Source organism: Arenibacter hampyeongensis (assembly GCF_002909255.1).
In the GTDB taxonomy this organism is placed as follows: Bacteria; Bacteroidota; Bacteroidia; order Flavobacteriales; family Flavobacteriaceae; genus Arenibacter; species Arenibacter hampyeongensis.
The window spans coordinates 57,672-288,357 of the sequence record NZ_PIOB01000004.1 but is presented as its reverse complement, the minus strand read 5'-3'; the positions used below and the strand labels follow the sequence as shown (position 1 = coordinate 288,357).

General features: G+C 39.1%; 187 protein-coding genes and 1 other RNA gene (2 of these 188 only partly in view). 120 read left to right on the top strand and 68 right to left on the bottom strand.

The features are described from left to right. Positions 1-103, top strand: partial view of a substrate-binding domain-containing protein gene (locus CWD91_RS12055; RefSeq protein ID WP_103441208.1) — the 3' portion only. Its footprint begins 749 nt before the window's first position; the window shows 103 of its 852 coding nt (coding positions 750-852); its start codon lies off the left edge, out of view; the stop codon is at positions 101-103. 43 nt (positions 104-146) lie between these two features. On the opposite strand, the gene CWD91_RS12050 is transcribed toward CWD91_RS12055, so the two are convergent. Together CWD91_RS12050 and CWD91_RS12045 are read right to left on the bottom strand one after the other, a co-directional pair. Next, on the bottom strand, positions 147-563 hold the full coding sequence (locus tag CWD91_RS12050; RefSeq protein WP_103441207.1) for a response regulator: 417 nt from the start codon (positions 561-563) through the stop codon (positions 147-149). A gap of 224 nt (positions 564-787) precedes the next feature. Continuing rightward, the gene (locus tag CWD91_RS12045; RefSeq protein ID WP_103441206.1) at positions 788-1,453 is read right to left on the bottom strand and encodes a uracil-DNA glycosylase; all 666 of its coding nucleotides are present in this window, start codon (positions 1,451-1,453) and stop codon (positions 788-790) included. Positions 1,454-1,707: 254 nt separating this feature from the next. Here CWD91_RS12045 and CWD91_RS12040 point away from each other — a divergent pair, with 254 nt between their 5' ends. Genes CWD91_RS12040 through CWD91_RS12030 form a run of 3 tightly spaced genes read left to right on the top strand, consistent with a single transcriptional unit; the run spans position 1,708 to position 3,244 of the window. After that, on the top strand, positions 1,708-2,250 hold the full coding sequence (locus CWD91_RS12040) for an RNA polymerase sigma factor (protein ID WP_394335722.1): 543 nt from the start codon (positions 1,708-1,710) through the stop codon (positions 2,248-2,250). A 33-nt stretch (positions 2,251-2,283) separates the two neighbouring features. After that, positions 2,284-2,802, top strand: a complete 519-nt coding sequence (locus tag CWD91_RS12035; RefSeq protein WP_103441205.1) for a hypothetical protein — start codon at positions 2,284-2,286, stop codon at positions 2,800-2,802. Then, complete coding sequence (locus CWD91_RS12030; RefSeq protein WP_157943772.1) at positions 2,792-3,244, top strand: hypothetical protein; 453 nt, start codon at positions 2,792-2,794, stop codon at positions 3,242-3,244. The genes CWD91_RS12035 and CWD91_RS12030 overlap by 11 nt, the downstream gene beginning before the upstream one ends. A 183-nt stretch (positions 3,245-3,427) precedes the next feature. On the opposite strand, the gene CWD91_RS12025 is transcribed toward CWD91_RS12030, so the two are convergent. Then, positions 3,428-4,459, bottom strand: a complete 1,032-nt coding sequence (locus CWD91_RS12025) for a WD40/YVTN/BNR-like repeat-containing protein (protein ID WP_103441203.1) — start codon at positions 4,457-4,459, stop codon at positions 3,428-3,430. Between the two features lie 71 nt (positions 4,460-4,530). Here CWD91_RS12025 and CWD91_RS12020 point away from each other — a divergent pair, with 71 nt between their 5' ends. Further along, a complete protein-coding gene (locus tag CWD91_RS12020) occupies positions 4,531-5,748 on the top strand; it encodes an RsmB/NOP family class I SAM-dependent RNA methyltransferase (RefSeq protein WP_103441202.1) in 1,218 nt (405 codons plus the stop codon). 71 nt (positions 5,749-5,819) lie between these two features. Here the strand turns inward: CWD91_RS12020 and CWD91_RS12015 are convergent, their stop codons facing one another. Further along, positions 5,820-6,260 carry a hypothetical protein gene (locus CWD91_RS12015; protein WP_103441201.1) on the bottom strand — a complete coding sequence of 147 codons (441 nt, stop codon included), beginning with the start codon at positions 6,258-6,260 and terminating at the stop codon, positions 5,820-5,822. Between the two features lie 99 nt (positions 6,261-6,359). Then, positions 6,360-8,171 carry an acyl-CoA dehydrogenase gene (locus CWD91_RS12010; RefSeq protein ID WP_103441200.1) on the bottom strand — a complete coding sequence of 604 codons (1,812 nt, stop codon included), beginning with the start codon at positions 8,169-8,171 and terminating at the stop codon, positions 6,360-6,362. A gap of 191 nt (positions 8,172-8,362) precedes the next feature. Here CWD91_RS12010 and CWD91_RS12005 point away from each other — a divergent pair, with 191 nt between their 5' ends. From CWD91_RS12005 to CWD91_RS11995, 3 genes are all read left to right on the top strand, one after another. Further along, complete coding sequence (locus tag CWD91_RS12005) at positions 8,363-9,229, top strand: cation diffusion facilitator family transporter (RefSeq protein ID WP_103441199.1); 867 nt, start codon at positions 8,363-8,365, stop codon at positions 9,227-9,229. A gap of 143 nt (positions 9,230-9,372) precedes the next feature. Next, positions 9,373-13,059 (top strand): phosphoribosylformylglycinamidine synthase, encoded by a 3,687-nt coding sequence (purL, locus tag CWD91_RS12000; protein WP_103441198.1) that lies wholly within the window; start codon positions 9,373-9,375, stop codon positions 13,057-13,059. Positions 13,060-13,061: 2 nt separating this feature from the next. Further along, positions 13,062-13,514, top strand: a complete 453-nt coding sequence (locus CWD91_RS11995) for a GNAT family N-acetyltransferase (protein WP_103441197.1) — start codon at positions 13,062-13,064, stop codon at positions 13,512-13,514. Positions 13,515-13,649: 135 nt separating this feature from the next. Here CWD91_RS11995 and CWD91_RS11990 read toward each other — a convergent pair whose 3' ends face one another. Continuing rightward, positions 13,650-14,759, bottom strand: coding sequence for a glycoside hydrolase family 10 protein (locus CWD91_RS11990; RefSeq protein ID WP_103441196.1), 1,110 nt, complete (start codon positions 14,757-14,759; stop codon positions 13,650-13,652). A 460-nt stretch (positions 14,760-15,219) separates the two neighbouring features. Here CWD91_RS11990 and CWD91_RS11985 point away from each other — a divergent pair, with 460 nt between their 5' ends. From CWD91_RS11985 to CWD91_RS11910, 16 genes are all read left to right on the top strand, one after another. Then, the gene (locus tag CWD91_RS11985) at positions 15,220-16,992 is read left to right on the top strand and encodes an AMP-dependent synthetase/ligase (protein ID WP_103441195.1); all 1,773 of its coding nucleotides are present in this window, start codon (positions 15,220-15,222) and stop codon (positions 16,990-16,992) included. A 137-nt stretch (positions 16,993-17,129) separates the two neighbouring features. Next, entirely contained in the window at positions 17,130-17,561 is a 432-nt protein-coding gene (locus CWD91_RS11980; RefSeq protein WP_103441194.1) for a MarR family winged helix-turn-helix transcriptional regulator, read from the top strand. A 33-nt stretch (positions 17,562-17,594) separates the two neighbouring features. After that, positions 17,595-19,985: a 3-hydroxyacyl-CoA dehydrogenase/enoyl-CoA hydratase family protein gene (locus CWD91_RS11975; RefSeq protein WP_103441193.1), complete on the top strand. Its 2,391-nt coding sequence runs from the start codon at positions 17,595-17,597 to the stop codon at positions 19,983-19,985. 177 nt (positions 19,986-20,162) lie between these two features. Then, positions 20,163-20,375, top strand: a complete 213-nt coding sequence (locus CWD91_RS23215; RefSeq protein ID WP_317045614.1) for a four helix bundle protein — start codon at positions 20,163-20,165, stop codon at positions 20,373-20,375. A 41-nt stretch (positions 20,376-20,416) separates the two neighbouring features. Beyond that, on the top strand, positions 20,417-21,607 hold the full coding sequence (locus CWD91_RS11965; RefSeq protein ID WP_103441192.1) for an acetyl-CoA C-acyltransferase: 1,191 nt from the start codon (positions 20,417-20,419) through the stop codon (positions 21,605-21,607). Between the two features lie 85 nt (positions 21,608-21,692). Then, positions 21,693-23,501 (top strand): acyl-CoA dehydrogenase family protein, encoded by a 1,809-nt coding sequence (locus tag CWD91_RS11960; protein ID WP_103441191.1) that lies wholly within the window; start codon positions 21,693-21,695, stop codon positions 23,499-23,501. Between the two features lie 259 nt (positions 23,502-23,760). Further along, positions 23,761-24,249 carry a hypothetical protein gene (locus CWD91_RS11955; RefSeq protein ID WP_103441190.1) on the top strand — a complete coding sequence of 163 codons (489 nt, stop codon included), beginning with the start codon at positions 23,761-23,763 and terminating at the stop codon, positions 24,247-24,249. Between the two features lie 67 nt (positions 24,250-24,316). After that, on the top strand, positions 24,317-26,014 hold the full coding sequence (locus tag CWD91_RS11950) for a phytoene desaturase family protein (RefSeq protein ID WP_103441189.1): 1,698 nt from the start codon (positions 24,317-24,319) through the stop codon (positions 26,012-26,014). A 51-nt stretch (positions 26,015-26,065) separates the two neighbouring features. After that, complete coding sequence (locus CWD91_RS11945; RefSeq protein ID WP_394335721.1) at positions 26,066-26,749, top strand: SGNH/GDSL hydrolase family protein; 684 nt, start codon at positions 26,066-26,068, stop codon at positions 26,747-26,749. A gap of 16 nt (positions 26,750-26,765) precedes the next feature. Then, positions 26,766-27,866, top strand: a complete 1,101-nt coding sequence (locus tag CWD91_RS11940) for a family 20 glycosylhydrolase (protein WP_103441187.1) — start codon at positions 26,766-26,768, stop codon at positions 27,864-27,866. 107 nt (positions 27,867-27,973) lie between these two features. Then, positions 27,974-28,981: a glycosyltransferase family 2 protein gene (locus tag CWD91_RS11935; RefSeq protein ID WP_103441186.1), complete on the top strand. Its 1,008-nt coding sequence runs from the start codon at positions 27,974-27,976 to the stop codon at positions 28,979-28,981. Between the two features lie 130 nt (positions 28,982-29,111). Beyond that, positions 29,112-31,034 carry a BatA domain-containing protein gene (locus CWD91_RS11930; RefSeq protein ID WP_103441185.1) on the top strand — a complete coding sequence of 641 codons (1,923 nt, stop codon included), beginning with the start codon at positions 29,112-29,114 and terminating at the stop codon, positions 31,032-31,034. After that, on the top strand, positions 31,031-32,284 hold the full coding sequence (locus CWD91_RS11925) for a dihydroorotase (RefSeq protein WP_192877663.1): 1,254 nt from the start codon (positions 31,031-31,033) through the stop codon (positions 32,282-32,284). The genes CWD91_RS11930 and CWD91_RS11925 overlap by 4 nt, the downstream gene beginning before the upstream one ends. Positions 32,285-32,309: 25 nt before the next feature. Beyond that, positions 32,310-32,627 (top strand): DUF4870 domain-containing protein, encoded by a 318-nt coding sequence (locus CWD91_RS11920; protein WP_103441183.1) that lies wholly within the window; start codon positions 32,310-32,312, stop codon positions 32,625-32,627. 82 nt (positions 32,628-32,709) lie between these two features. Continuing rightward, complete coding sequence (locus tag CWD91_RS11915) at positions 32,710-33,036, top strand: hypothetical protein (RefSeq protein WP_103441182.1); 327 nt, start codon at positions 32,710-32,712, stop codon at positions 33,034-33,036. 1 nt (position 33,037) lies between these two features. Continuing rightward, a complete protein-coding gene (locus tag CWD91_RS11910) occupies positions 33,038-33,697 on the top strand; it encodes an alpha/beta hydrolase (RefSeq protein WP_103441181.1) in 660 nt (219 codons plus the stop codon). Here the strand turns inward: CWD91_RS11910 and CWD91_RS11905 are convergent. Beyond that, positions 33,694-34,188 (bottom strand): hydrolase, encoded by a 495-nt coding sequence (locus tag CWD91_RS11905; protein ID WP_103441180.1) that lies wholly within the window; start codon positions 34,186-34,188, stop codon positions 33,694-33,696. The two genes, CWD91_RS11910 and CWD91_RS11905, sit on opposite strands and share 4 nt — an antisense overlap. 69 nt (positions 34,189-34,257) lie before the next feature. Then, the gene (locus tag CWD91_RS11900; RefSeq protein WP_394335720.1) at positions 34,258-35,034 is read right to left on the bottom strand and encodes an MBL fold metallo-hydrolase; all 777 of its coding nucleotides are present in this window, start codon (positions 35,032-35,034) and stop codon (positions 34,258-34,260) included. Between the two features lie 76 nt (positions 35,035-35,110). Between CWD91_RS11900 and CWD91_RS11895 the strand changes: the two genes are divergently transcribed. Continuing rightward, complete coding sequence (locus CWD91_RS11895; protein ID WP_103441179.1) at positions 35,111-36,571, top strand: nicotinate-nucleotide adenylyltransferase; 1,461 nt, start codon at positions 35,111-35,113, stop codon at positions 36,569-36,571. A gap of 74 nt (positions 36,572-36,645) precedes the next feature. Here CWD91_RS11895 and bcp read toward each other — a convergent pair whose 3' ends face one another. Continuing rightward, positions 36,646-37,095: a thioredoxin-dependent thiol peroxidase gene (bcp, locus tag CWD91_RS11890; protein WP_103441178.1), complete on the bottom strand. Its 450-nt coding sequence runs from the start codon at positions 37,093-37,095 to the stop codon at positions 36,646-36,648. An 87-nt stretch (positions 37,096-37,182) separates the two neighbouring features. Here bcp and CWD91_RS11885 point away from each other — a divergent pair, with 87 nt between their 5' ends. Further along, the gene (locus CWD91_RS11885; RefSeq protein ID WP_103441177.1) at positions 37,183-37,848 is read left to right on the top strand and encodes an endonuclease III domain-containing protein; all 666 of its coding nucleotides are present in this window, start codon (positions 37,183-37,185) and stop codon (positions 37,846-37,848) included. A gap of 232 nt (positions 37,849-38,080) precedes the next feature. Here CWD91_RS11885 and CWD91_RS11880 read toward each other — a convergent pair whose 3' ends face one another. Together CWD91_RS11880 and CWD91_RS11875 are read right to left on the bottom strand one after the other, a co-directional pair. Next, positions 38,081-38,662: an RNA polymerase sigma factor gene (locus tag CWD91_RS11880; RefSeq protein ID WP_103441176.1), complete on the bottom strand. Its 582-nt coding sequence runs from the start codon at positions 38,660-38,662 to the stop codon at positions 38,081-38,083. A 1,391-nt stretch (positions 38,663-40,053) separates the two neighbouring features. Then, complete coding sequence (locus CWD91_RS11875) at positions 40,054-40,635, bottom strand: RNA polymerase sigma factor (protein WP_103441175.1); 582 nt, start codon at positions 40,633-40,635, stop codon at positions 40,054-40,056. Between the two features lie 245 nt (positions 40,636-40,880). On the opposite strand from CWD91_RS11875, the gene uvrA reads away from it, so the two are divergent. Beyond that, positions 40,881-43,664, top strand: coding sequence for an excinuclease ABC subunit UvrA (uvrA, locus tag CWD91_RS11870; protein ID WP_103441174.1), 2,784 nt, complete (start codon positions 40,881-40,883; stop codon positions 43,662-43,664). 346 nt (positions 43,665-44,010) lie between these two features. Then, positions 44,011-45,381, top strand: a complete 1,371-nt coding sequence (locus CWD91_RS11865; RefSeq protein WP_103441173.1) for a hypothetical protein — start codon at positions 44,011-44,013, stop codon at positions 45,379-45,381. 183 nt (positions 45,382-45,564) lie between these two features. On the opposite strand, the gene CWD91_RS11860 is transcribed toward CWD91_RS11865, so the two are convergent. The 4 genes from CWD91_RS11860 to CWD91_RS11845 are packed head-to-tail and all read right to left on the bottom strand — an operon-like array spanning position 45,565 to position 51,023. Then, complete coding sequence (locus CWD91_RS11860) at positions 45,565-47,034, bottom strand: oligosaccharide flippase family protein (RefSeq protein ID WP_103441172.1); 1,470 nt, start codon at positions 47,032-47,034, stop codon at positions 45,565-45,567. Next, positions 47,025-48,305 (bottom strand): glycosyltransferase family 4 protein, encoded by a 1,281-nt coding sequence (locus CWD91_RS11855; protein WP_103441171.1) that lies wholly within the window; start codon positions 48,303-48,305, stop codon positions 47,025-47,027. The genes CWD91_RS11860 and CWD91_RS11855 overlap by 10 nt, the downstream gene beginning before the upstream one ends. Continuing rightward, on the bottom strand, positions 48,305-50,740 hold the full coding sequence (locus CWD91_RS11850) for a YfhO family protein (protein WP_103441170.1): 2,436 nt from the start codon (positions 50,738-50,740) through the stop codon (positions 48,305-48,307). The genes CWD91_RS11855 and CWD91_RS11850 overlap by 1 nt, the downstream gene beginning before the upstream one ends. A gap of 19 nt (positions 50,741-50,759) precedes the next feature. Further along, on the bottom strand, positions 50,760-51,023 hold the full coding sequence (locus tag CWD91_RS11845; RefSeq protein WP_103441169.1) for a DUF4834 family protein: 264 nt from the start codon (positions 51,021-51,023) through the stop codon (positions 50,760-50,762). An 88-nt stretch (positions 51,024-51,111) separates the two neighbouring features. Between CWD91_RS11845 and CWD91_RS11840 the strand changes: the two genes are divergently transcribed. Together CWD91_RS11840 and CWD91_RS11835 are read left to right on the top strand one after the other, a co-directional pair. Then, complete coding sequence (locus tag CWD91_RS11840) at positions 51,112-52,188, top strand: transporter (protein ID WP_103441168.1); 1,077 nt, start codon at positions 51,112-51,114, stop codon at positions 52,186-52,188. Between the two features lie 68 nt (positions 52,189-52,256). Then, positions 52,257-53,375, top strand: coding sequence for a GTP cyclohydrolase (locus CWD91_RS11835; RefSeq protein WP_103441167.1), 1,119 nt, complete (start codon positions 52,257-52,259; stop codon positions 53,373-53,375). Between the two features lie 132 nt (positions 53,376-53,507). Here CWD91_RS11835 and ychF read toward each other — a convergent pair whose 3' ends face one another. Continuing rightward, positions 53,508-54,602, bottom strand: a complete 1,095-nt coding sequence (gene ychF, locus CWD91_RS11830) for a redox-regulated ATPase YchF (protein ID WP_103441166.1) — start codon at positions 54,600-54,602, stop codon at positions 53,508-53,510. 169 nt (positions 54,603-54,771) lie between these two features. Here ychF and CWD91_RS11825 point away from each other — a divergent pair, with 169 nt between their 5' ends. After that, positions 54,772-57,447 carry a TonB-dependent receptor gene (locus CWD91_RS11825; protein ID WP_103441165.1) on the top strand — a complete coding sequence of 892 codons (2,676 nt, stop codon included), beginning with the start codon at positions 54,772-54,774 and terminating at the stop codon, positions 57,445-57,447. A gap of 184 nt (positions 57,448-57,631) precedes the next feature. Here CWD91_RS11825 and CWD91_RS11820 read toward each other — a convergent pair whose 3' ends face one another. Then, positions 57,632-57,982 carry a 4Fe-4S dicluster domain-containing protein gene (locus tag CWD91_RS11820; RefSeq protein ID WP_103441164.1) on the bottom strand — a complete coding sequence of 117 codons (351 nt, stop codon included), beginning with the start codon at positions 57,980-57,982 and terminating at the stop codon, positions 57,632-57,634. A gap of 86 nt (positions 57,983-58,068) precedes the next feature. Here CWD91_RS11820 and CWD91_RS11815 point away from each other — a divergent pair, with 86 nt between their 5' ends. The 7 genes from CWD91_RS11815 to CWD91_RS11780 all read left to right on the top strand — a co-directional run bounded on the left by CWD91_RS11815 (position 58,069) and on the right by CWD91_RS11780 (position 66,097). Next, positions 58,069-59,130 (top strand): acyl-CoA reductase, encoded by a 1,062-nt coding sequence (locus tag CWD91_RS11815; protein ID WP_103441163.1) that lies wholly within the window; start codon positions 58,069-58,071, stop codon positions 59,128-59,130. A 218-nt stretch (positions 59,131-59,348) separates the two neighbouring features. Beyond that, complete coding sequence (gene serC / locus CWD91_RS11810) at positions 59,349-60,413, top strand: 3-phosphoserine/phosphohydroxythreonine transaminase (protein ID WP_103441162.1); 1,065 nt, start codon at positions 59,349-59,351, stop codon at positions 60,411-60,413. A gap of 161 nt (positions 60,414-60,574) precedes the next feature. After that, entirely contained in the window at positions 60,575-61,525 is a 951-nt protein-coding gene (locus CWD91_RS11805; RefSeq protein WP_103441161.1) for a D-2-hydroxyacid dehydrogenase, read from the top strand. An 83-nt stretch (positions 61,526-61,608) separates the two neighbouring features. Then, positions 61,609-62,241, top strand: a complete 633-nt coding sequence (locus CWD91_RS11800) for a DUF937 domain-containing protein (protein ID WP_103441160.1) — start codon at positions 61,609-61,611, stop codon at positions 62,239-62,241. 152 nt (positions 62,242-62,393) lie between these two features. Further along, complete coding sequence (locus CWD91_RS11795; protein ID WP_103441159.1) at positions 62,394-62,849, top strand: DUF6146 family protein; 456 nt, start codon at positions 62,394-62,396, stop codon at positions 62,847-62,849. Between the two features lie 31 nt (positions 62,850-62,880). Continuing rightward, positions 62,881-63,201 carry a DUF6787 family protein gene (locus tag CWD91_RS11790; RefSeq protein WP_103441158.1) on the top strand — a complete coding sequence of 107 codons (321 nt, stop codon included), beginning with the start codon at positions 62,881-62,883 and terminating at the stop codon, positions 63,199-63,201. Between the two features lie 619 nt (positions 63,202-63,820). Beyond that, positions 63,821-66,097: a TonB-dependent receptor gene (locus CWD91_RS11780; RefSeq protein ID WP_103441156.1), complete on the top strand. Its 2,277-nt coding sequence runs from the start codon at positions 63,821-63,823 to the stop codon at positions 66,095-66,097. 68 nt (positions 66,098-66,165) lie between these two features. On the opposite strand, the gene CWD91_RS11775 is transcribed toward CWD91_RS11780, so the two are convergent. The 5 genes from CWD91_RS11775 to folE all read right to left on the bottom strand — a co-directional run bounded on the left by CWD91_RS11775 (position 66,166) and on the right by folE (position 69,876). Next, positions 66,166-67,041: a sterol desaturase family protein gene (locus tag CWD91_RS11775; protein ID WP_103441155.1), complete on the bottom strand. Its 876-nt coding sequence runs from the start codon at positions 67,039-67,041 to the stop codon at positions 66,166-66,168. Between the two features lie 30 nt (positions 67,042-67,071). Beyond that, positions 67,072-67,557: a monoheme cytochrome C gene (locus tag CWD91_RS11770; RefSeq protein ID WP_103441154.1), complete on the bottom strand. Its 486-nt coding sequence runs from the start codon at positions 67,555-67,557 to the stop codon at positions 67,072-67,074. After that, entirely contained in the window at positions 67,558-68,778 is a 1,221-nt protein-coding gene (locus CWD91_RS11765) for a sulfite oxidase (protein WP_103441153.1), read from the bottom strand. It lies immediately after the preceding gene. A gap of 118 nt (positions 68,779-68,896) precedes the next feature. Further along, on the bottom strand, positions 68,897-69,199 hold the full coding sequence (locus CWD91_RS11760) for a hypothetical protein (RefSeq protein ID WP_103441152.1): 303 nt from the start codon (positions 69,197-69,199) through the stop codon (positions 68,897-68,899). A 77-nt stretch (positions 69,200-69,276) separates the two neighbouring features. Continuing rightward, positions 69,277-69,876 (bottom strand): GTP cyclohydrolase I FolE, encoded by a 600-nt coding sequence (folE, locus tag CWD91_RS11755; protein ID WP_103441151.1) that lies wholly within the window; start codon positions 69,874-69,876, stop codon positions 69,277-69,279. Positions 69,877-70,149: 273 nt separating this feature from the next. On the opposite strand from folE, the gene CWD91_RS11750 reads away from it, so the two are divergent. The 3 genes from CWD91_RS11750 to CWD91_RS11740 are packed head-to-tail and all read left to right on the top strand — an operon-like array spanning position 70,150 to position 72,133. Then, positions 70,150-70,812, top strand: coding sequence for an ABC transporter ATP-binding protein (locus CWD91_RS11750; protein WP_103441426.1), 663 nt, complete (start codon positions 70,150-70,152; stop codon positions 70,810-70,812). Then, positions 70,809-71,372 carry a CPBP family intramembrane glutamic endopeptidase gene (locus CWD91_RS11745; protein WP_103441150.1) on the top strand — a complete coding sequence of 188 codons (564 nt, stop codon included), beginning with the start codon at positions 70,809-70,811 and terminating at the stop codon, positions 71,370-71,372. The genes CWD91_RS11750 and CWD91_RS11745 overlap by 4 nt, the downstream gene beginning before the upstream one ends. Beyond that, the gene (locus CWD91_RS11740; RefSeq protein WP_103441149.1) at positions 71,369-72,133 is read left to right on the top strand and encodes a TIGR02757 family protein; all 765 of its coding nucleotides are present in this window, start codon (positions 71,369-71,371) and stop codon (positions 72,131-72,133) included. The genes CWD91_RS11745 and CWD91_RS11740 overlap by 4 nt, the downstream gene beginning before the upstream one ends. Positions 72,134-72,208: 75 nt before the next feature. Here the strand turns inward: CWD91_RS11740 and CWD91_RS11735 are convergent, their stop codons facing one another. Next, positions 72,209-74,020, bottom strand: a complete 1,812-nt coding sequence (locus CWD91_RS11735) for a glycoside hydrolase family 15 protein (protein WP_103441148.1) — start codon at positions 74,018-74,020, stop codon at positions 72,209-72,211. 103 nt (positions 74,021-74,123) lie between these two features. Between CWD91_RS11735 and CWD91_RS11730 the strand changes: the two genes are divergently transcribed. From CWD91_RS11730 to CWD91_RS11635, 19 genes are all read left to right on the top strand, one after another. After that, the gene (locus CWD91_RS11730) at positions 74,124-76,343 is read left to right on the top strand and encodes a bifunctional alpha,alpha-trehalose-phosphate synthase (UDP-forming)/trehalose-phosphatase (RefSeq protein ID WP_103441147.1); all 2,220 of its coding nucleotides are present in this window, start codon (positions 74,124-74,126) and stop codon (positions 76,341-76,343) included. Between the two features lie 91 nt (positions 76,344-76,434). Then, complete coding sequence (locus tag CWD91_RS11725; RefSeq protein WP_103441425.1) at positions 76,435-77,604, top strand: MFS transporter; 1,170 nt, start codon at positions 76,435-76,437, stop codon at positions 77,602-77,604. A 54-nt stretch (positions 77,605-77,658) separates the two neighbouring features. After that, entirely contained in the window at positions 77,659-78,990 is a 1,332-nt protein-coding gene (locus CWD91_RS11720; protein WP_103441146.1) for a M28 family peptidase, read from the top strand. A 25-nt stretch (positions 78,991-79,015) separates the two neighbouring features. Next, complete coding sequence (locus CWD91_RS11715; protein ID WP_103441145.1) at positions 79,016-79,804, top strand: dienelactone hydrolase family protein; 789 nt, start codon at positions 79,016-79,018, stop codon at positions 79,802-79,804. After that, a complete protein-coding gene (locus tag CWD91_RS11710; RefSeq protein WP_103441424.1) occupies positions 79,801-81,423 on the top strand; it encodes a M1 family metallopeptidase in 1,623 nt (540 codons plus the stop codon). Before CWD91_RS11715 ends, CWD91_RS11710 begins: the two co-directional genes overlap by 4 nt. Before the next feature lie 3 nt (positions 81,424-81,426). Next, entirely contained in the window at positions 81,427-81,999 is a 573-nt protein-coding gene (locus tag CWD91_RS11705) for a YdeI/OmpD-associated family protein (protein WP_103441144.1), read from the top strand. Between the two features lie 42 nt (positions 82,000-82,041). Then, entirely contained in the window at positions 82,042-82,776 is a 735-nt protein-coding gene (locus CWD91_RS11700; RefSeq protein WP_103441143.1) for an NYN domain-containing protein, read from the top strand. A 114-nt stretch (positions 82,777-82,890) separates the two neighbouring features. Beyond that, positions 82,891-84,267, top strand: a complete 1,377-nt coding sequence (locus CWD91_RS11695) for an amidohydrolase family protein (RefSeq protein WP_103441142.1) — start codon at positions 82,891-82,893, stop codon at positions 84,265-84,267. 212 nt (positions 84,268-84,479) lie between these two features. After that, the gene (locus CWD91_RS11690) at positions 84,480-85,163 is read left to right on the top strand and encodes a DUF2490 domain-containing protein (protein ID WP_103441141.1); all 684 of its coding nucleotides are present in this window, start codon (positions 84,480-84,482) and stop codon (positions 85,161-85,163) included. A 3-nt stretch (positions 85,164-85,166) separates the two neighbouring features. Then, positions 85,167-86,384, top strand: a complete 1,218-nt coding sequence (locus CWD91_RS11685) for a bifunctional alpha/beta hydrolase/OsmC family protein (RefSeq protein WP_103441140.1) — start codon at positions 85,167-85,169, stop codon at positions 86,382-86,384. Between the two features lie 122 nt (positions 86,385-86,506). Continuing rightward, positions 86,507-87,148, top strand: a complete 642-nt coding sequence (locus CWD91_RS11680; protein WP_103441139.1) for a YceI family protein — start codon at positions 86,507-86,509, stop codon at positions 87,146-87,148. Between the two features lie 254 nt (positions 87,149-87,402). Continuing rightward, positions 87,403-87,990, top strand: a complete 588-nt coding sequence (locus CWD91_RS11675; protein ID WP_103441138.1) for a superoxide dismutase family protein — start codon at positions 87,403-87,405, stop codon at positions 87,988-87,990. A 66-nt stretch (positions 87,991-88,056) separates the two neighbouring features. Next, positions 88,057-88,590, top strand: coding sequence for an RNA polymerase sigma factor (locus CWD91_RS11670; RefSeq protein WP_103441137.1), 534 nt, complete (start codon positions 88,057-88,059; stop codon positions 88,588-88,590). 1 nt (position 88,591) lies between these two features. Beyond that, positions 88,592-89,380: an anti-sigma factor gene (locus CWD91_RS11665; protein WP_103441136.1), complete on the top strand. Its 789-nt coding sequence runs from the start codon at positions 88,592-88,594 to the stop codon at positions 89,378-89,380. A gap of 364 nt (positions 89,381-89,744) precedes the next feature. Continuing rightward, positions 89,745-90,119, top strand: coding sequence for a group I truncated hemoglobin (locus CWD91_RS11660; RefSeq protein WP_103441135.1), 375 nt, complete (start codon positions 89,745-89,747; stop codon positions 90,117-90,119). A 277-nt stretch (positions 90,120-90,396) separates the two neighbouring features. Continuing rightward, positions 90,397-92,952, top strand: coding sequence for a c-type cytochrome (locus CWD91_RS11655; RefSeq protein ID WP_103441134.1), 2,556 nt, complete (start codon positions 90,397-90,399; stop codon positions 92,950-92,952). Positions 92,953-93,196: 244 nt separating this feature from the next. Continuing rightward, complete coding sequence (locus CWD91_RS11650) at positions 93,197-94,471, top strand: TolB-like translocation protein (RefSeq protein WP_103441133.1); 1,275 nt, start codon at positions 93,197-93,199, stop codon at positions 94,469-94,471. A 262-nt stretch (positions 94,472-94,733) separates the two neighbouring features. Continuing rightward, positions 94,734-96,686, top strand: a complete 1,953-nt coding sequence (locus tag CWD91_RS11645) for a PorP/SprF family type IX secretion system membrane protein (protein ID WP_103441132.1) — start codon at positions 94,734-94,736, stop codon at positions 96,684-96,686. A 935-nt stretch (positions 96,687-97,621) separates the two neighbouring features. After that, positions 97,622-98,251 carry a response regulator transcription factor gene (locus tag CWD91_RS11635; RefSeq protein WP_317045612.1) on the top strand — a complete coding sequence of 210 codons (630 nt, stop codon included), beginning with the start codon at positions 97,622-97,624 and terminating at the stop codon, positions 98,249-98,251. Positions 98,252-98,488: 237 nt separating this feature from the next. Here CWD91_RS11635 and CWD91_RS11630 read toward each other — a convergent pair whose 3' ends face one another. The 8 genes from CWD91_RS11630 to CWD91_RS11595 form a co-directional block, all read right to left on the bottom strand. Continuing rightward, on the bottom strand, positions 98,489-99,244 hold the full coding sequence (locus tag CWD91_RS11630; RefSeq protein ID WP_103441129.1) for a LytR/AlgR family response regulator transcription factor: 756 nt from the start codon (positions 99,242-99,244) through the stop codon (positions 98,489-98,491). Between the two features lie 33 nt (positions 99,245-99,277). Beyond that, on the bottom strand, positions 99,278-100,186 hold the full coding sequence (gene menA / locus CWD91_RS11625) for a 1,4-dihydroxy-2-naphthoate octaprenyltransferase (RefSeq protein ID WP_103441128.1): 909 nt from the start codon (positions 100,184-100,186) through the stop codon (positions 99,278-99,280). A 1-nt stretch (position 100,187) separates the two neighbouring features. Beyond that, positions 100,188-100,799 (bottom strand): SPOR domain-containing protein, encoded by a 612-nt coding sequence (locus CWD91_RS11620; protein ID WP_103441127.1) that lies wholly within the window; start codon positions 100,797-100,799, stop codon positions 100,188-100,190. Between the two features lie 183 nt (positions 100,800-100,982). After that, positions 100,983-101,813 carry a CvfB family protein gene (locus CWD91_RS11615; RefSeq protein ID WP_103441126.1) on the bottom strand — a complete coding sequence of 277 codons (831 nt, stop codon included), beginning with the start codon at positions 101,811-101,813 and terminating at the stop codon, positions 100,983-100,985. A gap of 87 nt (positions 101,814-101,900) precedes the next feature. Beyond that, positions 101,901-102,245, bottom strand: coding sequence for a DUF2853 family protein (locus tag CWD91_RS11610; protein WP_103441125.1), 345 nt, complete (start codon positions 102,243-102,245; stop codon positions 101,901-101,903). 37 nt (positions 102,246-102,282) lie between these two features. Then, positions 102,283-104,037 (bottom strand): 2-succinyl-5-enolpyruvyl-6-hydroxy-3-cyclohexene-1-carboxylic-acid synthase, encoded by a 1,755-nt coding sequence (gene menD, locus CWD91_RS11605; RefSeq protein WP_103441124.1) that lies wholly within the window; start codon positions 104,035-104,037, stop codon positions 102,283-102,285. 56 nt (positions 104,038-104,093) lie between these two features. Continuing rightward, the gene (locus CWD91_RS11600) at positions 104,094-105,203 is read right to left on the bottom strand and encodes a chorismate-binding protein (protein WP_103441123.1); all 1,110 of its coding nucleotides are present in this window, start codon (positions 105,201-105,203) and stop codon (positions 104,094-104,096) included. 1 nt (position 105,204) lies between these two features. Further along, positions 105,205-105,627: a PaaI family thioesterase gene (locus CWD91_RS11595; RefSeq protein WP_103441122.1), complete on the bottom strand. Its 423-nt coding sequence runs from the start codon at positions 105,625-105,627 to the stop codon at positions 105,205-105,207. A gap of 71 nt (positions 105,628-105,698) precedes the next feature. On the opposite strand from CWD91_RS11595, the gene CWD91_RS11590 reads away from it, so the two are divergent. From CWD91_RS11590 to CWD91_RS11560, 7 genes are all read left to right on the top strand, one after another. Next, entirely contained in the window at positions 105,699-106,346 is a 648-nt protein-coding gene (locus CWD91_RS11590; protein WP_103441121.1) for an alpha/beta hydrolase, read from the top strand. After that, positions 106,343-106,894 carry a GNAT family N-acetyltransferase gene (locus tag CWD91_RS11585; RefSeq protein ID WP_103441120.1) on the top strand — a complete coding sequence of 184 codons (552 nt, stop codon included), beginning with the start codon at positions 106,343-106,345 and terminating at the stop codon, positions 106,892-106,894. Before CWD91_RS11590 ends, CWD91_RS11585 begins: the two co-directional genes overlap by 4 nt. Positions 106,895-107,095: 201 nt before the next feature. Beyond that, positions 107,096-107,815 carry a Crp/Fnr family transcriptional regulator gene (locus CWD91_RS11580; protein WP_103441119.1) on the top strand — a complete coding sequence of 240 codons (720 nt, stop codon included), beginning with the start codon at positions 107,096-107,098 and terminating at the stop codon, positions 107,813-107,815. Between the two features lie 120 nt (positions 107,816-107,935). Further along, complete coding sequence (locus tag CWD91_RS11575; protein ID WP_103441118.1) at positions 107,936-108,448, top strand: hypothetical protein; 513 nt, start codon at positions 107,936-107,938, stop codon at positions 108,446-108,448. Between the two features lie 522 nt (positions 108,449-108,970). Then, positions 108,971-110,833, top strand: a complete 1,863-nt coding sequence (locus tag CWD91_RS11570; protein WP_103441117.1) for a DNA topoisomerase IV subunit B — start codon at positions 108,971-108,973, stop codon at positions 110,831-110,833. Between the two features lie 45 nt (positions 110,834-110,878). Further along, positions 110,879-113,554, top strand: coding sequence for a DNA gyrase/topoisomerase IV subunit A (locus tag CWD91_RS11565; protein ID WP_103441116.1), 2,676 nt, complete (start codon positions 110,879-110,881; stop codon positions 113,552-113,554). Between the two features lie 136 nt (positions 113,555-113,690). Then, positions 113,691-114,647: a sterol desaturase family protein gene (locus tag CWD91_RS11560; protein WP_103441115.1), complete on the top strand. Its 957-nt coding sequence runs from the start codon at positions 113,691-113,693 to the stop codon at positions 114,645-114,647. A gap of 200 nt (positions 114,648-114,847) precedes the next feature. On the opposite strand, the gene CWD91_RS11555 is transcribed toward CWD91_RS11560, so the two are convergent. From CWD91_RS11555 to CWD91_RS11545, 3 genes are all read right to left on the bottom strand, one after another. Next, positions 114,848-116,107 (bottom strand): aminotransferase class I/II-fold pyridoxal phosphate-dependent enzyme, encoded by a 1,260-nt coding sequence (locus tag CWD91_RS11555; RefSeq protein ID WP_103441114.1) that lies wholly within the window; start codon positions 116,105-116,107, stop codon positions 114,848-114,850. 124 nt (positions 116,108-116,231) lie between these two features. After that, the gene (locus CWD91_RS11550; RefSeq protein WP_103441113.1) at positions 116,232-117,272 is read right to left on the bottom strand and encodes a PLP-dependent cysteine synthase family protein; all 1,041 of its coding nucleotides are present in this window, start codon (positions 117,270-117,272) and stop codon (positions 116,232-116,234) included. Between the two features lie 81 nt (positions 117,273-117,353). After that, complete coding sequence (locus tag CWD91_RS11545) at positions 117,354-119,414, bottom strand: S9 family peptidase (RefSeq protein ID WP_103441112.1); 2,061 nt, start codon at positions 119,412-119,414, stop codon at positions 117,354-117,356. A gap of 193 nt (positions 119,415-119,607) precedes the next feature. Here CWD91_RS11545 and CWD91_RS11540 point away from each other — a divergent pair, with 193 nt between their 5' ends. The 4 genes from CWD91_RS11540 to CWD91_RS11525 all read left to right on the top strand — a co-directional run bounded on the left by CWD91_RS11540 (position 119,608) and on the right by CWD91_RS11525 (position 122,426). Beyond that, positions 119,608-119,934, top strand: a complete 327-nt coding sequence (locus CWD91_RS11540; RefSeq protein WP_103441111.1) for a YbaB/EbfC family nucleoid-associated protein — start codon at positions 119,608-119,610, stop codon at positions 119,932-119,934. A 44-nt stretch (positions 119,935-119,978) separates the two neighbouring features. After that, positions 119,979-120,437: a thioredoxin family protein gene (locus tag CWD91_RS11535; protein ID WP_103441110.1), complete on the top strand. Its 459-nt coding sequence runs from the start codon at positions 119,979-119,981 to the stop codon at positions 120,435-120,437. 196 nt (positions 120,438-120,633) lie between these two features. After that, positions 120,634-121,845, top strand: a complete 1,212-nt coding sequence (gene trpB / locus CWD91_RS11530) for a tryptophan synthase subunit beta (protein WP_103441109.1) — start codon at positions 120,634-120,636, stop codon at positions 121,843-121,845. A 257-nt stretch (positions 121,846-122,102) separates the two neighbouring features. Then, positions 122,103-122,426: a YegP family protein gene (locus tag CWD91_RS11525; protein ID WP_103441108.1), complete on the top strand. Its 324-nt coding sequence runs from the start codon at positions 122,103-122,105 to the stop codon at positions 122,424-122,426. On the opposite strand, the gene CWD91_RS11520 is transcribed toward CWD91_RS11525, so the two are convergent. After that, entirely contained in the window at positions 122,421-123,443 is a 1,023-nt protein-coding gene (locus CWD91_RS11520; RefSeq protein ID WP_103441107.1) for a threonine aldolase family protein, read from the bottom strand. The two genes, CWD91_RS11525 and CWD91_RS11520, sit on opposite strands and share 6 nt — an antisense overlap. A 233-nt stretch (positions 123,444-123,676) precedes the next feature. Between CWD91_RS11520 and CWD91_RS11515 the strand changes: the two genes are divergently transcribed. The 7 genes from CWD91_RS11515 (at position 123,677) to CWD91_RS11485 (ending at position 131,830) form a co-directional block, all read left to right on the top strand. Beyond that, the gene (locus CWD91_RS11515) at positions 123,677-125,143 is read left to right on the top strand and encodes a circularly permuted type 2 ATP-grasp protein (RefSeq protein WP_103441106.1); all 1,467 of its coding nucleotides are present in this window, start codon (positions 123,677-123,679) and stop codon (positions 125,141-125,143) included. A 9-nt stretch (positions 125,144-125,152) separates the two neighbouring features. Beyond that, positions 125,153-126,100: an alpha-E domain-containing protein gene (locus CWD91_RS11510; protein ID WP_103441105.1), complete on the top strand. Its 948-nt coding sequence runs from the start codon at positions 125,153-125,155 to the stop codon at positions 126,098-126,100. Between the two features lie 44 nt (positions 126,101-126,144). Next, positions 126,145-126,996: a transglutaminase-like domain-containing protein gene (locus CWD91_RS11505; protein ID WP_103441104.1), complete on the top strand. Its 852-nt coding sequence runs from the start codon at positions 126,145-126,147 to the stop codon at positions 126,994-126,996. 67 nt (positions 126,997-127,063) lie between these two features. Further along, positions 127,064-128,162, top strand: a protein-coding gene (gene prfB / locus CWD91_RS11500; protein WP_157943771.1) for a peptide chain release factor 2 whose coding sequence is annotated in 2 segments (ribosomal slippage) — positions 127,064-127,126 and positions 127,128-128,162 — 1,098 coding nt in all. Because the reading frame shifts where the segments join, the coding sequence is not laid out codon by codon here. Positions 128,163-128,301: 139 nt separating this feature from the next. Then, positions 128,302-128,646, top strand: coding sequence for an arsenate reductase (glutaredoxin) (gene arsC / locus CWD91_RS11495; RefSeq protein WP_103441103.1), 345 nt, complete (start codon positions 128,302-128,304; stop codon positions 128,644-128,646). 181 nt (positions 128,647-128,827) lie between these two features. Continuing rightward, a complete protein-coding gene (locus CWD91_RS11490) occupies positions 128,828-129,316 on the top strand; it encodes a hypothetical protein (RefSeq protein ID WP_103441102.1) in 489 nt (162 codons plus the stop codon). A 3-nt stretch (positions 129,317-129,319) separates the two neighbouring features. Then, entirely contained in the window at positions 129,320-131,830 is a 2,511-nt protein-coding gene (locus CWD91_RS11485; protein WP_103441101.1) for a TonB-dependent receptor domain-containing protein, read from the top strand. A 64-nt stretch (positions 131,831-131,894) separates the two neighbouring features. Here the strand turns inward: CWD91_RS11485 and CWD91_RS22810 are convergent, their stop codons facing one another. The 6 genes from CWD91_RS22810 to CWD91_RS11460 form a co-directional block, all read right to left on the bottom strand. Beyond that, a complete protein-coding gene (locus tag CWD91_RS22810) occupies positions 131,895-132,068 on the bottom strand; it encodes a hypothetical protein (protein ID WP_192877662.1) in 174 nt (57 codons plus the stop codon). A 178-nt stretch (positions 132,069-132,246) separates the two neighbouring features. Beyond that, positions 132,247-133,419, bottom strand: coding sequence for a flavohemoglobin expression-modulating QEGLA motif protein (locus tag CWD91_RS11480; RefSeq protein WP_239985752.1), 1,173 nt, complete (start codon positions 133,417-133,419; stop codon positions 132,247-132,249). 33 nt (positions 133,420-133,452) lie between these two features. Then, positions 133,453-134,751 (bottom strand): dicarboxylate/amino acid:cation symporter, encoded by a 1,299-nt coding sequence (locus CWD91_RS11475; RefSeq protein WP_103441100.1) that lies wholly within the window; start codon positions 134,749-134,751, stop codon positions 133,453-133,455. A 115-nt stretch (positions 134,752-134,866) separates the two neighbouring features. Beyond that, positions 134,867-136,174, bottom strand: coding sequence for a dicarboxylate/amino acid:cation symporter (locus CWD91_RS11470; RefSeq protein WP_103441099.1), 1,308 nt, complete (start codon positions 136,172-136,174; stop codon positions 134,867-134,869). Between the two features lie 63 nt (positions 136,175-136,237). Further along, positions 136,238-137,302 carry a chorismate synthase gene (gene aroC / locus CWD91_RS11465; protein WP_103441098.1) on the bottom strand — a complete coding sequence of 355 codons (1,065 nt, stop codon included), beginning with the start codon at positions 137,300-137,302 and terminating at the stop codon, positions 136,238-136,240. 325 nt (positions 137,303-137,627) lie between these two features. Next, complete coding sequence (locus CWD91_RS11460; RefSeq protein ID WP_103441097.1) at positions 137,628-140,540, bottom strand: FAD-binding and (Fe-S)-binding domain-containing protein; 2,913 nt, start codon at positions 140,538-140,540, stop codon at positions 137,628-137,630. 91 nt (positions 140,541-140,631) lie between these two features. Between CWD91_RS11460 and CWD91_RS11455 the strand changes: the two genes are divergently transcribed. Both CWD91_RS11455 and CWD91_RS11450 read left to right on the top strand, forming a co-directional pair. Beyond that, positions 140,632-141,141, top strand: coding sequence for a hypothetical protein (locus CWD91_RS11455; protein WP_103441096.1), 510 nt, complete (start codon positions 140,632-140,634; stop codon positions 141,139-141,141). Positions 141,142-141,251: 110 nt separating this feature from the next. Continuing rightward, the gene (locus CWD91_RS11450; RefSeq protein WP_103441095.1) at positions 141,252-142,382 is read left to right on the top strand and encodes a TlpA disulfide reductase family protein; all 1,131 of its coding nucleotides are present in this window, start codon (positions 141,252-141,254) and stop codon (positions 142,380-142,382) included. Positions 142,383-142,545: 163 nt separating this feature from the next. On the opposite strand, the gene CWD91_RS11445 is transcribed toward CWD91_RS11450, so the two are convergent. Next, on the bottom strand, positions 142,546-143,196 hold the full coding sequence (locus tag CWD91_RS11445) for a rhomboid family intramembrane serine protease (protein ID WP_103441094.1): 651 nt from the start codon (positions 143,194-143,196) through the stop codon (positions 142,546-142,548). Positions 143,197-143,255: 59 nt separating this feature from the next. Between CWD91_RS11445 and CWD91_RS11440 the strand changes: the two genes are divergently transcribed. From CWD91_RS11440 to CWD91_RS11420, 5 genes are all read left to right on the top strand, one after another. Next, positions 143,256-144,143 carry a lysophospholipid acyltransferase family protein gene (locus CWD91_RS11440; protein WP_103441093.1) on the top strand — a complete coding sequence of 296 codons (888 nt, stop codon included), beginning with the start codon at positions 143,256-143,258 and terminating at the stop codon, positions 144,141-144,143. A 151-nt stretch (positions 144,144-144,294) separates the two neighbouring features. Continuing rightward, positions 144,295-145,578, top strand: coding sequence for a T9SS type B sorting domain-containing protein (locus CWD91_RS11435; RefSeq protein ID WP_103441092.1), 1,284 nt, complete (start codon positions 144,295-144,297; stop codon positions 145,576-145,578). Positions 145,579-145,603: 25 nt separating this feature from the next. Then, positions 145,604-146,533 carry a PorP/SprF family type IX secretion system membrane protein gene (locus tag CWD91_RS11430; RefSeq protein WP_103441091.1) on the top strand — a complete coding sequence of 310 codons (930 nt, stop codon included), beginning with the start codon at positions 145,604-145,606 and terminating at the stop codon, positions 146,531-146,533. Positions 146,534-146,543: 10 nt separating this feature from the next. Then, on the top strand, positions 146,544-148,466 hold the full coding sequence (locus CWD91_RS11425; protein WP_157943770.1) for an OmpA family protein: 1,923 nt from the start codon (positions 146,544-146,546) through the stop codon (positions 148,464-148,466). A 147-nt stretch (positions 148,467-148,613) separates the two neighbouring features. Beyond that, positions 148,614-149,609, top strand: coding sequence for a sterol desaturase family protein (locus CWD91_RS11420; RefSeq protein ID WP_103441089.1), 996 nt, complete (start codon positions 148,614-148,616; stop codon positions 149,607-149,609). Here the strand turns inward: CWD91_RS11420 and CWD91_RS11415 are convergent. Together CWD91_RS11415 and glmM are read right to left on the bottom strand one after the other, a co-directional pair. Continuing rightward, positions 149,599-150,387, bottom strand: a complete 789-nt coding sequence (locus CWD91_RS11415; protein WP_239985750.1) for an endonuclease/exonuclease/phosphatase family protein — start codon at positions 150,385-150,387, stop codon at positions 149,599-149,601. The two genes, CWD91_RS11420 and CWD91_RS11415, sit on opposite strands and share 11 nt — an antisense overlap. 59 nt (positions 150,388-150,446) lie before the next feature. Continuing rightward, the gene (glmM, locus tag CWD91_RS11410; protein WP_103441087.1) at positions 150,447-151,835 is read right to left on the bottom strand and encodes a phosphoglucosamine mutase; all 1,389 of its coding nucleotides are present in this window, start codon (positions 151,833-151,835) and stop codon (positions 150,447-150,449) included. Positions 151,836-151,930: 95 nt separating this feature from the next. Here glmM and CWD91_RS11405 point away from each other — a divergent pair, with 95 nt between their 5' ends. The 4 genes from CWD91_RS11405 to CWD91_RS11390 all read left to right on the top strand — a co-directional run bounded on the left by CWD91_RS11405 (position 151,931) and on the right by CWD91_RS11390 (position 156,225). Then, positions 151,931-152,545: an acyl carrier protein phosphodiesterase gene (locus CWD91_RS11405; RefSeq protein ID WP_103441086.1), complete on the top strand. Its 615-nt coding sequence runs from the start codon at positions 151,931-151,933 to the stop codon at positions 152,543-152,545. Positions 152,546-152,739: 194 nt separating this feature from the next. Beyond that, a complete protein-coding gene (locus CWD91_RS11400; protein WP_103441085.1) occupies positions 152,740-153,552 on the top strand; it encodes a DUF5602 domain-containing protein in 813 nt (270 codons plus the stop codon). Between the two features lie 209 nt (positions 153,553-153,761). Next, positions 153,762-155,447 (top strand): gamma-glutamyltransferase, encoded by a 1,686-nt coding sequence (ggt, locus tag CWD91_RS11395; protein ID WP_103441084.1) that lies wholly within the window; start codon positions 153,762-153,764, stop codon positions 155,445-155,447. A gap of 76 nt (positions 155,448-155,523) precedes the next feature. Further along, a complete protein-coding gene (locus CWD91_RS11390; protein WP_103441083.1) occupies positions 155,524-156,225 on the top strand; it encodes a hypothetical protein in 702 nt (233 codons plus the stop codon). Positions 156,226-156,776: 551 nt separating this feature from the next. Here CWD91_RS11390 and CWD91_RS11380 read toward each other — a convergent pair. From CWD91_RS11380 to CWD91_RS11365, 4 genes are read right to left on the bottom strand one after another with little or no spacing between them, the layout of a single operon-like run. After that, a complete protein-coding gene (locus CWD91_RS11380; RefSeq protein WP_103441081.1) occupies positions 156,777-157,670 on the bottom strand; it encodes a sugar phosphate isomerase/epimerase family protein in 894 nt (297 codons plus the stop codon). Between the two features lie 26 nt (positions 157,671-157,696). Further along, a complete protein-coding gene (locus CWD91_RS11375) occupies positions 157,697-158,497 on the bottom strand; it encodes an SDR family NAD(P)-dependent oxidoreductase (RefSeq protein ID WP_103441080.1) in 801 nt (266 codons plus the stop codon). Between the two features lie 5 nt (positions 158,498-158,502). After that, complete coding sequence (locus CWD91_RS11370; protein ID WP_103441079.1) at positions 158,503-159,528, bottom strand: zinc-binding dehydrogenase; 1,026 nt, start codon at positions 159,526-159,528, stop codon at positions 158,503-158,505. Positions 159,529-159,564: 36 nt separating this feature from the next. Beyond that, positions 159,565-160,263 carry an orotidine 5'-phosphate decarboxylase / HUMPS family protein gene (locus CWD91_RS11365; protein WP_103441078.1) on the bottom strand — a complete coding sequence of 233 codons (699 nt, stop codon included), beginning with the start codon at positions 160,261-160,263 and terminating at the stop codon, positions 159,565-159,567. Between the two features lie 381 nt (positions 160,264-160,644). On the opposite strand from CWD91_RS11365, the gene CWD91_RS11360 reads away from it, so the two are divergent. Continuing rightward, positions 160,645-162,702: a TonB-dependent receptor plug domain-containing protein gene (locus tag CWD91_RS11360; protein WP_103441077.1), complete on the top strand. Its 2,058-nt coding sequence runs from the start codon at positions 160,645-160,647 to the stop codon at positions 162,700-162,702. A 650-nt stretch (positions 162,703-163,352) separates the two neighbouring features. On the opposite strand, the gene CWD91_RS11355 is transcribed toward CWD91_RS11360, so the two are convergent. The 3 genes from CWD91_RS11355 to CWD91_RS11345 form a co-directional block, all read right to left on the bottom strand. Further along, positions 163,353-166,070: a bifunctional YncE family protein/alkaline phosphatase family protein gene (locus CWD91_RS11355; protein ID WP_103441422.1), complete on the bottom strand. Its 2,718-nt coding sequence runs from the start codon at positions 166,068-166,070 to the stop codon at positions 163,353-163,355. Positions 166,071-166,320: 250 nt separating this feature from the next. After that, the gene (locus tag CWD91_RS11350) at positions 166,321-167,460 is read right to left on the bottom strand and encodes a saccharopine dehydrogenase family protein (protein ID WP_103441076.1); all 1,140 of its coding nucleotides are present in this window, start codon (positions 167,458-167,460) and stop codon (positions 166,321-166,323) included. Between the two features lie 1,090 nt (positions 167,461-168,550). Next, positions 168,551-169,216 carry an FMN-binding protein gene (locus tag CWD91_RS11345; protein WP_103441075.1) on the bottom strand — a complete coding sequence of 222 codons (666 nt, stop codon included), beginning with the start codon at positions 169,214-169,216 and terminating at the stop codon, positions 168,551-168,553. Between the two features lie 671 nt (positions 169,217-169,887). On the opposite strand from CWD91_RS11345, the gene CWD91_RS11340 reads away from it, so the two are divergent. The 4 genes from CWD91_RS11340 (at position 169,888) to CWD91_RS11325 (ending at position 175,900) form a co-directional block, all read left to right on the top strand. Further along, the gene (locus CWD91_RS11340) at positions 169,888-170,895 is read left to right on the top strand and encodes a zinc-binding alcohol dehydrogenase family protein (RefSeq protein ID WP_103441074.1); all 1,008 of its coding nucleotides are present in this window, start codon (positions 169,888-169,890) and stop codon (positions 170,893-170,895) included. Positions 170,896-170,912: 17 nt separating this feature from the next. Then, positions 170,913-172,565 (top strand): UxaA family hydrolase, encoded by a 1,653-nt coding sequence (locus CWD91_RS11335; protein ID WP_103441073.1) that lies wholly within the window; start codon positions 170,913-170,915, stop codon positions 172,563-172,565. A gap of 104 nt (positions 172,566-172,669) precedes the next feature. Then, positions 172,670-173,500 (top strand): amidohydrolase family protein, encoded by an 831-nt coding sequence (locus CWD91_RS11330; RefSeq protein WP_103441072.1) that lies wholly within the window; start codon positions 172,670-172,672, stop codon positions 173,498-173,500. Between the two features lie 1,488 nt (positions 173,501-174,988). Further along, on the top strand, positions 174,989-175,900 hold the full coding sequence (locus tag CWD91_RS11325) for a metallophosphoesterase (RefSeq protein ID WP_103441071.1): 912 nt from the start codon (positions 174,989-174,991) through the stop codon (positions 175,898-175,900). 1,526 nt (positions 175,901-177,426) lie between these two features. On the opposite strand, the gene dnaK is transcribed toward CWD91_RS11325, so the two are convergent. Beyond that, positions 177,427-179,337, bottom strand: a complete 1,911-nt coding sequence (gene dnaK / locus CWD91_RS11320) for a molecular chaperone DnaK (protein WP_103441070.1) — start codon at positions 179,335-179,337, stop codon at positions 177,427-177,429. An 89-nt stretch (positions 179,338-179,426) separates the two neighbouring features. Then, positions 179,427-179,612, bottom strand: coding sequence for a hypothetical protein (locus CWD91_RS22690; protein WP_192877661.1), 186 nt, complete (start codon positions 179,610-179,612; stop codon positions 179,427-179,429). Positions 179,613-180,755: 1,143 nt separating this feature from the next. Between CWD91_RS22690 and CWD91_RS11315 the strand changes: the two genes are divergently transcribed. From CWD91_RS11315 to CWD91_RS11295, 5 genes are all read left to right on the top strand, one after another. Continuing rightward, entirely contained in the window at positions 180,756-182,180 is a 1,425-nt protein-coding gene (locus tag CWD91_RS11315; RefSeq protein ID WP_103441069.1) for an L-serine ammonia-lyase, read from the top strand. Positions 182,181-183,577: 1,397 nt separating this feature from the next. Beyond that, on the top strand, positions 183,578-185,830 hold the full coding sequence (locus CWD91_RS11310) for a hypothetical protein (RefSeq protein ID WP_103441068.1): 2,253 nt from the start codon (positions 183,578-183,580) through the stop codon (positions 185,828-185,830). Positions 185,831-185,970: 140 nt separating this feature from the next. Continuing rightward, positions 185,971-187,257 carry a DUF3748 domain-containing protein gene (locus CWD91_RS11305; RefSeq protein ID WP_205164632.1) on the top strand — a complete coding sequence of 429 codons (1,287 nt, stop codon included), beginning with the start codon at positions 185,971-185,973 and terminating at the stop codon, positions 187,255-187,257. Between the two features lie 10 nt (positions 187,258-187,267). Continuing rightward, positions 187,268-189,397 (top strand): hypothetical protein, encoded by a 2,130-nt coding sequence (locus CWD91_RS11300; protein ID WP_103441067.1) that lies wholly within the window; start codon positions 187,268-187,270, stop codon positions 189,395-189,397. Positions 189,398-189,443: 46 nt separating this feature from the next. Further along, positions 189,444-190,271, top strand: a complete 828-nt coding sequence (locus tag CWD91_RS11295) for a glycerophosphodiester phosphodiesterase (RefSeq protein WP_103441066.1) — start codon at positions 189,444-189,446, stop codon at positions 190,269-190,271. Positions 190,272-190,378: 107 nt separating this feature from the next. On the opposite strand, the gene CWD91_RS11290 is transcribed toward CWD91_RS11295, so the two are convergent. Together CWD91_RS11290 and CWD91_RS11285 are read right to left on the bottom strand one after the other, a co-directional pair. Beyond that, entirely contained in the window at positions 190,379-191,377 is a 999-nt protein-coding gene (locus tag CWD91_RS11290; protein ID WP_103441065.1) for a hypothetical protein, read from the bottom strand. 489 nt (positions 191,378-191,866) lie between these two features. After that, positions 191,867-192,325, bottom strand: a complete 459-nt coding sequence (locus CWD91_RS11285; protein ID WP_192877660.1) for a nuclear transport factor 2 family protein — start codon at positions 192,323-192,325, stop codon at positions 191,867-191,869. Positions 192,326-192,434: 109 nt separating this feature from the next. Here CWD91_RS11285 and panB point away from each other — a divergent pair, with 109 nt between their 5' ends. The 3 genes from panB to CWD91_RS11270 all read left to right on the top strand — a co-directional run bounded on the left by panB (position 192,435) and on the right by CWD91_RS11270 (position 194,618). Then, positions 192,435-193,253 (top strand): 3-methyl-2-oxobutanoate hydroxymethyltransferase, encoded by an 819-nt coding sequence (gene panB / locus CWD91_RS11280; protein ID WP_103441063.1) that lies wholly within the window; start codon positions 192,435-192,437, stop codon positions 193,251-193,253. A gap of 84 nt (positions 193,254-193,337) precedes the next feature. Beyond that, complete coding sequence (locus CWD91_RS11275; RefSeq protein ID WP_103441062.1) at positions 193,338-194,036, top strand: RluA family pseudouridine synthase; 699 nt, start codon at positions 193,338-193,340, stop codon at positions 194,034-194,036. A gap of 57 nt (positions 194,037-194,093) precedes the next feature. Then, positions 194,094-194,618 carry a DUF4252 domain-containing protein gene (locus CWD91_RS11270; protein ID WP_239985749.1) on the top strand — a complete coding sequence of 175 codons (525 nt, stop codon included), beginning with the start codon at positions 194,094-194,096 and terminating at the stop codon, positions 194,616-194,618. A 5-nt stretch (positions 194,619-194,623) separates the two neighbouring features. Here CWD91_RS11270 and CWD91_RS11265 read toward each other — a convergent pair whose 3' ends face one another. Together CWD91_RS11265 and CWD91_RS11260 are read right to left on the bottom strand one after the other, a co-directional pair. Continuing rightward, positions 194,624-195,484, bottom strand: coding sequence for a DMT family transporter (locus CWD91_RS11265; protein WP_239985746.1), 861 nt, complete (start codon positions 195,482-195,484; stop codon positions 194,624-194,626). A gap of 9 nt (positions 195,485-195,493) precedes the next feature. Further along, positions 195,494-197,038 (bottom strand): hypothetical protein, encoded by a 1,545-nt coding sequence (locus CWD91_RS11260; protein ID WP_103441060.1) that lies wholly within the window; start codon positions 197,036-197,038, stop codon positions 195,494-195,496. A gap of 147 nt (positions 197,039-197,185) precedes the next feature. On the opposite strand from CWD91_RS11260, the gene CWD91_RS11255 reads away from it, so the two are divergent. Together CWD91_RS11255 and leuB are read left to right on the top strand one after the other, a co-directional pair. Then, positions 197,186-198,358, top strand: coding sequence for a 2-isopropylmalate synthase (locus tag CWD91_RS11255; RefSeq protein WP_103441059.1), 1,173 nt, complete (start codon positions 197,186-197,188; stop codon positions 198,356-198,358). 1 nt (position 198,359) lies between these two features. Further along, a complete protein-coding gene (gene leuB / locus CWD91_RS11250) occupies positions 198,360-199,478 on the top strand; it encodes a 3-isopropylmalate dehydrogenase (protein WP_103441058.1) in 1,119 nt (372 codons plus the stop codon). 233 nt (positions 199,479-199,711) lie between these two features. On the opposite strand, the gene CWD91_RS11245 is transcribed toward leuB, so the two are convergent. After that, on the bottom strand, positions 199,712-200,935 hold the full coding sequence (locus tag CWD91_RS11245) for a TlpA disulfide reductase family protein (RefSeq protein WP_103441057.1): 1,224 nt from the start codon (positions 200,933-200,935) through the stop codon (positions 199,712-199,714). Positions 200,936-201,150: 215 nt separating this feature from the next. Between CWD91_RS11245 and pheT the strand changes: the two genes are divergently transcribed. Beyond that, entirely contained in the window at positions 201,151-203,577 is a 2,427-nt protein-coding gene (pheT, locus tag CWD91_RS11240; protein WP_103441056.1) for a phenylalanine--tRNA ligase subunit beta, read from the top strand. On the opposite strand, the gene CWD91_RS11235 is transcribed toward pheT, so the two are convergent. After that, a complete protein-coding gene (locus CWD91_RS11235; protein ID WP_103441055.1) occupies positions 203,569-204,138 on the bottom strand; it encodes a fasciclin domain-containing protein in 570 nt (189 codons plus the stop codon). The genes pheT and CWD91_RS11235 overlap by 9 nt on opposite strands. A gap of 249 nt (positions 204,139-204,387) precedes the next feature. Between CWD91_RS11235 and CWD91_RS11230 the strand changes: the two genes are divergently transcribed. Continuing rightward, complete coding sequence (locus CWD91_RS11230; protein WP_103441054.1) at positions 204,388-205,107, top strand: hypothetical protein; 720 nt, start codon at positions 204,388-204,390, stop codon at positions 205,105-205,107. A 28-nt stretch (positions 205,108-205,135) separates the two neighbouring features. On the opposite strand, the gene CWD91_RS11225 is transcribed toward CWD91_RS11230, so the two are convergent. Next, a complete protein-coding gene (locus CWD91_RS11225; RefSeq protein WP_157943768.1) occupies positions 205,136-206,263 on the bottom strand; it encodes a hypothetical protein in 1,128 nt (375 codons plus the stop codon). 25 nt (positions 206,264-206,288) lie between these two features. Then, entirely contained in the window at positions 206,289-207,917 is a 1,629-nt protein-coding gene (locus CWD91_RS11220; protein ID WP_103441052.1) for an ABC-F family ATP-binding cassette domain-containing protein, read from the bottom strand. 173 nt (positions 207,918-208,090) lie between these two features. On the opposite strand from CWD91_RS11220, the gene CWD91_RS11215 reads away from it, so the two are divergent. Next, entirely contained in the window at positions 208,091-209,479 is a 1,389-nt protein-coding gene (locus CWD91_RS11215) for a transaldolase (RefSeq protein WP_103441051.1), read from the top strand. A 146-nt stretch (positions 209,480-209,625) separates the two neighbouring features. On the opposite strand, the gene fsa is transcribed toward CWD91_RS11215, so the two are convergent. The 3 genes from fsa to ffs form a co-directional block, all read right to left on the bottom strand. Beyond that, positions 209,626-210,279, bottom strand: coding sequence for a fructose-6-phosphate aldolase (fsa, locus tag CWD91_RS11210; RefSeq protein ID WP_103441050.1), 654 nt, complete (start codon positions 210,277-210,279; stop codon positions 209,626-209,628). A gap of 72 nt (positions 210,280-210,351) precedes the next feature. Then, positions 210,352-211,161 carry an SDR family oxidoreductase gene (locus CWD91_RS11205; protein WP_103441049.1) on the bottom strand — a complete coding sequence of 270 codons (810 nt, stop codon included), beginning with the start codon at positions 211,159-211,161 and terminating at the stop codon, positions 210,352-210,354. 119 nt (positions 211,162-211,280) lie between these two features. Then, an RNA gene (gene ffs, locus CWD91_RS11200) (signal recognition particle sRNA small type) lies at positions 211,281-211,379 on the bottom strand. A 205-nt stretch (positions 211,380-211,584) separates the two neighbouring features. Here ffs and CWD91_RS11195 point away from each other — a divergent pair. The 8 genes from CWD91_RS11195 to CWD91_RS11160 all read left to right on the top strand — a co-directional run bounded on the left by CWD91_RS11195 (position 211,585) and on the right by CWD91_RS11160 (position 220,074). Next, positions 211,585-212,625 (top strand): glutaminyl-peptide cyclotransferase, encoded by a 1,041-nt coding sequence (locus CWD91_RS11195; protein ID WP_103441048.1) that lies wholly within the window; start codon positions 211,585-211,587, stop codon positions 212,623-212,625. A gap of 2 nt (positions 212,626-212,627) precedes the next feature. After that, positions 212,628-213,026 (top strand): acyl-CoA thioesterase, encoded by a 399-nt coding sequence (locus CWD91_RS11190; protein ID WP_103441047.1) that lies wholly within the window; start codon positions 212,628-212,630, stop codon positions 213,024-213,026. A gap of 17 nt (positions 213,027-213,043) precedes the next feature. Continuing rightward, complete coding sequence (locus CWD91_RS11185; protein WP_103441046.1) at positions 213,044-214,567, top strand: hypothetical protein; 1,524 nt, start codon at positions 213,044-213,046, stop codon at positions 214,565-214,567. A 147-nt stretch (positions 214,568-214,714) separates the two neighbouring features. Further along, entirely contained in the window at positions 214,715-215,446 is a 732-nt protein-coding gene (locus tag CWD91_RS11180; RefSeq protein WP_103441045.1) for a LytR/AlgR family response regulator transcription factor, read from the top strand. A gap of 143 nt (positions 215,447-215,589) precedes the next feature. After that, the gene (locus CWD91_RS11175) at positions 215,590-216,282 is read left to right on the top strand and encodes a hypothetical protein (protein WP_157943767.1); all 693 of its coding nucleotides are present in this window, start codon (positions 215,590-215,592) and stop codon (positions 216,280-216,282) included. A gap of 169 nt (positions 216,283-216,451) precedes the next feature. Then, positions 216,452-218,455 carry a tetratricopeptide repeat-containing sensor histidine kinase gene (locus CWD91_RS11170; protein WP_192877659.1) on the top strand — a complete coding sequence of 668 codons (2,004 nt, stop codon included), beginning with the start codon at positions 216,452-216,454 and terminating at the stop codon, positions 218,453-218,455. A 22-nt stretch (positions 218,456-218,477) separates the two neighbouring features. Continuing rightward, positions 218,478-219,146 carry a response regulator gene (locus tag CWD91_RS11165; RefSeq protein ID WP_103441042.1) on the top strand — a complete coding sequence of 223 codons (669 nt, stop codon included), beginning with the start codon at positions 218,478-218,480 and terminating at the stop codon, positions 219,144-219,146. A 256-nt stretch (positions 219,147-219,402) separates the two neighbouring features. After that, the gene (locus CWD91_RS11160) at positions 219,403-220,074 is read left to right on the top strand and encodes a hypothetical protein (protein WP_103441041.1); all 672 of its coding nucleotides are present in this window, start codon (positions 219,403-219,405) and stop codon (positions 220,072-220,074) included. A 65-nt stretch (positions 220,075-220,139) separates the two neighbouring features. Here CWD91_RS11160 and glyA read toward each other — a convergent pair whose 3' ends face one another. Continuing rightward, positions 220,140-221,414 (bottom strand): serine hydroxymethyltransferase, encoded by a 1,275-nt coding sequence (gene glyA, locus CWD91_RS11155; protein WP_103441040.1) that lies wholly within the window; start codon positions 221,412-221,414, stop codon positions 220,140-220,142. 111 nt (positions 221,415-221,525) lie between these two features. On the opposite strand from glyA, the gene fahA reads away from it, so the two are divergent. Then, positions 221,526-222,815 carry a fumarylacetoacetase gene (gene fahA, locus CWD91_RS11150; RefSeq protein WP_103441039.1) on the top strand — a complete coding sequence of 430 codons (1,290 nt, stop codon included), beginning with the start codon at positions 221,526-221,528 and terminating at the stop codon, positions 222,813-222,815. A 113-nt stretch (positions 222,816-222,928) separates the two neighbouring features. After that, positions 222,929-224,116, top strand: coding sequence for a hypothetical protein (locus CWD91_RS11145; RefSeq protein ID WP_103441038.1), 1,188 nt, complete (start codon positions 222,929-222,931; stop codon positions 224,114-224,116). Between the two features lie 76 nt (positions 224,117-224,192). Here CWD91_RS11145 and ytxJ read toward each other — a convergent pair whose 3' ends face one another. Continuing rightward, a complete protein-coding gene (ytxJ, locus tag CWD91_RS11140; RefSeq protein WP_103441037.1) occupies positions 224,193-224,588 on the bottom strand; it encodes a bacillithiol system redox-active protein YtxJ in 396 nt (131 codons plus the stop codon). A 164-nt stretch (positions 224,589-224,752) separates the two neighbouring features. Here ytxJ and clpB point away from each other — a divergent pair, with 164 nt between their 5' ends. Continuing rightward, on the top strand, positions 224,753-227,353 hold the full coding sequence (clpB, locus tag CWD91_RS11135; protein WP_103441036.1) for an ATP-dependent chaperone ClpB: 2,601 nt from the start codon (positions 224,753-224,755) through the stop codon (positions 227,351-227,353). A 113-nt stretch (positions 227,354-227,466) separates the two neighbouring features. Then, positions 227,467-228,063, top strand: a complete 597-nt coding sequence (locus CWD91_RS11130) for a TetR/AcrR family transcriptional regulator (protein WP_103441035.1) — start codon at positions 227,467-227,469, stop codon at positions 228,061-228,063. Positions 228,064-228,070: 7 nt separating this feature from the next. Here the strand turns inward: CWD91_RS11130 and CWD91_RS11125 are convergent, their stop codons facing one another. Next, a complete protein-coding gene (locus CWD91_RS11125; protein WP_103441034.1) occupies positions 228,071-229,678 on the bottom strand; it encodes a PorP/SprF family type IX secretion system membrane protein in 1,608 nt (535 codons plus the stop codon). A gap of 96 nt (positions 229,679-229,774) precedes the next feature. Between CWD91_RS11125 and CWD91_RS11120 the strand changes: the two genes are divergently transcribed. Beyond that, entirely contained in the window at positions 229,775-230,305 is a 531-nt protein-coding gene (locus CWD91_RS11120; protein WP_103441033.1) for a SixA phosphatase family protein, read from the top strand. Here CWD91_RS11120 and CWD91_RS11115 read toward each other — a convergent pair. Continuing rightward, positions 230,302-230,686: the 3' portion of a DUF6503 family protein gene (locus CWD91_RS11115; protein ID WP_103441032.1), read on the bottom strand. The gene runs 362 nt beyond the window's last position; 385 of the gene's 747 nt are visible here — the last part of the coding sequence; its start codon lies off the right edge, out of view — the gene reads right to left on this strand; its stop codon occupies positions 230,302-230,304. The two genes, CWD91_RS11120 and CWD91_RS11115, sit on opposite strands and share 4 nt — an antisense overlap.

The following is a 230,686-nucleotide window of genomic DNA, read 5'->3' as shown; positions in this document are numbered from 1 at the left end:
GAATATTGGTCAGCACAATTTGGAATTGGTACAAAATACCTTGTTGGACTTAAAACTCATTGATAGGATAGTTCCCTGTACTGAGATAATATTCCATTCATAATTAAAGGGAGTTAGGATTTTTAACTTTACATCCTAGCTAACTTTTAATTGTGGAAATAGGACTGAATTATGCTTCTAAAGTTTATATCGGACAAAGGCTTGTGAAGGCACTCTTTTACTTGGGGATTTGACAAAGCCCTGTAGGTTACTTCTTCACATCCATTGGCAGTTAATACAGCTATAACTATCTTTTCTTTTTCTTCCTCTCTAAAAAGGATATTGAAAGCCTCCAAAAATTGCCAACCATTCATAACTGGCATTTCAATGTCCAGTATCAATAGGAAACTTCCTTGGTCTATATCACTAATATTTTTCTCTATGTAATCTAAGGCTCTATGTCCGTCCGTAACTGAATCTATTTCCAGATCCGGAATAAGTTTTTTTAAAAAAAGTTTATTTAGCATATTGGTCGTTCCGTCGTCGTCAACCAATAACACCCATTTTAATCTAGTAGAATTCATTAACTTTTTAATGTTTAAAATCAAAAGTGCTTTTTTAAATTATTTGAAATCGATTTAACAAAAAGTACAAATATAGATTTAGTTAACAGTACATGTACACTTTTGAATAAAAAAATCATATAAATATAATATTGTTACATCGTATTAAGAAATTAGACATTTTGTAGCCGTTGACCCTTGTATACCAAACGGTTTTATTTAAAAATCAGTTTTCAAAACGCGGATTACCAGTTAATTGGGCGTTTTTTATTTTCCAATAATATTTTATTCGTTTTACTAAAATGCTTGTTGCCGAACCAATACCCCCTGTTTGCGCTCAATGGGGAAGGATGTCCGGAAGTTAAAATATAATGCTTTTTGGCATTTATTAATTTAGCCTTTTTCTTTGCAAAACCGCCCCATAACAGAAATATCAGGCCCTCTTTTTCTTCCGATAAATTCTGGATCAGCTTGTCTGTAAAAACCTCCCACCCTTTGTTTTGGTGACTACCAGCTTCATGCGCCCGAACGGTCAGGGTAGCATTAAGCAATAAAACCCCTTGGTCCGCCCAAGGCTCCAAATTACCACTGTTAGGATATGGGATTCCCAGGTCCATTTCCATTTCTTTAAAAATATTGACCAAAGAAGGCGGGTGTGCCACACCTTCATTAACCGAAAAACAAAGTCCGTTGGCCTGCCCAGGACCGTGATATGGATCCTGCCCAAGTACAACCACTTTGGTATCCATAAAGTGACAATGGTCTAAAGCTGCAAAAATATCGATTTCGCCAGGGTAACAAGTCTGCCCCTTATATTCCTCTTCAATGAAACTGATCAAGGATTTAAAATATGGTTTGTTAAACTCATCGGACATAAGTCTATTCCAGCTATAATGTAAGTTGAATATCACCTATTACATTAATTTTAAGGATTATAATTTATTACATTCTCGAATTAATTAGTGCTCCATTAGTCTCTATTGACAAGGAATAACTCCAAAAATAGTTAAAATTGAAGATAATTATCAATAAATAGTATTAAATAAGAAAATAGAATAGTCATTGATCTTGATTACCTTAGATATCAAAATGAAAGAATTAATGTAGTTGGTAATAAACCTTTTATAATTTTTATAGTCCTATAATGGAACTTAAGTCCAAAATGTTGATTGCGGAAGAAACTTTAGTAATACAATTAAAACAAAAAGACCATCAGGCTAAAGCTTTTGAGGTGTTGGTTAACACCTACAAGGAACGTTTATATTGGCATATCAGAAGAATTGTTTTAAACCATGACGACACCGATGATGTCTTGCAAAATACTTTTATTAAGGTATTTCGCAATATAGATGGCTTTAAAGGTGACAGCAAATTGTATTCTTGGATGTATAGGATTGCAACCAATGAGGCCCTGACATTTTTGAAATCCAAATCACAAAAACTTAGGATCAGCAATGAGCAAATAGCAAATAAGGCGGTTGAAGATTTACGGGCGGATGTCTATTTTGAAGGCGATGAAATTCAATATAAATTGCAATTAGCCATTGCCTCACTTCCTGAAAAGCAAAAATTAATCTTTAATATGAAGTATTTTCAGGAATTGAAGTATGAAGAAATTTCGGAGATTTTAGACACCACCGTAGGAGGGTTAAAAGCCTCCTATCATTTGGCTTCAAAAAAGATCGAAGCTTTTTTAAAAGAAAATTAAACCTTTTATATTGTTCAAGGTCAAACTATTGAAATGAATAAAATAGATAAAAATAACAGCTTTAAAGTACCGGATGGTTATTTCGATACCCTATCTGCCCATATTATGGACAAGATTTCCAAGGAGGAAACTTCAATGTCTTCAAGTAAAGGATTTAAAGTACCTGAAGGTTATTTTGATCATCTAAACACCCAAATTTTACAAAAACTGGAAAATTCACCGGTGGAGACGAAAGTAATCCCCCTCAAGTCCTATAAAAAGCACCTATATGCAGTTGCCTCCGTTGCAGCCGTATTATTGCTTTTCATCGTAATCCAATTCAATAGCGACAAACCGCTATCATATTCTGATTTGGCCAATTCCGATATTGAGCAATATTTTGAATTTAATGAGCTGGAGGTGTCCTCCTACGATTTGGCGGAAATATTACCTATAAGTGAAATGGACCTCAACGATATCCTGGAAAACAGACTTGACAATGATAATATTTTAGATTACCTGGATTCCCATATTGAAGATTTTGAAGAATTAAATTTACACAATGATGATTAGAAAACTAATAATACTAGCCCCTCTCCTATTCCTTGCAGCTACCTTAACACTAAGCTCTCAAGAAAAACAGGATTGGGAAAAAATAAAATCCCTTAAAGTAGCATTCATTACTGAAAAACTGGAGCTTACTCCTAAAGAAGCCCAAAGTTTTTGGCCCATATATAATGAGCATCAATCTATAAAAGAAGGTTTTTTCAGAGTAGAGCGCTTTGAAATAGGTGCCGAAATAAAAAATTTGGATGCCCTTTCCGACGCTAAGGCCAGTGCACTTCTTAGCCGCATGCAGGAGTTGGAGGTAGAAAAACACAAGGCGGAAAAGTCCTATATCGAAAAAATATCCAAAACCATTTCGGCAAAGAAGACCATTTTATTGATGCGTTCAGAGGAAGAATTCAAACGTCAATTGATAAAACAATACAGACAGAGAAGAGGCGGCAAATAGATTCTGCCGTTTCATGGCTTTTGAAAGTCAATAGCCTCAGGGCAATCCCATGAGCCATAGGATGGAAACTACTGATAACATTTCGTCGCCCGCATAAACCGTGCGGGAAGGGCAATTGTCGGAGCATTCAAATCTCACTTAGTTGTGAAAATTAGCGTTCCAACAACTAATACCATGAGGAGATTAATTAAAAATTAGTTTTGCAATTCTATTTTTCCCTGCCGCATATGCAATGGTATCATTAAGGAATCTCAAAGTGTAAAAAGACTCATCAGAAAGTTGTTTCCAAGTCTCTCCGGCATCATTGGAATAGGCAACCCCATTAAATCCTACGGCTATAAGGGATTTTCCTTTAGAATTTGGGACGAATTGCACACAGCTTCTATAGTCCGGTAGTTTTCCATTGGCAATCAGTTTCCATGTTTTACCACCATCCGTCGTAATGGCCTTATTGGCAGTATCTTTTTCCGGTTTCGTATAGTCTCCACCAAAGACAACACCTAAATTTTCGTCATAAAAATCAATGGAGTAAATACCCTGTGTTGGTTCCGAACTTTCTATTGGGGTTTTTATTACCGTCCAATTATAACCTTTATCCTCAGAGTAATACACATTTCCGTTCGTAGTAACTATCCAAGCCTTATTGCCCAACAATTTAATATTGGTATTACTTGCCGCAAAAGCTCCTTCTCCCGGTTCCGATTTGGGCAAGGAAGAACATGGTAGTTTATTCCAAGTATTGCCCCCATCCCTACTAATGATTAGTGAAAGACACCCATTCATACTATCTCCAATGGCAATACCCTCCTGATTGTTCCAAAAGGCCATGGCATCATAGAATACCTCATCGTCCTCTTCTTTGTAAACCAATTCCATATCTCCGCTATCCCCTGTCTTGTACAATAATGCCGGATTACCCACCGAAAGCATAAAAAAATCCAATTCATTTTGTGCAACAGCCCGGAATTCAGGTAGAATGCTATCATATTTTTGGGTATTGACCCGTACTTTATTGGTCTTTAGGTCTACCAATCCAAAAGCACCCTTATTGGCCGCGAATGCCATATTGCCATTGTCCATAATTTGTATAGCCCTAAAACTCAAAGAGTCCGTGTAAATGGTCTCCACTTCCACGGAATTAAACATACTCGTTTCTTCCTTTTGGGAACATGAGCTTAGAATGAAGGGTACAAGGATTACCAAATAGTTTCGCATGCTTATAATTTTCCCCAAAAATAATAGGAATAGGTTCTAATACAATACCTTTGCAATCTTAATTTTTTAAAATGCGATTACATAGAAATCTAGTGTTTGCGGTTGTTGATGCCTTAAATTATATATTTAATGAAGGGGAATATGCAGATAAAGTAGTAGAAAAAGTATTAAAATACGACAAGCGTTGGGGTGCCCGCGATAGAGGTTTTATTGCAGAAACCACTTATGAAATGGTACGCTGGAAGCGATTATATGCGGAGATTGCCGAAGTTAAGGCACCTTATAGTAGGCCTAACCTATTTAGAATGTTTGCCGTTTGGGCCGTTCTCAAAGGTATAAAACTACCGGATTGGAAACAGTTGGAACCTACGCCTGAAAGAAGAATCAAAGGAAAATTTGATGAACTGTCCAAAATCCGAAAATATAAGGAATCTGTTCCTGATTGGATGGACGAGCTTTGTGCCAAATCACTGGGAGAGGCATTATGGACCAAAGAAATTCATGCCCTAAATGAACAGGCAGAAGTAATCCTTAGGGTAAATACCTTAAAAACAACCAAGGATAGTTTAAGTAGTGTTCTCCACGAAGTCGGAGTGGAGACAGAATCCATAAAAGGATATCCGGACGCCTTACGCCTAAAGGAGCGTTCTAATGTATTTATAACCGAAGCCTTTAAAAATGGCTGGTTCGAGGTACAAGACGCCTCTTCCCAATTGGTAGCTCCCTATTTAGATGTTAAGCCTGGCCAACGTGTTGTAGACACCTGTGCCGGAGCTGGAGGAAAAACCTTGCATTTAGCAGCACTCATGGAAAATAAAGGCCAGCTGATCGCCTTGGACATCTACGGTAACAAGCTAAAAGAACTAAAGCGAAGGGCCAAACGAGACGGTGCCCATAACGTGGAAACAAGAACCATAGAATCTACCAAAGTCATTAAAAAGTTATACGACACGGCTGATAGGGTTCTAATAGATGCACCCTGTACTGGATTGGGGGTCCTAAAAAGAAACCCGGATGCCAAATGGAAACTACAACCAGATTTTTTAGATAAAATCATGGTTACCCAACAACAAATACTTCAGGATTACAGTCGCATTGTTAAACCTGGTGGCAAGTTGGTTTATGCCACCTGTTCCATATTGCCACAGGAAAATATACAGCAAGTGAAAAAATTCCTAGGCTCGGAAGCCGGTAAAGATTTCAATTTGATCAAGGATGACAATATTTATGCATGCAAAACTGGTTTTGATGGTTTTTACATGGCATTGTTGGAGAAAAACCCAGCTTAGTAGTTAAATTTACATACACACAAAAAGAGGCTGTCAATTCTAATTGACAGCCTCTTTTTACATTTTATATCTTATAATCCTATTCTAACGCTGGGTGCACTGACACCAATTCCAGTCCTTATCGTAGTTCTCCTAGGATAACTATTATAGCGATAGGAATCGTTATGGGTATAGTAGAAAGTGGCATGGCTATGATAATACTGACTGTGGTGACAATGGGCATCGCAATGATCTCTATGTTCTGCATAGGCATCCCTTTTACCTTTCATATAAGCCCTATGAGCCTTCTTATCCCTTTTTTTTAATCGCCTTTCATATTCCTTTTGTGATTCCCAGAATTCCTCTTCCTCTTGTTCAGCCAATTCCTGTGATTGCTCAAATTTGGCATCTTCCTTGGCCCTTTGTTCATAGTAGGAAAGTTTTTCCTGTTCAGTAGGTTCTACTTCCTGTGCTATTGTTCCTGCGGCGGTAAAAAGCATGACTGCCAAACCTAAAAATTGTAATCTTTTCATAACTTGATTGTTTTATTTAAACCGTGATTTTCAACACTGTTTGTATATAAAACAATCAACCCATGATTTACCCTACTTCATTGCGCCATAAAATAGTTCTTAAAAGACCTCTTTCTTGGATTTTATGGTAAGCACATCCGGATGCATCAAAGATTCCGCCAAGCTGCCCGTTTTGGGCAACTCGTATTTGAAATAGAATTTCATAGTGTGGACCTTGCTCTCATAGAAGGCTTTGGAATGGGTTTGCCCCCCTTCCTTCAGATTTCGTTGTGCATGCACCGCAATATCCAGCCATAACCAACCTAAAACGACGTGGCTTAAATATTCCATAAACAAATTTGCATCGGATAAATAACGCTCGTAGTTACCTTTTTTGGCAAAAGGCATTAAGAAATCCAAAACCTCTTTTGTCAATTTAATCTTGCCGCCCAATATTTTTGCCGAGGAACGCAATTCTTCATACTCCAACGCCACTGTTATAGTATTCAATATCTCAGTTAATAATAATTCCAAAGCCTTTCCATTGTCCATGGGAACTTTCCTTCCCAATAAATCCTGGGATTGTATTCCCGTGGTACCCTCGTAAATACTAAATATTCGGATATCTCTATAGTATTGCTGTAGAATAAAATCGGAACAGAAACCATATCCGCCCAATACTTGCATCCCATTGCTTACTGCTATGGAACCAGCCTCTGTAGGATAAGTTTTTACAATAGGAATGACCATTTCCAACAATAGACCGTACTTTTCCTTTTCTTCAAGATTTTTAGTGGATTGTATAATATCATAATATTTGGCGGCCAACAATACCAAACTCAATGACCCTTCGGCAATCGCTTTTTGTAACAAAAGCATGCGCCTTACATCTGGATGCTCAATTATTAAACAAGGTTTTTCATCGGGATCTTTTTTACCGTCACTGGATAGTTTTCGTCCTTGTGGCCGCTCATTGGCATACTCCAATGAAGCTTGATAGGCGGCCATACTAATTGCGGCACCCCCTCGCCCAACACTGATCCTGGCACTGTTCATCATTAAGAACATATATTTTAAACCCTTATGGGCCTTGCCTACCAACCATCCCTGACAATCGTCGTTATCACCAAATCCCAGATGTGTAGTGGAATATCCCCGCTGTCCCATTTTTTGAAAATCGGCTACCGTCACCACATCGTTCTTTGTTAAACTACCATCGGCTGCGACCCTAAATTTTGGTACTACAAATAAGGATATGCCCTTGGTTCCCGAAGGCGCACCTTCTATTCTGGCCAACAGAAGATGTACTATGTTTTCAGCATATTGATGATCACCACCTGAAATGAATATTTTTTGTCCGGATATCTTATAATAATCTTCTTCTGTTGGAGTTGCTTTGGAAGTTATATCCGATAAAGAGCTTCCTGCCTGGGGTTCGGTAAGGCACATGGTCCCGCCCCAGGCGCCGGACAGCATTTTAGGGACATAGGTTTCCTTGAGGGCATCATCGGCAAAATGAACTATTAATTCTGCCGCCCCTTGGGTTAAACCCGCATATCCTGGTAGATGGTTGTTGGCTGCTTCCTGTATATAGGCCGAGGCCGTATGTATTACAAATGGCAACTGCAAACCTCCAACCCCATAATCAAAAGGACCAGCTATAATTCCCATATCCCCACCTTTTTTCATCATTACATCTACCTGCTTATGTACCATAATGGTGCCATCCTTATAAATTGCCGGTGTTTCATCCATCTCCTTGAAGTAAGGAAATAATTCACGATCGGAAAACTCCTTTATAGAATTTATAAAAAGATCCAAGGAACCTTTGTCGTAATCTTGGTATCGTTCGGATGAGAGCAGTTCCTCCACCTCATGGACTTCGTATAACAAATATTTTAAAGTCGCGATATCTACATATTCTTTTGCCATGGTAAAATAATTAACTTGGTTAGTATAGATTACAATGTGTAATATACAATTTACTCTTCTAAAGAAAAATGAAAGTATTGTAATCTAGGTGGCCTAGCCTATAATATAAGTAAAATACAATTATGGATTCGTCTCCCAAAAAAAGCTGCATAAGTTTATTACCTTTAATTTTTATCCAGTTTAAGAATAGCATGAACAACGAGGAGTCGGCCATAAGAACCACATATTTCAGTATTGCTGGGAATATTGTTTTGGCAATAATTAAAGGCCTTGCTGGTTTTTTTGGCAATTCCTTTGCTTTGATCGCAGATGCCATTGAATCCACTACGGATATATTTTCCTCGCTATTGGTTTTGTTTGGACTTAAATATGCAAAGAGACCCGCAGATGAAAACCATCCATACGGTCATGGTAAAATTGAACCCTTGATTACTTTTTTGGTGGTAGGTTTTTTAATTACCTCCGCTACAATAATAGTCTATGAAAGCATTATAAACATATTAACCCCTCACAAAACACCAAAACCCTGGACTTTATTGGTCTTGGGGGCTATTATTCTATGGAAGGAAATTTCGTATAGGGTAGTATTAAAAAAAAGTATCCAAACCAACAGTTCCTCTCTAAAGGCAGATGCCTGGCATCATAGAAGTGATGCCATTACATCTGTTATGGCATTTATTGGGATATCAATAGCCTTGATTTTCGGCAAAGGTTATGAAACTGCGGATGATTGGGCTGCATTGGCCGCCGCCTTTTTCATTTTTTATAATGGCTATCTAATCTTTAGACCTGCACTTGGTGAAATAATGGACGAACATCTATATGATGACCTCATTGAGGAAATTCGTCAAGTTTCCTTGAAAGTTGAGGGCATTTTAGGAACAGAAAAATGTTTTATCAGAAAAGCTGGCACAAAATATCACGTAGACTTACATGCCTCGGTAAACGGAAGTATTTCAGTAAAAGAAGGACATGACCTGTCCCATAAGTTGAAGGATAGACTTCGTACCGATATACCCAATATCGGTCATGTTTTGATCCACATAGAGCCCAAATAAAAATTGAGCTGTTCAGCATTACCGAATGATCCCTGCTTAGAAATTAACAATTGTCCTCTAAAACTGTTAACTATTCTACTGAAAAATTACACATTAAAACCGTAAATTTGCAGCTTTCTAATCCATTTCAATTTACATATTAGATGATTCATTTCTTTGGAGACCTTAGCACTAAGATATTTGCGGTACAGACCAAAAGCGACCTACCCCAGGAAGATAACTTAAAACTTACATGGTTATTTGGTAACCAGCCTAGGTTAAACGCGGCGTCAATTGACGCCTTTTTTGTTGGTCCCAGAGCGGCCATGATTACTCCATGGAGCACAAATGCTACAGAAATAACCCAAAATATGGGTATTTCAGGAATTATAAGAATTGAAGAATTTATGGCGGTGGACAAAGATGACAAAGACTTTGACCCAATGCTTTCACAAAAATACAATCGCCTATCCCAGGAGATTTTTAAGATTGATGTGATGCCCGCCCCTATTTTAAAAATTGAGGATATTGCCAAATACAATGAACAGGAAGGATTGGCCTTAAGCGAAGAAGAAGTAACCTATTTACAACAAGTATCTCAAAAAATAGGTCGTAAACTTACGGATTCGGAAGTATTTGGTTTTAGCCAAGTAAATTCAGAGCACTGCAGGCACAAAATATTCAACGGCACCTTTGTAATCGATGGATTGGAGAAACCATCATCGCTGTTTAAACTTATAAAAAAAACATCCCAAGAGCACCCTGGGGGCATAGTCTCTGCCTATAAGGATAATGTAGCCTTTATTAAAGGACCAAAGGTAGTTCAGTTTGCACCCAAAAGTGCTGACAAGCCCGATTATTACGAGGAAAAATCTTTTGAATCTGTAATATCCCTAAAAGCGGAAACCCATAACTTCCCAACTACAGTTGAACCCTTTAATGGTGCGGCAACAGGGGCTGGAGGTGAAATCAGGGACCGATTGGCAGGAGGAAAGGGTTCCTTGCCATTGGCCGGAACGGCAGTTTATATGACCGCCTATTCCCGATTGGAGGAAAACAGACCTTGGGAAAAGGGCATGAAGGAAAGGAACTGGTTGTACCAGACCCCAATGGATATTTTAATAAAAGCATCCAACGGAGCTTCTGATTTTGGAAACAAATTTGGGCAACCTTTAATTGCCGGTTCAGTACTTACTTTTGAACATGATGAGGCCGCTGAATCTTCAGCAAATGGACAAGGCAGAAAGTTGGGTTACGATAAAGTGATTATGCAGGCCGGAGGTATTGGTTATGGCAAAGCGGAACAGGCGTTAAAAGACATACCAAAAACCGGTGATAAAATTGTAATCCTTGGAGGTGACAACTATCGGATTGGTATGGGAGGCGCAGCAGTATCCAGTGCTGACACCGGCGAATTTGGGGCCACTATAGAACTCAACGCCATTCAACGATCTAATCCCGAGATGCAAAAAAGAGCTGCCAATGCCATTCGAGGTATGGTAGAAAGTGATCATAACCCTATTGTTTCAATACACGATCACGGTGCAGGTGGACATTTAAACTGTCTGTCCGAACTGGTGGAAGAAACAGGAGGGAAAATAGACTTGGATAAACTGCCTATTGGGGACCCGACCCTATCGGCCAAAGAAACTATTGGGAACGAATCCCAAGAAAGAATGGGACTGGTAATCGGGAAAAAGGATGTGGATATGCTGCACCGAATTGCGGATCGGGAACGATCACCGATGTATGAGGTTGGTGATGTTACTGGCGACAATCGGTTTACCTTCAAATCTGCAACTACTGGAGAAAGTCCAATGGACTTGGCGTTGGCCGATATGTTTGGGAGTTCTCCAAAAACTGTAATGAACGATTCAACCATAGAAAGAAAATATACGGCCCCATCCTATTCTTTGGAACACTTTCACGATTATTTGGACCAAGTCCTACAATTGGAAGCTGTAGCCTCTAAAGACTGGCTAACAAATAAGGTGGACCGTTGTGTAGGTGGTAAGGTGGCCAAACAGCAATGTGCTGGCCCTCTGCAGTTGCCTTTGAACAATTGCGGTGTTATGGCATTGGACTATAAAGGAAAGGAAGGAATAGCCACTTCTATTGGCCACTCCCCCATCTCTGGACTTATAGACCCTGCTGCGGGAAGCAAAAATAGTATTGCGGAAGCCTTGACAAATATAATATGGGCACCCCTAAAAGACGGTTTGGACTCAGTTTCCCTCTCCGCCAACTGGATGTGGCCCTGTAAAAATCCCGGGGAGGACGCAAGGCTGTATGAGGCGGTAGAGGCTATTTCGGATTTCGCCATTGCATTGGGAATCAATGTTCCTACGGGAAAAGATTCCCTATCCATGAAACAACGCTATAAAGATGCAGAAGTTATAGCTCCCGGCACCGTTATCATTTCAGCTGCAGGAAACTGTACGGCTATTGGCAAGGTAGTGGAACCGGTTTTACAAAAAGATGGAGGCGATATATATTACATTAATCTTTCCAAAGACACTTATAAACTGGGAGGATCTTCATTTGCACAAATCTTGAATACCATAGGCAATGAGGCCCCAACAATACTTGATGCGGATAATTTTAAAACTGTATTCAATACGCTCCAAGGTCTGATAACCAACGGACAGGTACTTGCTGGGCATGATGTAGCTTCGGGCGGACTGATTACAACTCTTTTGGAACTATGTTTTGCCGACCTCGATTTAGGTGCCACTTTGGACCTGACTTCAATAGGTGAATCAGATACCATAAAATTATTGTTTTCTGAAAACGCTGGAATCGTATTTCAGGCCAAAGACACTTCAATCGAAAAGGTTTTGGACGAAGCTGGAATTGATTTTCACAAAATTGGATCGGTAAGTACAACAGCCACCTTGACCATTAAAAATCAAGGGATGGAAATGGGCTTGAACATAAGCTCCTTGCGTGATACCTGGTTTAAAACCTCATACCTTCTTGACAAAAGACAAACTGCCAATAATTTGGCCCAAGAAAGGTATAGTAATTATAAAAACCAACCCTTAACTTACACATTCCCTGCACATTTTGATGGCAAGCTACCAACTAAGGCGACTTCACGTCCAAAAGCAGCGATTCTACGTGAAAAAGGTAGTAATTCCGAGCGTGAAATGGCCAATGCCATGTACCTTGCCGGTTTTGACGTTAAGGATGTTCATATGACCGACTTAATTTCCGGAAGGGAGACCTTGGAGGATATTAAGTTTATAGGGGCTGTCGGTGGTTTCTCAAACTCGGACGTTCTGGGAAGTGCCAAAGGTTGGGCAGGTGCTTTTAAGTACAACGAAAAAGCGAATACCGCTCTAAAAAAATTCTTTGCCAGACCTGATACCCTTTCCATTGGTATTTGTAACGGTTGCCAGTTATTCATGGAACTCGAATTGATCAATCCTGAGCATCATGAACATGGAAAAATGACCTATAATGATTCCCACAAACACGAAAGTGGATTTACATCCGTGGCTATTCAAAAGAACAACTCCGTTATGCTTTCGAGTATGGAAGGCACTAAATTAGGGGTATGGATTTCCCATGGAGAAGGTAAATTTAAATTACCCCTTGCCCAGGATAATTACAATATAGTAGCCCACTACGGTTATGAGGGTTATCCTGCAAATCCTAACGGAAGCGATTTCAATACAGCAATGCTATGTGATGCCACTGGTCGACATTTAGTGACAATGCCACATATAGAGCGCTCCATCTTCCAATGGAATTGGGCGCATTATCCCGTAGAAAGACAAGATGAGGTTTCTCCTTGGCTGGAAGCATTTGTAAATGCCAGGAAATGGCTGGAAGCGAATAATGGATAATCATGACCTTTAGAAGCGCTACCAGGGAAGACCTACCGGCAATAATAGAAATGATCGCCAATGATGCCTTGGGAAAGCTACGGGAGAAGTATCAAGACCCTTTGCCTAAGGAGTATTACAGCGCATTTGATCGTATTGATGGGGACGAAAATCAGGAGCTTAGGGTAATAGAGAATTCCGAAGGGGAAGTTATAGCCACCTTTCAATTGAGTTTCATCCAGTACCTTACCTATGTTGGGGGCATTCGTTGTCTTGTAGAGAACGTCCATGTTAGGGAAGATCAAACTGGTAAGGGAATTGGCAAACAAATGTTCCAATGGATTATTCGGAGAGCCAAGGAAAAAGGAGTTCACTTGGTGCAATTAACCTCGAACAAGCAGCGACCGGACGCCATCAGGTTTTATGAAAAATTGGGGTTCAAGGCTACACACGAAGGATTAAAACTACATCTGTAATTCCACAAATAAAAATCCCTTGGAAAGAAGTTGGATAAAGTTGCATTCTTAGCAATTTTGACTTCAACTCCCTTCCAAGGGATTTACTGATTAAAAGACGCTTGTGACACCGCCAGGCGATGTTCTTACATCTCTTTATTTTTTGGAATAATCCGCATGAATGGCCTTGTCAAATGCTTCCCAATGTTCGGGCTTCATTCTTTCCGGTGTAAAAAGACAAATCCCTGCGGCACCGTTCTCCATTGATGTTCTAATTGCGGTCTCAATTTCAGATGGTAACAACCCGTGATTTTCAGGATCATTTTCCTTTGTTTTATTTTCTGGATTAGGACAAATAAATAGTCCGCTATAAATAGGCTTTTGACCCTTAACGGATGCTACCTCTTCCTTGGTTATTTCCCCCACCCATTCAGGACTCTCTAAATAGAAATCGTTATAATTCATGGGATAGAAGGCGTCCAAATTCCATTTGTTCCATTCCTGTCTTACCATTTTCATAGCATTGCTTGGGCCTGGAAAAACGGCAGCATTTATCACTTTACCCTTTTTATGAACTACTTCCGCTAAACGATTGACAATATTAGTTATTAAATCATATCTAAATTGCTTCCATTCCTGCACTTTGGAAGGGTCTTCAACCTCTTTGATGTCTATTCCGGATTTCTCCTTAAAATCTGCCACACATTTATCACAATAGCAGTAATCGGCAACAGGGTACTCCTCGTTCATAACCAGCCCATATTTATCCCAAAGTCCTTCGGCCAAAATAACATCCGGGAAACGGATATAATCCAAATGTATTCCATCAACTTCCTCCACCGCGGCAATATTTCCGTATAATTCGGACAAAAAGTTAAAAGATCCCTCTTTATTTGGGCAAAGAAATTTATAATAGGATACATAGGCCGGTTTATCAAAAGCTGATTCCCCATTTCTATTTATGGCATACAAATCTTTTGGTAATTTGGGATTATCGCCTTGTACCATAGTTGGTACCCAAGTATGGAATTCCATTCCCGCATCTTTTACCAATTTACCTACCCGCTTATAGGTTTCTGGATTATGTCCGCCATTATACATAAGTCCATCTATCCCCTTCTCCTTGTAGTTTTTAAAGGTTGCCATAAGTTCTTGATCAGTTGCCTCTCCAGGACCACCGGTCCATGCATATACAGGAATCTTAGTTTTTTCGGCACAGGAAATCATAGTAAAAATAACTACGGCCGTTACAAAAAGCTTTTTCATTGATTTAGTTTATTTGTTATTAAAAATTAAATGTAAGACACACTTGGGCACTCCTGTTATTCTCAAAAATGCCAAAATGCAAATTTACCAACATTGTATTAAAGAATGAACTTAATCATTTTGTAATTTCCATCCTATAAATCTTAGCTAAGTAACCTTGGAAATAATACAAACAACATTATTCTACCCAGGAAATAATTCGGTCCATATATACTTGAGTAGCGATCCATCATCATCCAAAATCATCAAATAGCTTTCAATTTTGAAAAATAATTATAAATAAATCAATTTTAAAACATTTAAAATATTAAGTATGCGACCTAAATAAACATTGCCATACCCTTACCTATTTTGGTACTTAAAATGCGGACTCAATAAATATTTTGCGTTTTTTATATGAATGTCATTTTAAAATACCGTTCGCTTTTCTTAATTTGCGATTACGAACAGCAAATTACATATGCAAGAAATCACCCGCCTTTTTGATTTTCCTTACTACCAATTAGAGAAATTCAATTTAAAAAAATCACTGGTTACCAAGTACAATGGAGAGTGGATTGCCACTTCCACCCAGGAATATATTGACAAAGCAAATGCTATTAGCAGGGCTTTGTTGCGCCTTGGTGTAAAGCCCAATGACAAAATTGCCCTTATTTCCATGGCCAATAGAACGGAATGGAATATTATGGACATTGGAATACTTCAATTAGGCGCACAAAACGTACCTATTTACCCTACCATATCGGAAGAAGATTATGAATATGTCCTAAACCATTCAGAGGCTAAATATGTCTTTGTTTCATGTGAGGAAGTTTTTAACAAGGTAAATGCCGTAAAAGCAAATACACCGCATTTGAAAGAGGTATACTCCTTTGATGTTCTGGGAAAATGCAAAAATTGGAGTGAAATTCTTGAATTGGGCGCAGATACCTCCAATCAAAAGGAGGTTGAAAAGCTAAAGGAGAAGGTAAAGCCACATGACTTGGCTACATTAATATATACTTCTGGTACCACTGGCAGACCAAAGGGTGTTATGCTAACACATCACAATGTGGTAAGTAATGCCATTGCAAGTACTAAACGTTTACCTATAGATTATGGCAATACTATTTGTTTAAGTTTTTTGCCAGTATGTCATATTTATGAAAGAATGATGATGTATTTGTATCAATACGCCGGCGTAACCATCTATTTTGCCGAGTCAATGGATAAAATTAGTGATAATCTAAAAGAGTGTTCTCCACATGTAATGACGGCTGTTCCCAGATTATTGGAAAAAGTATACGACAAAATCATCGCCAAGGGAACAGAACTTACCGGCGTTAAAAAGAAATTATTTTTCTGGGCCGTTGAAGTTGGTTTGGAATACGAACCTTATGGACAAAATGGTTGGTGGTACGAAAAGAAATTGGCCCTTGCCAGAAAATTAATATTCAGTAAGTGGAAAGCAGGTCTGGGAGGAAATCTATCGTTGATAGCTTCTGGTAGTGCTGCGTTGCAGCCTCGCCTGGCAAGAATTTTCAATGCGGCCGAATTTGGGGTTATGGAGGGTTATGGCCTTACGGAAACCTCCCCCGTAGTTTCGGTTAACGATATGAGGGATGGCGGATTTAGAATTGGCACGGTTGGAAAACTCTTGGAACATACCGAAGTGAAAATTGCAGAAGACGGTGAGATATGTGTTAAAGGGCCACAAGTAATGCTAGGTTATTACAAGGATGCTGAAAAAACAGCCGAGGTCATTAAGGATGGATACTTTCATACTGGAGATATAGGTGAGATTGATGCCGATGGATTTCTCAAGATTACGGACAGGAAGAAAGAAATGTTTAAAACCTCCGGAGGTAAATACGTTGCCCCCCAGTTATTGGAGAACAGATTTAAGCAATCAAGATTTATAGAACAAATAATGGTCGTTGGTGAAGGGGAAAAAATGCCCGCAGCCTTAATACAACCCGATTTTGAATTTGTGCGCAACTGGGCAAAAATGCATAATGTGGAAGTTGGTGACAACCAAAAATTGGTTAAAAACGAAAAGGTTATTGCCAGAATTCAAGAGGAAGTGGATTCTGCCAATGAAAGTTTTGCCAAATGGGAAAAGGTAAAACAATTTAGACTTACTCCCGATATCTGGAGTATAAATGAAGGGCACCTCACCCCTACTATGAAATTAAAACGCAAAATAGTCAAGGAAAAATATATAGAACTTTACAATGACATCTATGAACATTAATAGGTTCTCTATATCCCAATCCACTGACAGCTTCCTTATAAAGGAGCTGTTTTTTTGTTAAAAGCACATATTTTTTTGAAAATTTGTTATGCATGCATAATAAATTTTCTTACCTTTGAAGGAACCAACGAATCAGCATGCAAGAAATAACAATAGATTACTCCCTCCGGGCCACTTGGCAAGCAGTGACCAAAATGTACAATGAGGAAGCAAGAAAATTTGAAGGCACAATGGCCATAGGGTTTACCTTATTGAGCATTGACCCCAAAACCGGCACCCCCTCAACAGCGCTTGGCCCAAAAATGGGCATGGAGGCCACTAGCCTATCGCGAATACTCAAGAGTATGGAACAAAGAGGGCTCATAGAACGTAGACCCAACCCCAATGATGGTAGGGGTGTACTGATTCACCTTACCTCTTTTGGCCTAGAAATGAGGAACGACTCCAGGGAGGCCGTAAGGCGATTTAACGATGCAGTCAAGGCTCATATACCTCAGGAAAAATTGAATAACTTTTTTGAAGTCACTGAGGTAATCGGCAAATTAATTACCGAAAAGAAAATATTTTAATAAGTTTAAAAACTAGTTAACACCTTTTTATTGATGAACAAGCACATTAAAAAAGTAGCCGTTATTGGTTCCGGAATTATGGGAAGCGGTATAGCCTGTCATTTTGCTAATATTGGAGTGGAAGTATTGCTTTTGGATATAATCCCCCGAGAACTAAATGATAAAGAAAAAGCGAAAGGCCTTACCTTGGAAGATACGGCCGTTAGAAATAGATTAGTAAACGACTCTTTGACTGCTGCACTAAAATCCAAACCTTCCCCTATTTACCATCAAAAATTTGCCCAAAGAATATCAACAGGGAACCTTGAGGACGATATTGCCAAAGTAGGACAGGTAGATTGGATTATTGAGGTGGTCGTAGAGCGTTTGGACATAAAAAAGATAGTTTTCGAAAATCTCGATAAACACAGAAAACCAGGTACCTTAATTACTTCCAACACTTCGGGTATTCCTATTAAGTTTATGAGTGAGGGAAGAAGCGAGGATTTCCAAAAGCATTTTTGTGGAACCCACTTTTTTAACCCTGCTAGATATTTAAAACTTTTTGAAATAATCCCAGGACCAAAAACCTCTCCAGAGGTATTGGACTTTTTAAATGGCTACGGAGAGCAATTTTTAGGTAAGACTTCAGTGATTGCCAAAGATACTCCAGCATTTATTGGTAATAGAATAGGGACTTTTAGCATTATGAGTTTGTTCCATGCCGTAAAGGAGTTGGACCTTACAGTAGAGGAAATAGACAAACTTTCAGGTCCTGTAATTGGCAGGCCAAAGTCGGCCACCTTCCGTACCGTCGATGTCGTGGGCTTGGACACTCTGGTGCATGTGGCCAATGGTATTGCGGAGAACTGTAAGGATGATGAAAGAAGGGAGCAATTTATACTTCCCGATTTTATCGGAAAAATGATGGAAAACAAATGGTTCGGAAGTAAAAGCGGGCAAGGATTTTATAAAAAAGAAGGTCGTGAAATATTGGCGTTGGACTTAAATTCCATGGAATACCGACCCAGTAAAAAGGCTAGTTTTGCCACCCTTGAACTTACCAAATCCATAGAAAATGTAATTGATCGCTTTAAGGTTTTGATAACCGGAAAGGACAAAGCAGGAGCCTTTTACAGAAAAAGTTTTTCTTCATTATTTGAATATGCCTCCAATAGGATTCCCGAGATAACCGGTGAATTGTATAAAATTGATGACGCTATGAAGGCCGGTTTTGCCTGGGGCCATGGTCCGTTTCAAATATGGGATGCCATAGGCGTTGAAAAAGGCATTGAAATGATGAAGGCCGAAGGCTTTACACCTGCCGATTGGGTTACCAAGATGATTGCCACCGGCAATAAAACCTTCTATACCATTAAAGATGGGGCAACCTATTTTTACGATATTCCCAAAAAAACCATGGAAAAAATTCCTGGTCAAGATTCCTTTATCATATTGGATAATATTAGAAAATCCAATGAGGTGTGGAAAAACTCAGGTGTTGTAGTAGAGGATTTGGGAGATGGCATTTTGAATGTGGAATTCCAATCCAAAATGAACACCATTGGCGGTGATGTTTTGGCGGGCTTGAACAAGGCTATCGATTTGGCAGAAAAAGATTTCCAAGGTCTTGTTGTGGGCAATCAAGCTCCTAACTTCTCGGTTGGAGCCAATATTGGAATGATTTTTATGATGGCTGTGGAACAGGAATACGATGAGCTTAATATGGCCATAAAGATGTTCCAGGATACCATGATGCGAATGCGCTATTCTGCAATACCTACAATTTCAGCCCCACACGGCATGGCATTGGGTGGAGGTTGCGAATTGTCATTGCATGCAGATATGGTGGTTGCTGCAGCAGAAACTTATATGGGATTGGTAGAGTTTGGTGTTGGGGTAATACCAGGAGGAGGAGGTTCCAAGGAAATGGCCTTAAGAGCCTCGGATACTTTTAAGAAAAATGATGTGGAACTTAATGTCCTGCAAGAGTATTTCTTGACCATTGGAATGGCCAAAGTATCAACCTCGGCATACGAAGCCTTCGATATGGGAGTACTTGAGAAGGGTAAGGATATTGTAGTCGTAAACAAGGACAGACAAATTGCTACTGCAAAAGGCTACGCCAAACTTATGGCCGAGCAAGGCTACACCCAACCCCCAAAGCGTAAAGACGTTAAGGTTTTGGGGAAACAAGCTCTAGGCATGTTTATGGTTGGTACGGATTCCATGGAAGACAGTAATTATATAAGCGAACATGATCATAAGATTGCCAACAAATTAGCCTATGTAATGGCGGGTGGCGACTTGTCGGAGCCAACCTTGGTAACAGAACAATATCTATTGGATCTGGAAAGGGAAGCCTTCTTGTCCCTATGCACGGAAAGGAAAACCTTGGAGCGGATACAACATATGCTGAAGACAGGAAAACCGTTACGAAATTAATTGGCCAAGTATTGAGATATAAGTACCTAGTAATTAGAAATTAATGCATAAAGTTGAGAATATAAAAATATGGAATAAGTCTATGGAATTGGTGGAATCTGTGTGCCAACTCGTCTCTGATTTACCATCAGATGAAAAATATGGCCTTAACGCTCAAATAGAAGAAGTGCAGTTTCTATTCCATCGAACATTTCAGAAGGAGCTGGAAGGAATTCAAATAAGGAATTTAAACATTTTTTAAGTATCGCAAATGGTTCCGCTTATGAACTTCAAACACAATTAATATTATTAATAAACTTAAATATAGTTGCAATAGAAAAAGTACAACCTGTTATTGAAACATGTATTGAAATCCAAAAAATGAACTATTCATTTCAACAGAAGTTATAAAACTCAATACTAAAAACTCAATACTCAATACTAAAAATAAAATGAAACAAGCCTTTATAGTAAAAGCATATAGAACAGCAGTAGGGAAAGCTCCAAAAGGTGTATTCCGTTTTAAAAGAACAGATGAGTTGGCAGCTGAGACCATAGCCCATATGATGAATGAGTTGCCACAATTGGACAAAAAGCGAATTGATGATGTAATCGTAGGAAATGCTATGCCGGAAGGATCCCAAGGACTTAACATGGCACGTTTAATTTCCTTAATGGGACTTAATATCGTTGATGTCCCAGGAGTTACGGTAAACAGGTTCTGTTCCTCTGGAATAGAAACTATAGGTATTGCCACAGCAAAAATCCAAGCGGGTATGGCTGACTGTATTATTGCCGGTGGAGCAGAAAGCATGAGTGCGGTTCCCATGACCGGATACAAAACGGAACTCAATTATGATTTGGCTAAATCCGGACACGAAGATTATTATTGGGGTATGGGAAATACCGCTGAAGCAGTAGCAAAACAATTCAATGTCTCACGTGAAGACCAGGACGAATTTGCCTATAATTCGCACATAAAAGCTCTCAATGCCCAGGCTGAAGACCGTTTTCAAAGTCAGATCGTGCCCATTGAAGTAGAGCAAATCTATGTTGATGACAATGGAAAGAAAGCCAGTAAAAAATATACGGTAACCAAAGATGAGGGACCTAGAAAGGGAACCAGTAAGGAAGCCTTGGCAGGATTGAGACCGGTTTTCGCGGCTGGTGGAAGTGTAACAGCAGGTAATTCCTCACAAATGAGCGATGGAGCGGCATTTGTTTTGGTTATGAGTGAGGCTATGGTAAAAGAACTAAACCTGGAACCTATTGCCCGATTGGTGAACTATGCCGTAGCCGGAGTGGAACCCAGAATTATGGGAATAGGTCCTGTAAAAGCAATCCCTAAAGCATTAAAACAAGCCGGACTTAAACAGGATGATATTGAATTGATAGAATTAAATGAAGCTTTCGCCTCACAGTCCTTGGCAGTGATTCGTGAACTTAATTTAAATAGTGATATTGTCAATGTGAATGGTGGTGCAATCGCCCTGGGTCATCCTTTAGGCTGTACAGGAGCTAAATTATCCGTTCAACTTTTCGATGAGATGAGAAAGAGAAAAATGCAAGGTAAATATGGCATGGTAACCATGTGTGTAGGTACAGGTCAAGGTGCTGCAGGTATATTTGAATTTTTAAAATAAACAACGTACGGCCTTCTGATTGTAAAGATTTTTTTTCTAAAATATCTTTTCGATCTACGCTGTAAAAAACTTAACAAGACTAATAATGAGTACAGAAGCAACAACTAAAGAAATATTAAGAGGTGGACAATTCCTAGTAAAGGAAACCAATTGCCAGGATATTTTTACTCCTGAGGATTTTTCCGAAGAGCAGAAAATGATGCGCGATTCCGTTATCGAGTTTAACGACCGCGAAATAGTGGCCAACAGAGATCGGTTCGAGGCAAAAGACTATGCCTTAACGGAAGAAGTAATGACCAAGGCTGGAGAAATGGGATTTTTGGGAGTTGCTGTTCCTGAGGCTTATGGGGGATTGGGAATGGGATTCATTTCTACCATGATCGTCTGCGAATATATTTCTAGTGGAAGTGGTTCGTTCAGTACAGCCTTTGGTGCTCATACCGGAATAGGAACTATGCCCATTACCCTTTATGGCAATGAAGCACAAAAACAAAAATACGTACCTAAATTAGCTACTGGAGAATGGTTCGGTGCCTATTGTTTAACAGAGCCCGGTGCAGGTAGTGATGCCAATTCCGGTAAGACCACAGCTACTTTATCCGAAGACGGTAAAAGTTACAAAATCAATGGCCAAAAAATGTGGATTTCCAATGCCGGCTTCTGTAAATTATTTATTGTTTTTGCCCGTATAGAAAAGGACAAGAATATCACTGGATTTATTGTTGAAAACGACCCAACCAATGGTATTACTTTAGGAGAGGAAGAACATAAATTGGGAATTCGTGCCTCCTCTACAAGGCAAGTTTTCTTTAATGACACCGTAGTTCCAGTAGAAAACATGCTTTCCGATAGAGGAAATGGTTTTAAAATAGCCATGAACGCTTTAAATATTGGAAGGATAAAATTAGCTGCCGCCTGTTTGGATTCCCAAAGGCGAATTACTACCAACTCATTAAGGTACGCTACCGAACGGAAGCAATTTAAAACTGCCATTGCCGATTTTGGAGCAATAAAATCGAAATTGGCAGAAATGGCTACGAGTTTATATGCTGGGGAATCTGCATCATATAGAGCAGCTAAAAATATAGAGGATCGTATCGCCATGCGTTTGGAAGCTGGTAATAGCCATCAAGAAGCCGAGCTCAAAGGTGTTGAGGAATATGCCATTGAGTGTTCTATTTTAAAAGTTGCGGTATCCGAAGACGTGCAAAACTGCTCGGACGAGGGTATCCAGATTTTTGGTGGCATGGGCTTTTCCGAAGAAACACCCATGGAGGCTGCTTGGAGAGATGCGCGTATAGCACGTATTTATGAAGGTACCAATGAAATAAACCGAATGTTGTCCGTTGGCCTGTTGATCAAGAAAGCAATGAAGGGTCATGTAGATCTATTGGGGCCGGCAACGGCAGTAGGAAATGAACTAATGGGCATCCCTTCTTTTGATACCCCGGATTATTCCGAATTGTTTGCTGAAGAAAAGGAAATGATTGCAAAACTTAAGAAAGTATTCTTAATGGTTGCCGGATCAGCAGTACAAAAATATGGACCAGCTTTGGATGAACATCAAATGTTGCTCTTGGCTGCCTCTAATATTTTAATTGAAATTTATTTGGCAGAATCTGCAATCCTCAGAACTGAGAAGAATGTAAAACGATTTGGTGAAGAGGCTCAAAAAGAACAAATATCCATGTCCAAATTGTATTTGTACAATGCAGTGGACATTATTATAAAGAATGGCAAGGAAGCAATAGTTTCAATGGCTGAAGGTGATGAGCAACGTATGATGCTCATGGGACTAAAGCGATTTACAAAATATACAAATCAGCCCAACGTTGTTGATTTACGCAATTCCATTGCAGATAAACTTAAGGCTGAAAACAAGTATTGTTTTTAGTAAAGATTAGCTAACTCAAGCTCATGCTTCTTAAAGAAGCAAAAAGAAGAACCGCTCCCAAAAAAGCGGTTCTTTTATTTTATGATTATCGATTTTCTTTTTTTTGGGCTCCCCCCTATTTACTGGATTTACTATTATTTTTGACATAACTTCCTTGCATTAAAACAGAAAGGCTTATACCTTTAGAAGCAAATATGTGGTTAACGCAAAATTCATTAGTTGTGGCATTGCCAAGCACCACTGTATTTTTCAATGCCATATGATCAATTCAAAATTCAAAACCTTAACTCCCAAAAGTTATTTTTTAACGCTTTTCATTATCCACGCGGTATTGACTTTATGTGTATTCTTATTTACCATCGTTGTTTTTATTTGTGCCGATAATGTTGTCATGGGATTTACAGACCGTAAAAGTGTTTTTATTTACATAGTACCGTTAGTTGCCATGATAGGCCACTTTGGCAGCAATTATTACTTCAATAAACAAATGGCCAGCATGGTCAAAAGTATATCTTTAAACGAAAAATTAATGCTTTATCTAAAGATCTCCGTTGTACGATATGCATTTTTGGAAGGGGCAGCCATTATGGGTTCAGTGAGCTTTATGATAAACAACAATGTATTTTACCTTGTAATTTCATTACTTTTAATTCTTTATCTTTTTAAGCTTAGGCCAACTAGAAAAAAGGTCATGGGCGATTTAAGTTTCAGTCCGGAAGAACAGCGGTGCTTCCATCTAGAGAACTAGGAACCCGAATAAAATAATTTTGCCCGATAAATACAACCAGACATACTTAATACTTAATCCCTATTCAATGGATATCAAAAAAAAACGACTACAAGATATAGATACCATCATTATTGGTTCGGGTGCAGGGGGATTGTCGGCCGCCATTTGTCTATCCAAAGCAGGACAACGGGTTTTGGTTTTGGAACAACATGATGTTCCAGGTGGCTGGTGCCATAGCTTTTACCTGAATGGGCACCGTTTTTCTCCTGGAGTGCACTATATTGGCTTGTTAGGGGAAGGCGAATCGACCAGGACCCTCTATGAAGGTTTGGGATTGGCCGATGATTTGGTTTTTTTTAGAATGAATCCAGAGGGTTATGAGCATTGTTTTATTGGAGAGGAAAGAATTGATCTTCCTGGAAATTTCGATGATTTAAACGCTTCCCTAGGACATAGGTTTCCTAAGGAAAAAAAACGTTTAAACCACTATTTAAAGTTGGTCAGGAATGTTTCTAGGCAAATTCAGTTGATTCCGAAGATGAGCGGTTTTTGGGACAATATTACCATCCCTTTTAGAACCAAGCATATGGGTAAATTTGCTTTGTTCAGCCTAAAGCGAGTCATTAATTGGCATATTAAAGATCCCCTTCTGCAGAAAGTGCTCAATATTCAATGGGGCGATCACGGTTTGGCCCCTGCCAAGGCTAGTTTCCCCTTGCACTGTGCCGTTATGGACCATTATTTTAGCGGAGGATACTACCCCATGGGCGGTGGAGCCGCCATTGTAAAGTCGATGACCAAGGCCGTACAGAGGAATGGTGGAACAATACGCACAAGCACAACAGTAAAAAGCATTATTTTGGAAGGGGACAAGAGAAAGAAAGCCATTGGAGTGGAACTGGAAAATGGTGAGAAAATCTACGCTTCAAGGATCATTTCCAATGCCGACCCAGGAGTTACCTATTTAAACTTAGTAAAAGAACAAAACCTCAGTGCCAAGCTTCGCAAAAAACTGGGTAGAACAAAGTACTCTTGTAGTTCCCTAATGCTTTTTCTAACAGTTGATATAGATGTTCGGAAATTGGGAATGGACTCAGGAAATATATGGATGATGGATAACAAAGACATGGATAAGATTTATGAGGAGATGACAGATAAGGATATAACCAGCGGCGAAGTATTTCCCGGTATATTCATTAGCTGTACCACTCTCAAAGACCCCACAAGCTATGACGGCAAGCACCACTCCCTTGAAGTTATTACTTACATTAACCCAGATTCTTTCGCCCAGTTCAATAAGGAGAATGAACAGCGATCTAAGGAGTACATGGAATTCAAAGAATTATTGACCAATAAAATGATCAATACCTTGGAACTGGCAATACCTGGAATAAGGGATAATATTATAAATAAAGAATTGGGGACGCCCATAACAAACAAATATTATATAAATTCCACCAATGGAAGTGTTTATGGTACAGAAAAGACTTTTAGGCAGATAGGCCCTTTTGCATTTAGAGCAAAGAGTGAAATTGAAAATTTATATATGTGTGGGGCAAGCATACAATCGCATGGAGTGGCAGGTGCCAGTTATTCAGGTGTTCAGACTGCGGCTACCATCCTAAACTGTAAGCAGCAGGATTTGATAAAACCAGATAAATTACAGAATATAAGAATCTTTGAGGCTGAAAACGATTCAGCCTATCCATCAGATATTCAACAAAAAATAAAACAGAGAAAAGCACGATTGATTACAAATGAAAAAAAATCAATGAAAATTTAAGACTAGTCCAAGTAATAATCATTTTTAACCATTTTTACAATTATGAAAACCATGAAGCTATCCATTGCCCTCTTTGTACTGACCATTTTTACCATAAATACTAGTTTTTCGCAAGATTGGCCAAATCTGGATCACTTCTCCGAAGACAATAAGATAATAGGGCCGCCCAAAGCTGATGAAAATCGCGTTGTATTCATGGGCAATTCCATTACCATTGGTTGGATAAATAAGAGACCGGAATTCTTCAGGGACAAACCCTATGTCAACCGCGGTATTAGCGGACAGACAACGCCCCAAATGCTCTTGCGCTTTAGACAGGATGTAATAGACCTAAAACCCAAAGTAGTGGTGATTTTAGCGGGAACCAACGACATTGCAGGAAATACCGGGCCTTCCAGCTTGAAAATGATAGTGGACAATATTAAATCGATGGCAGAACTGGCGAAAGCCAATGGAATTAAAGTTATTATCTCCTCCGTCCTCCCTGCATTTGATTACCCTTGGAAACCAGGATTACAACCCAATGAAAAAATACCGGCCTTAAACAGCTTGTTAAAAGACTATTCCGAAAAAAATAGCCATATTTATCTAGATTATTTCACGGTTATGGTAGATGACCGGAACGGACTACCCAAAAAATATGCATCGGATGAAGTTCATCCTACGACAGCCGGGTATGCCGTAATGGAACCATTGGTCGAGGCTGCAATAAATAAGGCCCTGCTACAAAATTAACTTAAACCTTAATACTATGCGCAAGTTACTTCTCATGGTGCTAGGCCTAGCCTCCTTAGTCTGTAATGCACAGAGCATTTTTGATGTTAAGGGACTCTGTATAGCAGCTCCCAATGCCAGTGGTGTGGCCGAGTTTGTTAAATTTATTGATGAGGAATTAGGTCCCAATGGCATTAACACTCTGGTACTTAGGGTAGATTTTAATTATGCCTATAAATCAAGACCAGAATTAAGAGGGCAAAATCCCTTGTCAGAAGCCCAAATAAAGCAATTGGTAGCGGTTGCCAAAAAACACCAAATAAATCTAATACCACAAGTAAATTTATTGGGACACCAAAGCTGGGCAGAAAAAACCAATAAACTTCTGGACGTATATCCCCAATTTGATGAAACGCCGCACGTTATAATTCCTGAAAAATACGAATGGCCAAATCCGGACGGCCTTTATTGCAAAAGCTACTGTCCCTTACATCCTGAGGTACATAATGTGGTGTTCGACTTAGTGGATGAAATTATTGCCGTTTTTGAGGCCACTGCCTTTCATGCAGGAATGGATGAAGTATTTTACATAGCCGATGAAAAATGCCCACGTTGCCAAGGAAAAGATCCAGCAACCTTGTTTGCCAATGAGGTAAATAAAATAAGTCGGCATTTGGCTGACAGCAACAAACGCCTTTGGATTTGGGGCGATCGATTAATAGATGCCTCTACCTCTGGAATCGGGATGTGGGAAGCCAGCATGAACAATACCGCACGGGCCGTAGACCTTATTGATAAATCTGTGGTAATATGTGATTGGCATTACGAAAAGGCCATACCAACACCTGCCATGTTTGCCCTAAAAGGATTTGATGTTATTGCCTGCCCCTGGAGAAAACCGGAAGTTGCCAAAGAACAGGTTAAAATGATGTATAATTTTAAAGAAAATGCCACCCCGGAAATGAAGGAGCACTTTTTGGGCATTATGCATACGGTTTGGTCTTCTGCCAGCGAATTTATAAAAAACTACCACTCCCAAAAAGTAAAGGAAATAAATCCCACTACCCAAGAAGCCTGCTTTAAGGCAATGTTGGCCGCCATAAATGAATTGGAGACAACGAGTCAAAATTCAAATTAGATTATATGGATACGCATCTTTGAATATAAGGGTAACAACAACAATTCTGCTTCCAAGGTCAACGTCCTAGATGCGATTTTTGCGAGATAAATTTCTATTTTAGGCGGATGAACATGAGAACTATCAGTATTCTTATCCCTTTTAAAGACACCGAGGAATTTTTACCGGTGTGTATACAGTCTATCATAGACCAAACTTATGACGACTGGGAAATTCTGGCGGTCAATGATTATTCCACGGACCAAAGCCTAGAAATTATGCATCACTACGCCAAGATGGATTCCAGAATTAAAGTTCTGAAAAATGAGGGCAGGGGAATTATAGAGGCTTTAAGAACAGCCTATTCCCAATCTAAGGGCTCTTTTATAACCAGAATGGATTCCGATGACTTAATGTCCAAAAACAAACTGGAAACTATGGTGAATGCCCTGGTTATTCACGGAGAAGGACATGTGGCTCTTGGAAAGGTAAAATATTTTTCCAAAGACGGTGTTGGCGGGGGTTATAAAGGCTACGAAAAGTGGTTAAACCGATTAACGGAACAAGGGAAGAATTATTCCGAAATCTATAAGGAATGCGTTATTCCCTCACCATGTTGGATGGTGAACAGAAGGGACTTGGATAGGGTTGGGTCATTTTTATCCAATCGTTATCCCGAAGATTACGATCTTGCTTTTCGTTTTTATGAGCAGGGGCTAAAATGTATTCCCAGTAATGAAGTACTACACCATTGGCGAGATTATAGCTATAGAACTTCTAGAACCAGTGAACATTATGCCCAAAATTATTTCTTGGATATTAAACTCCATTATTTTCTAAAACTTGACTATGAAAAACAACGACCCCTTGTATTATGGGGTGCAGGGAACAAGGGAAAAAAATTGGCCAAAAATCTCATTGAACAGAATATAGTTTTTACCTGGGTATGTAACAACTCCAATAAAATTGGTTTGGATATTTACAATAAAAAAATGGCCCACTATATAGAAATAGACAAGCATGAGGACGCTCTAATAATAATTACGGTAGCAAATAAGGAAGCCCAAGAGTTTATAAGGGAATATTTATCGGCCAAAGGAAAAAATCCGGCTCATGATTATTTCTTTTTTTGTTGACCCCTTTATTTATGTGCATACGTATATATTAAATTTATTTTAATCGGATGTAGAATTAGTCTATATATCAACATTAAAATTAAGACGGCCTCGCAATTCTTTTCTTATATTTGAAAAATTAAATTTAGGAATGCTGTTTAAACATCCGGAACTCCTTTGGGCCTTTTTTCTTCTACTTATTCCTATATTGATCCACCTTTTTCAACTTCGCAGATTTAAGAAGACCCCATTTACGAATGTCAAAATCCTAAAAAAAGTAGTTGCAGAATCAAGAAAGAGCAATACCCTTAAAAAATGGCTCCTATTGTGTACCCGCCTTTTAATCCTTAGCGCCCTAATTACAGCCTTTACCCAACCCTTTATTCCCGGTAAATCCGCACTAAAAAGCAACGAAACAGTAATTTATCTCGATAATTCCCTGAGCATGCAAATCAATACGGGAACAGGTACTTTATTGGAAAATATGGTTCAGGAGATTTTAAAATCAGTTCCCGAAGAAAATAACTTTAGCCTTTTTACCAATAATATAATATACAGGGAAGTGCGGATTGCCGATATAAAGAACAATTTGCTTTCCCTTCCCTATTCCAGCAACCAATTACAGCTGGAAGAAATCTATTTAAAGGCCAGGACTTTGTTCACGAACAGTGAAACCACTCGTAACGACCTGGTCTTAATTTCTGATTTTCAAAAAAGCATCTATTCCACGACCAATGACTCATTGCCAAATATAAATAGACATTTGGTGCAATCATTACCAGAGAAGTTGGTAAACGTTTCTATAGACACCGTATATATAAGTACTGTTTCTTCGGAAAACGTAGATCTAAAAACCATATTATCCGCAAATAACCAAATAGATAATACCCCGGTCTCCCTATATAATGGTGAAAAATTGATTGCAAAAACATCCGCTACATTCGATGAAAACAAAAAAGGCGAGGCCATTTTTACTATCCCGGCAAGCGAGGTTATGGATGGGAAAATTTTAATCTCCGATTCCGGACTCAGTTATGACAATCAACTTTACTTCAACATAAACAAACAAGAGAAAATTAAAGTACTATCCATTGGCGATATCGATGGTAATTACTTGGGGCGTATTTTTACTGAGGACATATTCCTATATTCCAGTTTTAAGGTAAATTCTTTGAACTACAGCTTATTGGAATCGCAAAACTTGATTATCCTCAATGAACTTAATTCTATTCCAATAGCCTTGCAAAATGCATTGCAAGCCTATAAAAATGCTGGCGGAAATTTGGTTGTTATTCCAGGCATCCAAGTGGATATGGATAATTACAATGCATTTCTAGGGAGTTTTTCCAATTCCTCATTGCTAACTTCCGTAATAGAGGAACGAAAAATTAGTGAGATATCCTTTTCCAATCCCTTGTTCAAGAATGTGTTTGAAAAAGAAGTTACAAATTTCCAGTACCCCTCCGTCAATACTTTTTATAATATTAAATCTGGCATGCCTAAAATTCTCTCATACCAAAGTGGTGATCCATTTTTGGTTGGGGAAGACGGTACTTATTTGTTTACGGCATCCATTTCCAAAGACAATTCCAATTTTATCAACTCCCCATTAATAGTCCCAACATTGTACAATATGGGTATGGGCAGCCTGCGGATTCCAAGAATTTACGAAATTATAGGTAGCAAAACCACAGTGGATATACCTGTTAACCTTACAAAGGATCGGATTTTAAAAGTATCCAATGAAAATGAGGAATTTATTCCCTTTCAACAGTCCTTCACCAATAAAACAACCCTGACTTTTGATGATTATCCAGTAACCGCAGGAATCTTTCATATTAGGGACGAAGGAAAGACCATAAAAAACATAAGTTTTAATTTCCCAAGAGTGGAAAGTCAACTTTATTATATGAACTTAAATGAGTTAAAAGGTTATAGCATTAATGACAATGCAGCAACACTATTTCAAAGTATAGAAAAAGACAATAGCATAAACGAGCTTTGGAAATGGTTTGTTATTTTAGCAATGGCATTTATATTTGCCGAAGTTCTTATCCAAAAATTTTTAAAATGAACATACTCTTAAAATCCGCCAAGATAGTAGACCCAACCAACAAGGATCTACATTTAAAAAAGCGGGATATTTATATAAAGAATGGGGTGATAGAAAACATTGCCCCCAATTTGGATGTTCAGGCAAAAACAAAAGTGATCAGTTTCAATAATTTACACGTTTCCATTGGATGGTTCGATTCCAGTGTAAGTTTTGGAGAACCGGGCTATGAGGAAAGGGAAACCATTGAAAACGGATTATACACTGCGGCAAAGAGTGGTTTTACTGACATTGTGTTGAATCCCAATTCCAATCCACTTCCCGATAGCAGCTCTGATATTGTTTTTTTAAAGAATGCTTCAAAACAAAGTGCCACCTCTCTGCATGCACTAGGTACCTTGACCTTAAAATCTGAAGGTGAAAGTTTGGCGGAACTTTATGATATGAAGAGTGCCGGTGCGGTTGGGTATTATGATTATAAATTACCCCTGAAAAATTCTAACCTATTAAAAGTCGCACTTCAATATGCCCATAATTTTGATGGTCTAGTTCATTCTTTCCCTATGGATATGCAGATTGCCGGAAAAGGCATTGTAAATGAGAGTGAAGTATCTACCAGGTTAGGCCTAAAAGGAATTCCCAATTTGGCCGAAGAACTTAATATAGTCCGAGATCTTTTTATACTGGAATATACGGGAGGGAAAATGCACATCCCTACTATTTCAACGGCCAATTCCGTAAAGCTAATAGGGGATGCCAAGAAAAAAGGATTGGATGTTACCTGCAGTGTGGCAATACATAATTTATGTTTTACAGATGCCACTTTGGTAGAGTTCGATTCCCATTTTAAATTGATGCCCCCACTAAGAACCAGCACGGATGCCAAAGCTTTGATCAAAGGTCTAAAGGATGGAACCATAGATTTTGTTACCACGGACCACAGACCTATGGATATTGAGCATAAAAGAGTGGAATTTGACAATGCCTCCGATGGTACCATTGGCTTGGAAAGCGCTTTTGGTATGTTGAATCAGATTTTTGACCTTGAAACCAGCATTTCCCTATTGACCAAGGGTAGAGAAAGATATAAAATTAAAACACCAAGCCTTAAAGTTGGTGAAAATGCCAGTCTTACACTATTCGATCCCAATCCAGAATATACCTTTGAAGAGCAAGACATCTTATCCAATTCCAAAAATAGCTGTTTTCTAGGGAGTAAACTTAAAGGAAAGGTGTACGGTATTGTATCCAACAACCAAATAATTAACTAAATTTATAGGAACTAAAAACTATAAGATGGACCAGAAAACCATAAATGAAGGAAAAACGATGGCAATAGTCAGTTACATTACTTTAATTGGACTACTCATTGCCTTTATCGTGAACAGTGATAAAAAAAACGAATTTGTAAAATTCCATATAGGCCAATCACTAAGGGTCTGGATATTGGCAATTGCCTTGTCCATTGTCCTTGGAATTATAGCCACCTTAATGGGAATGGGTTTCCTAAGAATTTTGCAATGGGCCCCATGGATTTTGGCCATAATGGGTGCAATAAATGCCAATAATGGTAAAATTGAAAAATTGCCTATTATTGGGTCTATTGGAGAATAAAAATTATTATAAAAACATTTAAAGAGGTCTAATTGGACCTCTTTTTTTGTACACAGATTAAACTTGAACTAACTTTACCGCTATGGAAGATGTTATTAAGGAAGGAAAAACCACGGCGATTGTGGCGTATTTAACCATGGTTGGGGCTTTAATTGCCATTTCAATGAATTCAGATCCCAAGAACGAATTTGCCCGCTTTCATACAAGACAGGCATTTGGTTTACATCTTGTTTTTCTTGGCTTTGCCATTTTTTTGAGCAATTGGTATAACGAGTATGCCTGGTATGGCCTTTATGTTTTTTATATTGTATTATGGTTTTACGGCTTTCTTGGCGCCTTAAATAACAAGAAACAGGAGGTGCCTATACTAGGTGCCTATTTCCAAAAATGGTTCACCTTTATATCTTAAAATGACTACAGCTCCCTTATCACTTGAACACCTTATTAGACCATCCAACATCACCTCTGGCAAACCGCCTGTACTATTTATGTTCCACGGTTATGGAAGTAACGAGGAAGATCTATTTTCATTTGCTCCCGAACTGCCTAATGAACTATGTATAATATCTGCTAGGGCACCATATCCCATGCAACCTTACGGCAATGCTTGGTATGCCATTAATTTTGAAGCAGACAAGGGCAAGTGGAACGATGAGGTACAAGCCGTACTGTCCCGGGATAAAATAAAGGTGTTTATAGAGGAAGCCTGTAAAACCTATGGATTGGACGAAAAAAATGTTACCATTTTAGGATTTAGTCAAGGTACAATACTAAGTTATGCCTTGGCACTTTCCTATCCCCATATAATTAAAAATGTAATTGCTTTAAGTGGTTATATCAATGAAAATATCCTTGTTGAAAACTATAAGGAAAATAACTTTGGAAATTTAAAAATTTATGCCTCCCATGGTAGTGTGGATCAGGTAATTCCCGTTTCTTGGGCACAGAAAACACCTGGAATACTAAAAGATTTAAAAATCGACCATGTATATGAGGAATTTCCTGTAGGACACGGTGTGGCACCACAAAATTTTTACTCCTTCAAAACGTGGCTTCAGGATAAAATTTAATTGCTACGGGTATATAACAGATGGTCCATTAATGAAAAATCGACTCCAAGATCATCTTTCAGTTCATATTTGATCAGCACCTCTCCCCAATATTTTCCATCAGAAAAATCGGCCAATATCCATTTGTGGTTTAAAATCTTAATCTTGTTGATTTTAAAATCATTTTCCATCCCCTCATAGGGAATAAGGGGGTTGTCCCCTTTACTTTCATTGGTTTCCAATAGTTTATCCGATATATAAAGGCTTGGATCTCTTAACTTAAGATGGTCGTAGTACGCCAAGGCATCATCATTGTTTTCCAACGAAAAATATTGGTTGTCCAATACTTTTAAGTGCAATTTCTGGATAGAATCTTCCAATTGCACTAGCTGTTCCGATTGGGAGTCGATTTTAGTGTTTTTTGCCTTTACCATATTGCTGGTACTTACAAATTGGTAAAGTGCTATTAAGGAAACAAATATGAATAAATACAGGTAAATTTTATGTTTCATACCTTGGTTTTATCGGTTAATTAATTGTTGTTTATTATTCTAATTGATTCTCAGTAACTTTGCAGTTCCTTATACATCCAAAACTAGGTTGTCATAGGCCAAATGCACATTTTGTGGAAGCTGTTTTTCCACTTCATCATGAAAGCCCAATAAGTGGCTTATGTGGGTCAAATATGCCTTGCCCGGTTTTATGATATCAATAAACTCCAAAGCTTCCTCCAAATTGAAATGTGAATGATGTGGCTCTATCCTCAACGCGTTGACCACCAACGTCTTAATTCCCTTTATCTTTTCCATTTCTACTTTTTCCATACTTTTTACATCAGTTAGATACACAAAGTCCTGTATCCTAAACCCAAAAACCTGCAATCTATTGTGTTGTGCCTCCACAGGTATTGCCATAAGGTTACCTATTTTAAATGGCTTATTATTTTTAATGGTATTGATCTCTACAGCAGGTGCGCCAGGGTATCTATTTTCATCGGCAAATATATAATGGAAGCGCTCTTTAATGGAATTAACCACGCGTTCATGGGCATAAACAGGAATATCGCCCTGCCTGAAAAAAAATGGTCGTATATCATCAATCCCTGCCGTATGATCGGAATGTTCATGGGTAAACAAAATTCCATCAATCTTTACCACATTATTCGTTAGCATTTGCTGCCTGAAATCGGGACCGCAATCTATTACATAATTATAGGAATCCCAAGAGACCATTACCGATACACGAAGCCTTTTATCCTTTTGGTTATTGCTTAAACATACTGGGTGTTTACTCCCAATTACCGGGATTCCTTGCGATGTTCCTGTTCCTAGAAAAGTTATTTTCAATCCATTATCCATTTAATCCAAATTTATAACTAATTTATTTAATTGATAGCTCAAACTTTTTAACTTTGCTACAAGTAAAAAAGACACTATGTCCACTATTTTCAAGAAAGAAATCGCTTTTACCAATGTTCCTTCGATAAAGGCGAAAACCTTAAGGATAAACCTAAATCCTGATATTTATGGCACCTTTTCTGAAATTGGCGCCGGACAGGAGACATCCGGGCATTTTTTTAAGTCCGGAGGCGCTTCGGGAACCATTGCTAAAGCAATGAGCGCATATGATAAAGATTTTAGTGATGCCATTTATGGAATAGAGGAAGACGGAAGATATGTAACCCAGTCCAGGTTGAAAAAAATGTTGGCCCATGAAATGGAAAACATGGACAACAGGATCAGCCGTGAACAACATCCGGACAGATTATTCTTTTCCTACGCCAATACGGTGGCTACCATTGATTTTTCCAAAAGATATAAAGGTCATGGATGGATAGGCATCCGTTATCAGCTAGATCCAAAGCAAAAGGAATTAAATGAAATTATCCTTCATATCCGTTTTAAACAGAATGAGGCGAGACTGCAACAGGAAACTTTGGGAATTGTAGGGGTAAATCTAATTTATGGTGCATTTTATAAATACGACAAACCTAGAAAGTTACTTAAATATCTTTACGACCATATCGACAAGGATACGGTTGAAATAGACATGGTTAATTTTTCTGGACCCAATTTCGCCGAAGTCGATAATAGATTAATGAGTTTGCAACTTGTTAAAAATGATATGACGGACGCCGTAATGTTTGGTCCCGATGGCAATAATCTTTTACCAGCGACCCTTCTTTACAAAAAGAATATTTTGGCCCTGCGCGGAAGCTTTAGACCAGTGACCAATGTGAATATGGATATGTTCAAAAAATCCTATGAGATATTCATTAGGGAACCCAGTGTTGAGGAAGAAAATACCATTGTTATTTTTGAAATTACACTCTCTAACCTCCGGGCTTCCGGTGAAATTGATGAACAGGATTTTATGGATAGAGCAGAGCTTTTATGTTCCCTAGGCCATACGGTAATGATTTCGAAGTTTCAGGAGTACTTTAAACTTGTGGAATATTTTAGTAATTATACCAAGTCCAAAATTGGTCTTACCATGGGGGTAAACAATTTGGTAGATATTTTTGATGAGAAATATTACCGTCATTTGAGCGGAGGTATCTTAGAAGCTTTTGGCAAGTTATTCTTTAAGGACCTTAAAGTCTACTTATATCCCATGCGCAATGAAGAAACCGGTCAGATCATGACCAGTAATACCATCAAAGTGCATCCCAGGATGAAAGAATTGTACAAATTCTTTAAATACAATGGAAAAGTGATGGATATTATTGATTACGATCCCGAAATTTTACATGTTTTCTCTAGGGATGTTCTCAAGAAAATAATCAATGGAGAAGAAGGTTGGGAATCTGTACTTCCAGAGGGTATTGCCGAAATAATAAAAAAGAAGAAACTCTTTATCCGTAAACCGATTGAGGAAGAACAAGCAAAAGTATAAATTATACGTGCTTATATAAAGGAGGCTGTCCCAATCATAAAGATTAAGGCAGCCTCCTTTATAATTACTACTTTTTACATCAACTGAGCAGCATGGTCCTTGGTTTTAACTTTTTCAATAACCTTTTCCACTACTCCATCCCCATCAATGACAAAAGTCATTCTGTGTATACCATCATATTTTTTCCCCATAAACTGCTTTGGTCCCCAAACACCAAAAATATTTAGTAAAGTATGATCCTCATCTGCCAACAAGGGAAATAGAAATTGATACTTTTTCTTAAAACTAAGCTGCCTTTTTTGTGAATCCGCACTTACTCCAAGCAACTCATATCCCTGCGCTTGTAGATCGGTATAATTATCCCTTAAATTACAGGCTTCCGCAGTACATCCTGGAGTATTTGCTTTTGGATAGAAAAAGACGATTAATTTTTTTCCTTGGTAATCTGATAATTTTATATCGTTGCCATTTTCGTCCTTGGCTGTAAATGGGGGAACCTTATCCCCTACTTTTAAAGTATTCATAGTGAAAATTTAAGTAAATTTATAATCTATAACACACCCATTTTAATGGGTGTTCCTTTATTTAAAAGTTATAAAATTACATAATAAATGACGAAAGCTGAAAAAGTAAAATTTGCCATTGAAACTTTACAGTCACTTTACCCGACCATTCCTGTCCCACTGGACCACAAAGATCCCTATACTCTTTTAATTGCCGTATTATTATCTGCACAAAGTACGGATGTGCGTGTCAATAAGATTACACCATTGCTATTTGCAAAAGCTGACAATCCCTATGATATGGTTAAAATGACCGCTGATGAGATTAGGGAAATAATTAAGCCTGTTGGTCTTTCCCCAATGAAATCGAAAGGCATTTACGGACTCTCTAAAATTTTAATTGAAAAATATGACGGACAAGTTCCTCAAGAGATTGAATTATTGGAACAACTTCCGGCAGTTGGACACAAAACCGCGAGTGTAGTGGTATCTCAGGCATTTGGCATTCCTGCGTTTCCAGTAGACACCCATATACATAGGCTCATGTACCGATGGGGATTTTCCAATGGAAAAAATGTAGTACAAACGGAAAGGGATGCCAAAAGATTATTTCCAAAAGAAATATGGAACGATCTTCATTTACAGATTATATGGTACGGACGGGAATACTCCCCAGCAAGGGGATGGAATTTGGAAAAAGACATTATAACCAAGAAAATTGGAAGAAAACCTGTGCTGCAGGCATATTATAAATCAAAAAATCCCAACTCGTAAGGTGGGATTTTTTGTGCTAGTTTAAATTATTTTCGAATTGAACATTATTATATTCAATTATTTGCAATGATTTGGAATAGCCCAATAGGAACTTAATAGTTTCAGGACTTGCTTTCGCAAGTTTACACTTGTTTCGATGCTCAGAGTAAATTTTTTCCATAGGATTATAGTATTGTTATGTTAAGATAACGCCACTATATTGGAAATATTGTACTCTTCGACCTATGACCTGTTAATTCGTTAAAACGATATTATTCTTTTCTATGATTTTTCTTAGATTAATTAGAGCATATCTCATTCGCCCCAAAGCGGTATTAATACTAACACCGGTGTTTTCTGAAATTTCCTTGAAGCTCATATCCCTGTAGATACGCATTAAAAGAACTTCTTTTTGATCTTCTGGTAATTCTTCGATCAATAAATTTAAATCAGAATCAATCTGATCCTTGATAAGCTGCTTCTCTACATTTAGTTTATCATCACCTATTACAGAAAAGATATTAAAATCATCATTGCCCTCGAACATTGGCATTCTTTTGTTCCTTCTAAAGTGATCGATCACCAAATTATGGGCAATTCTCATAACCCAAGGCAAAAACTTACCTTCTTCGCTATAATTTCCCTTTTTTAAGGTTTTAATTACTTTAATAAAGGTATCCTGAAAAATGTCTTCTGAAACATCACGGTCCAAAACCTTAGAATAAATAAAGCTACTAATACGTTGGTTGTGCCTGTTGATCAAAACCTCTAAAGCTTTTTCATTACCATTAATGTAATCCTTTACTAATACTGAGTCATCTATTTGCAGTTCCATACAAATTATTGTTTTTTGGTTAAACTAGGGGGCCTCCCCTTTCGGTTCGGACTTTTTTTTTGTTACTTCTTCTTTAAATGAAGACTTAAAATCTTCTTTGTTGATTAGTAACAGGATAAAAGTATATAAATGCACATGTGAGAAAAAAACTATGTTGTAAAACCCCCATTAATTGATGTCAAATGCCAATTTTCTTATTTTACACATAATAATTGGCCAAAATTGAAGTTGGATGAGCTTGAAGTGACTACTCGGAAGTGTATTTATTATTGTAAGGTTATATATATGATAATTATACCTATATATTAAGGAGTATGGAAACCCCAAAAGTTACACATGAGTATATCCCTTGTCGACGGAGTTCATGCGAAAAATGTAATTGAAAAAGTATATGATATACTTAAATAGGTATTGGTAGAAGTGGGATCAATCCTAAAAGTTGTGTGTGAATTAGAAAAAGATAGGATAGACTTGCCCAGAGTTTGTGTTCTGTTCATTTTTTGCATCGCCCAAAAAACGAACCAAAAAACGCTAGGCCGATTTTCCGTAAACCTACATAATGTAGATAAATCATTATCATTAATTTAATGTCATTGAACATTGTCTTCAAAGCCTATGGTCTGGTTGGTCTTCTTCCGTAGTGGAGATGTCATGGCCGTTAAGAATTATTGAAGCCTTGGAGATAATTTAGGCCATGGCAGCGGTCCATAAAATCCCGAGATTTTAGGGGCCACCTAGTGAAGAAGGGTCTTTTCTTTTGTTTAGCTCATGGCCGGTTATTTTCTTAAATATGAATTCGTGAACCTGCGGTTTCGTTTTATTCATTGCCTGTTTATTTTGGAATAAGGTATTCATGAACCTCCTGCGTCGGTTTCTTTGGACAGCAAAGAAATCGAAGATTCACGAAATCCAATTAAAAACAATAAAAACCACTTGAGTAAAATGAAAGAATAATTTTAACAATAATTTCGTTCGATTTTGCCCAATAAATAAAGCTAAAATCAAAAAACACGAAATATTATGTTCATCCTAATTTTTGAAGAAACACAACAAATAAGTATGATCCCAGAAGTGTCTCAAGTCTTTAAAAACCATTTCCCACTGCTTTATATGGACTAGAAGCAACCAATATTTTAATAACTGGCCGATGACGATTGCCTGAGCAATTGTAATATACTAGTTTAAAGAATGTTCCTGCAGTTCATCATTACATTTAATGATGTGCAGCGATTTAGAGTAATTTAGTAAAAAATCTATTTTCGATCTGCGTGTGGACATTAATGTACATTTGTTCTTATTAGTAACGGAAAATTTCTTCATAATAATATACGTCTATCATCAAATAACGCAAGTGTTATGAAGAAATTAACTAAAGGCGGTTATAAAGCCTATTAATTCGTTAAAATAATATTGTGCTTATCTACAATCTTACGAAGGTTAATAAGGGCATAACGCATCCTACCCAATGCTGTATTAATGCTTACCCCCGTATTTTCGGAAATTTCCTTAAAGCTCATATCCCTATATAAACGCATTTCCAATACTTCCATTTGATCTTTGGGCAATTCTTTGATCAGACTATTTAGATCAAAGTCTATTTGATCTTTAATCAGTTGTCTTTCCGCATTTAGCTTATCATCGCTAATTATGGAGAAAATATTAAAATCACTATTGCCCTCAAACCTGGGCATTCGTTTATTCTTCCTAAAGTAGTCGATAATTAAATTATGTGAAATCCGCATTACCCAAGGTAAAAACTTTCCCTCTTCATTATAATTGCCTTTTTTTAAGGTCCTTATGACCTTAATAAAGGTATCTTGAAAAATATCTTCGGTGGTTTCCCTATCCTGGACTTTGGAATAAATAAAACTGCTAAGTCGTTGATTGTGACGGTTGATTAATGTCTCCAGGGATTTTTCGTCCCCATTCATGTAGTCTCTTACTAATACTGAATCCTCAATTAATAGTTCCATACAAATTACTTTTTTTAGGCTAAAACGCTATACCTGTTTTCTGGGACAAGTGCATTAGAGCAAATAAGATTTTAAAAAAGTAATTGTGTTACGTATAGGCTATTTAGGGTTTATTACGCATCAAATATAGAAAAAAATATTTCGATTCATAGTACTTTCCTGTAATGAATAATATTTTATTGTAAGACAAAGGCTACTAGCGAATGAAATTCACATATTGTATCTTTGCAAACTTAAATACGCATATGGCCACATTAACAGACGTTGATCCCAAATACAATATTATAATTAAAGGAGCAAAGCTTCATAATTTAAAGAATATCGATGTTGTAATACCACGGAATAAACTAGTGGTCATTACTGGATTGTCCGGTTCCGGAAAATCCAGTTTGGCTTTCGATACCCTTTACGCTGAAGGACAAAGACGTTATGTGGAAAGTTTATCCTCTTACGCAAGGCAATTTTTGGGAAAACTGGACAAACCCAAGGTGGATTATATTAAAGGTATAGCTCCGGCCATTGCCATTGAGCAAAAAGTTAATTCTACCAACCCTAGGTCCACAGTTGGAACCTCTACCGAAATATATGACTATTTAAAACTAATGTTTGCCCGTGTTGGTCGTACTTTTTCCCCAATATCGGGCAAGGAGATAAAAAAACATACGGTATCGGACGTAGTGGAACATATTAAGACTTTTAAAGAAGGTACCAAAATGCTTTTGCTTGCGCCCATTAAGGTCAGTGAAGATAGAGACCCCTATAAATCGCTTCAATTGTTTTCCAAGCAGGGTTATGCCAGAATATTGCATAATGGCGAGGTGACCAGGATAGATGAGGATCTAAAGGACGTAGGTCGGGAGTTTGAACTAGTGGTTGATCGCATCATATTTAAAGACGATGAGGATTTTTTTAATAGATTGGGCAATGCCATCGATACGGCCTTTTTTGAAGGAAAGGGCCAATGTATCGTACAGGAACTTGCTACAGGTAAAAACACCCAATTCAGCAATAAATTTGAAATGGATGGAATGCAATTTCTAGAACCCAATGTACACTTGTTCAGTTTTAACAACCCTTATGGTGCCTGTCCAAAATGTGAAGGCTATGGGGATGTTATAGGTATAGATGAAGACTTGGTTATTCCCAATACCTCTCTCTCGGTTTATGAAAACGCTATTTTTCCATGGCGTGGGGAAAGCATGGGATGGTACCGGGATGAACTGGTTAATGTAGCTTACAAATTCGATTTTCCTATTCACAAACCATGGTATCAGTTATCGGAGTATCAAAAACAACTGGTTTGGGAAGGAAACAGCTATTTTACCGGTATCCATAAATTCTTTGCTGGCCTGGAAGAAAAAAGTTACAAAATACAGAATCGGGTAATGTTATCCCGCTATCGGGGTAAAACCAAATGTAGCACCTGTAAGGGAAGGCGTTTAAGGAAAGAGACCGACTATGTAAAAGTTTCAGGGAAATCGATATCCGATCTTGTAGAATTGCCTATAGAAGACCTTATAACTTTTTTTAAGGAAATTAAGCTTAGCCCCAATGATCGGAAAATTGTTGAGCGATTACTTAAGGAAATAGAAAGTAGATTGGGATTTCTATATAATGTAGGACTTAGTTATTTAACGTTAAACAGAAAATCGAATTCCTTGTCCGGTGGGGAAAGTCAACGAATAAATTTGGCAACCTCATTAGGGAGTAGCTTGGTAGGCTCTATGTATATCTTGGACGAACCCAGTATTGGGCTTCACCCAAAGGACACCGAAAATCTAATAACGGTTTTAAAATCGCTTCGGGATTTAGGCAATACCGTAATAGTTGTGGAACATGATGAGGATATAATGAAAGCCGCTGACGAGGTAATAGATATTGGTCCAGAGGCAGGCACACACGGTGGTGAGGTGGTTGCACATGGCACTATGTACGAAATACTGAAATCCAGTTCACTTACGGCTTCCTATCTAAATGGCAAAATGGAAATTGCAGTACCCAAAACAAGAAGACCCTACAAAAATTATATTGAAATTAAAGGAGCGCGGGAAAACAACCTTAAAAATATAGATGTAATCTTCCCTTTAAATATATTAACGGTTATTACCGGGGTATCGGGGAGTGGCAAAAGTACGTTGGTAAAAAAAATACTATACCCCATAATTTTAAAGGAGCTGGGAGGTTACGGAGAAAAAGCAGGGCAGTTTAGTTCCATGGAAGGAAAATTCGGTTCCCTAAAGCATGTGGAATACGTGGACCAGAATCCCATAGGACGATCCTCCAGATCTAACCCCGTTACCTATATTAAGGCTTATGATGATATCCGCAACCTTTTTGCCGGTCAGAAATTAAGCAAATTGAGAGGATATCAGCCCAAACACTTTTCTTTTAACGTAGATGGTGGCAGGTGTGAAAAATGTAAAGGCGAGGGCGAGATTACTGTGGAAATGCAATTTATGGCCGATGTACATTTGGAATGTGAAACCTGCCAGGGCAAAAGATTTAAAAAAGAAGTCTTGGAAGTGAAATTTGAAGATGCCAACATAGACAACATCCTCAATATGACCATTGACGATGCGGTGGACTTCTTTGAAAAAAATAATCAATCCAAAATAGTAACAAAACTAAAACCGCTCCAAGATGTTGGCTTGGGCTATGTAACATTGGGACAGTCCTCCTCTACCCTTTCCGGAGGCGAGGCCCAGCGTATAAAATTGGCCTCCTTTTTGGTAAAAGGAAATACCAAGGACAAGGCCCTATTTATTTTTGACGAACCTACTACAGGTCTTCATTTCCACGATATAAAAAAATTACTTAAATCATTTGATGCCTTAATTGCCAAAGGACATTCCATAATTGTAATAGAACACAATATAGATTTGATCAAATGTGCCGATTACATCATCGACTTAGGCCTAGAGGGTGGAAATAAAGGAGGCCAACTTTTGGCACAGGGTACACCAGAAATCGTTGCAAAAAATAAAATCTCCCACACTGCCAAGTATCTAAAAGAAAAATTACCCCATTAAATACAGGAGATAATTATAGACTCTGATTCAAGTTTAACATTTAGTGTTTCTGTCTCTGGCCAACTTGCACAGCTTACTTATTACTGCTGACTGGTTAACGTTCTGGCCAATGTATACTTTTTACTGAATACTGATTTCTAGTTAATAGATATTTTACTTCATAAATCCTTAAAATAATTACTATCAACTTTATTGAAAACTACTCATAAAACCTTTCTCAAAACTGTTTATAAATTATAAACACCTGGTAATCATTGATTTAAAGTATTTTTTATTTTTTTGGCATGCTGTTTGGTATATACTAACTGAATGTAAATAGTTGCATTCTAAATTAAAACCTTATATCATGAGAAATTTAATACTCCTTTTTACAGCGCTTATATTAGGTACTACAGGTACCATGGCCGCTTCATTGGAAGATAAGGTTGCCACAAGCAATACTTATAGAAATGATAACTCATTTATTTTTGTTGAAAATGGCATTACATTTTCAGTTTTCCCAGATGGAGAGTTCGATTTTTATATTGACAACAGAGGTGGTGTAAATGCAAATGTAAATTTTGGAAATGCCAATATAACTTTTAATTCAGGTTATGACTATAACCCTTATGTTCAGTATGACGATTACGGAGCAGTCATTCAGGTTGAGAATGTTCCTATTTACTATGACTATTACGGAAGAGTAAGTCAAATTGGGGAAGTGAACATCAACTATAACAGAGGTAGAGTATCCAGAGTTGGTGGTTTATATGTGTACTACAACCACAATGGCCACTATAGCCATCACAGAGGATTTATAAACGTATACAACAGGCATTATGTGTATAGCCCTTTCCATAGCTATTTCGCAAGACCGGCTTTAGGCTTTGGTTTAGTATTCGGAAGTCCTTATAGAAGGTATTACGAACCTGTAAGATATACCTATTATAGGCCATATCACCACAATCACAGAAAGGCATATGCCAAAATAGGTCACCATTATAAGTACGATAAAGGGCATCATAACAAGAGAAGCTCAGTTTACCGAAACGATAAGAGGGTTGCTGTAAGGGACCATGGATATAGAAGTCAAGACAACCTTAGATCAAATAGGTCTGTAGCCAGTAGAAACGATGGTTATAGAAAGAACAATAATGTTTCAAGAAATACAACATCCAGAAGCAATAATGTTAACGGTAGAAATAATAATGTTTCAAGATCTACCACTCAACGCAGCAATAATGTTAACGGTAGAAATAATAATGTTGCAAGATCTACCACTCAACGTAGTAATGGAAATGGTACCATAAAGAGAAGTACAACAGTTAGAAGCAATACTCCCAACTCAAGAAATGACAAATCCATTTCCAGAAGTTCTTCCATTCGCTCCAATGATAAGGGCAATGCGCAAAGAACTGTAAGTAGAACAACTACTACAAGGAGTAATAATGGAGGAGGAAGTTCTATAACAAGGAGCAAAGCGGTTGTGTCCAGACCTTCTGGGAATACCAGAACAACGGTAAAAAAGGAAGTTAGTAGAAGCCCAAGAAATGCTTCGGTAAGAAGCAGTTCTTCAAGTAGAAGCAATAGCGGTTCATCTGTAAGGAATAGCTCCGTAAAACGACCAAGTGTACAGTCAAAAAGCACTGTAAAGAGGTCAGTAACAAAGTCATCTAATAGTAGTGCTAGAAAAATTTCAACGGCTTCCACAAGAGGAAGAAGTTCTAGAAGTAATTAAAAATAGTTTTTAGGTTGGTTAGTTGTTTAGCCCCGCAGTGAATTCGTTCCTGCGGGGTTTTACTTGTTAGATGTGATTGCGTTCTCCAAAACATACACGTTCCCGTTCAGGTAGGCCTTAGAACACTAATTGTAGTTCAAGTCCAATGTATAAAGGGCTTGGCGTATAGAAATAGACATTTTCCTATTTTTTCCTCCCCAACTTTCCTACATAAAATGAAATGGCACTAACCACATCTTCGGATATTCTAAACTTATACAAAACGAGGACATAACAGATTACAATCAATATACTCTTAATACCAATGTTTACTATGGAATGGAAAGGAAAGGAAATAAAGTAAAAAATGGTCGTTAACAATAAAAGGAGAAATATAACCTTGAAAGTTTCTTTGGTAATAGGTTGAATACCAAATTTCATTTTTACGAAAATTAATTTTACCGAATTATAAATAAAAAAGGCCAAAAAACTGGCTATTGCCGCGCCGTCCAAACCATATTTTGGAATAAGCCATAGGTTCAATAATATGGTTAAAATGGCCAATACAACACCCATAAGAAGCAAAGCCCTATAAAAATCGGAATTATACATTATCGCATTGTTATTGCCCAATAGCGCATCATATACCTTGGCCATGCCAATGATAAAAACAATTACATAACCCCCACGATAAGAAGTGGGCAATAGATTATACAAATCATTTAAATTTAAAATAATTAATATAAATATGAGCCCAGACACTATAAACAAAGTCAGTGAACTCTTTTGATAAAGGGTTTTTAGCGCTTTGATATCCTTTCTGTGAATTATTTCAGCAGTTAACGGATAGGTTATATTGTGCATAGATCGTGAAGGAACGGCTATCACGGTTGCAATGTAGCCAGCGACGCTGTAATAGGCTACATTTTTGATTTCTATAAATTGATTGATCATCACCTTATCTACCTCCAACAAAACTATTGCTGCCGATCCACCCAAAATAATAAGGGCACTATAATTTATAATTTCGCGGGTGTTGCCCGGAAGGTTAAAATCCAACTTTAATTTGAGTAATCTTAAGGCATAGAACTGCATTATCAGGGTTCTAAGAATATACATGCCCACAAGGGCATTTAGAAAGCTCAATACAGAAATAAGGTCCCAATACACCATTAAAAGCAAAATGCTTACCACTATTCGGCTAAAAACTTCTTTCATGAAATTCCCAAAAACCGACTTCATTTGAACTTTGGCCCAGGCGTAAAATACCTCAAAATAGGCCATCGCCACCCCAATAATAAAAATATGCCAAACATACCCCTTTACAATAGGGTTCTCCTTGGATAAAAAATCGCCTATGGTTTCATTGGCCAAATAAGATACAATTCCGATAGGTACCACAAGAAAAAGTGGCAATAACACCATTAATGTCAAAAAACCATCCCGACTTTTCAGTTCCTGGAAGCCAGAATAATATTTGATCAGCGTATTTGGAATTCCAAATGCCAAAAGTGGCATTAAAACAGAAGAAGCCGAAAGTATAACATTGACCAATCCGAAATACTCATCAGACAAAAACCTTGTGTACAAAAAGAGCAGGTTCAACGCCCCTATGGCAAATCCACCATAGGTGATCAATGTATTGTTCAACGATTGCTTTAAGACTATTCCCATGCTAAATACTTGGACAACTCCTTGGTTAATTCCCGTCTGTGATATTGCTCCACTTTTGCAAAAGGCAATGTCAATTGATCCTTTTTATAATCTAGAAACCACTCCAACAAAGAGTTCTTCAATTCACTGGCCTGCTGATAGTTATAAGTTCTACCCGTATTGGACTCTGAAATAAGGTTTCCCACCTCCCATTTGCTTGGACCCATCCCCAATATAGGCCTTTTCGCAGCCATATATTCAAATACTTTCCCGGGAATAATTCCTTGGGTCTCTTCAGAATCTATCTCTATCAATAATAATACTTGGGATTTTTTTTGACACTGTAAGGCTTCTTCATGGGAAATATACCCCAATAGCTCAGTATAGGGTTGAAGGCCAAAAAAATAGATACTTTCCAAAACATCCGAACTAATTACGCCCGCCAATTGTAATTTAAAATACTTTTTAAAATCAGGGATTTCGTGTATCAACTCTGAAAAAGCCTTCCAGAGATTTATAGGGTTTCTACCACTTAGTAATGAACCAATATGGGAAACCGTAAAATTAACGTCCAAAACTACAGGACTCACATTGCTGGTATCGTACCCATTGGTTATGACCGTAATCGGTTTTTTGGTGATGTGGGCAAACTCCTGTTTTGTGGTATTGCTGGTAACTATAATTTTATCGGCTTCATTTAGGACCAGTTGCTCCAAAAGCTTGTGTTTTTTTTGGGAGGAAACACTAAGTTTTAATTTTTTATGATAACCAATCGAGGTCCAAGGATCCCTAAAATCGGCAATCCACCTAACTTTGTTGCGCTTTTTTAATTCAAGACCAATAAGATGTACACTATGTGGTGGACCTGTAGTGATTACTGTACCTATACCTTCCTGTTCCATAATTTTTGACAAAAAAGCAAAGGAAGGTTTTACCCAAAATTTTCTTGCATCGGGGATAAATAAATTGCCACGAATCCAAAGCAATAACTTTTCCAAAAAGGATTGATTTTTGGAATTTATGATACCCGCGCTTATCTTCTTGGTCTTTTTCTTGGAAAATATTTTAGCAAATGCATAGGGTTCAAAAATAGGCCTCTTATATATTTTTATGCCTTTAGGTACCTCATTCAGAAAAGTTTCATCTATAATGGGATAACTGGGATTCTCTGGAGTATAAATAATGGGTTCTATATTAAAATCCCTCAGGTACTTCACAAATTTTAGCCATCGTTGCACTCCCGGCCCGCCTGCAGGTGGCCAATAATACGTAATGATGAGCACCTTTTGCATTAAGCCGTCGGTTTTTTTCTAGATTTCCAATAGGTGTGTCCAATTCCAAAAAACAATACCAGTACCAAAATTATAGAACTGGCCATCGTTATATTTCCGCCAACCTGAATAAGGGTCGGCTCAAATTTAAATTCAATTTTATGTTTACCGGCAGGTATTTCCATCGCCCTTAGCACATAATTCACCTCAAAATGCTCCTTCAATTTACCATCAATATAGGCATTCCAACCGTGGGGATAGTACATTTCGGAAAATACGGCAATCCCTGGATTGGAATTCTCTGAACTATAGGTCAAATGATTGGGCTCATATTGGGTAAGCTTTATAGTAGCAGAAGAATCCGTCTTATAGTTAAGCTCTTCCAAATTGACAAATTTCGATTTATCAAAAACTGCTTTGTGCTTCACATCCAGCGAATTCAAGGCCATTATTTCATCATTGGCATTATAAACTGGCACCAGTTCATTAATAAACCAGGCATTGCCATTGGCTTCGGGATTTAGTGCTGGATAATTTCTACCCTCTTCGTCTTGCTGCACCACATATTTTACATTGAGCATACTTAAGACCTTAACGTTGTTCTTGGAGATGTGAAAGTCGAACAAGTTCTGGATTCCTGCCGGTTTAGCAGCATGGTAACCCCAAATGGACTGGTGAAAATAGGCGGTACGGCCTCCACCACCAATCTCTGAAGGGTCGTACACCCTAAAAATAGTGGTATCCTTGGCAATTTGTTTGTCCATTTCAGTTTCTTGAAAAGGTTCCAGCATTCTACGCTGAGCTACAAAATCATCTTCATTTACGTATCGCTTGGCTACACCTACCAAATCGAACAATAGCAGAACTCCTAAAATAACAATTGCTAGATTCTGTTTTAATTTATCCTTTAGAAAGAACCAAATAACCAGAGCGGCTAGAGCAACATAGATCAATGATCGCAATATATCCGTGTTATAAACAGACTTGCGATCTGCTACAATTAAGGAAACAATGTCATCGCCATAATACTGTCTATAAGTCTCATCGCTCTGTCCTGCAAAATCGAACATTCCCTTTACTAAAAAAAGTACTACTCCGATTCCCACAGAAATAAAAAAAGTGAGTTTTAAGTCCTTTAATTTCTTGGAAGTGTCCACCTTTTTATCAAAAAGCTGTGCCAATGCCAAGATGGCCAAAACAGGTACACATAGTTCAAGAATAACTTGAATGGATGATACTGCCCTAAATTTATTGTACAGCGGAAAATAATCGATCATTACATCCGTAAGTAGTCCGAAATTTTTGCCCCAGGAAAGTAACAAGGCCATTATTGTACCTCCCACAAGCCACCATTTTACCTTTCCCTTGACCAAAAACAGCCCTAAAACAAAGAGGAAAAACACAATGGCTCCAATGTAGGCCGGAGCGGCCACTATGGGCTGGTCTCCCCAATACAAAGGTAATGCACTGGTAAAATCCAAAGCCTTGGTCCTTGATATTCCATTTTCCGTTAAAAAGTTATAGGTTTTGGAATCAGCTCCAAGATCTTCGCCACCAGAACCTCCGAACAATCTAGGAACAAACAAATTTAGAGACTCTACAATACCGTAACTAAATTGGGTAATATATTCCCGATCAAGACCAGAACCTATTTCCTTGGGTTCCCCATTGGCTTTTATGGTAAGGTCTGATTGGCCCCTAGTACTCCAATCCGCATATTCCTTAGTAGCCATTAGACTAGTAGCATTGGCAGCAATCCCAATCAACACCGCTATAACCAATATTCCGACAGATATACCAAAATGTTTCAATTTCTTTTCCTTGATGGCATCCACTAAATAAACACCTCCAAGAATAAGTACCAACAACATAAAGTAGTAGGTCATTTGATAATGGTTGGCCCCTACTTCCAATGCCATGGCTATTGCAGTAAGGAGAAAGCCCCAAAGGTATTTCTTTCTGAAAACCAAAATAATTCCACCTAAGAGCATAGGCATGTACCCTATTGCATGTGCCTTTGCATTGTGCCCAACCCCTAAAATAATGATCATATATGTAGAAAAACCAAAGGCCAGGGCTCCCAACACGGCTAACTTATAATCTACCTTAAGGCAGTAGAGTAGCATATAAAATCCGATTAGATAAATAAAGAGATAATCGGCGGGTCTTGGTAAAAAACGGACTATTCGGTCCAATTTTTTTATATAATCATGTGGATAATAGGCCCCCAATTGATATGTAGGCATTCCGCCGAAGGCACTATTGGTCCAATATGGCTCCTCCCCTGTTTTTTTACGGAAGTCATTTTGCTCCTTGGCCATACCCGTGAATTGAACAATATCCGATTGTTCAATCACCTTCCCCTGTAATACAGGATGGAAATAAGCTAGTGCGGCAATAATAAAAAATACGGTTGCAAAAAAATGGATAAAAAAGGCTCTTAGACCGTTTCTCATGTTTGGTTATGGTAAAAGGTTATTCAATTTCCTCAAAATCTATATAATCTCCAACATTTTTTGAGGTGTTTTTTTTCTTGGTCGTTTTCTTCTCAATAATAACATCGCCAATTTGCTCTTCTTTTTGATCGTTCTGTGCAGCAAAACCTTCAAACTTTTCCTTAAAATGTTCCTCCGTCTTCTTTGCGGCATACCTAAACATCCTAGGAGCAAACCATTTAGCTACAATTTTAAGCAAATAGTATACTAAGAGTACAATTAGTATCGTTTTTAAAAAACCCATAATAAGTTGACAAATTTTATATCAAAAGTACAATTCTAACGTTGTAATAATAGTGCAAAAGTCTTAAAATAATAATAAAATAGTGCCTATGGAATATTATGTTTCAACGAAACGCCTAATGAAAATGCTCATTTTTGGAATTTTCACCGTTCCATTGGTCGGTTTTTCCCAATATACCGATGTCATCAACTCCAACCGACCAGGACTATCCGTAAGCGCATATGCCGTTGGCACCAACGTTTTACAAGCCGAATTTGGTGTTGCATATGAACAACAGGACCATACGAGGTTGGCTACTGAATCCAACATTTTTGGAGCAGATCTTTCATTGCGCTACGGCTTGCTTTTCGAAACCTTGGAATTAAATTATGAAGGTACTTTTGATAATCAAAATAAAACCTATACCAATACAGGGGTGGAAATTAAGAACACCGATTTCTCCCGAAACAGGATAGGATTAAAATATTTAATTTACGATCCATTTAGGAATCCAGAAAATAACAAGCCCAATCTCTACAGTTGGAAGGCCAACTACGGTTTTAAGCTGAAAAACCTAATCCCCGCTATTTCTGTCTATGCAGGTGCCAATTTTGTGCTCGGTGATAATCCGTTTTATAGTGGCGACCCTACAGTTTCACCAAGGGTAATGGTGGCCACCCAAAGTAGACTTACCCCAAGATTTGTACTTATTTCCAATATCGCCTATGACAGATTGGGCACGGATTTTCCTGAATGGAATTATACGTTATCCTTGTCCCATGCCTTTAGGGATCCTAAATGGAGTGTTTTTGTAGAAAACCAGGGTATAAAAAGTGATAGGTACTCGGACGTACTTTTAAGAGGTGGAGTTGCCCATTTACTAGGTGAAAATATGCAGGTAGATATGAATCTGGGGGCCAGTTTTAAGAATACACCCAGCAGGATTTTTGCCGCAATGGGATTTTCCTATAGGATAGACATGCACAGGGACAAGGTGAAGGCCATTGAAGATCAAAATGCAGGGGAAAATGGCGGTCCTATTGGAAAGAACGCAATGAAGAAAAAGAAAAAAGGAAAAAACAAGGGCTCGGGTGCCGAAGATATAGATTTAGGGCCCACAAAAAAACAGTTGAGAAAATTAAAGAAAAAGGAAAAGAATAGGGACGATTCTGACATCGATTTCTAACAAATTAACTTTTGTACTTTTTCCTATAGATTAATATTGCTAATATTGAACCATACAAGAAATGTAGTATGGTTACTCTAAAAGAAGCAAAAACAAAATCGGACCTTAAAGAATTCGTCAAATTCCCGTTTTCACTATATAAGGATTCCCCTTATTGGGTTCCTCCTATCATCAACGATGAGCTGGAGTCATTTGATAAAAGTAAAAATCCAGTTTTTAAGGATGCGGATGCCTGGTTTTATCTGGCCTATAAGGATGATAAAATTGTGGGTAGGGTTGTTGCCATTGTCAATAGACTGGAAGTAGACCATCAGCAGGTGAAAAAAATGCGTTTTGGTTGGTTTGATTTTGTCGATGACTTTGAAGTTACCCAGGCACTGTTCAATAAAGTAGCAGAAATAGGGAAGGAACATAAACTGTCGTTTATGGAGGGGCCTGTAGGCTTTTCCAATTTGGATAAGGTTGGGGTACTAACGGAAGGATTTGAAGAGATAGGAACAATGATCACTTGGTATAACCATCCCTATTATGTAAACCATTTTGAACGCTATGGGTTTACCAAGGAAAAGGAATACATGGAAAATAAATTTCCATTTAGTAATGCAGATCCCAAATTTTTTGAAAAGGCCAACGATTTGGTTAAAAAAAGGTATGGTGTAAAAGCACTTAACTTTACCAAAACCAAGGATGTCCTTCCAATGGCGGATAAGATGTTCGATCTTTTCAATGAATCATATTCTTCACTGTCCTCATTTGTGCCCATTACAGACATCCAAAAAGAATATTTTAAGAAAAAATATATCAGTTTTATAAATCCGGAGTACATTAAATTTATCCTCGACAAGGACGATAATCTAATTGCATTTGGAATTGTCATGCCTTCCTTTTCCGAGGCCTTGCAGAAAGCCAAAGGAAAGTTGTTCCCCTTTGGGATATTTCATCTATTGAATGCAAAAAAAAATAGCAAAGAGGTTATTTTTTATTTGATAGGAGTGCATCCGGAATACCAAAACAAAGGAGTTACTGCTGTTATGTTCAGTGAATATCACAAGACTTTTACACTTAAGGGTATTGAGAATTGTGTAAGAACGCCCGAATTGGAGGAAAATGTAGCTATTCGCCAATTGTGGAAACATTTTGACCCAAAAATTTATAAGCGAAGAAGGACCTATAGAAAAAATCTGTAGCAAATATACAGTATGGTGACCAAGGTTCGCCCAAATGATAAACCCAACTTAAAATAGTAAGTTGGGTTTATATATTAGTGCTGAAATAGTATTGTGAATGACTACTCCCCAATTCAGGTTTACGGAACAATACTATACGTTAAACCTAAAATGCATTACATCACCATCCTTAACGATGTACTCTTTTCCTTCTACCCGCATTTTTCCAGCTTCTTTAACCTTGGCCTCACTTCCAAAGGAAACAAAATCATTATAGGCAATAACTTCTGCTCGGATAAATCCCTTTTCAAAATCGGTATGTATTACTCCCGCAGCCTGTGGCGCAGTGGCACCCACTGGAATGGTCCAAGCGCGTACTTCCTTTACACCAGCGGTAAAATAAGTCTCCAAATCCAATAATTTATAGGCTCCCCTAATCAATTTGGCAGAACCAGGCTCCGTAAGCCCTAAATCTTCCAAGAACATTTGTCGCTCCTCATAACTCTCCAATTCGGTAATATCGGCTTCGGTGCCTACTGCCAAAAAGATAACCTCGGCCTTTTCATTGGCTATCGCCAATTTTACTTGTTCCACATAGGCGTTACCCGTTGTGGCTGCATCTTCATCCACATTGCATACATACATTACAGGCTTATCCGTTATAAACTGCAAAGGCTTAACAAACTCCACCCGATCTTCCTTACTGATATCTAAGGCACGTATCGATGTTCCTGTTTCCAGTCCCTGTTTTATCTTCAAAAGAACTGCCTCCTCTTTTTGTGCTTCCTTATTGCCAGTTTTGGCAGCCCGCTTTACCTTTTCGAGCTTTTTATCCACAGTCTCCAAATCCTTTAATTGCAATTCGATATCAATGGTTTCCTTATCCCTAACAGGGTTTACCGAACCATCTACATGAACGATATTCTCATTATCGAAACAACGTAGCACGTGTAAAATCGCATCTGTTTCCCGGATATTACCCAAAAACTGATTGCCAAGACCTTCGCCCTTGCTGGCTCCTTTTACCAATCCCGCTATATCCACAATCTCCACAGTTGCAGGCAACACCCGTTCTGGATTTACTAGTTCTTCCAACTTCTGTAATCTGGTGTCCGGTACATTTACGACCCCAATATTGGGCTCAATGGTACAAAAAGGAAAATTGGCACTTTGTGCCTTTGCGTTGGACAAACAATTAAAAAGAGTCGATTTTCCTACATTGGGCAATCCTACAATACCTGCTTTCATGGTCAAGATCAATTACAAACCGGAACTGTAGACTACAATCTATTTTCCAGCTTTTTTTAAACAGCTGCAAAGATACTATTTATGTCCATTTATAAACATACATTGCCAATGATAATTAGGTAAAAATAAATTGCCTAAATTTAAATGCAAAACTCTTAAAATCATTAATATGAAAAAATTCTATTTATTGACACTTTTAATGTTTGGCAATCTTACTTTATTGGTTGCGCAAAATTCTGTTTCTGGAAACGTTACGGATGAAAGTGGAGAACCTTTGGTTGGTGTAAACTTAGTAGAAAAAGGTACCACCAATGGAACAACAACGGATTTTGATGGGAATTATCAAATATCCGTATTCGATAATGCTATCCTCGTCTTTAGCTATATAGGTTATAACACACAAGAGGAAATTGTTTCCGGAAAATCGGTTATCAATGTCTCCCTATCTGGAGGAATGATGTTGGACGAGGTACAGTTGGTGGGATCCAGAAGTCCCAAACGAACCTCAACAGATACTGCTGTTCCTGTGGACGTAATAGACATCGCAGAAATTGCTACCCAATCCGGCCGTGTTGAAGTAAACGAACTTTTACAGTATGCCGCTCCATCCTTCAACGCCAATAAGCAATCGGGATCGGATGGCGCTGACCATATAGATCCGGCAACCCTTAGGGGGCTGGGACCCGACCAAACCTTGGTACTAATAAACGGAAAAAGAAGGCATCAATCCTCCTTGATCAATGTTTTTGGAACTAGGGGCCGTGGAAATACAGGAACCGACTTAAACGCAATTCCAGCATCGGCCATTAAACGAATAGAAATATTACGTGATGGCGCTGCGGCACAATATGGTTCCGATGCCATAGCAGGGGTTATCAACATTGTCCTAAAAGATCAAACGGATATAGTATCCGGATTTGTAAGCTATGGCGCATATAATACCAATGCCAAAGGTGATTTTCCTGCCGGAACACCCAATACGGATGGTAACCGTTTAGATACGGAGAGGGACGGCAATGCCATTGGAAGTGATAAAAGTTTTGATGGAGGCTCTTTAAAAGCAGGAGTCAATTTTGGAACGGCCATAGGTAATGATGGTGGTTTTGTCAATGTCACTACAGAATATATTAGTAAGAATAAAACGTTGCGGCCAGGATTCGATTTTAGGAGAGGCTTTGGGGAAGCGGCAATAGATGGATTTAATTTAATGGTAAATGCCTCCGTCCCCATTTCCGATAATTCAGAAGTATATGCTTTTGGTGGTAGGAACTATAGGGATACAGATGCCTACGCCTTTACAAGAAATGGCGGAAATAGGGTAATACCGTCCATATACCCCAATGGTTTTACACCAAGAATCACTTCGAACATTATAGATAATTCCTTTTCGGCCGGATTTAAAACAGAACTGGCCAACGGCTGGAAAGTGGATATCAGCAATACCTATGGTAAAAACAATTTTCATTATTTCATTCAAGGAACCCTCAATGCCTCTTTGGAAGATGTTTCCCCGACCGATTTTGATGCAGGGGGACATAGCCTGACGCAAAACACGGTTAATTTGGATTTTTCCAAATATTATGAAGATGTTTTGGAAGGGATGAACCTGGCTTTTGGCGCCGAATATAGAACTGAAAACTTTATCATATTTGCCGGAGAAGAAGGTTCTTGGGGCACTTATGACGTAAATGGGCTGTTAATAACAGACCCTGCCAACCAGACCCAACCTACGGATCCAGACTCGGGAGACGCCCGTCCGGGTGGTTCACAAGGATTCCCAGGATATAGTCCTAAAAACGAAGTAGACAGAAGTAGAAGTAATTTTTCGCTCTATGCAGATGGTGAGTTCGACCTTACCGAGACTTTCTTGCTAAGTGCGGCAGCGCGTTTTGAAAATTTTAGCGATTTTGGAAGTACCTTAAATGGAAAATTGGCCGCTAGATTAAAAGCATCCAACAATGTAAATATTAGAGGTTCTGTGAGTACAGGTTTTAGAGCCCCTTCCTTGGCCCAAAAATATTACAACCTACAGTTTACCAATTTTGTTGGTGGAGCGGCGTTGGAGTCCTTATTATCTCCCAACAACAGTCCAGTAACCGCCTCGTTTGGAATAGATCAATTAACGGAAGAAAAGGCACTTAATGCCGGTTTAGGTTTTACAGCGACTTTCGGAGACTTCACGGCCACAGTGGACGGGTATTATATTAAAGTGGACGATCGGATTGTGCTAACTGGTAATTTTGATGCCCCACAAATTCCCAATGTCGAAGCCGCGCAGTTCTTTGTAAATGGGGTGGATACCAAAACCACTGGCTTGGATATTGTATTGGCTTGGAAGAAAAGTTTTGATGGCAATAGGCTATCGGCCACCTTTACAGGTAATATAAATGATATGAAGATCGATAAGGTAAATAATGGAAGTTTGGATGAGCAGACTTTTTTTGGTGAAAGGGATAAAGGGTTTCTGTTGGCTTCGGCCCCAAAAAGTAAATTTACCCTGAACATGAATTATAAGAAGGACAAATTTGATGCAGGGCTGGGTTTTACCCATTTTAGCAAGGTAGAATTATTGGATTACCAAATGTATGAACCCACTTCGGATTACGACAGTTTTGCTGACCAAATAAATCAGGCCACGGATACCTATGACGCCAGATTGATTACCGATCTAGTTTTTGGTTACGAATTGTGCGATGGTCTTAAATTGAATGTCGGTGCCAACAACTTATTTAATGTTTATCCGGATCAGCAGGACGACTGGGTAGAAGGTGGTGGGTATTGGGACTCCGTACAAATGGGATTTGGAGGGGCTTACTACTATGCCAAAGTAGGATTTACGTTTTAGATAAACAAAACACTACAATGCAAAAAAGGTTGCCCATAATGGCAACCTTTTTTATTACGTTAAAGTTCAACAACCCTTATTACCAAGGTTTAAACATTCTAAAACCTCCCAAATACCCTATGGGAGAATAAATATTCAACCCATAAAACTGCAGAGGGATTGCTGAAAAATATAATTAAATCACCTATTCAGGGTGCATAAAACGTTGTTTGCCCAAAAGCACTTCTTCAGACTCCACATGGTCGTCATCCGGGATACAGCAATCTACAGGACAAACAGCAGCACACTGGGGCTCATCATGGAAACCTTTACATTCCGTACACTTATCTGGTACAATAAAATATATCTCATCGCTTACAGGCTCCTGTGACTCATCGGCATCAACTGCTTTACCATTGGGCAGTACTACATTACCCTTTAAAAGGGTTCCGTCACTGTAACGCCAATCGTCCGCACCTTCATAAATTGCAGTATTCGGACATTCCGGTTCACAAGCTCCACAATTTATGCACTCATCTGTTATTATAATTGCCATATTTTTCTATTTCTTTATGCTGATTTAATTTCAGTATCAATACTTTTGTACAAAGGTAAAGCCTAATAAAATCTTTTACAAATATAATGACTGACCTTAGACATAGACTTGATGCTTTTGTTAAACTTGGTAGTTTTTTCAAAGAATATTGCAAATATGCGAAAAACCAAACTCAAATAGATGATAATCAGCATGCATGGTTAATTAAATTCGATGAAATACTAATCTTGGCCGGACATAAGAATGGTTGGTTTACCCCTGAAAATATTTTATTTAGTTTAGATAGTTGGGCGGAATTACTGACACCCTCAAAGCTCGAAAATTGGTTAGCGGCCTATAAAGTGGATAAAAACAGGCCTAAATCGGTTGCCCTGATTATGGCCGGCAATATTCCTTTGGTGGGCTTCCATGATTTTTTATGTACTCTCATTACAGGAAATAAGGCCATTATAAAACTTTCCTCCAATGACAAAATATTACTCCCCTGTGTTGCCCAATATTTAATTGAAGTGGAACCTTCCTTAAAGGACCAGATTTCTTTTGAAGATGGCAAACTGGAAGATTTTGATGCCGTAATTGCAACGGGAAGCGACAATACATCGCGATATTTTGAGCATTATTTCGGAAAAAAACCTAATATCATTAGGAAAAATCGAAATTCTACGGCCGTCCTTAGTGGTAATGAAACAAAGGAAGAGCTAACAGCTTTGGGAGAGGATATTTTCAGGTATTACGGATTGGGCTGCAGAAGTGTTTCCAAATTATTTTTGCCCAAAGATTTCAATTTTGACTCCCTATTCAAAGCTGTTTACCCTTTCAATACCATCATTGAACATCATAAATACGCCAATAATTATGATTATAACAAGGCCGTGTACCTAATGAGTTTGTTCAAGATATTGGAAAATGGTTTCCTAATGCTAAAGGAGGATAATAACTATGCCTCTCCCATAGCCACCGTTTTTTATGAGTTCTATGATTCCTTGGAAGATTTAAAAATTAGACTATCCCAAGAACAGGATAAGATTCAATGCATAGTGTCCAATGGCTTCTTGGCAGATGAGATACCTTTTGGCCAAACCCAAAAACCGTCATTAAACGATTATGCCGACAATATAGATACTGTTGATTTTTTGTTGAAAACATAGTGCAATAATCTTTGGAGTCAGTGCCGATCTTCCTAAAATATTTATGACCTTTAACCCTTGAACCATAAAAAGCTGGATTTTACAATATTTCAATAACAACAATAACCTAGATTAATGATAATCAAATAATTAAGATAATTACCTCCAAAGTATGGCATTAATTATTTTAACAGCTCCGAGATAGGAATTAATCTTTGAATAACCATAAAAAGAAATAAATGAAAAAACATAATTTTAGTGCCGGCCCTTGTATCTTGCCACAGGACGTAATCATAAAAGCTTCTGAAGCCGTATTGGATTTTAATGGTTTGGGACTTTCCCTTATTGAAATTTCACATAGAAGTAAAGATTTTGTAGCCGTTATGGATAAAGCCAGGTCTTTGGCCCTGGAGTTATTGGATTTGGAGGGAAAAGGCTATCAGGCTTTATTCTTACAAGGAGGTGCCAGCTTGGAATTCTTAATGGTGGCCTATAATTTATTGGAAAAAAAAGCAGGATACCTCAATACCGGTACTTGGGCCGATAAGGCCATAAAGGAAGCTAAACTTTTTGGAGAGGTAATTGAGGTTGGCTCATCCAAAGACGAGAATTTTAGTTACATCCCCAAAGGTTACACCATCCCCAACGACCTGGATTACCTGCACCTTACGTCCAATAACACCATATTTGGAACACAGATAAAGAAATTTCCAAAAACAAGTACCACATTGGTTTGCGATATGAGTTCGGACATATTTTCCAGACAATTGGATTTCTCACAATTTGACCTTATTTACGCCGGGGCCCAAAAGAACATGGGGCCAGCAGGGGCTACTTTGGTGGTGATAAAAGAAGAAATCTTGGGCAGAGTAAGCAGAAAAATCCCGTCCATGTTGGATTATAAGGTGCATATAGACAAAGAAAGCATGTTTAATACCCCTGCAGTTTTTCCTGTTTACGTTTCCATGTTAACCCTGGAATGGCTAAAAAACCTAGGTGGAATTCCTGCCATAGAAGAGATAAATGAAAAGAAGGCACAGCTGCTGTACTCAGAAATAGATTTGAATCCTTTGTTTAAAGGGTATGCACATAAAGAGGACCGTTCCAATATGAACGCCACTTTCACCTTGGCCGAGGAAAAGCTGAAAGATGTTTTTGATGGGATGTGCAAGGAAGCTGGTATAAGTGGATTAAACGGACATCGTTCCGTTGGTGGTTATAGAGCCTCTATGTACAATGCACTTTCGTTGGACAGTGTTGGTACTTTGGTAGATGTAATGAGCGAATTGGAGCGGAAAGCATAACAACAGAAGCTAATGGAACTTTGTTTATATCTGCCAATATTGATGAATATCGGGAAGATATAGAGCAAATCGCTAATATAATTACCAAAATTTTCCATTACGGTCGATTTAATTCCATTACTTAATATTTAATATTTAATATTTAACAATTAGACTGTATAATGAAAATTTTAGCAAACGACGGAATATCAAAAAGTGGTAAGGAGACCTTGGAAAATGCCGGTTTCGAAGTTCTGGCAGTCAATGTGGCCCAAGAACAACTTGTTGCCTATATCAACCAAAATAAGGTTTCGGTACTATTGGTTAGAAGTTCTACGAAAGTAACAAAAGAACTTATAGATGCTTGTCCTGCTTTAAAAATAATAGGACGTGGTGGAGTTGGAATGGATAACATAGATGTAGACTATGCCAAATCCAAAGATATACATGTAATAAATACTCCTGAAGCTTCCTCTTCCTCTGTTGCGGAATTGGTCTTTGCCCATTTGTTCAGCGGGGTGAGGTTTTTACACGACGCCAATAGAAACATGCCTTTGGAAGGGGATAGTAATTTTAAGAAACTTAAAAATGCCTATGCCAAAGGCATTGAGCTTAGGGGTAAAACCTTGGGGATTATTGGATTCGGGAGAATAGGCGTAGCCACTGCAAGAATAGCTTTGGGGATAGGTATGAAAGTCATTTTTACAGACCCTTTTTTGGATGAGGCCACCGTAACAGTACCATTTTTTGACAACCGATCAATTTCTTTTGAGCTTAGCAGTACTCCATTGGAAAACTTATTGAAAACGGCCGATTTTATTAGTCTTCACGTTCCTGCCCAAAAATCATATGTCATTGGAAAGAGAGAATTTGCGTTAATGAAGGACGGTGTTGGTATCGTTAATGCTGCCCGTGGAGGCATTTTGGACGAGGTAGCCCTTGTTGATGCCTTGGAAAGTGGGAAGGTAGCCTTTGCTGGCTTGGATGTTTATGAATCCGAACCTATCCCGGAATTACGGATTTTAATGCATCCGGATATTTCTCTAAGCCCCCATATTGGAGCTGCCACAGAGGAGGCGCAAGATAGGATCGGGTTGGAACTGGCGTCCCAAATTATAGATCTTTACAAATAAATGTACAATCCGAATACCTCCCTATTTTAAACTCTTTTTTGTACCTTGAAGAAAATTAGTTTCTAACCATAATTACTATAAAAATGTCAGGATTATTGGATTTATTGAGTAGCCCAATGGGCAAACAGTTGATCAGTGGGGTTGCTGGTCAAACGGGACAACCAGAAAACAAAACAGCCGACGTATTAAGTATGGCCATGCCATTGTTATTAGGTGCCATGAAAAAAAACGTCTCTTCCCCAAAAGGGGCCGAAGGCCTTATGAGTGCCCTATCGTCCAAACACGATGGTGGACTATTGGATAACCTTGGAGGACTATTCGGAGGTGGTGTAGATCAATCGGTTATGGCGGATGGTGCTGGAATACTTGGGCATGTCTTTGGAGGAAAACAGGCCAATGTAGAAAATGCTTTAAGTCAAAAATCCGGATTGGACGCTGGTGCTGTGGCCGATATTCTAAAAATTGCCGCTCCATTGGTAATGGCGTATTTAGGAAAACAAAAGGCCCAAAGCAATGTAAACGATGCCAATGGCCTAAATACTTTGTTGGGCAGTATGTTGGGCGGACAGCCACAACAGAATCAGAGCCTAATTACAACATTGTTGGATGCCGATGGAGATGGAAGTGTTTTGGATGATGTTGCAGGCATGGTCATGGGAACTGGCAAAAAGAAAGGTGGCCTTGGAGGCTTGCTTGGTGGGCTTTTTGGAAAATAGCAATTTTAACATAGTATATGAAAAGCCGTTTGTTACTCAAATGGCTTTTTTTGTACCTTAAAGAAAGAATTGGGTGTGTAATGAATTATAGAGCTTTACGACAAAGCTATTATCATCCAAGTTTTTGTAATTATCTTAAAATAATAAGCGCAATGAAAAAGAATATATTTACTATCGGCATTCTTGTACTGTTTATTTTATCCTTGGCAAATTGTAATAGTACCAAGACAGCACTTTCCATTTCAGATGATGAGAAGGCGGCCTTTTCCCAATCTGAAGGAGACACTATCACTATCAAGGATGATAAAACAGAATATGAAATTATTATCATAGAGCCTGGGTTCGACTTTTGGCTACAGAGCATTGCCAAGCCGGAAGGTTATTATTCACAATCCTATTTGGAGAATAGAAATAGAATTTATGTCCTGGAGTGGAACCAAAGGGCGAGGCAACCCTATAGATATAATTCCAACCTTTATGAATTGCCGATCGATTATGACGCCAATACCGATTACGGTTATGAGGTGAATTATAAACTATTTAATTACTTTATTTATTTCCAACGCAAATACAATCAAAGATTGGGACCATTTGTTCCTCGTGTATAAAAAGTTATCTTTGTTGTGATTTTATTTATGTATGAAGAAATTAAAACAACGTTGGGGTGTAAGCTCCAATTGGCAGCTAACGATAATTTTTATAGTATTCTCCATTACAGGTTCATCGGCCGTTTATGCTGCCAAACCCTTTCTTAATTGGATTGGATTGAATAGGGAAAGTTTTTCTCCCGATTTTATCTGGGGTGGTCTAATTTATTTATTCTTTCGAATTTTATTGATTTTTCCCATTTATCAATTCCTATTGGTTATTTACGGTTGGATATTTGGCCAGTTCAAATTCTTTTGGGAATTTGAAAAGAAGATGTTGAGCCGTATGGGCCTAGGCTTCATTCTTAAATAAATTATATTTTTCTTAACAAACATTTTGCTAGCATACCACTAGATTTGAAGGGTGAAGATAAATTTAAGAAATATCCTATTTTCTTTTATGGCTGCCCTCCTGGTCAGTTTAATATTACTTCCTTCAGTATTAAAATTAAAACATGCCATCTTTGAGCACCATACCTTTGTTTGTAAGGAAAAAGGTAAACTACATATTCATGAGGTAGAATTGGATTGTGATCTTCATAAATTTAATATCACACCTTATGTAGCTCATCTACAACAAGAATTCAGATCATATTCAGAATTGCCAAAATCAAAAAAAATTATAAACTTCTATAATTTTTTAAGCAAGTATCAAAAACTTCATTTCTCCCGTAGAGGCCCTCCATCCGCGATTTAAAAATTTTCACCAGACTTATATAACCTTGGACATGCTTGCTGTGTGACCATAAAACGCCATATTAACCAAGTGCCGGTGCAAACATATTGTGTTATCCCCAAGCCGTATACGGTCTTATATTAGGGACGCTTGGTAGTTTTATAAGGGTACCCTATAAGTCCAAGCAATATTAAACAATACTTTGGAGGTGGATTGCCACTAGGCAGCTCTCACCGTTATCTATAAAAAAATTTAAATGAAAAATGTAATTCTGTCATTGCTCTGCATTTTGACATATATATCAGTGAATTCCCAAAATACCTTATCCGGGAATATAAGTAATAAGGAGAACCAGGAAGGATTGGAACAGGTCTCCATATATTTTCCACAAATGGAAAAGGGCGCTGTTACCGATAGTACCGGGGAATACAAAATTGAAGGTTTACCAACCGGGACCTATAAAATAGTTGCCTCTTATATCGGTTTCCTAACATTTTCCGGAAATATCACAATAGAAAAAGGTAGTAATACCTTGGATATTTTATTGCTCCCAAGTGCCATTGAAATGGAAGAAGTTATTGTATCTACCCCATTCCATAAATTACAGCGTGAAAACGTTATGAAGGTGGAGTTTGCAAAACTTTCATCCCTTAAGACCCAAGGAGCCACAACGCTCGTGGAAGGTATAGGCGCCATTCCCGGGGTGGACGTGGTATCTACTGGTGTGGGAATTGGAAAACCAATAATCCGGGGGCTTACCTCCAACCGTGTTTTGGTTTACACACAAGGTATTCGGTTAGAAAACCAGCAGTTTGGTGCAGAACATGGTCTAGGAGTAAATGAAGCAGGAATAGAAAGTGTTGAGGTAATAAAGGGTCCCGCTTCCCTCTTATATGGATCTGATGCTATGGGGGGAGTACTTTATTTAAACCCGGAAAAATTTGCGGCACCCAATAGTACGGAGGGCGATATAAATTTCAACTACAATGGCAACACCCAAGGTATAAGCAGTGGAGCCGGAATAAGAACCTCAGAAGGAAGATTAAAATACCTTTTGCGATTGGCAACCAATAACCATGTTGATTACTTAGGCGGGGATGGCAATAGGGTTACCAATTCCCGGTTCAACGAGAAAGATTTAAAAGCGGGATTGGGGTATCAGGCAACCTCTTTTAAAAGTGATATCAGATACAATTACAACCAATCCAATTTGGGGATTCCGGAAGAGGTGGGCTTGCAAACCACTTCTAGAACACCAGATTTACCTTATCAAAAATTGGACAACCACATTTTGAGCTCCAACTCCAAAATATTCTTCAACAACTCCAATTTGGACATCACTTTAGGTTACATTGGTAATAACCGTAAGGAGTACGAAGACCACCATCACCATGAGGAAAACGAAGAAGATCATGAGGAGGACGAGGAAGATCATGAAGCCCATGAAGAAGCTGCCTTGCACATGAAGCTTAATACCTTCAATTATAACGTACTGTACCATCTCCCTAAATCGGGCAAGTTTGAAACTGTTGTTGGCGTTCAAGGAATATATCAAACCAATAAAAATTTAGGGGAAGAGATTTTAATTCCGGATGCAATTACCCAAGATATAGGATTTTTGGGGACCACCCATTTTCACCTGGATCAAAACAACGATTTTCAAATGGGATTGCGCTATGACCATAGGAATATTGACGGGAAGGCCTATGGTATTGGTGGGGAAGAAGGATATATTGCCCCTTTAAAACGTAACTTTAATAGTTTTAATGGTGCCATTGGTTACAAGAACAATATTTCCGAACAATTCACCGGTAGAATCAATGTGGCTACAGGGTTCCGGGCTCCCAATTTGGCGGAACTCACTTCCTATGGCACCCATGAAGGTACCAACAGATTTGAAATTGGAAATAGAGATCTCAAGAACGAGCAAAACCTTCAAATTGATCTAGCATTGGAATTTCAAAATGAACATTATGAATTTTCTATTAATGGTTTTCACAACAGTATAAAGGATTATATCTACATAGCACCCAGTGGAACCATTATGGATGAAACCCCTGTTTTCAACTATCTGCAACAAGATGCCATACTTTACGGAGGGGAAATTGGATTTCATTTGCACCCGCACCCGTACCATTGGCTACATATTGAAAGTAGTTACCAAACGGTGTTCGGTGAATTGCAGACCGGTGATGGCCTACCTTTGATACCCGCCAATAAATTGACCAATACTTTAAGGGTGGAGTTCAATAACACTAAAGGATGGTGGCTTAGGTCCAATGCGTTTGTTTCCGTGAATACCAGCTTTAAGCAGGGAAAAGTAAGCACTTTTGAAACAGTTACACCGGGCTACACCCTTTTAAATGCCGGCTTAGGAGGGGATATCCAATTTTTAAAAAAATCTATGAATATCACCATTAGTGCCAATAACCTTTTGGATAAAAAATACATTGCCCATCTATCCCGTCTAAAAAGTGATGATATTTTGAATATGGGAAGATCTGTTTTTGTTGGCCTAAACATTTTATTATAAAAGTCGTTTGTCAAAGAGGCGACTTTATCCCAAATAAGGCGCAACAATTTTCCAATCATAAGAAATACCTACGGCTTATAATTTTTTAAGCCGTAGGTTATTTGTTTCCAAAAAGATTTCGGAATTTTTTCATCTCCCTTAAAGCCCAATTCAATGGTACCACTGTCCTCAGGGATATAATTGGTCCTAAAAATATAATCCCATAGACTTAGGCTGATTCCGAAATTCACGCCGTATTTCCCGTCAGGCAAATCGTGCGCGTGATGATACAGGTGCATTACAGGATTGTTTAAAATATATTTTAAGGGTCCCCAAGTAATTTTTATGTTGGCATGATTAAAATGACCGATGGCTATTGCAAAAAAATGGACTATATAAGCCTGTTCCGGTTCAAAGCCCCCTAGGATCATGACCCCAAAGGTTTTCAAAGGTTTGTACAAAACATTTTCCATCCAATGATACCTTAAATGGGCGGCAAAACCCATCTCCTTGACACTGTGGTGTATTTGATGGAATATCCATAAAAACTTATATCTATGGAGTAGAATATGGGTAAACCATTGGACAAGATCCAAAACCAAAAAGAAGATCAATAATTGAACCCAGGAAGGAAATTGTGACATATCCAATATGGCCAAGCTACTTTGCTTAATTCCCAAATCTCCAAAGAGTAATCCCAATAGCTTATAGAAGCCGCTTATTGCAATGGAAAAAAGGAAAAAATTAAAGAACATATAGAAAGCGTCCAACCAAAAATCCCTACGGAATATAGATTGCTCTTTGCGCCATGGAAACAAAATTTCCAGCATCCAAACGACAAGGGAGATAATTATCAAACCCCAGAAATAATTGGTATACCAGGGCACTTCGAATATTATGGACTTCCATGTCCAATTCGCAGTACCTATAAACGCATTAATGAAAGCTTCAAAATATTTTCCCAAGATCTATTGCCTTTACATTACACCACTACCCTATTCCTCCTTCAATGGATACCATTCTATATTGGTCAACGCTTCCCTTCTACCCTTAGTTATTGGGGGATAATTAGTGACCAAATAGTTTATAATAACTCCTTCGTTATCCCCCAAATCCCATAAGTTCTGAGTTTTTTGCATCCAACGAATGGTCTCTACCCATCGTTCTTCATTCATTCTATTCTGTATCACCAATTCGGCGGAATGACAATTGGTACAATTGTTAACTACAGTCATTAAACCTTCTCCGTCCTTAAATCCGGTTCTTAAGTGAATGCCATTTTCGATCTTATCCCAATCTTCATCGTCAACCTTTGTGCTAATTACTTCAGAATTGGGTGCATCCCCTTTAAAAGAAAAAGCAGATGGATCTATCATGTAGGCAATCCCCAAAACTCCAATAAGCAAAACCATGACAAAGGAAACCACTAAAACACCATAAAAGGACTTAAGCTGTTTTCTAAAATTATCCTGTTTGTTCATTTAACTAACTTTTACCGCTATTCTATGACATGCATTATTAAGGTATCCCTTGGGGTTCCAACCTGGCAACAACATGGGCTGACTTACTCCATTGGCATCCGTAGCCCTTGCCCATACTTCGTAATATCCGGTTTTAGGAAAATTGATACTGGCCTTGAAATGCTGCCAAGCTAACCTGTTTGCCGGCTTTTCCATAGTACAATTGGACCAAGTGGCCCCAAAATCGATAGAATAGGAGACTTTGGAGACTTCCAATTCCCCGGCCCAAGCATGACCTCTTATATTAAGTTTATTACCCTTTGGAATAATGGCTCCAGATTTGGGAAAGGTAATCAGGGATTTTACGGGCATGGATTCTATAATACACATGTCCTCGTCCTTAACCTCATCTCCTGGAGCTACAGGATGACAGGGAACCTTATAGGACGATCCCGTCATTTTTTCTCCATCATGGACTATATTTCGAATACTGATCCTATTGACCCATTTACCGGAGGTAGATGCGGGCCAACCGCCACATACCAAACGCAATGGATATCCGTGAACCAAGGGAATATCCTCTCCGTTCATTTTAAAAGCCAATAATGTTTCGTCCTGCAAGGCCTTGGACATTGGTACACCTCTGGAAATGGGTTCTTTTTGCGGATCCCTACTTAAATGTTGATCTACCCCGTGATAGCCAATGTAAACGGCGTCATCCTTTATCCCAACATCTTTCAATACATCCTTTAAACGAACCCCAGTCCATGAAGCACAACCAACGGCACCAATAGTCCATTGGTTCCCTTTGGCCGGCGGATCAAATTCACTTCTGCCATTTCCTCCACATTCCACGGTAAGTTGATAGGTATGGTGGGTAAATTTGGATTTTAGTTCTTCCAAGGTAAAAGTCTTCTTTGCTTTTACCGATTCCCCATCGAACGTAATGGCCCACTCCTTTATATTGATATTTTCCGGGACCAACCCATTGTTCCGGATAAACATATATTTATTGGGCGTTATCCTGTCGTCCAATAAATGGGCCGCAGCCTCCATATTCCATGGTTGGCTATTCAGTACAACCATTTCCATATCCTTATTGAACATTTGAAACGGATCTGGATCCTGAAGCCCCAATAAGGTATAGTTTTCCGGTATTTTAGATCCATAAACAATTTCCATACCCAGTATTCCAGCCAAAGAACCTAAACTGATTTTTTTGACAAAATTTCTTCTTTTCATTTAACTTAAATTGTAATAGAAGATAAATCTAAGAAAGATATCGGTAATTGTAAGTAACAATAGTCACTAATTAAAAGGAGATCGGCCTATCTCATTCCATTAAAGCCTGATAGTCCAATTACTTGGCTGATATAAATTTTTCTTTTTTGAAAGACTTGAAGATATAGGTATAAAACCACATTATAGTAAAGGTTGGAACAATGTCCAGACCGGGCAACATTTCTTCCACAAATGTAATTACACCTGCAGCACGTCCTATCTTGCCCTTGTATAATTTGGTCATTAGCCATCCGGCCACTGGTGCCCATATAATATCTGAAAATTCACCAATACCGGGAATAACAAAAGAAAGCATTCCTATTGCATCAAAAAGCAATCCTAAAAATAAGTTCCTAAGTTTATGGTCTTTTAATGTGGACATGTTTAAAAATAATAATTTACAACGACTTTCAAATCAAATAGGATGCCAAAACATTTATACCATTATCCGGGATTGTATTATGACAATTTTGAACTGATCAATTTCAAAAACTCGTTCCGGGTTTCAATCTTTTCAAACTGACCCCTAAATCCTGAAGTCGTTGTAACCGAATTTTGCTTTTGCACCCCTCTCATCATCATGCACATATGGGAAGCCTCGATGACCACAGCTACACCCTGTGGTTTTAAGGTATTATTTATACATTCCAAGATATCATTGGTCAATCTTTCCTGTACCTGCAAGCGTCGTGCAAAAACATCGACCACCCTGGGTATTTTGCTCAGACCAACAATATGTCCATTGGGAATATAAGCGATATGGGCCTTACCGAAAAAGGGCAGCATATGGTGCTCGCACAAAGAATACACTTCAATATCCTTAATGATTACCATCTCATTGTAAGACTCCTTAAACATGGCTCCCTTGAGAATCTCTACTGCATCCTGCTTATAGCCCTGTGTTAAAAAAAGCATTGCCTTCGCAGCTCTCTCTGGTGTTTTTACCAATCCGTCCCTAGTGAGGTCTTCTCCAATTTCATTAATAATCGATGAATATCTTGATTTTACCTCATCGGTAATTTCCAAATTGTATTCTTCCAAACTTCTATATTGTTTCATAAATTCCTAGTCCTAAATTTATTTTAAATCGGTTCGTAAACCCTACAGATTAAAAACTAAATTACTATTTCCTTTTTATAAAGAGGACTCATTTCGTCGCAATCTCAATATAATAATTACCTTATAATTACAAAAAAAATATTAAATCAGCATTAAGCAATTATAAATTGGTGGCTAATATCAATATTGGAACAATTTGGAAAAGACATGGGTAAGTAAAACCATTTTGTATTCTTCGCGTTAATGTTTACTTTCAACCCATATTTAAAAACGATGATCAAGGCTACAAATATCAATAAATACTACGGCAAACTCCAGGTACTTAAAGGAGTTGACCTTCACATTCAAAAAGGAGAGGTGGTATCCATTGTAGGACCCTCAGGTGCTGGTAAAACAACCCTTTTGCAAATACTGGGCACTTTGGATACACAAAGCAATAAAAATGACAGTACCCTTCATATTAATGAAGAGGATGTAACGAAACTTTCGGACAAGGCAATGGCCAAATTTCGAAATAGTCATATTGGATTTATTTTTCAATTCCATCAGTTATTGCCAGAGTTTACCGCCTTGGAAAATGTATGTATCCCCGCTTTTATTAAAGGAACCAAAAAAGACAAAGCGGAAACACGGGCCGCAGAACTTTTGGAATTTTTGGGACTTTCACATAGATTACAACATAAACCTAATGAACTTTCGGGTGGAGAGCAACAAAGGGTAGCTGTGGCTAGGGCTTTGGTGAATAACCCCTCTGTTATTTTTGCTGACGAACCCAGTGGTAATTTGGATTCTGAAAGTGCCGACAATCTTCACAAGTTGTTCTTTGATCTCAGAGATAAATTTGGGCAAACTTTTGTTATTGTCACTCATAATGAAGAATTGGCCAATATGGCGGACAGAAAGCTGACCATGGTGGATGGCTCCATAAAGCGATGAAAATACTTTATAAAGTATGGAGGTTTATAAAAGCACCGATCTATGTTAGGTTAGTCCATATCCAAAATCCGTTAAAACTGAAAATTGTTTCTGCCCTCCTTGCTTGGGGTATCATATTGAGCCTGGTTGTTGCCATATTTAATGAATGGTTGATAGGCCTATTGGGCATTGACCTTGGTGAGCATGCCATTGAAACCTTTCTCGAAAAATATTCTGTTATTTCCTTATTTTTTATGGCTGCAGTTCTTGCTCCTATTGTTGAGGAAACGCTTTTTAGAGGCCCCCTGATTTGGTTCAGGAACAATAAATATTTCAAATACATTCTGTACCTCTCCATTTTGTTGTTTGCAGGGGTTCATTTATCCAATTTTGAAATGACCAAGCAGATTTATTATGTTGCGCCTTTATTAGTACTACCGCAGTTAATTTTAGGAGCGTTTTTAAGTTACGTCCGTGTTACATTGGGGCTAAGGTGGTCTATTTGTCTGCACGCCACTTACAATGCCATTCTTGTTTCGCCTGTCCTTCTTTATAAACTTTTAAAAATCCCTTTGGAATGACAAACCAAGAACTCAAAGAATTTTTGGACGCCAAGGTAATACAATACAATCGACCCGATTTCTTATCAACGGACCCTATCCAAATTCCGCATAGATTTACTAAAAAAGAAGATATAGAAATCAGTGGCTTTCTAACCTCCACCATTGCTTGGGGCAACAGAAAAAGCATCATAAACAATGCAGAACGACTGATGGAAATGATGGACTCCTCCCCTTTCGACTTTGTAATGAACCATGAAGAGCAAGATCTTGAAAAACTACAAGGCTTTGTACATAGAACTTTCAACGGTGAAGACCTTAAGTATTTTATACGCAGTCTGAATAACATTTACAAATGTCATTCGGGGCTTGAGGACCTATTCGCAGTGAAAAGTGATTTAACATCCCTACAATCTTCCATCTCACATTTCAAGACCATCTTCTTTGAACTCGACCATTTATCAAGGACCACTAAACATGTGTCCGACCCCCTAAAGGGGTCTGCCGCCAAACGTATAAACATGTTTTTAAGGTGGATGGTAAGAAATAATAACACCGGAGTGGATTTTGGTATTTGGAATAAAATTAAACCTTCGCAACTGTCATGTCCGTTGGATGTCCATTCCGGAAATGTAGCACGTAAACTAGGCCTAATCCAACGTAAACAGAATGACGGTAAGGCCTTGGCCGAATTGGATGCAAATCTTAGAAAATTGGACCCCCATGACCCCGTAAAATATGATTTTGCCTTATTTGGCTTGGGGGTGTTTGAAAAATTCTAAAAGATTAGACAAGATTTCTGGAATTGCACATGACACAACCTATTTAAGGCCGATGTGCCTAAATAATGTCCATTATTATTTATCGTGATCATTAAGTGACTCCAAAATTTCCATTTCACTGTGTTTTTTGGAAAAATTCATAGCACATTCAATCAACGCCAAATGCGAATATGCTTGAGGGAAGTTACCCAACAACCTCTTTGTCTTAAAATCTATATCCTCACTAAACAGACCCAAATGGTTACTGTAACTCAATAATTGATCAAAATGTTTCATGGCCTTTTCTTCTTGACCTATCTTAAATAGACTATTGATAAACCAAAAAGTACAAATAGTAAAGGAGGACGATGGCAATCCAAAATCATCTTCATTTTTATAACGATATAGAAGTCCGTCATTACATAGTTCTCGTTCAATGGCCAGCACCGTACTTACATATTTAGAATCTTTGGGATCAATAAATCCATAAGATTCCATTAATAAAACCGAGGCATCCAAATGTGGCGATCCATAGGATTGGGTAAATGCCTGTTTTTCCTCATTCCAGGCGTGCTTATGTATATCCTCCCGAATTTCCTTCTCCAAAGTTCGCCATTTATCCAATTTTCGCTGCTTGCCAAAAAGTTCGGCCACTTTAATTGCCCTGTCAATAGCCGTCCAACAGAGCACTTTTGAAAACGTAAAATGCCTGTCCTCTGTACGAAATTCCCATATCCCCTTATCAGCCTCTTGCCAATGCTTATTTACAATCCAAACTATGCCTTTGGTAATTCCCCAAAGCTCCTCCCCATTCTCTATTTCCGTATTAAATTTCTCCAATTGTGTATAAATAACATCCATCAGGATACCATATATATCATTCTGCCGCTGCTTGTAAGCCGCATTTCCTATTCTTACAGGTTTGGAACCCTTGTACCCTTTTAAATGATCCAAAGTTTCTTCCGTTAACTTTTTCTCCTTGTTAATACCGTACATGATTTGCAACTTCTCATCCTTATCAGGAATAAGGTCAATGATAAATTGTAAATACCGTTTGGCTATATTCTTATGGCCCAATTGACCAACCACCTTAATTACCATGGAGGCATCCCGGATCCAACAAAAGCGATAGTCCCAATTCCTCACCTCACCAATGGTTTCCGGAAGTGAGGTGGTAGCAGCGGCCAGAACAGCCCCGGACTTGTCATAACTCAACATCTTTAGGGTTAGGGCACTTCTTTTTATCTCGGAATCATATTTCTTATACGTAGGTGTCTTGCTGGACCAATTTAACCAGTAGACCTTGGTACGTTCCAATTCTAAATAAACCCTTTCCAAGGTTGGCTCCAATATCTTTTCATTATAGCCCAAAAGAAAATAGCCATCGCTTTCCAAAACTATTTCCCGTTGTGCCAGAACTCCTTCTTTATTAAAGGAAGTGTAAAGAAAAAAGGTATCGAACTTTACCTCATGGGTTAAACTGGCAATAAAATTTTTTTTGACATAGGTATTTGTTTTTCCCATGGCATATTCCAATTTGGGATTGTACAATACCCTAAACACCGGCTTGCCCGAAATTAGCTTGATATATCGTATAATTTCCGGTGGCGCATTGTAGCCACCACTTTGCTTATAATAGCGGGGCATAAAATCTTGAACTTCAAAAGTATTTTTGCCATCTGAAAAGCTGGTTACCAAAATAGCGGTCAAAGGAATATACTTTTGTTCTATAGTGTAAGTATCATCCACCAAAATTTCAAAACTACCTCCTATTTCATCATCAAGAATTTTTGCAAATATGGAAGAGGAATCAAATTCTGGCAAACAACACCAATCCAATGAACCATTCTTAGAAATCAATGCAGCACTTCTACAATTTCCTATTATTCCGTAGTCTAAATTATCCATATTCTATTTTGTCCTTTAAATAACCTTAATTAGTAGGTTTTACACATCATTTTACCGAAATTTAGGGAAATTAAATACGATTAACACTTAAAAATGTCAAATTATGGCCAAAACTATCATAATCTCAAATAGACTACCCGTACAATTACAAATTGACAATGGAAACATCACCGCAATACCAAGTGTGGGTGGTTTGGCAACTGGTATGAAATCTGTCCACAAAGGAGGTGATAGTCTATGGATTGGATGGAGCGGATTAACGGACGAAGAAATTCCTGACGGACTTGCCCCTGAAATTGACAAGGCATTGGCGAAGCACGGATCATCAAAGGTAAATCTAAATTCCGAAGAGGTAGATGGTTTTTATTACGGCTTTAGCAACCGCACCATTTGGCCCCTTTTTCATTATTTTTTGGAATATTCAGAATTTGAGCTTGAAAGCTGGAATACCTATAAAGCCGTAAACCAGAAATTTGCGGATGCCATTTTGGAAAAAGCAGGGGACAATGACACTATCTGGGTACATGATTACCAATTAATGCTGGTACCCCAAATGGTCAGGGAAAAACGTCCCAATATTTCCATTGGCTTCTTTTTGCACATTCCTTTCCCTTCCTATGAGATATTTAGAACCTTACCTTGGCGTAAAGAAGTTCTAATGGGGTTGTTGGGATCGGATTTGATTGGTTTTCACACCTATGATTACGAAAGGCATTTTTTAAGCTCGGTAAGGCGATTGTTGGGGTTGGAAGTAAGTTTCAATGACATCCATCTAGAAGACCGTGTTATAAAAGTAGATTCCTTTCCCATGGGAATTGATTATAAAAAATTTAGTGATGCTGCGAAAAAACACGATGAAAATAAATCTGGCCAACGATCGGAATTACAAAGAAGACTGGATATGCACAAAGAATCCGCTCCGGATGCCAAGTTCTTTTTGTCCATAGATCGCTTGGATTATTCCAAAGGAATTGCAAAGCGACTGAATGCTTTTGAGTATTTCTTAAACAAATACCCCCAGTACAAGGAAAAGGTTAGACTTATTGTCCTAGCTGTGCCTTCCCGATCAAATGTGCCGCAATATCAATTGCTAAAAAAAGAAATAGATGAGTTGGTGGGTAGGATCAACGGGGAATTTTCAACTGTAAGCTGGACACCAATCTGGTATTTTTATAGGTCCATGCCTTTCGAAAACCTTATAGATCTTTACACCTCCAGTGATATTGCCTGGTTAACACCCATTAGGGATGGAATGAATCTAGTGGCCAAGGAATATATTGCCACAAGAACTGATCAAACCGGTGTACTAATCCTTAGTGAAATGGCCGGTTCCGCTAACGAAATGAATGAATCATTGCTCATTAATCCCAATAATTTTGAAGAAATTGCAGATGCTCTCTACGAAGCCATAAATATGCCTGTAGAAGAGCAGCAAGCAAGAAATTCAATTTTACAAAAAAGATTGAAAAGATATAATGTAGAGAAATGGGCCAATGACTTTATGACCTCCCTGCAAAACCAAAAAGAAATAGACCATTCCTATAAGTCGCACAAGTTGTCCGCAGATGTGTTGAAAGTTATAACAGACAATTTTGGAAAAGCGAAAAAAAGATTATTATTTCTAGACTATGATGGCACCTTGGCCGGCTTTCACGGTGATCCACAAAAAGCGAATCCAGATAAGGAATTGTATGATTTATTGGACCGTCTGTCTGCATTGAAAAATACCGATTTATACTTAATTAGTGGTCGCGACAAAGACACTTTTACCAAATGGTTTTTACCAAAGAAATATAATATGATCGTGGAACATGGGGTGTGGATCTCTGAGAACGGAGAAGAGTTCAGAATGTTGGAAAATGTTAAAAGGGATTGGATGGAAAAAATTCATCCCGTACTGGAATCTTTTGTGGACAGGACTCCCGGAAGTTTTATTGAGGAAAAAAACTATTCGCTCGCATGGCACTACAGAAAGACCGATCCAGATTTTGGACAAAAAAGGGCTACAGAACTCAACACAGTGCTTACCAGTTTAATTGCCAATGACGATTTGAGTATACTGAACGGAAATAAGGTAATTGAAATAAAGAGCAGCAATGTTAACAAAGGTCGTGCTGCTATGCGCGTATTTTCCCAAAAGGAATATGATTTTGTCTTTGCCATAGGAGATGATTGGACCGATGAATTTATGTTCCAGGAATTACCGGATAGCGCCATTACCGTAAAAGTAGGAAGACAAAAAACTCAGGCCAGGTACTATGTGGACAACATTAAGAACGTTAGGAATTTACTTGAACATTTTGTTGATCAACCCAAAAAATAAAGAAGAGCCATATTGTACCAATGGTAGGTTGTTTTAATTGATCTTGACCCAATATATACCCTATTGCCCATTTCCAAAAAATGGCACTGCCTTGAAGCAAAAGCACTTTATACTGCCTGTCATCATTATTTCGCAATTTGCGTGTACCTCATTGTGGTTTGCAGGGAATGCCGTAATTGATGATCTAATTTTAAAAACCGGCTTGGGGACAGCAATTATTGGTTATGTGCTTTCTTCAGTACAAATAGGCTTTATTATCGGTACCCTGGTTTTTGCCCTATTGATGATTGCCGACCGCTATTCACCTTCCAAAATTTTTATGATCTGTGCCTTTTTAGCTGCCCTTTGCAACGCGGTACTACTGGCAGATGAAATTACCAACACAACTCTCTTTTTAGCCAGATTGGGTACCGGTTTTTTTCTTGCTGGAATATACCCGGTGGGAATGAAAATTGCAGCTGATTATTATGAACTGGGATTGGGCAAGGCCTTGGGATATTTGGTAGGCGCACTGGTCTTGGGCACCGCCTTTCCACATTTGCTTCAGGGTTTGGAATTGAGTGAAGACTACACTGTTGTAATTAAAATAACCTCGTTACTCGCTATTTTCGGGGGTGCATCCATGCTTTTTTTAGTCCCCAATGGCCCGTACAGAAAACCAAGCAAGAATTTGCAATTACGAGCCGGAATAGCGCTATTTAGAATTCCTGCCTTTAAAAAAGCAGCAGTAGGCTACTTTGGCCATATGTGGGAACTTTATGCCTTCTGGGCCTTTATTCCCATTGCCATAAAAACCTACAATTCCATTCATCTTGATCAACTTCCATTTTCCATGTGGGCATTTTCCATTATTGCCCTGGGAGGAGTTTCCTGTGCCATTGGCGGACATCTTTCTCTTAAATTGGGCAGTAGGAAAGTAGCGATGGTTTCCTTGCTGATCTCTGGGTTCCTGTGCATAACTTCTCCTTTGTTTTTTATTTTGCCCAGCTACCTTTTCCTACTTGTATTTTGCCTTTGGGGAATATTTGTAGTTTCAGATTCGCCCCAATTCTCCACTTTGGTCGCTAATGCAGTACCTTTACAATTGAAAGGAACGGCACTTACGCTTGTGAATTGCATTGGCTTCAGTGTAAGTATAATCAGTATACAGTTGCTAACTTTCTTGGTGGAAAATATAGATCCGGGCTATATTTTTACCTTCTTGGCCATTGGTCCGATACTCGGATTATTGGCGATGCTAAAAGGAGGACTTAACAAATAATTAAGGATCTATTTTTGCGGATAAACGTAAATTACCAAGCCTAATCTAAGACTAATGCATAAATTAATTACCATATATATATTTCTATTTTCATATGCCCTTTTGGCCCAGACAGACCAGCGCATTTATGAAATAATGGACAAGGTTTCGTCCGAAAGGATAAAAAATGACGTTACCACATTGGCAAATTTCGGTACACGGCACACCCTGAGCGATACGATTTCCAATACTAGGGGTATTGGCGCAGCAAGGCGATGGATCAAGAGCGAGTTCGATAAGATTTCCAACAATTGCAATAATTGCCTTGAAGTGTCCTTTCAAAAGGACTTGGTGAAAAAGGATGAAAACAATCGAATAACAAGGGATGTATGGGTGGTTAATGTTATGGCCATTCAAAGAGGATCGAAATACCCGGACCGCTATATAATTATGAGCGGGGATATAGACTCGCGCGTCAGCGATGCCAACAATTACACTTCCGATTCCCCCGGTGCCAATGATAATGCCAGTGGTATGGCCGGTACCATAGAGGCCGCAAGGGTCCTTTCCCAATATAAATTTGAGAATAGTATAATATACCTTGGGCTTTCAGGTGAAGAACAAGGACTTTTTGGAGGGCAGGGTCTGGTAAAGAGTGCCAAGGAAAAGGGATGGGATATTATTGGGATATTCAATAACGACATGATCGGAAATATTAAAGGGGTGGATGGAATTATTAGCAATACCGATTTTAGAATTTTTTCTGAGCCCGTACCTCCGACCGAAACGGAAAGGGAAAGAAATATGCGCCGATTTTATGGCGGAGAAGTGGACGGAATTTCAAGACAATTGGCACGTTACGTTCATAAGAACGTAAAGACATATATGCCGGAAATGAATCCCATGATGATCTATAGGTTGGATAGATTTGGACGGGGTGGGCATCATCGACCTTTTAATGATGCCGGGTACGCCGGAATTAGGATAATGGAAGCCCATGAAAATTATACCCAACAACACCAAGACATAAGGGTAGAAAATGGAATAGCCTATGGCGATGTTTTGGAGCATGTTAATTTTGAATATGCCAAGAAATTAACCGCTGCAAATGCAATTAATCTGGCCTCCTTGGCCTGGGCACCTCCCGCTCCCAAAGAGGTGAAAATTGGGGGAATCGTTGAGCCTTCTGCCAAGTTTCAATGGAGCAAGGTTCCGGGAGCTGTTGGATATAAAATTTATTGGAGAGATACCACCTCCCCAACTTGGGACCACAGTAGATTTGTAGGCGATGTTTCGGAATATTCCTTGGAGGGTGTGGTGTTGGACAATTTTTTCTTTGGGGTGTCTGCCGTAGGCAAGGATGGCTTTGAAAGTGTAGTGGTTTTCCCCAATGCTATTTTAAGATAATATAAGGCAGTTAGAACAAGATTATATGAAGATAAATTTTCAAATACTTATAGTATTGATAGGATTTCCAGGGCTATTGTTGGCCCAAGAATTTAATAAGTTGTCCGAATCCCCAAGACATCAGGAGTGGGTGGATTTTAAAAGGGACAATGGTAGTATTTTAAAGGCTTTTGTAGTATACCCGGAAAGTAATACTTCTACCAAGGCAATTATTCTGATCCATGAAAATATGGGTTTAAATGATTGGGCCAGGACCTTTTCGGACGAGTTGGCGGGCCAAGGGTTTTTGGTCATTGCACCAGACCTAATATCCAATACTGTTGAGGGTATTGATAAAACTAGTGATTTTGAAAATCCGGACAAAGTTAGGGAAGCCATCTATGCCCTGGACCAAGAGCAAGTAAACAAGGATTTGGATATGGTCTACGCCTATATAAACAATGACCCATCGAGCAATGGCAAAGTTTCTCTTGTGGGATTCTGTTGGGGCGTGTCTCAAAGTTTCAACTATGCCACAAAAAACCCTAAGTTGGAAAGTGTAATGGTATATTATGGTACGGCTCCCAAGGACCTATCGACCTTAAAAAATATTAAATCCCCTATTTATGGTTTTTATGGAGGAGCTGATAATAGGGTAAATGCGACCATTCCAGATACAGAAAAAACAATGAAAGAATATGGAAACCCATATACCTTTGATATATACGAAGGGGCCGGACATGCTTTTATGAGAAGAGGGGCCGAAGAGGCTTATGGCCCAAATACTATGGCCTTTGAAAAGTCATGGACAAAATTATTATCCCTTTTAAAATGAAAGAAATAACCTTAGCATTATTATTGGCCTTAGGGGTTTCCTCCTTTGCACAAGACCAAAATTATACGGAACAGGATTCCCTTAGAGGCAGTATTACCCCAGAGCGCTCTTGGTGGGACCTTAATTTTTATCATTTGGATGTCAAGGTGCAGCCCGATGAGAAATTCATTTCAGGCAGCAACCTAATTCGTTACACCGTTCTGGAAGAGAAACAGCTGCTTCAGATTGACTTGCAACCGCCTTTGATTATTGAAAAAGCAATTCAAGATGGTGAAACCTTAAAAATAGCATCGAACGGAAACGCCCATTTTATCGCCCTACAAAAACCGCAGCTCAAGGGGGACATCAATGAAGTAATGGTCTATTATTCCGGACATCCTAAAGAAGCTGTTCGTGCACCATGGGACGGTGGTTTTTCCTGGAAAAAAGACAACAATGGCAAACACTTTGTGGCCACTTCCTGTCAAGGTTTGGGTGCCAGTGTGTGGTGGCCAAACAAGGACCATATGTACGACGAAGTGGATAGCATGGCTATAAGTATTACAACCCCAAAAGGGCTATTGGATGTCTCTAATGGTAGGCTTTTAAAAGTGGAAGAGCATAAAGACAGCAATACCTATCATTGGTATGTAGCCAATCCCATAAACAATTATGGGGTAAATATAAATATAGGTGATTATGTACATTTTGGAGAAAGTTACCAAGGGGAAAAGGGAAAATTAACCATGGACTACTATGTACTTCGGGACAACTTGGAAAAAGCAAAAATACAATTTAAACAGGCCCCATTAATGATGGCAGCTTTTGAACATTGGTTTGGCCCCTACCCTTTTTACGAAGATGGATATAAGTTGGTTGAAGCACCCTATCTTGGCATGGAGCACCAAAGTTCCGTTACTTATGGCAATCAATTCAAGAATGGATATTTGGGCAATGACCTTTCAAAAACAGGTTGGGGACTTAAATTCGACTTTATCCTTATCCATGAATCTGGTCATGAATGGTTCGCCAATAATATAACCTACAAGGATATCGCTGACATGTGGATACACGAGAGTTTTACGGCTTATTCGGAAAACTTATATGTGGATTATCACTTTGGTAAAAAGGCCTCATCGGACTATGTTATTGGCACTAGGGGCAATATTAAAAACGACAGCCCTATAATTGGCACCTATAACGTAAACCAAAAAGGTTCTGGAGATATGTACTATAAGGGTGCAAATATGTTGCACACCTTGAGGCAGTTAGTGGAAGATGACGAAAAATGGCGGACTATCCTTAGAGGGCTTAATACCGAATTCTACCATAAAACCGTAACCACAAAACAAATAGAGGATTATATCAGCAGAAAGTCGGGCATAGACCTTACCCAATTTTTTGACCAGTACCTGCGTACAATTAAAATACCTTTGTTGGAGTATACACTGAAGGGCAAACAATTGCGGTTTAGATATATCAATATTATTGGTGGTTTTGACATGCCCATCAAGGTAGATATAAATGGCACTAATGAGTGGTTGTACCCCACAGCGGACTGGAAATCAAAAACCTTCGAAAAGACAGTACAATCGTTTAGTGTGGATGAAAATTTCTATATAGACTCCAAAAAAATATGATTTTTGAAAATAATTGAAGAATTTTACTTTAAAACAAGTAGTGAATGGCGGGCCTGGTTACAACATCATCATGCCAGCAGTTCTGGAGTGCATCTTATTTTTTACAAGGTGGCAAATGAACAAGACAGTATGCGATGGGAAGATGCCGTGCAAGTTGCCATTTGCTATGGATGGATAGATAGCACCGTTAAAAGTCTAGGCGAAGGTAAACGACGGCAATATTTCTGCCCAAGAAAACCCAAAAGCGTTTGGAGTAAACTGAACAAAAAATATATTAAAGAGCTTACCGCCGCAGGAAAAATGCACCACAGTGGACTGGAAAAAGTTAAAGCAGCAAAAATTGATGGTTCCTGGAAGGCCTTGGATGATGTTGAAAATGGAATAATCCCAGAGGATTTGAAACATGCCTTCAACAAGGAGAAAGTGGCCTATATTAATTATCAAGGTTTTGCCAATAGTTATAGAAAAAACTATCTCTACTGGCTACACCAAGCCAAACGGGATGAGACAAGACAGAAGCGGATTACAGAGATTGTATCGCTATGCAAACAAAATAAAAAGTCGCGCGACCAATAAATGGTTAGCTTCGTAAAAATCTAAATATAATAATTACTTATAATGGAAATAAATCTTGCAGTATTAATAGATGGTGACAATATACCCTCTGCCTATGTTAAGGAGATGATGGAGGAAATTGCCAAATATGGCAACCCCACAATAAAAAGAATATATGGCGACTGGACCAATCCCAAATTGTCCAAATGGAAAAATCTGTTATTGGAAAATGCCATTACGCCTATACAACAATATGCTTATACCACCGGAAAAAATGCAACCGACTCTGCCATGATCATTGATGCCATGGATATTTTGTATTCCAACAAAGTAGGTGGCTTTTGTATAGTATCCAGTGATAGCGATTTTACGCGACTGGCCACTAGGTTGAGGGAGGCCGGTATGAATGTAATCGGCATTGGGGAAAAGAAAACCCCCAACCCTTTTATTGTTGCCTGCGACAAGTTTATCTACATAGAAATCCTTAAAAATCAAATCGAGGAAAATTCCTCTGAAACAGCGGATAATAAAAGAGACAAGAAAGACAATGTGGACAAGATTACCCAAAAGGAAATTAAACTCATTGCTTCCACCATTTCCGACCTTGCTGACGAAGATGGTTGGGCATTCTTGGGGGATGTAGGTAGTCTTCTTCAAAAGAAGCAACCTAATTTTGATTCTAGAAACTATGGTTTTCAAAAATTGACACCCTTAATAAAATCCATTAAAAACTTTGAAATAGACCAACGGGAAAATGTCAAGGGAAGGTTTAAATTAATCTATGTTAGAAATAGGTAGCGTCCCTAATTTTTAACTAGATATAAAACATAGTTCCGTACTTGATAATTTGTTTTGGATTACCCTTGATTTAGTCAATAACAACAATGGCACTAACTTAAAACCGATATCAAAATGAAAAAAATTAGTTTACTTATTTGTTTTGTAACCTTTCTTTCCTGTTCCCCAGCCAAGAAAGAAGTTAGCCCAACCGCAATATTGATCACCGATGTTAATATTGTGGACGTCAGCAATGGCAATATACTGGAAAAGCACCAGGTTATAATCGATTCCGGAAAGATCAAGAAAATAATGGAATCGGTCGAAAATTCTGGTGACTACCGTACTACGATCCAGGGTAAGGATCAATATCTAATCCCTGGCCTTGCAGAAATGCATGCGCATATTCCACAACCTCCTACCAGTGATCAACGTATTAAGGAAACCCTGTTTCTATACTTATCCAATGGCGTAACTACTATAAGGGGAATGCTGGGTCATCCAAGTCATTTAGAATTAAGGCAAAAAGCTTTAAATGGCGAAGTTTTGAGTCCCCGTATTTTTACCTCAAGTCCCTCTTTCAATGGAAATACCGTTACTACCAAAGAAGAGGCCGTACAGAAAGTTACTGCCTATAAGAATGAAGGATACGACTTTCTAAAAATATATCCAGGGATGCAATTGGAGGTTTTTGATCAAATGGTGGAAACCGCCAATAAACTTAATATTCCCTTTTCTGGTCACGTTCCGGTAATGGTTGGCATACGACATGCACTGGCCAGCAAATACGCTTCCATAGACCATGTAGATGGTTACTTGGAAGGACTTGTGCCGGAATCCGAAGGTGTGGACCCTTCTGCAAATGGATTTTTTGGCTTTGCCTTTACCCCTATTGCCGATTCTGCCAAAATAGATGAATTGGTAACAATGACAAAGGAAAATAAGGTATGGGTAGTACCCACTCAAAGTTTATTTGAAAGATGGTACGCCCCAATTAGTTCGGATGATTTGTTGAAGCAACCAGAAATGAAATATATGCCCCTTTCCACTTTGGAGGACTGGAAAAGAAGAAAAGATGAATCCACCAGTCCGGGTACCGGTTTTAATGAAGAGCAATGGAATACGTTTACGGCGATAAGAAGGCAGTTGATTAGTAAACTACAGCACAATGGACATGGTCTATTACTGGGTTCGGATGCACCCCAATTATTTAATGTCCCTGGATTTTCAATCCACCACGAAACAGAAGGGATGGTCAAGGCTGGACTTACCCCTTTGGAAATTTTGCAATCAGGAACATTGAACCCAGCTAAATTTTTTGAAATGGAAAATACTTTCGGGACAATAAAAGAAGGTTTGGACGCGGATATGGTATTATTGAATTCCAATCCCTTGAATGATATTTCAGCTTTAAAAGAAATTTCCGGTGTTATGGTCCGGGGAAAATGGTTGTCCAAGGAATCCATAGACGAAAAGTTGAAGGAAATTGCCAGTAATGCCAAGCAAAACTAATATTGGTCCATTAAAATATTATCCATCAAAACAGGGAAGCATCAATATGCGGTTTTAGGGCCATGGAATAATCTCAAAATTCATATTAAGCTCGATGAAATTTTACTGGAAATCCCTAGAATTAAGGTTTCGGTAGAATAGTTATTTTTAAGAATTAGCTATTTAAAACTAAATTATAACCTAAACACAAAAACAAGAAACAAGTTAACATTATGAAGAATATTTTAGGCTTACTTATCCTTATCTCAACCTTTACAATAAAAGCACAGGAAAATGGTGAAAACAAGTTGGGGTCTTGGCACATGTATTTCGGCACCAATAGGATTAGCAACAAATTAAGTATCCACACAGAAGCACAGCTACGCTATTACGAACAGGCCAAAAATTTTAACCAATTGCTTTTGAGAACTGGTTTAAACTATCATATTGATGCCAATGCATGGGCTACATTGGGATATGGATATATTGTTACGGACGGCAGTTATGAGGAATTCCCCGATGAAACGAATTATCTAGAGCACCGAATTTTTGAACGATTTTTCTTAAAAAATAAGGTATGGGAATTTAACTTTGAACACAGATATACCTTGGAACAACGGTTTTTGGATTTTGAAGATCGTACGGATGTACAACATAGGATGCGCTATCGTTTGCAGATGACCCTTCCATTGACCAATACCTTTTTCCTAAATTTCTACGACGAGATCTTTATAAATCTTCAAGATGATATTTTTAGTCAAAACCGCCTTTATGCCGCATTGGGAATAAACGTAACCGATAACATGAGTCTACAGGTGGGGTACTTAAAAAATCATTTTGCAACGATACATTACGATCGACTTCAGATAGGTATTACCTATAATCCCGACTTAAGAAGTATACTGAAAAAAAAATAGCGTATGAACCTGCAAAAAGTAAGTTTTAAGAATACCAAAGGTGAAACCCTGGTGGGGCGATTGGCTTTGCCCGCCAATCAAATCCCCCATAATTTTGTCCTATTTGCCCATTGTTTTACCTGTAATAAAAACTTTAAGGCCGTTAAAAACATAAGCAAAGCCCTTACTGCGAAAGGCTTTGGTGTTTTGCGATTCGATTTCACAGGTCTTGGGGAAAGTGAAGGTGAATTTTCCGATTCCAATTTTTCAGGAAACGTGGAAGATTTATTGGAAGCTTCCAACTACTTAAAGGAAAATTACGTTTCCCCGACTTTGATTATAGGTCACTCCTTAGGAGGAGCTGCGGCCATTCTAGCATCGCAAAAAATATCCTCCATTAGGGCCATCGCTACCATTGGTGCTCCATCCAGTCCATTACACGTTAAACATATCTTCAAAAATGATATCGATGCTATCAACGATAAAGGTGCTGCAGAAGTAAATATTGGGGGAAGAAGTTTTACCATAAAACAACAATTTTTGGAAGATCTAAAATCACACACCTTTCAAGAAACCCTAAGAAACATTGGAAAATCAATATTAATCCTTCATTCACCACAGGATACAATTGTGGAGATAAAAAATGCCGAGGAAATATACATAGCCGCACACCATCCAAAAAGTTTTGTTTCCCTGGATGGTTCAGACCATTTGTTGAACAACGCTTTAGACGCTTCCTATGTTGGTGAAATTATTGGAAGTTGGTCCAAAAGGTATTTGGAGATGCCAGAATCCAAAGCCTTGGATACAGAACAAGAAGTGGTGGCCAGTTTGGATAATGCCGACGGATTTACTACCCAAATGAAAGTTGGAAGTCACTATGTCACTGCTGATGAGCCAGTTTCTTACGGAGGAAACAATTTTGGCCCGTCTCCTTACGAATTGGTGTCGGCAGGCCTATCGGCCTGTACGGCGATGACCATTCAGATGTATGCCAAAAGAAAAAAATGGCCATTGGAAAACGTGGAAGTACATATCTCTTATCAGAAAACACACGCTACCGATTGTGAAAACTGTGAATCCAATGAGGCAAAAATAGATACGTTTCGTAGAGCCATTAAACTAACAGGGGAACTAGACGAAAAACAAATTTCCAGAATAATGGAAATCGCAGATAAATGCCCCGTCCATAGGACTTTACACAGTGAAACAAGGGTAACCACCACATTACTAAATAATTAGACCAGTTTCCATTATTTGCCTTATAACACGCTACTTTTTTAAAATATGATTAAATCATTTCAAAGAATTGTTCGGCATTATTTTATGCTTAACTTTAGGGCTAATATTTCAAATAAAACATCATGAGAAAAATTGCTTTTGCATGCTTGAGCTTGCTTTTAATAACCGGGATAAGTTGTAAGGATGCCAAAAAAGAAAAAGATGGACAGGCTGTAGAATTGGAGGCCACATCTTCCGAAAAATTCAGTTTGGTCAAAGATTCTACCAAAGTTAGTTTCACGGCCTATAAGACCACCGAAAAATTACCGGTAGGTGGCAAGTTTACCAAAATTAATATTACAAATACCAATGAAGGCAGCACTGCCATGGAAGCCCTAAACGGTACTACTTTTAGTATTCCCGTGAGTAGCTTATTTACCAATGATGCCACAGGTACCAGGGATCCCAAAATTTTGGAATTCTTTTTCGGGGTTATGGAGAATACTGAACTCATTTCTGGGAAATTTATGGTTTCTGGAGAGGATAAATGCTCCATAGAGGTTACTTTAAACGGAAAAACACAAAATATTCCTTTAGATCATACAATGACCGGTGACAATAGCTATTCATTCAGCGGTGTTATGAATTTGGAGAATTGGGATGCCTTAAATGCCGTAGCGTCCATAAACAAAGCGTGTGAAGCTTTGCACACTGGAAAAGATGGCATAAGTAAAACATGGAGCGAAGTTGCCGTACACGCCGACGTTCTTTTGCAGGAAAAGTAAGCCTTGTAGCGAATATTGTTTCATAAGAATAATTCCAAATGAGCAGTTAGGACCAATTGACAATGCCCGTTCAATAGTATTGTGAAACATTTTTTAATAGAAAATCCCCGTTTTAGAAAGAATTAAAAACGGGGATTTTCAGTTTAAGTATATTTTTTAACTCTATTCGGTCCAATAATAACCCATATCATACGGCGGCTTGATATCTCCTAAATTAATTGGTAATTTTATTTTTAACAAAAAATTACTTAAAAATGAAACATACAAAGTTGCTGTTTTTGGCGCTTATTTTCATTGCTTCCAATAGCTGTAAAGAAGCAAAAAAGGAAGCTATGGATGTTATTGAAGATAAAGAAATCATTGCCAAAGACATAAAAGAGGAAGTGAAGATTAAAACCCTTAAGTTTTCCCTAGAACCAAAAAGTGACAGTAATGTTAAGGGAGAAGTAAGTTTTACTGAGGAAAACGGGAGTGTTAGCATGAAGGCTACCTTAGCTGGTTTAACAGCAGGGGAGCACGCCATTCATATTCACGAAAAGGCGGACTGTTCCTCTGCAGACGGAAAATCTACTGGAGGACATTGGAACCCTACCTTTGCCCCTCATGGCAAATGGGGATCTACGGAAGGCTATCACCGAGGAGATATTGGCAATTTCACAGCTGATGGCGAAGGCAATGCCACTGTTGAATTTTCTACCGATGAATGGTGTTTAGGCTGCGATGATGAGGCCAAAAACCTTTTGGGAAAGGGAGTGATCGTACATCAAGGGGTCGATGATTTTGTTACCCAACCCACTGGGGACGCTGGTGGTAGGGTAAGTTGTGCCGGTATAATTGAGTAGAAACTATTTGCAAATTTATTAAGCTGCTTATCGGGCAGCTTTTTTTATCTTTAAAAAAATTCTTGAATGGAATTAGAATTAATTGTAGCGCAATTTCAAAAAAAGGATACTGTCGCCTTTGAAAAGCTGTATAATATGTATTCTGAAAATATTTGTGGGGTTATAAACACAATTGTTCAGAATTCCAATGTTGCAGAAGAGATCTGCCAGGATGTATTTATGAAAGTTTGGAACAATTCGGAGAGTTATAATGCCTCCAAGGGTAGGTTCTTTACATGGATATTAAATATTGCCAGGAATGCGGCCATCGATGAAATTCGCAGTAAGTCGTATAAAAACAGTAAAAAGAACCTTTCAGCTGATTACTTCGTAGGTATTTTGGAAAGTAAGGAAGATCATGAAAGTGGTAAGGAAGATATCATCGGTTTAAAAAATCATTTGCTAAGTTTAAAAGAAAAGTGTGTCGAGATAATAGAGCTGCTTTACTTCAAGGGCTTTACACAGAAGGAAGTATCAAAAGAATTGAATATTCCATTGGGAACGGTAAAAACAAGAAATAGAAGTTGTATTTCCCAAATACGGAACAACCTGGCATTATAATATGGATACAAAGGAATACATAGCATCAGGTATCTTGGAACTTTACGTTGCAGGTACTCTTTCCGAATTAGAAAATTTGGAAGTGTATCTAAATGCGGAAAAGTACCCTGAGATAAAAAAGGAAATAGAGGCCATTGAAGCTTCCGTCCTGTCATTGACGAGAACAGTTTCTCCCGGGACAATAGGTTTTGATGATATCCGTAATAGGATGGACATGGAAGGTTTCCCCCTTACCGAGGGAACAAAGAATAAAGTTGGTTGGACAGCCTATTTGGGCTGGGCAGTATCCTTAATATTCATGGCAGGATTAATATGGTTGTACGAACAGAACAACCAACTAATATCAGATATTGAAGTGGTTTCTTTACAAAATATTACTTTGGAGCAACAGATTGCCGATTCTGAGATTTCATTGGCCAAAAAAGACGAATTGCTCGCGACCATTCGTGATAAAAATATTACTGTGGTGCCATTGGGAGGACAAACGGTATCACCAACCTCCTACGCAAAAGCGTATTGGAACAAGCACGAAAAGAAAGTATTTATAGATGCCCAAGGTTTACCTGATCCCCCAGATGGATTTGTCTACCAGGTGTGGTCCTTAAAATTAAATCCATTGAGACCGACCAGCATGGGACTGTTAGAGGATTTTGTTGAGGATGATAATAAGGTATTTGCCTTGGCCAACCCCAATGAATCTGAAGCATTTGGTATAACATTGGAACCAGCTGGCGGTAGTGCCGCTCCAAATTTGGAGCAACTCTATACCTTAGGGGTGGCCACCTCCTAGAAAATGGGAGTATACGAAGATCAATTATTATTAAATAAGGTTTGTGGGAGTTGGACTTCCACAAACCTTATTTAATTCCCGATTTGTAATTATTGCGAATTTTTCACCCCATAATATATTTTCTGCGAGCTTCATGAATTTTGGGGCATTATAACCTTGGACCAATCCAATTTATTCAATTGCATTAATTGCAACCTACTATATTACCCGCTTTCCAGAATGTCCATGCCCGATACCAATTCGAAATTGATCGATTAAGTTATAAATGAATCAAAAATGTAATTATTTGAATGAATTACACCATTGTCATACCTAAAAAGAGTCTAATCTTGATAAAGGAAATTAACTAATAAAGAATATTATTATGACACGGACACTTTATAACAGATTAGGAGAATTAAAGGGAATTACGAAATTGGTTGATGATGTAGTAAATCTACACATGAACAACCCACATGTAAGTCCAAGATTTACACCTTATAAAGATCAACCAGAACGACTGATGACCATTAAACAACATACGGTCCATTTTTTTTGTGCAGGTGCGGGTGGTCCCCAAGAATACAAAGGTAGAGATTTGGTTACTACCCATAAAGGCATGAATATTTCAGAACAAGAGTTTTTGGCTGTTGTAGATGATATATTGGAAGCCATGGATAAAAATAAATATGGGGATGAAGACAAAAAAGATGTTCTGGCGATTCTCTATTCACTTAAAGGAGGCGTCATCCGGTTATAATTGGACATACGATAAAACAGCTAGATCAACATATAATTGAAGTCTATACGTGAATGAGCATTTAACATTTAAGCCATGTTTAGTTTCATTTCAGGATTTTTTATAAAAAAACGCCAATGATGCCATAGAAATGAATTTCAAATAATACAGGTTTTAAACTTTTACCTATATTAGATGCTTAGTACAATGTGATTGTTTTTTAATCCCGAAGTCGACAAACAACCCTTTCTTTAAGGATGTGAAAAATAATTGCTTAAACATTTAAACAATTTTAGGTATGAGTAAAATTTGTACATCCGCACTGGTATGTTCTCTAATGATTATGGGCTGTAAGTCCCCTACTCCAATTGAATCCGACCCGAATATTTTGGTCAAAGATGGTTTTGTAGTTGAAAAATTATACAGTCCACGTGATATGGACCAAGGGTCCTGGGTATCTATCACCAAAGATGATAAGGGTCGTTTTATTACCTCGGACCAATATGGAGCTTTATACTACGTAGAAGTACCTGAAATTGGTTCGAAGGAGAAAATTAAGGTTGATTCCATTCCTTTGAATATAGGTAATGCACATGGACTACTATGGGCATATAATAGCCTTTATGTAATGTCCAATTCGGATAATCAGGAGGAAAGCGGCTTGTATAAAATAACGGACTCCGATGCCGATGGCACCTTGGACAAGGTGGACTTTTTATACCAATTTGTGGGTCGAGGCGAGCATGGTCCACATGGAATTATATTGGGCCCTGATGGATATATTTATATGTCAGGGGGTAATCATACCCTATTGCCAAAAACCTTTAATTCCATTCAAAAACCTATTTGGGAAGAGGACCAACTTTTTGATGCCATTAAAGATCCAAGAGGTCATGCCAATGACGTGGTGGCACCCGGAGGTTGGGTTGCAAGAACCGATAAAGATGGCAAGGAATTAACTGTTATTGCAACTGGCTTTAGAAATGCCTATGACCTGGCCTTTAACACGGACGGGGAACTTTTTACTTTTGATTCCGATATGGAATGGGACATGGGGTCCCCTTGGTATAGACCCATTAGAGTGTGCCATATAACCAATGGTTCGGAATTTGGGTGGAGAACAGGCTCTGGTAAATGGCCTGCGTATTACCCTGATAACGTACCCGGTATAGTGGACATAGGACAAGGCTCTCCTACAGGAGTCTTAGCTGGAAACACCTTGGCCTTTCCTGAATATTACAAAAACGGACTTTTTGTGTTCGACTGGAGTTTTGGAACCATGTACTTTATTTCAATGGCACCGGATGGGGCCACTTATAAAGGCACCAAGGAAGAATTTTTATCAGGGGCTTCCCTCCCTTTGACAGATGGAGTTGCCGGGGATGATGGCGCCATGTATTTTCTTACCGGTGGCAGAAGATTGGAGTCCGGAATGTACCGCGTATTCTTCAATGGAGAGGATAAGGCCAAGGATGTTACGGGCACGCCCGTTAATGAAGAACAAAATCTTAGAAGAAAACTGGAGTCATTTGCATCGGAAGAGAAAGGGGATTTAGATCTTATTTGGTCTTCCCTACAACATGCGGACAGGCGAATTAGATATGCGGCCAGAGTAGCTTTGGAATACCAGGATACACAACTGATTCAAAAAAGGCTTGTTGCCGAAAACAGTCCTTCCATTTTAATTCAAAGTGCTATTGCCCTGGCGAGGATAGGAAATCAGGATAATAAGGTAATGGCCATGAAAAAATTAATGGACATATCTTTCCCTGACTTAACAACTAATCTAAAAACAGATTTTATTAGGGCATGTGATCTTTTATTTATTAGAGGAGAGTTTAACAAGGATGTAAAATCCGAAATATCCAAAAAATTAGATCCCCACTACCCTACCCAGAGCAATCAGGTGAACAGGGAAATGGTACAATTATTGGCTTATGTGGAAGATCCTTCGGTTGTTGCAAAAACAATGAAGTTATTGGACACTTTGGCCCAGACCAAAAAAATAACGACCATAATAGAAAAGGATGTAACCGGACGTAGTGAGCAATATGGAGGAACCATTGAACGTATGAAATCCAATACTCCTCCTGCAGAGCTAATACATTATGTAAAAGCGTTAAGCTATGCCCCTAATGGATGGACCAAAGCGTTAAGGGAAAAATATTTCACTTATTATTCCAGACTATTCGCAGCCAACGGAGGTGAAAGTTATTCAGGGTTCTTATTAAAAATAAGGGAAAATGCACTGGTGCACGTGCCACAGGCTGAAAGGGAGAACCTGTTGGCTTTATCCGGTGAAGAATTAATTCAGTTGAACAGTACGGATTTGGCGGACCTACCACACCCTAAAGGCCCTGGTAAAAACTGGTCCACAGCTGAAATAGTTAAACTTTACAATGCTGCGGGAGACAATGGGGATTTGAAAAACGGTGAGGATATGTATAAAGCCGTGCTCTGCAGCTCATGCCATGGTCTTAATGGAACGGGCGCCAGCATAGGGCCCGATCTAACACAGGTAACTACGCGTTTTTCCCCTAAAGATATTGCCGAAGCAATCGTTAATCCCAATAAGACCATTTCGGACCAATATGAGGCAGTGGAAATAACCATGAACGATGAAAAAAGTCATTGGGGAAGAGTTATCAACGAAACCAATGATACCATCATTATCAATGAAAATCCATTAAACCCAAAACAACTGACAAAGTTGATCAAGGCCGATATTAAGACGCAGGAAGTTTCCAAAAGATCGGCCATGATGCCTTCTTTATTGAATAGATTGAATGAAAAGGAAATTGTTGACCTGTTTTCTTTCCTGAAATCACAGTCAAGAAAATCAGAACTTCAGTAATTCCGATGTAGCAATACTGGTGGTAGGAAAAATACTACGTATTAATGTTCGTAAATGGTCCCGATCAATATCGGGACCATTTTTTTTCCATAATAGATATAATGGCGTCCACAGTATAAGCATTCCAATTCTGATTAGATGGGAATCGAACTCAAAATAATTGAAAACCTATGAAATTTTACTAATTATTATTCCTACAAATTTCTAGACCTTTGTTTAGTTTAACACCCCAATATTCAATAATATGAACCAATCCATTAATTTCAGAGGAATCATTGGCTGCATTATTATGTTATTTTTCTACTCGTTGCCAGCACAGGATGCTAAAATTTATAATGACCCCAATAGTTACGAAAACAGCAAAAGAGCCGACAAGTACCAACAACTTCTAAAATTGGGATATAAGGAAAATGAAATATGTGAAGACTTAGGCAATGCCAACTTTTTGGTAGAGAATTACCAAGAAGCCATATTTTGGTATAAAAAATTGATTGATACAAACCCCAGTACTACGGTAAAGGCAGGTTATTATGAAAGATACCTTTTCGCTCTTAAAAAAATAAGATCTACCGTCCACGAAAGTACCTCTCAGGATAAAGACTGGCTTGCCCAGATTAAAGTGGACTATCAAATAAACAACAGGCCCGTGGAAAGTACCATTCTTCCTGAAAAGGAAGGTAAATATCGAGATTTCAATTTTCAACAGAGCCAAGAATCAGTGGTTTCGCAGGAATTGACATTGGAAGATTTAGGTCTGGAAAATGAGTTGGCATCCAATATTGAGGACAAGCAGAATTTTAAATTTGCATACAATGCCCCAATCGCAATGACTGAAGATGGTAGTACCGCATATTTTAGCAAGGCCGTCTATACAAAACCATTATATGGGGTACTTTCAAAAAAGGAAGTGGTACACAGAATATACAAGGCCAATAAGGTAAATGGAAAATGGGAAAACGTAAAGGAAGTTGTGTTGGCACCCAAACATTACTCGGCCATTCACCCTACTGTTTCACCAGACGGAAAAAGATTGTTCTTTGCCTCCAACATGCCCGGTACCTTTGGCAAATATGACATTTATGTGGCGGACATTCAAAGGGACGGCTCTTTTGGTTCGGCTAAAAATCTAGGTCAAAAAGTTAACACGGACGACAATGACCTATATCCTAAGATAATAGGGGGGTCTTCCCTAGTTTTTGCATCCGAAGGAAGACAAGGTCTTGGTGGACTTGACGTATACATGGTGCAAGTTGACCATAAAAAAGTAGGCACCTCTGTCAACCTGGGGTCGGACATCAATAGTATTGAAGATGACTTTTCAATTTTACTAACAGGAAAAAACGGAATGGGCTACGTTATGTCCAACAGAGGTGAAAGCAAAAGTATTCCTCAACGAGTGGCATTCACATATTCAAAGGAAAAAAGGGAAAGGTTATTGGAAAAAAAACAATTCAATATTTTAGAATCGATCAATGACAATTCACAAATTAATTATTCAAATACTGTTTTTGAGGAGTAAATCCAATTTCAATTATATACATTTAAATCTAATGAACTAGCTTCGGCCTAACAAAACTATGATAAATTACTAGTAAGATTTTACTTACAAAATACTACTTTGGTCCTCAGTAAATTTTGGACTAATTCTAGTACACTTTTCTGAAGCCCCGACCAGGTTCGTGGTCAACTTAAGATGAATGATCCAAGTTAACCGAGAGACACCCCATATATGATTATAAGGAACACATTATGATCGGAATAACATAAATCTCCCCCCTTGGATGAACTGCAGAGTTGCCATATTTAACAAGGTTAACTTCCTTATATTTGTTTGCATTCTGCTCTGCGAAACCACTATTTATTGTCAAGAAATTAATTCGGACTTTAGTTCAAACACCTCCTATCACAATCAACTGGTATTCAATCGATTTCTAATTCATCCTGCCTTCTCATTGGTAAGGGAGAATAAATCTTACCTAAATATCCTCCACAGGAACCAGTATGCCACCTTTGCTGATAACAATCAGAACTATTTTCTAGGATTTAGCAACAAAATCAATGATAATGCAGCAGTTGGTATTGGGGTCTATACCCATTTGGAAGGTGTTATGCAAGAATTTGGTCTTAATGCCAACTATGCCAACTCAACCCAACTAAGCAAAAAGAGTGCATTGACTTTTGGTGTAAATATCACCTATATAAATCAGGGGATAGATAAGAATCGGGTTATTGCCTTGGAGAATGACCCCACGATAATGGATGCCAGAAAAGAAACCAAGTTGGCCGTTCAACCAGGGATAGCCCTATCAATTGGGCAAATTGATTTTGGATTGTATGCGGAAAATCTACTCAGCTATAATCAGACCACAAATAGCATAGTAACAGAATTTAGTGAAAAGACCTTAAAAGCTTCACTACAATATACGTATATAGTGAATGCCCGCAGGGGTTTATTTTCCGAGGCCAGAATTATGCCTCTCATACAATTGCACAGCAAGGAGGAAGCCAATTTTTCCTTCATGGGTTCCGTATTGGTGGATCTGCCCGAGTATGGTTGGCTACAGACCACCTTGGACAACAGATATGGACTATCCCTTGGTCTTGGATTTAATCTTAGCAAAAAGATATCCATTGGGTATGTATTTGAAAAGAAGTTTTTGGAGTACGGGGCCAGCCTTGGCTGGAATCATGAAATAACCCTGGCCTATACCTTTAAAAACAATACTTCCCATCCAAGAAATTACATAGCAAAATCCCGTTCCAGAAAGCCGTCAAAACCCAAGTATGACAAAATTGAAGTTCAGACAAGGAGATATGAGGGACAAATAGCCAAGTTAAATGCCAAAATAAAAAAGAGCGAAACACCTCAAAGAAAATTACCATCTCAGAAGCAACTGGCATCAGCGGATTTACCCCAAGAAAAAGGTTCTGGTGCCCAAATGCTTAGGCTATCAGATGAAAACAACGATTGTGATTGTCAAAATTCACTGGCGTATGAAAATCATTTACTTTTAAAAGAACTCGTAAAAAATAAAAGCGCCAATGACCATATTATAAATCTAACGGTCAACACAGGTACAAATGGTACTACAGGTACTTCCGCCTATACAAGTGTGACCGAAAAAAGTGATGGATGCCAAAATACCCTTGCCTCTGAAAATCGTTTGATATTGGATGGATTGATCCTAAGGCAGGACTCCTTGGAAACCGCGAACAAAATTGAGATTGAAAAGAGGTTCAATATGCTGGTACATATCATAAAGGATGAAATAAAACAAAATATGAAATCCGATATTCAAAAATCAAACAATGCACAATACGAAACAGCTGTGGCGGATATTCAAGAAAAAAAGATCTACCGTATAAATAATGCCGAACGTAAAGAATTTGCAAAATTACCAATAAGGATGGAACAGCATGCAGGTATAACTGGAGTGAAATCTGGATATTATTTGATAGCCAATGTATATAAGAACAAGGAAAACGTAGATTCCTTTATAAAGGATTTGAACAATCAGGGCGTAGGCGCAAAGCAATTTTTTAATAAGGAGAATGGACTGTACTATGTATATTTAGCTGATTATAATAAGAAGAATGACGCCGAAATGGCCTACACCTCGGATTTGGACGGGAAATATCAAAACGATAAATGGATTATGAAGGTTTATAACAACCCCGCTACCGCCGAGAATTTATACGAAGACGAGGATGAACTCAATGACCGCTTCGAATAATATTTACCCTATTTAATGCGCATTGAAATGGACAATAAAAATGAAATCCATCCTGTCGTCATAATCAAAGAAATAATAAGCAAACCCCTACAATTCCACTTTTCCTACACTCACTTTTTCTTGGCTAAGGGGAAAAATTTTAGGCCATAAAATTTCAAAATGCATAATTAATTGTAGTTTACTAAGAATCAACCCCTTATATATTTAATCAGAATACTTCAGTAAAAATGATATTTTTTTAATAATAATTCATAATAACCCAATCAAAATTATTTTGTAGGAAAATTCGTCATTTTTATTTAGGTTTTTTAAATATAATTTCTATATTTAACTTTTATTAACAAAATTTTAAGCTTTGAAAGTAAAAAATGCAATCGGCACATAATCTTAAGATGAACCTACGCTCTTAATTTGTGTCCCATCGCTAAGTAATTGATCATTAAAATAATTAAACAGAAAGAGTAGCTACTAATCAAATAATCCCAAGTCCCAAATCATGAAATCCTACATTGACCTAACAAAAAAGCAGGATCAATTTACCTGTGATCAAAAAGGAGAAGGAAAAAATGTCCTCCCCTTATCTTATACGGGAACCCTACAATTCAATAAAAATAACAACTGGTCCTTTTTAACAAGTTGCATAGGCTTAGGAGAATATTATGGACAGTGTTGGACAAGGAATTAAAGTATTCCTGTTCTTATAATTCAACTATGATTTATTTGGGCCAATGCACTTGATGGTTGTAATGGCAGTTTATATATACTGACCTAAGTGAATTATGACTTTGTAATTGGATTGAAATACCCATTGTCTTAAAAAAAGCACATTGTTCAATATAGAATTAGTAATGTTCCATTTGGGCCATAACCAAGTCCGTTCAAAATTAAAATACCAGTAAGAAATCCCCCAAACCCCACAAAATATGAATTCCAATATGCTGAAAATTATTGTAATAGACAACGACTTGTCTTTTCACAAGGCTTATCAATATTATTTTGAAACTTATAAAGATTATTCACTTGAAGGAGTATACGTTTCTGTAAAGGATGCGCTATTGGAGTATGACAGTGTTCTGCCCGATATTATTGTTTCCGAAGTTTCAATGCCCGAAGGTTGTGGTATTGAAGGAATTGGCCACTTTAGAAAAAAAGACCCCAAGGTTAAAATTATCATGGTAAGTGCCGAAAATGATTTTGAAATTGTAAAAAAGGCATTCAAAAATATGGCGAATGGCTACCTTACAAAACCTGTAGACATAAATAGTTTACACCGGGCCTTGAATGCCATAAAATACGAAGGAGCTACTATAAGCAATGATATTGCCAAAAAAATTATTTCAATGTTCCAAAGAAAATCGTATGCTTCGTTTTCAGAAAGGGAAAATGAGATAATCGATTATTTGAGCCAGGGCGCAACTTATAAAATAATTGCCAATAATTTATATGTTACCCCAAGTACCATAAACTTTCATATTCAGAATATTTATTTAAAATTGAATGTCAACTCAAAATCGGAGGCCCTGAATAAATTAAGGGAATTGGAACATTCCGGAAATTTAATTTAAACGAATCGTCTTTATAAGGTTAAACAACTACTCTTAATAATATCGGTAATTCTTTCAGGAAGCCAAAACAAGCTTTTGCCAATGATGGTGTATTGTTGAAAAGGTTAAATGAGTCTCAAATTTTTATAGGCTGTTAAAGCTCAATTCTCCGAAGACTTGGCAAAAAGTAACCATTATTCATATAAACCTAAAAAGGTGCCCTAAAGCACCTTAATATCCCTTACGTTATGTTATTCATTAAGAATTCATAGCCGATATAATGAATTCCTTAAATTCTTTTGAAATAGGAATCAGCGTATTGTTGATCAGAATATCCTTGGAGTTAATGGCATCGATATGATCCACGTTAACAATATAGGATTTATGTGCCCTATAAAATTTTTGTTGCGGTAATTTCTCCAAATAATCCTTTAGAGGAGAACGTACCAAAAACTTTTTATCCACTGTATTTACTTCCAAATATACGTTGTCCGCCTTTATGAACTGTATATCCCCAAACTGAATTCGATAATACAAATGTTGCTTTTTAACGAAAATTGAATCCTTCAATACTTTGTTGGACATTAACCTATCATCTTCCTCTTCCTGACTCTCTCCTGCCCCATTATTTTTTACGGAAATAAAGTTGGACAGTGCAATTTCAATGGAAGTATATAAATCCTGTTGCTCAAATGGCTTAACCAAATAGCCATTGGGCTTTACGGTCTTGGCATTTTCAACGGTGGCGCGATCCGAATTGGATGTTACAAAAATAAATGGGATGTTATAATTTTCCCGGATGTGCTTACCCAGGTCGATACCAGTTTTATCCGAGGCCAAAATTATGTCGATCAACACTAGATCAACTTCCTTATTTTTTAAAACCTCCACTGCCTGTTCGTAAACAATAACATTGTCTACGATTTCGTATCCAATCTCTTCCAACATCGATTGCATATCATCTGCAATAATCACGTTGTCCTCTACAATAAGAATTCTAATTGGTTGTTCCAAAGTGTATTTATTTGATTGGTTATTAACTCAAAATTACGAAAAATTATTAAAACTAAAATAAAAGAGAATTGCCAGTAAGAAAGTACTTAATGCCAACTTCTTTAATTCAGGGTCAAGTAGAACCGTATTCTTCAGATTCCACATTTTATTCAGATGTATAAATATAGGTACAAATGCCAACAAATGAATTGTATTTTTCCAATTATGAAAATTTACAATGGTAAAGGCCAACATGCTAACAAAACTGAATAATATTAGCAGCACATGATATCTTTTTCCGTTTTGTATTCCCATCTTAACGATCAAGGTATTTTTATTGGAAAGCCTATCCGATTCGTAATCCCTTAAATTATTAAGATTCAGTACCCCGGTACTTAACAGCCCAATGGCCATTGCCGGAAAAATGGTCATTGGATATAATGCCTTGGTATAGAGAAACATGGACCCCATTACCGCGAGCAATCCAAAAAATAGGAACACAAACAAATCCCCAAAGCCCTTATATCCGTAGGCCGAAGATCCAATAGTATATTTTATGGCTGCCCATATACTTAGAATTCCCAAGGTGCCAAAAATTAAACTGTACAAAAGGTTTTTAGTCCCAAATGAGAGGAACAACAGGGAAATAACCAAAATAGCACAAATAGCAATCGAAAAAAGTATGCCACTTTTAAGTTCGGTTCTAGACAATTGTCCACTTTGAAGAGCTCGCTTCGGTCCTACCCTATTTTCATTGTCGGTTCCTTTAACACCATCGCCATAGTCATTGGCGAAATTTGAAGTAACCTGAAATGCCACTGTAGTTAAAAGTGCGAATGCAAAAATATTCCAATGAAATTGCCCATAAAAACTTCCGAGGGCCGTACCAACCACTATTCCGGATAGCGAAAGAGGAAGTGTCCTCAATCTGGCCGCACTAATCCATGCTTTTATTTTAGGCAAATTAATACGGATCTTCTATTTCTACACGTTTACCTTCTTTGTAAGAGGCAACGAAAGCATCTTCAAAGCCCATTTTTACCAATTGAAACCTAAAGGATCTGGCTTCTTCCAAAGTTTCAAAATTACCCAAGGAATAAGAATAAAAGGGATTGGTTTTTGCGAAGATTGTATTGCTAAGCGACTCCGATGCAAGGGTTATATTATTGTCTACAAACGATTTAACCTGTACTGAATAGATCTTTTCTTTATCCAAGAATTTCTTGGCCAAATAAAACTCCTTTACCAGGCTAAGTTCTTCATTCTGCTCCTTAAGATTATCAATTCTCGCTTTTATGACATCCAAGCTATCTATAGATACCAGGAGATTATTTCTGAGGTTATTTCTATTTTCAAAATTGGATGATCTTATAAATCCAGCATTATAGGAGAAAACGGCCAAAGTGCCAATTAAAAAAAGTACGGTAACGCTACCAAATAGGTTGCGCTGTATCTTGCTTCGCTTTAATTCCTTGTTCTTGTATTTTATTTGATCCAATAGACGCTCATTAATGATTTGGGCCTTGTCTATATCTTTATGCAATTCCAATAAATCACTTTCCTCTATGAATGGCATAGTCTTATTTGTTTAGGGGATGAGTACTAAAATTAGTAAAAATAAATCGACTAATTAAGTTTTTAAACTTGCTTGTTGTAAAAGTAATAGTTTTTGTTGCAAAACGACAAATAAATAAAGCCAAAAATCTTTAAATTATTGAAATTCATTTCTTTAAAGTCCTTCATTTAAACAAAGCCATTTTTATATTAAGCGAATGCTATCCGACTTAATTTCTATTTTACGCTCTTTGTACAATGCTCCAACACCCTTTTTAAAAGTTTTCTTGCTCATCTGCAACATTCTCTTAATATCCTCAGGGTCAGATTTGTCGTGTAAATTTAAGACCCCCCCGTTGGAAACAAGTTTTTCATAAATTAGATTTGCCGCGGGCTCCAAACTTTTATACCCTATGGGCTGCAAGCTAACATCTATCTTATTGTCCGGTCTAATATTCTTGATATACCCCAATAATTTATCGCCAATGGATACTTTTTTAAAAACTTCGTTGGCGTAGACCAAACCTTTATGTTTATGGTTTATAATTACCTCCCATCCCAAATCGGTAAGTCTGGTAACCACTAGGTCAACCTGATCCAGTGCATTCACTGTTAAGTCATCATTGGACAAAAACCTATCCAACTTATTGGAAGCCACTAACCTATCCGTTTTTTCATCTAAATAACAGTATACAACATACCATTGACCTTCTTGCATTTTATTGCGCTGTTCCCTAAAAGGAACCAACAAATGCTTTTCCAATCCCCAATCCATAAAAGCACCGTATTCATTCACTTCTGCTACCTGAAGCAATTGAAACTGATCAACGGTGACAAATGGTATTAGTGTGGTGGCCACAATTCTCTCCTCATGATCCAAATAGCAAAAAACCTCTATGCGGTCACCTATCTCAAATTCTTCCGGCACATATTTATTAGGCAGCAATACATCATTATCTTCATCATCACCCAAAAAGAGACCCACTGTAGTATCCCTCAATATTTCCAAATTATTATATTTCCCAAGTGCTATCATAGCGCAAAAATACGTTTAAAAAGAATCTCTAAAAAAAAAAGCCGCTCTTTTTAAAAGAGCGGCTTTATATATAATTATTCACAGATTCTATTTCTTATAAACGGATTCCTTTTTAAAGTGTTTTGCCAACATATAATAAACCACTGCTCTGTGTTTACTCTTCACAGAACTACCATATTTATCGGTCACGCTTTTTATAGCATCCATTAATTGTGGGCTATCCTTCAAGCCAAGTTTTTTAATTAAGAAATTATTTTTAACCGTTTGTAATTCCTTGTCATCCGTGCCGGAAACTTTTGACGCATCCATGTTATAAATAGATGGCCCCAATCCAATGGTGACTTTGGTCAATAAATCCATATTAGGCGCTTCACCAAATTTATCCTTGATGTCGGCCGCATATTTTTCGATTAATTCGTCTCTTTTGCTCATAATTGCTAATATTCTTAATGATTAGGTTTATATTCTTCTAAGATATAAAATCAAAATAACTAAGCAAAATTTTGTCATTTAATAATCTAGGGGTTTTAATTTCCAATATTTTAGGTTTTTCGGACTTTTTATAAAAATCATCCAGGGCATTTTTTAAGTCGGTTTTATTCGAAACAGATTCAAATCCAAACCTATACATTTCAGCAATGGCCCTAATATCAATATTATGTGTTGTCTCGAAGAAGGTATTAAAATTACTGCTATCCTCTTTTCCGGGTAAAATCCTAAAAATGCCACCGCCGTCGTTATTGATGACAATAATCCTAAAATTCGGCTTAATATAGTTATTCCATAAACCATTGCTGTCATAGAGGAAACTTAGATCGCCCGTAACCAATAAGGTGGGATTCGCATCATATACTGAAGCGCCTACAGCGGTCGAAGTGCTTCCATCTATTCCGCTAGTCCCTCGGTTACAAAATACACTTATAGAGGGGTCCATTTCAAACAATTGGGCATATCTAACAGTAGAACTATTGGACAATTGTAATTGATAATTCCTGGGGACACTATCCAGAACATTATGGAACACCCACATATCCGAAAATACTATTCCCTCCAAGTACTCTTTTCTTTTCAACTTGTAATGAACCTTTTTATTTGACCAGTATGAATAGTAACCACTTTCCTTGAAGGAGTTACCTTCCAAAAGGTATTTTAAAAAATCGTTGGGATTGGTCTTAAAATGCTTGGTCAGACAAAAAAAGGTGTCGTTCGCCTTTTTTATATCTACATGCCAATGCAGTGAAGGAGAATATTCCCTTAAAAAGGCTTTTATTTTTTTTGATACAATGAGCCCCCCAAAAGTTAGAACTACTTCAGGCTGTAACATTTTAAACAATTCGTCCTTGTTGCCAGATTTCTCAATAGGTGCTATGATACTGTCTATATTGGGGAAAAATTTGGGGTGGAATAAATTGGAGGTACTTTCCGTAAATACTATAACCGATGGGTCATTCGCCAGTATTTCCAAATATTGCCGCTCCACTGCATTAGGTGGATTTACACCAACCAAAATCATTTTTCGAGAGGCGTTTTGCCATGCTTTATGGCAATCCTGCCATTCCTCTTCACTACTTTGTTTCTTTACATGTGTGAAATTAACTTCTGGTAAAGGAGCAGTCGAGTCAACCGTCTGATATAAAGGCTCTTCAAAAGGTATGTTTATATGTACAGGCGTAGAATAGGAAAAGGCTATATCCAAAGCCTTGTCAAGTTCTGAATCATTATACTTCTGTACCTGTGCCTGGGTTCGATCAACGCTATTATGTACCAATTGGCCTGGATCGTATTTCCGTATTTTATCGGTTGCGTGACTTACATCCTGCATAAGGTTTGCAGAATAACCAATATGGTTGATAAAAACATTTCCTTGCCTAATGGTTTGTCCGTCCCCAATATCCACCTTATAGAGCGGCCTGTCCGCAGAAAGAACAATTATGGGAATATCACTATAAAAAGCTTCGGCAATTGCGGGATAATAGTTTAATAATGCGCTACCTGAGGTGCACAAAACAATTGTAGGCTCCCTGAGCTGTTGAGCTATACCCAAGGCAAAAAATGCTGCACATCGCTCGTCCACGATACTAAAGCACTTAAAAAAAGGGTCTTCCGAAAAACTTATCGTCAAGGGCGCATTTCTTGACCCTGGAGAAATAATTATATTTCTTATGCCCCTTGCTTTGCAATGATAGACAACAGACTGTGCTGAAGGAATACTGGAATATTTCATTACTGCAAAAATACAACGCAGCTAATTCTAAAACCAATTGAATTTCTCTTTTTAGCCTACTTTAAAACTATATTCAACATGGTACTACTTTTATCTATTGTCTCCTGCCATTCCTTTTCTGGGACCGACCCACTGGTTATACCTCCGCCCACATAAATCTTTACTTTATTTCCCAAAATTTGCATGCATCGCAAATTCACGTATAATGAGGTTTTGTTCTTAATAGTCCTGTAAGCCCTATTTTCCTGATTTTTCCTAGTCGATGGCCTGCTTATTTCTTCCTTAAAATTTAATTCACCCAAATATCCGGTATAGTACTGTCTGTCATAATTCTCATTATTTAGGATAAACTCCTTGGCCTCCGTTTTTGGTACCCCACAAACGGCCGGGGTTGGATGTAGCGCGTTTATAATTTCTTCCAGACCTGATGAATTCATCTTGCCCGATACCGATGTTTTTATATGCCAAAGATTTCCTGCCTTAGCGGATATGGCTTCCGATACCAAAAGGGAAGAAACCTTATTCTCCAAGGAATCGCAGATGAATTGGGTTACCATATCTTGTTCCACCAACTCCTTATCTTGCCAATTGGGAACTTCTTCGCCATTATATAATTGAGTTCCCGCCAAGGACATGGTTTTGAATTGATCGTTCCTAGTTTCCAAAAATATTTCAGGGGTGGCTCCCAGCCACAGACCAACTTTAGGATGAAACCAGATGTAACAAAAAGCAGTTGTATATTGATGCAACAATTCCCTGAACAAATCAAAAGGTGACTTGGATATTTCCAATTCAATACTTCTGGAAAGAACTACTTTGTCAATTTTACCAGATTCAATTTTACATATCGCCTTATTAATTAATTCGAGATAAAAATCTTTATCACAGTCCTGATCTGGAAGAGGGATTATTGGGTTTTCAGAATACTTTGGATTCGATTCAAAAGCTTCAACGAAAGTCTCTTCGTTCTTAATTAAAACTGTAGGGCTTTGCGAATCGAACGGGGCAAAAACAAAACCACTTTCGGAATAGTCGTTCACATAATGCAATTCCTGGTCCCTTTGAAAAATAACCTTTACTTCAACCTCATTGGGCTTCCTATAAGCAACAAAGGGAAGACGACTATTGAACTGTTTACTAATTTGATCCAAAAAACTTAAAGACATACTATTTTCTAGGTAATGATATCGTAGATAATTTACAAATTGAAATTAAATTTCCTTCTGCATCCGTTACCTTAATATCCCAAATTTGCGTTGTACGCCCCTTATGTAGAACAACCGCCTTTGCAAAAACCTCACCTGCACGAATACTCTTGACATGATTGGCTGATATTTCCAATCCCCGAACAAAAAACTCCTTGGTGTCCAAAAAAATAAAACAGGCAGCACTTCCTACGCTTTCTGCTAGAGCCACAGTTGCTCCCCCATGCAAAACACCGTCCGGTTGGTGAACTTTAGGGCCAACGGGCATTTTGGCGAGCAAAAAATTTTCTCCCACATCAATATACTCTATCTCCAAGGTTTCCGCCAAAGTTCCCTTGCTGGACTCATTACAAATTCTGAGTATTTTTTCTTTGTATTCGTTCATGAATTAATTTTTCGTAAAATTAAGCATTAGAAATACAACTATTGTGTTACTTTATCCCTTATCTAAAATTTATGGAATCCCAAGAAAAGCATGTTTCGTATACGACTACCAATACTTATAGCACCTTGAATACGCTTACCAAGAACACCAAGAATGTCTGGATTATTTTTCATGGTATGGGATTTTTAAGCAAATACTTTCTTAAGTATTTTAACGGATTACCCAGTGAAGAAAACTATATTATAGCTCCACAGGCACCATCAAAATACTATTTGAACAAAGATTTTAAGCATGTTGGTGCCAGTTGGCTTACAAAAGTGGATAGGATTAGGGAAACGGAAAACGTACTGAGTTATATGGATAATCTGTATGCTTTGGAAAAAATCCCGGACCATTGCCAACTTATTATACTGGGATTTTCCCAAGGGGTATCAATCGCTACACGTTGGGTTGCGAATAGTAAAATCAGCTTTGACCAGTTGATAATATATGCAGGGGGAATTCCCGAAGAACTTACTCCCGAAGATTTTAAATTTTCAGAATCCAAAAATGCCAAGATAAAATTAGTAATTGGCAATAAGGACGAATTTATTACAGAAGCCCGACTGAAAAAGGAGCAAGAAAAAGTTGATAGCCTATTTTTTGGAAGAGCCCAATTAATTAAATTTGAAGGTGGACATGAAATTAAAAAAGAAATTCTAAACAACCTGATCAGATGAGAGTTCCTACCCCAACTCTGGAAAACGAATTTATAAAACTAACCCCATTAACTCTAAGTAATTACCATTTATTGTTGCCTATTGCCGGTCAAGAAAAGCTTGTTCAATACTCCCCTTCGGATATTGAATCTGCCGAAGCTTTAAAAAATTACGTAGAACAGGCTCTGGAGAAGGAAATGGATTGTTCTGCCATGCCCTTTATAATCTATGACAAAAAAACCTCAAGATACGCCGGGAGCACCCGATTTATGAACATTGACTACAAAAACAAAGTTCTTGAAATAGGCTCCACATGGATTGGGCGGGAATTTCAGGGTACGGGTCTAAATGGACAGGTAAAATTATTAATGCTCAATTACATATTTCATGAAATGCTTTTCGAAAAGGTTGAATTTAGAATTGATGAACGCAATATTCGTTCCCGTAAGGCAGTAGAAAAACTAGGTGCAAAATTAGAAGGTGTTTTACGTAAAAATGTTTACCTATTGGATGGATTCAAAAGAAATACCTGCTGCTACGGTATATTAAAGGAAGATTGGAGCGGATAAGGAGATTTAGCAACCGAGTTAATTGAACCATATTTATTTTTTGGTAACATCACAATTAAGAAAAAATTAAAAGTATTTTATCGTAAATTTATTCCCTCCCTTCTATAATAAAGAAGCTATTTAACTCCAAAGCTATTTAAGTGTAATGAAGAATTAGCGACTACCCTCCTAGCCAATTCATATCAGTTTAAATCTAGTTTTATGAACAATGGATTAAAACAATATGGATACTATTACGAAACTTTAAGGGAAAATAGCCTTTTCGGCGACCTTCACAACGACTCCCTTAAATCTCTCCTTGAAATTTCCAACAACCAGTTATGGCCAAAAAAAACATGTGTTCTGGACACAGACCATACATTGCATAAGTTTTACATTTTAATTTCTGGAAAGATAAAAGAGTACAATTATGAAAATGGCATTAATAGGGAGCTCATTCATTCCATATTGACAAAAAATGATTTTTTTAATGTATGTACCTTAATGAATGGTCATGCCAGCAGACTTTACTACGAAGTGTTGTCCTCGGCTGAACTGATTTGTATTCCCATGGATCAAATGCGCCTATGGATAAAGGAAAATCCTAAAATTATTGGGCCAATAATGAACTATCTGGTTAGAAAGACCGAGAAATTGGAGGACAAAGTATTCGACCTTTGTTCTATGGATACTTCCACCCGCCTGGCAAAATTATTGATCGAACATCTAAACAAGGAGACCAATAAAATTGAATTGATCAATGGGCTTACCAATAATATCCTTGCAGGTTTAATTGGTACTACAAGAGCCGTGCTTAATCGGCACCTCCAAGAATTTAAGGAAATTGGCATACTGAGAATTGATGGCGGAAATATAGAAATAATCGACTTGCCTCTTTTGTTACAAAAACGTCAATCCATTCCCAAACAGCCACATTCATAAAAAACTGCTTCTCCCAGGTTATCACAAAGCTTTGTTAAAAGTCCTTGCCTGCTACCTAGGTAGCAGGCAAGGACTTTTGGATAAAGTAAATTTAGCTTACAACTCTAAAATCTAATAATCATGAAGAAATCACTAATTGAAGTCGGTATTTTATGCTTTACGCTTGTTGGGTATTCCCAAGATCCAGTTAAGGCAGTTAAGCTGGAAGGAGTAACCATCTCTCCTATTTTGAACCATTCCTATCGCAATGTGGTATATGTGGAAGCCACTCCTGATTTTGTCAAAAACTTACAGACTGAAGCAGCAGTCTATGATATCCGTAAAGACCCGGAATACTATAAAAGCCAATCTCCTTACGTAGTTTATTTCGCCCAAACCAATGGAAGTATTATAGCTACTTATGACCCGAATGGCAGAGTTATATCTACTTTGGAGAGGTTTAAAGATGTAACACCTCCCCAGCCTGTTCGAAATAGCGTTTATGTAAAATACCCTAATTGGACAATGGATAAAAATCGCTATATGGTTACTTACTATAAAGGCAAAAGGCCGATCAAAATTTATCAATTAAAACTAAGGAATGGTAATGTAAAAAAGAAACTGAAAGTTGATGCTGATGGCAAGATTTTGTAAATTGGTCTTTACCACTTATCTAGGATTCCGTTTATGCTTTTATATAGAAATACCGGCCACCTTCGTGTTATAATTCCGATCGGTATATACATTTTGTCTACGATTCAACATACTGTTGTTTCCTAAATTATTGTCTAATACTTGGGTTACTTTCCTTTTATCATTAAATTTAAGGGATGTTACCCATGTATTTGCTTAAATTCTAGTAAAACCACCACCACTTTAGCAGGAATATGTTCTTGATAAAGAGAGGATAATGTGGCATAACTACTATTTCCAATGGCCTAAATCCAGGATTGAATCATTGTTATTCTTTGTAAACTATAACACCGTTGTGTAGTTAAACTAACTTCACAATTAAAATTTGGTCAAATGGTGAAGGTCAAGTGGATTTATTTTAATTAAAATCGTAATACTATCAACAAATGAACAGTTTCCTTTGTTAATTACTTTAATGCATAGGGGTTTCATCTTTTTATAACACTTGCTATATTAGCAACACTTTGGAAAAAGCCCTAGAACATGTCAGATAACGCCCAATATACAGAAGATAACATTCGCTCATTAGACTGGAAGGAACATATCCGGATGCGTCCGGGAATGTACATTGGCAAATTGGGTGATGGATCCTCTGCAGATGACGGAATTTATATCCTCCTAAAAGAGGTAATAGATAACTGTATTGATGAATTTGTAATGGGAGCTGGCAAGACCATAGATATCGCTATTAAAGATAATGTGGTTAATGTACGGGATTATGGCCGTGGAATACCTTTGGGAAAAGTAGTGGACGTCGTATCCAAGATGAACACTGGCGGTAAATACGATTCAAGAGCTTTTAAAAAATCGGTAGGTTTAAATGGGGTTGGTACAAAAGCCGTAAACGCCTTATCCAGCTTTTTCAAAGTACAGTCCTCAAGGGACAATATGTTAAAAACCGCTGAATTCCAACAGGGGAACCTTGTTGCAGAAGTAGGCCCGGAAGATACCTCAAAGCGAAAAGGAACCAAAGTATCCTTTACCCCTGACGAAATAATCTTTAAAAAATACAAGTACAGAAACGAGTATGTGGAACGCATGCTCAAAAACTATGTTTATCTTAATCCGGGACTGACCATTATCTTCAATGGGGAGAAATTTTTCTCTGAAAATGGACTTAAGGATTTATTGGAAGACAATAATAGTCTGGACGATATGACCTACCCTATAATCCATTTGAAGGGCAACGATATCGAAATTGCCATTACCCACAGTAAAACGCAATACAGCGAAGAATACCATTCATTTGTAAACGGTCAGAATACAACACAAGGTGGAACACATCAAACGGCATTTAGGGAGGCCATAGTAAAGACGATAAGGGATTTTTACGGTAAAAATTATGACCCATCAGATATAAGAAAATCCATTATTTCTGCTATTGCCATAAAGGTGATGGAACCCGTTTTTGAGAGTCAGACCAAAACTAAATTGGGGTCAACGGATATGGGTGGCGATTTACCAACGGTGCGAACCTATATCAACGATTTTGTCGGTACCCAACTCAATAACTACCTTCATAAGAATCCTGACACTGCAGAGAAGCTTCAGCGCAAAATAATGCAGGCAGAGCGGGAGCGAAAGGAACTGTCCGGTATTCGAAAACTAGCAAAGGACAGGGCAAAAAAAGCCAATCTGCACAACAAAAAACTAAGGGATTGTAGAGTTCATTTGGCAGATTCAAAAAATGACCGCTGCTTGGAAAGCACTTTGTTTATAACTGAGGGAGATTCAGCTTCCGGATCTATCACAAAATCGCGCGACGTTAACACCCAAGCCGTTTTTAGTTTAAGGGGGAAACCTTTGAACTCTTACGGCATGTCCAAAAAAATTGTTTACGAAAACGAGGAGTTCAACCTGCTACAGGCCGCATTGAACATTGAGGAATCCATGGAGGATTTAAGATATAACAAAATCGTAATAGCAACGGATGCGGATGTTGACGGAATGCACATTAGGCTATTATTGATTACTTTCTTTCTTCAATTTTTCCCTGAGCTTATTAAGGAAAATCACTTATATATACTACAGACTCCATTGTTTAGGGTCCGAAATAAAAAAGACACCTATTACTGCTACAGTCATGAGGAAAAACTACAGGCCATAGAGAAGTTAACAGGAAAGCCCGAATTGACGAGATTCAAAGGTTTGGGCGAAATATCACCCGATGAATTTCAACATTTTATTGGTGAAGACATCAGATTGGAGCCGGTGATGTTGGACAAATCGATGCCTATAGAAACCATGTTGGAGTTCTATATGGGAAAAAACACCCCTGACCGGCAAGAATTTATTATTAACAACCTCAAGGTAGAGGTTGACTTAGTTGAAGAAAACCAATTATAAACCTGTCTGCCGGCAGGCAGGCCAAACTAATACGAATCTTTCTTTATGGAAGAGAATGAAGAACTGAACGAAGTGCCACAAGAAAATCAAGAAGAATCCAATGATGCCCTTACGAAAGTAACGGGCATGTATAAAGACTGGTTTTTAGATTATGCTTCCTATGTAATTTTAGAACGTGCTGTACCCGCAATCGAGGACGGATTTAAACCTGTTCAGCGAAGGATCATGCATGCACTAAAAGAGTTGGACGATGGTAGATATAACAAAGTAGCCAATGTTGTGGGCCACACCATGCAATACCACCCACATGGTGATGCCAGTATTGCAGATGCGATGGTGCAAATAGGCCAAAAAGATCTTTTAATAGACACCCAAGGTAACTGGGGGAACATTTTAACTGGGGACAGTGCAGCAGCTTCCCGTTACATAGAAGCCAGATTGACCAAGTTTGCCCTGGAAGTGGTCTTTAGTCCAAAAATCACTGAATGGCAGCAATCTTATGACGGCAGAAAAAAGGAACCTGTAAATCTACCTGTTAAATTCCCTCTCCTGCTGGCACAAGGTGCGGAGGGTATTGCTGTGGGACTCTCTACAAAAGTGCTTCCGCATAATTTCATAGAGCTTATAGAAGCCTCTATAAAACATCTGAAAGGACAGCGATTTACGATTTATCCCGACTTTCCAACTTCAGGGATTATAGATGTAAGCAATTACAACGACGGATTAAGAGGTGGAAAAATAAGAGTACGGGCCAAAATACAGCAGTTGGATAAAAACACCCTGGTGATCAAGGAGATACCTTATGGAACCAATACATCTTCTTTAATAGACTCGATCTTAAAAGCAAATGAAAAGGGGAAAATAAAAATCAAAAAAATAGAGGATAACACGGCCGCGGAGGTCGAAATTTTAGTGCATTTACCATCAGGCCTTTCGCCAGACAAGACTATAGACGCCCTTTACGCCTTTACCTCCTGTGAATCCTCCATATCTCCTTTAGGCTGTATTATCGAGGACAATAAACCGTTATTTATTGGGGTTACGGAAATGCTGCAACGTTCCACGGATTACACCGTGGAATTGCTCAAGGCAGAGTTGGAAATACAACTTGGAGAGCTGGAAGAGCAATGGCATTTTGCCTCCCTTGAGCGTATTTTTATTGAAAATAGAATCTATAGGGACATTGAAGAGGAAGAAACTTGGGAGGGTGTCATAGCAGCTATAGACCGGGGTCTTGCACCATTCACCAAACACCTAAAGAGGAAAGTTACCGAAGATGATATTGTTAGGCTTACGGAAATAAGGATCAAAAGAATCTCTAAATTTGATTTGGACAAGGCGCAACAGTATTTGGACAGTTTGGAGGATAAGATTGCTGAAGTAAAACATCATTTGGCAAACCTTATCGAATTTGCTATCAACTACTTCAAATCATTAAAGGAGAAATACGGAAAGGGCCGGGAACGAAAATCGGAAATCCGGGTATTTGACGATATCGAAGCAACTAAAGTAGTTATTAGAAACACTAAACTATATGTAAATCGGGAGGAAGGCTTTGTTGGAACTTCCTTGAAACGGGACGAATATGTAACGGATTGCAGCGACATAGATGATATTATTGTTTTTACCCAAGACGGCAAAATGATGATTGCCAAAGTGGATTCGAAGATATTCGTAGGCAAAAACATTATTCATGTAGCAGTCTTCAAGAAAAAGGACAAACGAACCATCTACAATATGATTTACAAGGATGGCAAGGGTGGACCTAGTTATATTAAGAGATTCCATGTTACGGGAGTTACCAGAGACAAACCTTACGACCTCTCTGCCGGGAAGCCACAATCCGAAGTATTGTATTTTTCTGCCAACCCCAATGGGGAGGCGGAAGTTATTACCGTTCTATTGAGGCAGGTAGGAAGTATTAAAAAATTAAAGTGGGATATTGATTTCGCAGACGTATTGATCAAAGGCAGGGCCTCAAAAGGCAACATTGTTACCAAATACTCCGTGAAACGAATTGAATTAAAGGAAAAAGGAGTTTCTACCCTTAAACCTAGAAAAATATGGTTCGATGAAATTGTCCGTAGATTGAATGTAGATGGTAGAGGGGAACTATTAGGAGAATTTAAGGGCGATGATATGCTGTTGGTGGTCACACAAAAAGGATTGGCCAAAACATTCATCCCCAACCTATCCACCCATTTTGATGATGATATGGTGGTTTTGGAAAAGTGGAATCCCAACAAACCCTTATCGGCAATTTACTACGAAGGGGAGAAGGACCGTTATTACGTAAAGCGCTTTTTAATCGAGAACGAAAACAAAGAGGAACTTTTTATTTCAGAACATCCAAAATCGTTCTTAGAACTGGCTTCCACAGACTGGAGACCAGTGGTTGAAATTGAATTTACAAAGCCAAGGGGTAAAGATGTAAAGCCTAATCAAATCGTTGATTTGGAGGGATTTATATCCATTAAGGGGATAAAAGCTTTAGGCAATCAGCTTACTTCGGATAAGGTGAAAAATATAAATTCCCTGGACCCACTCCCTTATGAGGAGCCTAAGGAAAGCGAAACAAACGAAATAGAGGTGGTAGATGAAGAAAATGTAGTATCAACGGATAAACCTAATTCCGATGGGTCCAAGACTATTGAAGAAGAACCCAATAAACTAAAGAATTCATCACAAGACGACGACGAAACACAGACAACGCTTTTTTAAATACCTTTTAAAATATTATTCCATATTGCGAATACATTGTTTTAGATTGTTATTTTCATTAATTAAAGGTTAATTGGGATAATTAATTGAGGATTCCTTTAGTAATGTCCTATATTTGCGAAAACGGATTTTTTTTATGGATTTTACCAACCCCCTGGTATATGGAGTACCCTGTTTTATTGCTTTTATCCTCTTAGAGCTTACCTATAGCAAGACACATGGCGATGATAAATTATATGACTGGAAAGATTTGGCGGCCAGTGGTTTTATGGGCGTTGGATCTGCCATTATTGCTCCTCTGATCAAGGTTGTATCCGCCATTGTAATATTCGAATTCACCTATGAATTATTCAACCCGGTTACAGACGGGATTAGAACCAACATTCTTGGATATACATCTTTTGGATATGCCTGGTATATTTGGCTTCTTTGTCAGTTAGCGGACGATTTTACCTACTACTGGTTTCACAGGGCAAATCATGAAGTCCGAATCTTATGGGCTGCCCACATAGTACATCATTCCTCAGACAACTTCAATTTGGGTACAGCGGTACGCAATGGATGGTTCACCATATTATATAAGCCCTTATTTTACATGTGGATGCCAGCAATTGGTTTTCCACCCGAGATGGTAGTGGTGTGCTTGGGAATAGAAGCCTTGTGGCAATTTCAACTGCATTCTGTTTATGTTCCCAAAATGGGATTCATTGAAAAAATCTTTAACACACATACCATGCATCAGGTACACCACGCACAAAATGTGGAATATTTGGACAAAAATCACGGTGGTTTTTTGAATATTTTTGACAAAATTTTTGGAACTTGGAAAGAGTTGGATGACGATATTGATGTTAAATACGGTGTAATTCACGCCCCAAACTCACACAATCCGGTAGTTATCCTAACACATGAATTCAAGGATATTTACCAAGATGTTAAGAAGTCGAAAAAACTTACCCATGCCTTGAAGTATATTTTCGGCCCTCCTGGATGGAGTCCGGATGGCAGCACACTTACGGTAAAACAGCAACAACGATTGTTTAGGGAGCAAAAGAACTCCAATCCCGAGATAGCCTTTAGCAGGCCCAATTAAAGATGGGCACTGTTTATAATCTTTTGTGCGCTATCTACACCTAAGGTTTTATATCCATTTCTTTTGGCAATTGAACCAAGAGTGTCACATTAATGGAAAACAGCCTCTGAAGACCCCTTTGGCTCCTCTATAACCTTATTATTTAAACGACAAAAGCCAACTTAAATAAGTTGGCTTTTGTCGTTATTGTTGAAATAGTTTTATTCTCCCATGGCTGCTGCTACTGCGGCAGACAACCTTTTGTAAGTACCATTCTGTAATCGTTCGCGAATAACCGAGAAAGCCTCCAAGGTTTCTGAAACGTCCTTTAAGGTATGTGTAGCTGTAGGTATCATTCTTAACAGAATCAGTCCCTTAGGAATTACAGGATATACTACAATAGAACAGAATATTCCAAAATTCTCCCTTAAATCCTTTACCAATGCCATGGCTTCCGGAATACTGCCATTAAGATAAACAGGCGTTACACAACTAGTGGTAGTACCTATATCAAAGCCTCTTTCCTTAAGCCCATTTTGCAATGCATTCACGTTTTCCCAAAGTTTGGCCTTAAGCTCTGGTTGGGTGCGTAGCATATCCAACCTCTTTAAAGCTCCCTTTACATAAATCATTGGCAATGATTTTGCGAACATTTGGGAACGCAAGTTATATTTTAGATAATCTATAATCTCTTTATCCGCTGCCAAAAAGGCCCCGATACCTGCCATAGATTTTGCAAAGGTTGCAAAATAAACATCTATATCATCCTGTATTCCCTGCTCCTCACCTGCCCCGGCCCCGGTTTCACCCAAAGTCCCAAAGCCATGTGCATCATCAACAAACAATCTGAAATTATACTTCTTCTTTAGGGCAACAATTTCCTTTAATTTGCCCTGTTCACCACGCATTCCAAAAACACCTTCGGATATCACCAATATACCCCCTCCGGTCTGATCGGCCATCTTAACAGCACGATCCAAATTTTTCTCAAGACTTTCAATATCGTTATGCTTAAAGGTAAAACGCTTACCCATATGTAATCGCACCCCATCTATAATACAGGCATGTGCATCCACATCATATACGATAATATCATCTTTGGAAACCAAAGCATCAATGGCAGAAACCATTCCTTGGTATCCAAAGTTCAACAAATAAGCAGATTCTTTTTTAACAAAAGTAGCAAGTTCCTGCTCCAACTGTTCGTGAAAATCTGTATGGCCACTCATCATTCTAGCTCCCATAGGAAAAGCAGCACCGTACTCCAAAGCTGCTTCACCATCTACCTTTTTTACTTCCGGCAAATTAGCCAATCCCAAGTAATCATTAATACTCCAAGTGATTACTTCCTTTCCCTGAAACTTCATCCTATTGGATATAGGGCCCTCTAATTTTGGAAATACAAAATATCCCTCTGCCTGGGAAGCCCATTTTCCTAAAGGACCTTTATTTTCGATAATTCTGTCAAATAAATCTCTCATCTAGCCTACATTGATTATTACTGCAAAAGTATATATTTTTAATATGCATATGCAACTTATTTAATACATAAAAAGCAACGACTTATGAACCGCTGCTTTTAATATCATAGGTTTTACATACTTCCTACTTTAGGAATTCTATTTTTTGTGGCTCTTCAACATTCTTGCTGTCAAAGAAACCTTGATCGGCCATCCATTGATCACTGTATATCTTGCTCATATACCTAGATCCATGATCGGGAAAAATAACTACCACATTACTATATTCATTAAACTCCCCCATTTCTTCCAATTGCCTAACCGCTTGCATTACCGCACCGCTAGTGTAACCAACAAAAAGTCCCTCGGTTCTGGATATCTCCCTAGCCATATGGGCGCTTTCTTCATCGGTAACCTTAATAAACTCATCTATAACATCGAAGTTGGTGGCAGTAGGTATCAGATTTTTACCCAAGCCTTCAATTCTGTATGGATAAATCTCCTTAGTATCAAACTCTCCGGTCTCATGGTACTTTTTAAGAACGGAGCCATAAGCATCCACTCCTATTACACGAATATTCGGATTTTGCTCCTTCAGATACTTCGCCGTACCTGAAATAGTACCTCCTGTACCACTACAGGCAACCAAATGGGTAATATGTCCATTGGTCTGTTTCCAAATTTCCGGTCCAGTACTTTTGTAATGGGCTTCGGAATTTAAATCATTAAAATATTGATTGATATATATGGATCCCTCCGTTTCCTCGTGCAATCTTTTGGCCACTTCATAATAGGACCTGGGATCATCGGCACTTACGTGCGCTGGACAAACATATACTTTGGCCCCCATAGACCTTAACATGTCTATTTTATCTTTGGAAGATTTTGAACTTACTGCCAAAATGCAATCATAACCTTTTATAATACTGATCATGGCGATGCTAAAACCTGTATTTCCCGAGGTAGTCTCTATAATGGTACTCCCCTTCTTTAATAAACCCTTGCGCTCCGCCTCTTCAATAATATAAAGGGCTATACGGTCTTTGGAAGAATGTCCTGGATTAAAGCCTTCAACCTTGGCGTAAAAATTGCCTTCAAGGTTGGCAGCTATTTTATTTAGTTTGATTAATGGGGTGTTTCCTACAAGTTCTAGGAGGTTGTTACAAGCGTTTATCTTTTGTTCCATAAACAATTTCTAGGTTTAGAACATATTGACATTATTGATTTATGCCAATATTGATAGGACAAAATTAGTCTTTTTTTTGGATTAACGAATTTTATGCTCCAAATCTAACAAAAATGCATATTCCTTGGCCACCTCTTTTAAGGACTCAAAACGCCCTGAAGCACCGCCATGGCCCGCATCCATATTAATATTGAATAGCAGCAAATTATTGTCCGTTTTATACTCTCTAAGTTTGGCGACCCATTTTGCCGGTTCAAAGTATTGCACTTGGGAATCATGCAATCCAGTTATAACCAAAATATTGGGTTGTATTTGCTGAGATACATTGTCGTATGGCGAATATGATTTCATATAATCATAATATACCTTTTCATTAGGATTGCCCCATTCATCGTACTCTCCGGTAGTTAAGGGGATGGTGTCGTCCAACATGGTGGTCAGCACATCCACAAAAGGAACGGCAGCAATAATACCGTTATATATTTCTGGGCATAGGTTAATTATAGCACCCATCAAAAGTCCCCCTGCGGAACCGCCGGATGCGTAAAGGTGTTCGGGACTTGTATAATTCCTTTCAATTAGAAATTTGGAACAATCAATAAAATCCGTAAATGTATTTATCTTCCTAAGCAATCTACCTTCTTCGTACCAAGCGCGTCCCAGGTATTCTCCCCCTCTGACATGGGCTATGGCATAAATAAAACCTCTGTCCAACAGACTCAGGCGTACTGTAGAAAAGTATGGATCTATGGTGTGACCATAAGACCCGTAGGCGTATTGTAACAACGGACTGGAACCGTCCAACCTGGTGTTCTTGTGATAGACCAGGGATATCGGGACTTTTTTACCATCTTTGGCGGTAGCCCAGATTCGTTCGGAAATATAGTTCTCCTTTTTAAAATTTCCTCCCAAAACCTCTTGTTCCTTTTTTATAACCTTCTCCTGAGTCCTCATGTTAAAATCAATGATGGAACTAGGAGTGGTCATGGAGTTATATCCATATCTAAGGACCTGTGTATCAAAATCTGGATTGGTGCCCACATAGGCCGTGTAGGTTTCATTGTCAAAGGGCAAATAATAGCTTTCACCGGTATCCCATCGCACAATTTTCAACTGATTTAGGCCATTTTCACGCTCGGACAAGACATAGTAATCATTAAACATTTCAATATCCTCAAGCAACACTTCTTCCCTATGTGGAATAAAGTCAACCCAGTTTTCGGATCCCGTTTTATCTTCAGGGGTCGTCATCAATTTAAAATTGGTTGCCCCGTCCATATTGGTCAGGATATAAAAATTGTCTTCGTAATGGGATAATGAATACTCCTGCCCTCTTACCCTTTTTGAAAAAACATGAAATTTCCCATTGGGGTCATCTGCCCTCAGTATTTGAAATTCAGATGTTAATGTACTGGAAGAACCAATAACAATAAATTCTTTGGATTTGGTTTTATAAACAAAGGTTGTAAAAGTTTCGTCCTCCTCATGGAAAACCAGTTCATCCTCTTTGGGAGATGTCCCCAAAATGTGTTTATAAATATTATTGGACCTTAAAGTCTTCGGATCCTTTTTAGTGTAAAATATGGTCTTATTGTCATTGGCCCAAACAGCACTTCCCGTTGTGTTCTCTATTTTGTCCGGATATACCTCCTTAGTGCGTAAATTCTTTATCTGAAGTGTATATTGCCTTCGTGAAACCGTATCCACCCCAAAGGCCGCAAGTTCGTTGTTGGGACTAATGGACAGCCCCCCCAAATTAAAATAGTCGAACCCTTCTGCCAAAATATTGCAGTTGAACATTATTTCCTCCGCAGCATCCTCCTTTTCAAACCTTCTCGCAAAAATTGGATATTCCTTTCCCACTTCATAACGCGTAGCATACCAATATCCATTATACTTATAGGGTACCGAAGAATCATCTTCCTTGATTCTGGATTTCATCTCGTGAAACAAGCTGTCCTTTAAGTCATTGGTGTGGGCTGTCAAGGCCTCGTAGTATGCATTTTCCTGTTCCAAAAAAGAAATTACCTCTGGATTTTCCCTTTCGTTCAACCAATAGTAATTGTCTATCCTAACATCATTGTGCTTTATTAATTGTTTCTCAATTTTTTTTGCACTTGGTGCTTTCAATTCCCGCTGCATGAGTTTAGATATTTTTAATAAGAATTCGCAAAAATAATATTTATATGCCACCGACCTGATTAATTATGTGCTTTATCCACAATAAAATCCTTAACCACTAAAAACAACTATATTTATAACGTTCACCTATTTTTTTTATGAATCCCAAGCATTTTAGTAATTTTGGGGGGTAGAACTATTTAAATCTATAATTATGTTTGGAGATATGATGGGCATGTTGGGGAAATTGAAAGAAACCCAGGAAAAAGTAAAAGCTACCAAAGAGAGAATGAATACAGTAATTCTAGATGAGCAATCTCCTGACGGTTTACTAAAAGTAAGTATTACTGCCAACAGGACCATAAAGTCCATTAACATAGATGATAGCCTATTAGGTGACAAGGAACAATTGGAAGATTTTCTGATCCTCACCGTGAACAAGGCTATTGAAAAAGCCACAACTATAAACGAAAACGAATTGGCTGCTGTTGCCAAGGAAGGCATGCCCAATATTCCGGGAATGGATTCGTTTTTGAAATAAATTTCAGTAAGTTTAGCACAGTCATTAAATCAAAACTGTTATTAATGAAGAATTTTTTCATATTACTCTTGTTACCATTTCTTGTTCATGCACAAAACAACGGTGTCGATACCCAAGAAACCGACTGGCTAACCGATTATAACAGTGCGCAAATAATGGCAAAGAAAACCAACTCCAACATCCTGATGTATTTTACTGGAAGTGATTGGTGCTCTCCATGTAAGGCCTTAAAGAAAGATTTGTTCGAGACCGAGCAATTTAAGGAAGTGGCAAAGGACTATGTACTTCTATATGTTGATCTTCCCCGAAAAAAAGAACGCCTTACTCCAGATGAAATGAAACAAAACAAGGAATTGTTATCACAGTGGAACAAAAAAGGCATTTTTCCACTTATAAGTTTGGTCAGTACTGAAGAAAAAGAGGTAGCCTCACTTTCGGGTTACGGCACTAAAGGAGATGTGGAAAAGTACATGGACTTTCTTAGGCGGAACAGAAAAATGTGATTTTGACCCCAACCAGTCTTTTTATTTTTTGCCAACCTATATTTATTCGGGCATACTAAATGCTTAATCCAAACTGGCACAAGCTCCTTATTCCCTATAGAAAAAGTCGAAATTTATTTTAGAAATCATTATAATTGTAGAGGCATGTGTTTTTTGCCATCTAACTTATTTATCCATTACAAACTTCACACTTATTATGACGGAAAATTATTTTAAAACCTATCCAGATAAAAATGGTTTTTTTAAAGAGTACGGTGGTGCCTTTATACCTCCCGTTCTTGAAGCGGAAATGAAAAAAATTACAGACGCTTATTATTCCATCAGCAAATCGCATAATTTTATTTCGGAACTTCGTAGCATTCGCAAACACTACCAAGGAAGGCCAACGCCTGTTTATTATTGCAACAGGCTGTCCGAAAAATACGGAGGAAGAATATATCTTAAGCGAGAAGATCTTAATCATACAGGAGCCCATAAACTAAACCATTGTATGGGAGAGGCGCTTTTAGCGAAACACTTGGGTAAAAAGAAATTAATTGCAGAAACTGGAGCCGGACAGCACGGTGTGGCATTGGCTACCGCAGCGGCCTATTTTGGATTGGAATGCGAAATCCATATGGGAGAAGTGGATATTGCCAAAGAACATCCCAATGTGGTCAGGATGAAAATCCTTGGCGCAAAAGTAGTACCGGTTTCCCATGGCCTAAAAACCTTGAAAGAGGCTGTGGATTCAGCCTTTGAAGCTTATTTAAAAGACCCCATAACAACAATTTATTGCATTGGCTCTGTAGTAGGGCCACACCCATTTCCCATGATGGTCCGTGATTTTCAACGTGTCGTGGGTATTGAAGCCAAGGAACAGTTTTTGGAAATGACCGGAGAATTACCGGATAAGGTAGTAGCCTGTGTTGGAGGCGGTAGTAATGCCATGGGGATATTCTCCTCCTTTCTGGATGAACCTGAATGCACCTTATACGGCGTAGAACCTGGAGGTCGTTCCATGGAATACGGTGAACATGCCGCTACTATGACCTTTGGTACACCAGGTGTAATTCATGGATTTAAATGTTATATGCTAAAAGATGAAAAGGGCGAACCGGGAGCCGTACATTCTGTAGCCAGCGGTTTGGATTACCCTGGGGTGGGTCCTGAACACAGTATGCTGAAGGATCTTAAAAAAGTAACCTATGAAGTTGTTTCTGACCAGGAAACTATAGACGCCTTTTATGAATTAAGTCGCTTGGAAGGTATTATCCCTGCATTGGAAAGTGCCCACGCAGTAGCCTACGCCCTAAAATTGGCACAGCAAAATCCGCAGTCCTCCATTTTGGTCAATCTTAGTGGTAGGGGCGATAAGGACATTGATTATGTTGTAGATACCTTTGGACTACCCGAAGTTGAAAAATAATTTTCAAAAACTTAAACATAAGGGTGTTTAAAAGTTATTTTTCCGAGTTTTTTGGCACCCTTTTTTATACTTAAATCTCAACTTTAAAAATACCAACTCTTACCCCTTCGGAATTTGCCGGGCCGAATCTCCTACTTGGTCTACATTCCGCACTGTCTCCCAGGTGCATGTTAAGACCCCCGGCCCAAAGACATGACAATTTTTAGATAAAAAATTCACATTTTTTTTGTGTAACTTTAAAAAAAGTTGCCTAGGCCATGCTAGAAATAAAAAAGGAATCGGATACCTCATATATCTTTAGTCTGCAATCTGAAAGTGGACAAACGCTACTTACAAGCGTCCCTTTTAACAGTAGAGCGGATATTGATAATACAATTGCCAAACTCAAGATTCTTGTTGGCCAATCTTCTGTTTTTGAACGCAAGACAGATTATAATGGGAAATTTCTCTTTACCATGAAGAATAGTGAAGGAAAAACAATTGGAAATTCCATGCTTTATAGTTCCGAGGCCGGAATGGAAAATGGCATAAAAAATCTTAAAACCAGTATTTCCTTATTACCAGATGCCATTGGCCTATAATTTGGGTAGTATATTCAACAAATACTCGTGCATATCGTCGGTATAGTCCATATGGGTAACCATTCGCAATTTATTTTGTCCCATTCCAATAATTTGAATATTCATTTTTTTCAGCTTACCCAGAAAACGTTCAGTAGTAATCTGCTTTTCGTCCAATTCGAAAATAATAATATTCGTTTCCGTGGGCTCAACCTTTTTAATGTAAGGCAGTCCCGATAGTACCCTACTAATTTCCGCAGCCTTTGCGTGGTCTTCCGCCAATCGATCCAGGTGATTGTCCAAGGCATATATTCCTGCTGCAGCAAGATATCCAGCTTGTCGCATCCCCCCTCCAAGCACCTTCCTTACCCTTAGTGCTTTGTCTATATTCTCCTTGTCCCCTACCAAAACGGAACCTACTGGACACCCCAGTCCTTTACTCAAACAAACACTGATGGTATGGAACAACTCCCCATATTCCAGGGGGGATTCATTTTTGGCGATTAGGGCATTCCAGATACGCGCTCCATCCAAGTGATATTTTAAATGATGCTTGTCGCACACCTTTCTTATAGCCCTTAATTCTTCCAAATCCCAACAGGCTCCCCCACCCTTATTGGTTGTATTTTCTATGCAAACAAGAGAAGTTAACGGACTGTGATAAAAGTCTGGAGGGTTTATGGCTTCCTCAACTTGACCAGCTGTCATCATTCCCCTATGGCCATCTACCAATCTGCAGGATACACCACTATTAAAACTTACCCCTCCCCCTTCGTAATTATATACATGGGCGTACTTATCACAAATTAATTGATCCCCAGGTTGGGTATGCAATTTTATGGCCGTTTGGTTGGCCATGGTGCCACTGGGAAAAAACAAAGCCGCTTCCATACCAAACAATTTGGCTATCTTTTCTTCCAACCTATTGACCGAAGGATCGTTTTTAAAAACATCGTCCCCCACCTCGGCTGTCATCATAGCCTGCAACATTACAGAGGTAGGTTTTGTGACGGTATCACTAATAAGATTTATATGCATAAAGGTTGAAAATTATATAGAACAAATGAATCAAGATTAACATCCTTATTAAACTGGGTTCTTAATTTATGTAAACGTATTAAACATTTTTCAAGTAGCTATTTTTTTCCTCTCATTTAATGTGATTTGACAATAATACCATTCCATTTTTTAAGTATGGATAATTCTCTGGCTAAAAAAACATAAATCGCCCGTAAGTAACTAAAATAAAGTAACTTGAAAAAAATATGCCTATGAACCCGGACGTAAAAAAACCCATATTTTCTTCGTACATCAACAATACGGCACTTTTTGATGAAGTTTTCAACATCAATGGAACAGCTAAAAATGTTTATCAAAAATTGTTCGAACTGTACGGGAATCACTCCATTCAAGACTATGTGCAGTTGAACAACAAGGCCAAATCCTCATTTTTTAACCAGGGAATCACTTTTCAGGTCTATGACAAAAAGGAGACACAGGAAAAAATATTTCCATTTGATCTTTTTCCAAGAATCATAGATGAAGATGAATGGGAAATTATTGAAAGGGGTGCTATCCAGCGTAGTAAAGCATTGAACCTGTTTTTATGGGATATATATCACGATAAAAAAATTATCAAAGATGGCGTAGTTCCTTTAGACCTTATAAGTTCCTCCGCAAACTATTTACATCAAATGATCGGTGTTGACCCACCAGGGGGAATTTACAATCATATATCGGGAACAGATGTAATAAAACATTCAGATGGCAATTATTATGTATTGGAAGATAATATTAGGTGTCCATCAGGTGTAAGTTATGTTATTTGCAACCGCACCGCCTTAAAAAGAGCCCTTTTTGGAGTTTTCAACCATTACAAGACCCATACCGTAACCAACTACGCGGAAAACCTGCTGGATATCCTGGAAAGTGTAAAACCAAAAGGGGTAGATGTCCCAAATTGTGTAGTGATCACACCGGGGATGTACAATTCTGCATTCTACGAACATTCCTATTTGGCAAAAGCTATGGGTGTGGAATTGGTAGAAGGTAGGGATTTATTTGTTGAGAACGATTTTGTGTATATGAAAACCATTCGTGGACCCATTAAGGTTGATGTGATTTACCGAAGAGTGGATGACCAATTTTTGGATCCCCTGGAATTTAGGGCCGATTCCTCATTGGGAGTACCAGGTCTGTTCGCGGCCTACATCAAAGGGAATGTTTGCTTGGCAAATGCACCAGGGACCGGTGTTGCTGATGATAAGGCCATTTACACATATATGCCACAAATCATAAAATATTATTTGGATGAGACTCCTATTCTCAACAATGTACATACCTACCATTGTAGCAGGCCCGACGAACTTAAGTACGTTTTGGAACACATCCACGAACTAGTGATAAAGCCTGTAGACGAAGCCGGGGGTTATGGAATTTCCATAGGCAATAGACTTACCAAGGCCGAAATAAAAGTGGTCCAAGAGGAAATAAAGCAAAATCCCAGGAAATACATTGCCCAGCCAATTATGTCCTTATCTGTACATCCCACTTATATAGATGACAGCGAGTCTTTTGAACAACGTCATGTAGATTTAAGGACCTTTACTCTTTTGGGAAACAAAAAGGAGTTTGTTCTCAAAGGCGGATTGTCCAGAGTAGCACTGAAAAAAGGTAATCTAATTGTAAATTCCTCCCAAGGAGGAGGCTCAAAAGATACCTGGGTATTAAAAAAATAAAAAAAACTTATGTTAGCTAGAGTTGCCAATAACCTTTTTTGGATGGGGCGTTATATTGAACGTTCAGAACATGTTGCCAGATACCTTAACGTAAATTATTTTTCATCCTTGGACGCTCCCAACGAACTGTCCCAATCCAGACAATTTGTACTGCGTTCCCTAATGTTCTTTGTAGGGGAACCGCTTAACGATAACTCCGTTATTCTCAAGGAAGAAGATATTTTGTACAATATTGGGTTAAATGGTGATATGCCCTATTCCATTATCAACAACGTAAAATATGCTCGTGAGAATGCCAATAGTGCAAGAGACCTTATTTCTACCGAACTGTACGAATCTATTAACAAATTTTACCATTTCGTAATCAATTATTCCATAGAGGATTTCACAAAAAAAGGTCTATACGATTTTACGGTAAACATTACGGAGATGACCGCTATTTTAAGAGGAAAAATAAGGGGCACCCTGTTGCACGATGATGTATATGCCATTATTTTGATGGGTATAAATATTGAAAGAGCCACACAAGTAATCCGGATCATTAATGCCAAATACAATGATGCCGTAAAGGCAAAAGGTAGTTATGGGGACAAAATTAGCCATAGTTTTGAATGGACCACCTTACTTAAATGTGTGGAATCTTATGATATGATGCGCAGATATTATAAGAAGGCCCCTACAAGCATCTCCACTTTGGAATTTTTAATATTAAATCCGGATTGTCCAAGATCTGTTATCAACAGCATCAATCAGGTCCACAAGCATATTAAAGATTTGGATGAATCCAAAACTCCAGATAAAAATTCCACCGCCTTTTTAATAAGTAAGGTCAAAGGGGAATATGAATTTAAATACGCCGAGGAAATTGAAGAGGATATTCAAGGCTTCATTGAAAAAATTCTCAATAATCTGGTCCAGATCAGCCTTAAAATGGAAAATGAATTTTTTAACTATTGATTTTTAATCCATTGGCTTACATTTGTGCCAACAACTTATTTACAATGTCATTTGAATATTCCGTTACTTATAGCGCTGAAAATAAATATGAGAATCCGGTGGAAAATGCCTCATGGCAATTTTTGATAGTTCCTGAAGACAATGATACACAAGAATTGATCAGTGTAGATATCAAAAATTCAATGCAAGCCAGAAGTGAGTTTTCACAAAATGGTTATGGTTTTCAGACCATAAGGATAAACACCAAGGAACGCCTCCAAAAAATAAATTTCAGTGTTTCTTTTAAACTAAAAAAATTAAGTTTCAATCCCTTTGATCAAATTCCGCTATTTGATATTGTTAGTAATTACGAGCTTGTACAAAGTTTGACTTTCAAGGTTGATTTTGAACCCTTTTTACGCCAGACCAAATATACAGTCCTCCCAGAAGGCACTGAAAATTTGTTTCTTTTTGATAGCAGTATCAGTATTTTTGAAAATCTGCAAAAGCTAAATAATTGGGTCTATAATTTTATACACTTCAATGCCGGGGTTACCCATGTGAATACCGTGTTGGATGAAATTATAAAAAAACCGGAAGGTGTTTGCCAGGATTTCACCCATTTATTCTGTGCTTTGTCAAAAGCAAATAATATTCCCGCGCGCTATGTCTCGGGATACCTGCACCAAGGCAATGGTTACTTTGGCGACTCTCAAATGCATGCTTGGGCAGAGGCATACATTCCGCAAGTTGGCTGGATAGGCTTTGATCCTACCAACCATCTGTTGGTCAATGACAACCATATTAAAGTAGCCCATGGGAAGGACTATAATGATTGCTCTCCTTTAAAAGGCGTTGTATATTCCCAAGGTGCCAATGAAACCGTTCATTCCGTGGAAGTGCAGGCCGAACAATAAATATCATTTCATATTTGATACATAATCAAAAAAAAGAATCCTATTTTTGGCTGAAAATAATTAGCATATGATAACTACGGACCATTATAAGAGTCTCATTGATCGCCTTGGTGCGTTAAGGAGGTATCTTTGACATAGATGCCAAGCTTGTAGAAATAGAAAACGAGGAAGAAAAAACCTTGGCTCCGGATTTTTGGAACCATCCACAGGAAGCACAAGAGCAGATGAAATTAATTCAATCCAAGAAACAATGGGTCGATGATTTTAATAGTGCTCAAAGTTTAGCGGCCGATCTGGAGATTTTTTTAGAATTTCAGAAAGAGGGTGAAATGTCCGAGGCCGATGTTGAAAGTCATTACGACAAGGCCGTTGATGCCTTGGAAAAATTGGAATTCAAAAATATGCTCTCGGCCGAGGGAGATGAACTTACGGCCATAATTCAAATTACTGCTGGTGCCGGAGGCACGGAAAGCTGTGATTGGGCATCCATGTTAATGCGGATGTATATGATGTGGAGCGAAAAGAATCGCTACAAGATAAAAGAACTCAATTATCAGGAAGGGGACGTGGCAGGAATAAAAACGGTAACCTTGGAAATAGAGGGCGACTTTAGCTTTGGTTGGCTTAAGGGCGAGAACGGGGTGCATAGACTAGTACGTATTTCCCCTTTCGACAGTAATGCCAAGCGCCATACTTCTTTTGCTTCCGTTTATGTTTATCCATTGGTGGACGACAGTATAGAAATAGATATAAATCCGGCAGATGTGGAGATTACTACTGCCAGATCAAGTGGTGCCGGAGGGCAGAATGTAAATAAGGTGGAAACCAAAGTTCAACTGACCCACAAACCTTCCGGAATACAGATTTCTTGTTCAGATTCCAGATCGCAACACGACAATAGGGCTACAGCCCTAAAAATGCTTAAGTCCCAATTGTACGAAATAGAATTGCGCAAGAAAATGGAGGCCCGTCAGGAAATTGAGTCCTCAAAAATGAAAATAGAATGGGGTTCACAGATTAGAAATTATGTAATGCACCCATATAAGTTGGTGAAAGACGTGCGTACAGGTGAAGAAACAGGAAACGTTGATGCAGTAATGGACGGCAATATTGATCAATTCTTAAAAGCTTATCTAATGATGATGGGACAAAAGGAAGAAATCTAGTTAAACGTTGCTCTTGGAACATTATAAAAAATGTTATTGGACTTGGGTCCGGAAATTTCAGGTTTCTCGCCAATTTTATTCAGTTTTGAACACACTGAAACCCTGTAAATTTTAGCTATGCAACTTAAAACCAAACATTATGATTAAAATATATCACAATCCCAGATGTGGAAAATCGAGGGAAGGATTGGCCATTTTGGAAAATTCTGGAAAGGAATTTGAAATTATCAAATATCTGGAGGAAGTACCTACCAAAAAGGAACTTGAATCCATTTTAAAAATATTAGGCATTTCGCCTAAGGATTTGGTACGCACCAATGAAGCCATTTGGAAAGAAAAATATAAAGGAAAATCATTGACGGATGGCGAAATAGTGGCTGCCATGATAGAAAACCCCAAATTAATAGAACGCCCGATCGTAATCCAAAATAAACAAGGGGTTATAGGCCGCCCTCCCGAAAAAATAAAGGATCTTTTGAATTAGCATCTAAGTTAAAATGATTTGAAAAAGGAACATTTATTATTATATTAAATACTTCCCAAAGGATCAAAGCAATTGCGGCCGCATAACGGCACAATTCTTGAAATATTCAATTTAACAAACATTTAACCCTTCTCGGTTAAACCATCTATTAATTTTGGAATCCCATAAAGCAGTTGACATTATGAAAACGAACAAGAAATTATTTTTAAGTGTTTTATTGATCGTATTATCATTTCCCTTCTTAAGTGCCCAATACGGGTACGGTAATGGTTATGGAAATGGATATGGATACGGAGGATATGGTAGGCAACGCAACAGTATTCCGCAAGCACAGGAAACGCCCAAAGAGCCGGAAAAATTAACCGCTGCGCAAATTGTAGATCAAGAAATGCCAAGCATTACAGAAAAATTGGGATTAAACCCCTTTGAAGAAGCTGTTTTGAGTACCACCTTAAAAAAATACCTGCAGGAACGTATAGAATTGCAGATACTGGAGCTACCTGCGGACAAGATGAGGGAAAGTTATGAGAAAATAACCCTAAAGCAGGATGAAGAACTTAAGGCCGGACTACCGGCAGATAAATATGAAGCCTTTGTAGAACTTCAGAAGAACGGTTTTAAAAAGGTTAAGGAAAAAAAGAAGAAGAAAAAGAACAAATCCAAAACATAGCAAATGAAAAAACTACTCCCAGTTACACTACTATTATTCACTTTAATAGGTTATACACAGGGGGGGCAAAGCCCTCAAGAACCCGTTAAAATAACTGGGACAGTTTTGGACCAAGAGACAGATCAACCCCTGGAATACGCCACTTTGGTACTACAAAGTGTAAGAAATCCAGAAAAAGTAACTGGCGGTATCACAGATGCCTCGGGAAAATTTGAAGTTGAGGCCGCTCCTGGCAACTACAACATTAGTGTTGAATATATCTCCTATAAATCCTATAAATTAAATAATCAAAGCTTAAGAACAGCGACCGATCTTGGAGTAATACACCTTGCCTTGGACGTTGCGCAATTGGCAGAAGTTGAGGTGGTAGGAGAACGGACTACGGTAGAATTAAGACTGGATAAAAAAGTCTACAATGTTGGTTCCGACCTTACAGTAAAAGGAGGCTCGGTAACCGATGTGCTTAGCAACGTTCCCTCTGTTTCTGTGGATGTGGAAGGTAATATTAGTCTTAGGGGAAATGAAAGTGTTAGGATCCTGATCAATGGCAAGCCATCTGCCCTATCGGGCTTGAGTCCAGAGGCGCTGCAACAATTGCCCGCGGATGCCATAGAAAAGGTAGAAGTAATAACCAACCCGTCGGCCAGATATGACGCAGAAGGTACGGCAGGTATCTTAAACATCATATTAAAACAAAGTAAGACTGCCGGACTCAACGGCTCGGTCAATGTTTATACCGGTCACCCCGAGACTTATGGCGGTGCGGTAAGCCTAAATTTGAGGCGAGATAATTTTAATATTTTTACCAATACCACTTATCGGTACCGCAGCGGTCCTGGAAATGCCCTGTTCAATCAAGAAAATTTTGACAGCAATGGAAATACCTTGAGTTTTCAGAATGAGATAAGGGAGTATCAAAGAAAGGACAAAAGCTTTAACACCAATGTTGGTTTTGAACTATTTTTTGATGAGAGCAGCAGCATCACCAACTCCTTTGTTTTTAGCAAATCCAATGGGGACAACACGGTTAATGTGGATTTTTCCAATTTCGATTCCAATATGGATCCGACCATTCAAAGAAACAGATATACGGTTGAAGACGAGTTTGAAGAAGAGGTACAATACTCTTTAAATTATCAAAAGAAATTTGAAAAAGAAGGACATACCCTTACTTTCGACTATCAATATTCCAAAGGTATTGATGATGAAAATTCTATAATTAAAGAGGTAATTCTGGTAGATAATATTGACTTGGATACCGAAAGGACCATAGATGCACAAACACAAATATCTCAATTGGTGCAAATGGATTATGTGCTTCCGTTTGGAAAAGATGATAAATCACAATTCGAAATTGGTTACCGTGGAACTTTTAATGACAACAACACCGATTTCGATTTTGGCCTCCAACAGCAGGATGGGAGCTTTAACAGCGACCCAAATTTCAGTAATGAATTAAATTATAAGGAATATGTAAATGCGGCATATACACAATTAGGAACAAAACTAGAAAAATTCAGCATTCTTGGAGGTCTGCGTATGGAGGCCTCGGACATTGAAATAGAATTGGTAAACACAAACGACATCACTAAAAAGAATTATGTCAACTGGTTTCCATCCATATTCTTAGGATATGAATTTTCCGAGAAAGAGCAAGTAACCTTAAGCTATAGCAAAAGACTTAGAAGACCCTGGTCCAGATTTATAAACCCGTTTCCTTCCAGATCCAGTAACACCAATCTATTTCAGGGAAACCCGGATTTAGACCCCACTTTTACAGATGCATATGATCTTGGGTATTTAAAAAGATGGGATAAATTCACTTTTACAACATCCGGATACTTTAATAGATCTACGGAAGTATTTCAGTTTGTTTCCAGGGAGACAGGTGACTTTGTTACCATAGAAAATCCGGACGACCCACAAAATCCAATTGTTGTACCCGTACAGGTACGTAGCCCAATAAATTTAGCTACTGAAGATCGTTATGGCATGGAGTTCACCACAACTTATACCCCTAAAAGAAATTGGAGATTAACATGGAATGTAAATGCTTTTCAAAGGGATTTACAGGGGGATTTTACCTATATCAACAGTCAAAACGAAGAAATAGTTCAAAATTTTGATGCCAATAACTTCTCATGGTTTACGCGTTTTAGTGCCAAAATACCTTTGCCCGGAAAAATCGACTTTCAGACCAACTTCTTTTATATGGGCCCTTCCAAGGATGCCCAAAACACGAGCAAGGGCATGTTGAGTTCTGATCTTGGTTTAAGTAAGGATATCCTAAAGGACAAAGGCTCCCTAACCTTAAACGTAGGTGATATATTTAATACCAGAAAACGTAGAAGCGACACCAGGACCGAGAATGTAGCTACCTACAGTGAATTTCAATGGCGTCAAAGGCAAATAACCTTAACCTTTCAATATAGATTCAATCAACCCCAAAACAAAAATGATAGAAGCAGACAAGGAAGAAGCGGCGGAGGTGAGGATATGGATTTTGAAGGATAAGAATTGAAATAGCCCATAAAAAAAGGGAACCCATGGGTTCCCTTTTTTTATATATGTCCTAATCCTATTCGTTACGCTTAGCCTTTTTAGCAGCACGTTTCTCCTTAAAGATTTCAAGTAGAGCACCACCTATCCAATAAGGCACAACAAATGTCAACAGAAAAATCATCAACCAAAAACCGATGGTTAAGATGGTCAAAAATGCTAAAAACCCTAGATATTGGTCAAAATCGAACATGATTGGTGTGTTTTTTTTAATTCTGGTACAAAGATATCAAAATCTAAGTAATTATTCCAAGGGCTATTAAAAATAATTTACACTTTTAAAGCTTAAACTTCCGGGTCAGTACTTGTAGCGGTTCACATCAATGGTACTATTCAACTCTTATACCATTGGCACTTTACCTTTGACCGATTTATTTTAAGTTGTCCAATATAAAATCCAGAGTCCTATTCTTATTGCAATTTTCTCTAAAAGCCAGATTGGTATGGGTCAAATCATTTGCCAGGCCCAGATCCTTTAATCGGTTAATAGTCGCTTCGGATTCCAAGGTAACCTTACCTGTCAACAAAGTATCCATAGACAATCCATTCTTGTGTCGTTTGTAGATTTTTTTCAATCCACTTAAATACAATCGATCTTTAGTAAATCCGCCACCTCTATGGACGCGCATAGTAATGGTAAAGGCTTTATTTCTATCCAACTTGTACTGCCCGTGTAGCATATCGAAGGTGTCCGAAAAACTATATCCTTTAATTAGACTATCGGAAGCCAAGACCCTGTAAGCCAACTCCTTTAATCTATTTAAGGTAAGTGCTCCGCTCATATATTCGCTAAAAACTGCCAAACCCTCTTGGGTTTCAACATTTTTAGGAAAACCATTCGAAAAAACTTTAAGAGGTTGCAAAGTGCCGTTGTATGTGGTTACCAAATGGACTCCTATCTCGTGATTGGCAAGGGTAAGTAATTGGTTCCTACTAAAAATGGCATTTTTTTTAATTAGGAGTGATTGGGTGTTATTGCTGACCATGGCATCCGCGGCAATACTATTGGAGAATGAAATATTTAAGGGAAAATTATATTGCTGTGCAAACTCCTCAAAATATGACTTGGCGTCCTCAGGAGAATATGTTTTTTCCATATCCCTTGTATCGGGTTCGTCACCTATATGAAGAATAAACCTGGCATTCTGAACATCCTTTTCGGTAGGAGTACCGTAAACCCTTAAAGAATTATAATAAAACTTTTTACCCTGACCAATGGTTTCTATACATTGTATCATGTTGGCATAGTAATAAACCACCTCCTGATAAAATTTCTTTATCTGTTCATCCTTGATCCGCTCCAATCGCTGGGAGAAGAACAGTCTATGTAATTTATAGGGGTCAAACTGAATTTTTTTGTACTTAAATATGGGCTCTTCAACATATTTGGAAGAAAAAAATCGATTTTTTTCCTTTTCAATATTTAACGGATTTAAATAGGTTAGCAATTCAATTTTCTTTACCAAACGGTCTAGGTTGGCATCTATTTCAAATACATTGGGAAACTGTTGTATAACCTGCTTGCCCATTTCTTCCTTTAACATTATAATTCTATTTATTATTGTACCCCATCAAGACTATCCCAATTTCGATTTATAGTGCAGCTTCCCTACCGATTTAGCTACCACTACGGCCACCATAGCATCTCCAGTTACGTTTATAACCGTTCTGGCCATATCCAATGGCCGGTCTACCGCAAAGATCAAGGCGAGACCTACAGCCAACTTATCGCTTGGAAACCCTATGGACTCCAAAACAATGACCAGCATAACCATTCCAGCCCCTGGTACCGCCGCAGACCCTATAGAGGCCAATAAAGCGGTTAGTACTATCATTAATTGGTCGGTGATCTCTAAATGATGCCCCAAGGCTTGGGAAATAAAAACGGCCGCCACTCCTTGATAAAGACTGGTCCCGTCCATATTTATGGTTGCCCCCACAGGAAGTACAAAACTTGACACTTCCTTGTCCACTCCCAGATGATTTTCTACCCTTTCCATTGTCACCGGAAGAGTTGCCGCACTGGAGCTGGTGGAGAACGCCAAAAGTTGGGCAGGACTGATGGCTTTTAAAAACCAAATTGGATTTTTCCCTGTTACCAACAACAATACAGAACAATAAAAAACTATCATTAGCAAAAGCCCTAAAATAACCACACCCGCATATTTAACCAATGCCAACAATAAATCAGTATCTCCAGAACTTACCACTACATTCGCCAAAAGGGCAAATACTGCCAAAGGGGCGGTCAACATAATTAAATCAACCATTTTCAATACTGCTTCATTAAGGGAGTCAAAAAGGCTCTTTAAGGGTTTTGCCTGGGCCTCTCCTATCAACAACATGGATACCCCAAGGAAAATTGAGAAAAATATCACTTGGAGCATTAATTTATTATCACTCATGGCGCTAAAAGCGTTATCGGGCACCATGTCTATTAAAAATTGTAAAGGGGCCGATTCCTTTTGCAAGGAAGCTTCCTCTATTTTGGATTGTACACCCTGCCTACCAGAGTATTCATTGCTAATCCTATCAACGGTCGCTTGGGAGATTCCTTTCCCAGGTGAAAAAATATTGACCAGCACAAGACCTATAATAATGGCCATTATGGTGGTGCTGATAAATAGGGTAACGGAACGGAGACCTATTGTTTTAAATTTGGCAATATCCTTTAGGTCTGAAATTCCCTTTATTATCGAGGCCAATATTAAAGGAATCGCAATAAGTTTCAATAGGTTGATAAAGATAACGCCAAAAGGGTTTATCCAATTTTGGATAAATATCTTACCTCCGGATACATTCAGCATTAATACCCCAAAAAGCAGCCCTAAAAGCATACCGATTAGGATTCGCCAGTGCAAGGCAGGTTTTTTCATAACTTCAAATAAGAATGCGCTAAATTATGGGAACAATCAATTGAATTTACAAACCCATAAAAATAATTTTGGTAATCTTTATTCGGCTTAAAAGAAAGAATTGTGAGGATTGATATTATTTAGACTTCTTGTAATGATCGCTCCATTCCTTGACTTTAGGCTCCCCTAACTTATCAACTGACTTTGCCACCATCATAGACACTGCAGCATCTCCTGTTACATTGACTACAGTTCTACACATATCCAAAGGCCTATCTACGGCAAAGATCAATGCCAGTCCTGCCTCGGGTATTCCGGCTTGGGCCAAAACGATCACCAACATAACCATACCTGCACCCGGCACGGCCGCGCTACCTATGGAAGCCAGGGTCGCCGTTACAATAATCCCCAGTTGGGCGCCAAAACTTAGATCCATACCAAATGCCTGAGCTATAAAAACTGCTGCCACAGCCTGATAAAGACTGGTGCCATCCATGTTAATGGTAGCGCCAATGGGCAGCACAAAACTGGTAACTTCCTCCTCTACCCCCAAATGTTCCTCTACACGCTCCATGGTCACTGGTAATGTAGCGGCACTGGAACTGGTGGAAAATGCCAACAATTGAGCTGGTGAAATTCCGTTTATAAAAAACGAAGGACTGCGTTTGGTGAAGATCCATACCAACGAAATGTAAACGCCGATCATTAAAACTAAACCTATCAACACGCTTACAGCATACCATCCCAAAGCTTTAAAAAGGTCTAAACTGGGCGATTCCACCACTAAGGCTGCCAACAAGGCAAAAACTCCATAGGGAGCAGCCAACATGATCAAATCTATCAACTTTAGAATTACCTCATTAAATCCGTCAAAGAATCTCTTTACCGGGGCAGCTTGTTCTTCTGGAATCAAAATAAGTCCTATCCCGAAAAAAATTGCGAAAAAGATGACCTGTAACATATTCCCGTTATCACTTGCTGCAGCAAAGATGTTACTGGGAACCAAATCTTCCAATGCCCGTAGTGGTCCCGATTCCTTTTGTTCGTTGGCCTGGGCTATTTTAGACTCGGCATCCCCTTTATAATTATCCACCAATTCGTTACGTGTCTCCTCACTAATTGAGGTCCCTGGCTTTATTACATTCACAATGGTAAGTCCAATGGAAACAGCAATTACGGTAGTTACAATGTAAATTCCTATAGTCCTCCCACCCATCTTGGAAAGCTTGGAAATATCCTTAAGGTCAGAAACCCCTTTGATCAAGGAAGCTAAAATTAATGGAACTGCTATGAGTTTTAAGGAATTTATAAAAATATTCCCGAACGGCTTAATCCAATCTGAAACTATTTTGGGACCCCAATCAAACTGAACCATGGCCAAAGCAAAAAGAACTCCGCCCACCATTCCTAGAATAATTTGCCAATGCAATTCCAACTTCCTCATAAAAACAGTGATTTAGATTGGAAAGATAGTATTTTGTGGTACAAAGCACCAAAAATTATAGGGCTATAATTTAATGGTCCTATTCAGCAAGGTAAAATCTGCCATAACCAAAGCAGCCATAGCCTCTACTATTGGCACTGCCCTGGGCACCACGCACGGATCATGCCTGCCCTTACCCTGAGTGGTTACTTTATTCCCTTCCTTGTCTATAGTATCGTAGGCCTGAATTACTGTGGCTACAGGCTTAAAGGCAATATTGAAGTAAATATCCATTCCGTTGCTAATACCTCCCTGGATACCACCGCTATGATTCGTTTTAGTGGTGCCATCGGTATTAAATTGATCATTATGGGCACTGCCTTTCATTTTCACCCCTTCAAATCCGCTACCGTACTCAAAGCCCTTTACGGCATTTATAGATAGCATAGCCTTTCCCAATTCGGCATGAAGCTTGTCAAAAACTGGTTCTCCCAAGCCTACCGGAACATTTTGGATCACACAGGTAATGACCCCTCCAATTGTATCGCCATCCTTTTTTATCTTCTTGATGTGATCTTCCATTTTGGCCGCCATTGCAGTATCCGGACATCGTACCGGATTGGATTCTATAAGTGAAAAATCAAGTTCTTTATAGCTTTTGTTAAGTGATAGTTCTCCTACTTGGGAAACGTAGGCATTTATTTTCATATCTCCCAAGAATTGCTTGGCAATGGCGCCTGCCACAACCCTACTGGCAGTTTCCCTGGCAGAACTTCTACCTCCCCCTCGATAATCCCTGAACCCATATTTTTGGTCATAGACATAATCGGCGTGCGATGGTCTGTAGGAGTCCTTTATATGTGAATAATCATGAGATTTTTGATTGGTGTTATGAATAGCAAAACCAATAGGTGTCCCAGTGGTCTTCCCTTCAAAAAGTCCGGAATAAAATTCAACCGTATCGGGCTCCTTTCGTTGTGTTACAATGGCTGACTGACCTGGTTTACGTCTGTCCAAATCATTCTGAATGGCTTCCAGATTTAATTCAATGCCCGCTGGACAGCCATCCAATACACCCCCAATAGCAACACCGTGAGATTCACCAAAGGTGGATAATTTAAAAAGGGTTCCAAAAGTATTTCCTGCCATAATCGAAGTTAAAGGTTGTGCTTATGCAATGGTTTTAAAGGTGATATCAACTTAAAGATCCAAAGGTAAATCTTAAAACAGAGATACGAAAATTGAACCCTTGGATATTACAAAATAAATGGTATTTAATTAGAAACCCCGCCAAAAAGGCGGGGTTCGTTAGATTATCTTGTTTCAATAAGCCTGCAGCTTATGAAATAAAGGCCTCACGAATAAAAACAGAATTGGTCCAACTTAATCCAATCTTAACTATTTCCTTGATCCAATTTGATAAAACCCTATAGGGTTAAAAAGCACAAGTTCATACCAACAAGCAGAACTCTTGTTAGGCAATAAGGGCCTCTTTTAAAATGGAAATAGGGTGCAAGGCCTTTCTTTTGGTGCCGTCATAAATTTGATGCCTGCAACTGGTGCCATTGGCAGCAATAATAACGTCATCTGCCGCTTTTCTCACCGCTGGAAACAACTTTAACTCCCCTACCTGCATACTTACCTCATAATGTTCCTTTTCATAACCAAAGGATCCCGCCATGCCACAACATCCAGAGCTAATGATCGAAACACTGTAGTTTTGTGGAAGGTTCAACACGTCAAAAGTTACCTTTTGGTTGGATATCGACTTCTGATGGCAATGTGTATGTATCTTAACGGTCTTGGCTTCCTTGGTAAAGAGGTCCGAGGTCAAAACCCCTAGCTGTATTTCCTTGGCCAAAAACTCTTCAATCAAATAAGAATTGGACCCGATGGCTTCGATTTTTCCCTTATCGAAACCGAAGCGCTTATATTCGTCCCTAAACGTAAGTATAGCGGATGGCTCCAATCCCAAAATGGGAAGTCCCTTATCCGTTATTTCAGAAAGTTTTTCCAAATTCTTAATGGCCAATTTTTTGGCTTGTTTTAGAAATCCCTTGGAAATATAGGTCCGACCACTCTCTGCATAATAAAGTTCAACGGCATAGCCCAATCGCGTCAACACCTCAATGGCGTCCTTACCAAGTTCAACATCCAAGTAATTGGTGAATTCGTCTATATACAATACTACTGTGGACTTGGTGGCGTTGGATTTGCCTTTAGCATTTTGAAGTTCCTTATCAAAGTCTACACTGTACACTTTTGGTAAACTTCGTTGCTCTGCAACTCCAACCGACTTTTTAAGCAATCCTCCAAAAAAATTGGAATCGTACATAGCATTGGTAATACCTGCCATTTTACTGCCCAATTTATTCAGCTTGGTATTATAGGCGAAAAGCTTAGCTCTAAGCGGGTAGCCGTTCTCCTCTTGGTATTGATAAAGAAATTCTGCTTTTAAGGTAGCTACATCCACGTTACTGGGACATTCACTGGAGCAGGCCTTGCAACTTAAACACAGATCAAAAACCTCCTTTAGTTCCTTATTGTCGAACTTATTCGTCTTTTCCGAGGAAGTTAAAAATTCCCTGAGCGTATTGGCCCGACCACGGGTGGTATCCTTTTCATTTCTAGTTGCATGGTAACTGGGGCACATTGCTCCCGATACCAAATGGGTTTTTCTACAATCCCCGCTCCCGTTACATTTTTCTGCGGCTTTTAGAATACCTTCGCTATCCGAGAAATCCATCAAAGTCTCTATCTGTGGCTCTTCCCTATCAATTTCATAACGCAGGGATTCATCCATAGGATAGGCATCCACAATCTTCCCTGGATTGAAAATATTATAGGGATCAAAATAGCTTTTTATACGTTTTAATAGCTCATAATTTTTCTGTCCGATCATCAACGGAATAAACTCCGCCCTTACTATCCCATCTCCATGTTCCCCACTAAATGACCCCTTGTACTTTTTAGTAAGTTTGGCTACATCTGTGGTAATGGATCTGAACAAAGCCACATCGGTAGATTTCTTTAAATTTAGTATTGGTCTTAAATGCAATTCTCCTGCACCTGCATGGGCATAATAGACGGCATCTTGTTTATAATCCTTCATTATTTGGGAAAACTCGCCTATAAAATCTTTTAAGTCTTCCAAAGCCACGGCCGTATCCTCTATACAGGCAACCGCTTTACGGTCCCCAACAATATTCCCCAAAAGTCCCAATCCTGCCTTTCTAAGTTCAATGGCCTTATTTACATCCCCATGTTTTAAAATAGGGTTGGCATAGCTCAATCCGGACTTTTCAACGGTTTCCAATAATTTTTGAATTTGTTGATCCAAATCCTCTTCGGTAAAGGCCTTAACCTCCAACATCAATAATGCGGCAGGATCCCCTTCAACAAAAAATCTATTCTCCAATTGGGTCCGGTTATTTTTGGTACAATCCAAAATTACCTTATCCATCATTTCACAGAGATGTAAATTGTGCCCCATCACAGGAGCAACATCCATTAAGCAGTCCTCCAATGTTTTGTAATGGGTAACTACCATGGCTGAAAGTTTGGGGGGCATCTCTGTTAATTGAAGCACTATTTCTGTGGTAAAGGCCAAAGTTCCCTCACTCCCACTTAACAATTTACATAGGTTTATTCCCTCATCACCATCACCAAAAATATTATTATGCAATAACTCGTCAACGGCATAGCCTGTATTGCGTCTGTGAATTTGGGGCTTTGGAAATTCCTTTACAATTTCCGCCTGTATCTGCTTGTTGCTTAATTCTTTATGGATGTTGTTGTAAATTTCCCCTTCAAAACTTTCCAGGGACATTTTTCCCAGAAATTCGTTCATGGACAAGGTCCTGAATTCAACCTTATTACCATCGGATAAAAATGTCTTTAAGGACACCACTTGATCACGGGTAACCCCGTATTGTATAGATGTCGTACCCGAGGAATTATTACCTACCATTCCTCCTATCATACATCGGTTGGAGGTGGAAGTGTTTGGTCCAAAAAATAGCCCATAGGGCTCCAAATAAAGGTTCAATTCGTCCCGAATAACCCCTGGCTGAAGGGTTACCTGTTTTTTATCTACATCAACAGAAAGTATCTTGGTAAAGTTTTTGGATACATCAACCACAATTCCATCACCAACACACTGACCGGCAAGGGAGGTTCCGGCTGTTCTGGGTATTAACCCAATTTTGTGTTCTCCTGCAAAAAGAATTAGTTTTTTTATATCCTCCTCAGATTTCGGGTAGGCCACTGCCGTTGGCATTTTTCTATATACGGAAGCGTCCGTTGCATATAGGGTGGTCATTAATTTGTCGACAAACAAATCTCCCTCTAAATCGTCCTTTAATTTATTTAGTATATTTTTATCCAACTCGAAACAATTTTGGGCACAAAATTAAGTTTTATTGTTTCAGATTAATAATGAATTTTTAATTTTTACATTAATTAACTTTAGAACACTTATGAAAATTTTAAAATTGTTTACCCTATTTATGTTCTGCTCCTGGTACTCTATGAGCGCCCAGGAAATATCCGATAACACTATTGGACTTCGCTTGGGCGATAGTGATGGCTTTGGTGCAGAAATTTCCTATCAAAAATCCTTAGATCGCGATAACAGGTTGGAGGCCAACCTGGGATGGCGGGACAGCAGGTATTTTGATGCCTTTAAATTAACGGCTCTTTACCAATGGGTTAGGCCCTTGGACGGGAACTTTAATTGGTATTACGGTGTAGGTGGCGGACTTGGAAGTGTTGATTTTGCTTCCAGGCCCAATAATCAAAATGACTATTACACCCCTGATGGCGGCTTATTTGTTTTGGCTGCCGGTGACATTGGTATAGAATATAACTTTGATATCCCTTTATTGCTTTCACTTGATTTTAGACCGGAAATCGGTATTGCAGGCTATAAAAATTTTTCGGATAACTTTGATTTTGATATCGCTTTGGGCATACGTTATCAGTTTTGATATAATCACCTAAATGCTATTTTATTAAGCCATGAATGTTCTTGTAGCATTTATGGCTTTTTTTATTACCCATATATAAGTACATTTGCGGCAATTAAAAGAAAATAACAATGAAAAAAATAGTATTGTCCCTTACTGTGATAGTAGGAGTATTAGCTTGTAATAGCAATCCGGAAGGTTACGTTTTAAACGGAACTTTGACCGGCGATGTTGAAAACGGTACTCAAATATTTATAAGAAAAATCAATGAAAACAATCAGCCCTATGATATAGACACCACTACGGTTGAAAATGGCAAATTTACTATAAGTGGCCCTGCTGATTCTCCGGAATTGATATATGTATTTATTGATAAAATACAGGGTTACACGCCAGTTGTTGCCGAAAAAGGTGAAATTGAACTAACCGCCCAAAAAGACAGTTTAAATTTTGCCAAGGTTAAGGGGACCGTACAGAATGATATATTTTTTAATTACCTGAAGGAATCCAGGACATTATCCGATCAGGCAATGTCTATCCAAAGGGATATGCAAAATGCCAGTACGAGTGGCAACGAGGCCACCGTAAATTCTTTGCGCGACGAGTTTGCCGAACTACAGGAAGAGTATAAGAATTTTGAATTGGATTTCATTAAAAAGAATCCAAATGGTCTTATTTCCGCATTGTTGATAGAAAAGGGACTTAATTCAAGAATGGTGGAGAGTGAAGAGGCACAGAAAATGTATGACGCCCTAACTCCAGAAATAAAGGAAACCTTGCCGGCCAAGAACGTCCTTAAAAGTCTGGATGCAGCTAGGGAAAGGGAAGAAAAAGGTAAGAGTACCAGCATTGGTGCTACCGCTCCCGATTTTTCAGGACCAACACCAGATGGTAAGGAATTGTCCTTAAAAGAGGCTATGGGGAAAGTGACTATAATCGATTTTTGGGCCGCATGGTGCAAGCCATGTAGGGTTGAAAACCCTAATGTGGTTAATGTATACAATAAGTATCACTCCAAAGGTCTAAATATTATTGGCGTTTCCTTGGATCGTAAGGAAGAAGATTGGAAAAAAGCCATTACGGACGACAAACTTACCTGGAACCATATTTCCAGTTTGGATTACTTTAATGATGCCGTGGCGAAACTTTATAACGTAGAAGCAATCCCAGCAACATTTATTCTTGATGAAAATGGGGTAATCATTGCAAAAAATCTTAGAGGGCCCGAACTAGAGGCGAAAATTTCAGAACTTTTGCAGTAAAACACATTATATTAAATAGGAAAGGCCCGTAAGTTTTACGGGCCTTTCTTATTTAATCCATTTTGTACCTATGACACCTTTCCATTTGATCAGTATACTATTTATAATCATCCATGACCCAACAAAACAATTGTAATCGATTTCAGTATTCTAGGGAACCCAATTAAATCTTACCCATTTTACCAAGAATAAAAAGAAGCACAATGGGCAAAGCCAATAACAGCACCATTAAGGTATCTGTATAAAGTAGATCGGGCTTAAAAAATAGGGTAACCACATATCCGCCTATAGCCCCGCCAAAGTGGGCAGTATGACCAATATTCCCCAATCTGGTTTTCATTCCATAAATAGAATAGAATAAATATAGAATCCCCAATACGTATGCCGGCAAGGGAATTGGGATGAACATAATTCCCAAGCGCATTCCAGGCTCCAGTAGGATTGCCGAATACAATATGCCGGTTACCGCCCCACTGGCACCCACAGCGCTATAAAAAGGTTCGCTTTTATGAAAATATAATGCCAATAGGCTGCCGGCAACTAGACTTATAAAATAAAGGATGACAAATTTGCCAGGCCCAAACCAATCGATGACCACATCGGCAAAAAAGTAAAGGGTAAACATATTAAAAAAGAGATGGGAGAGGTCTACATGTAAAAATCCGGATGTAAGCATCCTATCCTTTTGCCCTGCCTGTATGGCACCGACACCAAACTTATATCGTTCAAAAAATGTATTATCGTTAAAACCTTTTAAAGAAGCCAAGACGTTGGCGGCCATAATGGCAATGGTTGCAATATGAATGTTATTCATGAAGAAAACTATTATTTTTGGGTTCAAATATAGCTATATTTGCCCTAACTATATTTTGCATGCAGTTACTGGTCTATATTCTAGTTTACCCCTTACTATGGCTTATTTCCATACTACCTTTTAGACTTTTTTACTTTTTTTCAGATTTTGTGTTTACTATTCTTTACCATGTTGTTGGTTACCGCAAAAAAATCGTGAAAGAAAATCTTACTCGCGCTTTTCCGAATAAAACCAAGGAAGAAATACTAAAAATCCAGAAAGATTTCTACCACCATATGTGCGATATGTTCCTGGAAATGGTCAAGACCTTGAACCTGTCCAAAGAGGAACTCAAAGAACGCTATAGGATTGTTAATATTGAAGTGCTACAAGAAATCGTAAAGGATAAAAGTGTACTCATTGTATGCTCCCATTATGCCAATTGGGAGTGGAACGTGAGCATTAATAATTACGTTAATGCCCAGGGATATGCCGTATACCAAAAAATTGGAAATTACTATTTCGACAATCTTATAAAAAAAATTAGGGCAAAATGGAATACAACCCTAATTACCCAGCAAGAAACTGTTAAAACCGTATACAGGAATGTCCAGGACGGAATAATCTCCGCTTATGGTATGGTTAGCGATCAATCCCCACAGGTAAAGAGAGCTCAATATTGGAGCGAATTTATGGGGGTCAAAGTGCCCATTTTTAATGGCCCCGAAAGTATGGCCAGAAAATTGGATTTGGCTGTGGTTTTCTTAAAGGTATCAAAAGTAAAAAGGGGATATTATCAAGCAGAATTTATTCCAATTACCACAGCTGGCAAGCAGACCAAAAAGAACGAGATTACAGACCGATTCCTAAGGCTGACCGAACAGCAGATTTTGGAACGCCCGGAGTACTATCTGTGGACCCATAAGCGTTGGAAACATAGAAATAAAGTTCCCAGCGAATTTCAGTAGTCCTATTTTTTAGCTTCACATCTCCAGCAAAAATTCGCCATTCACATCCCGTTAAAGCCATCCTATCAGGCTTGTAGCATGGGCGATTATACCAAGAAAACTAAATATTTTAATTTTTTCTGCGTTATAGAACAAAATTTATTTAACATAAATGGAATTTTGTCTTAGGAAAAATTATAATGAAGGTAGGTTTTTTTTACTTTTTTGCCTTCTATTTCACATAGGGGGGCAAAGTAATGGCTACGCTACCCCCAAGACCGATTCCGAGATGAACAAGGTGGATAAACTATTTTTTTATGACCACCCCGGCATTATGGACGTATCCCCTCCAACAACCAAAAACAACCATCAGGAGTTTTGTGCAGGGGACCTACCTACCTTACACTCCGTACAAATAAATGAAGCCAGTATTATTTGGTACGACAAAGCTTCACATGGCGAGCCATTGGCACCAAATAGCCCCATAGAAAACAATGCGACGTATTATGCGGCTCAATTAATAGGAAACGAGGAAAGCACCCAGCGTTTGGCTGTATCCATTTCCATGATCTCCCCTTCCACTCCTACAACGAAAAACACAGTCCAGTTATTTTCATCGACCGATAATGCTACTATTGCAGAGTTGGAAGTTGAGGAAACTTACATTGTTTGGTACGACGCCCCACAGGCAGGCAACTTACTTGATTTAGATACGCCATTACAAAATGGAATGAATTATTATGCCGCCCAAGTCACCTCCATTTGCGAAAGTAATACTAGACTAATGGTACAAGTAGAAGTACACGAACCATCGGACATAAAAATCAGTAAAACGGTCAATAACAAACATCCTATGATAGGTGAAAAAGTAGTTTTGACCATAACAGTAGAGAACGATGGTATTTCCAACTTTAGCGAAATTGTAATCACAGAGCATCTAGATAGAGGCTATAAATACGTAAATGCCAAAACTTTGAACGGAAGCTACGATATAACCAACCATGTTTGGACACTTTCTGCATTACCGGCCAAGGCTACGGCAGTATTGCACCTCGAAGTAGAGGCAATAGCGAACGGAAGTTACAGCAGTATTTCAGCCCTTAAAGCATCTATGCCCCTGGATAAAAATTCACAGAACAACAGCGCGGAAATTACATTGGAACCATCTTGTATAAATATTTACAATGAATTTACCCCTAATGACGATGGGGACAACGACTATTTTAGAATAGATTGCATTGAAACCTTTCCGGAGTCGGACCTACAAGTGTTCAACAGATATGGCGCTCTCGTATATCAAAAAAAAGCTTATCAAAATGATTGGCGAGGTTTAGCCAATGTTAATGGTGTTGTTGGCAAAGGAGAAATATTGCCAACAGGTACTTACTTCTATATCCTCAAAACAGATGCTTTGAGCGAAAACAAAACCGGCTGGTTATTTTTAAGAAAAGAATAATGGGCACTACCTTTTAAACCAACAGATGAATTCCCCCCTAAATTATTGCTTAAAGCTAATTTTACTGTTTCTACTTTTAGGTGGAAGTAGGCTGGTGGCGCAGCAGTTGCCACAGTACACCCAGTATATGTACAATACTTCTACAATAAATCCTGCTTACGTCAATGAAGACAACCGCATGGATGCTACTTTGAGCTACCGGGCCCAATGGATAGGGATCGATGGCGCCCCCGAAACCAAAGCACTGACCGTTTCCGGGATCATCAACAATAGAATTGGATTGGGCATTAATATTTTTAAGGATAACATTGGACCTTCGACCGAGTTTAATTCCAACGCGGTTTTCTCCTACTACCTAAACCTTAGCAAAAAAATAAAAATGTCACTGGGACTAAATGCAGGTGTCGATTTTTTCGAAGTCGATTATTCAAAAGGCAGCTATTACGATCAGGATGATGTTCTTTTTAGTTATGACAATTATTACAATGCACTTCCTGCGGTAGGAGCTGGAATATATATTTTTAGTGACCATTGGTATTTCGGATTTTCAGTTCCCAACGTGCTCATCAACCAATCCAATGTAGAAAGTGATAAAAATTTGATCCATCGGGATAACCATATTTATTTTATGGGAGGGTATGTTGTGGACATTTCCGCCTCCCTAAAGTTAAAACCGTCTATTTTGGTCAAGACTGTAAACAATGCACCACCTACAATAGACGCCTCCCTAAACGCACTTTTCCTGGAAAAATTTACATTGGGGGCCTCACATAGACTTAAGGACAGTTACAGTGCCTTGGCAGGATTCCAGATTTCCAAAAACTTTTTCCTGGGCTATTCCTATGATTACAGTATATCCGACCTTGGCAATTACAATCAGGGATCGCACGAAATAATTCTCAAATATTTAATGCCACGATGGGGGCCAAATGCACGTTCACCCAGATTTTTCTAAGCCAAGAACTATGAAAATTATACTTTCCATTTTCGCTTTATTAATATATAATACCCATCTGGCACAGAATTCCAGAGCGGATGCGAACGAGTATTTTCAAAATTTAGATTTTACCGAGGCCATAAACCTTTACCAGCAATTGGAATCGAAAAAGAAAAAATCCAAACCTCTATTTGTGGAACGCCTAGCGGAAAGTTATTTCAGTATTAATGATTATACCAATGCCAAAATTTGGTACGAAAAATTTTATGCCCTGAAGGAGAAAAAAGTGGATGAAGAAACCTTTATCCGATACATACAAAGCCTAAAAGCCTGTGAGGAATATTCGGTCGCCAACAGTCTAATAAAAGAATATTACAGCTATGACAAGCAAAAACTTGCCATTATCTTGGAGCAAGAAAAATATTTGGACAGCCTTATGGCAAAAACACCTAAATACAGTATAAGGAATTCCGAAATTAACTCGCCCCTTTCGGACTTCGCCCCCATGTACTACAAAGATGCCATTGTATTTTCCTCGAGTAGAGCTCCAGAGTTTTCAGAAGATGCCGAATACTCTTGGAACAACCAACCGTATCTTTCCATTTTTATGGCCGATAGAAACAAAACTACAGGGGAACTTAACCAGGTACAAAAATTTCATCAGAACATTCAATCTTCCTTTCACGAAGGTACGCTGACCTATTCTTCGGATTATAGAACCGTTTATTTCACCCAAAATTATTTAAAGGGCAACGACTTGCAGGTAAACCCAAAGGGGTTCTCCAATATGCAGATCTTACGGGGAGAGGTGGAAGGAGATTCCATTGTGAATGCAGTTTCCCTGAAATTCAATAATCCCAAATATTCTTTCGGGCATCCGTATTTAACTGAGGATGGAAAGCGACTATTCTTTGTTGCCAACATGTACGGAGGTTTTGGAGAAACTGATATTTATTATGTGGATATTGATGAAGATGGAGACTTGGGACCTGCAACCAACCTAGGGCCTACCATCAATACTCCGGGAAGGGAAATGTTTCCCTTTGTTGCCGGCCAATACTTGTATTTTGCTTCGGACAGCCATTTTGGCTTAGGCGGATTGGATATTTTTAAATCGAAAATTGAACCGATCAATGCCTATGGAATCCCAAAAAACTTGGGTATGCCCATCAATAGCAATATGGATGATTTTTCCTTTATCATAAATGATTCGGAAAACACCGGTTACTTTTCTTCAAATAGGGCCAATGGCAAAGGGGATGATGATATATATTCCTTCAGTAAATCGGCCGAAATGATGATGTATAAGGGCAATATATTGGATGATTTGTCCAAGGCTCCCATTCCAGGGGTTACTGTAAAAGTATACGATGGGAACAAACAACTGGTTACAGAAGCCAGCACCGATGGGCAAGGTAATTTTGAAGTGGAGTTATCCCCTAGCAACAATCACATTTTCGCCTTTTTAAAACTGGAATACAAACAAGAAATTAAGGCGGTGAACAATGCAGATTCTCCAAGCCTATATCAAGACCTTAATAGCGCTACCTTAATCCCATTTTCAAGTTTCGTGATTAACGAAGGTGGTGTAGAAAAAGTTAAGGTAAACCCTATATTTTTTAATCTAAATCGATTTAATATCACTTATAAAGCAGCAGCAGAACTGGATAAGATAGTGCGCTTTATGAATGACTTTCCATCGGTAAAAATTAAGATTGAGGCGCATACAGATTCTAGGGCATCGGACGAATTTAATTTGCAACTTTCAGATAACAGGGCGAAATCTACGCTGGATTATCTTGTTTATATGGGCATTGACGCCTCAAGAATTGAGAGTGCCATTGGCTATGGTGAGTCCCGCTTGATCAATAATTGCGCTAACGGTGTTCCATGCAGTAATGAGGATCATCTGGCCAATAGACGATGTGATTTTATAATTATACGGAAATAGAAGATATAAATTTTGAGTTGGTAGGTGTTGACTAAGGTCAAGATCATACCCAAACTCGTGTCCAACATGGGCGTTGGTCTAAAATTATGGGGCGTTTTAACTTTTATAATTATATTAAACCCGAAATTATATTAAATCAACCCGCTTATGGACATTTTGGGAACCCTATACAATGAAATTGTTGGATTTTTAGGTATTAGCCAGGCATTGGAATTACTACAAGCTGGCGATTATAGCGTTTTTTCCACTTATGATGGAGTAGTTTCTTTAATATACCCTATAATTCCCTTATTGTTAATACTGGAATTTATTCTTGGACTTGTATACAAAAAACCTAATACCAAAGTGTATAAGGTAAACTTCCTTATTTATATCTTCAATAGGTTTATTGGTAGATTTATTGCCATAGCCATGGTTACTTTTATAATTGGATGGCTACAGCCCCTTGCCCCATTTCAGACCAAAATGACCTGGTATTGGTTTCTATACGGCTACATTGTTTGGGAATTTGGACATTTTTTATACCACTATTGGGGCCATAAGGTCCGACTTTTTTGGTGTTTGCATTCTACCCACCACGCTCCGGAACAAATGAACCTATCCGTGACCCACGCCCATTTTTTTCTAGAGGCCCCTTATGCGGATGCCATTAGAACCACGGTCTGCATCTTATTGGGTGTAGAACCTGTATTGTTATTTTTAATCATGTTTATAGATGGTACCTATGGTGCCTTTATTCATGTGGGTGAAAATATGATGAAAGATGGCAGAATGGGATTTTTGAATAAAATTATTTTAACCCCATCGCATCATAGGGTACATCATGCCAGAAATCCGCTTTACATGGACACCAATTTCTGTAATTTGTTGAATATATGGGACAAGGTCTTTGGAACCTACCAGGATGAACAACATGATATTGAAATCGAATATGGTATTACCCGTAAAATGGATAGCGGTAACTTTTTGGATGTTTATTTTGGCGAATTTGTAGCCTTGTTCAAAGATGTCGCGAGAGCCCCCGGAATTAAAAATAAACTCCTTTACCTTATAATGCCTCCAGGTTGGAGCCATACTGGTGAACATCAGACTGCCAAGTTGGTAAGGGGACAATATTTAAATCAAAAACTGACTAAGGAGTAAATACCAGGGTGGCGATCACGATACAGTGATCACTGGCATAATTTTCACAAAACACCTCATAATCCAAGACCTGCCATTTTTCAGCCTGGTTGAACATAATATGATCAATACATATTGTAGGTCCGGTTGCTGGGAAAGTGCCTTCCCAAGCATTGCTATGTTTGGGCTTCATAAATTTTTCCGAAAGAATATCCATTGTTTTGCTATTGGGAACAGCGTTAAGATCGCCAACCAATAAAGTGGGATATTCGGTGTCACCAAGCCTTTCAACAATGGCATTGGCCTGCATAACTTTGTCGGTTTCATCCTTCAGGTGATCCAAATGCGTACCCACGAACTGAATGGTATTTCCGTTTTTGGTTTTGACACGGGTTACCAAAGCCGCCCTAGGTTCCGAATTCGGCAAATGGGGCAAAGCCAAGTTCTCACTCGCTATAAAAGAAAATTTTGATAGTACCGCCTCTCCATAATCCCCTCCATCATAATACATGGCCCGGGCAAATAGCGAAGCCATTTTTGTCCGAATACCCAATTCCGTGGGCAGATCGTAATTTTTTGCCCTTTTAGTTTTAAAATCGACCTCCTGCAAGGCCACCAAATCGGGTTGGTAATGATTAATGACTCCAGCGAGAGTATCCAAGTTAAAATCGTTCTCGGTGGTAGCCCCATGGAGAATGTTAAAACTCATCACTCTCAGGGTATCCGCCTGTGCAAAACTAGAGAAAGAAGTAGCTGTCAATAAAGTAAAAAGAATTAATTTTAAAGTCATTGATTTCATATACCCAATAATAAGTTGGGGCCGGATTTAAGCAACCCGACCCCCATTAAACTGTAAATTTAGATTCCGGCTACCGCCTTTATCTCACCAATAATTCGATCGGCCAAGCCATCCGCCTCGTTCTGACTTTTGGCTTCTGTATAAATTCGGATAATGGGCTCCGTATTGGATTTTCGCAGGTGCACCCAATTCTCGGGAAAATCGATCTTTACGCCATCTATGGTAGATATTTCCTCATTTTTATATTTCTCGGCCATAGCAACCAGAATAGCGTCCACATCCAAACCAGGCGTAAGTTCTATCTTCTTTTTACTCATAAAATAACTAGGGTAGCTGGCTCTCAACTCACTTACGGTACCTCCCCTTTCTGCCATCAACATTAAAAATAAGGCGGTTCCCACTAGGGAATCCCTACCATAATGACTTTCTGGGTAAATAATACCTCCATTGCCCTCGCCACCAATAATGGCCTTATTGGCCTTCATTTTGGTCACTACATTTACCTCACCCACGGCTGCGGCCTCATAGGTACCCCCATGTTTTTCAGAAATATCCCTTAAGGCTCTGGATGATGATAAATTGGAAACAGTATTTCCCTTGGTCTTACCCAACACGTAATCCGCACAGGCCACTAAAGTATATTCCTCCCCGAACATTTCTCCTTCATTGGTGATAAAAGCCAAGCGATCTACATCTGGATCTACTACAATTCCGAAGTCTGCCTTTTCCCTAACTACCAATTCGCAGATATCACCTAAATGCTCCTTTAGAGGTTCGGGGTTATGGGGAAAATGCCCTGTTGGGTCACAGTACAACTCAACAACTTCCACGCCCAATTCCTTTAAAAGTTTCGGAATCGCAATGCCTCCAGTGGAGTTGACACCGTCTACCACTACCTTAAACTTGGCTGCTCTAATGACATCTGCATCTACCAAGGATAGATCCAAAACCTCATCTATATGGATATCTATATAAGAATCATTTTTAGTTATGGTTCCCAGGTGGTCCACTTCAGAGAAATTGAAAGCTTCTTTTTCGGCAATTTCCAATATTATTGCTCCATGGGCAGCATCCAAGAACTCCCCTTTTTCATTTAAAAGTTTTAGGGCGTTCCATTGCTTTGGATTATGGCTGGCGGTTAGAATAATACCTCCATCGGCCTTTTCCAAAGGAACTGCTATTTCTACTGTGGGCGTGGTAGATAGGTTTAGATCAATTACATCTATCCCCAATCCTACAAGGGTGGATACCACCAAATTTTGAATCATTTCTCCAGAAATTCGCGCATCCCGGCCTATGACAACGGTCAACTTTTCCTTTTTAGAGTATTCTTTTAACCAAACACCGTAAGCGGCCGCAAATTTTACGGCATCAATAGGAGTGAGATTGTCTCCTGGCTTACCTCCAATAGTACCTCGTATTCCGGAAATAGATTTTATTAAAGTCATATTATATTATAAATTTTTACAAATATAAAAGGTTAGGTTTAAATCCTACGCTGCTAAGTTGTAAATTCGAACTTAATAAACTTCAACCGAGGTCAATGAATTTTTTAGCACATATTTACCTCTCCTTTGGGGACAATGAACTCACTATCGGAAATTTTATAGCAGACAGTATTCGAGGTAATAAATATCATTACCTTCCAGAAAGAGTTCAAACTGGAATACTTTTACACCGTGCCATAGACACATATACAGATTCCCACCCAACGGTAAGGCAGAGCACCAAACGATTACATGAGAATTACAGTCATTACAGTGGTGTAATCGTAGATATTTTTTATGATCATTTTCTGGCCAAAAATTGGAAAGATTATTCTGAGGTTCCCTTGAAACATTATGTGAATAATTTTTACCAATTATTGGATGAAAATTATGAAATACTCCCCTTAGGTGTTAAACGGATGATGCCTTATATGATATCGGATAATTGGATCTACAATTATTCCAAAATGGAAGGGATATCGAGGGTTTTGCATGGCATAAACAGAAGAACCAAAAATAAATCCAAAATGAATTTTGCCATTTTGGACCTAGAGGAACATTATTCGATATTTGAAGAAGAATTCAGTTTATTCTTCGATGATTTGATCACCTATGTCAAAAACATTGAAATTGAGAATTCCAACCCCTTCATTGTCAAGGGACAACCATGATTTTTTTCATCTAAACATGGTATTAAATTACAATAAATAATTACCTTTAATCACCTTTCCCAAATTTTGGGAATACTTCCCCAAATACTTATAAGTTCCCTTTAAATTGATTTCCCCTCACAGTTAGTCCTCTTAACATTGTGCAAACAATGGTGTGCGTTTTTATTTAAAACCTTACCTAAACATCAACAACTATGAAATTTAAACATTTGAACTACATTGGAGTGGGATTGTTCTTTCTCCTAATTCATTTGGGCTGTAGTCCAGAGTCAACAATCGAAGATACTCTGGAACCTGTCCATGGCAAAGCCCTCTTAAAATCCAACACTTTCTATGGTCCCCAAATATCCTTGGGGAAAGGCCATGTACGGTCATGGATAAGGATTGCAAAAGATGGCACTCCAGAAGAATTGGGAGTGGAAATGTCCAAAAATTTACTAAACCGTCTGCCTGAAGGTGATGATCCTGTACAATTGGTACTGCCATTGCACAAAAAGGCAATGGATGTGACCCCGTTCAATCATGTCCTCTTTGATTGGAATCCTCACGGTCATGAACCCGATGGCGTGTTTACAGTGCCTCATTTTGATGTACACTTTTATTTGACTTCAGTAGCCGCACGGGAGGCAATTCCGACATACCCCGAAGCAACGCCACAGTTTGACAATTATCCGTTACCAGGCTACCTACCTGTTGATTATATAACTCCGCCGGATGGTGGTACAGCAGTGCCAATGATGGGTACCCATTGGATCCCATTGAGCTTTGCTCCCCCATTTTCCAATATCCTACTTTACGGATCTTATGATGGGGAGGTAACCTTTATCGAACCTATGAATACAGTGGCATATATAGAAAGTGGGGTTCCTTTCAGCGAAGCTTATTCCCAGCCTACAAAATTTGCAAAAACTTCCTATTATCCAACGGTCTATAATGTTTATCAAAATTCAAAGGATCAAAAGCAAATTATCTCTTTAAGCGAATTCGTGCATCGAGAAGCCGAATAGACACTTTAAAAAGGGTTGTCATTGTACAACCCTTTTTATTGCATCTATTTCAATTACCTACACTCATTTTTTGATGAAATCGCACAAGAAAAGAAGGTTGGCTGCATACCCTTGAAAAGGCATGGAATAGCCTAATATAGAAAATGGTAAGGGTGATAAGAGGTTTCTAGAGAAATGTTTATATTTTGCACATTATTAAGATGTAAAAAATGAAGAACTATTTCCTATTTGCCATCACCCTACTACTCTTAGTCAACTGCAAAAAACAATCGGCCTTACCAACTGGACTTGTGACCGAAAAGGCCATGGTAGTTTCTGCCCGCGTAGAAGCTTCCAAAATTGGATCGGATATCATTCAAAAAGGGGGAAACGTCTTCGATGCCATGGTTGCCACGGAATTAGCGCTTGCAGTAGCCTATCCCTATGCTGGCAATATTGGCGGTGGGGGGTTTATGGTATATCGCATGGCCAATGGAGAAATAGGAGCCTTGGATTATCGTGAAAAAGCGCCTTTGGCCGCACATAAGGATATGTATCTGGATTCCTTAGGGAATGTAATCCCGGACAAAAGTACTTTGGGAGCAACGGCCGTAGGAGTTCCTGGTACGGCGGCAGGGGTTATCGCAGTCCACGAAAAATTTGGTTCCCTACCCTTGAAAGAAATACTGGCACCAGTGATTCAACTGGCAGAAAAAGGAGTTATTGTTACTAAAAAACAAGCCGAGCGATTGGAGAATTATCGTGACATTTTTATTAAAGTGAATAGCGACACCACTTTTTTCGCCACCGTGTTTAAAGAAGGGGATTCCATAAAATATCCCGCATTGGCCAAAACGCTTCAAAAAATTTCAGAACAGGGGAAAGATGGATTTTACAAAGGCGAAGTTGCGGAAAAATTAACGAATTTTATCCAGGCCAAGGGAGGATATGTCACTTTGGAAGACCTTGATAAATATGAGGCCAAATGGAGGTCTCCCATTAGCTTTAACTATAGGGACCTAAAAATTATATCCATGAGCCCTCCGAGCAGTGGCGGGTTTACTATCAATCAAATTTTTAAGATGATGGAACCCTATGAAGTATCGTCATTTGGACATAATTCTGTTAAAACCATTCAATTGTTTACCGAGGCGGCCCGTAGGGCCTATGCTGATAGAAATTATTTTCTCGGCGACCCCGATTTTGTGGAAATTCCTCTAAAGGAGCTCTTGTCCGATCAATATCTTAAAGAAAGAATGCAAAATTTCTCTTTTGATAAGGCTACCAAATCCTCGGAAGTATCCCATGGCCCCGTGCAGATTGTAGAGAGTGATCAAACCACCCACTACTCCATTGTAGATTCTTTTGGGAATGCCATTGCGGCCACAACAACCATTAATGGTGGCTTTGGCTCCAAACTCTTTTCAGATGAACTTGGTTTCTTTCTTAATAATGAAATGGATGATTTTAGTGCCAAACCAGGGGTTCCCAATATGTTCGGACTAGTGGGTGCAGAGGCCAATAGCATCGCTGCAGAAAAGAGAATGTTAAGCAGTATGACACCTACCATTGTAGAAAAGGATGGAAAACTATGGATGGTGGTCGGTTCACCTGGAGGTTCCACGATTATCACAGCTGTGGCACAGACCATTCTCAATTGCTACGAATTTAATATGAGTATGCAAGAAGCGGTTAACGCTCCCCGCTTCCACCATCAATGGCTACCCGATGCCATAATTTTTGAACCGGAAGGATTTGAGCAGAGCTTACTCACTGACTTAATAAGTAAGGGATACATCATCAATGAGGAAAACACCCCAGTTATAGGAAAGGTAGACGCCATTAAGGTCTTGCCGAATGGAAAGCTGGAAGGAGGCGCTGATAAACGAGGGGATGATACCGCTGTTGGATATTAATTAAAATGGACCAGGGTCACTTAAACTCAAAGATTGCAACCACGACATAGGCTATCCATCCAATAAAAAACAATAAGTGCTAAGAAAAATAGGTAAAATACTGCTTGGATCATTAGTGCTCTTGTTCATTTTTTGTGGCATTCTCTTCGCCATTTACAATGAAGCTCGGCCCAAAGGCATCAAGAGCGATAAGGCCGATTCTTTGGCCCTGAAAATGTTGGCTGCCCTTAATGATAAAGCCTATAGGGAAACCCGTTTCCTGGAATGGTCCTTTTCCAATGGAAAACACTATTACCTTTGGGATAAGGAGGCCAATATCGTAAAAATTTCTTGGAGCGATTATCAAGTTCACCTCGATTTAAACGAATCCACTAAAAGTACTGTCGAGAAAGATAAGACTAGTATTAGCGGTCCTGAAAAACAAAAACTACTTAAAAAGGCCATCTCTTTTTTCAACAATGATTCTTTTTGGTTGGTAGCTCCATTTAAAATTTTTGATCCCGGTACAGAAAGGAGTATTGTACTCCTAGAAGACGGTACCGAAGGACTGTTGGTGACCTATACTTCGGGCGGGAGCACTCCAGGGGATTCCTATTTGTGGAAATTACAGCCCAATGGTTTTCCTGTCAGCTTTAAGATGTGGGTGAGTATTATCCCTATTGGCGGCATTGAAGCCAGTTGGGACGAATGGCAAGTAACGGAAAGTGGTGCCTTTCTGCCCAGTAAACATAATATCGGCCCAATAACTTTGGATATGGGGGATGTAAGGGGGTATTAGTGATGTAGTTTTCAGTAAACAGTTTTCAGTAATCAGTAGGCAGTCTTCAGTGTTCAGTTGGCAGTTGGCAGTGAACAGTCTTCAGTAGTTCAAACAATTTAAAGTTTAATGTCTAAAAGTTGAAAGTCGTCATTTCGAGTGATTTTATGAAGCGCAGCGCAATAAAATTGTATCGAGAAGTAGACAAACAACACCAAAGCAGTTCTTGATACTAAATGCCTATCGGCATTTCACTCGAACTGACGACAGAATCTAGAACATAGAAATTCAAAAGTTTTCGACTCTGGTCGGTCTCTTTATTCTTTACTCTTTTTTCTATAGACTCTGCCTTTTGCCTCCCGATAACTATCGGGATGGCTATTCCGTCATTGCGAGCGCAGCGCGGCAATCTGTTTCTTATTTCATGAGATTGCTTCGTCACCAAAGCTCCCTGTCTGCCAATGACGAATTCTTCACCTCTTATTGATCCCTTTCCCCCAAACAAAAAAGTCACCAACAGACCTTTTCAAATCTTATTGATGACTTTTTACTTTTAAGGCTATTAGTACCCCCTATTTAAAATCGGGCCAATATTCCTTTACTTTTTTTCGCAGGAAGGCAACACTGCGTTCCAATTGGTCCATACCGTCCACGCCGTCTTCTATACTGATCCAGCCGTCGAAACCTACTCTTTTCAGTTCCTTAAAAATGGCATCATAATCGTTTAGGCCCTTGCCTATCTCACCATGGCTAAGCCTTTTGGCATACCCCATAGCACCGCCTTCTTCCTTTCTCAAATCTTCTATAGTACCTTCTTTAAGGTAGCGATCGCTTGCATGCATGGTCACTACACGATCGGACACACGGTATAGAAGTTCCAAGGGGTCCTCCCCAGCCAAAAACGTATTACTGGGATCGTAATTAACTCCAAAATTGGGATGGTGGATCCGATCTACCAATTGGCAAAAAATGTCCATTTGTTGTGCAAACTCCGGATATTCCCAAAAATCATCCTTATAGTGGTTTTCCAAAATTAAGGTAACCCCCAATTTTTCGGCATGGGGAAGACATTGTTTTATACAATCCGCCGCAAAGCTAATACCTTCCTCCATAGTTAATTCGGGGCGTCTCTGTCCAGACAACACCCTACAATAGGAACCGCCTAAAGCATGGGTCATTTCTATCCACCCTAATTGTTTTTTAATTTCTTTTTCCCGAAAAGCGGCATCAGGATGGGTAAAATCCGGAGAACAACAAAGCATGGGTATTACTTTTCCATGACGTTCTACCTGCTCTCTAAAAACGGGCCAGTTGGCCTTATCGCTCATTTCTAAAAATCCGGCATACCATTCCAATCCGTCTACCTCCAGCTCAACGGCCAGGTCGATCCATTCGGAAACCTTCATGGTTCCATCCTTACAAAGTTCATGCATAAATGCTTTGGGAAATACTGCTAATTGTGGCAAATCTTTATTCTTTTAATGTTATTAAATTATTTCTTTTTGTGGGAACCTTCCCAGTTCTTGGGGAGGTTTCGCCCTATAACGGGAAACTGTTCCAAGTCCATCACTTGGGAACTAACAGGTCCGCATTCATCGGAAAGCCAATATAGGCAGGCTGCTGCTATTTCTTCGGGAGTAAAAATCCTTTGGGCGGGTGCAAAAATATCTGGTATATCCTTATACCAATCCGCTTTCATCCCCTGTTCTTTCTTATTCAAAATTTCCTTTTCCGTGAGTACCCACCCTGGATTGATCTGATTTACACGCACCCCATTTTCACGAAACAGACTGTCGCCCAGATTTCTTGTCAAGGTCATCAATGCACCTTTGGACATACTATAGGCCAGCAAATCCGGTTCCCCGCCCCAGGCGTTGATTGACCCAATATTAAGGACACAACCACTAACCGAGGATAAATGAGGTAATGCTGCCTGAATGATCATTAAGGGAGCAATGGAATTAACGGCCAGCATTCTTTTAATAAAAGGTACTTCGGTACTCACAATATTGGAAGAAGCTATATATGCTGCATTATTGACGACAGCATTTAACTGCCCGAATTTAGATATGGCCTTTTTTACCAACAACTGTGGAGCACTTTCCTCCGTAATATCCATGGTAATGTGAGCTGCGTGATCAGCTCCCAATTCCTTCACTAGGGCCAAGCCATGTTCTTCTTCCAATCCGTTGACAACTACCTTGGCCCCTTCCTGTACGGAACGTTTGGCAATAGCCTTGCCTATGCCGGTATATCCACCTGTTATTAATACGACTTTATCTTTTAAACGCATCCGTTTTAATTAGGTTTTAAAACACTTTTCACCACCTTACCAGAGTGCATTTGATCAAAGGCCTCATGCCAATCCTTTAATTCCCAAACCCCACCAATAATTGGCTTTACATCTAAGGCTCCGGAAGCTAAAAGGGAAAGCACTTTTTCCCATATCGGATAATTATGGCTAAAGCTACCCTGAAGGGTAACGTTCTTTTGTACTAATGGATCCAAGGAGAAGTTTAGAGGTTGTGGGCCCCACCCTACTTTGGTAATATGTCCGTTTGGTCGCACCAATTGCAAGGCTATTTTTAAAGTAGCACTGGCTCCTGCTGCATCTATAATACAATCCGCTCCCAAACCATCTTGTTTATTGGCCCAAGCGCTTGCGTCTCCTACAATTCCTTCGCAACCATATTGCTTGGCAATATTCAACCTTTCCCTGTCCCCTTCCAATCCAACAATGGCCACTTCGGCACCACATAAACGCGCCATGGCGGCACAGAGGATACCAATGGTCCCAGGCCCTAAAACTATTACCCGATCTCCCGGTTTTATTTTTGAGTTCATCACAACGGCGCTGTAGGCCACCGAACAGGGCTCCGTTAAACAGGCTTGCTCAAAAGGCAGGTTTTCAGGTACTGTATGCAGACATCTTGCAGGCACCTTAACAAAACGCGTCATGGCACCGTTTACTCCATAGCCAAAACCTTTCCTTGTAGGGTCTAGGTTATAAAGGCCTTGTCTGGTAAGTGGACTATTGGGATCTATTACGGCAGCCGTTTCACTCACTACCCTATCCCCTTCCATCCATCCGCTTACCCTACTTCCCAATGCTACAATATGCCCTCCAAACTCGTGTCCGAGTACTACGGGATAATTTACATGCCAACTATGGTCGGCCGTCCATTGATGTAGATCACTTCCACATACCCCAACGTTGGCCACTTCCAATAGCACATCATCTTCTCCAATGGTTGGTTTTTCTATTTCCCTGATTTCTACACTTCCTGGCTTGGAAGAGAAATTTACTACTCCTATTGACTTCATCTATTTAACTCTTTAATATTTTATAACTAGTTTTTATTATCGTGTTACCTCCCCGTAAGCATGGATCTTTTGACAAATAAGTCGTAACGAACTTTCCAGGTCGCCATCGGCCGTTTTAAAAGAATCGGCATCTATGGTCAGTGGAGCTCCAAGAACAACCATGGGTGCCCCATATTCGGGACAACGTATGGCCTGTTCCAAGGTAAGTCCCCCTACAGCCTGTACCGGCACTTTTACGGCCTGTACCACCTCGCGCAATTGATCCATAGGACTTGGCATTTTTAAGCCTTGTGCTGCAATTCCACGCCGTTCATCATAACCAATGTGGTGAATAATATAATCACATCCAAGATCTTCCAACCATTTGGCCCCTTCCACCATGTCCGGACATCCTAAATTATCGCCCATTACCTTCACTCCGTAATCTTTCCCCGCTTGTACCACCACCTTTATGGTTTCGGCATGGGCCCTGGCCATTACCACCACATGGGTAGCACCTGCCTTAGCCATCATTTCTGCTTCCAGATATCCTCCGTCCATCGTTTTAAGATCTGCTACTATAGGTATATTGGGAAAAGCTTCCCTTAATTTTCGAACTCCGTGCAAACCTTCAGCCAAAATAAGTGGCGTCCCCGCTTCCAGCCAATCCACACCTGCGCGCAACGCCATGGCGGCCGTTTCCAAAGCTTCATCAATATTGGTAAGATCAAGGGATATTTGTACAATTGGTTTCATAAATAGTGAATAAATTTTTAATTAATTAAGGTGTATTCTTTGATTTACCGTAACCTACTTTCAGCATAAAATACAAGTAAAAACTTCAAAGAAGCATCAGCTTTTTTTGGGCTTCAACAACAATCCAAAGATAAAGGATCACAATACATAAAATTTATCAATTATGAATCCAATATTACCCTTTTCAGATTTTTCAACACTTGGATTGCCCCAAGCAATACTAAACATACCCAACGGGCATCAATCCAGATTATGGACTTTTTTATTCTTGGTAGAACTATTATTATTGCAAATGAATTTTAATTATTTCTGATTTAATTTCGATCCATCTATCAATATACCTTTTAGTATACTATACTTTAACTACTGAATACCCATAAAATGACATTTTATTATAATCGACCTTCAAAATCTCTTTTCCTCCTAGTCCTTTGTTTTACTACTGCTTTATCGTTTGGCCAGGACAATTCTTTATCTCCAGGGGATTCCTTGGCTACACATAGTTTGGATGAAGTGGTAATTACAGCAAATAGGTTTGGAACATTTCAGAATAAAACCCCTGAGGCCATAGAAGTGGTACATAACAACACCATTCAAAGATTTCAGTTGCGTACGGCTCCCGAAGCCCTTCTCCTATCTCCCGGAGTGTTTGTACAAAAGACCAACCACGGTGGTGGATCTCCGTTTGTAAGAGGATTGACAGGGAACCAGACCTTACTATTATATGATGGCATCCGACTCAATAATGCTACAGTAAGATCGGGACCTAATCAGTATTTTAATACCATTGATGTTTTTAGCATAGGAAAAATGGAAGTTTTACGCGGTAGTGGTTCTGTACAATATGGTTCCGATGCCATTGGGGGAACGATCCAGGCCCTGAGTCCGGAGTTGATGTTGGCCCAAAAACCATTGTGGGGCGCAGACCTTGGAACCAGAATTGTTACCCAAGGCATGGAGCAGACGGCAAATACGGCGTTGAAGTACAGCGATAAAAGAGTGGCTTTTAGAGCTAATGCCACCTGGCGAAATTTCGGGGACCTTATCGGTGGGGACACTACGGGACAACAAAGCCCTACAGGATATCGTGAACTGGATTTTGACCTTAAGGGCAAAATACTACTTACGGACCTATCCAATCTTACCACAGTCTATCAACGTGTGCACCAAAGGGACGTGCCAGTGTACCACAAGGTGGCTTTGGAGGATTATGCCATTAACAAAATGGATCTCCAAAAACGGGAATTGGCTTATGCCCGACTGCATCAGGACCTGAATAACAGCATCTTTAAATCGGCAGTGGTTACCGCTTCCTTTCAGCAAAACGAGGAAGGTAGGATATTACAAAAAAATGGATCTTCCCTGGAACGTACCGAAAACGACAAGGTCCGAACCTTTGGTTTTTCGGCAGAAACAAGGATGAGTTCTGGCAAAATATGGTCGGCCAATAGCGGAGTTGAGGTATATAACGACAAGGTAAAAAGTAGTAGAACGGATAAGGACCTTTCCTCCAATACCGAAACCTCCAATCGCGGATTATATCCGGATGGGGCCACAATGACCAGTATAGCTGCCTTCAGTATGCATAATATAAGTTTACAAAAATGGGATATTACTGCCGGAGTACGTTTTAATTCTTTCATCAACAAAGTTACCGATTCGGCCCTGGGCACTACCAAACTAACACCATCTGCCCTAGTAGGTAATTTGGCCGTTCAACGTAGTTTAAACCAAGCCTCAAATGTCTTTGCCTCCATCAATACCGGGTTTAGAGCTCCTAACATTAATGATCTTGGTTCCTTGGGAATTGTCGATTTCCGATATGAAACACCCAATTTCGACCTCAAACCCGAGCATTCCCTCCAATATCAAGTCGGTTATAAATTTCGAAATCGCCTGCTAAAAGCGGAGGTATTTCTTTATCGGAATGAATTATACGATTTAATAGTCCGAAACAGAGTTGAGGGCGATAGTATTGAAGGTTATCCCGTTTATCAGAAGAAAAATGTGGAACGCGGGTTTGTCCAAGGTGCGGAAATGGCTTTGGATTTAACCGTGAATCCAAAATGGAAATTTTCGGGAAACCTTACCTATACCCATGGACAGAACAAAACCAGTGACGAGCCTGCACGTCGTATCCCTCCCCTTTTTGGCCGACTTGCCACTGAATATGGTGTAAAGAAATGGACTTTTAATGCTGATTGGCTCATTGCTGGTAAGCAGGACCGATTGGCCTCAGGCGATATAGACGATAATAGAATCCCGCTTGGAGGCACCCCTGGCTGGAACGTCCTTAATTTACATACTAGTTACACTATAAAATATGTGACGATCGATCTTGGCCTGCAGAATATTTTCAATGAGGATTATAGATACCATGGCTCCGGCGTTAATGGTTATGGGAGGTCCGGAGTGGTTTCAGTTTCTGCGAGTTTGTAGTGGTGATATACAAGGTTGGGTTGTAATCAAATTTAACATCTTAAACTTGAGTGCTTCTCGGTGCCGTCTACTTCTCGATACAATTTTATTTCGTTTCACTCCATAAAACCACCTGCCTGCCGGCAGGCAGGCTTGAAGTGACGGTAAGCAGGCTCGAAATGAAGGGCATTCGACTTTGCTTCTCTGTTCTTTCGTCAGTTCGAGTGAAATGCCGTTAGGCATTTTGTATCGAGAACCAGTTTGGTGTAAAACGTCTACTTCTCGATACAATCCTCCTTCGTCGGATCACCCGCCTAACGGCCGGGCAGGCTCGCAATGACGTCAGTTAATAATGTTGAACAAACAAATTATTGCCTTTTGGCTGAAGAACACTGCCCACTGTTTACTAATTACTTCTCTCTACTACCTCACCTCTTCGATTTCGACTACGCTCAATCTCCGCAAAGACTTTGAACTTTAAAACTATTTATTGCTCACAGTCAACTGATCACTGAAAATAAACTTTCGGCTACTTCGATTTCGACTACGCCTGTCTGCCGATAGGCAGGTTCAATCTCCGTAAACTTCATCCGGTGGCTGAGCGTAGTCGAAGCCACAAATTCTTTAACCTTTAACATTAAACTTTGAACTTTAAAACAGTTTATTGTTCACTACTCCTCATCCGTCTTGTTCTCATAATGATTAACCCGGGCATCGTCCTCGTTATCCATTGGTGGGCCTTGTTCTATTTTGCGCCAATCAATGGTTTTATTGTACTTCTTCATTGAAAGTTCAGCGTTGTAGATTCGCTCATCATGACGCTCCAAAGTATAAGGAGTGAAGTCGGGTTCCGAAGTGAAGAAATCCTGCAACAAGGAAGCCGTAACGTCAAACTGATTTACATAAGGAACATTCAATATGTTGTACATCGTTTTTAAAATGGCCCCAAAATTAGCATGGGTATTGGAAACATATCCCTTTTTTACATAAGGGCCTGCCATCATTAGAATAGACCTATGGGCATCCACATGATCTACGCCACCTTGTGGGTCATCCTCCGTGATAATCACAAGCATATTCTTCCAGTATTTGGTCCTTGAAAGGAAATGTAATACCCTACCAACCGCAAGGTCATTATCTACCATAAAGGATTGTGGATAAGGATATCCATCTTCCGGACGGACTCTTGCCCCGTGATCGTTGGGCAGCATCATGGTCACCAATTGCGGCATGTCTTCCTCACCTTCGATCCATTTCTCTGTAAACTCCCTTTCAAACTGATCCATTCGGTATTGATCGGGAATATTCATATTATAACCGGCATAGTCGTGGCTAGTCCTTGTAAAAAGTGCTTTTTGCATTGGCACCATCACCCCATGTGCCGCCCCTGTATTGGTATCGTACCATTCCTCGCGTACGTGTGCCGTTTCATTGGCCTGTCCAAAATTATAGAAAGAAACCTTTTCCCTATCCAAGGCTTCCCATAGCCCCCCAATCTCCGCATAGTCCTCGGGGTCTACACTGCCAATGGTTCCCGGGTGACGACGCCCTGGGGCATCGGAAAATATTTTGGCCGATTTACTTACACTGGCATTGGCCTCTACCCACTCGTTGGGTATAACACCCACCAACCAATGGTGGCCATGTACGGATGCATCACTATCACAATAGTAATTGTCCGAATAAGCAAATTGCTTAGCGGCTTTATGATGGTTGGGAGAAATTCTCAGGTTGGGGAATTGTGCTTGTAACGAATCCGGTAAGGTATAGGAATTATTAACACCATAGCGGGCCAAGGTACTATCTCCCTTTCCTGTTTTAAGCTGCCCAAAAACCTCATCATAGGTCCTGTTCTCCTTGGTAATATATACCACATGTTTTATAGGACTCTGACGCAATTTTGGCAAGGGAGGCAAAGGGTTGGACCCGTCATCCGTAACGGTACTTTCCCTAAAGGTATTGTCTATGGCTATTTTGGTGTACTCCGCTAGTTTCTCCTCAGTGGGCATAGGTACCCTTTGGAAACTGCCCAATTGAATATCGCCTATATAATCCCCCTGAGGTGGTTCCACAAAATCTCTTCCACCATTGGGTCCAGAACCAAGACCTCTACAGGTAATAATATATATGTTCTTTTCATCTTTGGACAATTCCACTCGTGTAGGCCCCCATCCACTAGGGATAAGCCCCTTGGTGGTTTGGGATGGAATATCTATAACGGCCACCGCATTGAATCCCAACAGGGCCACATACAATGTTTTTTCGTCCTTGCTCATGGTAATTCCAAAGGGCAACAGGCCTCGGTATTTGTCGATACGGGGATCGACTTTAATGGGAATATGGCCCACAATTTCCTGACTCTGGTGATCAATGATCGTGATATTGTCGTTGGTGGCATTGGTGACATAGGCAAATTGCTTTCCAACAGCAATGGAATTTGGACTTGCTCCCCCAACCACTTCAGCATCTTCCACCGTCTGTCCTATTTGGTGCCCAGTCTTAAATTTTTTGATTACCTTATTATTATCGAGGTCTATAGTAAAAACACTCATGGCATCCGGATGCAACGGACTTCCCAGTCCCGGAATTTTGCGTCCTTCCACTACAGTACCCTCAATGGACTCTTTGGTATTGTCCCCGTAGGCGTGATGAGAAATCATTAAGGAATCGTAATTGGCCGGGGCAGCACCCTCGATCAAAGGATAGGAATACACACCAACATTGGCCACAAATGCCTGCTTTTTATCGGGACTGATTGCCAAGCCAAAAGGTTGACGGCCTACATTAACGGATCCTTTTATTTTTTTAGAATCCAAATCGATACGCACCATTCTAAAGTTTGCACGATCTAACACCAACAATTCGTTCTGGGCTTCATTTATCCGCAGATCCGAAGTAAAACTATCTTGGTAATCCTTTCCATCGACAATACCATTTAAAGAAATGGAATCCAATTTGGTAAGACTTTCCACGTCATATTGAATGACCGCTCCTGTATCTCCTCCACTCAAATAAACCGTTTTGGAATCCTGTGCAAATTCGACCCCCAAAAAGGACCCATTTGCCAAGGGTGAAGGAATAGTGCCATCATAGCTGGGGATTCTGGTCGACTTTAAACTAGTTAGATCTATTACCGTAAATACCCCGTCGTGCAGGGTAACTGCCTTGCTACCGTCCGGAGATACTGCCATCCCAAAGGGATCATGTGTTATCCGCAATTTATCGCCTACAGGAGTTACATACCTCCCACTGGCCAGGATAGAAATCCCATTTTCATCAATAATACTGTACTGGTCTTTACCCGGCACCTGTAAAATGGAAATACTTTTTTGGCGTGAATTACAAGAAATAAAAACTAAAACTAGAAGGACTACAAAAAACCGATTCATTAGGTTGAATTTAAATGGTGGATGGATGTTTTTTAAATAAAAAATAATATTACGCATTTTTGCTGAAAGGTTAAAGCACATAGCAATCATTTAAGATAATTTAATAAAAGTCAATTACCCAAGGGCAAGCCCATGAGGCATCGGATGGAAACTACTGATAACATTTCGACTCAAGCGTTGGAGCATTCAAATCTCACTTAGTGAGTAAAAATTAGAAAATCCTATTCTCCTAACTTAAAAGAAGGGTCATTTACTTAATGTTTCCATAAACGGGCACCACAAAATTTCCGTTTAAAAAGGGCTTTGGATCTATCTTACTTTGCAGGATCAACCCTTTGCGTTTGGACTCCAACAGCATAAAAGCAGCCTGTACCATGGGTGCTGCGGTAGTAGTCTGTATGGCCCTTAACCTGTGCTTCCCTACTTTTTGCGGTAGTATAAGATTGGAAGCCTCGCTCCTTCTTAGAATACCATGACTGTCCTTGCCCTCTACTGCGGCGTAAAACACTATTTGATCCTGCTCTATATGTGGGATTTCCGTTTCCATTTTCTCCTGAAGTGTCTTAATGGCTGAATCCCCTTTTCCCGAACCTGCCAATTGTTTTTCTACCCAGGCATAATGTCCGGGATACCTCAGGGTCTTATAATCCAAATGACGCACCTTGGCCAACAGGGCATCGGGCAGATCGGCCGCCCCACCTGAAGTTAGGTCTTCCTCATAGGTCCTGCCATCTATAATAATCTGTGCCCGCTCCGAGAGCGACTTCAACTGTACCTTTTTATAATCCCGCAAGGCTTCGGCATCCTTAACATACTCGGTAGCAACGCCTACAGGACTCCAGGTAAAGCCGTAGTAATGGGGTGCCACGGCATGCTCCGTTAAGGCCCCAACCTTGAATTGTAGCTTATCCACTTTGTCTACACTATGCTTTCTACAAAATTCCTGATAGAGGTAATGGGCCAAAATATCTACATACCCTGGCGCCAGACCTGATTGCAATACAAAACCGGTTTCGGCATTTTTGGCCAATTCCATTATTTCATTCGTTTCCGCTACATACTCGGTGAGGTTAACGTAATGAAGTCCAAACTTTTTGGCGTAACTCGCCATTTTGGGCGCCAGACTTCCGGGGAGGCAATCGAGCAGGACATCGCCCTGGGTAAAAATTTCCTCCATTTCTTTCGTCAGGCCCATATCGGAAAGACAAAATGCCTTTGCCACTGAGGGGTTGGTAGTCCCCTCCCCGATCCAATGGGCCACTTTTTCTGCCTTTTCCAGGGTGCGATTACCAATAAAGATCTTAAGAGGAACGTTGCCCCATTCGGAAAGTATCAATCCAACGGCCTGTGCAATACCCCCGGCACCTGCAATAACCATGTTGTACGACATAATTCTAGAGCTAAAATTGTTATAAGAAAGATAGCGTTTTTTCTTGGAAGTTTCCGCTGTTACTTGTAGATACTATTCTACTTCGTAGGACTACTCGAAGAGACGGAGGGTAAAGGTTAATTTGATAATTTGGAAATGAGGAAAGGGGTTAATGTGAAAATGTACCGATGGGTTAATGAATCAATTGGTTAATATGAAAATGTGGAAATTTACCAATGTGGAAATGAGTTAATTTGAAAACTTGAAGATGGGTTAATTTGAAAATGGTTCAATGTTGAAAAAGGTCCTTTTAAGTAAAAGTTTTAGCTCCTTCCCTTGGGCCTGTGCTGAGCGGAGTCGAAGCATAAGGGAAGGTGGATTCTCCACCATTTGGCGGAGGAGACGGAAGGGATTAAAAGCCCAAGCCAAAGGAGAATGGAGAAGTTGCGAGGTTTTAAATACACCCCCTGGTCTAATTACAAAACACACTCCTAACCTCCCGCGGTAAACGCGTGACAGGCTCTCTCAAGAGGGGAATGTATTACGTTCTGAATGAGATCCGTCATTGCGAGCCTGCCTGACGGCTAGGCAGGGAGTGATAGCGACGAAGCAATCCCAAACCTGAAATAAACAGATTGCCGCGCTGCGCCCGTCTGAAGGCCGGGCAGGCTCGCAATGACGTTCTTGGTTCTATCGTCAGTTCGAGTGCTTCTCGATACAATTTTATTGCGCTGAGCTTCATAAAATCACTCGAAGTGACGACTTTCAACTTTTAAGCAGAATATAGTTCTCTCCCAATAGTTATCGGGATGCGCCTTCCTGCGGAAGGCAGGCTCGACCGGACAATAGCGGCTTATAGGACTGTTCAGTAAAAACTAACTATTGGCTAATGGCTAATGCCTTCTGCCTAAAGGTTACTGATCACTGTTCACTGTTTACTCACATCCGTTTACTTCGATTTCGACTCCGCCTGTCTGCCGATAGGAAGGCTCAATCTCCGTAAAGACCTTGAACATTAAACTTTGAACATTAAAACTGTTTATTGCCATTTGTTAACTGTTCATTGTTTCAGCCACTTCCAACTGCTTACTGACTACTGAAGACTGCTTACTCAATTCTCCTTCAAAAAGCCACCATACTTTCGCAATCCCTCATTCACCATGGTAACGGCACCTTTACTTGTCATGGTTGCACCGGAAATCCCGTCAACAAAATGCACGTCGTCACCGGCTTTTTGCAATGTAAAGGTGTTTTCATTCAGGTTAATTTTCACGCCTAAGAACTGATCTTCAAATGTTTTTTCGACAAATGCAGCACCATAACCATCAGATTCTGCTTGGTGCTCAAATGCAATTTTTTTTATTTCCAGCGTTTTTTTATCCAAAAGAACTTTTGCCCAGATAGCACCACCAAAACCAACACCCTGAACTGGTAGGACAACCAGGTCCGTATCCCTTATTTCAAATATGGGCAGCGATGTGGCTTGCCCACGCGTCTTCAACATATTATAAAGATCTCCTGCTCTAGCCATTTCTATTGTAGAAACCTTATCGCTGGTATTGATCTCCTTAAAAATTATTAGGTCCAGAAGGTTTGTAGTATCCGCCAAAGGTGGCGCTACAAAGGTGGCAATCTCCTCAATACTGTCCGGTATTTCGGGTGTGGTTTGGATTTCCTCTTTTACTGCTTCGATTTTTTGTTTCGGCTGTTCTGGATTTTCCTTGCAGTTCCATCCCAAGACAACCAAGATCATCAGTAGTATTTTTATTTTCATCATATTCAATTTTATATTTAAAACGCATCAAATGTACCTCTGCCTTATTTTTCCGAAGGTAATACGGCGGCAGGTTTACTGAAATGATTTAGATCAGTAACATCTTTTAAGATTCTAGAGCCTAGAAACTAGACACTACCGTCAGTTCGAGTGCTTCTCAAACCAATTTTATTTCGCTACGCTACATAAAATCACTCGAAGTGACGGGCTGGCTACTATTTACTGATTACTAAAGACTGTTTACTGTCAAGAAGCAGATTGCCACACTGCGCCCGCCTGACGGCAGGTAAACTCGCAATGACGGCTTTCAACTTTTTAACATTGAACTTTTGCCTATTGCCTTTTGCCTCCCGATAACTATCGGGATGGCTAAAGGGTTCAGCCCACAGAACAATGTTCACTGCATTCTCTTTTCTCTTTTCTTTTTTCTCTCAATACTCATTACTCATCAATCTATACTAATTTCCCACTTCTCAATACACATTTAACCCTTCCCTACTGTTAACATTGAACTTTCAACATTGAACTTTGTACAATCAACAATTTTTAAATCTTTTTGGTTAAATTACACCCTTGAACTATATTAACATACTCGCTTTTGGATTGTAATCCAACGGCCATCAAATGATTGATAACAATCAGATAAAACCAATAAAAACAAAAGACAAAAACACATGAAATACATAGTTTGTGAGGAACCTGGTGACTTTCAATTAAAGGAAAAAGAGGCCCCTATACGTAAAAAAGGGGAAGCCCTTTTAAAAGTGAACAAGGTGGGCATCTGCGGTACCGACCTTCACGCCTATACCGGCAACCAAGCCTTTTTCACCTATCCCAGGATCCTTGGCCATGAGCTGGCCACCACCGTGCTGGAGATCGACGAAAACGACAAGGGCATTGAAGCCGGGGACAATGTGGTGATCATGCCCTACCTGAGCTGTGGCCATTGTGTTGCCTGTAGGAACGGGAAGACCAATTGCTGCACCCAGATCCAGGTGCTGGGCATACACACGGACGGCGGCATGCAGGAACAGATCACCGTACCGTTGGATATATTGTTGCCCGCCAAGCAGCTGACCAACGAACAGATGGCCATTGTGGAGCCTTTGGCCATAGCGGCACATGCCATCCGACGGGCACGGTTGGTCCCTGGTGAAACCATTGTGGTCGTAGGTTGTGGTCCCATAGGAATCGGCATCATGAAGCTGGCCCAGATCGAAGGGGCCAAGGTCATCGCCCTGGACATGAACCAGGACCGACTGCAGTACGCCAAGGAAAAGATCGGGGTGGACCATATTGTAAATGTGGCCGAAGACCCCGTAAAACAGATTTCGGAGATTACCAAGGGCGATATGGCGACAGCGGTATTCGATGCCTCGGGCCACAAGGGAGCCCTGGAACAGGGACCCAACTATATGTCGCACGGAGGAAGGTACATCTTGGTGGGACTCTCCAAAGGGGAGCTTACCTTTGCCCATCCGGCCATACACGCCAAGGAGACCACCCTGATGTGCAGCAGGAATGCCACGGTGGCCGATTTTGAACGGGTCATAGACATCCTGGACCAGTTCCCTACCGATTCGTTCATTACCCACAACGTGCATTTCTCGGAGATGAAGGAGAATTTCGACAGCTGGTTGAAACCCACCACAGGAGTGATCAAGGCCACCGTAGAATTTTAAAACAATAGCATAACAATATGTCAAAGAATTTTTTACAAATACACCCTAAGGACAATATCCTTGCAGCTTTGCAGGATATGAAGAAAGACTATGTGGTTACCTTTGATGGGAAATCCTTCCCTCTTAAAAACAATGTTACCGCCAAGCATAAATTCGCACTACAGCAATTCAAGGTAGGAGACCCTATTTTAATGTATGGCACCTTGATCGGGAAAGCTACCAAACCTATAGCTCAAGGGGAAACCATAACCATAGAAAATGTGGTGCATGCCTCCTCCGATTATAATGTAGGGGAACAACAATCGCACTGGGAAGCACCGGACATTTCCAAATGGAAGAACAGCAGCTTCCAAGGCTACCATCGTGCCGATGGCAGTGTGGGGACCGCCAACCATTGGCTGGTTATCCCTATGGTATTCTGTGAAAATAGAAATGTAAACGTACTGCGCACTACCCTACTCAATGCCTTGGGCTATGAGACTGCCCAGGACTATATAATAGATACAGAAGTGCTGGTATCCCAATACAAAAAAGGCGCCAGTGCGGATGACTTGATGGCTGCCCCTATTATTAAAACGGCCGACGAAATTAAACAGAACAGGACCTTTCCCAATGTGGACGGCATTAAGTTCCTTACCCACGACGGGGGCTGTGGATGTGATCGCGGGGATTCGGACACGCTTTGCAATTTATTGGCAGGATACATTACCAATCCCAATGTTGCCGGGGCTACCATTCTTAGTTTGGGCTGCCAGAACGCCCAGGTGAAAATTTTGGAAGATGCCATTGCCAAACGCGACCCCAACTTTTCCAAACCCCTACATGTTTTGGAGCAACAAAACAGCAAGAGCGAGCGCCATTTTATAGAGGAAGCGGTTAAAAGGACCTTTTTAGGCCTTATTGAAGCCAACAAGGTAGAACGACAGCCTGCCCCGCTAAGCAAATTGGTCTTGGGGCTTGAATGCGGTGGTTCGGACGGATTTTCAGGAATTTCAGCCAATCCAGCCCTGGGGTATACCTCCGACCTAATTGTGGCCTTGGGCGGCGCTACCGTGCTTTCCGAATTTCCAGAACTCAACGGGGTGGAACAAGAACTCATCAATCGCTGTGAAGCGCCCGAAAATGCAGAAAAATTTGCCGGTATTATGAGGGCCTATTCCGCCAAAGCGGTTTCCATAGGCTCCGGATTTGAAAACAATCCATCACCAGGAAATATAAAGGACGGACTCATCACAGATGCCATGAAGTCGGCGGGTGCGGCAAAAAAAGGAGGCACATCCTTGGTTCAGGACGTGTTGGACTATACCGAACGGGTCACCAAAAATGGGCTAAACCTTTTATGTACTCCAGGCAACGATGTGGAAAGTACCACAGGCTTGGCAGGCTCAGGATGCAATGTAATCGCTTTCACCACCGGCTTGGGCACGCCAACCGGCAACCCTGTGGCCCCGGTCATAAAAATGTCCAGCAACAACGCCCTAAGTGAGCGTATGAAAGACATTATCGATTTTAATACGGGAACCATTATTACGGGAGAAGATACGATCCAGACCAAAGGGGAAGAACTGTTGGACTATATTATTGAGGTGGCCAGTGGCAACATTGTCCCCGCTGCGGTTAGATTGGAGCAGAACGACTTTATCCCCTGGAAAAGAGGTATTTCCCTATAACTGGCCTCTCCGAAGGAGAGCTAAAGAACATCAAACTCAGAAAACTTTCAACTTTCAACTTTATAACTTTCAACTTTATAACATAATACATTAAACCTTCTAACATGATTATAGATTCCCATCAACATTTCTGGAAATACAACCCCGTAAAGCACTCCTGGATAAACGAGCAAATGAGCGTTATCCGTAGGGATTTTTTACCCTCGGACCTTAAACCTGTGTTTGCCAAAAACGGTGTAGATGGTTGTGTGGCGGTACAGGCGGACCAGACCTTGGCGGAAACCGATTTCCTTTTGGAACACGCCCACAACAACGCTTTTGTTAAAGGCGTCGTGGGCTGGGTAGATCTAAGAAGTGCCCATGTAGACAAAGAATTGGAAAAATACGCCAAGGATAAGCATTTAAAGGGGTACCGACATATTGTTCAAGGAGAAGCGGACCATAATTTTTTATTGAGACAAGATTTTTTAAGGGGCATCTCCAAATTGGAACAATACGGAGCGGTCTATGACATCCTTATTTTTCCACATCAATTGGGAGCTACCTTAGAATTCGTGAAAAAGTTCCCCAACCAAAAATTCGTCATCGACCATATTGCCAAACCTTATATCAAGGATGGCTTTTATGACGGTTGGGCGGCTATGATGCAAGAAGTCGCCAAACATGAAAATGTACACTGCAAAATCTCGGGCATGATCACCGAAGCTGATTTCAATAGCTGGACCCCGGAACAGATACATCCCTATATGCTCTTGGTCCTTGAGGCCTTTGGCCCTGAACGCTGCATGTACGGTTCCGATTGGCCCGTTTGCCTTGTTGCAGGATCCTACGCCCAGGTAAAAGAGCTGACCACAAATTTCATTTCCAGCCTTAGCACCACTGAACAAGCCGCCATTATGGGGCAGAATGCGGTGGATTTTTATGGACTTGAGTGAGACAGTTGTAAAGTTGAAAGTTATAATGTTATAAAGTCAAAAGTTCGTCACTTCGAGTGATCCGACGAAGGAGGATTGTATCGAGAAGGGAATACAGTGGTCAGTCTTCAGTGAACAGTAGTCAGTGACTGAAACATTTAAAGTTCAAAGTTTAATGTTCAAAGTCCTCACGGAGATTGAGCCTGCCCAGCCGTCAGGCGGGCGCAGCGCGGCAATCTGCTTGTTCCTATGAAGAGATTGCTTCGTCGCTATCGCTCCTCGCAATGACGAATGCCCTCACGGAGATTGAGCGTAGTCGAAATCGAAGTAGGCGACAGTTAGTTTTCAGTGGTCAGTTATTAGTTATGAGTAGTTATAATTTAGACTCTTTATTCTTTTCTCTCTTCTCTTAACACTAGATTATGTCTTTTCCTTTTTAACTCTTGCCACCTGGCTTTTGGCTATCCCGTCATTGTGAGCTTGCCTTGCCGTCAGGCAGGCACAGCGCGGCAATCTGCTTCTTACAGTGAACAGTGGTCAGCCCGTCACTTCGAGCCTGCCTGCCGGCAGGCAGGTGATTTTGCATAACGAAGTGGAGCAAAATAGAATCGAGAAGCACTCGGTTCTCGATACTAAATGCCTGTCGGCATTTCACTCGAACTGACGATAGAACAAAACCCGTCATTGCGAGTTTATCTGCCGTTAGGGAGGCTTGCCTACCGATAGGGAGGCGCAGCGCGGCAATCTGCCTCTTACAGTGTACAATGAACAATTAGCAATAAACAATGATAATGTTCAAGGTTCAATGTCCAAATGTTGAAAGTCATCACGGAGATTGAGCGGAGTCGAAATCGAAGTAGCCGGTGGGCAGTGATCAGTATTCAGTAATTAGTAATCAGTGGCTTCGACTACGCCCGCCTGCCCGGTAGGCAGGTGATTTTATGTAGCGCAGCGCAATAAAATAGTATCGAGAAGGGATTTCAGTGAGCAGTAATCAGTGGTCAGTGGTCAGTGGTCAGAGCTCTTTAGGCAAAAGCCATTAGCCATCCCGATAGTTATCGGGAGCCAATAGTAGCTAACTAGTGAACAGTTTTCTGTAGTCAGTGGCTTCGACTACGCTCAGCCACCGGATGAAATCACGGAGATTGAGCGTTGGAAGAATCTAAACTCTTTTCTCTTCGCTCTTGGCTCTTGGCTATTCCGTCATTGGTACATTGGTACATTTCCACATTTTCAAATTATCAAATTGACTCATTTTCAAATTAACCACTTCAGGCTCTTGACTCTTTATTCTCTTCTCTTTTCTCTTGGCTCTTGGCTTATGGCAATTCCGTCATTGGTACATTTCCACATTAATACATTGATTCATTACCCCATTGGTACATTTCCACATTAATACATTTCCACATTATCCCATTTTCAAATTATCAAATTTCCCCAAAATCTTCCTAAAGCCAAAAAAAACTATATTTGGTCATAGTAGACATTTTAAACCAACCCCTCTACCCTATGACCCTACTGAAAAATAAATTAAGTATCATCCTGCTCGCGCTACTCACCGCCTGCGGATCAAAGGAAAATAAAAATATACCTCAACAGGATCTGGCCATAGGTATTATTGCCGATTGTCAGTACTGCTACTGCGAGTCCTCCCCTTCCCGTTTTTATAAAAACTCCCCCCATAAATTAAAACAAGCCGTTACCGCACTTAATAAGGAAGAACTGGATTACGCCATTCATTTGGGCGACTTCATAGATCGGGATTTCAGTAGTTTTGATACAGTCCTCCCTATCTGGAACGCTTTAAAGACCAAGAAATACCACGTGCTGGGCAATCATGATTTTAGTGTGGCCGACTCCCTAAAATCCAAGGTAATGAACAAAATGAACCTCACCCAGCGCTACTACAGCTTGGTGGAAAACAACTGGAGATTTATTATACTGGACGGCAACGACCTCAGCTATCAAGGTGCCATTTCTCCCGAGAAAATAGCACAGACCGACTCCCTCTTTACCCTGCTTTCAACATCGGACCTTCCCAACCTACAAACCTGGAACGGCGGATTAAGTCATGATCAATTACAATGGGTGGAAAGTGAACTGAAACTGGCTACGGAGAATAACGAAAATGTTGGGTTCTATTGTCATTTCCCTGTAATGGGCGAGGATAAGGTCCACCGTCTTTGGAACAGCACCCAACTCATCTCCTTAATCGACAACTACCCCAATGTAAAATTCTATTTTAATGGACATAACCACCATGGCGATTATATGGAAAGAAACGGAGTGCATTACCTCACCTTTAAAGGCATGGTAGAAACCGATAGCACTTCCGCCTTTTCCACCGTAGAATTCAAAAAAGATTCCATTTTGGTCCATGGTCATGGCCGGGAACAGTCAAGAAGGCTTCAAATTAAGTAGTGGTCTCTTGCTAAGTCATTAGGCAGAAGCCACTAGACAATGGTAGGTTGTTAGTTTAACATGATTAACTGACTTCATTGCGAGCTTGCCTACCGATAGGGAGGCGCAGCGCGGCAATCTGCTTCTTACAGTGAACAATTAACAATAAACAATGATAATGTTCAAGGTTCAATGTCCAAATGTTGAAAGTCGTCACTTCGAGTGATCCGACGTAGGAGGATTGTATCGAGAAGCGATTTCAGTGAACAGCTTTCAGCCAGAAGCCATTAGCCAAATGGCAATAGTAGGTTGTTAGTTTAACATGATTAACTGACGTCATAGTGAGTTTACCTACCGATAGGGAGGCGCAGCGTGGCAATCTGCTTATTACAATGAACAGTGATCAATTAGTAATCAACAATTTCAATGTCCTATGTTTAAAAGTTGAAAGTGGAAGGTCGTCACTTCGAGTGGTTTTATGGAGTGAAACGAAATAAAATTGGTTTGAGAAGCACTCGGTTCTCGATACAAAATGCCTATCGGCATTTCACTCGAACTGACGATAGAATAAAACCCGTCATTGCGAGCTTGCCTACCGATAGGGAGGCGCAGCGCGGCAATCTGCTCGTTCCTATGGTGAGATTGCTTCGTCGCTATCGCTCCTCGCAATGACGAATGTCCTCACGGAGATTGAGCGTTGGAAGAATCTAGAGCCAAGATGCTAGAGACTAGACTAAAATCTTGTGTTGAAAGTTGTCATTGCGGGTTTACCTGCCGATATGGAGGCGCAGCGCGGCAATCTGCTTATTACAGTGAACAGTGAACAATTAGCAATAAACAATGATAATGTCGAATGTTCAAAAGTTGAAAGTTGAAAGTCCTCACGGAGATTGAGCGTAGGAAGAATCTAGAGCCTAGATGCTAGAGCCTAGACTAAAGTCTTCTGTTGAAAGTCGTCACTTCGAGTGGTTTTATGGAGTGAAACGAAATAAAATTGGTTTGAGAAGCACTCGGTTCTCGATACAAAATGCCTATCGCCCGTCACTTCGAGCCTGCCTGCCGGCAGGCAGGTGATTTTATGTAGCGCAGCGCAATAAAATTGTATCGAGAAGTAGAAAGGTGTTATAATGTTGAAAGTTGATATGTTCAAAGTTGGAATTGTGTAGTTATAAGCTAGAACCTGGAACCTAGAGACTAGACTAAAGATTTGTGCTGAAAGTTATTTAATGGATGCTCCTTCCCCTAGCTAGGGGAAGGTGGCTTCGACGTAGGAGAAGACGGAAGGGGTAGCCTGGGTGGCAATCGGATTCTTAGAGTGAACAGTCTTCGGTAGTCAGTGGCTTCGACTTCGCTCAGCACAGGCCCAAGGGAAGGAGCTAAAACTTTTTACTTTAAAGGACCTTTTTCAACATTGAACCATTTTCAAATTCAATCATTTTCAAATTACCAAATTCCCTCTTGGCTCTTGGCTCTTGGCTGCACCCATATAAAACACAAAACCCCCTTCAATTGCTTGAAGGGGGTCTTTAATATATGAATTGAGGTTCTTATTTCACTTCCTCGAAATCTACGTCTTCCACGTTGTCGGCTTCTTTGGCCTCTCCGTTGGATGATGCTGTATCTCCACTACCGGCCGGTGCACCTTGTTGTGCATCTGCCTGGGCTTTGTATATTTCCTCAGAAGCTACTTTCCAAGCCTCATTGATCTTATCCAAAGCTGGAGAAATCAAAGCCAAATCTTTGGCTTCATGGGCCTTTTTAAGTTCTTCCAAGGCATCCTCAATAGGCTTCTTCTTATCAGCGGACAATTTTTCGCCAAATTCTTTCAATTGCTTTTCAGTCTGGAAGATCATTCCGTCGGCCTCGTTCAATTTATCGGCAGTTTCCTTAGCTACTTTATCAGCTTCTGCATTGGCTTCAGCTTCCGCTTTCATCTTTTTGATCTCTTCCTCTGTCAATCCTGAAGAAGCTTCAATTCTAATGTCCTGCGTTTTGTTGGTAGCCTTATCGGTAGCCGATACTTTTATAATACCATTGGCATCAATATCAAAGGTAACTTCGATCTGTGGCGTTCCTCTTTGTGCTGGTGGAATACCATCCAAATGGAAACGTCCTATAGTCTTGTTATCCTTTGCCATTGGGCGTTCTCCCTGCAATACATGGATCTCAACAGATGGCTGATTGTCAGCTGCCGTGGAGAATACTTGCGATTTCTTTGTAGGGATGGTCGTGTTGGCGTCTATCAATTTGGTCATTACGCTACCCATAGTTTCAATACCTAGGGACAAAGGCGTAACATCCAATAAAAGAACGTCTTTTACATCTCCTGTCAATACCCCACCTTGTATAGCGGCACCTACTGCAACTACCTCATCAGGGTTAACACCTTTGGAAGGTTTCTTCCCAAAGAACTTCTCAACGGCATCCTGTACCGCAGGAATCCTTGTAGAACCACCAACCAAAATAATTTCGTCTATATCGCTCTTGCTTAATCCAGCCGCTTTTAAGGCAGTGGCACAAGGCTCAATGGTACGTTTTACCAAATCATCGATCAATTGCTCAAACTTGGCTTTGGTCAAAGTACGCACCAAATGCTTAGGTCCTGAAGCCGTAGCGGTAACGTATGGAAGGTTAATTTCAGTCTGCGCAGAAGACGACAACTCAATTTTTGCCTTTTCAGCAGCCTCTCTCAAACGTTGCAATGCCATAGCATCCTTACGTAGGTCTATGCCTTCCTCTTTGTTGAACTCATCGGCCAACCAGTCGATTATCTTTTGATCCACGTCATCACCACCCAAGTGGGTATCCCCATCTGTGGCCAATACTTCAAAAACACCGTCTCCCAATTCCAGGATGGAAACATCATGTGTTCCTCCACCAAAATCGAAAACCACTATTTTCTGATCCGTGTCTTTTTTGTCCATCCCGTAGGCCAAAGAGGCTGCGGTAGGCTCGTTTATAATTCTTTCTACGGTAAGTCCGGCAATTTCACCGGCCTCTTTTGTAGCCTGTCTTTGTGCATCGTTAAAGTATGCAGGAACGGTAATTACCGCTCTAGTAACCGTTTGTCCCAAGTAATCCTCGGCAGTTTTCTTCATTTTCTGAAGGATCATAGCCGAAAGTTCCTGTGGAGAATACAAACGTCCATCTATATCTACTCTAGGAGTATCGTTGTCTCCCTTAACTACCTTATAAGGTACCCTTGTGGCTTCCTTGGTAGATTCAGAGTATTTATTTCCCATAAAACGTTTTATGGAATAAATGGTTTTGGTGGGATTTGTAACGGCCTGTCTTTTTGCAGGATCTCCAACCTTAATTTCGCCACCCTCTACAAAAGCAATGACAGATGGAGTAGTTCTCTTACCTTCTGCGTTTGGGATAACAACAGCTTCGTTACCCTCCATTACGGAAACACAAGAGTTTGTTGTTCCTAAATCTATTCCAATAATTTTACTCATGTTTATATATTTACTGTTTTCAAAATTCTTTTTAGCACTCGCGTCTATTAGGTCAATGATTGTGCCATGACAAAAAATATGACAAGCTGTCAGAACCAACCCTTTAATTGACCAAAAATTGCAGGTTTATATGCTTTTTTGGGCATTCCCCCTTGGCCAAAAATATGCCAAGCGGTCGTGCTTTCCATTCCTAGTCCCAATAGTGTCCATTTCAATGTCCCCTCTTGGGAGCTATCCATTGCAATCACTAATGCATTTTTTAGTTGAAAGTTCAAAGTTCAAAGTTCAAGGTTCAAAGTCGAATGCCCTTCACTCCGTAGGAGAAGAAGGAATCTAGAGCCTAGATGCTAGAACCTAGACATAAGGCTTATGTTGAAAGTCGTCACTTCGAGCCTGCCTGCCGGCAGGCAGGTGATTTTGCATAACGAATTGAAGCAAAATCGTATCGAGAAGTGAACAACGTGCAAAATCCGGTTCTCGATACAAAATACCTATCGCCCGTCGCTTCGAGCCTGCCTGCCGTCAGGCAGGTGATTTTGCATAACGAATTGGAGCAAAATTGTAGCGAGAAGTAGAAGGCGTGCAAAAAATCGTTCTCGATACAAAATACCTATCGCCCGTCACTTCGAGTGATTTTATGTAGCGCAGCGCAATAAAATTGTATCGAGAAGCACTCGGTTCTCGATACTAAATGGCTATCGCCATTTCACTCGAACTGACGAAAGATTTAAAACCGTCATTGCGAGTTTATCTGCCGTTAGGGAGGCTTGCCTTCCGATAGGGAGGAGAAGCGCGGCAATCTGCCTATTCCAATGAACAGTTAACAATTAGCAATAAACAATGTTTATGTCAAATGTTCAAAAGTTGAAAGTTGAAAGCCCTTACGGAGATTGAGCCTGCCTGCCGGCAGGCAGGCGTAGTCGAAATCGAAGTTTGAAAAGAGTAGTAAGAATCTAGAGGTTGGACTTTTGGCGAAAAAAATATTCCCCTCTTGAGAAAGCCTTTCCCGCCTTTTGCCTGGAGATTAGGGGTGTTTCACCCTATACGCTATCCTATATCCCATTCCTAAGCCTGGGCTCTCAATCCCTTCCGTCTCCTCCGCTGCCGGCGGAGAATCCACCTTCCCATATGCTTCGACTCCGCTCAGAATAGGCCCAAGGGAAGGAGCCGAAATTTTTACTTAAAATACTTTTTTCAATAATAACCCATTAGTAAATTTTCAAATTACCACATGGCCTCAATTTCAAATTAATTCATTAATCCATCGATAGATTTCCACATTGGTACATTGGTACATTTTCAAATTATCTCATTTTCAAATTAACCAATTATCAAATTACCACATTAACTCACTTTCAAATTGATCCATTTCCCAATAGATAATCCTATATTTACTAAGAATTTTAACCTATTGGTAAATGGAGTGCATTAGTGTTTTCGATATGCTTAAAATCGGGGTCGGCCCATCCAGTTCCCATACTTTGGGACCATGGCGTGCCGCCGACCGTTTTATTGGGGAACTACTGGAAAAAAAAGTATTCCCTTCCGTTACCCACATCCAAATAGAAGTTTATGGTTCCCTCTCCTTGACCGGGAAGGGTCACGCCACCGACTTGGCCATTATGCTTGGCCTCTCCGGAGCCGACCCGGTAACCATACCCATTGAAAACATAAGTGGTATTATAAAAGGTATTCAAGAAAATAAGAAGTTGCTTTTGAACAACTCCCTGGAAATTGCCTTCGACCCTAAATTGGATATCGTTTTTAAGAGGGAGTTTTTACCATTTCATGCCAATGGACTCACTTTTACCGCTAGCCTATCCAACGGCAAATCAATCAAGGAAACCTACTATTCCATTGGTGGGGGCTTTGTAGTCAAGGAAGAACTCAAGCGTTCCAAAAAGAAACTGGAAGTTTTCAAATCCTTCCCCTTTCCTATAGAAAAAGGGGTTGACCTATTGGCCGCCTGCAAAAAAGAAAATAAATCCATTTCCCAATTGGTGCTGGTAAATGAACGTTCCCTACGATCGGATGATGAAATAGATAAAGGACTACACCACATTTGGGATACTATGTTGGAGTGTATGTACATTGGGTGCCATACCGAAGGAAACCTTCCTGGTGGACTAAATGTACGAAGAAGGGCATACGATACCCATATAAAATTAAAAGGGGACCTCCCCTATTCCACTCCACAGGAATGGTTGCTCACCATTAGACAGACCGAAGTTAAATTCCGTTCCATTCTCAAATGGGTAAGTTGCTTTGCCCTAAGTGTCAATGAGGTAAACGCCTCCTTGGGACGTGTGGTCACCGCCCCTACCAACGGCAGTGCTGGGGTAATCCCTGCAGTCCTTATGTACTATATGGTCATCGAAAACCATGAAGCCACTTTTGAGCACATAAAACAGTTCCTCCTGGTAGCAGGTGAAATAGGCAGTATTTTTAAAAAGGGTGCTACCATTTCTGCGGCCATGGGTGGTTGTCAGGCCGAAATTGGGGTTTCCTCTGCCATGGCAGCTGCCGCACTGACAGAACTAATGGGCGGTACTCCCGAGCAAGTGCTTGTGGCGGCAGAAATTGCCATGGAGCATCATTTGGGCCTCACCTGTGATCCCATAGGTGGTTTGGTACAAATTCCCTGTATAGAAAGAAATTGCATGGGTGCCATAAAAGCCATCAATGCCGCTGAATTGGCGCTGGACTCCGATCCCGCCAATGCTAAAGTTCCGCTGGACAAGGTGGTGAACACTATGTGGGAAACCGCCAAGGATATGAGCACCAAATACAAAGAAACCTCGGAAGGCGGACTCGCCGTAGGGGTATACCTTAGTGACTGTTGATACCAAGTATTGAGTGAGGAGAAGTGAGTATTGAGAATCTAGATTCTAGAGCCTGGAAACTAGACGAAATCGTTATGTTGAAAGTTTGATGGTCAAAGTTCAAAGTTCAAGGTCGTTTGCCCGTCTCTTCGAGCCTGCCTGCCGGCAGGCAGGTGATTTTATGAAGCGCAGCGAAATAAAATTGTATCGAGAAGCACTCGGTTCTCGATACTAAATGGCTATCGCCATTTCACTCGAACTGACGACAGAACTAAAACCGTCATTGCGAGCTTGCCTTCCGATAGGCAGGAGAAGCGTAGCAATCTGCTTGTTACAATGAACAATCAACAATTAGTAATTATCAATTTTAATGTCCAAAGTTGAAAATTGCCGAACTGTCATTTCGAATAAATATCAGAAACCGAAGGTTCACGAATACCCCTAAAATAATTATGCCATGAGCTAAATCACACAAGTAGCTCAACCCATACATGAATTGAACACTTAACCTCTAAACAAAACCATAGATTCACGTATATCCTTAAAATAATTATGCCATGAACTAAATCGCACAAGCAGTTCAAGCCTGATGTGTGCGACTTCTCTCCCGACGGTTTTCTGGAGTCCCGAAAAGGGCCTGGGCTTTCAATCCCTTCCGTCTCCGCCGCCACTTGGCGGAGGATCCACCTTCCCTTGGTTAAGGGAAGGAGCCCTGTTTGTCGTAATCCTAAAGTTTGATCATTGAGTTATTTCCAAATTAACCGATTTCCAAATTTTCAAATTGTTTCATTAACCCATTGGTTCATTTTCACATTAATCCATTTCCACATTCACCCATTTCCACAATAACCCATTTTCAAATTAACTCATTTCCAAATCAACCAATTGTTACATTAACTCATTGGTAAATTTCCACATTAATCAATTTTCACATTCACCCATTTCCACAATAACCCATTTTCAAATTAACTCATTTCCAAATCAACCAATTGTTACATTAACTCATTGTTACATTTTCACATTAACCCATTTTCACATTAACCCATTTCCTCATTGATTCATTTTCAAATTATCAAATTGACTCATTTTCAAATTAACCTCTCTTTTCTCTTGGCTCTAGATTATGTCTTTTTCATTTTCACTCTTTGCTATTGGCTCTAGTCTCTAGTCTCTAGTCTCTAGTCTCTAGATATAGATCACCAAAACCCAAATTTCAATTATTCTAACACTTTATTTCAAAAATTAATAAGAAATGAATATTAAAGGCAATATATGATGTAAATCATGTAAAATATAGGAAGTTCCACACCTTCAAATAAGGTTTATTTGTAGAGGGCTGTAGTACCCCACTGAAGGAATACCTATTAATGATAATATTTAGAGACTGCCCATTTAATGCAACCATAATAATTAATTACATGAGAAAAAGTTTTCCAAATTTCATATGGACCCTAGTCTTGGTCACCATATCTTGTTCAGAAGCCCCTAAAACGGAAACAAAAACAGCATCGCAACCCATTTACAAGGATGTTCCCTATCTACAGGATTACAGCATAAAATTCAACAAACAAGAGGACAAAATTATGTTGTCCCAAGTATTTATGGATCGGAATGAAGTTATACAAGTGGCTTCATCTGAAGGCATATTGCGTACACACGATGGCCAATTCCTATATCCTGGGGTCCTTTTACAGGATAATACCTACCGCCCAATAGCCGATAGGAATATTACGGCAATCACCCTTTTTAAAGATCAATTTGTATACCTAGATGATAAGGCGGTCCTCAGCAATGCATGGGCCGGTAGTCTTTACCTTGAGCACGAATTACCTAAGGCAAATATTATTGCCCCCGGGAGCGATTTCAATTTTTTGATCAGTGATGGTGTAGCGCTTCAATATGTTTCCAAAAATAAGAAGAGCTGGAAGGGAGCCCTTGCCAAAGACAAGGTAAAAGCTATTAAATTCAACCCAAAAACCAAGACCTTCTGGGTATTGGGAGAAAAATCCATAGCTTCCTTCAACCCTAGGGACCAAACGCTTAAAACGGTTTTTGAAAAAGGCAATTTTACCTCTTTTGCCCTATTTGAAAACAAATTGATCCTTACTACTTTGGATGGTTATCTGGAAGTGGATGCCAATACTGGCAAGCAAATTGGGGAAAAGAAAACCAAATTGCCCTGGACAGAAATTACCTATGTTGTGGAAATTGATGGCCACCTCTGGTTCGGATCCACCAAAGGGGTATTTATGCTCAAAAAAGATGGTAAATTCAATTACTATAATGGAAAACGCTGGTTGCCAAGCAACAATGTTGTACACATATCCAAAGGTACAGATGGTTCTATGCTAATATTGACCGATGCGGGACTGGGACAAATAGTATATGAGGAAATGACCTTGTTCGACAAGGCCCAATATTATGAAAAACAGGTTCGCAATAGACATATCCGACTTGGTTTTAATGCAACCTTGGTGGATATGGACAATGGCAATTTTGATACAGGGCGACTTTCCGATTCCGATAACGACGGACTTTGGACTACCATGTACCTAGCTGGTGAGGTTTTCCGTTATGCGGTGACCAAATCCGAAGACGCACTTCAGAACTGTAGAGAGTCCATGGACGCCATGGAAAGGTTGTTCAGTATTAATAATGTACCGGGCTTTCCTTCCAGATCATTTGAACGCAGCGGCTATAAAGAGCGATTGCATGATCCAGAAAGATGGCAACCTTCCGATGACCCCGAATGGGATTGGAAATCTACCACCAGTAGTGATGAGGCCATTGGACATATTTTCGCCTATGCCGCTATGGCCGAAATCATGGACAACGATCTTAAAGATCGGGCCATAGTTCTGATAGACACCCTAATGAGCCATATTGTAAGAAATGATATGTATATGGTAGATTTTGATGGTAAACCCACCACATGGGGCCGATGGAATCCAGAATACGTAAATGCCCGACCAAAGATGGTCGGCGACAGAAAAATAAATGCTTCCAATATTATAGGCATGTTGCAAACAGCCTATCATTTTACCGGTAAGGAAAAATATAAGGAAAAGGCCTTTGACCTGATGGATAATCACGGTTATTTTGAAAACCTGATGTGGCTTATGAAAGATGTGGCCAAAGCTCCGGATGATGCTGATGATTGGAGTAAGATGTTGTCCGAATCCTGGAACCATTCCGATGACGAAATGTACTTTGTGGGGTATTGGGGTCTGTATAAGTATGCCTTTAACGATACCCTTAAAGCAAAATTCAAAGAAGCTATTATTGATCACTGGGAAATTGAACGACCAGAAAAAGAAGGCGCATGGAATATTATGACCGCCCTCACTGGAACTCAGGAGTTCGACTTGGAAGAGGCGGCCTGGTACCTTAGGGAACACCCAATGGATATGGTATCATGGAACATTATGAACAGTCATAGAAAAGATCTCACCTTCCTGGAACCTAATTTCAGGGAGCAGACCCTTAGCGAAGTGCTGCCACCGGACGAAAGACCGGTTCAACGCCACAATGCCAATATGTTTAGATTGGACAGAAACTCCGCAAAGGACGGTTCTGAAGAGTTTTCTGCCGGCGATATCTGGCTATTGCCCTATTGGATGGGAAGATATTTAGGGGTTATCAGTGCCCCTGAAAAAATAACTAAAGAATAGAATTTAAAATATTAACAACCTAAGTAAGTAGTATGGATTTTACAAAAAAGCATATGAAGTTAAAATTTGATAATAGACCAATGCTCCTATTGTTCGTGACTCCCATACTATTTAGTGCTTGTGGACAAAATAATTTTAAAATGGAAAAACAAATAACCCAAGACCTAACTTATAACCATGATCTGGACAGCAATGATAATTTTTCTCCAGATGATGAATGGTTGGTCTATGACGCCCGTACCGAAGCAGGTGGCATTGGCGGTAATGGAAAAATAGAAAAGATACATCTTAAAACCGGTAAAAAAGTAGTCCTATATCAACTGGAGCAAAACCAGGACTACGGTCCGGGTGTTGGTGCCGTAAGTTATAGCCATACCAATAACGAAGTGGTTTTTATACATGGACTATTGAATTGTTCCGAAGAGAAACCCTACGAGCAATGGCGTAGATCTGGAGTAATTATAAAGGATGACAATCCCGGAGAGCCCATTTTTATGGATGCCAGGGACATCTCCCCTCCATTTACAGTAGGAGCACTTAGAGGAGGAACCCACAGACACGAATATAGCGGGGACGGACAATGGATAGGCTATACCTATAACGATGCCATTATGAAGAAGCTCGAAGATTCAACCGGGGTAACACATAATCTAAGAACCATTGGGGTATCCAAAAATCATCAACCGGTAACTGTTGCCGAATCCCCCGACGGTGAAAATTTTTCCGGGGAATGGTTCAGTGCCCTCGTAGTAAAAGTAGTGCCAGACCCAAATCCGGGGTCCGATGAAATTAGCCGGGCGGCCGGAGATAGTTGGGTTGGACATTCCGGTTACCTGAAATCCGATGGCGCTACCCAAAGGGCAAGGGCCTTTATTGGGACTACCACTAACAAAGAAGGAGAGCAGGTAGATGAAGTTTATATCGTGGACATCCCGGAAGATATCACCATTCCTGGAGACGGTGCTTTGGAAGGAACAGAAACCACCATGCCAGCCCCTCCAAAAGGAACCCAGCAACGCAGGCTTACCTATACGACCAATAACAAGTACCCAGGGTGTGAAGGTATTGTCCGTTCCTCTTATGGAGGAAGCATGCTAGCCTATTTGGCCCAAGATGACCATAACATAAAACAGTTATTCACCATCTCCCCTTGGGGCGGCGAACCCGTACAACGTACCTTTCATGACTCGGATGTTCAAGGTGGAATACGTTGGCATCCTAAAGAGCATCGTCTCCTCTATGTTTGGCAGAATTCTTTGATCGGGTTAAATATCGAAGGCGGAAAAAATACCGTCTTGACGAAACCAACGCAAAATCCACCTAAAAATACAGTTTGGTCGCACGATGGAAGTAAAATTGCCTATAACCGTTTGGTTTCCAACAATGGGGAAACACCAACAATGCAGATTTTTGTCATAGAACTTTAACCAGACGAACATGAGATCAATACTATTATCAGTAACCTTTATCATTGCTTTTTCCTTTGGCAGCACAGCACAGGAAACCAAGTTTTATCAGGACATAGCCTTTATTCATGCGAATGCCGAAGGGCTTCCCTCAGGAAATATCCAGCACATATCAGTAGCCAACAATACGCCAACTGCCATAACCTCTTATGGACAATATGAATGGAAGGATTCTAAATGGTCCTCCAATAATAGGGCCGCAACATCTGCTTCCTCCCCTATTTTTAAAGGTCTTCCTGAAGATACCGGTAAGGTACTGAGCTGGACAACTTACGGTGATACCACCTACGTTGGATGCGAAAACGGACTTTATGTAAAAACTGGAAAAAATAAATGGAGACAGGAACTCCCCTCTGACGAGAACTATAGTTGGGCCTTGAAGGACGTTGCCGCCTTAACCGTGGACTCCAATAACCGTCTGTGGTTCGGTTCCAAGGCAGGCATTGGCCGCTTAAACAAAGGTAGCTGGAAACTGTATACGGGTAAGGAAGGAGTACCCTATAATCATTTTACATCTGCAGCTTCGGGCCCAGCGGGACAAGTCTGGTTTGGTACCGAAAATGGAGCCTTTAGGGTAGAAAATGATGAATTTTTCTACCGATCCAACCGCAGATGGTTACCGGATAACCATGTAAATGATATTGCCGTTGATTTGGAAGGCACGGCTTGGATAGCTACCCCAAACGGGCTAGCCCAAATTATTTCCAAGGAAATGACCTATGGCGATAAAGCTACCCATTTTATAAATCAGGTAGAGGAAAGACACAATAGGATCGGCTTTATTTGTCAAAGTCATCTTTCCGAACAATTCAATATCGATACCAGCAAATTGGCCATCTCGGACAATGACGGTCAGTATACGGCCATGTACGGGGCAGCCCAAGCATTTAGGTACGCACTTACCAAAGACCCAGAGGCCCGGGAACTCGCCAATAGAAGTTTTTACGCCTTAAAATGGCTGGTAGACATCACTTATGAGCCTGGATTTCCTGCAAGGGTAATCATCCCTGTGGATTGGCATGAACCTGTAAATGAGCAATACAGTAAGGAATACAATCGCCGAAATCAGGCAAACGATCCCTTTTGGAAAGATATTTTTCCCCGTTTCCCACTAAGTGAAGACGGAAAATATAGATGGAAATGTGATACCAGCTCGGATGAGCTGGCCGGACATTATTTTTATTACGGGATTTACTATGATCTGGTAGCCGAAACCAAAGAAGAAAAAGATGCCGTTAAACAAGTGGTCTCGGATGTTACCGACCACCTTATTCGGCATGGTTTCAAACTGGTGGATTATGATGGAAAACCAACCCGTTGGGGGAGTTTTGATCCGGATTATTTCAATTCCGTTTGGGGCTGGGATCAACGAGGTTTAAATGCCATGATGATGCTTTCCTTTTTGAACGTTGCCACCCATGTAACCGGAGACCCAAAATATGAAGAAGTGGCCGAAAAGCTTCGTGAAGAGGAAAATTACGATATCTACGCCATGCATGCCAAAGAATTTTTTCCGCCGGAAAATGCGGTTCCATGGGATAACAACCTTGGTTTAATGAGTCTTTATGGCCTTATAAATTATGAACAGCATCCGGAAAGGCAAATTATGTACCGCATAGCCCTTGAGAATGCTTGGCTGCATATAAGCAAGCAGAAAAATGCCTTTTGGGACGGCCTCTATGGTGCCATGACAGGCTTTTTTACCAAAAAAGTGGATGAAGGCTTTTTTAATCCCGAGGAATTATTTGTTGAAAATCCCTTATTTGCCAAGGCTTCCATAAAGAGGTACTACAAGAGTAGTTTGGATACCCAATACATGACGGAAACCTTACAACGAATTCCCTTAGATCTCATAGGCTATGACATGGACAATACCCACCGTCTTGATATTTTGCTGGACCCAACACCGGGCCAGTCAAAAGGTATGGGCTGGGGCAATGACACCTATGCACTACCAATAGACGAAAGAGGCCACGTAAGATTGGACCGTGATGCCACTGTTCTCCACGATAACGAAGGTAATGGATACGCTGAGCACGAGGGTACATTTTATCTCCTGCCCTATTATTTAGCCACTTATCACAAGTTAATTAAACCTTAGAACACCATAAAGGAGTAACACTAACGCACTTTTAATATTTATTCAAATGCCTGGGTTTCCAAAAATAGTATTGCTCGTATTCCTATTAGCCCTTGGCTATGGTCATGCACAGAATGGGATTTCCAGGCCAAAAAATGGCAATACCTATGTTATTGCGCATAGAGGAGTACATAACGGGATTCCAGAAAATTCCCTAGCGGCATATCAGAAAGCCATAGATCTGGGCTGTGATTTCGTTGAAATTGACGTTAGGACCACCAAGGATGGCGAATTTGTAAGTGTTCATAATGCTACCATAGATGCCTATGTTATAGGAGCATCAGGCCTGATAAGCGACCTTACCTTGTCTCAATTAGGTGCTCTTGACATAGGAATAAAAATAGGCGAAAAGTGGCGCAACACCAAAATACCGACCTTTGAGGAAATCCTAGCACTGTGCCAAGGAAAGATTGGCATATATTTGGACCTAAAAGAAGCGGACCCCAAGGCTTTGATCTCAATAATAAAAAATTATGGCATGCAAGAATCCATAGTTTGGTATATCTCCGCAGCGGACCACGAAGCACTTGTGGATTTTAAAACTAATTGTCCAGAATGCCTAATAATGCCAGATCCGGGTAAAAAAAGAAATATCCGAAAGGTACTTAGCGCTTATGCTCCTATAATTATGGCCTCCGATATGGACCATATTTCAAAATCCTTTGTAAAAAAACTACATGCAAATAAGGTAAAGGTATTTGTGGATGATGAGGAGGATGACCCTCAGAAATGGGAACAGCAATGGCAAATGCTTCTTAATCTTGGCGTGGATGGCATACAGACCGATCAACCGGAAAAGTTGATTGGATTTATATCAGCTTCCAAAACCCAATAACCCCAATTCATCGTTGCCTTATATTCTTCCTGCTATGCACTAATAATTGTAGTTGGCATACGCTTTGCAATTAGCTATTTCTTTAAAAATTCTTATATCCCAATGGATTAATCCTTGATCACCGCCTTCGCCTTGTCCTTTATTTTACCTATCAATGATTTTTTGGCCTTTATGCCTTCAACCGATCCTAAATTATCCTGTGGTGCTGTGGTTGTGCTATTGTCCTCTATGCTACTGTTTTCGGCTACAGCGGTTGTTGGCGTAGCGGCAGTATTCTTTTCCTCTTTAGATGCAACAGGACTGTTTACAGACATTTTTGTTTTAACAGTGGCTACAATTTCACCATTGAGCCATTCCTTAACAAAACCGGTAAAAACATCGTTTACCTCCTTCCCTGCCCTATAGCAGGCCTTCCATTGTGGACTTTTCTTTTCATAGACCGGATTTACAAATTTTCGGATTTTATAATTATCCGGCTCAGTAAGTTTGGCGCCGAAATCAACTGTACCAACTAATGCCAAATATTCCTGCAATCTTCTTTTCACCAAAACTTCTGGATTGGCAGGAAAGGACTGTTCCCATAATTCCTTATTGGGAAATGGTTTCTTGGATTCCTCCATAATACCGTTGATACCAGCTTGGGTCTCGTCCCTTAGTTTTTTCTGCTCTGCGACATAGGCCTTGTCATTAGGGTAATTCTCAATATTTGAATTAATGACTATTAGGTCCTTTTTCAAGGAAGTCAGGCCAACGCCATTCGAGTTGGTTAAAGGCATGGCATCTTCCCTTAACTCATTGTATGACGCTATAAATTCCTCACTGTTGATGTAAGTTTTGATGTAGGCACATAACTCCTTCGCCGCCCCGGTTTTATCCCCGGATATTATTGAAGGCAACAATTTGGCATAAGGTACTTTAAAGGAATTTTGGCCAACTCCATTTTTCATGGGACCAGAATCAAATCTCCCAACAAAATTGCCAATAATACTATAATGTGCATATTTGGCATCCATTCCCAATTTCGCGACTATATCATTGACCAAATTAATAGCAGATATAGACAATAAACCCAACACGGCAATTAGTAATACAATTTTAGTTTTCATTGTTTTTTTATATTGGTTAAACACCCAGTTTTCAATACTTTTTTTTGACAGCTATAAAACATTCCTTAAAATGCCTATTGAAATTCCTACCCCTTTCAATTTTCAGAAACTGGCCTATAAGTATGTTAAAAGTCCATATAAATTTCACCTCCCGCAATCCCCTAAAAACAGGATTTTTCAATAACATCCGAGACAAATTTGGGGCGACATTTAATACCAATGATTTTAGTTTGAAAATGGACCTGAATAAGTTGGGCAATTGCAAAAACTGGGAATCATACTAACTATTGGCAATAATTTAAGTTAACGGTCTTTGGGAAACTACCCTAAGAATTGTGAAGGTCCTTGAAGTTGTGGCCAAAAAATGTCCCAAAAGATCACGGGATTGTGTTTTAGCTTTCCTTGTAGAGGTAATTGGGTAGCTATATCCCCTAGATCGAAGAATATTTAAGAAAGATAAAATTCCTTCAACCAAATCCGAGGTATGTCTTAATTGCAGCCTTCCTTCCTCCTGGTATCGATCAAATAAATGATTTTCCAGATACCCTTTTCGTTAAAGAGCTGAAAGGAATTTACCCCACAATGGCTAAAATTATCGTTCACCCAAAATTCATATGATGTCCATGCATTGGCCATGGAGCCATCAATTTGGATATTATAAGTCAGGATTCTTTCTTCAAATTTTGTCGTAGACGGAATGGACACAATCGATTTTAAAAAATTCCCAAAATCTTCGGTTTTCACTTCCTCTAAACCCTCGGCATTTTTTCCAATGGTCTGCATCACAATATTCTTGGAAACCGTTTCCTTTATGGCCATTGAATCCTGTTCATGAAAGGCCTTAAAAAAAGCATCAATGGTGTTTTTCACCAACTCCTCTCCCCCATTCTGAGCATGCATAACAGAGGCGAACATAAAGAACAAAATGATTGACCAAATTTTATTCATTTGAAATGCATTTAGAAGTCAATTAAAAATAATCAAAAAAAACAAAAGGTTGAAACAACTTTAATTTTTGGAACAAATCATTACTTTTATCCCACCAAAACCGAAATAAATGTCCACTGCCAAAAAAGAATACAAAAGAGTTACTGTAAAATCTCTCGTTGATATGAAAAAAAACGGCGAGAAAATATCCATGTTAACGGCTTATGATTATTCTATGGCCAAAATTGTCGACGCTGCCAATGTAGATGTAATATTAGTGGGCGATTCTGCCAGTAATGTAATGGCCGGACATGAAACTACCTTACCTATTACCCTAGATCAAATGATCTACCATGCCTCTTCTGTAATTCGTGCAGTAAATAGAGCCCTGGTGGTAGTTGATATTCCGTTTGGAAGTTATCAAAGTGATCCAAAAGAGGCCTTGAGATCCGCTATAAGGATTATGAAAGAAAGTGGGGCCCATGCCGTAAAGGTTGAAGGTGGGCAGGAAATTAAGGAATCGGTCAAAAGAATTTTGAATGCAGGCATCCCGGTAATGGGACATTTGGGCCTAACGCCACAATCCATTTATAAATTTGGGACTTATACCGTCAGGGCAAAAGAAGAAGATGAGGCCGATAAGCTAATTGAAGATGCCAAACTATTGGAAAAAATGGGCTGTTTTAGCATTGTACTTGAAAAAATTCCGGCCAAATTGGCCAAGGAGGTTGCCGAAAGTGTCTCCATTCCAATTATAGGAATTGGGGCCGGAAATGGTGTTGACGGCCAAGTATTGGTGATACACGACCTATTGGGTATTACCCAAGAATTTAATCCAAGATTTTTACGCAGGTACCTTAACTTATATGAGGAGATGGGCAAGGCCATTTCGCATTATGTAGATGACGTAAAAACCAAGGACTTCCCAAGTGATGACGAGCAATATTAAACTGGTTTTAATATTACTTCCTATAATTTATGCCATTTTCATTATTGATATTGGTCTTTGAACTAGATAATTAATTCAACCTAAGTGTCCACAAAAATAATTTCTACCCCAGAGAATCTTCAGGTATTGTATGAGGACAATCACCTTATAGCCGTTAATAAAAGGGCCGGCGATATTGTACAAGGGGATAAAACCGGGGACACACCATTGAGTGAGGTTGTTAAACAGTATATTAAAACAAAACAAAACAAACCTGGGAACGTATACTTGGGGGTAGCACACCGGCTGGATAGACCTACCACGGGTATAGTGGTCTTTGCAAAAACTTCAAAAGCCCTACCCAGACTCAACAAATTGTTTGCTGAAAAAGATGCCCAAAAAACGTATTGGGCAGTGGTCAACAAGATGCCAGAAAAAGAAAATGATACCCTTATCCATTGGTTAAAGAGAAATACAAAACAGAATAAATCCTATGGCCATAAAAATGAGGTCCCGGACAGCAAAAAAGCCATTTTAGACTATAAGGTGATCAAGAGCCTAGATCGTTATTTTTTATTGGAAATTGATTTAAAAACCGGCAGACACCATCAAATAAGAGCACAACTGGCAGCCATTGGATGTGCCATTAAAGGTGATTTAAAATATGGTTCGGACCGAAGCAATAAAGATGGTAGTATCCATCTGCACGCTAGAAGCCTTTCTTTTGTTCATCCTGTAAAAAAAGAAATGCTGCAACTTATAGCCCCACCGCCGGAGGACAGTGTATGGAACGCATGTACCTGATTTTTCACTACATTTAACAAATGGCATATCCGTAACTCGGACATAAAAATTAATTCTGTGGGCAAGACAACACTATTTATTGTAAGTATAATGTTTATGGGTTCTTGTGGAAGTTACAATTCCATAGATACCTTTTATGAAGCCCATAAAAATGACAACCAGGTTACTGCCATCCGTGTACCCCATTTTATGATATCGCTTTTAAGTAATATTTCACCAGAAATAAATGCATTGATCGGAGATACCAAAGATTTAAGGTATATGCAGTTTCCTGTGGAAACTCCTGCAAAGGCCGATTTCCTAAACAAACAAATGAATGGAATTACCGGAAATTCCTTTATCGAGATTTTTCGTAAAAATGATGATTTAAAACGTTCCGTGGTTTCCATAAGGGAACGAAAAAATTCTGTCAAGGAAATTTTAATATTCAACAATAATAATAAAACCGGATCATTCCTTTATTTTAATGGCGATTTTGACCCAGTTAAAGTACGGGGGATGGCAAAAAATAATGAGTTTGATAAACTTTCCGAAAGCCTGATCAAGGAGTATAATCCCAATACCCCTTCCTTAAATAACTAGTACATTTATTTATAGGACCGCACACTCTCTATTACCACAGAACTTAAAATTAATATTCCGCCCATAACGGTGGTCCAGCTAGGAATTTCTGATAAAAAAACGATACCGATCAATATACCATATATTGGTTGTATACTACTTAGAATGCTCACCGTGGTAATGCTAAAGTGTTTAAAACAATTTAGGAACAGGGTGTGGCCAATGGCAGTTGTAAACAGGGCCAATGTCAACAGTGCCGGCCATTGATCGCTTATGGCTTCAACATTATAAATAAAAAATACGGGCGCCAAAATAAGTCCCACTATGCCCGTTTGATAGGTCATCATCATGGAACCATTGTAATGTGCCGCCCTGGACTTTAATATAATATTCCTAACAGCGTATGCCACAGCCGAAAAAACACCTAGACCCACAGCAATAACATGTGTGCTGCCGGTGTTAAAATCCGGTGCCAACAAATAAATTCCGGCCAATACCAAAAGTCCCAAAACAAAATGAATTCTTTGGAAGGGCGTTTTTAAAATCAAGGGTTCCAATAAGGCCGTTATTATGGGATAGGTAAACATAGATAACATGCCAATTGCCACATTGGAAAGCTGCAGTGCATAAAAATAGGTCAACCAATGCACCCCCATAATAATTCCTCCTAAAAAAAGTATAGGTCGGTCTCTTTTTTCTATATGGAACGATATCTTTTTCCATTTACAATAGAGCACCAAAAATAAAAATGCCAATCCCGCCCTACTGGCTATAGTAACCGGAACCGGCAATTGTACATATCTTCCCAACGCTCCGGAAGTACTGATAAATAACATGGCCAGATTGATCTCTAGCAGATGGTTTATGTGAAGGCTTTTACTTTTCAAGAATAAATTTTATCGGGAAACGGACATGGCCTTTTCTTTTATAATCTGTGCAACGGGTTTATTTTGCAAGTGACTTTCCAGCCAAGAGATGATATCCAAATATAAAAAGGCACGCTTCTCATAGGGATGATTTTCATATTTTTTTAATTCATCGTACAACTTTTGGAATTCATTGGGCAATTCGTGCGGAAAAATATCGCCAAGACGTCTTAAAAATTTGATCATTTCCTTTTGTACGGCATGTAGATCGTTCATTTTTAACAGAAACTTATAGGTGCTTTTTAATTGCACTTCCAAGTGGTAGTCCATACCCGCTTCATAATGGGCTATAAGGCTTAAAACACGGGCAAAGCACATTAGATCTTCACGCATTTTAAGGTTCTTATTATTAATAATGCGCTTTAAATATTGGATACAGGTTTTGTTGTCCCCTATTCCAAAATAAAGACAGGCAATCTTATAGTACAATACCATAACGTGATGCTGGTCTATCCTATCTTTATGTTTATTAATACCGTATTCCACTATTTTGACCAAATAAAGGCCCTTTTCGAAATTACCTTCCAAAAAATGAAGGTTTAGTTTGTTCGAATTGATATACAAAAATGCCAAGGAGGCTATATTGTCATTGTCCGGAAATTCCTTACTGCTGACAATTTTTTCCATTTTCTCCAAAGTTTCCTTGAATTGGGAGCTATATTTTACATAGAACAAAGATTCCAACAAATAATGGTTTCCCTTTAAAAAGAATACAGGGTTTAAATAAATCATCTCCTTATTCTCGTAAAAAAGGTCAACCCATTTACTGGAATATTTATAACAGGACAAAAAATCCTGAGTTAGAAAACTGTACCAGAGATGTGCCTTGTATAGCCAAAGTTTTTCCCTAAAGCCAAGGTCTTCAATGTTATATTTTGGAAGGTGTTTTTCGAAATATTTCTGAACTCTTTTAAAATCCTCATCGCTTCTTACATAACCTATTTTCAGCATCTGCCCATACAACTGTAGCGCTAGGTTGGATAATTTACTGGTGATTACGTTTTGTGCCGAAAGTTGCTTGGCCTGTACGGCCAGTTCATCTGCCCTATCCGGGATACTGCGCGTAATATATTGGGTCTCGATCAACTTTTCAAATTCCACAATTTCATAGGCAACGTTCTTCTCCTCATTCTCAATGGCGGTGGCCTTGGCCTTGTCCAATATTTTAAGGCTTTGCTTATAAAGTCCCTTTTGATAAAGAATAGTAGCAAAATCCAATTGTTCCCGTATCTGCACCCTAATATTTTGATTCACGGGGTTTAACCTTAGACTCACCAAAATTTGTTTGTACAAGTGGGCCTTTAGGTTGGACAACTGTGCCTTCTTTACAATGCCATTTTCAAGTATTAATTTTTCATCATATACCTTAATTTTATCCATTAAATTAAAAAGAGCAAGAAATTTGGCATCGGTATTCACTCCCAAGCGACCAACATACAATTTAAATTGCCGCTTCTCTGACTTGGATAGTGATTTGACCAGAACGAATAATGCATCTTTATGCGCATTTGTCATCGTAATAATAAAGGTTTATATAATTGATATTCAGTGATTTATATACTACAAAAAGTTATTTAACGTTGTAAATGCCATTTTGCGATTTGGACTAGAAAACCTACTAGTACTATATTCGTATAGCGCACATAAAATTACGTAAATATAATGAGCAAAGAAAAGGTACATATTTTTGACACGACACTTAGGGATGGAGAGCAAGTACCCGGATGTAAATTGGATACTGACCAAAAATTAATTATCGCCGAAAGATTGGATGTTTTAGGGGTAGATATCATAGAAGCTGGTTTTCCAATTTCTAGTCCCGGGGATTTTAATTCTGTACAGGAGATTTCAAAAATTGTAAAAAATGCAACGGTATGTGGACTTACACGTGCTGTTAAAAAAGATATTGAAGTAGCCGCTGAAGCTTTAAAATATGCGAGAAGACCAAGAATACACACAGGTATCGGCACTTCGGAATCCCATATTAAGTTCAAGTTCAACTCCAATAAGGATGCCATCATAGAACGGGCAATCGAGGCGGTAAGTTACGCCAAATCCTTTGTAGAGGATGTGGAGTTTTACGCCGAGGATGCCGGTAGAACGGATAACGAATTTTTGGCTAGAGTATGTGAGGCCGTTATAAAGGCCGGTGCAACGGTTTTAAATATTCCCGATACAACAGGATATTGTTTGCCCGATGAATACGGGGCCAAAATAAAATACCTAAAGGAAAACGTAACTGGTATACATAAGGCCATTTTATCCTGTCATTGTCATAATGACTTGGGATTGGCAACCGCGAACTCCATAGCCGGTGTGATCAATGGTGCTCGGCAAATTGAATGTACTATCAATGGTATTGGAGAACGGGCCGGGAACACTGCCCTAGAGGAAGTGGTTATGATCTTAAGACAACACCCTGCCCTAAATCTGGATACCAATATCAATAGCAAATTATTATATGACACCAGTCAGATGGTATCCCAAAAAATGGGCGTATATGTGCAACCCAATAAAGCCATTGTGGGGGCAAATGCCTTTGCCCACAGCTCGGGAATTCATCAGGATGGGGTAATAAAAAATAGGGAAACCTATGAAATAATCGACCCTGCAGATGTGGGTGTAAACGAATCCTCCATAGTTCTTACTGCCAGAAGTGGTAGGGCAGCATTGGCTTATAGGGCTAAAAATGTTGGATACGAATTAACCAAGATCCAACTTGATGTGGTTTATCAGGAATTTTTGAAATTTGCGGATAGACAAAAAGAAATTTTTGACGAGGACATCCACGATATTATCGTTTCCAGTGGAATTAAAATAAAAAGCATAGCTTAAAATGAATCTAAAGATTACTCTTTTAGGGGGCGATGGAATTGGTCCAGAGGTTTTGGCACAGTCTGTAAAATGCCTGCAGGCGGTTGAAGAGACCTTCAACCATCATTTCACCTATACAGAAGGGTTAATTGGAGCTGCTGCTATGGATAGATTTGGCACCCCATTGCCTCAGGCGACCATAGACCTATGCCGGGCTTCGGATGCTATTATTTTTGGCACCATAGGCACTTTAAAATATGATGACAACCCAAGTGCAAAAGTGCGACCAGAACAGGGGTTGCTTCAGCTAAGAAGGGAATTACAACTTTTTACCAATATTAGACCAGTTAAGGTTTTTCCAACATTGGTCAATAAATCCCCCTTAAAAAAGCATGTTATTTTTGGAACGGATTTCGTCATCTATCGTGAACTTACCGGGGGAATCTATTTCGGTGAAAAAAAACTCAGTGAGGACGGAACAGTTGCTTCGGACTTATGTGAGTACTCGGAAAAAGAAATCAGTAGAATTGCCCATTTGGCATTTAAAGCAGCCAAGGGCAGACGAAAGAAACTGACTCTAGTGGACAAAGCCAATGTTTTAGCTACTTCTAGGCTATGGCGTAAAGTGGTCACCAGAATTTCTGAAAGCTATCCTGAAGTGCAGTTGGATTTTCTATTTGTGGATAATGCCGCAATGCAAATGATGTTAAACCCCAACGAATTTGATGTTATCCTAACGGATAATATGTTCGGGGATATCCTTTCCGACCAAGGTAGTGCCATTTGTGGATCCAAGGGATTACTGCCTTCGGCCTCCATAGGCAATGAGCATGCCATGTTTGAACCTTTCCACGGTTCCTACCCTCAGGCAGAGGGAAAAAATATAGCCAATCCTGTGGCTTCCATACTATCTATAGCCATGATGCTGAGCCATTTTGGACTTTATGAAGAATCTAGAGCAGTTGTAATTGCAGTGGATAAATCCATGAGAAAACATGTGGTTACCAGAGATTTAAGTGCAACAAGCAAATATGGTACCAGTCAAGTAGGCGATTTTATAGCTGGCAATATCATAGATTCTGATGAGAACCTGAATTATAACTATGAAAACATAGGATTGGGAAAATCAACCATCATTTAATTTCCTATTAGGCCATACTTAATTTTAACGTGTCCAGAGCCTTCAAAAAAATAGCAGTACTTACCACTTTGCTTCAACTAAATTGGCCAAAGGCCCGGAGATAAATGGGAAATCGGGATCCAAGGACCTGAGTACCTTAGAATATAAACCATATCGGCATCCAATTCCAAGAACGCTTATTGGTCTACATAATGCCAATTAAGGCTATATATAATGGTATTATCAAGTACACTTTAAACCTCGAGGAGCAGTGTTATAAAGCTATGGAAATCCCTCTTAAAGCTGTCGTAATTACTACCGGTTGCCGGACCGTTGAAACCCGTATATATTTTTCGCACTTCGCCCTTTTTGTCTATAACTATGGTAGTTGGAAAGGAAAGGATATGATTTAACATGGGTAATTTCATTTGTGCCATTTCCTTGTCTATGGTTCCATATTGCGCCAATACTATGGGGTATTTAACGCCTATCCTATCCTTAAGTCTATTGATTGAAATAAACGCAGCCTCTTTTGTTTTTGCATACTCAAATGCAAGCGCAACAACAGCTACCTGTTTATTTGAATGTTCCTTTAAATATTCTACCAAAAACTTGGTTTCATCCAAGCAATTGGGGCACCAAGTTCCCATAATCTGAACGATCACTACTTTGTCCTTAAAAATAGCATCATCCAGGGATACCATATTGCCTTTAGAATCCGGAAAGGAAAAGTTTAGTTTGTCAAATCCCTTTTTCATGTAGGTCAATGCCTCGGTATTTGGCAACTCGTAATTCTCATTTCTTCTTGCTACAAAAGTTTCCTTGGCATGTTTTCCGGAGTAAAACACTCCTGCCATGGTACTGTCCGTTGCGCTTGCTTGAAATAGATAGGCACGTGCCCCATCAAAAGTGGAAAATTTTACGGAATCGCCACTGTGGATGCCCGCCAAATACCTATAATCCCCGGTCGCAGTTCTGAAGGTACCGGAAACCCTGTCATCTACCTGCCTAAAGATGCCTTTTGCCATATAGTTGTCTGCATTGGCAGGGCTGAACTCCACCTCCCAATTACCAGAAATATTGGTGTTGGGTATACCCGCACTTTTAAAACGCTCCCTAATCCCATGGACAGCTTTAAAAGGCAAGACCCTTTCTTCATTTTCTTTGACAAATTTTCCATTTATTTCTTTCGCGGTATATTTTCCTGCCAAGTACCCCTCAAAAACTGGCATTTTAATAACCACAGAATCTCCCATCACTTTTATTTCGTCTATTACAATAGTCTCTTCTGCATTGTACAATTCAATGTTGTATTTACCATTCCCCGGTCTCAAAAGTTTAAAATTAAACGGCAGCCTTTGGTTGTCCCCTACCTCCAATTCGGCCAACCAGAATCCCTCCGCTAAACCAACATTTTCACCATTTTTACAGCTATTACAAGCTATAATTAGAATAAGTATTAAGAATATTCGCTTCATAATAATCTTTTGTACAATTATACTTCGGGGAAAATCTAAATAGGGGTACTTTAACCAAATTCTCAAGTTGGAATTGAGAACTAAAAGAAGATTTTGGGGAATAACTTAGCTTAAGTAACAAAAAATTTTGGAAAATAAAAAATAAAACATTCAATCAAATACGTATTGAATGTCTTATTCCATTGTTTTATATTTGGGGTCTTTAAAAATACTCAATGAAAATATCTTACAACTGGTTGAAGCAGTTTTTAAAAATTGACTGGGATTCACATAAGACAGCTGAATTATTAACTGACTTAGGCTTGGAGGTTGAGGGTATTACTCCTTTTGAATCGGTCAAAGGTGGATTGAAGGGAATTGTTGTTGGTGAAGTTTTAACCTGCACTAAACATCCCAATGCCGATAAATTAAAATTGACTACTGTAAATGTTGGCGGGGAAACTCCGTTACAAATTGTTTGTGGAGCACCGAATGTTGATGCTGGACAAAAGGTAGCCGTAGCCACCATAGGAACTACGCTGTATACTGCCGAAGGAGAAGCCTGGGTGATTAAAAAAGGAAAAATACGAGGAGAGGAAAGCCATGGTATGATCTGTGCCGAAGATGAGCTGGGATTAGGAGAAAGTCATGATGGAATAATGATATTGCCCGACAATTTAAACGTGGGCACTCCCTGTTCCGAAGTTTTCGAAATTGAAATAGACGAGGTATTTGAAATAGGGCTTACCCCAAACAGGGCCGATGCCATGAGCCACTTTGGAGTTGCCAGGGATTTAAAGGCTGGCTTTAAGCAAAAAGACATCCTTAAGGAATTGATTACACCTCCGGTGACCAATTTTAATATTATAAACCGATCATTAAAAATAGATGTCGAAGTTGTTAAGAGCGAATTGGCACCGAGGTATTGCGGTATCACCATTAGCAATCTTATTGTACAGCCATCTCCCGACTGGTTAAAAAACAGGTTGAAGTCCATTGGGATCACCCCTAAAAACAATGTAGTGGACGCCACCAATTATGTATTGCACGAATTGGGTCAGCCTCTTCATGCTTTTGATGCGGCAAAAATAAAAGGAAACAAGATAGTTGTAAAAACACTTCCCAAGGGAACCAAATTCACCACACTGGATGGGGTTCAGCGTATCTTGAGCGAGGAGGATTTAATGATATGCGATACAGAAAAACCACTTTGTATTGCCGGTGTTCTTGGCGGTGAAAATTCCGGAGTTACCGAAAGCACCAGTAGCGTATTTCTGGAAAGTGCATTTTTCAATCCCGTATCCGTAAGAAAAACTGCTAAAAGACACAGTATAAATACAGATGCCTCCTTTCGTTTTGAAAGAGGAATAGATATAGACAATGTGGAGTATTGCCTAAAACGTGCTGCATTGTTGATCCACGAAATTGCCGGAGGCGATATTACATCGGACATTGTAGATATTTACCCTAAAAAGAAGGATGACTACCATGTATTTTTAACTTTCGACAAAATACACAAACTAATAGGTCAGGAAATACCTAAGGATACCATTAAATCCATTCTGGCATCGTTGGATATTAAGGTCAAAAACGTAACGGAATCGGGTCTTGGGCTGTCCATCCCATTTTATCGAGTGGATGTACAAAGGGAGGTTGATGTTATTGAGGAAATTTTACGAATTTTCGGTTATAACAATGTAGAATTCAAAGAGAAATTGAATGCTTCCATTGCTCCTACTTCAAAATTTGAAGATTATAAAATCCAAAATATAATAGGCAATTTCTTAGCTGCAAAAGGATTTAATGAAATATTGGCCAATAGCCTTACCTCTCCTGACTATAATAAATTATCGAATGATATTAAGGAAGAGCACACTATTACCATGTTGAACCCGCTAAGTACCGATCTATCGGTGATGAGGCAATCTATGTTGTTCTCCGGATTGGAGGCCATTGCGCACAATAGCAATAGGCAGATGCACAACCTTAAAATTTTCGAATTTGGAAAAACCTATCATCAATATCAAACCCAGAGAGAAGAAAAAAAGCATCTAAGTATGCTTATCACAGGAAACAGATTGGAAGACACCTGGACCGCACCACCGAAAAAAACCGATTTCTATTATCTTAAATCCGTAGTAGAAAATCTACTTAAAAGATTGGGCCTTACCGAACTTAATTCCCAACCAACCAACAGTGACCTTCTTTCAGAGGGTATTTCCTTAAAAATAGCGCAAAGAGAAGTTGTAATTCTCGGAGTAGTAAAGAAATCTGTACTTAAGGGATTTGATATTAAAGAGGAGGTGCTATATGCCGATTTTGATTGGGATTATATTTTGGAGGCCATTGTACCTAACCTAATCGTTTATAAAGAAATTCCAAAATACCCCGAGGTAAAAAGGGACTATGCGCTTTTAGTGGACGAGAGTGTTTCCTTTAAGCAAATACACGATATCGCCCAGCAGACAGAGCGGAAATATTTAACCAATGTAAACTTATTTGATGTTTATAATGGTAAAAATTTACCCGAAGGTAAAAAGTCATATGCCGTGAGTTATACCCTGCAGGATGAAAACGGTACCTTGACCGACAAGCAGATAGATAAGATAATGAATAAGCTCTTGCAGCGTTATGAAAGCGAATTAGGAGCCGAATTAAGGTAATAAATTTGCAGTTGCAAGTGAATTGGGCAGAATTACACTGTCTATCTCATGGATAACCCCATTACATTGATTGGAGTCGGCACTGGTAATCTTGGCTTTATTACCGGACTTGTCCGTTAGAACAATATCCAAACCCTCCATGGAGGCGTAAATTTTATCGCCCTGTACAGTAGTAAAACTTGCTTTTCCATTCCCGTTACACAAAGCCTTCAAAATTTTGGAGGCCGAAATATTTCCGGCAACGATATGATAAGTTAAAAGTGAAAATAATTCCTTTTTGTTTTCCGGTAATAACAATTCCTCCAAGTTTACCTTGGAAAGCTTTCTAAAAGCCATATCTGAGGGGGCAAAAACTGTAAATGGACCGTCCTCATTCAATATTTTATCCAAATTGGCTGCCTTTACTGCTTCCAAAAGAGTGTTATGATGACCCGAATCAGCTGTGCTTTCCACAATGGAACTCTCCTTCTCTAAAAAGCTATTGCCTTTGTAGGACGTTTGTCCATAATTGACGGAAGTAATAAAAAATAATAGAGCGCAAAGGGACACATAGCTTTTCATAAGTTCTGGGACTTGGGAATATAAAAAATCGACAAAAGGTTAATTTCGTCGACAATATACAACATTAGGCCTAAAATTTTAAAAAAAGTTATTAACCAAATTTGGATTGATCCAATATTAACATTTTGCTTGCAAATTGAAAATATTTATGGGCTTATCATTGCCGATATCCAATATTTAACGATTAGAATTAAAAATGAAATCCGTAATTCATTAACTTTATGACAATTGCTGTAAAATAGAGGTGAAATGTTTTTGAGAAGAACCAATATTCAGGAAAAACTTATTCTGGCAAAACGAAAGGACGCGTCTGCAGATCAAATAATAAATGAAATTTATCTTCTACTGAACAAAGACGAAGATGCTCTAAAAAGAATTGACCTGAACATTCGTAGTAAGGACCCAATAGTGAAGAATGACTTTAATATTGATTTACTTGAAACGCAGGGCATTTATCATATTCGTCACATTAAGAAGATAGCCATAGAATATAGGTTACGTTTTTTGGATTCCCATTTTTTTAAGGGGGAAATTCCGCTAGAAGCAATTTCCAAGATCAAAACATTGGAAAATAATCACGAATTGGAATTAAAGGGTTTTAAGATTCTTGCCCCCTCAAAACTTTTTAAATTGAAGGATAGGGATGATCCCATTTTATTTGCCCCGATAGGCAACGACTATTACTATTTGATTCATAAATGGGGTCGTGACCTACATCCTTTAAGAAAATTATTGATGTGGCCATTTAAGAGTATTATAAATCTTATTGCAGTCGTAATAGCTATTAGTTATTTGGTAACGCTATTAGTCCCGAACGGATTATTCTCTAAAGAAAGTTCCAGTTTTCAATTTTGGGTGATTTTCTTTTTTATGTTTAAGTGCATTGCCTCGATAGTGATATTTTACGGCTTTGCCTTGGGCAAAAATTTCAATCCCGCCATTTGGAACAGTAAATACCTGAAAACATAAGGGTAAATTATTTTTGATACAAAGGGTTTCAATTGGGGAACAATTCCATTGGTATACCATCCAGATCAACATTATCCAGAAATTTTGGGTCCGGTATTGGTTTTATCCTCATGAGTCCCCCTTTACCATTTTCCCCTTTTTTCTTATAACCGATCAGGATCAAATTGTTTTTGGAATCATAGGAAACCATAGTAGTATCTTCTATTTCATATTTAAGGTTTCGCTCCTCCAGGGTAAGAAAATTTTCATAAATATAGAGAATGGAGATATTTTCCTTAAAATCATAAACTGCAGCTATATGGGGATAAGAACTTTTTGAACCAGATTCCATAGGGTAATACAAGGCCTGTTCCCCGAAAAATTCCGATTCGGCATATCCAAACCTAGGTTCTTTCCCCAATAAATAATTGGTGGTAATTCCCAAAATCATTGTTTTCCCGTCAAAAAGGCTATGTAAATTGGGATAACTTACCAGAATATTGCCCATTCCATCCTTTGAAATTTTTAAAACATCGGTTCCCAAGTTGGCCTCATGGGTAATAGCTCCACTATCTATATTTATTACGATCAGAGCATATTTGTCAGTAATATCGGTATCCAATGACAGAACAAATACCCTGTTGTCGGAAACTAATGTTTGCTTTGGCTCCTTAGCCAATTCCACATCCATATATGGACTTTGGTTTATAGATAAATCCAGAATCCTTAAATAATAACTGTCTTTTTTAATATTTGATGGCGCAACAAAAGCAACAAAGGCCTTATCTTCCGAATAGGCCATGGACTTTACAAGATAATCGCAATTTTTATCCTCCGAGAACACAGTGGTATTTATAACCGTATTATCACTTAAGTCATGGATTTTTAAAGTAGCGCTACAGTCCACCTGGGAATTATAAAAACCTATTGCCGAGCCATTTCTATAGCTAAGTTCTGGCAATGGCGCTACCTCAAAGTCATTTTTATTGGAATTAACGGTCATTCCATCCGCATTGGCATTTAAATAGGCACTTTGTAAAACACCGTCCTTTTTCAATAAAACGGTATAGTCGGCTGTTAAGTTAAGGGATTGGATTTCCTTATCTCCTACTCCTTCCTCAGTACAGCCCAAGGCGAGACATGCAATAAACATGCATGATAATATGTAGGTTTTCATAAAGTAAGAATTTGGGCCAATAAGATTACACCGGGACCGCGTACATTTTGTTCCGCTGTTCCTTTATAGTCTTATCGGACATATAATCATCAAACGATAAATAACGGTCAATATTACCTTTAGGTGTCAATTCTATAACCCTATTTGCCACAGTTTCAGCAAATTCATGATCATGGGTAGTAAAAAGAACAGTCCCTTTGAAATTCTTTAAGGAATTATTGAAGGTGGTGATACTCTCCAAATCCAAATGGTTGGTGGGCTCATCCAACATGACCACGTTGGCTCTCATCAACATCATTCTACTCAACATACAACGCACTTTTTCCCCTCCGGACAAAACCGTGCATTTTTTTAAAGCTTCCTCTCCGCTAAACAGCATTTTTCCCAAGAATCCCCTTATACTTACTTCTTCCCTCTCTTCTTCCGTTTTCGCCCATTGTCTTAACCAATCCACAAGGTTGATGTTTTCCGTAAAGAATGATGCATTATCTGCCGGTAGGTATGATTGGTTGGTGGTTACACCCCACTGATAGGAACCACTATCTGCTTTTCTGTTATCATTTATGATTTCATAAAAGGCCGAAGTAGCCCTAGAATCCCTAGAAATAATAGCCACTTTATCTCCCTTTGCCAAATTAATATTGACATCTTGAAACAAAATTTCACCATCTTCTGTTGAGGCCGATAGTTTTTCAACGTTAAGGATCTGGTCGCCGGCTTCCCTTTCACGTTCAAAAATAATGGCAGGATAACGTCTGCTTGAAGGTTTTATATCCTCAATTTTTAATTTGGACAACATTTTCTTTCTGGAAGTTGCCTGTTTGCTCTTTGCAACGTTGGCACTGAACCGCTGAATAAACTCTTGTAATTCTTTGGCCTTTTCCTCAGATTTTTTATTCTGTTGTGCCCGCTGTCTTGCCGCTAGCTGACTACTCTCGTACCAAAAAGTGTAATTTCCTGAATACAGGTTCATCTTTCCAAAATCTATATCCCCAATATGGGTACATACCGAATCCAAAAAGTGCCTATCATGGGATACTACTATAACGGTGTTCTCATAATCTGCCAAGAAATTTTCCAACCAATTTATGGTTTCATAATCCAAATCGTTGGTAGGCTCATCCATTATCAATACATCAGGATTACCGAACAAGGCCTGGGCCAATAAAACCCTTACCTTTAACTTGGAATCCAAATCACCCATCAAAGTATGGTGAAACTCCTCTGTAATCCCCAAATTGGACAACAAGGCTGCAGCATCACTATCTGCATTCCAACCATTCATTTCCTCGAATTGCACTTGCAACTCCCCTATTCTATCTGCATTCTCATCACTGTAATCGGCATAGAGGGCATCTATCTCCTTTTTTATCTTGAATAATGGCTTGTTGCCCATTACTACACTTTCCAAGACAGTATCCCCGTCATAGGCGTTATGATTCTGTTCCAAGATGGACATCCTTTTTCCTGGTTCCAAATGGACATGACCCGAGGTTGGATCTATTTGTCCCGACAGAATCCTTAGAAATGTGGACTTTCCCGCCCCATTGGCACCAATAACACCATAACAATTACCTTGGGTAAAGGAAACATTTACTTCATCAAAAAGAACCCTTTTCCCGAATTGCACAGATAAATTTGATACTGACAGCATATATAAAGTTTTAAATTTTGTGCAAAAATAACAAAAATAAACCCGTTTAAGCAACTATATTGCAACGCCTTTAGGTAGCATTTTAACTAAGACGCAATAGTTTTAACTCACAATTAACAGCCTGTATCTGTTGAGTTTATTAGATTTGTTTACTATAAAGTAGCTATTCTCATATGAATAAACCTTTACTATATTCCTTTCTTATCGCTTTAGTTGGTTGCGGTTCGATAGAAAAAAAATCCCCTAGTGTATTCTTTGCTGGTGAAATCGTAAATCCCACAAGCGAATATGTCGTACTTTTCAAGGACGATATCGTCATAGATTCTGCTAAACTTAATGATGAAAATAGGTTCTCCATAAAGTTGGATTCGGTTGCCGAAGGCCTGTACCATTTTGACCATAGTCCAGAATTGCAATATGTATACCTGGAAAAGGGAGATAGTTTAATGATCCGTCTAAATACTGAGGATTTTGATGAATCATTGATTTTTTCGGGCAGAGGTGAGGAGATAAATAATTTTCTTTTAGATCTTTTTTTGACCACTGAAGGTGAGCCTGCAATAATATATTCCTTTTCACAACTTGGCCCTGGGGACTTCAATTATAAATTGGATTCTCTTAAGGCCATCAAGGTTAATTCCCTAAATGAACTTGTAAAGGAGGTGAAGTTATCCCCCAAAGCCATAGAAATGGCCAAGGCAAGCATAGATTACAACTACTATATCTATAAGGAAAAATATCCCTTTTGGAACAGGAGGAAAACTGGACTAAGCACCATTCCGGAATTACCGGCACAATTTTATGAATATCGGAAGGATTTGGATTACAATAACGAAAATCTCGCCTACCATAGGTATTACTATAATTTCATGAAAACCCATTTCAATAATATATCCTATATGGGCTGTTATTCCAAATGTAAGGGTGAACATTATGAGATCATTAAAAACAAATTACATTTTAATCAACATAAATTGAAACTGATCGATAGCTTGGTTACGGAAAAGGACCTTCGTGACAATCTTTTCAGAAATGTGGCAATGGACTATCTCATCAACGTTCATGACACCGATGCCAACAATAGAATTTTTATAGAGGAATTTCATAAACTATCTGGAAATAACCGACATAGGGGGGAAATTGAAGCCATTTACCAAGGCGTCAACAATTTACAGCCTACCAAGAAATTACCCAATATTTCAGTTTTCAACACAAATGGAGATTCGGTGACACTCCAGGAAATTGCTGAAAAGGAGAAAAATACAGTGTTCTATTTTTGGTCGGGCACCCAGAGATCCAACTTTGAAAATGTGCTTACCCGGGTAGCACAACTAACGGAAAAGAAACCTGAATATACTTTTGTTGGAATAAATTGTAATACAGACGCCGTAAGATGGCAGTCATTATTGAGTTCCAATCAATTGGACACTGAAAATCAATTTCGCACGGACGATTTTGAGAATTTAAAAAATGCCCTAGTCATTGGAGGACTCAATAAAGGCATTATAACCAAAGACGGACTAATAGTGGATGCATTTGCAGACCTATATAATAGTTTCTAATCTACTTTAATTAAAGTATGGGCAACAAACTTAGACCTAAGCATCCAGATCGTTAAACTCAGAAAACACCTCACCATATAAAACAACAAAGCCTCTTGAGCAATTAAGCAAAAGAGGCTTTGGTGTATTTAGGGTTAATGGAAATCCTAGTTACCCTTTTGATAGTCTTCCAAGAATTTTGCCAAACCACTATCTGTTAAAGGGTGCTTTAACAAACCTTCGATAGCTGACAAAGGACCGGTCATTACATCTGCCCCCAACTTGGCACAATCGATCACGTGCATTGTATGTCTAACGGACGCAGCCAATATTTGAGTTTGAAAGTCGTAATTGTCGTATATATGTCTAATTTCAGAAATCAAATTTAATCCATCGGTAGAGATATCGTCCAATCTGCCAATAAATGGTGAAACATAAGTAGCACCAGCCTTAGCGGCCAACAATGCCTGCCCACAGGAAAACACCAAGGTGCAGTTAGTTCTAATTCCTTTATCCGTGAAATATTTTATAGCTTTTATCCCATCCTTTATCATAGGAACCTTAACTACAATTTGCTCATTCAGCTCCGCCAATTCCTCACCTTCCTTGATCATTCCTTTTAAATCGGTGGAGATTACCTCTGCAGAGACATCACCATCCACAATTTTACATATATCCACATAATGTTTAAGGATATTGTTTCTTCCGGTAATCCCTTCTTTGGCCATTAGGGACGGATTTGTGGTTACCCCATCCAAAACCCCTAATTCTTGGGCTTCTTTTATCTGTGCTAAGTTAGCGGTGTCAATAAAGAACTTCATGTTAATTGCTTTTTTAAATTATTAATGTGAAAGATATGTCTTCTTGCAAGTCTACCTTTTGGTGTTGCAAAATTACAATTTATAATGGTTCATCAAGAGTTTCTCATACACTTTGTCCGGTAATATTTTTTTAAGAAACAAGGAAATCTTTTGCATAAACTCCCCTACCTGATAATGAACTTTAGGTTTCTTTGTGTTTATAATTTTAAAAACCATATGGGCTACAAGCATAGGATCTTGACCGCTATCCACATGCTCGTTCATTATTTTTAAGGTATTACCATAAGGTAAATTATAAGGCGAATCCTCCAATATTGGAGCATGATAGCGACCAGAGGCTATATTGGTGGCAAAATCGCCCGGGGCTAAGTTTGTAATGTTTATCCCAAAGCCTTTAATTTCCATTCTCAGTGCCTCTGTTACCAACTCCAATGCACCTTTGCTGGCAGAGTAAATTCCCCTATATGGTAGCCCCATATAACCGGCAATGGAGGTAATATTGATAATAAGACCATTTTTTTGACTCCTCATATGCGGCAAAACCGCTTTCGACATGTGTAAGGGACCGTTAAAATTGGTGTCGAAGGCTTTTAAGATTTCAGAATGCGGTGTTTCCTCTATGGGTCCTGTAATGCCTATGCCTGCATTATTTACCAAAACATCTACCCTACCTTCCTTTGCAATCAACCGGGAAATGGCTGCCTGTATGCTTTCTGGATTTCTTACATCCAATTCCAGGAGGTCAAAATCTGTAAAATCAGGATAGTTGGCCACTTTCCTGGTAGTTCCATAAACTTTAAAACCTTTTGATTTTAAATAAATTCCAATAGATTTTCCAATGCCCGAAGAACCTCCTGTAACCAGTACAACCTTATGTTCCATTAATAGAAATTAAGGTTGCAAATTAACGAATAAAACAGGAATTGAAGTCGACAATGGAGTTATATCTGTGTTATGTTACACAAAACAAGGTAAAATTGCTGTTCACTTTAGGGCACAAAAAATGGCAAGCTACCTACATCGCACCGCTACAACCATATACCCTTGCTGCGTTCCCACCCTGGGGGATTCTACAGGAGCTGGTCGTGTAGGACTTGCCGATGCAAATATACAATCTTTTAATTTTTTTGCAATCGTTTTCAGGTCTTAATTTTATTAAATATCTTGCCTTAAAAAGTCGCTACATTTATTTCTTTATAGCAAGTTGATTTTAAGACAACTATATTGAAATTAAAGGTGACAATTGTACAAAGCAAGCACTTTACCCACTAAAATTATACTATAAATTATACTCACAATAACAAAATGAACCTCTTTAAATTAAATCTTATTTTCATAATTCCCCTTTTCTTTTTGGCTTGCGACGGCACCACCAACCCTTCAAAGCTCTTCGAAATTCAATTGGAAGGAAACACAACGGAATTTCAAAAAAATCAGGTCGTTGGTATCTCCGTCAAAAATCTAAAGAATAAGGAAATTGAAAAGATTACTTATAAGATCGATGATGAGGATATTATCCTTAATAACAATAAAATTACACTTGATCAATTGGAACTCGGCGCCAAAACATTGACTGCGAATATTAGGTTCGATGGCGAGACCGTTGAAGTGTCAAAAGGAATAAAATTATTGGCGGAACATGCCCCTGAGATTTACACCTACGAAATCCTAAATGAATATCCCCATGATAAAGATGCCTATACACAAGGATTGGAATTCCATAATGACATGCTATACGAAAGCACAGGAAAAAAGGGGAAATCCTCTTTGAGGCAAGTGGATTTTAGAACTGGTGAAATCTTAAAAAAGATAGACTTGGAAAACACCTATTTTGGTGAGGGCATAACAATATTAAACGATAAAATTTATCAACTTACTTGGCAAAGTGGAGTTGGATTTATTTATGACCTTAAGGATTTTAAGAAAATAGACAGCTTTAAATACAACCAAAGTAAGGAAGGATGGGGTCTGTGCAATGACGGCAGCAAATTATTCAAGAGCGACGGTACCGAGAAAATATGGTTTTTAAATCCAACAACATTGGCCGAAGAGGGGCATTTTGAAACAGTAACCAATACCTCTATTTTCAACAAAGCCAATGAATTGGAATATGTAAACGGAAAAATATATGCCAATGTATATCAAAAGGAAAGCATGATGATCATTGACGCCAAAAGTGGCGCAATCGAGGGCGTAATAAATTTTGGCGGCCTAAAAGAAAAGGTGACCCAACATCAAACTCTCGATGTACTTAATGGTGTGGCCTATCATCCCCAGAGAAAGACTTTCTTTGTTACGGGAAAAAATTGGGACAAATTATTTGAGGTTAACATCCTTAAAAAATAGGTATGGCAATTTTTGAAAAAACCATAAAGGTGGTTGAAGATGATCTTGATGACCTTTTGCATGTCAACAATGTGCGATATGTACAATGGATGCAAGACATAGCCAAGGAACATTGGCTGGCCAAAGCACCTAAAGATTTGGTCAACACCACGGTTTGGGTGGTCTTGACCCATCACATAACATACAAAAGCTCCGCCAAATTGGACGACATCATTTTAATGAAAACCTATATAGATAAGACAAAAGGCCCTGTAAGCGTTAGGGTTGTTGAAATGTATAACAAGGAAAACAATCAATTACTGGTCAAGTCCAAGACGGAATGGTGTTTGTTGAACTCCGAAACCTTTAAACCCATGCGGATTTCCTCGGAAATTGAAAATATTTTTATCAGCCAAACCTAAAATATTGAACAAGTTAAGTGCATAGATCGATTTTTATATTTTCCGCCCTAATTCTAATCCTGACGTTTTCTTCCTGCAGGGTGGACTTCGACTATGCTCAAAGTAATGGCTCCTTGGCATTTTCCAAGGATACTGTTTTTTTGGATACCATTTTCAGCCAAATAGGAAGCAGTACCTACACCTTAAAGGTATATAACCGTGGTACCACAGATATAAGTATTCCGAGTATCGGACTTAAAAACGGGGACAACAGTAAGTATCGTTTAAATGTGGATGGTGAGGCTGGCCAACAGTTCAAGGATATACCATTATTCGCCAAGGACAGCCTATACATTTTTGTAGAGACCACTTTTGATATAGGTAATTTAGGTTCCAAGGAATTTTTATATACGGACGCTATACAATTTGATAAAGAAAACCACTTGCAAGAAGTACAATTGGTAACCTTGGTGAAAGATGCCATATTTTACTTTCCAAAGAGACTGGTAAACGGACAACGCGAAACAATTGTCCTTGATATTAGTGAAACTGGGGAGGAAATTAAGGTGGAAGGCTTTGAATTAAAAGCGGATCAACTGCTGTTTACCAAGGACAAGCCTCATGTAATATACGGATATGCCTCGGTACCCTACGGCAAAACCTTAAAAATAGAAGAGGGAGCACGAGTACATTTCCATAAAGATTCCGGGGTATTGATAAAAGAAAATGCTTCCCTACATGTTATTGGCAAGCTGAGCCAGGATAAGGAATTGTTGGAAAATGAAGTTATTTTTGAAGGCAACCGCTTGGAGCCCTCCTATTCGGACATCCCCGGACAGTGGGGGTCCATATGGATATCAAAAGGCAGTGTAAACAATAAAATAGAATACCTAACAATTAAAAATGCCACTGTTGGAATTTTTGTTCAAGGGGATAATACCATTGGGGGAACCACATTGACCATAAAAAATTCTCAAATTTATAATAGCGAAAATATTAATCTATGGGCCAAAACAGCGATAATACGCTCTGAGAATGTGGTCCTTGGTGGTGCGGGCAACATTTCCTTGTATTGTAACCAAGGAGGCGATTACAGTTTTATTCATGCTACCATCGCCAATTATTGGAAACATGGGTTTCGTACCGGTGTTGCTTTGCAAATAGACAACTCTACCAATAATGACGGCAGTTCTTTTGACTTGGCAAAAGCAGATTTCAAAAATTGTATTATTTATGGAAGCAATCCCAACGAACTAAACTTAAGCATGGACCCCAATAAGGCTTTTTTTTTTAATTTTGAAAACTGCCTATTAAAATTCACAAAAAATACAGAAGACAGCTTATACAATTTTAACGATGTATCCCGATATGAAAATACACTTCTGAATCTAGATCCTATCTTTGTTTCGCCCACCAAAAATAATTTTTTGATCAAAGAAAACTCCAGTGTAATTGGAGCCGGAAATCTAGATGCCGCTAATTTAGTTCCCCTAGATATTTTAGGTTCCGACAGGACAAAAAATCCAGCCCTTGGCGCATATGAAGTAATTTTCATAGAATAAAATAATACTACTCTCTTATTTTTGAAAGAAAAATCTTTCAAATTTTGTATATTTTGCCAATAAAATGAAAACCCTAGTTTTTCTAAGGTTGAAATACGACCCTATACTACTAAGTATCACTAATTTGCCTTAAAATCATCTGAAGATATGGAATATACATATACCATTTTGGACTCCGATGCCCAATCCAATTTACAGCTACAGCACTATATGGAAGAATATAGTGAGTTTTATTGTACTGGAGTGGCTACTGACAGTGTGGACGGATTAAATGGTATTCTAAAAAAATCTCCAGATGTTGTTTTCATTCATTTAAATGAAAAAGCGCATGATTATTTTCACATGATAATGGAAATGCACCAGTACTTGAAGGAAATTCCCATTTTTATAGGCATATCAAAAAGCAAACAATATGCTTTTGAAGCCTTAAAATGTCATTTTTTTGATTATTGGTTATTGCCTTATAACGAATTTGACATTAGAAAGACCTTACTCCGATTAAAATTAAAAACCCCAAAGGAACAGGAACCCAAAACACTTTTACTACAATCCTATAAAGACTACCGCTATATAAATACCCAAGAAATCATGTATTTACAGGCGGATAATAATGCTACCGATTTTTTTATGAAAGACGGAAGTACTATTAGTGCTTTTAAAACGTTAAAGACTTTTGAACACAATTTACCCGCAAATTTTATAAGGGTACATCAGAGCTATATTATTAATATCGACTTTGTTTCTAGGATCAATTACGGGAAAGGTCTGTGCACCTTAAAGCATGGCAAACTACAATTGCCCTTTTCCAAATCTTACAAAAATAACATTGACAACCTAAAACAAATATTGGCCAAAAATACCATTTCTGCACTTAATTAGTCAAATACTCTCAAAACCCATACGCTCACTAATAGAACTCTGACATATACTAAAGATAATTCCTACATTATTTATTAATGGCTATCTCTTGTTAATTTGGCTTTAGAAATTAAACCTTATTAACCCTCGAAAACCACTAAAAAATGAAAAAATTATTATCTATTTTAGCAGTAGTGCTGCTAAGTATGGGCTTGTTTGCAATGGGAACCGAAAAAATGTTCCCTGACGTTGATGATGCCGTTGCCACAGATGGCGACAAAATCCCAAAAGACAGAAGAGATCCTCCACCGGTGGTGAACGATTTCCAGTACAATGACAATGCCGTGGCCACAGATGGCGACAAGATCCCAAAGGACAGAAGAGATCCTCCCCCGGTAATGAACGAATTCCAGTACAATGACAATGCCGTGGCTACCGATGGCGACAAGATCCCAAAGGACAGAAGAGATCCTCCCCCGGTAATGAACGAATTCCAGTACAATGACAATGCCGTGGCTACCGATGGCGACAAGATCCCAAAGGACAGAAGAGATCCTCCCCCGGTAATGAACGAATTCCAGTACAATGACAATGCCGTGGCTACCGATGGCGACAAGATCCCAAAGGACAGAAGAGATCCTCCCCCGGTAATGAACGAATTCCAGTACAATGACAATGCCGTGGCTACCGATGGCGACAAGATCCCAAAGGACAGAAGAGATCCTCCCCCGGTAATGAACGAATTCCAGTACAATGACAATGCCGTGGCTACCGATGGCGACAAGATCCCAAAGGACAGAAGAGATCCTCCCCCGGTAATGACGGAATTACAAAATTTGAACAGTGCAATTGCATAGCTGTATAAAACGTAGGTTTTACTAGATTTGAAGTAGGCTTAACTTCATAAAATATAAAGCCCTAAACAAATTTGTTTAGGGCTTTTTTTTATATCTTTCCATCTCCATGGACAAAAATGTGTTAAACAGATTTATCTTTTATTCAGTTATTTTATTACAACTGATGTTATTGGGTTGTAAAGAGACGAATACTTCCAATAAAGAATCCTACACCTCCATTAATAACGATAGTATCCAATATTGGTTGTCAGAAAAAAATAGTACTTCCGAGGAAAACTATAAAAACAATCTTTCTAAGGCATTTGACTTTGCCTTAATGCAAAAAAGCGATTCCTTAAAATCAAAACAATTCTCTAAAATTTCCTACTACTATTCTCTTTTAGGTGATTCATTACAATTTAGACGTGCCAATAAAATGGCTCTAATCCTCTCGGGAAAGATGAAAGATTCAAATGCCCTAGCAAATAATCATTGGGATTTGGGTTCTTTTTTGGATGACAATGCTACCGAAGATAGTGCCTATTATCACTTTTCCCAAGCCGAGAAAATTTTTAAGTCATTAAATGATGATTTTTCCAATGCTCGCGTTTTGTATAGTATGGCCAGGGTTCAGGCAAACCTAAAAGACTATACGGGAAGTGAAGTTACTACCATCGAGGCATTAGAACTCTTCAAAAAACTGGACAAACCCTACTACCTTTATCTATGTTATAACAATTTAGGATCTGTGACCAACGCTCTAAACGAATATGACAAGGCCCTAGAGTACTACCAAAAGGCATTATTCTATTTAAGTAAGGTTAATGATTCCTACCTTGTCAGCTTAGTTACCATAAACAATATGGGTATGGTTTATCAGGCTAAAGGAGACCTTAATAAAGCCATGGAATCTTTCGATAAAGTTATAAAATCGGATAGCCTATATTACAAAGATACGGAGTTGTATGCCATGTCACTTTCGAATTATGCCAATAGTAAAGGTAAATTGGGAGATACGACCGGAGTACTTACCACTTTTAAAAAGGCTTTAAGAATTAAAGACAGTATTGGGGATTTCAGAAGTTTAGGGCTTACCCAATTCGAAATAGCGGAATACTATTTAAGCCAAAAGGATACGGCCATGGCCTTGCAATATGCCCAAAAATCCAAAACGAATTCCGAACAGACCAGTAATAATAGAAGGTTGTTGGAGTCTTTGGAACTTATGGCAAAATTGGATCCTGTAAATTCCAGTATTTACAACCAGAAATATATAAAATTGAACGATAGTTTGCTACGGGAGGAACGGGCAGTACGAAATAAATTTACCAGAATCCGCTTTGAAACGGACGAGTTTATAGAACAAAATGAATTATTGACCAGACAGCGCCAATTGTGGATCGGTATTGCCTTGGCATTACTAATCTTGGCAGTTTTCATACTTATCACGCTAGATCAACGTCGGAAAAATCAAAAATTAAGATTTGAAAAGGCCCAGCAGGAGGCGAATCAAGAAATTTTCAATCTTTTATTGGCGCAAAACAAAAAGGTCGAGGAAGGTAAACAATTGGAAAAGAAGCGTATATCTGAAGAATTGCACGACGGTATTTTGGGTCAAATGTTAGGGATACGTTTAATTCTGACCGGCCTTAACAATAAAACCGATTCTGAATCCGTTTTAAAGCGAAGTGATCTTCTAAAGAAATTGCAACAATTGGAGGAGGAAATTCGAACAATTTCACATGAACTAAGTAGGGCATCGGAAGAAAAAATTCATAACTTTATTGTATCCATCGAAGAATTGGTCAAAACAATTCAGGATTCTTCCAAAATGAAATGCCATTTTGAGTACGACAATAAAATAGATTGGGATCAATTAAAAGGTGATATTAAAATTAACATTTATAGAATTGTTCAGGAGAGTTTGCAGAATTGTATTAAACATGCCAAGGCCACAAAAGTGGACCTAATGTTTGAGTCTGAAAATGATCATGTAAGAATTGTAGTTTTGGACAACGGCGTTGGTTTTGATCAAAAGAAAGGAAAACGAGGTATTGGACTTAAAAATATTAATTCCAGATTGGAAAAGTTAAATGGAACATATGACATTCAAAGTAGCATAGGAAAAGGAACAAAGGTAATTGTTACTATTCCATATATTTTGGAACGACAGGCGGAACCCCAATCAGCATAATAGATTATTAATTGCGAATAGAATGAGAACTTTAAGGATTTTAACGATAGATGATCATGAAATGATCACTACAGGATATAAATATCTTTTGGAGGCTGCTGAATTTGAAGATTTCCAAGTTAAAGTTGAAACTGCCAATACTTTCGATACTGGAAAGCAAAAAATTGAGGATTCCGCCAGATCTTTTAAATATGACCTTTTATTATTGGATGTACAATTAACCGAAACCCATTTGGAAGAACCTCATTCCGGAGAAGACCTGGGAATATTGGCCAGAAAAGTTATTCCGGATACCAAAATTGTCTTTATGTCATCCTTTAGTGATAACTATAGAATAAACAGTATTTTAAAAAATGTGAACCCCGATGGCTATATGGTTAAATCGGAAGTGGACGAAAAATCGCTGGTAGCCATGGTAAAAGGTGTAATTACCTCACCCCCATATTATAGTCAAAAAGCTTTAGTGGCCATAAGAAAGAAAGTATCCAATGATCTTTTATTGGATGATAATGACAAAAAAATACTATATCACGTATCCATTGGGACAAGAACCAAGGATATGGTCGATTTTATAAATCTTTCACTTGCTGGAATCGAAAATCGAAAAAGACAGCTCAAAGTTATATTTGGCGTAGAAAAGCAAAACGATTTAGCCTTGGTTCATGAAGCCAGAAACAGAGGATTTCTATAATTGAATTTATAGCTTTCTACCAATACAATTAGATCTTTTTTGACTCTGGATTCGGAAAATCTAAAAAATATCACCAAACACCTTTATTTCCACCCCTTTCCCCATTACAAAGTACCCTTTTACCGTTCATCGTCTACTTTTTCGATGAATACACCCCATTTAAATCGAAACCTTACTTTTTCTAAGGTTTATATTTAACTAAGGACAAAGCATTAAGCTAATTTTGAAATTAGATTTTCAATAAATTTATTTCAAGATGTCTAAGTTAGGAAACGAATTTTTTAATAATTCAAAAATAGGGGATAAAAGCACCGACCATATTATAGGTTTGGAGACTTTTAAAAAAAGTTTGGAAATGAATTATTATGCAGAAGTCAGTATTGGCAATTACGGACTGAAAAAAGAGTCTGCAAATTTGACTATAGATATTAAATGTAATTTCAGTTTGAACGAATCGTTGTTTTATTTAAACAAAATATCTCCCAACCAGGGTACTCTCAACGAATCCAGTCCCAAAAAGACCATTTTGTTCCTAAGGGCATATTCCGAACTAAAAAAACTCAACACTCTATACGTAGACATTAGTGAGTTGACCATTTCCTTAACAGACACTACTATTCTAATTAGTAAAATATACAATCAAAGTATTGCAGATCAAGCAGAAAACATCTTTACGGAACTCGTTCAGCATAACCTATATTATACAAAAGGTTTAAACGAGACCCCATTTGAAATGTTTATACCTGTATTTGAGGAAGATACCTTGGAGAGCGACACCAAATTGAGGAATATTGTTTCTGACAATAATAATACAAATGACTATTTTGGATTTTGGGGCATGTATTATGACCAAACTGAGGAAGCGGCCATATACGACCTGAATACCAAAACAATTATACATGGAGATATTCAAATCCTAAGTGAATAGGAGGATTTATCTAAAAAAAAGCTGTCCAAAAAGCATTAAACCTCATGGACAGCGATTTAGTTTTATTAAGCGTTGAATAACTCTCTTGAATGCATTAGGGCATTCACATTTTCCCTTACTTCTTCAATAATTTTTTCATCTTCTGGATTCATAATCACCTGATCAATAAATCCAACAATTGTCTTCATTTGATCTTCTTTTAAACCTCTTGTAGTAATGGCAGCCGTTCCAAAGCGGATACCCGAAGTAACAAAAGGTGATTTATCATCAAAAGGAACCATATTCTTATTAGCGGTAATATCCGCTTTTACCAATGCATTTTCAGCATCCTTTCCTGTAATGTTCTTATTTCTAAGATCAATAAGCATCATATGGTTATCCGTTCCTCCAGAAATAATATTATAACCTTTTTCCACAAATGCACTGGCCATTGCCGCAGCATTTTTCTTAACCTGTAACATATAGTGTAAGAATTCATCAGTCAAGGCTTCTCCGAATGCTATTGCTTTTGCAGCAATTATATGCTCCAAAGGACCTCCCTGATTACCAGGAAAAACTGCTAAATCCAATAAAGCAGACATCTTTCTTAAAGTACCATTCTTCAACTTAACCCCAAAAGGATTATCAAAGTCCTTACCCATTAAAATAAGGCCTCCTCTTGGTCCGCGCAAAGTCTTATGGGTCGTTGTGGTTACAATATGACAATGTGGTAACGGATCGTTTAATATTCCCTTGGCAATAAGTCCTGCCGGATGGGATATATCGGCCAATAATATGGCACCTACACTATCCGCAATTTCCCTAAACCTTTTAAAGTCCATGTCCCTGGAATAGGCAGAAGCCCCTGCAATTATTAGCTTAGGCTGTTCTTTGGTGGCTATGGCCTGTATTTTATCGTAGTTTAATACACCAGTCTCTTGATCAACTCCATAAAATACGGGGTTATACAATCTACCCGAAAAATTTACCGGAGAACCATGGGTCAAATGACCACCATGTGACAAATCAAATCCAAGAATGGTATCTCCTGGTTTTAAACATGCGTGATATACAGAGGCATTGGCTTGAGAACCGGAATGTGGTTGAACATTGGCATAAGCCGCTCCAAATAATTGCTTGGCCCTGTCTATTGCCAATTGCTCTATTTCATCAACTACTTCACAACCACCATAATAGCGCTTACCAGGATATCCTTCGGCATATTTATTGGTCAATACCGATCCTGCAGCCTCCATAACCTGTGGACTGGTAAAATTCTCGGAAGCAATTAGTTCAATTCCATCAATTTGGCGTTCTTTTTCCGCCTCAATTAGTTCAAAAATTTGATTGTCGCGTTGCATACTGTATTATTCTATTAAATAATGTGCAAAAATACAAATTGCAGAGCGTTAATTGGAAGAAAATAATATATTTGATAAGATATTTATTAAACATAAGTTAACAATTCGAAGATGCCACTAAAAACTAATCATCCAGAAAAAAAAACATGGTTACCTGTACCCGTTAATTCTGATTTTCCCATTCAGAATATTCCTTTTGGAGTTTTCTTGACTAGGGATGATATAATCACCATTGGTTCTAGAATTGGTGATTACGCAATAGATCTAGGGGCATTGCATCAATTGGGGTATTTTAAGGATATTCCCTTGACTGATGATATATTTTTGCAGGATACCCTAAACGACTTTATATCCGACGGTAAAAAGACTTGGCGTTTGGTAAGAAACCGAATCAGTGAAATTTTCGATATCACCAACAACGTTTTGAAGAACAACGATGACCATAAGAGTATTGTTCTTTTTACCATGGACGAAATTGAAATGCAGCTTCCAGTGCAAATTGGGGACTATACGGATTTTTATTCCAGTAAGGAACACGCTACCAATGTAGGTAAAATGTTTAGAGATCCAGAAAATGCACTTCTTCCCAACTGGTTGCACATTCCTGTGGGATATCACGGGAGAAGTTCCTCTATTGTACCAAGTGGCACTGCTGTTAGAAGGCCTATGGGACAAACCCTTCCCACAGGGGCGGACCAACCCATTTTTGGTCCTTCCAAATTAGTGGATTTTGAGTTGGAAATGGCGTTTATAACTACAGATGCCAATGTTTTGGGAGAACCCATTCCCGTCGATGAGGCAGAGAACTACATTTTTGGAATGGTGCTATTTAACGATTGGAGTGCTAGGGATATCCAAAAATGGGAGTATGTGCCTCTAGGTCCTTTCCTTGCCAAAAATTTTGCATCATCCATCTCTCCATGGATCGTAACCTTGGACGCGCTGGAACCATTTAGGGTGGGCAGTCCTGTACAAACACCTAAACCCCTACCCTATTTACAGCAAACTGGAAAAAAAGGATTCGATATTAATTTAGAAGTTTCCATAAAGCCTGAAGGAGGCAAAGCCACCACAGTTACAAAATCCAACTTTAAGTATATGTATTGGACCATGGCGCAACAACTGGCTCACCATACTATAAATGGGTGCAAGGTAAATAGCGGTGACATGATGGGCAGTGGCACAATTTCGGGGCCAACGCCTGATACCTATGGTTCTATGTTAGAACTAACTTGGCGAGGGGAAAAACCCTTGACCTTGGAAGACGGATCAACGAGAAAGTTTATTGAAGATTACGATACAGTGGCCATAACCGGATATTGCCAAAAGGATAATGTACGTATTGGTTTTGGGGAAGTTTCCACCAAATTACTGCCTGTTTTTCAGCCAAAGAAAAAATAAAATATAAAAAATCAGCTCTTTTTTGTACGATACCAATGGGTTTAACGTTTTTGAATAGAACTATTTTGGCATAGCAATTGAACTATGTCCACAATAATTTTAAATCAAACGTTATGAAACAATCTTTACTCACCACATTAATGTTGTTTTTTTTAATCTCTTGCGGAGGGGTTAAAAAAACACAGGAAGCCCTGAATACGGGCAATTATGGCAATGCCATAAATACAGCCTTGAAAAACATTGCCGAAAATAAGACCAAGAAATCCAACCAGCCCTATATTCAATTATTGGAAGAGGCTTTTAAGAAAAATACCGAACGTGAACTTCAAGAAATTGCATTCTTAAAGAAGGACAACAATCCTGCTAACCACGAAGTTATTTTTAATCGCTATCAGAACTTAAAATCAATTCAGGAACGCATAAAACCTTTATTGCCATTACAATTATATGACGAAAATAGGAATGCCAGATTTGCATTTAAAGATTACGATGAGGAAATCCTAAAATCGAAACGCCAATTATCCGACTATCTGTACAACAATGCCACTGCCTTGTTAAACGCAGGTAACTACAAGGAAGATTTTAGAAAAGCTTTTGACCAATTTACCTATTTAAGCCAACTAAGTCCCAACTACAAGGATACCGAGCTTAAAATAGAAGAGGCCCATAACAAAGGTTTGGACTACGTTCAGGTAGTCATGATCAACGATTCGGAACAAATAGTCCCCAATCGCCTGGAACAGGAACTTTTAAATTTTAATACCTACGGATTAAACGATCTTTGGACGGTTTACCACACCAATTCCCTGGAAAATATTAAATACGACTATGAGATGCAGGTAGCCTTTAGGAACATAAATATAAGTCCTGAACAGATTACGGAAAAACAAATCTCTAAGGAAAAACAGATCAAGGATGGGTACAAATACGCGACAAATCCACAAGGAGAGGTTTTAAAGGACAGTTTGGGCAATAAAATAAAGGTTGATAAATTTAAAACTGTTAAATGCAACTTTTATCAGTTTACCCAACAGAAGTCGGTTGAAGTGGTTGGAAATGTTAGCTTTTTGGATTTGCAAAATCAACAACAAATCAATTCCTACCCTTTGTCCAGTCAATTTATCTTTAACCACGTTTATGCCAAACATAACGGGGACACAAGTGCCCTTGAGGAGGATATGGTTCCCTTGCTACAATTATCTGCGGTTCCATTCCCCAGTAACGAACAAATGGTTTATGATGCTGGAGAGGATCTAAAAGCGAAATTGAAAGGCATTGTCACTAGACATCGTTTCAATTAAACCTAAATAGGTCCACCTTATTTTTTAGTCACATTTTGTAAAATACATTTAGTTTAAAGAAAGGATATTCTTTAAACTAAATGTATTTTTTTATATCCAGTTGCGTAATGGCCCCATGGGATTCATGAGCTACTACCTCTCCGTTCTTAACCACAAGTAACTGTGGAGATTCATGAATAACACCAAAAATGCTACTGGCCTCATTGGAAACCGACCTGTAGTTGTGCAAATCAAGATAGTGTAGATCCAAACTGTTTGCAGGAATGTCATACCCCTCATTAAACCTGTTCATAACCATTCTACTAATTCCACAGGTCGTGGAGTGCTTAAATATTGCCTGAGGTTTGATCTTGGATCTTTCCCTTATTTTCTCCAACTGTTCAATTGACGCTAATGGAATCCATGGTGCCACCTTGGTTTCTTTTTTTTCTTTATTGTTTTCTTTCCCAAAAAGCGTATTAAATATTCCCATTTCGTAATTTTATAATTAAGTCGAATAATCCCACCAAACTTACATACTGACGAATTGTCGCGATAATTTCAATAATAAGTGACATTATGTCCTGTTAAAAACAGTGGTAAGGTTGTTGCCCTTACCACTTCAAAAGTAAACAATAACACAAAAAAAACAACTATATGAATTTTAATAACTTCACTATAAAATCCCAGGAGGCCATCCAACATGCCCATGAGATGGCGCAAGGTTTCGGCCACCAACAAATTGAGAACGAACATATTTTTAAGGCCATTTCCGAAGTAGAGGAAAATGTGCTGCCTTTTCTACTCAAAAAACTTAATGTAAACACCGCCTTATTAAATCAAATCCTGGAAAAAGAACTGGAAAGCTTCCCTAAAGTTTCCGGTGGAGAAATAATGCTTTCCAGGGAAGCCAATAAAACCTTGACCGAGGCCAGTATTATTGCAAAAAAAATGGAGGATGAATATGTCTCAGTAGAACATTTGCTGTTGGCTGTTTTCAAATCCAAAAGCAAAATAGCGCAAATTTTAAAAGATCAAGGAGTTACCGAAAAGGACTTTAAAGCTGCTATTTCCGAATTGAGAAAGGGAGGTAAGGTAACTTCACAGAGCGCAGAGGACACATACAACTCCTTGAACAAATACGCCCGAAATCTCAATGAACTTGCCGATAGCGGTAAACTGGACCCGGTTATTGGAAGGGACGAGGAAATAAGAAGGGTATTGCAAATTCTATCCAGAAGGACAAAAAACAACCCTATGTTGGTAGGTGAGCCCGGAGTGGGTAAAACAGCTATTGCCGAAGGTTTGGCCCACAGAATTGTACAGGGCGATATCCCTGAGAACCTTAAGGATAAAATAATTTTTTCATTGGACATGGGCGCTCTTATTGCGGGCGCCAAATACAAAGGTGAATTTGAGGAACGCTTAAAAGCGGTAATCAAGGAAGTAACCACTTCCGATGGCAATATTGTACTTTTTATAGATGAAATCCACACACTTGTAGGTGCTGGAGGAGGTCAGGGTGCAATGGATGCGGCCAATATTTTAAAGCCGGCCCTGGCCCGTGGTGAGCTTCGTGCAATAGGTGCCACCACCCTGGACGAGTATCAAAAGTATTTTGAGAAGGACAAGGCCTTGGAGCGAAGGTTTCAGAAAGTTATAGTGGATGAACCGGATACCGAAAGCGCCATATCCATTCTTAGAGGAATAAAAGAAAAGTACGAGGCGCATCATAAGGTAAGAATTAAGGACGAGGCCGTAATTGCGGCGGTAGAATTATCACAACGCTATATTACCAATAGATTTTTACCGGATAAGGCTATTGATTTAATGGATGAGGCCGCTTCCAAGTTAAGGATGGAAATTAATTCCAAACCGGAGGAACTCGATGTTTTAGACCGAAAAATAATGCAATTGGAGATTGAAATAGAAGCTATTAAGCGAGAAAACGACACTTCAAAATTAAAGGCCCTAAATATTGATCTTGCCAATTTAAAGGAGGATCGAAATGAAATCTTTGCAAAATGGGAAAGTGAAAAAACCGTAGTTGACGACATCCAAAAAACAAAGAACGATATTGAAAACTTTAAGTTGGATGCCGAAAGGGCCGAACGTAACGGGGATTATGGAAAAGTTGCCGAAATTAGGTATGGCAAAATAAAGGAAGCCCAGGAACGATTGGCAAAGCTTGAAAGCGAGCTGGAAGAACAGCAACTTGGAGAGACCCTGATCAAAGAAGAGGTTACCAATGAAGATATTGCTGAAGTAGTGGCCAAATGGACAGGAATCCCAGTTACGAAAATGCTCCAAAGTGAACGGGAAAAACTCTTAAAATTGGAAGATGTCCTCCATAAAAGAGTAGTAGGTCAGGAAGAGGCAATACAGGCGGTTTCCGATGCCATACGAAGAAGCAGGGCGGGATTACAGGACAGCAAAAGACCAATTGGCTCCTTCCTGTTCCTTGGGACCACCGGGGTAGGAAAAACTGAATTGGCCAAAACATTGGCCGCCTATCTTTTTGACGACGAAAATGCTATGACTCGAATTGACATGAGCGAATATCAAGAGCGGCACGCCGTAAGTAGATTGGTAGGTGCACCTCCAGGATATGTTGGCTATGACGAAGGTGGACAATTGACCGAGGCAGTGCGAAGAAGACCCTATTCCGTAGTTTTGCTGGATGAAATTGAAAAAGCGCATCCTGATACATTTAATGTCTTATTACAGGTATTGGACGAAGGTAGACTAACAGATAACAAAGGCCGTGTTGCGGATTTTAAGAATACCATAATTATTATGACCAGTAATATGGGAAGCCATATAATACAGGAAACATTTGAGAACAACAAGGACATCTATAGTGCCGCAGAAGCGGCACGGGTAGAAGTGCTGGGACTATTGCGGAAAACAATACGGCCAGAGTTCCTAAACCGCATAGATGACATTATCATGTTTACCCCCTTGAGCAAAAAAGACATAAGCAAGATAGTGGTACTCCAAATGGATCTGTTGAAAAAATTGGTTGCCAAGCAGAATATCACAATAGATGCAACGGACGAGGCTATTGAATATTTGGCCAACAAAGGGTACGACCCCCAATATGGTGCACGGCCCATAAAGAGGGTAATTCAGAAAGAAGTATTGAACAATATTTCCAAAGAATTGCTAAGTGGCAAAATTCAACCAGGTGGAATTATTCTCATAGACTCTTTTGACGACCAATTGGTCTTTAGAAATGAAAGTGAACTTGCAAAATAAATTGATCCTTAACGTTACGAGGGCATCCCAATTAAAATTGGATGCCCTTTTTTTATTAACAATAAATACCATGCAGTATAATATTTTTTATATTAGCATAAAACTGTAAGGACATGTCTACAAAAGCTGAAAGAACCACTGCCTATATCATCGAAACTGTTGCGCCAATTTTTAACAAACTTGGATATGTGGGAACTAGCATGAGCGACCTTACCGAGGCTACCGGACTTACCAAAGGAGCTATCTACGGGAATTTCGAAAACAAGGACTCCTTGGCACTTGCCGCATTTGAATACAATAGCAAAAAACTATTGTCTGAAATTGACGAAAAACTAAATTCGAGCGGAACTTCCCTTCAAAAACTATTTGTACTAACAAATTTTTATCGAAACTACGACACCTTTGTTGAAGAATTGGGAGGCTGCCCAATTTTAAATGTTGGTGTAGATGCCAATCACAATAATTCACAGTTATTGGCCGCAACCAGGGAAACAATAAAAACGATTGAAGGAAAAATTGCCTTGGTTCTAGAAAATGGGCTAAACAACAATGAACTTAGATTACCGGTAACCCCCCTTCAGTTTTCCAAACAACTATTTACAATGATACAGGGAGCCGTTGCCATGGCAACAATTACAGGTGACAGAAAATACTTGATTAACACTATAGCCTACTTGGACCAATTAATTGTCCGTGAGATAAAAAAATAACCTAGAACTATTCCCCGATTATCCTAAATATCCACGTTTTTTCTGAATATTTGCCGTTAAAGTCATTATCCCTTGCCGCTTCGGCATCAATTAGAGTATCGAACCTTTCCAAATATACGTAGTCCCAATTGGTCTTCTCTAGGTGGAAAAACTTAGCTTCAATACCTTTTTTATCAAGGTTTTGAATAAATATATCACGGTATCTACTGGTACCATAAACATTGCCAATAAGATAAAATCCAGCTTTTTGACCCTGAAGTTTATCTACTTCCTCATAATGTCCTTGTGTCACAGATTTACCCGCCTTCTTTCTAGCCGCAATCCTGTCCAAATCTTCCTGAATTTTCTTGGCTAAGGCCAGTTCCATATTATTTATAGAATCCAATCTTTGCTGCTCCTTCATTTGCACAGCCTTGGCCATAGCCTCGGCCTCCTGCTTTTCCTTTAATCTTTTTGCTGCTGCCAATTCCTCGGCCACTCTCAATTCTTCTGCCAAGGCCCTCTTTTTCTTACCTCTAACCCGTTTTTGTTTTTTGGTTTTTTTATTCGCATTTTGCTCAGCTAGGGCCTCTGCTTTTGTAAGATCTTCCTTCATTTTTACTTCCTCTGCTTTCCGGTCTTCTTCTTCACTTAGATTTTCCTTCTGCAGTTTCGCCAACGCTTCCTGCTCCTCATCCACATCAAAACCTACTACCTTTTTACGGTCATCAGGACTACCCAAAGTATAGGCTGCAATTATTTCAAAACTTGGATCCTGATCCTTGATATCAGCATCCGTGCCGTATTCTATTAAGGCACCCAATGACAAATGCTTAAAAAATCTACCTCCCAAACCACCGGATAGACCGTAAAAACTATTATAACCACCCTGCAACCAGAATTTATTGGACGACAATAGGGCATTTAGCCCAACCTGGGTATCCCCATAAGGTACAGATTTCACATATAATAAAGGTCGGAGATAAGCATTATCCACACCGCTGAAAAGTGTTAACGGAAACTGATAGTCCACCATGCCTAAGTAGATCTTTTCATTAGTTTCTGAATAACTTTTGTTGGTAGAAAAATTATAATCAAAAAGGTTTTCCGCAGTAAAACCAACACTAAATCCATCTATGGAAAACCTGACCCCTGGTGCAAATTGCATAATAAAGGCATTGGACACTTCCAATTGCGGTATTAATATATCGGGATCCGGATTATAGCGGTCATCTGCAATTTCACTACTGAAACCAAAGACGTTAAGCCCTACAGACAATTGCATATTATTGTCAAAATTAAAGGCATATGCATAATTCAGCACTCCGCCGGTATTTAAAAACACCCCCGTATTATTTTGGACAAACCCAACACCTATGGACGATTGAGCGTTTATTTTTCTAGAATAATTTAAAAAAATGGAAGTTGGGTCAGCATCTATTGTTTGCCATTGATACCTGGACCACCATGCAATGGACTGCGGATTGTTCCTGTCAAGAGAAAAAACGGGATTAAATAAACTGGAGTTGAATTCATTTAAATTGTGTTGCCTAAGATCGGTTGGAAGAGCAACCTCTTGGGCATGCGTAAAAAATATCGCAAACAAAATAGCATAAATAGCATACTTTTTATCCATATACAAAAGAACAAAAAACTGCGGGCACTACATACTTTTTTAATGTAATTTTAGTTACATTACAAGAATAATCATTTACCAAAAATAGAATTGACCATGAAAAATATAAAACTGCTATTAATTCTAGCCTTAACTTTTGGCAACATGGCCTGTAGGGACGAACCAAAGTTACCCTTGGAAATTGCAGAAGATTATATTTCCACCTTTTATTTCATTAGACATGCCGAAAAAGATCGCAGCAATCCGGAAAATATAGATCCCGAATTGAATCAGGATGGGTTGGGACGCGCCATCCGTTGGGCAGAGGTTTTTGACCCGGTAGCCCTAGATGCCATTTATATCACGGATTTTGAAAGAACGGCTATGACGGCAGCGCCTACTTCCGTAAAAAAAGAAATTACACCACAATATTACGACCCCAAAGCAATTATTATAGAAGAATTTAAACAAGAGAACAAAGGCAAGAACGTTCTTATCGTTGGCCACAGCAATACCACCCCGGAATTTGTAAATCTAATATTGGGGGAAGAAAAATACGAGCACATGGACGACTATGACAATAGCAGCCTTTTTATTGTGCGGATAATAAATGGAAAAGCCTCGGATATTAGATTAAAAATGGATTAATCGGTCGCCACTACAGCAATATCCTCCAATTCTATTTTTGACAATAATTTCAATTGACCCCGTGCATAAAGATCTCCAACCTCATATATAGAGGCAACTTCCGGGGAGGCTTCATAGTTTTCATAATCTACAAAACGGATACCCCTTATGTAGCGTTCATTGTAAGCAGCTCTAAAACGGATTCCACCACCGTCCACATGAAATTCATACGCTAGGTAGTCGGGCTTAAAGGTCTCCTTATTAAACCAATACAAATAAATATCATCATAGTCGTCCCCGCCACCTTTTTGATCAAAGCTTACCTTTAACTTGTAATACTCTTCACCGTTTAGGGTAACCTCACCCAACAACTCCTTATTAACCGCGGGATCGTTTAAACCA

Bases quoted from the DNA above. Each gene is read 5' to 3' on its own strand.
- CWD91_RS11815 (WP_103441163.1), top strand. From the start codon at position 58,069: ATGACTGACCTTAGACATAGACTTGATGCTTTTGTTAAACTTGGTAGT.
- CWD91_RS11910 (WP_103441181.1), top strand. From the start codon at position 33,038: ATGACTACAGCTCCCTTATCACTTGAACACCTTATTAGACCATCCAAC.
- CWD91_RS11245 (WP_103441057.1), bottom strand. From the start codon at position 200,935: ATGAAGCGAATATTCTTAATACTTATTCTAATTATAGCTTGTAATAGC.
- CWD91_RS11985 (WP_103441195.1), top strand. From the start codon at position 15,220: ATGCAAGAAATCACCCGCCTTTTTGATTTTCCTTACTACCAATTAGAG.
- leuB (WP_103441058.1), top strand. From the start codon at position 198,360: ATGAATCTAAAGATTACTCTTTTAGGGGGCGATGGAATTGGTCCAGAG.
- CWD91_RS11505 (WP_103441104.1), top strand. From the start codon at position 126,145: ATGTCATTTGAATATTCCGTTACTTATAGCGCTGAAAATAAATATGAG.
- CWD91_RS11925 (WP_192877663.1), top strand. From the start codon at position 31,031: ATGAACATACTCTTAAAATCCGCCAAGATAGTAGACCCAACCAACAAG.
- CWD91_RS11455 (WP_103441096.1), top strand. From the start codon at position 140,632: ATGAAAATTTTAAAATTGTTTACCCTATTTATGTTCTGCTCCTGGTAC.
- CWD91_RS11645 (WP_103441132.1), top strand. From the start codon at position 94,734: ATGAACTGCAGAGTTGCCATATTTAACAAGGTTAACTTCCTTATATTT.
- CWD91_RS11350 (WP_103441076.1), bottom strand. From the start codon at position 167,460: ATGTCGTACAACATGGTTATTGCAGGTGCCGGGGGTATTGCACAGGCC.
- CWD91_RS11525 (WP_103441108.1), top strand. From the start codon at position 122,103: ATGCTAGAAATAAAAAAGGAATCGGATACCTCATATATCTTTAGTCTG.
- CWD91_RS11840 (WP_103441168.1), top strand. From the start codon at position 51,112: ATGGAATATTATGTTTCAACGAAACGCCTAATGAAAATGCTCATTTTT.
- CWD91_RS11950 (WP_103441189.1), top strand. From the start codon at position 24,317: ATGGATATCAAAAAAAAACGACTACAAGATATAGATACCATCATTATT.
- CWD91_RS11330 (WP_103441072.1), top strand. From the start codon at position 172,670: ATGATTATAGATTCCCATCAACATTTCTGGAAATACAACCCCGTAAAG.
- CWD91_RS11325 (WP_103441071.1), top strand. From the start codon at position 174,989: ATGACCCTACTGAAAAATAAATTAAGTATCATCCTGCTCGCGCTACTC.
- CWD91_RS11425 (WP_157943770.1), top strand. From the start codon at position 146,544: ATGAAAATTATACTTTCCATTTTCGCTTTATTAATATATAATACCCAT.
- CWD91_RS11520 (WP_103441107.1), bottom strand. From the start codon at position 123,443: ATGCATATAAATCTTATTAGTGATACCGTCACAAAACCTACCTCTGTA.
- CWD91_RS11475 (WP_103441100.1), bottom strand. From the start codon at position 134,751: ATGAAAAAACCTGCCTTGCACTGGCGAATCCTAATCGGTATGCTTTTA.
- CWD91_RS11335 (WP_103441073.1), top strand. From the start codon at position 170,913: ATGTCAAAGAATTTTTTACAAATACACCCTAAGGACAATATCCTTGCA.
- CWD91_RS11490 (WP_103441102.1), top strand. From the start codon at position 128,828: ATGAAAACGAACAAGAAATTATTTTTAAGTGTTTTATTGATCGTATTA.
- trpB (WP_103441109.1), top strand. From the start codon at position 120,634: ATGACGGAAAATTATTTTAAAACCTATCCAGATAAAAATGGTTTTTTT.
- CWD91_RS11935 (WP_103441186.1), top strand. From the start codon at position 27,974: ATGAACATGAGAACTATCAGTATTCTTATCCCTTTTAAAGACACCGAG.
- CWD91_RS11510 (WP_103441105.1), top strand. From the start codon at position 125,153: ATGTTAGCTAGAGTTGCCAATAACCTTTTTTGGATGGGGCGTTATATT.
- CWD91_RS11365 (WP_103441078.1), bottom strand. From the start codon at position 160,263: ATGAAACCAATTGTACAAATATCCCTTGATCTTACCAATATTGATGAA.
- CWD91_RS11895 (WP_103441179.1), top strand. From the start codon at position 35,111: ATGTCCACTATTTTCAAGAAAGAAATCGCTTTTACCAATGTTCCTTCG.
- CWD91_RS11720 (WP_103441146.1), top strand. From the start codon at position 77,659: ATGCATAAATTAATTACCATATATATATTTCTATTTTCATATGCCCTT.
- uvrA (WP_103441174.1), top strand. From the start codon at position 40,881: ATGGCCACATTAACAGACGTTGATCCCAAATACAATATTATAATTAAA.
- CWD91_RS11975 (WP_103441193.1), top strand. From the start codon at position 17,595: ATGAACAAGCACATTAAAAAAGTAGCCGTTATTGGTTCCGGAATTATG.
- CWD91_RS22810 (WP_192877662.1), bottom strand. From the start codon at position 132,068: ATGTTCGATTTTGACCAATATCTAGGGTTTTTAGCATTTTTGACCATC.
- CWD91_RS11535 (WP_103441110.1), top strand. From the start codon at position 119,979: ATGAAGAATTTTTTCATATTACTCTTGTTACCATTTCTTGTTCATGCA.
- CWD91_RS11800 (WP_103441160.1), top strand. From the start codon at position 61,609: ATGTCAGGATTATTGGATTTATTGAGTAGCCCAATGGGCAAACAGTTG.
- CWD91_RS11765 (WP_103441153.1), bottom strand. From the start codon at position 68,778: ATGAAAAGAAGAAATTTTGTCAAAAAAATCAGTTTAGGTTCTTTGGCT.
- CWD91_RS11790 (WP_103441158.1), top strand. From the start codon at position 62,881: ATGAAGAAATTAAAACAACGTTGGGGTGTAAGCTCCAATTGGCAGCTA.
- dnaK (WP_103441070.1), bottom strand. From the start codon at position 179,337: ATGAGTAAAATTATTGGAATAGATTTAGGAACAACAAACTCTTGTGTT.
- CWD91_RS11915 (WP_103441182.1), top strand. From the start codon at position 32,710: ATGGAAGATGTTATTAAGGAAGGAAAAACCACGGCGATTGTGGCGTAT.
- CWD91_RS12010 (WP_103441200.1), bottom strand. From the start codon at position 8,171: ATGGCAAAAGAATATGTAGATATCGCGACTTTAAAATATTTGTTATAC.
- CWD91_RS11990 (WP_103441196.1), bottom strand. From the start codon at position 14,759: ATGAAAAAGCTTTTTGTAACGGCCGTAGTTATTTTTACTATGATTTCC.
- CWD91_RS11655 (WP_103441134.1), top strand. From the start codon at position 90,397: ATGAGTAAAATTTGTACATCCGCACTGGTATGTTCTCTAATGATTATG.
- CWD91_RS11400 (WP_103441085.1), top strand. From the start codon at position 152,740: ATGAAATTTAAACATTTGAACTACATTGGAGTGGGATTGTTCTTTCTC.
- CWD91_RS11930 (WP_103441185.1), top strand. From the start codon at position 29,112: ATGCTGTTTAAACATCCGGAACTCCTTTGGGCCTTTTTTCTTCTACTT.
- CWD91_RS11190 (WP_103441047.1), top strand. From the start codon at position 212,628: ATGGCAATTTTTGAAAAAACCATAAAGGTGGTTGAAGATGATCTTGAT.
- CWD91_RS11620 (WP_103441127.1), bottom strand. From the start codon at position 100,799: ATGCCATTCATAGAGGAAAGTGATTTATTGGAATTGCATAAAGATATA.
- CWD91_RS11570 (WP_103441117.1), top strand. From the start codon at position 108,971: ATGTCAGATAACGCCCAATATACAGAAGATAACATTCGCTCATTAGAC.
- CWD91_RS11770 (WP_103441154.1), bottom strand. From the start codon at position 67,557: ATGAACAAACAGGATAATTTTAGAAAACAGCTTAAGTCCTTTTATGGT.
- CWD91_RS11760 (WP_103441152.1), bottom strand. From the start codon at position 69,199: ATGTCCACATTAAAAGACCATAAACTTAGGAACTTATTTTTAGGATTG.
- CWD91_RS11555 (WP_103441114.1), bottom strand. From the start codon at position 116,107: ATGAGAGATTTATTTGACAGAATTATCGAAAATAAAGGTCCTTTAGGA.
- fsa (WP_103441050.1), bottom strand. From the start codon at position 210,279: ATGAAGTTCTTTATTGACACCGCTAACTTAGCACAGATAAAAGAAGCC.
- CWD91_RS11735 (WP_103441148.1), bottom strand. From the start codon at position 74,020: ATGGATAATTTAGACTACGGAATAATAGGAAATTGTAGAAGTGCTGCA.
- fahA (WP_103441039.1), top strand. From the start codon at position 221,526: ATGCCACTAAAAACTAATCATCCAGAAAAAAAAACATGGTTACCTGTA.
- CWD91_RS11960 (WP_103441191.1), top strand. From the start codon at position 21,693: ATGAGTACAGAAGCAACAACTAAAGAAATATTAAGAGGTGGACAATTC.
- CWD91_RS11740 (WP_103441149.1), top strand. From the start codon at position 71,369: ATGACAAACCAAGAACTCAAAGAATTTTTGGACGCCAAGGTAATACAA.
- CWD91_RS11420 (WP_103441089.1), top strand. From the start codon at position 148,614: ATGGACATTTTGGGAACCCTATACAATGAAATTGTTGGATTTTTAGGT.
- CWD91_RS11445 (WP_103441094.1), bottom strand. From the start codon at position 143,196: ATGAATAACATTCATATTGCAACCATTGCCATTATGGCCGCCAACGTC.
- folE (WP_103441151.1), bottom strand. From the start codon at position 69,876: ATGAAACAATATAGAAGTTTGGAAGAATACAATTTGGAAATTACCGAT.
- panB (WP_103441063.1), top strand. From the start codon at position 192,435: ATGTCCACTGCCAAAAAAGAATACAAAAGAGTTACTGTAAAATCTCTC.
- CWD91_RS11300 (WP_103441067.1), top strand. From the start codon at position 187,268: ATGAGATCAATACTATTATCAGTAACCTTTATCATTGCTTTTTCCTTT.
- CWD91_RS11370 (WP_103441079.1), bottom strand. From the start codon at position 159,528: ATGAAGTCAATAGGAGTAGTAAATTTCTCTTCCAAGCCAGGAAGTGTA.
- ggt (WP_103441084.1), top strand. From the start codon at position 153,762: ATGAAGAACTATTTCCTATTTGCCATCACCCTACTACTCTTAGTCAAC.
- CWD91_RS11585 (WP_103441120.1), top strand. From the start codon at position 106,343: ATGAGAGTTCCTACCCCAACTCTGGAAAACGAATTTATAAAACTAACC.
- CWD91_RS11875 (WP_103441175.1), bottom strand. From the start codon at position 40,635: ATGGAACTATTAATTGAGGATTCAGTATTAGTAAGAGACTACATGAAT.
- clpB (WP_103441036.1), top strand. From the start codon at position 224,753: ATGAATTTTAATAACTTCACTATAAAATCCCAGGAGGCCATCCAACAT.
- CWD91_RS11255 (WP_103441059.1), top strand. From the start codon at position 197,186: ATGAGCAAAGAAAAGGTACATATTTTTGACACGACACTTAGGGATGGA.
- CWD91_RS11795 (WP_103441159.1), top strand. From the start codon at position 62,394: ATGAAAAAGAATATATTTACTATCGGCATTCTTGTACTGTTTATTTTA.
- CWD91_RS11355 (WP_103441422.1), bottom strand. From the start codon at position 166,070: ATGAATCGGTTTTTTGTAGTCCTTCTAGTTTTAGTTTTTATTTCTTGT.
- CWD91_RS11360 (WP_103441077.1), top strand. From the start codon at position 160,645: ATGACATTTTATTATAATCGACCTTCAAAATCTCTTTTCCTCCTAGTC.
- CWD91_RS12005 (WP_103441199.1), top strand. From the start codon at position 8,363: ATGAACAACGAGGAGTCGGCCATAAGAACCACATATTTCAGTATTGCT.
- CWD91_RS11860 (WP_103441172.1), bottom strand. From the start codon at position 47,034: ATGGGAATAGTCTTAAAGCAATCGTTGAACAATACATTGATCACCTAT.
- CWD91_RS11435 (WP_103441092.1), top strand. From the start codon at position 144,295: ATGGAATTTTGTCTTAGGAAAAATTATAATGAAGGTAGGTTTTTTTTA.
- CWD91_RS11715 (WP_103441145.1), top strand. From the start codon at position 79,016: ATGAAGATAAATTTTCAAATACTTATAGTATTGATAGGATTTCCAGGG.
- CWD91_RS11235 (WP_103441055.1), bottom strand. From the start codon at position 204,138: ATGAAAAGCTATGTGTCCCTTTGCGCTCTATTATTTTTTATTACTTCC.
- CWD91_RS11225 (WP_157943768.1), bottom strand. From the start codon at position 206,263: ATGAAAACCTACATATTATCATGCATGTTTATTGCATGTCTCGCCTTG.
- CWD91_RS11215 (WP_103441051.1), top strand. From the start codon at position 208,091: ATGAATAAACCTTTACTATATTCCTTTCTTATCGCTTTAGTTGGTTGC.
- CWD91_RS11855 (WP_103441171.1), bottom strand. From the start codon at position 48,305: ATGCAAAAGGTGCTCATCATTACGTATTATTGGCCACCTGCAGGCGGG.
- CWD91_RS11260 (WP_103441060.1), bottom strand. From the start codon at position 197,038: ATGACAAATGCGCATAAAGATGCATTATTCGTTCTGGTCAAATCACTA.
- CWD91_RS11540 (WP_103441111.1), top strand. From the start codon at position 119,608: ATGTTTGGAGATATGATGGGCATGTTGGGGAAATTGAAAGAAACCCAG.
- serC (WP_103441162.1), top strand. From the start codon at position 59,349: ATGAAAAAACATAATTTTAGTGCCGGCCCTTGTATCTTGCCACAGGAC.
- CWD91_RS11865 (WP_103441173.1), top strand. From the start codon at position 44,011: ATGAGAAATTTAATACTCCTTTTTACAGCGCTTATATTAGGTACTACA.
- CWD91_RS11685 (WP_103441140.1), top strand. From the start codon at position 85,167: ATGAACCTGCAAAAAGTAAGTTTTAAGAATACCAAAGGTGAAACCCTG.
- CWD91_RS11920 (WP_103441183.1), top strand. From the start codon at position 32,310: ATGGACCAGAAAACCATAAATGAAGGAAAAACGATGGCAATAGTCAGT.
- CWD91_RS11305 (WP_205164632.1), top strand. From the start codon at position 185,971: ATGGAAAAACAAATAACCCAAGACCTAACTTATAACCATGATCTGGAC.
- CWD91_RS11590 (WP_103441121.1), top strand. From the start codon at position 105,699: ATGGAATCCCAAGAAAAGCATGTTTCGTATACGACTACCAATACTTAT.
- CWD91_RS12020 (WP_103441202.1), top strand. From the start codon at position 4,531: ATGCGATTACATAGAAATCTAGTGTTTGCGGTTGTTGATGCCTTAAAT.
- CWD91_RS12015 (WP_103441201.1), bottom strand. From the start codon at position 6,260: ATGAAAAGATTACAATTTTTAGGTTTGGCAGTCATGCTTTTTACCGCC.
- CWD91_RS11650 (WP_103441133.1), top strand. From the start codon at position 93,197: ATGAACCAATCCATTAATTTCAGAGGAATCATTGGCTGCATTATTATG.
- CWD91_RS11160 (WP_103441041.1), top strand. From the start codon at position 219,403: ATGTCTAAGTTAGGAAACGAATTTTTTAATAATTCAAAAATAGGGGAT.
- CWD91_RS11600 (WP_103441123.1), bottom strand. From the start codon at position 105,203: ATGTCTTTAAGTTTTTTGGATCAAATTAGTAAACAGTTCAATAGTCGT.
- CWD91_RS11550 (WP_103441113.1), bottom strand. From the start codon at position 117,272: ATGGAACAAAAGATAAACGCTTGTAACAACCTCCTAGAACTTGTAGGA.
- CWD91_RS11635 (WP_317045612.1), top strand. From the start codon at position 97,622: ATGCTGAAAATTATTGTAATAGACAACGACTTGTCTTTTCACAAGGCT.
- CWD91_RS11670 (WP_103441137.1), top strand. From the start codon at position 88,057: ATGGAATTAGAATTAATTGTAGCGCAATTTCAAAAAAAGGATACTGTC.
- CWD91_RS11665 (WP_103441136.1), top strand. From the start codon at position 88,592: ATGGATACAAAGGAATACATAGCATCAGGTATCTTGGAACTTTACGTT.
- CWD91_RS11130 (WP_103441035.1), top strand. From the start codon at position 227,467: ATGTCTACAAAAGCTGAAAGAACCACTGCCTATATCATCGAAACTGTT.
- CWD91_RS11375 (WP_103441080.1), bottom strand. From the start codon at position 158,497: ATGCGTTTAAAAGATAAAGTCGTATTAATAACAGGTGGATATACCGGC.
- CWD91_RS11575 (WP_103441118.1), top strand. From the start codon at position 107,936: ATGAAGAAATCACTAATTGAAGTCGGTATTTTATGCTTTACGCTTGTT.
- CWD91_RS11835 (WP_103441167.1), top strand. From the start codon at position 52,257: ATGGTTACTCTAAAAGAAGCAAAAACAAAATCGGACCTTAAAGAATTC.
- CWD91_RS11450 (WP_103441095.1), top strand. From the start codon at position 141,252: ATGAAAAAAATAGTATTGTCCCTTACTGTGATAGTAGGAGTATTAGCT.
- CWD91_RS11440 (WP_103441093.1), top strand. From the start codon at position 143,256: ATGCAGTTACTGGTCTATATTCTAGTTTACCCCTTACTATGGCTTATT.
- glyA (WP_103441040.1), bottom strand. From the start codon at position 221,414: ATGCAACGCGACAATCAAATTTTTGAACTAATTGAGGCGGAAAAAGAA.
- ytxJ (WP_103441037.1), bottom strand. From the start codon at position 224,588: ATGGGAATATTTAATACGCTTTTTGGGAAAGAAAACAATAAAGAAAAA.
- CWD91_RS11680 (WP_103441139.1), top strand. From the start codon at position 86,507: ATGAGAAAAATTGCTTTTGCATGCTTGAGCTTGCTTTTAATAACCGGG.
- CWD91_RS11285 (WP_192877660.1), bottom strand. From the start codon at position 192,325: ATGAATAAAATTTGGTCAATCATTTTGTTCTTTATGTTCGCCTCTGTT.
- CWD91_RS11315 (WP_103441069.1), top strand. From the start codon at position 180,756: ATGGAGTGCATTAGTGTTTTCGATATGCTTAAAATCGGGGTCGGCCCA.
- CWD91_RS11955 (WP_103441190.1), top strand. From the start codon at position 23,761: ATGATCAATTCAAAATTCAAAACCTTAACTCCCAAAAGTTATTTTTTA.
- CWD91_RS11660 (WP_103441135.1), top strand. From the start codon at position 89,745: ATGACACGGACACTTTATAACAGATTAGGAGAATTAAAGGGAATTACG.
- CWD91_RS11885 (WP_103441177.1), top strand. From the start codon at position 37,183: ATGACGAAAGCTGAAAAAGTAAAATTTGCCATTGAAACTTTACAGTCA.
- CWD91_RS11710 (WP_103441424.1), top strand. From the start codon at position 79,801: ATGAAAGAAATAACCTTAGCATTATTATTGGCCTTAGGGGTTTCCTCC.
- CWD91_RS11745 (WP_103441150.1), top strand. From the start codon at position 70,809: ATGAAAATACTTTATAAAGTATGGAGGTTTATAAAAGCACCGATCTAT.
- bcp (WP_103441178.1), bottom strand. From the start codon at position 37,095: ATGAATACTTTAAAAGTAGGGGATAAGGTTCCCCCATTTACAGCCAAG.
- CWD91_RS11145 (WP_103441038.1), top strand. From the start codon at position 222,929: ATGAAACAATCTTTACTCACCACATTAATGTTGTTTTTTTTAATCTCT.
- CWD91_RS12050 (WP_103441207.1), bottom strand. From the start codon at position 563: ATGAATTCTACTAGATTAAAATGGGTGTTATTGGTTGACGACGACGGA.
- CWD91_RS11175 (WP_157943767.1), top strand. From the start codon at position 215,590: ATGAAAAAATTATTATCTATTTTAGCAGTAGTGCTGCTAAGTATGGGC.
- CWD91_RS11205 (WP_103441049.1), bottom strand. From the start codon at position 211,161: ATGGAACATAAGGTTGTACTGGTTACAGGAGGTTCTTCGGGCATTGGA.
- CWD91_RS11845 (WP_103441169.1), bottom strand. From the start codon at position 51,023: ATGGGTTTTTTAAAAACGATACTAATTGTACTCTTAGTATACTATTTG.
- CWD91_RS11980 (WP_103441194.1), top strand. From the start codon at position 17,130: ATGCAAGAAATAACAATAGATTACTCCCTCCGGGCCACTTGGCAAGCA.
- CWD91_RS11560 (WP_103441115.1), top strand. From the start codon at position 113,691: ATGGATTTTACCAACCCCCTGGTATATGGAGTACCCTGTTTTATTGCT.
- CWD91_RS11195 (WP_103441048.1), top strand. From the start codon at position 211,585: ATGAACCTCTTTAAATTAAATCTTATTTTCATAATTCCCCTTTTCTTT.
- menD (WP_103441124.1), bottom strand. From the start codon at position 104,037: ATGAAATATTCCAGTATTCCTTCAGCACAGTCTGTTGTCTATCATTGC.
- CWD91_RS11675 (WP_103441138.1), top strand. From the start codon at position 87,403: ATGAAACATACAAAGTTGCTGTTTTTGGCGCTTATTTTCATTGCTTCC.
- CWD91_RS11695 (WP_103441142.1), top strand. From the start codon at position 82,891: ATGAAAAAAATTAGTTTACTTATTTGTTTTGTAACCTTTCTTTCCTGT.
- CWD91_RS11780 (WP_103441156.1), top strand. From the start codon at position 63,821: ATGAAAAATGTAATTCTGTCATTGCTCTGCATTTTGACATATATATCA.
- CWD91_RS11120 (WP_103441033.1), top strand. From the start codon at position 229,775: ATGAAAAATATAAAACTGCTATTAATTCTAGCCTTAACTTTTGGCAAC.
- CWD91_RS11230 (WP_103441054.1), top strand. From the start codon at position 204,388: ATGTTTTTGAGAAGAACCAATATTCAGGAAAAACTTATTCTGGCAAAA.
- CWD91_RS11900 (WP_394335720.1), bottom strand. From the start codon at position 35,034: ATGGATAATGGATTGAAAATAACTTTTCTAGGAACAGGAACATCGCAA.
- CWD91_RS11965 (WP_103441192.1), top strand. From the start codon at position 20,417: ATGAAACAAGCCTTTATAGTAAAAGCATATAGAACAGCAGTAGGGAAA.
- arsC (WP_103441103.1), top strand. From the start codon at position 128,302: ATGATTAAAATATATCACAATCCCAGATGTGGAAAATCGAGGGAAGGA.
- CWD91_RS11290 (WP_103441065.1), bottom strand. From the start codon at position 191,377: ATGAAAACTAAAATTGTATTACTAATTGCCGTGTTGGGTTTATTGTCT.
- CWD91_RS11310 (WP_103441068.1), top strand. From the start codon at position 183,578: ATGAGAAAAAGTTTTCCAAATTTCATATGGACCCTAGTCTTGGTCACC.
- CWD91_RS11340 (WP_103441074.1), top strand. From the start codon at position 169,888: ATGAAATACATAGTTTGTGAGGAACCTGGTGACTTTCAATTAAAGGAA.
- CWD91_RS11615 (WP_103441126.1), bottom strand. From the start codon at position 101,813: ATGATAGCACTTGGGAAATATAATAATTTGGAAATATTGAGGGATACT.
- CWD91_RS11565 (WP_103441116.1), top strand. From the start codon at position 110,879: ATGGAAGAGAATGAAGAACTGAACGAAGTGCCACAAGAAAATCAAGAA.
- CWD91_RS11805 (WP_103441161.1), top strand. From the start codon at position 60,575: ATGAAAATTTTAGCAAACGACGGAATATCAAAAAGTGGTAAGGAGACC.
- CWD91_RS11165 (WP_103441042.1), top strand. From the start codon at position 218,478: ATGAGAACTTTAAGGATTTTAACGATAGATGATCATGAAATGATCACT.
- CWD91_RS11905 (WP_103441180.1), bottom strand. From the start codon at position 34,188: ATGAAACATAAAATTTACCTGTATTTATTCATATTTGTTTCCTTAATA.
- aroC (WP_103441098.1), bottom strand. From the start codon at position 137,302: ATGGCAGGAAATACTTTTGGAACCCTTTTTAAATTATCCACCTTTGGT.
- CWD91_RS11995 (WP_103441197.1), top strand. From the start codon at position 13,062: ATGACCTTTAGAAGCGCTACCAGGGAAGACCTACCGGCAATAATAGAA.
- CWD91_RS11820 (WP_103441164.1), bottom strand. From the start codon at position 57,982: ATGGCAATTATAATAACAGATGAGTGCATAAATTGTGGAGCTTGTGAA.
- CWD91_RS11125 (WP_103441034.1), bottom strand. From the start codon at position 229,678: ATGGATAAAAAGTATGCTATTTATGCTATTTTGTTTGCGATATTTTTT.
- pheT (WP_103441056.1), top strand. From the start codon at position 201,151: ATGAAAATATCTTACAACTGGTTGAAGCAGTTTTTAAAAATTGACTGG.
- CWD91_RS11595 (WP_103441122.1), bottom strand. From the start codon at position 105,627: ATGAACGAATACAAAGAAAAAATACTCAGAATTTGTAATGAGTCCAGC.
- CWD91_RS11940 (WP_103441187.1), top strand. From the start codon at position 26,766: ATGCGCAAGTTACTTCTCATGGTGCTAGGCCTAGCCTCCTTAGTCTGT.
- purL (WP_103441198.1), top strand. From the start codon at position 9,373: ATGATTCATTTCTTTGGAGACCTTAGCACTAAGATATTTGCGGTACAG.
- CWD91_RS11700 (WP_103441143.1), top strand. From the start codon at position 82,042: ATGGAAATAAATCTTGCAGTATTAATAGATGGTGACAATATACCCTCT.
- CWD91_RS11485 (WP_103441101.1), top strand. From the start codon at position 129,320: ATGAAAAAACTACTCCCAGTTACACTACTATTATTCACTTTAATAGGT.
- CWD91_RS11295 (WP_103441066.1), top strand. From the start codon at position 189,444: ATGCCTGGGTTTCCAAAAATAGTATTGCTCGTATTCCTATTAGCCCTT.
- CWD91_RS11825 (WP_103441165.1), top strand. From the start codon at position 54,772: ATGAAAAAATTCTATTTATTGACACTTTTAATGTTTGGCAATCTTACT.
- CWD91_RS11415 (WP_239985750.1), bottom strand. From the start codon at position 150,387: ATGAAATCAATGACTTTAAAATTAATTCTTTTTACTTTATTGACAGCT.
- CWD91_RS11730 (WP_103441147.1), top strand. From the start codon at position 74,124: ATGGCCAAAACTATCATAATCTCAAATAGACTACCCGTACAATTACAA.
- CWD91_RS11750 (WP_103441426.1), top strand. From the start codon at position 70,150: ATGATCAAGGCTACAAATATCAATAAATACTACGGCAAACTCCAGGTA.
- glmM (WP_103441087.1), bottom strand. From the start codon at position 151,835: ATGACTTTAATAAAATCTATTTCCGGAATACGAGGTACTATTGGAGGT.
- CWD91_RS11470 (WP_103441099.1), bottom strand. From the start codon at position 136,174: ATGAGGAAGTTGGAATTGCATTGGCAAATTATTCTAGGAATGGTGGGC.
- CWD91_RS11220 (WP_103441052.1), bottom strand. From the start codon at position 207,917: ATGCTGTCAGTATCAAATTTATCTGTGCAATTCGGGAAAAGGGTTCTT.
- CWD91_RS11610 (WP_103441125.1), bottom strand. From the start codon at position 102,245: ATGAGCAAAAGAGACGAATTAATCGAAAAATATGCGGCCGACATCAAG.
- CWD91_RS11545 (WP_103441112.1), bottom strand. From the start codon at position 119,414: ATGCAGCGGGAATTGAAAGCACCAAGTGCAAAAAAAATTGAGAAACAA.
- CWD91_RS11515 (WP_103441106.1), top strand. From the start codon at position 123,677: ATGAACCCGGACGTAAAAAAACCCATATTTTCTTCGTACATCAACAAT.
- CWD91_RS12025 (WP_103441203.1), bottom strand. From the start codon at position 4,459: ATGCGAAACTATTTGGTAATCCTTGTACCCTTCATTCTAAGCTCATGT.
- CWD91_RS11345 (WP_103441075.1), bottom strand. From the start codon at position 169,216: ATGATGAAAATAAAAATACTACTGATGATCTTGGTTGTCTTGGGATGG.
- CWD91_RS11430 (WP_103441091.1), top strand. From the start codon at position 145,604: ATGAATTCCCCCCTAAATTATTGCTTAAAGCTAATTTTACTGTTTCTA.
- CWD91_RS11580 (WP_103441119.1), top strand. From the start codon at position 107,096: ATGAACAATGGATTAAAACAATATGGATACTATTACGAAACTTTAAGG.
- ychF (WP_103441166.1), bottom strand. From the start codon at position 54,602: ATGAAAGCAGGTATTGTAGGATTGCCCAATGTAGGAAAATCGACTCTT.
- CWD91_RS11480 (WP_239985752.1), bottom strand. From the start codon at position 133,419: ATGTTAAAGGAAGAAATGGGCAAGCAGGTTATACAACAGTTTCCCAAT.
- CWD91_RS11690 (WP_103441141.1), top strand. From the start codon at position 84,480: ATGAAGAATATTTTAGGCTTACTTATCCTTATCTCAACCTTTACAATA.
- CWD91_RS11850 (WP_103441170.1), bottom strand. From the start codon at position 50,740: ATGAGAAACGGTCTAAGAGCCTTTTTTATCCATTTTTTTGCAACCGTA.
- CWD91_RS11405 (WP_103441086.1), top strand. From the start codon at position 151,931: ATGAATTTTTTAGCACATATTTACCTCTCCTTTGGGGACAATGAACTC.
- CWD91_RS12035 (WP_103441205.1), top strand. From the start codon at position 2,284: ATGAATAAAATAGATAAAAATAACAGCTTTAAAGTACCGGATGGTTAT.
- CWD91_RS12030 (WP_157943772.1), top strand. From the start codon at position 2,792: ATGATGATTAGAAAACTAATAATACTAGCCCCTCTCCTATTCCTTGCA.
- CWD91_RS11880 (WP_103441176.1), bottom strand. From the start codon at position 38,662: ATGGAACTGCAAATAGATGACTCAGTATTAGTAAAGGATTACATTAAT.
- CWD91_RS11945 (WP_394335721.1), top strand. From the start codon at position 26,066: ATGAAGCTATCCATTGCCCTCTTTGTACTGACCATTTTTACCATAAAT.
- CWD91_RS11180 (WP_103441045.1), top strand. From the start codon at position 214,715: ATGGAATATACATATACCATTTTGGACTCCGATGCCCAATCCAATTTA.